At 56.1% G+C, this 230,686-nt stretch carries 203 protein-coding genes, 2 tRNA genes and 1 pseudogene (1 of these 206 only partly in view); 115 read left to right on the top strand and 91 right to left on the bottom strand.

All coding sequences use genetic code 11. The annotated features are described in order from the left end of the window. Nucleotides 1–936 carry the 3' portion of an alkaline phosphatase family protein gene (locus GSQ86_RS16620; protein ID WP_158751048.1) on the top strand. The gene continues 471 nt to the left of window position 1, outside the view, so the window shows 936 of its 1,407 coding nt (coding positions 472–1,407); the start codon falls outside the window, past its left edge; its stop codon occupies nt 934–936. A gap of 37 nt (nt 937–973) precedes the next feature. On the opposite strand, the gene GSQ86_RS16615 is transcribed toward GSQ86_RS16620, so the two are convergent. From GSQ86_RS16615 to GSQ86_RS16590, 6 genes are all read right to left on the bottom strand, one after another. Then, nucleotides 974–1,291, bottom strand: coding sequence for a hypothetical protein (locus tag GSQ86_RS16615; RefSeq protein WP_158751047.1), 318 nt, complete (start codon nt 1,289–1,291; stop codon nt 974–976). Nucleotides 1,292–1,405: 114 nt separating this feature from the next. Beyond that, on the bottom strand, nt 1,406–1,822 hold the full coding sequence (locus GSQ86_RS16610; RefSeq protein WP_158751046.1) for a thioesterase family protein: 417 nt from the start codon (nt 1,820–1,822) through the stop codon (nt 1,406–1,408). Between the two features lie 144 nt (nt 1,823–1,966). Then, entirely contained in the window at nt 1,967–3,340 is a 1,374-nt protein-coding gene (rseP, locus tag GSQ86_RS16605; protein ID WP_158751045.1) for an RIP metalloprotease RseP, read from the bottom strand. Nucleotides 3,341–3,370: 30 nt separating this feature from the next. Then, a complete protein-coding gene (locus tag GSQ86_RS16600; protein ID WP_158751044.1) occupies nt 3,371–4,558 on the bottom strand; it encodes a 1-deoxy-D-xylulose-5-phosphate reductoisomerase in 1,188 nt (395 codons plus the stop codon). A gap of 19 nt (nt 4,559–4,577) precedes the next feature. Continuing rightward, nucleotides 4,578–5,105, bottom strand: coding sequence for a DinB family protein (locus GSQ86_RS16595; protein WP_158751043.1), 528 nt, complete (start codon nt 5,103–5,105; stop codon nt 4,578–4,580). Between the two features lie 25 nt (nt 5,106–5,130). Next, the gene (locus GSQ86_RS16590) at nt 5,131–5,955 is read right to left on the bottom strand and encodes a CDP-archaeol synthase (protein ID WP_158751042.1); all 825 of its coding nucleotides are present in this window, start codon (nt 5,953–5,955) and stop codon (nt 5,131–5,133) included. Nucleotides 5,956–6,050: 95 nt separating this feature from the next. Between GSQ86_RS16590 and GSQ86_RS16585 the strand changes: the two genes are divergently transcribed. Continuing rightward, the gene (locus tag GSQ86_RS16585; protein WP_158751041.1) at nt 6,051–6,983 is read left to right on the top strand and encodes a hypothetical protein; all 933 of its coding nucleotides are present in this window, start codon (nt 6,051–6,053) and stop codon (nt 6,981–6,983) included. A 112-nt stretch (nt 6,984–7,095) separates the two neighbouring features. On the opposite strand, the gene GSQ86_RS16580 is transcribed toward GSQ86_RS16585, so the two are convergent. The 3 genes from GSQ86_RS16580 to GSQ86_RS16570 all read right to left on the bottom strand — a co-directional run bounded on the left by GSQ86_RS16580 (nt 7,096) and on the right by GSQ86_RS16570 (nt 10,151). Then, on the bottom strand, nt 7,096–7,917 hold the full coding sequence (locus tag GSQ86_RS16580; protein ID WP_254062447.1) for an isoprenyl transferase: 822 nt from the start codon (nt 7,915–7,917) through the stop codon (nt 7,096–7,098). A gap of 104 nt (nt 7,918–8,021) precedes the next feature. Continuing rightward, nucleotides 8,022–9,425, bottom strand: coding sequence for a DUF3300 domain-containing protein (locus GSQ86_RS16575; protein ID WP_158751040.1), 1,404 nt, complete (start codon nt 9,423–9,425; stop codon nt 8,022–8,024). Between the two features lie 189 nt (nt 9,426–9,614). Next, nucleotides 9,615–10,151 (bottom strand): helix-turn-helix domain-containing protein, encoded by a 537-nt coding sequence (locus GSQ86_RS16570; RefSeq protein ID WP_158751554.1) that lies wholly within the window; start codon nt 10,149–10,151, stop codon nt 9,615–9,617. Nucleotides 10,152–10,330: 179 nt separating this feature from the next. Here GSQ86_RS16570 and GSQ86_RS16565 point away from each other — a divergent pair, with 179 nt between their 5' ends. The 7 genes from GSQ86_RS16565 (at nt 10,331) to dapB (ending at nt 17,017) form a co-directional block, all read left to right on the top strand. Continuing rightward, nucleotides 10,331–10,960, top strand: coding sequence for an HAD family hydrolase (locus GSQ86_RS16565; protein WP_158751039.1), 630 nt, complete (start codon nt 10,331–10,333; stop codon nt 10,958–10,960). Nucleotides 10,961–11,090: 130 nt separating this feature from the next. Then, complete coding sequence (nrdR, locus tag GSQ86_RS16560; protein WP_158751038.1) at nt 11,091–11,576, top strand: transcriptional regulator NrdR; 486 nt, start codon at nt 11,091–11,093, stop codon at nt 11,574–11,576. 135 nt (nt 11,577–11,711) lie between these two features. Beyond that, the gene (locus tag GSQ86_RS16555; RefSeq protein ID WP_158751037.1) at nt 11,712–12,734 is read left to right on the top strand and encodes an isocitrate dehydrogenase (NAD(+)); all 1,023 of its coding nucleotides are present in this window, start codon (nt 11,712–11,714) and stop codon (nt 12,732–12,734) included. A gap of 76 nt (nt 12,735–12,810) precedes the next feature. After that, nucleotides 12,811–13,569, top strand: a complete 759-nt coding sequence (locus tag GSQ86_RS16550) for a carboxypeptidase regulatory-like domain-containing protein (protein WP_158751036.1) — start codon at nt 12,811–12,813, stop codon at nt 13,567–13,569. A gap of 231 nt (nt 13,570–13,800) precedes the next feature. After that, nucleotides 13,801–14,865: an aspartate-semialdehyde dehydrogenase gene (asd, locus tag GSQ86_RS16545; RefSeq protein WP_158751035.1), complete on the top strand. Its 1,065-nt coding sequence runs from the start codon at nt 13,801–13,803 to the stop codon at nt 14,863–14,865. Continuing rightward, nucleotides 14,862–16,334: a lysine-sensitive aspartokinase 3 gene (lysC, locus tag GSQ86_RS16540; protein ID WP_158751034.1), complete on the top strand. Its 1,473-nt coding sequence runs from the start codon at nt 14,862–14,864 to the stop codon at nt 16,332–16,334. The genes asd and lysC overlap by 4 nt, the downstream gene beginning before the upstream one ends. Nucleotides 16,335–16,336: 2 nt before the next feature. Beyond that, the gene (gene dapB, locus GSQ86_RS16535; RefSeq protein WP_158751033.1) at nt 16,337–17,017 is read left to right on the top strand and encodes a 4-hydroxy-tetrahydrodipicolinate reductase; all 681 of its coding nucleotides are present in this window, start codon (nt 16,337–16,339) and stop codon (nt 17,015–17,017) included. On the opposite strand, the gene GSQ86_RS16530 is transcribed toward dapB, so the two are convergent. After that, the gene (locus GSQ86_RS16530) at nt 16,992–17,576 is read right to left on the bottom strand and encodes a putative colanic acid biosynthesis acetyltransferase (RefSeq protein ID WP_158751032.1); all 585 of its coding nucleotides are present in this window, start codon (nt 17,574–17,576) and stop codon (nt 16,992–16,994) included. The genes dapB and GSQ86_RS16530 overlap by 26 nt on opposite strands. 36 nt (nt 17,577–17,612) lie before the next feature. Between GSQ86_RS16530 and GSQ86_RS16525 the strand changes: the two genes are divergently transcribed. Genes GSQ86_RS16525 through GSQ86_RS16515 form a run of 3 tightly spaced genes read left to right on the top strand, consistent with a single transcriptional unit; the run spans nt 17,613 to nt 19,717 of the window. Further along, nucleotides 17,613–18,530, top strand: coding sequence for a glycosyltransferase family 2 protein (locus GSQ86_RS16525; protein WP_254062446.1), 918 nt, complete (start codon nt 17,613–17,615; stop codon nt 18,528–18,530). Nucleotides 18,531–18,572: 42 nt separating this feature from the next. Beyond that, nucleotides 18,573–19,496 (top strand): 4-hydroxy-tetrahydrodipicolinate synthase, encoded by a 924-nt coding sequence (dapA, locus tag GSQ86_RS16520; RefSeq protein WP_158751031.1) that lies wholly within the window; start codon nt 18,573–18,575, stop codon nt 19,494–19,496. A gap of 50 nt (nt 19,497–19,546) precedes the next feature. After that, nucleotides 19,547–19,717: a hypothetical protein gene (locus tag GSQ86_RS16515; RefSeq protein ID WP_158751030.1), complete on the top strand. Its 171-nt coding sequence runs from the start codon at nt 19,547–19,549 to the stop codon at nt 19,715–19,717. Here GSQ86_RS16515 and GSQ86_RS16510 read toward each other — a convergent pair. The 3 genes from GSQ86_RS16510 to GSQ86_RS16500 all read right to left on the bottom strand — a co-directional run bounded on the left by GSQ86_RS16510 (nt 19,706) and on the right by GSQ86_RS16500 (nt 22,197). Continuing rightward, nucleotides 19,706–20,038, bottom strand: a complete 333-nt coding sequence (locus tag GSQ86_RS16510) for an antibiotic biosynthesis monooxygenase (protein WP_158751029.1) — start codon at nt 20,036–20,038, stop codon at nt 19,706–19,708. The genes GSQ86_RS16515 and GSQ86_RS16510 overlap by 12 nt on opposite strands. 84 nt (nt 20,039–20,122) lie before the next feature. Further along, entirely contained in the window at nt 20,123–21,517 is a 1,395-nt protein-coding gene (locus tag GSQ86_RS16505; RefSeq protein ID WP_158751028.1) for an acetyl ornithine aminotransferase family protein, read from the bottom strand. A gap of 410 nt (nt 21,518–21,927) precedes the next feature. Then, nucleotides 21,928–22,197 carry a hypothetical protein gene (locus GSQ86_RS16500; protein ID WP_158751027.1) on the bottom strand — a complete coding sequence of 90 codons (270 nt, stop codon included), beginning with the start codon at nt 22,195–22,197 and terminating at the stop codon, nt 21,928–21,930. Nucleotides 22,198–22,355: 158 nt separating this feature from the next. On the opposite strand from GSQ86_RS16500, the gene GSQ86_RS16495 reads away from it, so the two are divergent. The 7 genes from GSQ86_RS16495 (at nt 22,356) to rfbD (ending at nt 28,319) form a co-directional block, all read left to right on the top strand. Next, on the top strand, nt 22,356–23,312 hold the full coding sequence (locus GSQ86_RS16495; RefSeq protein ID WP_158751026.1) for an EamA family transporter: 957 nt from the start codon (nt 22,356–22,358) through the stop codon (nt 23,310–23,312). Nucleotides 23,313–23,366: 54 nt separating this feature from the next. Continuing rightward, entirely contained in the window at nt 23,367–23,501 is a 135-nt protein-coding gene (locus GSQ86_RS23690; RefSeq protein ID WP_256366845.1) for a hypothetical protein, read from the top strand. 133 nt (nt 23,502–23,634) lie between these two features. After that, nucleotides 23,635–24,894: a Wzz/FepE/Etk N-terminal domain-containing protein gene (locus GSQ86_RS16490; RefSeq protein ID WP_158751025.1), complete on the top strand. Its 1,260-nt coding sequence runs from the start codon at nt 23,635–23,637 to the stop codon at nt 24,892–24,894. Nucleotides 24,895–24,918: 24 nt separating this feature from the next. Beyond that, complete coding sequence (gene rfbB, locus GSQ86_RS16485) at nt 24,919–26,004, top strand: dTDP-glucose 4,6-dehydratase (RefSeq protein WP_158751552.1); 1,086 nt, start codon at nt 24,919–24,921, stop codon at nt 26,002–26,004. Beyond that, nucleotides 26,001–26,891, top strand: a complete 891-nt coding sequence (gene rfbA / locus GSQ86_RS16480; protein WP_158751024.1) for a glucose-1-phosphate thymidylyltransferase RfbA — start codon at nt 26,001–26,003, stop codon at nt 26,889–26,891. The genes rfbB and rfbA overlap by 4 nt, the downstream gene beginning before the upstream one ends. Nucleotides 26,892–26,895: 4 nt before the next feature. Beyond that, entirely contained in the window at nt 26,896–27,441 is a 546-nt protein-coding gene (gene rfbC, locus GSQ86_RS16475; RefSeq protein ID WP_158751023.1) for a dTDP-4-dehydrorhamnose 3,5-epimerase, read from the top strand. Beyond that, a complete protein-coding gene (gene rfbD, locus GSQ86_RS16470; protein ID WP_158751022.1) occupies nt 27,438–28,319 on the top strand; it encodes a dTDP-4-dehydrorhamnose reductase in 882 nt (293 codons plus the stop codon). The genes rfbC and rfbD overlap by 4 nt, the downstream gene beginning before the upstream one ends. Nucleotides 28,320–28,347: 28 nt before the next feature. On the opposite strand, the gene GSQ86_RS16465 is transcribed toward rfbD, so the two are convergent. Further along, on the bottom strand, nt 28,348–30,084 hold the full coding sequence (locus GSQ86_RS16465; protein ID WP_158751021.1) for a B12-binding domain-containing radical SAM protein: 1,737 nt from the start codon (nt 30,082–30,084) through the stop codon (nt 28,348–28,350). A gap of 741 nt (nt 30,085–30,825) precedes the next feature. Here GSQ86_RS16465 and GSQ86_RS16460 point away from each other — a divergent pair. Together GSQ86_RS16460 and otsB are read left to right on the top strand one after the other, a co-directional pair. Beyond that, nucleotides 30,826–33,105, top strand: a complete 2,280-nt coding sequence (locus GSQ86_RS16460) for a trehalose-6-phosphate synthase (protein WP_254062444.1) — start codon at nt 30,826–30,828, stop codon at nt 33,103–33,105. 1 nt (nt 33,106) lies between these two features. Next, the gene (otsB, locus tag GSQ86_RS16455; protein ID WP_158751020.1) at nt 33,107–33,889 is read left to right on the top strand and encodes a trehalose-phosphatase; all 783 of its coding nucleotides are present in this window, start codon (nt 33,107–33,109) and stop codon (nt 33,887–33,889) included. A gap of 110 nt (nt 33,890–33,999) precedes the next feature. Here otsB and GSQ86_RS16450 read toward each other — a convergent pair whose 3' ends face one another. Genes GSQ86_RS16450 through GSQ86_RS16440 form a run of 3 tightly spaced genes read right to left on the bottom strand, consistent with a single transcriptional unit; the run spans nt 34,000 to nt 38,527 of the window. After that, complete coding sequence (locus GSQ86_RS16450) at nt 34,000–36,219, bottom strand: alpha-amylase family protein (protein ID WP_254062443.1); 2,220 nt, start codon at nt 36,217–36,219, stop codon at nt 34,000–34,002. A 28-nt stretch (nt 36,220–36,247) separates the two neighbouring features. Then, entirely contained in the window at nt 36,248–36,820 is a 573-nt protein-coding gene (locus tag GSQ86_RS16445; RefSeq protein ID WP_254062442.1) for a PPC domain-containing DNA-binding protein, read from the bottom strand. A 51-nt stretch (nt 36,821–36,871) separates the two neighbouring features. Beyond that, entirely contained in the window at nt 36,872–38,527 is a 1,656-nt protein-coding gene (locus GSQ86_RS16440) for an alpha-L-fucosidase (RefSeq protein WP_158751019.1), read from the bottom strand. A 230-nt stretch (nt 38,528–38,757) separates the two neighbouring features. On the opposite strand from GSQ86_RS16440, the gene GSQ86_RS16435 reads away from it, so the two are divergent. Beyond that, nucleotides 38,758–40,947, top strand: coding sequence for a phosphocholine-specific phospholipase C (locus tag GSQ86_RS16435; protein ID WP_158751018.1), 2,190 nt, complete (start codon nt 38,758–38,760; stop codon nt 40,945–40,947). A 3-nt stretch (nt 40,948–40,950) separates the two neighbouring features. Here the strand turns inward: GSQ86_RS16435 and GSQ86_RS16430 are convergent, their stop codons facing one another. After that, nucleotides 40,951–42,231 (bottom strand): amino acid deaminase, encoded by a 1,281-nt coding sequence (locus GSQ86_RS16430; RefSeq protein ID WP_158751017.1) that lies wholly within the window; start codon nt 42,229–42,231, stop codon nt 40,951–40,953. An 81-nt stretch (nt 42,232–42,312) separates the two neighbouring features. Between GSQ86_RS16430 and GSQ86_RS16425 the strand changes: the two genes are divergently transcribed. The 3 genes from GSQ86_RS16425 to GSQ86_RS16415 are packed head-to-tail and all read left to right on the top strand — an operon-like array spanning nt 42,313 to nt 45,592. Next, nucleotides 42,313–43,767 carry an amidohydrolase family protein gene (locus tag GSQ86_RS16425; protein WP_158751016.1) on the top strand — a complete coding sequence of 485 codons (1,455 nt, stop codon included), beginning with the start codon at nt 42,313–42,315 and terminating at the stop codon, nt 43,765–43,767. Between the two features lie 28 nt (nt 43,768–43,795). Next, nucleotides 43,796–44,188, top strand: a complete 393-nt coding sequence (locus GSQ86_RS16420; RefSeq protein ID WP_158751015.1) for a RidA family protein — start codon at nt 43,796–43,798, stop codon at nt 44,186–44,188. Nucleotides 44,189–44,242: 54 nt separating this feature from the next. Beyond that, the gene (locus GSQ86_RS16415) at nt 44,243–45,592 is read left to right on the top strand and encodes a gluconate:H+ symporter (RefSeq protein WP_158751014.1); all 1,350 of its coding nucleotides are present in this window, start codon (nt 44,243–44,245) and stop codon (nt 45,590–45,592) included. Between the two features lie 15 nt (nt 45,593–45,607). Here the strand turns inward: GSQ86_RS16415 and GSQ86_RS16410 are convergent, their stop codons facing one another. Beyond that, complete coding sequence (locus GSQ86_RS16410; RefSeq protein WP_158751013.1) at nt 45,608–47,149, bottom strand: acido-empty-quinoprotein group A; 1,542 nt, start codon at nt 47,147–47,149, stop codon at nt 45,608–45,610. A 562-nt stretch (nt 47,150–47,711) separates the two neighbouring features. Between GSQ86_RS16410 and GSQ86_RS16405 the strand changes: the two genes are divergently transcribed. Continuing rightward, on the top strand, nt 47,712–48,659 hold the full coding sequence (locus GSQ86_RS16405) for an amidohydrolase (protein WP_158751012.1): 948 nt from the start codon (nt 47,712–47,714) through the stop codon (nt 48,657–48,659). Nucleotides 48,660–48,710: 51 nt separating this feature from the next. On the opposite strand, the gene GSQ86_RS16400 is transcribed toward GSQ86_RS16405, so the two are convergent. Next, the gene (locus GSQ86_RS16400; protein ID WP_158751011.1) at nt 48,711–52,163 is read right to left on the bottom strand and encodes a TonB-dependent receptor; all 3,453 of its coding nucleotides are present in this window, start codon (nt 52,161–52,163) and stop codon (nt 48,711–48,713) included. Between the two features lie 125 nt (nt 52,164–52,288). Further along, nucleotides 52,289–54,292, bottom strand: a complete 2,004-nt coding sequence (locus tag GSQ86_RS16395) for a hypothetical protein (RefSeq protein ID WP_158751010.1) — start codon at nt 54,290–54,292, stop codon at nt 52,289–52,291. A 508-nt stretch (nt 54,293–54,800) separates the two neighbouring features. Here GSQ86_RS16395 and poxB point away from each other — a divergent pair. The 5 genes from poxB to GSQ86_RS16370 all read left to right on the top strand — a co-directional run bounded on the left by poxB (nt 54,801) and on the right by GSQ86_RS16370 (nt 63,245). Beyond that, nucleotides 54,801–56,525 carry a ubiquinone-dependent pyruvate dehydrogenase gene (gene poxB / locus GSQ86_RS16390; protein ID WP_158751009.1) on the top strand — a complete coding sequence of 575 codons (1,725 nt, stop codon included), beginning with the start codon at nt 54,801–54,803 and terminating at the stop codon, nt 56,523–56,525. A 29-nt stretch (nt 56,526–56,554) separates the two neighbouring features. Then, nucleotides 56,555–58,261, top strand: coding sequence for an NAD-dependent malic enzyme (locus GSQ86_RS16385; RefSeq protein ID WP_158751008.1), 1,707 nt, complete (start codon nt 56,555–56,557; stop codon nt 58,259–58,261). A gap of 21 nt (nt 58,262–58,282) precedes the next feature. Continuing rightward, nucleotides 58,283–59,704, top strand: a complete 1,422-nt coding sequence (fumC, locus tag GSQ86_RS16380; protein WP_158751007.1) for a class II fumarate hydratase — start codon at nt 58,283–58,285, stop codon at nt 59,702–59,704. Between the two features lie 24 nt (nt 59,705–59,728). After that, the gene (locus GSQ86_RS16375; RefSeq protein WP_158751006.1) at nt 59,729–60,643 is read left to right on the top strand and encodes an EamA family transporter; all 915 of its coding nucleotides are present in this window, start codon (nt 59,729–59,731) and stop codon (nt 60,641–60,643) included. A gap of 124 nt (nt 60,644–60,767) precedes the next feature. Next, nucleotides 60,768–63,245: an ABC transporter permease gene (locus tag GSQ86_RS16370; protein WP_158751005.1), complete on the top strand. Its 2,478-nt coding sequence runs from the start codon at nt 60,768–60,770 to the stop codon at nt 63,243–63,245. A gap of 171 nt (nt 63,246–63,416) precedes the next feature. On the opposite strand, the gene GSQ86_RS16365 is transcribed toward GSQ86_RS16370, so the two are convergent. Continuing rightward, nucleotides 63,417–64,283, bottom strand: coding sequence for a LysR family transcriptional regulator (locus GSQ86_RS16365; protein WP_158751004.1), 867 nt, complete (start codon nt 64,281–64,283; stop codon nt 63,417–63,419). A gap of 142 nt (nt 64,284–64,425) precedes the next feature. Between GSQ86_RS16365 and katG the strand changes: the two genes are divergently transcribed. The 6 genes from katG (at nt 64,426) to GSQ86_RS16335 (ending at nt 73,951) form a co-directional block, all read left to right on the top strand. After that, nucleotides 64,426–66,687, top strand: coding sequence for a catalase/peroxidase HPI (katG, locus tag GSQ86_RS16360; protein WP_158751003.1), 2,262 nt, complete (start codon nt 64,426–64,428; stop codon nt 66,685–66,687). A 361-nt stretch (nt 66,688–67,048) separates the two neighbouring features. Continuing rightward, entirely contained in the window at nt 67,049–67,912 is an 864-nt protein-coding gene (locus GSQ86_RS16355; protein WP_158751002.1) for a ComF family protein, read from the top strand. A gap of 46 nt (nt 67,913–67,958) precedes the next feature. Beyond that, nucleotides 67,959–68,561 (top strand): HNH endonuclease, encoded by a 603-nt coding sequence (locus tag GSQ86_RS16350; RefSeq protein WP_216841189.1) that lies wholly within the window; start codon nt 67,959–67,961, stop codon nt 68,559–68,561. A gap of 208 nt (nt 68,562–68,769) precedes the next feature. Continuing rightward, the gene (gene gyrB / locus GSQ86_RS16345) at nt 68,770–71,403 is read left to right on the top strand and encodes a DNA topoisomerase (ATP-hydrolyzing) subunit B (protein WP_158751001.1); all 2,634 of its coding nucleotides are present in this window, start codon (nt 68,770–68,772) and stop codon (nt 71,401–71,403) included. A gap of 113 nt (nt 71,404–71,516) precedes the next feature. After that, entirely contained in the window at nt 71,517–72,245 is a 729-nt protein-coding gene (nth, locus tag GSQ86_RS16340; RefSeq protein ID WP_254062441.1) for an endonuclease III, read from the top strand. Nucleotides 72,246–72,394: 149 nt separating this feature from the next. Continuing rightward, a complete protein-coding gene (locus tag GSQ86_RS16335; RefSeq protein WP_158751000.1) occupies nt 72,395–73,951 on the top strand; it encodes an ankyrin repeat domain-containing protein in 1,557 nt (518 codons plus the stop codon). A gap of 7 nt (nt 73,952–73,958) precedes the next feature. Here the strand turns inward: GSQ86_RS16335 and GSQ86_RS16330 are convergent, their stop codons facing one another. Next, entirely contained in the window at nt 73,959–74,405 is a 447-nt protein-coding gene (locus GSQ86_RS16330; protein ID WP_158750999.1) for a GNAT family N-acetyltransferase, read from the bottom strand. Nucleotides 74,406–74,422: 17 nt separating this feature from the next. On the opposite strand from GSQ86_RS16330, the gene GSQ86_RS16325 reads away from it, so the two are divergent. The 5 genes from GSQ86_RS16325 (at nt 74,423) to GSQ86_RS16305 (ending at nt 79,949) form a co-directional block, all read left to right on the top strand. Beyond that, the gene (locus GSQ86_RS16325; protein ID WP_158750998.1) at nt 74,423–75,949 is read left to right on the top strand and encodes a glycoside hydrolase family 32 protein; all 1,527 of its coding nucleotides are present in this window, start codon (nt 74,423–74,425) and stop codon (nt 75,947–75,949) included. A 68-nt stretch (nt 75,950–76,017) separates the two neighbouring features. Then, entirely contained in the window at nt 76,018–77,877 is a 1,860-nt protein-coding gene (locus tag GSQ86_RS16320) for an amidase (RefSeq protein WP_158750997.1), read from the top strand. A 15-nt stretch (nt 77,878–77,892) separates the two neighbouring features. Beyond that, nucleotides 77,893–78,675, top strand: a complete 783-nt coding sequence (locus tag GSQ86_RS16315; protein ID WP_158750996.1) for an ATP-binding cassette domain-containing protein — start codon at nt 77,893–77,895, stop codon at nt 78,673–78,675. A gap of 29 nt (nt 78,676–78,704) precedes the next feature. Beyond that, complete coding sequence (locus tag GSQ86_RS16310; RefSeq protein ID WP_254062440.1) at nt 78,705–79,493, top strand: sulfite exporter TauE/SafE family protein; 789 nt, start codon at nt 78,705–78,707, stop codon at nt 79,491–79,493. Between the two features lie 30 nt (nt 79,494–79,523). Next, entirely contained in the window at nt 79,524–79,949 is a 426-nt protein-coding gene (locus GSQ86_RS16305) for a gamma-butyrobetaine hydroxylase-like domain-containing protein (protein ID WP_158750994.1), read from the top strand. A gap of 151 nt (nt 79,950–80,100) precedes the next feature. Here the strand turns inward: GSQ86_RS16305 and GSQ86_RS16300 are convergent, their stop codons facing one another. From GSQ86_RS16300 to GSQ86_RS16285, 4 genes are all read right to left on the bottom strand, one after another. Further along, entirely contained in the window at nt 80,101–81,024 is a 924-nt protein-coding gene (locus GSQ86_RS16300; protein ID WP_158750993.1) for a ferritin-like domain-containing protein, read from the bottom strand. Nucleotides 81,025–81,250: 226 nt separating this feature from the next. Next, the gene (locus GSQ86_RS16295) at nt 81,251–81,862 is read right to left on the bottom strand and encodes a TIGR00730 family Rossman fold protein (RefSeq protein ID WP_158750992.1); all 612 of its coding nucleotides are present in this window, start codon (nt 81,860–81,862) and stop codon (nt 81,251–81,253) included. A gap of 10 nt (nt 81,863–81,872) precedes the next feature. Next, on the bottom strand, nt 81,873–82,268 hold the full coding sequence (locus GSQ86_RS16290; RefSeq protein ID WP_158750991.1) for a PIN domain-containing protein: 396 nt from the start codon (nt 82,266–82,268) through the stop codon (nt 81,873–81,875). Next, complete coding sequence (locus GSQ86_RS16285) at nt 82,265–82,510, bottom strand: AbrB/MazE/SpoVT family DNA-binding domain-containing protein (RefSeq protein ID WP_158750990.1); 246 nt, start codon at nt 82,508–82,510, stop codon at nt 82,265–82,267. Before GSQ86_RS16285 ends, GSQ86_RS16290 begins: the two co-directional genes overlap by 4 nt. A gap of 122 nt (nt 82,511–82,632) precedes the next feature. Between GSQ86_RS16285 and GSQ86_RS16280 the strand changes: the two genes are divergently transcribed. The 3 genes from GSQ86_RS16280 to GSQ86_RS16275 all read left to right on the top strand — a co-directional run bounded on the left by GSQ86_RS16280 (nt 82,633) and on the right by GSQ86_RS16275 (nt 87,227). After that, complete coding sequence (locus GSQ86_RS16280) at nt 82,633–85,305, top strand: ATP-dependent helicase (RefSeq protein WP_158750989.1); 2,673 nt, start codon at nt 82,633–82,635, stop codon at nt 85,303–85,305. Nucleotides 85,306–85,418: 113 nt separating this feature from the next. Then, the gene (locus GSQ86_RS22865; RefSeq protein WP_174239986.1) at nt 85,419–85,574 is read left to right on the top strand and encodes a hypothetical protein; all 156 of its coding nucleotides are present in this window, start codon (nt 85,419–85,421) and stop codon (nt 85,572–85,574) included. A 135-nt stretch (nt 85,575–85,709) separates the two neighbouring features. Then, nucleotides 85,710–87,227: an amino acid permease gene (locus GSQ86_RS16275; protein ID WP_305782167.1), complete on the top strand. Its 1,518-nt coding sequence runs from the start codon at nt 85,710–85,712 to the stop codon at nt 87,225–87,227. Nucleotides 87,228–87,233: 6 nt separating this feature from the next. On the opposite strand, the gene GSQ86_RS16270 is transcribed toward GSQ86_RS16275, so the two are convergent. Beyond that, on the bottom strand, nt 87,234–87,575 hold the full coding sequence (locus GSQ86_RS16270; RefSeq protein ID WP_158750988.1) for a cupin domain-containing protein: 342 nt from the start codon (nt 87,573–87,575) through the stop codon (nt 87,234–87,236). Continuing rightward, nucleotides 87,572–89,191 carry an acyl-CoA carboxylase subunit beta gene (locus GSQ86_RS16265; RefSeq protein ID WP_158750987.1) on the bottom strand — a complete coding sequence of 540 codons (1,620 nt, stop codon included), beginning with the start codon at nt 89,189–89,191 and terminating at the stop codon, nt 87,572–87,574. Before GSQ86_RS16265 ends, GSQ86_RS16270 begins: the two co-directional genes overlap by 4 nt. Nucleotides 89,192–89,682: 491 nt before the next feature. Here GSQ86_RS16265 and GSQ86_RS16260 point away from each other — a divergent pair, with 491 nt between their 5' ends. After that, complete coding sequence (locus GSQ86_RS16260) at nt 89,683–90,987, top strand: DNA polymerase (RefSeq protein ID WP_254062439.1); 1,305 nt, start codon at nt 89,683–89,685, stop codon at nt 90,985–90,987. A gap of 43 nt (nt 90,988–91,030) precedes the next feature. Next, nucleotides 91,031–91,831, top strand: a complete 801-nt coding sequence (locus GSQ86_RS16255) for a hypothetical protein (RefSeq protein ID WP_158750986.1) — start codon at nt 91,031–91,033, stop codon at nt 91,829–91,831. 20 nt (nt 91,832–91,851) lie between these two features. On the opposite strand, the gene GSQ86_RS16250 is transcribed toward GSQ86_RS16255, so the two are convergent. Beyond that, nucleotides 91,852–92,196, bottom strand: a complete 345-nt coding sequence (locus GSQ86_RS16250) for a helix-turn-helix domain-containing protein (RefSeq protein WP_158750985.1) — start codon at nt 92,194–92,196, stop codon at nt 91,852–91,854. 101 nt (nt 92,197–92,297) lie between these two features. Here GSQ86_RS16250 and GSQ86_RS16245 point away from each other — a divergent pair, with 101 nt between their 5' ends. The 5 genes from GSQ86_RS16245 (at nt 92,298) to GSQ86_RS16225 (ending at nt 97,563) form a co-directional block, all read left to right on the top strand. Continuing rightward, nucleotides 92,298–92,744: a DUF1772 domain-containing protein gene (locus GSQ86_RS16245; protein ID WP_158750984.1), complete on the top strand. Its 447-nt coding sequence runs from the start codon at nt 92,298–92,300 to the stop codon at nt 92,742–92,744. A gap of 267 nt (nt 92,745–93,011) precedes the next feature. After that, nucleotides 93,012–93,854: a tRNA glutamyl-Q(34) synthetase GluQRS gene (gluQRS, locus tag GSQ86_RS16240; RefSeq protein WP_371720668.1), complete on the top strand. Its 843-nt coding sequence runs from the start codon at nt 93,012–93,014 to the stop codon at nt 93,852–93,854. A 395-nt stretch (nt 93,855–94,249) separates the two neighbouring features. Next, nucleotides 94,250–96,007 carry a DNA primase gene (dnaG, locus tag GSQ86_RS16235; RefSeq protein WP_158750983.1) on the top strand — a complete coding sequence of 586 codons (1,758 nt, stop codon included), beginning with the start codon at nt 94,250–94,252 and terminating at the stop codon, nt 96,005–96,007. A gap of 35 nt (nt 96,008–96,042) precedes the next feature. Further along, the gene (locus tag GSQ86_RS16230) at nt 96,043–96,975 is read left to right on the top strand and encodes a hypothetical protein (protein ID WP_158750982.1); all 933 of its coding nucleotides are present in this window, start codon (nt 96,043–96,045) and stop codon (nt 96,973–96,975) included. Between the two features lie 24 nt (nt 96,976–96,999). Further along, the gene (locus tag GSQ86_RS16225; RefSeq protein ID WP_158750981.1) at nt 97,000–97,563 is read left to right on the top strand and encodes an AAA family ATPase; all 564 of its coding nucleotides are present in this window, start codon (nt 97,000–97,002) and stop codon (nt 97,561–97,563) included. 4 nt (nt 97,564–97,567) lie between these two features. On the opposite strand, the gene GSQ86_RS16220 is transcribed toward GSQ86_RS16225, so the two are convergent. Further along, nucleotides 97,568–97,996: an NINE protein gene (locus GSQ86_RS16220; protein ID WP_216841199.1), complete on the bottom strand. Its 429-nt coding sequence runs from the start codon at nt 97,994–97,996 to the stop codon at nt 97,568–97,570. 189 nt (nt 97,997–98,185) lie between these two features. Between GSQ86_RS16220 and GSQ86_RS16215 the strand changes: the two genes are divergently transcribed. From GSQ86_RS16215 to GSQ86_RS16205, 3 genes are all read left to right on the top strand, one after another. Continuing rightward, on the top strand, nt 98,186–99,358 hold the full coding sequence (locus GSQ86_RS16215; protein ID WP_158750980.1) for a pyridoxal phosphate-dependent aminotransferase: 1,173 nt from the start codon (nt 98,186–98,188) through the stop codon (nt 99,356–99,358). A gap of 123 nt (nt 99,359–99,481) precedes the next feature. Continuing rightward, on the top strand, nt 99,482–100,198 hold the full coding sequence (locus GSQ86_RS16210; RefSeq protein WP_158750979.1) for a hypothetical protein: 717 nt from the start codon (nt 99,482–99,484) through the stop codon (nt 100,196–100,198). Between the two features lie 160 nt (nt 100,199–100,358). Beyond that, on the top strand, nt 100,359–101,324 hold the full coding sequence (locus tag GSQ86_RS16205) for a 2-hydroxyacid dehydrogenase (RefSeq protein WP_158750978.1): 966 nt from the start codon (nt 100,359–100,361) through the stop codon (nt 101,322–101,324). On the opposite strand, the gene GSQ86_RS16200 is transcribed toward GSQ86_RS16205, so the two are convergent. Then, nucleotides 101,296–104,229 carry an FAD-binding and (Fe-S)-binding domain-containing protein gene (locus GSQ86_RS16200; RefSeq protein WP_158750977.1) on the bottom strand — a complete coding sequence of 978 codons (2,934 nt, stop codon included), beginning with the start codon at nt 104,227–104,229 and terminating at the stop codon, nt 101,296–101,298. The two genes, GSQ86_RS16205 and GSQ86_RS16200, sit on opposite strands and share 29 nt — an antisense overlap. Before the next feature lie 24 nt (nt 104,230–104,253). After that, nucleotides 104,254–105,774, bottom strand: coding sequence for a monocarboxylate uptake permease MctP (gene mctP, locus GSQ86_RS16195; protein WP_158750976.1), 1,521 nt, complete (start codon nt 105,772–105,774; stop codon nt 104,254–104,256). A gap of 90 nt (nt 105,775–105,864) precedes the next feature. On the opposite strand from mctP, the gene GSQ86_RS16190 reads away from it, so the two are divergent. Continuing rightward, the gene (locus tag GSQ86_RS16190; RefSeq protein ID WP_158750975.1) at nt 105,865–107,022 is read left to right on the top strand and encodes an acyl-CoA dehydrogenase; all 1,158 of its coding nucleotides are present in this window, start codon (nt 105,865–105,867) and stop codon (nt 107,020–107,022) included. Between the two features lie 13 nt (nt 107,023–107,035). Here the strand turns inward: GSQ86_RS16190 and GSQ86_RS16185 are convergent, their stop codons facing one another. Together GSQ86_RS16185 and GSQ86_RS16180 are read right to left on the bottom strand one after the other, a co-directional pair. Then, complete coding sequence (locus tag GSQ86_RS16185) at nt 107,036–107,494, bottom strand: hypothetical protein (protein WP_158750974.1); 459 nt, start codon at nt 107,492–107,494, stop codon at nt 107,036–107,038. A 102-nt stretch (nt 107,495–107,596) separates the two neighbouring features. Then, nucleotides 107,597–107,866: a hypothetical protein gene (locus GSQ86_RS16180; RefSeq protein WP_158750973.1), complete on the bottom strand. Its 270-nt coding sequence runs from the start codon at nt 107,864–107,866 to the stop codon at nt 107,597–107,599. A gap of 273 nt (nt 107,867–108,139) precedes the next feature. On the opposite strand from GSQ86_RS16180, the gene GSQ86_RS16175 reads away from it, so the two are divergent. Together GSQ86_RS16175 and GSQ86_RS16170 are read left to right on the top strand one after the other, a co-directional pair. Then, complete coding sequence (locus GSQ86_RS16175) at nt 108,140–109,198, top strand: glycoside hydrolase family 76 protein (protein ID WP_158750972.1); 1,059 nt, start codon at nt 108,140–108,142, stop codon at nt 109,196–109,198. Between the two features lie 165 nt (nt 109,199–109,363). Then, a complete protein-coding gene (locus GSQ86_RS16170; RefSeq protein ID WP_254062438.1) occupies nt 109,364–110,578 on the top strand; it encodes an MFS transporter in 1,215 nt (404 codons plus the stop codon). Here GSQ86_RS16170 and GSQ86_RS16165 read toward each other — a convergent pair. Further along, complete coding sequence (locus tag GSQ86_RS16165; RefSeq protein WP_158750971.1) at nt 110,575–111,198, bottom strand: outer membrane beta-barrel protein; 624 nt, start codon at nt 111,196–111,198, stop codon at nt 110,575–110,577. The genes GSQ86_RS16170 and GSQ86_RS16165 overlap by 4 nt on opposite strands. 100 nt (nt 111,199–111,298) lie before the next feature. On the opposite strand from GSQ86_RS16165, the gene ribH reads away from it, so the two are divergent. The 5 genes from ribH (at nt 111,299) to GSQ86_RS16140 (ending at nt 116,078) form a co-directional block, all read left to right on the top strand. After that, nucleotides 111,299–112,153: a 6,7-dimethyl-8-ribityllumazine synthase gene (ribH, locus tag GSQ86_RS23725; RefSeq protein WP_158750970.1), complete on the top strand. Its 855-nt coding sequence runs from the start codon at nt 111,299–111,301 to the stop codon at nt 112,151–112,153. Beyond that, entirely contained in the window at nt 112,150–112,587 is a 438-nt protein-coding gene (gene nusB / locus GSQ86_RS16155; RefSeq protein WP_158750969.1) for a transcription antitermination factor NusB, read from the top strand. Before ribH ends, nusB begins: the two co-directional genes overlap by 4 nt. A 142-nt stretch (nt 112,588–112,729) precedes the next feature. Beyond that, complete coding sequence (locus GSQ86_RS16150) at nt 112,730–113,050, top strand: STAS domain-containing protein (RefSeq protein ID WP_254062437.1); 321 nt, start codon at nt 112,730–112,732, stop codon at nt 113,048–113,050. A gap of 602 nt (nt 113,051–113,652) precedes the next feature. Next, nucleotides 113,653–115,530, top strand: coding sequence for an FG-GAP-like repeat-containing protein (locus tag GSQ86_RS16145; protein ID WP_216841188.1), 1,878 nt, complete (start codon nt 113,653–113,655; stop codon nt 115,528–115,530). 326 nt (nt 115,531–115,856) lie between these two features. Then, a complete protein-coding gene (locus tag GSQ86_RS16140) occupies nt 115,857–116,078 on the top strand; it encodes a hypothetical protein (RefSeq protein WP_216841187.1) in 222 nt (73 codons plus the stop codon). A gap of 99 nt (nt 116,079–116,177) precedes the next feature. Here GSQ86_RS16140 and GSQ86_RS16135 read toward each other — a convergent pair whose 3' ends face one another. Next, nucleotides 116,178–116,786 (bottom strand): class I SAM-dependent methyltransferase, encoded by a 609-nt coding sequence (locus tag GSQ86_RS16135; protein WP_158750965.1) that lies wholly within the window; start codon nt 116,784–116,786, stop codon nt 116,178–116,180. Between the two features lie 205 nt (nt 116,787–116,991). Here GSQ86_RS16135 and GSQ86_RS16130 point away from each other — a divergent pair, with 205 nt between their 5' ends. After that, nucleotides 116,992–117,945, top strand: coding sequence for a tetratricopeptide repeat protein (locus tag GSQ86_RS16130; protein ID WP_158750964.1), 954 nt, complete (start codon nt 116,992–116,994; stop codon nt 117,943–117,945). On the opposite strand, the gene GSQ86_RS16125 is transcribed toward GSQ86_RS16130, so the two are convergent. Next, the gene (locus GSQ86_RS16125; protein WP_158750963.1) at nt 117,937–118,509 is read right to left on the bottom strand and encodes a hypothetical protein; all 573 of its coding nucleotides are present in this window, start codon (nt 118,507–118,509) and stop codon (nt 117,937–117,939) included. The two genes, GSQ86_RS16130 and GSQ86_RS16125, sit on opposite strands and share 9 nt — an antisense overlap. 495 nt (nt 118,510–119,004) lie before the next feature. Here GSQ86_RS16125 and GSQ86_RS16120 point away from each other — a divergent pair, with 495 nt between their 5' ends. Beyond that, a complete protein-coding gene (locus GSQ86_RS16120; protein WP_158750962.1) occupies nt 119,005–122,490 on the top strand; it encodes a carboxypeptidase-like regulatory domain-containing protein in 3,486 nt (1,161 codons plus the stop codon). Nucleotides 122,491–122,560: 70 nt separating this feature from the next. Beyond that, nucleotides 122,561–123,685 (top strand): tetratricopeptide repeat protein, encoded by a 1,125-nt coding sequence (locus GSQ86_RS16115; RefSeq protein ID WP_158750961.1) that lies wholly within the window; start codon nt 122,561–122,563, stop codon nt 123,683–123,685. A 139-nt stretch (nt 123,686–123,824) separates the two neighbouring features. Here GSQ86_RS16115 and GSQ86_RS16110 read toward each other — a convergent pair whose 3' ends face one another. Next, nucleotides 123,825–124,607, bottom strand: coding sequence for an enoyl-CoA hydratase-related protein (locus GSQ86_RS16110; protein WP_158750960.1), 783 nt, complete (start codon nt 124,605–124,607; stop codon nt 123,825–123,827). Between the two features lie 142 nt (nt 124,608–124,749). Further along, on the bottom strand, nt 124,750–125,379 hold the full coding sequence (locus GSQ86_RS16105; RefSeq protein ID WP_158750959.1) for an FMN-binding negative transcriptional regulator: 630 nt from the start codon (nt 125,377–125,379) through the stop codon (nt 124,750–124,752). Nucleotides 125,380–125,693: 314 nt separating this feature from the next. Here GSQ86_RS16105 and GSQ86_RS16100 point away from each other — a divergent pair, with 314 nt between their 5' ends. The 3 genes from GSQ86_RS16100 to GSQ86_RS24005 all read left to right on the top strand — a co-directional run bounded on the left by GSQ86_RS16100 (nt 125,694) and on the right by GSQ86_RS24005 (nt 128,403). After that, nucleotides 125,694–126,518 (top strand): hypothetical protein, encoded by an 825-nt coding sequence (locus GSQ86_RS16100; RefSeq protein ID WP_158750958.1) that lies wholly within the window; start codon nt 125,694–125,696, stop codon nt 126,516–126,518. Between the two features lie 416 nt (nt 126,519–126,934). Next, nucleotides 126,935–127,828, top strand: coding sequence for a DGQHR domain-containing protein (locus GSQ86_RS16095; RefSeq protein ID WP_158750957.1), 894 nt, complete (start codon nt 126,935–126,937; stop codon nt 127,826–127,828). Between the two features lie 233 nt (nt 127,829–128,061). After that, nucleotides 128,062–128,403, top strand: coding sequence for a GIY-YIG nuclease family protein (locus tag GSQ86_RS24005; protein WP_158750956.1), 342 nt, complete (start codon nt 128,062–128,064; stop codon nt 128,401–128,403). Between the two features lie 41 nt (nt 128,404–128,444). On the opposite strand, the gene GSQ86_RS16085 is transcribed toward GSQ86_RS24005, so the two are convergent. From GSQ86_RS16085 to GSQ86_RS16075, 3 genes are all read right to left on the bottom strand, one after another. Continuing rightward, nucleotides 128,445–129,305, bottom strand: a complete 861-nt coding sequence (locus GSQ86_RS16085) for a sugar phosphate isomerase/epimerase (RefSeq protein ID WP_158750955.1) — start codon at nt 129,303–129,305, stop codon at nt 128,445–128,447. A gap of 411 nt (nt 129,306–129,716) precedes the next feature. Then, nucleotides 129,717–129,792: transfer RNA gene (locus GSQ86_RS16080), tRNA-Thr, on the bottom strand. 545 nt (nt 129,793–130,337) lie between these two features. Further along, entirely contained in the window at nt 130,338–131,456 is a 1,119-nt protein-coding gene (locus GSQ86_RS16075) for a DUF6599 family protein (protein ID WP_158750954.1), read from the bottom strand. A gap of 162 nt (nt 131,457–131,618) precedes the next feature. Here GSQ86_RS16075 and GSQ86_RS16070 point away from each other — a divergent pair, with 162 nt between their 5' ends. Continuing rightward, nucleotides 131,619–132,035: a hypothetical protein gene (locus tag GSQ86_RS16070; RefSeq protein WP_158750953.1), complete on the top strand. Its 417-nt coding sequence runs from the start codon at nt 131,619–131,621 to the stop codon at nt 132,033–132,035. A 73-nt stretch (nt 132,036–132,108) separates the two neighbouring features. Here the strand turns inward: GSQ86_RS16070 and gyrA are convergent, their stop codons facing one another. Then, nucleotides 132,109–134,766, bottom strand: a complete 2,658-nt coding sequence (gene gyrA, locus GSQ86_RS16065; RefSeq protein WP_158750952.1) for a DNA gyrase subunit A — start codon at nt 134,764–134,766, stop codon at nt 132,109–132,111. A 207-nt stretch (nt 134,767–134,973) separates the two neighbouring features. Here gyrA and GSQ86_RS16060 point away from each other — a divergent pair, with 207 nt between their 5' ends. After that, nucleotides 134,974–136,146 (top strand): glycosyltransferase family 39 protein, encoded by a 1,173-nt coding sequence (locus GSQ86_RS16060; RefSeq protein ID WP_158750951.1) that lies wholly within the window; start codon nt 134,974–134,976, stop codon nt 136,144–136,146. On the opposite strand, the gene GSQ86_RS16055 is transcribed toward GSQ86_RS16060, so the two are convergent. Both GSQ86_RS16055 and GSQ86_RS23155 read right to left on the bottom strand, forming a co-directional pair. Then, nucleotides 136,147–137,298, bottom strand: a complete 1,152-nt coding sequence (locus GSQ86_RS16055) for a glycoside hydrolase family 47 protein (RefSeq protein ID WP_216841186.1) — start codon at nt 137,296–137,298, stop codon at nt 136,147–136,149. Further along, entirely contained in the window at nt 137,298–137,528 is a 231-nt protein-coding gene (locus tag GSQ86_RS23155; RefSeq protein ID WP_216841185.1) for a glycoside hydrolase family 47 protein, read from the bottom strand. The genes GSQ86_RS16055 and GSQ86_RS23155 overlap by 1 nt, the downstream gene beginning before the upstream one ends. Nucleotides 137,529–137,619: 91 nt before the next feature. Here GSQ86_RS23155 and ruvB point away from each other — a divergent pair, with 91 nt between their 5' ends. Both ruvB and GSQ86_RS16045 read left to right on the top strand, forming a co-directional pair. After that, entirely contained in the window at nt 137,620–138,651 is a 1,032-nt protein-coding gene (gene ruvB, locus GSQ86_RS16050; RefSeq protein WP_158750950.1) for a Holliday junction branch migration DNA helicase RuvB, read from the top strand. A 15-nt stretch (nt 138,652–138,666) separates the two neighbouring features. Further along, nucleotides 138,667–139,221, top strand: a complete 555-nt coding sequence (locus GSQ86_RS16045) for a thioredoxin family protein (protein WP_158750949.1) — start codon at nt 138,667–138,669, stop codon at nt 139,219–139,221. 44 nt (nt 139,222–139,265) lie between these two features. Here GSQ86_RS16045 and galU read toward each other — a convergent pair whose 3' ends face one another. From galU to mfd, 3 genes are all read right to left on the bottom strand, one after another. Continuing rightward, nucleotides 139,266–140,141, bottom strand: coding sequence for a UTP--glucose-1-phosphate uridylyltransferase GalU (galU, locus tag GSQ86_RS16040; protein WP_158750948.1), 876 nt, complete (start codon nt 140,139–140,141; stop codon nt 139,266–139,268). An 85-nt stretch (nt 140,142–140,226) separates the two neighbouring features. Then, a complete protein-coding gene (locus GSQ86_RS16035; RefSeq protein ID WP_158750947.1) occupies nt 140,227–141,933 on the bottom strand; it encodes a DUF885 domain-containing protein in 1,707 nt (568 codons plus the stop codon). Nucleotides 141,934–142,013: 80 nt separating this feature from the next. Further along, a complete protein-coding gene (mfd, locus tag GSQ86_RS16030; protein WP_158750946.1) occupies nt 142,014–145,571 on the bottom strand; it encodes a transcription-repair coupling factor in 3,558 nt (1,185 codons plus the stop codon). A 193-nt stretch (nt 145,572–145,764) separates the two neighbouring features. Here mfd and gatB point away from each other — a divergent pair, with 193 nt between their 5' ends. Next, nucleotides 145,765–147,240, top strand: coding sequence for an Asp-tRNA(Asn)/Glu-tRNA(Gln) amidotransferase subunit GatB (gene gatB / locus GSQ86_RS16025; RefSeq protein WP_158750945.1), 1,476 nt, complete (start codon nt 145,765–145,767; stop codon nt 147,238–147,240). Nucleotides 147,241–147,285: 45 nt separating this feature from the next. Here the strand turns inward: gatB and GSQ86_RS16020 are convergent, their stop codons facing one another. The 5 genes from GSQ86_RS16020 to GSQ86_RS16000 form a co-directional block, all read right to left on the bottom strand. Beyond that, nucleotides 147,286–147,717 carry a hypothetical protein gene (locus tag GSQ86_RS16020; protein ID WP_158750944.1) on the bottom strand — a complete coding sequence of 144 codons (432 nt, stop codon included), beginning with the start codon at nt 147,715–147,717 and terminating at the stop codon, nt 147,286–147,288. A gap of 509 nt (nt 147,718–148,226) precedes the next feature. Continuing rightward, nucleotides 148,227–150,803, bottom strand: coding sequence for a 2-oxoglutarate dehydrogenase E1 component (locus GSQ86_RS16015; RefSeq protein ID WP_371720667.1), 2,577 nt, complete (start codon nt 150,801–150,803; stop codon nt 148,227–148,229). Nucleotides 150,804–150,967: 164 nt separating this feature from the next. Next, the gene (locus GSQ86_RS16010; protein WP_158750942.1) at nt 150,968–154,465 is read right to left on the bottom strand and encodes a polysaccharide lyase family protein; all 3,498 of its coding nucleotides are present in this window, start codon (nt 154,463–154,465) and stop codon (nt 150,968–150,970) included. A gap of 33 nt (nt 154,466–154,498) precedes the next feature. Beyond that, complete coding sequence (locus GSQ86_RS16005) at nt 154,499–155,770, bottom strand: MFS transporter (RefSeq protein ID WP_158750941.1); 1,272 nt, start codon at nt 155,768–155,770, stop codon at nt 154,499–154,501. Between the two features lie 3 nt (nt 155,771–155,773). Next, on the bottom strand, nt 155,774–156,964 hold the full coding sequence (locus GSQ86_RS16000; protein WP_158750940.1) for a glycoside hydrolase family 27 protein: 1,191 nt from the start codon (nt 156,962–156,964) through the stop codon (nt 155,774–155,776). Between the two features lie 632 nt (nt 156,965–157,596). Between GSQ86_RS16000 and rbfA the strand changes: the two genes are divergently transcribed. The 4 genes from rbfA (at nt 157,597) to GSQ86_RS15980 (ending at nt 161,823) form a co-directional block, all read left to right on the top strand. Then, complete coding sequence (gene rbfA / locus GSQ86_RS15995) at nt 157,597–157,974, top strand: 30S ribosome-binding factor RbfA (protein WP_158750939.1); 378 nt, start codon at nt 157,597–157,599, stop codon at nt 157,972–157,974. Between the two features lie 41 nt (nt 157,975–158,015). Further along, on the top strand, nt 158,016–158,993 hold the full coding sequence (locus tag GSQ86_RS15990; protein WP_158750938.1) for a bifunctional oligoribonuclease/PAP phosphatase NrnA: 978 nt from the start codon (nt 158,016–158,018) through the stop codon (nt 158,991–158,993). Between the two features lie 40 nt (nt 158,994–159,033). Then, nucleotides 159,034–160,779 carry an ArnT family glycosyltransferase gene (locus GSQ86_RS15985; RefSeq protein ID WP_371720666.1) on the top strand — a complete coding sequence of 582 codons (1,746 nt, stop codon included), beginning with the start codon at nt 159,034–159,036 and terminating at the stop codon, nt 160,777–160,779. A gap of 75 nt (nt 160,780–160,854) precedes the next feature. After that, entirely contained in the window at nt 160,855–161,823 is a 969-nt protein-coding gene (locus GSQ86_RS15980; RefSeq protein ID WP_254062436.1) for an N-acetyltransferase, read from the top strand. A 2-nt stretch (nt 161,824–161,825) separates the two neighbouring features. On the opposite strand, the gene GSQ86_RS15975 is transcribed toward GSQ86_RS15980, so the two are convergent. The 5 genes and pseudogenes from GSQ86_RS15975 to GSQ86_RS15960 all read right to left on the bottom strand — a co-directional run bounded on the left by GSQ86_RS15975 (nt 161,826) and on the right by GSQ86_RS15960 (nt 164,524). Beyond that, nucleotides 161,826–162,005 (bottom strand): hypothetical protein, encoded by a 180-nt coding sequence (locus tag GSQ86_RS15975; protein WP_158750937.1) that lies wholly within the window; start codon nt 162,003–162,005, stop codon nt 161,826–161,828. Next, nucleotides 161,999–162,415, bottom strand: coding sequence for a DUF6677 family protein (locus GSQ86_RS15970; RefSeq protein ID WP_158750936.1), 417 nt, complete (start codon nt 162,413–162,415; stop codon nt 161,999–162,001). Before GSQ86_RS15970 ends, GSQ86_RS15975 begins: the two co-directional genes overlap by 7 nt. A gap of 94 nt (nt 162,416–162,509) precedes the next feature. Beyond that, the gene (locus tag GSQ86_RS15965) at nt 162,510–163,364 is read right to left on the bottom strand and encodes a DNA topoisomerase IB (RefSeq protein ID WP_254062435.1); all 855 of its coding nucleotides are present in this window, start codon (nt 163,362–163,364) and stop codon (nt 162,510–162,512) included. Between the two features lie 9 nt (nt 163,365–163,373). Next, nucleotides 163,374–163,567 (bottom strand): annotated as a pseudogene (locus GSQ86_RS24000) (hypothetical protein); the annotation flags it as partial. Nucleotides 163,568–163,705: 138 nt separating this feature from the next. Beyond that, nucleotides 163,706–164,524 (bottom strand): hypothetical protein, encoded by an 819-nt coding sequence (locus GSQ86_RS15960; protein ID WP_158750935.1) that lies wholly within the window; start codon nt 164,522–164,524, stop codon nt 163,706–163,708. 165 nt (nt 164,525–164,689) lie between these two features. Here GSQ86_RS15960 and GSQ86_RS15955 point away from each other — a divergent pair. Next, nucleotides 164,690–164,765: transfer RNA gene (locus GSQ86_RS15955), tRNA-Lys, on the top strand. Nucleotides 164,766–164,832: 67 nt separating this feature from the next. Here the strand turns inward: GSQ86_RS15955 and GSQ86_RS15950 are convergent. The 5 genes from GSQ86_RS15950 to GSQ86_RS15930 form a co-directional block, all read right to left on the bottom strand. Then, the gene (locus GSQ86_RS15950) at nt 164,833–165,879 is read right to left on the bottom strand and encodes a UDP-glucose--hexose-1-phosphate uridylyltransferase (RefSeq protein ID WP_254062433.1); all 1,047 of its coding nucleotides are present in this window, start codon (nt 165,877–165,879) and stop codon (nt 164,833–164,835) included. A gap of 69 nt (nt 165,880–165,948) precedes the next feature. Beyond that, nucleotides 165,949–166,260 carry a cytochrome c gene (locus tag GSQ86_RS23995; protein WP_371720677.1) on the bottom strand — a complete coding sequence of 104 codons (312 nt, stop codon included), beginning with the start codon at nt 166,258–166,260 and terminating at the stop codon, nt 165,949–165,951. Next, nucleotides 166,260–167,765, bottom strand: coding sequence for a pyrrolo-quinoline quinone (locus GSQ86_RS15940; protein ID WP_158750932.1), 1,506 nt, complete (start codon nt 167,763–167,765; stop codon nt 166,260–166,262). Before GSQ86_RS15940 ends, GSQ86_RS23995 begins: the two co-directional genes overlap by 1 nt. A 189-nt stretch (nt 167,766–167,954) precedes the next feature. Further along, complete coding sequence (locus GSQ86_RS15935) at nt 167,955–169,148, bottom strand: acetyl-CoA carboxylase biotin carboxylase subunit family protein (RefSeq protein WP_158750931.1); 1,194 nt, start codon at nt 169,146–169,148, stop codon at nt 167,955–167,957. A 22-nt stretch (nt 169,149–169,170) separates the two neighbouring features. After that, nucleotides 169,171–169,551 (bottom strand): hypothetical protein, encoded by a 381-nt coding sequence (locus GSQ86_RS15930; RefSeq protein WP_158750930.1) that lies wholly within the window; start codon nt 169,549–169,551, stop codon nt 169,171–169,173. A 104-nt stretch (nt 169,552–169,655) separates the two neighbouring features. Between GSQ86_RS15930 and GSQ86_RS15925 the strand changes: the two genes are divergently transcribed. Next, entirely contained in the window at nt 169,656–170,258 is a 603-nt protein-coding gene (locus GSQ86_RS15925; protein WP_158751530.1) for a DUF4254 domain-containing protein, read from the top strand. On the opposite strand, the gene trxB is transcribed toward GSQ86_RS15925, so the two are convergent. After that, on the bottom strand, nt 170,255–171,190 hold the full coding sequence (gene trxB, locus GSQ86_RS15920; protein ID WP_158750929.1) for a thioredoxin-disulfide reductase: 936 nt from the start codon (nt 171,188–171,190) through the stop codon (nt 170,255–170,257). The genes GSQ86_RS15925 and trxB overlap by 4 nt on opposite strands. A gap of 88 nt (nt 171,191–171,278) precedes the next feature. On the opposite strand from trxB, the gene GSQ86_RS15915 reads away from it, so the two are divergent. Both GSQ86_RS15915 and GSQ86_RS15910 read left to right on the top strand, forming a co-directional pair. Further along, nucleotides 171,279–171,479 carry an allantoinase gene (locus tag GSQ86_RS15915; RefSeq protein ID WP_158750928.1) on the top strand — a complete coding sequence of 67 codons (201 nt, stop codon included), beginning with the start codon at nt 171,279–171,281 and terminating at the stop codon, nt 171,477–171,479. 144 nt (nt 171,480–171,623) lie between these two features. Continuing rightward, nucleotides 171,624–174,521, top strand: a complete 2,898-nt coding sequence (locus GSQ86_RS15910; RefSeq protein ID WP_158750927.1) for an IPT/TIG domain-containing protein — start codon at nt 171,624–171,626, stop codon at nt 174,519–174,521. Between the two features lie 29 nt (nt 174,522–174,550). On the opposite strand, the gene GSQ86_RS15905 is transcribed toward GSQ86_RS15910, so the two are convergent. After that, the gene (locus tag GSQ86_RS15905; RefSeq protein WP_158750926.1) at nt 174,551–174,727 is read right to left on the bottom strand and encodes a hypothetical protein; all 177 of its coding nucleotides are present in this window, start codon (nt 174,725–174,727) and stop codon (nt 174,551–174,553) included. Between the two features lie 153 nt (nt 174,728–174,880). On the opposite strand from GSQ86_RS15905, the gene GSQ86_RS15900 reads away from it, so the two are divergent. The 4 genes from GSQ86_RS15900 (at nt 174,881) to yvcK (ending at nt 179,608) form a co-directional block, all read left to right on the top strand. Further along, nucleotides 174,881–176,305 carry an NAD(P)/FAD-dependent oxidoreductase gene (locus GSQ86_RS15900; RefSeq protein ID WP_158750925.1) on the top strand — a complete coding sequence of 475 codons (1,425 nt, stop codon included), beginning with the start codon at nt 174,881–174,883 and terminating at the stop codon, nt 176,303–176,305. Between the two features lie 93 nt (nt 176,306–176,398). Next, entirely contained in the window at nt 176,399–176,932 is a 534-nt protein-coding gene (locus tag GSQ86_RS15895) for a dihydrofolate reductase family protein (protein ID WP_158750924.1), read from the top strand. Nucleotides 176,933–177,213: 281 nt separating this feature from the next. Next, nucleotides 177,214–177,786 carry a tetratricopeptide repeat protein gene (locus GSQ86_RS15890; RefSeq protein ID WP_158750923.1) on the top strand — a complete coding sequence of 191 codons (573 nt, stop codon included), beginning with the start codon at nt 177,214–177,216 and terminating at the stop codon, nt 177,784–177,786. A 19-nt stretch (nt 177,787–177,805) separates the two neighbouring features. Then, the gene (gene yvcK, locus GSQ86_RS23990) at nt 177,806–179,608 is read left to right on the top strand and encodes a uridine diphosphate-N-acetylglucosamine-binding protein YvcK (protein WP_371720665.1); all 1,803 of its coding nucleotides are present in this window, start codon (nt 177,806–177,808) and stop codon (nt 179,606–179,608) included. Nucleotides 179,609–179,682: 74 nt separating this feature from the next. Here yvcK and rlmN read toward each other — a convergent pair whose 3' ends face one another. Then, on the bottom strand, nt 179,683–180,834 hold the full coding sequence (rlmN, locus tag GSQ86_RS15880; protein ID WP_158751527.1) for a 23S rRNA (adenine(2503)-C(2))-methyltransferase RlmN: 1,152 nt from the start codon (nt 180,832–180,834) through the stop codon (nt 179,683–179,685). A 98-nt stretch (nt 180,835–180,932) separates the two neighbouring features. Here rlmN and GSQ86_RS15875 point away from each other — a divergent pair, with 98 nt between their 5' ends. From GSQ86_RS15875 to GSQ86_RS15865, 3 genes are all read left to right on the top strand, one after another. Next, on the top strand, nt 180,933–182,207 hold the full coding sequence (locus GSQ86_RS15875) for a pitrilysin family protein (RefSeq protein ID WP_158750922.1): 1,275 nt from the start codon (nt 180,933–180,935) through the stop codon (nt 182,205–182,207). 244 nt (nt 182,208–182,451) lie between these two features. Beyond that, nucleotides 182,452–182,976 carry a type IV pilin protein gene (locus GSQ86_RS15870; RefSeq protein WP_254062432.1) on the top strand — a complete coding sequence of 175 codons (525 nt, stop codon included), beginning with the start codon at nt 182,452–182,454 and terminating at the stop codon, nt 182,974–182,976. Between the two features lie 151 nt (nt 182,977–183,127). Further along, nucleotides 183,128–183,805, top strand: a complete 678-nt coding sequence (locus GSQ86_RS15865; RefSeq protein ID WP_158750921.1) for an outer membrane lipoprotein carrier protein LolA — start codon at nt 183,128–183,130, stop codon at nt 183,803–183,805. Between the two features lie 209 nt (nt 183,806–184,014). Here the strand turns inward: GSQ86_RS15865 and GSQ86_RS15860 are convergent, their stop codons facing one another. After that, a complete protein-coding gene (locus GSQ86_RS15860) occupies nt 184,015–184,359 on the bottom strand; it encodes a hypothetical protein (protein WP_158750920.1) in 345 nt (114 codons plus the stop codon). Between the two features lie 191 nt (nt 184,360–184,550). Continuing rightward, complete coding sequence (locus tag GSQ86_RS15855) at nt 184,551–186,974, bottom strand: ABC transporter permease (RefSeq protein ID WP_158750919.1); 2,424 nt, start codon at nt 186,972–186,974, stop codon at nt 184,551–184,553. A 242-nt stretch (nt 186,975–187,216) separates the two neighbouring features. Between GSQ86_RS15855 and GSQ86_RS15850 the strand changes: the two genes are divergently transcribed. The 9 genes from GSQ86_RS15850 to GSQ86_RS15810 all read left to right on the top strand — a co-directional run bounded on the left by GSQ86_RS15850 (nt 187,217) and on the right by GSQ86_RS15810 (nt 197,943). After that, nucleotides 187,217–189,466, top strand: coding sequence for a glycoside hydrolase family 3 protein (locus tag GSQ86_RS15850; RefSeq protein ID WP_254062431.1), 2,250 nt, complete (start codon nt 187,217–187,219; stop codon nt 189,464–189,466). A 413-nt stretch (nt 189,467–189,879) separates the two neighbouring features. Continuing rightward, on the top strand, nt 189,880–190,992 hold the full coding sequence (locus tag GSQ86_RS15845) for a hypothetical protein (RefSeq protein ID WP_254062430.1): 1,113 nt from the start codon (nt 189,880–189,882) through the stop codon (nt 190,990–190,992). Between the two features lie 432 nt (nt 190,993–191,424). Further along, nucleotides 191,425–192,624 (top strand): type II secretion system F family protein, encoded by a 1,200-nt coding sequence (locus tag GSQ86_RS15840; protein ID WP_158750918.1) that lies wholly within the window; start codon nt 191,425–191,427, stop codon nt 192,622–192,624. Between the two features lie 9 nt (nt 192,625–192,633). Next, on the top strand, nt 192,634–194,259 hold the full coding sequence (locus GSQ86_RS15835; protein WP_158750917.1) for a GspE/PulE family protein: 1,626 nt from the start codon (nt 192,634–192,636) through the stop codon (nt 194,257–194,259). Then, complete coding sequence (locus GSQ86_RS15830) at nt 194,259–195,152, top strand: hypothetical protein (RefSeq protein WP_254062429.1); 894 nt, start codon at nt 194,259–194,261, stop codon at nt 195,150–195,152. The genes GSQ86_RS15835 and GSQ86_RS15830 overlap by 1 nt, the downstream gene beginning before the upstream one ends. Beyond that, complete coding sequence (locus GSQ86_RS15825) at nt 195,152–195,844, top strand: fimbrial assembly protein (RefSeq protein ID WP_158750916.1); 693 nt, start codon at nt 195,152–195,154, stop codon at nt 195,842–195,844. The genes GSQ86_RS15830 and GSQ86_RS15825 overlap by 1 nt, the downstream gene beginning before the upstream one ends. Next, complete coding sequence (locus GSQ86_RS15820; RefSeq protein ID WP_158750915.1) at nt 195,841–196,467, top strand: hypothetical protein; 627 nt, start codon at nt 195,841–195,843, stop codon at nt 196,465–196,467. Before GSQ86_RS15825 ends, GSQ86_RS15820 begins: the two co-directional genes overlap by 4 nt. After that, the gene (locus tag GSQ86_RS15815; RefSeq protein WP_158750914.1) at nt 196,467–197,081 is read left to right on the top strand and encodes a hypothetical protein; all 615 of its coding nucleotides are present in this window, start codon (nt 196,467–196,469) and stop codon (nt 197,079–197,081) included. The genes GSQ86_RS15820 and GSQ86_RS15815 overlap by 1 nt, the downstream gene beginning before the upstream one ends. Before the next feature lie 4 nt (nt 197,082–197,085). Next, the gene (locus GSQ86_RS15810; RefSeq protein WP_158750913.1) at nt 197,086–197,943 is read left to right on the top strand and encodes a type II secretion system protein; all 858 of its coding nucleotides are present in this window, start codon (nt 197,086–197,088) and stop codon (nt 197,941–197,943) included. Between the two features lie 52 nt (nt 197,944–197,995). Here GSQ86_RS15810 and GSQ86_RS15805 read toward each other — a convergent pair whose 3' ends face one another. Both GSQ86_RS15805 and GSQ86_RS15800 read right to left on the bottom strand, forming a co-directional pair. After that, nucleotides 197,996–198,370, bottom strand: a complete 375-nt coding sequence (locus GSQ86_RS15805; protein ID WP_158750912.1) for an iron-sulfur cluster assembly accessory protein — start codon at nt 198,368–198,370, stop codon at nt 197,996–197,998. 101 nt (nt 198,371–198,471) lie between these two features. Further along, the gene (locus tag GSQ86_RS15800) at nt 198,472–198,912 is read right to left on the bottom strand and encodes a helix-hairpin-helix domain-containing protein (protein ID WP_158750911.1); all 441 of its coding nucleotides are present in this window, start codon (nt 198,910–198,912) and stop codon (nt 198,472–198,474) included. A gap of 216 nt (nt 198,913–199,128) precedes the next feature. Between GSQ86_RS15800 and GSQ86_RS15795 the strand changes: the two genes are divergently transcribed. Beyond that, nucleotides 199,129–199,401 carry a hypothetical protein gene (locus GSQ86_RS15795; protein ID WP_158750910.1) on the top strand — a complete coding sequence of 91 codons (273 nt, stop codon included), beginning with the start codon at nt 199,129–199,131 and terminating at the stop codon, nt 199,399–199,401. Between the two features lie 138 nt (nt 199,402–199,539). Here the strand turns inward: GSQ86_RS15795 and phoU are convergent, their stop codons facing one another. The 5 genes from phoU to pncA all read right to left on the bottom strand — a co-directional run bounded on the left by phoU (nt 199,540) and on the right by pncA (nt 204,514). Continuing rightward, a complete protein-coding gene (gene phoU, locus GSQ86_RS15790) occupies nt 199,540–200,211 on the bottom strand; it encodes a phosphate signaling complex protein PhoU (protein WP_158750909.1) in 672 nt (223 codons plus the stop codon). Between the two features lie 185 nt (nt 200,212–200,396). Continuing rightward, nucleotides 200,397–202,658 (bottom strand): Tex family protein, encoded by a 2,262-nt coding sequence (locus GSQ86_RS15785; protein ID WP_158750908.1) that lies wholly within the window; start codon nt 202,656–202,658, stop codon nt 200,397–200,399. Between the two features lie 61 nt (nt 202,659–202,719). After that, on the bottom strand, nt 202,720–202,962 hold the full coding sequence (locus tag GSQ86_RS15780) for a hypothetical protein (protein ID WP_158750907.1): 243 nt from the start codon (nt 202,960–202,962) through the stop codon (nt 202,720–202,722). A gap of 71 nt (nt 202,963–203,033) precedes the next feature. Continuing rightward, a complete protein-coding gene (locus GSQ86_RS15775; protein ID WP_158750906.1) occupies nt 203,034–203,795 on the bottom strand; it encodes a phenylalanine 4-monooxygenase in 762 nt (253 codons plus the stop codon). A gap of 86 nt (nt 203,796–203,881) precedes the next feature. Beyond that, complete coding sequence (gene pncA / locus GSQ86_RS15770) at nt 203,882–204,514, bottom strand: bifunctional nicotinamidase/pyrazinamidase (RefSeq protein WP_158751520.1); 633 nt, start codon at nt 204,512–204,514, stop codon at nt 203,882–203,884. 127 nt (nt 204,515–204,641) lie between these two features. Between pncA and hppD the strand changes: the two genes are divergently transcribed. Both hppD and GSQ86_RS15760 read left to right on the top strand, forming a co-directional pair. Then, the gene (hppD, locus tag GSQ86_RS15765) at nt 204,642–205,766 is read left to right on the top strand and encodes a 4-hydroxyphenylpyruvate dioxygenase (protein ID WP_158750905.1); all 1,125 of its coding nucleotides are present in this window, start codon (nt 204,642–204,644) and stop codon (nt 205,764–205,766) included. Nucleotides 205,767–205,885: 119 nt separating this feature from the next. Then, nucleotides 205,886–206,344, top strand: coding sequence for a GNAT family N-acetyltransferase (locus tag GSQ86_RS15760; protein WP_158750904.1), 459 nt, complete (start codon nt 205,886–205,888; stop codon nt 206,342–206,344). Between the two features lie 272 nt (nt 206,345–206,616). On the opposite strand, the gene GSQ86_RS15755 is transcribed toward GSQ86_RS15760, so the two are convergent. Continuing rightward, nucleotides 206,617–207,873, bottom strand: coding sequence for an MFS transporter (locus GSQ86_RS15755; RefSeq protein WP_158750903.1), 1,257 nt, complete (start codon nt 207,871–207,873; stop codon nt 206,617–206,619). Between the two features lie 163 nt (nt 207,874–208,036). Between GSQ86_RS15755 and GSQ86_RS15750 the strand changes: the two genes are divergently transcribed. Beyond that, complete coding sequence (locus GSQ86_RS15750; protein ID WP_174239985.1) at nt 208,037–208,633, top strand: YceI family protein; 597 nt, start codon at nt 208,037–208,039, stop codon at nt 208,631–208,633. 11 nt (nt 208,634–208,644) lie between these two features. Next, nucleotides 208,645–209,178 carry a MarR family winged helix-turn-helix transcriptional regulator gene (locus GSQ86_RS15745; RefSeq protein ID WP_158750902.1) on the top strand — a complete coding sequence of 178 codons (534 nt, stop codon included), beginning with the start codon at nt 208,645–208,647 and terminating at the stop codon, nt 209,176–209,178. A gap of 3 nt (nt 209,179–209,181) precedes the next feature. Here the strand turns inward: GSQ86_RS15745 and GSQ86_RS15740 are convergent, their stop codons facing one another. The 3 genes from GSQ86_RS15740 to GSQ86_RS15730 form a co-directional block, all read right to left on the bottom strand. Further along, nucleotides 209,182–209,970: a LuxR C-terminal-related transcriptional regulator gene (locus tag GSQ86_RS15740; protein WP_371720664.1), complete on the bottom strand. Its 789-nt coding sequence runs from the start codon at nt 209,968–209,970 to the stop codon at nt 209,182–209,184. A 22-nt stretch (nt 209,971–209,992) separates the two neighbouring features. Beyond that, a complete protein-coding gene (locus tag GSQ86_RS15735) occupies nt 209,993–210,268 on the bottom strand; it encodes a PilZ domain-containing protein (protein ID WP_158750901.1) in 276 nt (91 codons plus the stop codon). 236 nt (nt 210,269–210,504) lie between these two features. After that, nucleotides 210,505–211,734, bottom strand: coding sequence for a hypothetical protein (locus GSQ86_RS15730; protein WP_158750900.1), 1,230 nt, complete (start codon nt 211,732–211,734; stop codon nt 210,505–210,507). Nucleotides 211,735–211,945: 211 nt separating this feature from the next. On the opposite strand from GSQ86_RS15730, the gene GSQ86_RS15725 reads away from it, so the two are divergent. Continuing rightward, nucleotides 211,946–212,863, top strand: coding sequence for a hypothetical protein (locus GSQ86_RS15725; protein WP_158750899.1), 918 nt, complete (start codon nt 211,946–211,948; stop codon nt 212,861–212,863). 128 nt (nt 212,864–212,991) lie between these two features. On the opposite strand, the gene rpmA is transcribed toward GSQ86_RS15725, so the two are convergent. Next, on the bottom strand, nt 212,992–213,255 hold the full coding sequence (rpmA, locus tag GSQ86_RS15720; protein ID WP_158750898.1) for a 50S ribosomal protein L27: 264 nt from the start codon (nt 213,253–213,255) through the stop codon (nt 212,992–212,994). A 49-nt stretch (nt 213,256–213,304) separates the two neighbouring features. Next, nucleotides 213,305–213,634 carry a 50S ribosomal protein L21 gene (gene rplU / locus GSQ86_RS15715; protein ID WP_158751514.1) on the bottom strand — a complete coding sequence of 110 codons (330 nt, stop codon included), beginning with the start codon at nt 213,632–213,634 and terminating at the stop codon, nt 213,305–213,307. Between the two features lie 414 nt (nt 213,635–214,048). On the opposite strand from rplU, the gene GSQ86_RS15710 reads away from it, so the two are divergent. From GSQ86_RS15710 to GSQ86_RS15700, 3 genes are all read left to right on the top strand, one after another. Next, nucleotides 214,049–214,318: a DUF2277 domain-containing protein gene (locus GSQ86_RS15710; protein ID WP_158750897.1), complete on the top strand. Its 270-nt coding sequence runs from the start codon at nt 214,049–214,051 to the stop codon at nt 214,316–214,318. A gap of 99 nt (nt 214,319–214,417) precedes the next feature. After that, a complete protein-coding gene (locus GSQ86_RS15705) occupies nt 214,418–215,122 on the top strand; it encodes a hypothetical protein (protein WP_158750896.1) in 705 nt (234 codons plus the stop codon). Further along, on the top strand, nt 215,094–215,915 hold the full coding sequence (locus tag GSQ86_RS15700) for a hypothetical protein (RefSeq protein ID WP_158750895.1): 822 nt from the start codon (nt 215,094–215,096) through the stop codon (nt 215,913–215,915). The genes GSQ86_RS15705 and GSQ86_RS15700 overlap by 29 nt, the downstream gene beginning before the upstream one ends. A gap of 69 nt (nt 215,916–215,984) precedes the next feature. On the opposite strand, the gene GSQ86_RS15695 is transcribed toward GSQ86_RS15700, so the two are convergent. Next, entirely contained in the window at nt 215,985–216,785 is an 801-nt protein-coding gene (locus GSQ86_RS15695) for a metalloregulator ArsR/SmtB family transcription factor (RefSeq protein ID WP_216841184.1), read from the bottom strand. A 133-nt stretch (nt 216,786–216,918) separates the two neighbouring features. Between GSQ86_RS15695 and GSQ86_RS15690 the strand changes: the two genes are divergently transcribed. Beyond that, nucleotides 216,919–219,426, top strand: a complete 2,508-nt coding sequence (locus GSQ86_RS15690; protein ID WP_254062428.1) for an ABC transporter permease — start codon at nt 216,919–216,921, stop codon at nt 219,424–219,426. A gap of 46 nt (nt 219,427–219,472) precedes the next feature. On the opposite strand, the gene rpmB is transcribed toward GSQ86_RS15690, so the two are convergent. After that, nucleotides 219,473–219,661, bottom strand: coding sequence for a 50S ribosomal protein L28 (rpmB, locus tag GSQ86_RS15685; protein WP_158750894.1), 189 nt, complete (start codon nt 219,659–219,661; stop codon nt 219,473–219,475). Nucleotides 219,662–219,842: 181 nt separating this feature from the next. After that, nucleotides 219,843–220,637, bottom strand: coding sequence for a DUF1080 domain-containing protein (locus GSQ86_RS15680; protein ID WP_254062427.1), 795 nt, complete (start codon nt 220,635–220,637; stop codon nt 219,843–219,845). A 192-nt stretch (nt 220,638–220,829) separates the two neighbouring features. Here GSQ86_RS15680 and GSQ86_RS15675 point away from each other — a divergent pair, with 192 nt between their 5' ends. From GSQ86_RS15675 to GSQ86_RS15665, 3 genes are all read left to right on the top strand, one after another. Beyond that, nucleotides 220,830–221,867, top strand: coding sequence for an NAD(P)-dependent oxidoreductase (locus GSQ86_RS15675; RefSeq protein WP_158750893.1), 1,038 nt, complete (start codon nt 220,830–220,832; stop codon nt 221,865–221,867). Further along, complete coding sequence (locus GSQ86_RS15670) at nt 221,855–223,171, top strand: glycosyltransferase family 39 protein (protein ID WP_254062426.1); 1,317 nt, start codon at nt 221,855–221,857, stop codon at nt 223,169–223,171. Before GSQ86_RS15675 ends, GSQ86_RS15670 begins: the two co-directional genes overlap by 13 nt. A gap of 75 nt (nt 223,172–223,246) precedes the next feature. After that, nucleotides 223,247–223,789 (top strand): DinB family protein, encoded by a 543-nt coding sequence (locus GSQ86_RS15665; protein ID WP_158750892.1) that lies wholly within the window; start codon nt 223,247–223,249, stop codon nt 223,787–223,789. Here GSQ86_RS15665 and rpiA read toward each other — a convergent pair. Both rpiA and GSQ86_RS15655 read right to left on the bottom strand, forming a co-directional pair. Then, entirely contained in the window at nt 223,786–224,511 is a 726-nt protein-coding gene (rpiA, locus tag GSQ86_RS15660) for a ribose 5-phosphate isomerase A (protein ID WP_158750891.1), read from the bottom strand. The two genes, GSQ86_RS15665 and rpiA, sit on opposite strands and share 4 nt — an antisense overlap. Continuing rightward, nucleotides 224,508–225,476, bottom strand: a complete 969-nt coding sequence (locus GSQ86_RS15655; protein ID WP_158750890.1) for a hypothetical protein — start codon at nt 225,474–225,476, stop codon at nt 224,508–224,510. Before GSQ86_RS15655 ends, rpiA begins: the two co-directional genes overlap by 4 nt. A gap of 86 nt (nt 225,477–225,562) precedes the next feature. On the opposite strand from GSQ86_RS15655, the gene GSQ86_RS15650 reads away from it, so the two are divergent. Together GSQ86_RS15650 and GSQ86_RS15645 are read left to right on the top strand one after the other, a co-directional pair. Continuing rightward, on the top strand, nt 225,563–226,165 hold the full coding sequence (locus tag GSQ86_RS15650) for a hypothetical protein (RefSeq protein WP_158750889.1): 603 nt from the start codon (nt 225,563–225,565) through the stop codon (nt 226,163–226,165). Nucleotides 226,166–226,312: 147 nt separating this feature from the next. Next, nucleotides 226,313–226,756, top strand: coding sequence for a hypothetical protein (locus tag GSQ86_RS15645; protein WP_158750888.1), 444 nt, complete (start codon nt 226,313–226,315; stop codon nt 226,754–226,756). Between the two features lie 104 nt (nt 226,757–226,860). Here GSQ86_RS15645 and GSQ86_RS15640 read toward each other — a convergent pair whose 3' ends face one another. Further along, entirely contained in the window at nt 226,861–227,712 is an 852-nt protein-coding gene (locus GSQ86_RS15640; RefSeq protein WP_158750887.1) for a hypothetical protein, read from the bottom strand. A 57-nt stretch (nt 227,713–227,769) separates the two neighbouring features. Between GSQ86_RS15640 and GSQ86_RS15635 the strand changes: the two genes are divergently transcribed. Then, nucleotides 227,770–228,108 (top strand): phage holin family protein, encoded by a 339-nt coding sequence (locus GSQ86_RS15635; protein WP_158750886.1) that lies wholly within the window; start codon nt 227,770–227,772, stop codon nt 228,106–228,108. Nucleotides 228,109–228,163: 55 nt separating this feature from the next. Here GSQ86_RS15635 and GSQ86_RS15630 read toward each other — a convergent pair whose 3' ends face one another. The 3 genes from GSQ86_RS15630 to GSQ86_RS15620 form a co-directional block, all read right to left on the bottom strand. Continuing rightward, complete coding sequence (locus GSQ86_RS15630; protein ID WP_158750885.1) at nt 228,164–228,628, bottom strand: hypothetical protein; 465 nt, start codon at nt 228,626–228,628, stop codon at nt 228,164–228,166. Next, the gene (locus tag GSQ86_RS15625) at nt 228,625–229,206 is read right to left on the bottom strand and encodes an RNA polymerase sigma factor (protein WP_158750884.1); all 582 of its coding nucleotides are present in this window, start codon (nt 229,204–229,206) and stop codon (nt 228,625–228,627) included. Before GSQ86_RS15625 ends, GSQ86_RS15630 begins: the two co-directional genes overlap by 4 nt. A 90-nt stretch (nt 229,207–229,296) precedes the next feature. After that, nucleotides 229,297–230,037, bottom strand: a complete 741-nt coding sequence (locus GSQ86_RS15620; protein WP_158750883.1) for a coatomer subunit epsilon — start codon at nt 230,035–230,037, stop codon at nt 229,297–229,299. A gap of 171 nt (nt 230,038–230,208) precedes the next feature. On the opposite strand from GSQ86_RS15620, the gene GSQ86_RS15615 reads away from it, so the two are divergent. Beyond that, on the top strand, nt 230,209–230,676 hold the full coding sequence (locus GSQ86_RS15615; RefSeq protein ID WP_254062425.1) for a GNAT family N-acetyltransferase: 468 nt from the start codon (nt 230,209–230,211) through the stop codon (nt 230,674–230,676). The last annotated feature ends 10 nt before the right edge of the window (nt 230,677–230,686 follow it).

The raw sequence follows: 230,686 nt of genomic DNA, 5'->3' as shown, positions 1-230,686 counted from the left end.
CCTTCGATCATGTCGTCTACTTTTCCGAATCGCGTCTTTCAACATGCCGCGCAGACCGACCGGCTGGATAATTCGCTGAGTCTTTCGACGCTGCCGACGATCTGGGATTCGCTGCTAAGCGCGGGCGTCAGCTGCAAATATTACTACTCAAATGTGCCGTTTTTGGCGCTCTGGGGGCTCAAATATGCCGAAATATCCGCGCTTTATGCTGATTTTCTGCTCGATGCCGCGATTGGCAATTTGCCCCCTGTCTCGTTTGTAGACCCCTGGTTCACGATTCTGGACGACGGCTCGGGAAATGACGATCATCCACATGCCGACCTGCGCAAGGGCGAGATATTTCTGCGGCAGGTGGTAGAAGCGCTGGCGAAGAGTCCGGAGTGGTCGAAGACGGTGCTGGTGATCAATCGCGATGAATGGGGCGGCTTCTTCGACCATGTAGTTCCACCACGCGCGGCAGCTGCGAATGCGGTGGATACGGATATTGTCGATGGAAAAACGCTGTTGGGGTGCCGCGTGCCGACAGTGGTGGTGTCTCCGTTCAGCAAAGGGAATCCGGACAAGCCACGGATCAATTCGCTGACCTTCGATCACACGTCGATATTGAAGCTGATTGAATGGCGGTGGCAGCTGGCGCCGTTGACGCCGCGCGATGCCTCAAACGATATTGCGAACCTGGCATTGGCATTGGATCTCAGCAGCTCGGACACTTCCCTGCCAACGCTGCCGGTGATTAAGAATCCACCGTGGGAACCCTGCTTCAATGACTTCTCGCTGGCTGTGGGGCAGCAGGGTGTACCGGCAAGCACCACCCAGGCGACGGCACTGGCCATGAAGGAGCACGCCAAGGGGGTCGATAATGAAACTTACGACTTCTACCTGCTATTGAAATCGGAGCACACAAATGGGTGGCGTATTCCTGCCGGGCTGAAGTAACAAACAAGGGCTGCCCGTTTATACGGGCAGCCCTGTTTCATTGCCGCTCGAAGGGATCTTTCTTCTGGCGGTCGAAGGCCATGGGCTTTCCTTCTTCGGATCCCACGCCGTTGCGTGCCTCTGAATCATTCAGCGGCTGCAGACCATCCTTGCCTGCGGCTGTCGGCGAGCCCGGCACCGGAGGCTGACCGGTTGCGGGCGCGGCCTTCGCCATGTCGGGCTTGCCGGTCGTGGTCTCATCGGAAAGGTGCTGCCATACGGCGTGATTTTTATTGGTGCGCCCGGTTTCGCAGCCTGCGGTCAACAACAGTCCAGCGGCAGCGGCGATGAGCACGGCGCGGGAAAGAATCTGCATGTGGAATTCGTCCTCCGGTTGTTTGAGGACGAATTATTTGTCCTCAACAGTTCGGAACCAGTGTAATGGCTGGACGGTTGTCTGCGGAATGTCCGGGAAGCTCTCCGAGAATTTTTATTTGAGCTGTGCGCGGATAGCTGTCGCGTACTTTTCCGGCAGGGTGCGCTTCTGCATCTTGCCATCGACGACGACGTGCGTCGTCTGCGCCTCGGCGAGGAGCCGGATGACGTCAGATTGCACATGAAACAGGTTGTAGGCGAAGCGGATCACGCTGGAGCGTAAGGCGATGATGCGCGTCTCGACTGTTAGTACCTCGTCATAATGCGCCGGGGCTCTGTAGCGGCAGGTCGCTTCGACGACGGGCAGGTGGCAGTCGTCGGCGATTTCCATCTGCTTGTAATCGAATCCGAGCTGGCGCAGGCATTCGACGCGGCCCATTTCAAACCAGACAAAGTAATTGGCGTGGTAGACGACGCCCATCTGATCGGTTTCAGCGTAGCGGACACGTACGGTGATGGAGGAAGACTGCATGCAGCTTGAGTGTAATTGAGGAAAAAGCCTGCGCGAGGCAGGCTTTACAACCCGGGGCTAAAGCCCCTTTGTCTAAATTGATATTCACCGGGCTGAAGCCCGGTGCTTCTACCAAATCTAAGACTCAGATTCATCCAACCGTCGTTACGGCTTGAGCTTCGAGAAGATGGCGAACTTCGAGACGTCGTTAAACATCACGAAGACGGCGAAGAGCACGAGCACCACGAATGCAACCTGATACACGCGCTCCTTGAACTGCTGGTTCAGATCGCGGCGGATCGTTCCCTCGATCATCAGCAGCAGGATCATGCCGCCGTCGAGTATGGGAATGGGCAGCAGGTTGAAGATGCCGAGGTTGATGCTGATGAGCGCCATCAGGGTGATGATGGGCTGCCAGCCGGGCATGGTGACGGCTTCGCCGGTATAACGAGCCATGCCGACGGGTCCCATCAATTGCTGGACCTGCGAGCGGCGGGTAAAGAGGCGATGCAGCACGTCGACGATGTAGCCGGCGTTGTGAAGATTGAAGACGACGGAGCGGCGAATGGCCTGCGGGAGCGGAAGCTGTTCGACCCGGAAAGGCGGCAGCTCAGCCTTGAAGCCGAGGCGATAGCCCATTTGCCCCTCACCGTTGTCGGCCCAGGTGGGCTGAATGCGCAGCGTCTCCGGCTGGCCGTTGCGGTCCACATTCAACGTGACGGGCTGGCCGTTCTGCTGCTGCAGGAAAGCCATGACCGCTGCCACGGAGTGGAGAGCCTGTCCGTTGATGGAGTTGATAAGATCGCCGGACTTCAGGCCTGCTTTGTCTGCTGGGAAGCCGGGCTCGATGCCCTGTACCTTGAGCGGGCCGCTCTGATAACGCGGGATGAGGCCGATGTTCTCGATCTCGAAGTCCTGTCCCTTGCTGCTATCGACTAAAAAGAGAGAGCCGGAAACCTGTGTTGTCTGGCTATTTGTGTTGCGCTCAACGGTAAATGGAACGCTCGAATTGGCATCGAGGGCGGCGCGGATGCGGACCTTTTCCCAGGTGGGATTTACGTCCTTATCGAATTTGATGATGCGGTCACCGGACTGCAAGCCGGCGTGGGCGGCGGCGGAGTTCACCGGCACCAGATCGACGACGGCGGGCCCGTAGAGGTACTGCTCGACCTCGTTGTGCATCATGTAGTAGCCGGTCATGAGCGCGAAGGCGAGGATGAAATTGGCCACCGGACCAGCGAGTCCGATGAGCACGCGCTGCCAGCGCGGATGCGAGGCAAATTCACCGGGATCGCCAGTGCGCTCCTCGGTGGGATTTTCGCCAGCCATCTTCACGTAGCCGCCCAGGGGCAGCAGGCTCAGGCGGTAGTCGGTATCACCGCGGCGGAAGCCGAAGAGGCGGGTCCCGAAGCCGATGGAAAAGACTTCGACGCGCACACGGAAAAACTTAGCCACAGCAAAGTGGCCGAACTCATGCACCAGCACCATGATGCCGAGCACAACGAGCATGGAGAATATCGCGGTAAGAGCAAAAGGCATGTGTGTTTTAGAAAAACCTATCAGCGGGCATCAGGTTCGGGGGACGACAGCTTCATGTCCAGCCCGTGCCAGGACTTCCCTTGCCATTTCGCGCGCCTGATGATCGAGCGCGAGCACTTCACGAATGGTCCGGGGATGAGTCTCGGGGGTAGCCTGCAATACTCCTTCTATTGTACGCGCTATGCCTGTAAAGCAGATTTTTCTTTCCAGAAACGCCTCGACGGCAACCTCGTCGGCGGCGTTAAGTGCAATGCAATGAGCGCCTCCCTTCTCCGCGGCCTCGTAGGCGAGGCGCAGGCAGGGGAAACGGGCGAAGTCGGGTGGCTCGAAATTGAGCTGTCCGAGAGAAGCCATGTCGAAGGTGAGATCGGACTGAACACGTTCCGGATAGCTCATCGCGTAAAGAATCGGCAGGCGCATGTCGGTGACGGAAATCTGCGCAAGGATGCTGCCGTCGATGTATTCCACCAACGAATGCACAGTGGATTGCGGGTGCACACTGACTTTGACGTCTGATGGCGGCAGATTGAAGAGGCGGCAGGCCTCAATAATTTCGAGGCCCTTGTTGAGCATGGTTGCCGAGTCGATGGTGATGCGGCGCCCCATAACCCATGTCGGGTGCTTGAGCGCCTGCTCTACGGTGATGCCTTCGAATTCACTGAGAGGCAGCTGGCGGAATGGGCCACCGGAAGCGGTCAGCCAGATGCGGCGGATTTCTTCTTTCGTTCCGGCACGCATGCACTGATGCACGGCGTTGTGTTCGGAATCGATGGGGAGGAGCGGAACATTCTTTGCGCGCGCGGCTGCGGTGAGGATTTCACCCGCGGCCACCATCGCTTCCTTGTTGGCCAAGCCGATGGCTTTGCCAGCCTCGACAGCGGCGTAGGTCGCTTCAAGTCCGGCGACACCAACGATGGCGGAGACTACAAAATCTACTTCGGGCAGCGTGGCTACGCGGACTGTGCCTTCGGTTCCGTAGAGGACTTCGATGTCGCTTATGCCTGCGGTCTTGAGACGCTGTGCCAGCGTTGCGGCTGATTCTTCGGTGGCGACGGAAACAACACGGGGATGCCAGCGGACAGACTGCTCAAATGCCGCGTCGAGGTTTTGTCCGGCAGCCAGCGACGACACGGCGAAACGGTCCGGAAAGCTTTCGATGATGCTGAGGGTGCTCTGCCCAATGGAGCCGGTTGAGCCGAGAATGGCGATCTGTTTCAAGGTGTGAATCTCACTCCTATTATTTTTTAGCAGGCTGCGACCACGGCGGCACGATGCCATTCATGCGAGCGTAAGCCACAAGCTGCCCCATATGTTCATTATCGTGGACGATGATGCGGAGGTACATTCCGTCGACCGTCACGTGCTTGCCCTCGATTTCGACCTTGCGCTGAAGGTCGCCGGGTTTCAGCTGTGCGCGTGCGGTTTTCACTGCGTCTAACGAGCGCTTCAGCCAATGGATGACATCGGCCTTTGCAGTTACTGTCTTTTCCAAGTCGTCAGAGGTGAGATCGGGCGGCATCCTGGGGCCAGTCACGCTCAGCAGATAAAAATTCGCAATCGCGATGTGCATATAGACTTCGCTTACGGAGCGAACGCCCGGTGCAGGCCGCCAGGTATACTTGTCGGAGGGAATGGCCTCGGCCAGCGAGATCAGTTGATTGGAGACATGGGTCCACTCACCGTCATAGCCTTCCCACAGGCCGTCGTCCTGGGCATGCGCGGTGGTGGTGCCGATCAGGACGAGAAGCAATAGAAGCTTTTTCATGCGCTCTCCCGGCTACGCTTCGATTCTAAAACCACTGCTGCGCCAGTTGCGCCCACCACAATACTGGAGCAGCCAGCAGCAATGCGTCGATCCGGTCGAGCACGCCGCCGTGTCCGGGCAGCAGGGTGCCGGAATCTTTTACGCCTGCGCCGCGTTTGATGGCTGATTCAATGAGGTCGCCTACCTGCGCGGCGATGTTTAACAGTACTGCCAAGCCGAGCCACCGGAAGATCGAGCCGGGATAAGCGATCCAGTCGAAGCCATGTTTCGCGAGTATCTGTCCGAGGAAGATCAGCACAAGGGTGATCAGCAGACTGCCCAATACGGAGCCTGCGCTGCCTTCCCACGTTTTGTTCGGGCTGATCGATGGGGCGAGTTTACGTTTCCCAAAGGCTCGGCCCACGTAAAGCGCGACTACATCGCCTGTCCACACCGTGAAAAAGAGAAAGACGAGCAACGATGATCCGTTTTCCTGCGCGCTGAGAAGCGGAATCGACGTCAGCGACAGGCCAATGTACAGCAGCCCGAAGACGGAATAGGCTGTGTCGGGCAACACGCGGGGCAGCGGAGATCGAAATGCGCAAAGAATGAAGAGCACGAAGCTCAGGCATCCGAGCAATGGAGCGGTGTATTCCGGACGAAAGAAGACGCAGGCGAAGAGCGCAGCGATGCCAACGATGACGGCAATGCGCGGCGTCTTTGCCCCGGTTGCATCGGCGATCACCAGATATTCCCACGCAGCGAGGCCTGCGACGGCAGCTGCGGCCAGCGTAATCAGCCAGAATGGCCCTTTGAAGACCAGCAACAAAACAAGGGGAACAAGCACAACTGCAGTCAATACACGTTTCATCGTTCGTACGGAGACCCTGTTGGGCAGGATACACGGTCATGCCGGAATATGCGGCAATTCATGCTGCCTTAGCGTCTAAAGATCAGGAGCTATGAATGACAAATATCAGAATTGCGGTAGCAATATTTGCCTTGGGTTCGCTCGCCTGTGCACTGCCAGCCACGGCTCAACAGGGCGATACCGGCACCGCGCAGGCCACGGTCACAGTCCTTCCCAAGGGGGGAGAAGCACCGGCCTTGCAGCAGCAGAATCTGAAGGTGAAAGCCAATGGAAAAGACAGCACGGTGACACATTGGGAATCGCTGAGCGGGGATAAGGCGGGCCTGGAATTTGTCGTTCTTATCGATGATTCAGCACGCTCAAGCCTCGGGCTGCAAATGAACGACCTGGGGAAATTCATTCAGGCCCTGCCGCCTACGACGCAGGTTGGCATCGCCTACATGCAGAATGGCCGCGCGGCTTTTGAGCAAAATTTGACGGCTGATCATGCGCTGGCAGCGAAAGCGATCCGGCTCACGAATGGCGTGCCCGGCGGGAATGCCAGTCCCTATTTCTGCCTCTCTGATCTGGCGAAAAACTGGCCCTCCCGAGACAGGAACAACCGCCGCGAAGTGCTGATGATCACTGACGGCGTGGATCGCTACAACCTTCGTTATGACCCGGACAATCCGTATCTGCAAGCCGCAATCACCGACGCGCAGAGGGCAGGCATCATTGTCTATTCGATTTATTACCGCGATACGGGCCGGCTTGATCGCAGCGAATACGAGACGAACGCGGGACAAAACCTGCTGATGCAGCTTTCGCAGGCCACGGGCGGCAAACTTTACTACCAGGGAATGAGTAATCCGGTTTCGATACAGCCGTATCTTGAGGATTTGCACAAACGGTTCGAGAACCAGTACGAGCTGGGCTTTACGGTTCCTGTGAAGGCGAAGCCGGAGCTGGTGGAGTTAAAGGTGAAGTCGGATCAGTCAAAGGTGTCGATTGATGCGCCGGAGCGAGTGCCGGTAGGGGCGGCACAGTAACGACTAGAGTCCTGGTTATCTCACCCTTTCGCAAAAAGCGAGAAAGGATGGGGCACCCGGCGCGAAGGATGGGTATCCGTTCATCACGGATGAAGGCGTTTTGTCTGAATTTTTAGCTGTTCACCAGCTGATTGGCGGGCAGTGAGGACACGTCGTCGGATTCGGTGCCGTCGTTCAGGCCGCCGTAGCGGCGTTCCCGGCGCTGAAAGTCTTCGATGGCATCAAGCATGTGAATGCCGCGGAAGTCTGGCCAGAGCCGATTCGTAACGAAGATTTCCGTGTAGGCGATCTGCCAGAGCAGATAGTTTGAGACCCGCATCTCGCCTGAGGTGCGGATGAGCAGGTCTGGATCGGGCATATGCGCGGTGTACAGGTGCCGCTGAATGTCCTGCTCGGTCAGGTCTTCAAGACAAATGTGCTTCTGCTGGATCTCCGTGTGCAGGCGCTTGAAAGAGTCCACCAGCTCGGAGCGTGCTCCATAGTTTAGAGCCAGCGTGAGTGTCGTGCCGGTGTTCTGCTGGGTCGCTTCGGATGCCCACTGCATGCGCTCCTGCACTTCTTTGGGCAGTTCATGCGTGCGGCCGATGTATTGGATGCGCACGTTGTTGTCGTTCATGCGCTTCACATTGTTCGTGAGGTATGTGCTCAAAAGCCGCATGAGGAAGCTGACTTCGGTCTTGGGCCGGCGGAGATTGTTTTCCAGCGAAAACGCGTAGAGAGTGAGCCATGGCAGATCGATGCGCGAAGCCGTCTCGACAACATATTGCACCGATTCGGCGCCTTGCTGGTGGCCCAGAAACCGCTTGAGGCTGCGCTTGCCAGCCCAGCGGCCATTGCCATCCATGATGATGGCAACGTGCTTGGGAAGGCGCGCAGGATCGAGACGGCGGTAAATCGCCAGCTCTTCCGCCGGTAGCTCGTGAATACGGCTCAAAACAATCCTCTCGTCCGACCGTAGCACATGGCCGTGCCCATCGCAATCAAGCGATAACCACGGCCAATTGTAGTGCCACTATCTTAATTTCGCCTGAATACAGATCAGTGGTGATGCTCGCCTCTGCCACCGCCTTCACCACCGTGTGGCGCGGGTGCAGCGTGGGGTGCTGATGCGGGAGCTGCGCGGGGCGCAGGCGCAGCAGGACGGCTGTAATTCTGCTGAGGTGCCGGCCTGCTGTAGTGCTGGGGCGCAGCGGGACGACTATAGTTCTGGGGCTGCGATGGACGATACGGCGGTGCCTGGTTCGGGTGGTTGTAATTCTGCCCCGGAGCAGGCGAATATGTCGAGCGCGGAGCGGTGTTGCCTGGCGCGCGATATCCATTCGAACCGTTGGCAGGAGCCGCGGGGCGGTTGTAGCCCGCTTGTCCCGTCGGCCGGCTGCTGAAGCTGCCGGGACGTGTGGCAGGCGCATTCGGCATAGGCCTCGCCCCCGACGCTACGTTATGGGCATAACTCGCGTACGCCGGGCGATTCATGAACGATCCACGCTGCCCGGCAAGCTGCACCGGTGGCGCACCGGGGCGATTGTAGCCGCGGTTGATGACGGTTGTGCTGCGGGTGATGTAAGTGCTCCGGTTGTAGACGACTGCGCCGTTATGCCATCCGCAGCCCCATGTATGCCATCCCCAGCCCCAAGGCCCCCAGGGGCGGATCGGAATGCCCCAACCGAAACCGATTCCATAGCCGAAGCCGACACCAACGAATAACCCCGGAGGCGCCGCATAGTAGTAGCCGGGGAAAGCCACGAGCGGCGATCCGTACACGATCCAGGGGTTGTAAACCGGCACGTAGACTACATCCGGATTGGCGGGAGCGATGGCTATGTCTCCGCCATCATTGCTGACTTCCTGCTGCTGGTTGCTCTGCAGGTTGCCGGACTGCTGCGCCTCCTGGCGCATACGCTGCACGGCATCCATGACATCCTGCGGCTGGTTGTAGTAAGCGTTGCCGAGATCGGTCGTCCATTGCAGGTTTTTATCGAGCTGCGACAGGACGGATGGGAATGCGGTCAGCGCTTTGACGCTGGGATCCCACTGCTGCTCGTTTGCACCGGCAGCGATCTGTTCGGCGGGAGCGTTGCCTTGCGACTCGCGCCAGCGATCGGCTTCGACCACCTGTGTAGGGTAGGTGGCGGCAGCCAGAATCTGGGCGATCAGCGAATCAGGATAGAGCGCGATGGGTGCTACGAGCTGGCCGAGCTGATCGGCGCCTAACGGCTGTCCCTGCGGTGCGGGAGCTTGCTGACCATTCTCGGGCGGTGCCCCCTGCTGCGCACCGTTATCCTGCGGAACCTGCGCTCCATATTGCGGGGCCTGCTGCTGATCCTGCTGCGACGCGTCCGGTGGAGGAGGCGGCACATCCTGAGCCTGCAGCTTGCTGACACCAAGAAATACACATGCCGAAAAAACCGCGGCAATCGCGGAGCCTGACACAACATGGGCCAAGCGCCGCTCAAAGAAATGACCGGGCCTTTGTAGCTTTACCCGGGTTTTAAATAACGCCGATCTGGGAATCATCTGTTCTCACCTTACGGCATCCGCCAGAGCAGCTGCCGCCTTACAAACAGTAAGAACACAATTTAACGCAGAGAGTTTCCCTGCAGGCGAAAGAGCGGTATGAAGCAACAAAAAGACTTACGCCAGCCGCCGCCTGCCCATTGCCATATCGCGCACCTGATTCAGGAAAATGGAGCGCTGATAAGCGTCCAATTGGCCAATATAGGGCGCAATTTCCTTCAGGAAGGGGTCGGCGAGAAGCGTCGCTGTCTCCTCATGGTGCCGGCTGCGGGCGTCGCGAAGTAGATTACGAATATCCACTTCGAGCGCATTCGCCAGGCGTTCCAGCGAAGAAAGCGTCGGCATCGCCTTGCCATTCTCGATTTTGGAGATGTAGGTGCGGGGCACCTGCATCCGTCCGGCGAGCTGGCGCTGGCTGAGTTTGCGAGAGTGGCGAATATCGCGCACCGCGCAGGCAACATCAAGGCTCGATCCGCCATCGGCGGTCGGAGTCGCTTCTGTCACCAATTGCGGGAGCAGTGGTTCGGGCTCTTCGATTTCGAGGGGCTTGTGGCAGCGTCTGCAGAGGGAATTCGACGTGCGGAATTGCACCAGACTGCAGTGATCGCAACGAAGTACCTCGCGTGCCTCGACGGTTGCTAAGGTAGTTGCCATATGTTGTTTAACGGAGGCCAGAGCAAGGCGTCCGGGCTGAGAAGGTTGAGGCATTGTAGCCGGAATCTTCTCAACTCTCGTTTACCATGCAGGCAAGGTATCTTTGTTGTCAAGTGAAAACTGTGAGTCGGGCCTAAAAAACCCGGAAATAATGGGAAGAAACCCGAAGAGGAGATGCTATGTCGAACCAGAACGGTTACTCGCGCGAACGCGCATGGTCTCTGCTGAATGAGTACACGCAATCGGGCAGCCTGTTAAAACACGCGCTTGCGGTTGAGACGTGTGTGCGCGCCTATGGTGAGCGTGAAGCCGATGCACAGGGTCTTGCGGGCGAAGAGCGCGAGGCATTTGTCGAGAGCTATTCTGTAACCGGCGTACTACACGATTTTGACTACGAGAAATATCCAACGCCGGAAGAGCATCCGTTTATCGGCAACAAAATTCTCACTGAGCAGGGCTGGCCCGAGGAGATTCGCACGGCGATTCTTGGTCACGCGGAATACTCCGGCGTGCCGCGTGAGACGCACCTGGCGAAGACGCTCTTTGCCTGCGATGAGCTTGCCGGATTCCTGACGGCCTGTTCGCTGGTGAAGCCGACGAAATCCATTCACGATGTCGAAGTGGCCGGCGTGCGGAAAAAGATGAAGGACAAGGCGTTCGCCAAGGGCGTAAATCGCGACGACATTGTGAAAGGGGCGGATGAGTTGGGCGTTTCGCTCGACGATCACATCGCCTTTTGCATTGCGGCCATGTGGAAAAATGCAGAAGCTCTCGGGCTGAGCGGCACTTCGGTTTCTGCTCCGGCATAGCAAATATCAAATGCGCGAATATGCGGAAGAATGCAATACCGTAGGCTTTGCTTCTCCCTCACAATGAAGTCTGGGCAAGCCCATTGCTGCGGTGCTCTGCACTCGGGCTGTTAAAATCAAAAACAGACAGATGAAGTGTCCTTACTGCGGGTTTGCGCAAGACCGTGTGGTGGACTCGCGCGAGAGCAAAGAGGCCGATTCGATTCGGCGGCGGCGCGAGTGTGAGCGCTGCAACAAGCGCTTTACCACCTATGAACGCATCGACGAAATTCCTTACATGGTGGTGAAGAAGGACGGCCGCCGGGAAAAGTTTGAGCGACAGAAGGTGTTGAGCGGCCTGCTGCATGCCTGCGAAAAGCGGCCAATTTCGGCGAGCAAGCTGGAATCGCTGGTGGATGAAGCCGAAGCCTACCTGATGGATTCGCCGGAACGCGAGCGCTCGACGACAGAGATGGGCGAGTTGTTAATGAGCAAGCTGAAGGCCCTCGATACGGTTGCTTACATCCGGTTTGCTAGCGTGTACCGGGATTTCAAGGACGTTCGCGAGTTTAAGGAAGAGCTGGAGCAGTTGCTGGGCGGGAAAGAACACGGAAAGAAAGGGAAAAACGCGGGGTAATACTCCCCACCCTTCGCCTGCGGCTCAGAATGGGACACCCGGACTGCTTCACGACGTTCAGGACAAGATGACGTCCGTTGGCGCTTTGCTTGCACCCACACGGTTGATCTTCTGACTTGCTGCTTTTAAGAGATTATGACTGAGAAAAAAACGCATAAAGTAACGTTGATTCCGGGCGACGGAATTGGACCGGAAGTCACCGATGCGGTTGTCCGCATCCTGGAAGCTACGGGAGTGAAGTTCGACTGGGAGCGCTTTGCTGCCGGGGCAGAAGCTTTTGAGAAATACCAGGAATACATTCCAAGAGAATTGTACGAATCGATCGAGCGCAACAAGCTCGCGTTAAAGGGTCCAGTAACGACTCCGGTGGGGGGCGGCTTCCCTTCCATCAACGTGACGCTGCGTAAGAAGTTTGAGCTGTATGCGAATTTTCGGCCGATCAAGAACCTGCCCGGACTTGAGACTCGCTACCCTAATGTCGATCTGGTGATCGTGCGCGAGAACACGGAAGGGCTTTACGTCGGGCTGGAGCACGAAGTAGTTCCGGGCGTAGTGGAATCGCTCAAAATCATTACCGCCAAAGCCTCGACCCGCATCGCGCAGTTCGCCTTCGACTTTGCGAGAAAAGCCAAGCGGAAGAAAATCCACGCCATTCACAAGGCCAATATCATGAAGCTCTCGGATGGCCTGTTCCTGAAGTGCGCGCGCGAGGTAGCGAAGGGTTTTCCTGAAATCACTTACGGCGAGCACATTATCGACAACACCTGTATGCAGCTAGTGATGAATCCCTACCAATACGACACGCTGCTGCTCGAGAATCTCTACGGCGATATCGTCAGCGATCTTTGCGCGGCGTTTGTTGGCGGCCTGGGATTGGTTCCGGGCGCGAACCTGGGCACAGACGCGGCGATCTTCGAGGCAGTGCATGGTTCAGCTCCGGACATTGCGGGCAAAGATATTGCCAACCCGACGGCGCTGCTGCAATCGGCTGTGCTGATGCTGCGGCATATCGATGAAGATGCTGCCGCTGATAAAGTGCAGGCGGCGATCGAAAAGGTTTACGGCGAGAAGAAGACGCTCACCCGCGATGTGGGCGGGACAAGCGGCACTCGGGCCTTTGCCGATGCTGTGATCACGGCGTTGGAAGAAGTAGCATAACTGATTTTTTGAACATCCCCAGGTTAGCTTCGCGAACCTGGGGCACCCTTGTTTGATGAAACTCGGAGTGAACGGAATGCGATATCTGATTACGGTTGTGGCCGCCGCGAGCCTCTTGCTGCCGGTAGCAGGATGCAAGAAGGCTGCTCCGAGTGGCGCGAGTGAATCGGCGGGACAATATACGCAGATCGACTGGAATACGGCGGGGACAATCAGCGGGACGATTCATTTCTCGGGAAAGATGCCGGCTCCGGTCCTGATCGACATGGCGCAGGACCCCGCGTGCAGCCTGGGGCCAGCAAATTACAGCGAGCAGTATGTGGGCAAAAACGGCCTGCAGAACGTTTTCGTTTCTATAAAGGACGGGCTTGGAAACAAGCTTTATCCGGCGCCATCGACGCCGGTTGTGATCGACCAGAAGGGCTGCCGCTATGCGCCGCATGTTGTGGGCGCGATGGTGGGCCAGCAGATCCGCTTCACCAACAGCGATCCGACGATGCACAACATTCATATGATCCCGACTGTTGGCGGCAACCACGAAGCTGACATTTCGCAAGGGCCGAATGGCCAGCCTGAGTCGCGCGTCTTCAGCCAGCCAGAGCTGATGATTCCCGTGCGCTGCAATAACCACCCGTGGATGCAGGCCTTTATCAATGTGTCCGCGAATCCGTTTTTTGCAGTCAGCGATGCGGATGGGCATTTTGTGATCAAGGGTCTGCCGCCGGGGACGTATACGGTGATTGCCGATCATGAAGTGTTGGGGCAGCAGACGGCGACCGTGACCGTGAGCGCAAAGCAGACGGCTGCGCAGGATTTCACGTTCGCGGCGAAGTAGGGTAAACGGAAAAGCAATCCCAGGTTAGCTTCGCGAACCTGGGGCACCCAGCTATTTCGTAATGGGAATGAGAGCCTTTGCGGGAACGCAAAGGCTTTTCTCTTGGCTGCGATGATTCCCTGACGTGCATCTGCGTGCGACAAGCAGTTACACTATTCAGTACAGCGAACAGTCCATCGCATATGCATGGATATTGGTGTACACACCCCCTCGCTGATGGGAAAGAGGCACATGCAGCGACAGAAGATCGGCATTCTCGGTGCGACCGGCATGGTCGGCCAGCGTTTCATCCAGCTCCTTGAGCGCCACCCGTGGTTTGAAGTGGCATGGCTTGCGGCCAGCGACAAGTCAAGTGGCAAGCTTTACGGCGACGCGGTGAAATGGAAACTGGATACGGCACTCCCTGCACACATTGCCGAGATGCAGGTTTCTCCTGCAACGCCCGAAGGCGCTCCCAGGATTATTTTCGCCGCCCTCGATTCCGATATTGCGCGCGAGATGGAGCCGAAGTTCGCTGCTGCAGGCTGCGCAGTGATCTCGAATTCCAGTGCCTTCCGCATGCAGGAAGATGTGCCGCTGGTGATTCCGGAAGTGAATGCGAACCATTTGCCGCTGCTCGAAAACCAGAGCTGGCGGAAGCAGTCCGGCGGCTACATCGTCACGAATCCCAACTGCTCGGCAATCGGATTAGTGCTCGCGCTCAAGCCTCTTGAAGAGCGCTTCGGTATCGAGTCGATTTTTGTCAGCACCATGCAGGCTGTGAGCGGCGCGGGCTATCCGGGCGTGGCCTCGCTCGATATCATGGGCAACGTCGTTCCTTACATCAAGAGCGAAGAAGAAAAGATGCAGGAAGAGACGCTGAAGTTGCTGGGCTCGCTCAGGGGCTCGCAGGTAGTCTCTCTCGATGCGAAAATCTCAGCGCACTGCAATCGCGTTCCCGTCGAAGACGGACATACGGAAAGCGTGAGCATCAAGCTGCGCAAGCCTGCCACGCGTGAGCAAATTCTGGCGGCATGGAGCGAGTTTAAGCCGCTTGCCGGTCAGGATCTACCGACAGCTCCGGCACAGCCGGTGGAGTTTGTTGCTGCCGATGATCGTCCGCAACCGCGGCTCGATCGCATGCGCGGCAACGGTATGGCGGCGACGGTTGGACGCTTGCGGCCCTGCACGCTGCTCGACTGGAAGTTTACGGTTCTTTCGCATAACACGATTCGCGGAGCGGCCGGCGCTGCACTGCTGAATGCAGAGCTGCTGGTATCGCTGGGTAAGCTCGATCCTGTGGCGGTCCTGGCATGAAGAAGCTTGTCGTGATGAAGTTCGGCGGGACCTCCGTCGAAGATGCAGTGGCGATCCACCGTACGGCTGGCATTGTTGCCGGACGTCGTGAAAAAGGGCTGCAGCCGATTGTCGTTGTCAGCGCGATGGCGAAAGTGACAGACCAGCTGATTGCTGCGGCAAATGCTGCAGCACGCGCCGATCGCAATGGCGCGCTGGCGATTACGGCCCGCTTGCGCAGCCGTCACAAGGAAGTTGCTTGCCGCCTGACGGCGCAGGCTCGCGGCGAAGAGATGTCGCAGTGCAACGATGTGACGGGTCCGGCGTATGCGCATTCGCAAACATGGATCGATGCGGAATTCGATGCGCTCGATGAAATTCTGCGCGGGTTGGCCGCGGTTGGCGAACTGACGCCGCGCATCAGTGACATGATCGTCTCTTACGGAGAGCGGCTTTCGAGCCGCATGATCGCAGAGGCTTTCGCTGTGCGCGGCCTCGATGGCGTGCATGTGGATTCGCGCGCCTGCATCATTACGGATGCGCAGCATGCCAAGGCGGTTCCGCAGGACGTATTGATTGAGGAGAAATTGAAGGAGCAGGTACTGCCGCTGGCCAGCGAAGGCAAGACGGTAGTCATGGGCGGCTTTATCGGGTCGACCGAAAAAGGCGTGACTACGACGCTCGGACGCGGCGGCTCGGACTTTACCGCTGCTCTCATCGGTGGCGGCGTGCATGCCGAGGCCATTGAAATCTGGACCGACGTGAACGGCATCATGACTGCTGATCCTCGCGTCTGCCCGGATGCATTGCGGGTGAAGACGATTAGCTTTGAAGAGGCCGCAGAGCTGGCTTACTTCGGCGCGAAGGTGCTACATCCGGCGACGATTCTGCCCGCTGTGCAGAAAAATATTCCCGTGCTGGTGCTGAACTCGCGCAATCCGGAGAACGAAGGCACGCGCATTATTTCGCTTGCTCCGCATTGTGACAGCCCCTTCAAGTCGATCGCAGTGAAGAAGCGGCTTACGATCATTGACGTCGTAGCCAGCCGCATGCTGATGTCGCACGGTTATCTCAAGGCTATCTTCGAGGTCTTCGACAAGCACAAGTGTCCGGTGGATATGGTTTCGACTTCTGAGGTCAGCATTTCGCTCACCGTTGACTCAAACGACAGGATTCCCGAAATCGCCGCCGACCTGAGCAGGCTGGCCGATGTAAAGTATGAAGGCCGCAAGGCGCTGGTGTGCATGGTGGGCGAGAATATCCGTGGACAGAACGGCATTGCGGCGCAGGTCTTCAATGCGATTCGCCATGTGAATGTGCGCATGATCTCGCAGGGAGCGTCAGAGATTAACATGAGTTTCATGATCGAGGAGGACGATGCGGATGAGGCAGTGCGTTCACTCCATGCCGCCTTCTTCGAAAAGCCCGACCCGGAAATTTTTGAGGTGGAAGCGCGTAAGAGCGCCACAGCCGAAGCAAGCGTGAGGTAGCGATGCTCTTCCTGGTGCTGGGACGAGGGAAAACCGGGCGCGTGATTGCCGATGTCGCACATGAGCATGGACATGGCGTGCGCGTTGTAGGCGAAGAGGAAAACCGCAACACGATGGCGCTCACCGCTCCGTTTCTTGCCGGTTTCGATGCCGTAATCGATTTCACTACACCAGAAGCGGCTGTCGCCAACATGCGCGCCTGCCTGGCGACTGGCGCGCGCATGGTTGTAGGCACGACCGGCTGGTATCAGCATCTGAATGACATGCGCACACTGGCGGCACGCAAGGGCGCGGGCTTTCTTTACGGCACGAATTTTTCCATTGGCGTGCAGGCCGTCTATCGGCTCGCGCGCGAGTTGGCCATCGCTGTTCCCAGCTACCAATTCAAGATCACTGAAACACACCACGCTTCCAAGAAAGATGCACCATCCGGTACGGCACTTTCCATCCGACAGGCGGTGCAGGCCGCGAATCCTGCCCTCAACGTAGAGATTGAATCGAAGCGCGAAGGCGATGTTGCCGGCGTGCATGTGCTGGAAGCGCGCTCCGGAGATGAACTGATTGAGATTCGCCATGAGGCTTTTTCGCGCCGTGCCTTTGCTGAAGGCGCAGTACGCGCAGCGGAATGGATCGCCGGCAAGACCGGGGTGTGGGACTTCAGCGAGATTGCTGATCAACTTTAGCTGAAAATTCTTCGGGCACTGCGTTTCTCGATCTCTCTTTTATCTTGCGCGCGGGAATTCCTGCATAGATGCCGAATGGATCGAGATCTCGCGTAGCAATGGCTCCCAGCGCCAGAATGGCGCCATCGCCAACATTGACTCCGGGATTGACTGCCGCGCGAGCACAGATCCAGGAATAAGCACCGAGTCTCATGGGAAAATGCACGAGACGGAAAGACGGATCATCGTATTCGTGCGTGGCACCGCAAAGGTAAGCTCCCTGCGAGACGATGCAATGCGAGCCCATGTAAAGAGGCGACGGATTATAAAGCTCGGCATCGTCTGCCACGCTCACGCGGTCTTCGCAAATCAGGTTCCAGGGCGCCCATATTCTGGCTTTGGGATAAATATGGCACGTCGGACCCAGTCTTGCTCCGAAAAGCCGCAGCAAGCTGGCACGCCACGCATGGAACGGTCGCGGCGACAGGCGGAAAAGCAGGATGTAAACCAGTTGCCAAGCCACACGAGTAAGGCGGTTGCGCAGCGAAAATGACGGTAGAAGAGTAGGGTCCTGCTCCATATCAGTCCTGGTTCCGGCACTTTATCTTAATCGTACATGGCTGATGCGATACTGAAGTCGGCTCCGCTTCCTCTGGTGCAGAGCGGAGCAGATATTGGCTTGGTCGATCTTACTTCATGCAATGAGGTACCCTTGAGGCCATCGGTCATCATTCTTACTTTTAACTCTGAGCTGTCGATTGCGGAAACTCTTCAGTCGGTCGCCGGGCTTACCGACGATATTCACATTGTCGATTCCTATAGCAAAGATCGCACGGTAGAGATTGCACAGACTTTCGGTGCGCAGGTAACCGAGCACGCCTTTGAAAACTATGGCGCGCAGCGAAACTGGGCCATCGATTCCGTGCCGGTGAAGTATGGATGGCAGCTTCACCTGGATGCCGATGAACGGCTGTCGCCGGAGTTGCTGCAGGAGATTGCGGCACTCGGCGAAGAGACTGAGCACACGGGGTTCTATCTTCCGCGGCTGATGCTGTTTATGGGCAGGCCCATCCGTCACGGCGCCATGTACCCTACCTGGCACATGCGGCTCTTCAGGACCGGCGCAGGAAGATGCGAAGCGCGGAAATACGATCAGCACTTCTATCTGAAATCGGGCACATCCGCGCAGTTGAAGGGGCAAATGACAGACGACATCCGGATGTCATTGAGCGAGTGGACGTTCCGCCACAACCGCTGGTCTGACGCCGAAGTTGAAGAGCAGAGCGAAAAGGCTGACACCGGCAGGATTGAAGGCAAGATTTCCGGAAATCCGGTGCAGAGGAAGCGCTATTTACGTGGGCTTTATAACGATTCGCCGCTTTTTGTGCGGCCTTTCGTGCTTTTTTTCTATCGTTATTTTCTGCGGCTGGGATTTCTCGATGGCACAACGGGTTTCATCTTCTTCGTGCTGCAGACGTTCTGGTTCCGTTTCCTGGTGGACGCCAAATTGTATGAAAAACGGCACTCTTTGTAGCCCTTCTTTGCACCCTGCGCCTTCCTGTAGACTCGATCAGTGATGGATCTGATAGGCTGTGGCACGGCGCTGGTAACTCCGTTTCATGCGGACGGCGCAATCAATGAACAGGCGCTCTATGCGCTGACGCAATGGCAGATTGAAAGCGGCATCGACTGGCTGGTGGCCTGCGGCACGACGGCGGAGACGCCTTCCCTCAACGAGGAAGAATGGCTGCGCGTCATCCGCATTGTGACCGAGGCCACTGCCGGGCGAGTGCCGGTCTGGGCGGGGTGCACTCATAATGCGACACGCGAAGCGGTACAGCGGGCGCGGATTGCGGCACAGGTGCCGGGGGTGACCGCGATTCTGACGGCGAACCCCTATTACAACAAGCCAGGACAGGAAGGCCAATACCAGCACTTCAAGGCAATTGCCCAGGCAGTGAAGCTGTCGGTCGTGCTCTACAACATTCCCGGTCGCACGGGGACGAATCTTGAATCGGCTACAGTGATGCGGCTGATTGAAGACGCTCCAAATATTGCGGCGATTAAAGAATCGAGCGGCAGCCTGCCGCAAATCACAGAGCTGGTGACACAGGCTCCGCGCAGCTTCAGCATCTATGCCGGCGATGACAACATGGCACTCGGTGCGATTGGAGCCGGCGCGCGAGGGCTGGTTTCTGTCGCCTCGAACGAAATTCCCGCCGAGATGGCGCGTATGGTGCAGGAGGCGCTTACTGGTGACTGGCCGATGGCGCGGCAGATCAACCGCAAGTTCTACCGGCTGATCCAGGCAAATTTCTGGGAGACGAGTCCCGGGCCCGTAAAGGCCGTAATGGCCATGATGGGCCGGATCGAAGAGCATTACAGGCTGCCGATGGTGCCTGTTGCTCAGGCGACCCGTGCAAGACTGGAGCGATTGTGCGGCGAGCTTGGACTGCTTGTGCATGCTCCGCGAGAAGAAGGCGATTACCGGATGTTCTGATCCACAATCGCGACCAGAACATCTGTGAGTAGGTGCATCCAAGAAAAAAGGTGCGGTCAAATTCCTACATCATCTGGTTTGTAGGCGCGGTGGTATGGCTGGTAGATGCGGCATTGCAACTGAATGCTGGCTCGCGTCCGCATACGCTGCTCGCAGCTGCGGTTTCTCTCTTATTTTTGATTGCCGGCGTGGTGTTCCGCAGGCAAGCGCTACGAAAATGAACTGGGCTCAGTTCGCCCTTCATCGACCACCATTTCATAAATGGCCACGCGCTGGTCGAAGCGGGAGAGCAATTTACGTCCGACTTCCGGAATGATAATGTAGCCGAATTCTTCACCGGCGGCGGCACGTACGGATTCCAGCGAATCAAAGTGCGTCAGAGCTACGAATTCGACTTCCTGGAAGAGATTGCGGCGCAGGAGGTTGCCGCCTAAAAATCCACGGACGGAACGAAGTTGAGGAAAGATTTCAAGCCGAACATACTTTTCATATGCGTCAGCATTTTCCGGAGTCGTATAACCCCGCCAAAGACGTGTGATCATACCTGCCCCTAGGAGAGATGGTTAATACGAATGGCCTGATCCTGAGGAGCGCCAGAGATCACGAAGGATCTCTGGCCTCACATCTTATACTGCGGAACCGGCAAGCGCGCCCGATTCGGCGTACTCACTTTCAACTGATGAAATACACTCCTCGAGAATATCGAGTGCGATGGCAGCCTCATGCTCGTTGACAACGAGTGCCGGCGCCAGTCGAATCGAAGTCTCGCCACAGCCGAGGATCAGGAGACCGCGCTCGAAGGCCACTTCGACGATACGATCGCGCCATTCTCCTGCAGGTTCACGGCTGGCCTGGTTTTTAACAATTTCAATACCGATCATCAGACCGCGTCCGCGGACATCTCCGACGATCGAATGCTTAGACGGCCACTCGCGCAGCCGTTTCAACATCTGCCCGCCAATTTTTCCGGCATTGGCAATGCCCTCGCGCTCGAGAATGTCCATAGTGGCAAGCGCCGCCGCGATAGAAACGGGGTTGCCGCCGAAGGTGGAGGCATGCGAACCGGGCTTCCAGTCCATGATGTCTGCGCGCGTCATGCAGATACCGAGAGGCATTCCGGAAGCGATGCCCTTTGCCATACAGACGATGTCCGGCTCGACGCCAGTGTGCTCAATGGCCCACCACTTACCGGTGCGCCCAGCGCCGGACTGCACTTCGTCCGCGACGAGCAGGATGCCGTATTTGTCGCAGATGCGGCGCAATTCCTGCATAAAGACGGTGGGCGCGACCACATAGCCGCCTTCCCCTTGAATAGGCTCGACAAAAATGGCAGCCACTTCTTCCGGCGCGAGTGTGGTCTTGAAAAGCTTCTCTTCGATATAGCGGGCGCAGCCGAGAGCGAAGGCTTCTTCTTCCTGTGGGCCGCCGCTACAGCCGCGATAGGCGTATGGATAGCGCACATGCGTCACACCAGGCACGAGCGGCGCAAAACGGCGGCGTTGCTGCGGCTTGGAAGCGGTCAACGAAAGCGCGCCCATGGTGCGTCCATGAAAGGCTCCGAAGAAGGCGATGACGTGCTGGCGCTGCGTGTGGTAGCGGGCAATCTTGAGGGCGCACTCCACGGCTTCCGCGCCGGAGTTCCCATAGTAAAAGCGGTGCGGTCCGGGCATGGGTGCGATAGCGGACAGGCGCTCTGCGAAGGTAACCAGAGACTCATAGTAGAAGTCGGTGCCCGAGATGTGGATGAGTTCCGCCGCCTGCTTCTGGATGGCGGCTACAACTTCAGGATGGCAGTGGCCGGTCGAAGTGACGGCGATGCCGGCGGCAAAGTCGAGGAACTCGTTGCCATCTACGTCTTCGATGCGAACTCCACGCCCAGTTTTCGCTACCAGCGGGTAGGAACGCGTGTAGCTGGGCGAGATGAGGCGATCATCGTCCTCAACGATTCGCTTCGCCTTCGGACCGGGCAGTTGGCCTTTCAGTTTCGGTCCAAATTTGCTCAGAATTTCAGTCGACTGCATAATTTGTTCTCCTTGTAGGGCCTTGGTTTAGGCTTCAGCCTGATCTTGGTTTCCGGAATCGCCTGAATTTGGCGGCGATAGGGCTGTCGGGAGGAGTCTTTCTTCCCGCGATGACGCGAATGCAGATGGAGGACGGGTAACGATCCTTGCCAAGGAGCACGCAGTTGCGCGTCACGGGCAGCGGCGACTAATCGCTGCCGAAGAGACTAGGTCGCGTGCGGGTGGGGAGCACACAGAGATGCTTGCGGGGAGCGATAGCGCGCGCAAAGGCCAGGCTCCAGCGTCTATTGCTGGAAGTAGAGCCAAAAACGGCAATGTGCCTGTCGCTGCGCATGTTGTTCCGGTGTGAGGTGAGCATAGCACGCGCGTGAGGGAGGCGTGAAGTGAAAAGCATGCGGAATAGACTGCTGTCAGACAGTCTGTATTGGGTCATGCCGGGAAGGCCAGAGCGCCAACAAATAAAATGCAATCGCAAAAATAAAAACCCCCGGTACCATCACCCAGCGCCCTTCGATAGCATCGAGCACCGCATCCAGAACCTGAATGAGAGCGGTCAGAATCACGAATGCGCGCAGCGATGCTTGCCTCCGGAGGCTCACCGCGATCATGAGCATGATGGCCAGAGCCAGGTTTCGCGAGATGAGATAGCCAGCGTAGACACGCACAGCAGGGCTGATCATTTCTTGGGGAGGAACCAGCATTTGTGGACGGAACCGCGTACCCGCGAATCTCTAAAAAAGATGATCCACATCTTTTCAATCCATAATCGAAATAACATACGACGACATCTTCTTGTCAGGTCGCGCCGCATAAGGCACGACTTAGAGGAGCGCCGCTCATGAACCGTACCCGCGCAGCATCGCTGGCCGTTCCATTCGCGTTTGGATGCGTTTATATCTTCTGGGGATCGACTTACACAGCGATCAAGATTGGAGTGCAGTATCTGAATCCCCTGGTACTCGGGAGTACGCGATTCCTGGTCGCAGGCATATTGTTGCTGGCTTTCTGCCGGCTCAGGGGCGTACGGATTCTGCCTGCACCGCGCGAGCTGGCATGGCTAGCCGTCGTCGGCCTGCTACTGCTGGGCGGAGGAAATATTTCGCTCGTCGCCGGTGAACGATACATCGACAGCGGCCTTGCAGCCCTGCTGGTTGCGGTCATGCCTTTGTACGTCGCAATCATCGGCATGCTTCTCCCTCGGGGAGAGAAGCTCACGGTCCGGGGATGGATAGGCCTGGGCCTAGGATTTGCGGGTCTAACTGCGTTGGTGTGGCCGAGTCTGCGGCATCAGACCGGGGGATGGCAATTCCAGTTAGAGGGATGCTTGATCGTATTGGGTGGCACGTTTTCGTGGGCCGTCGGTTCTGTTTTGTCGCGGGAGTTGAAGCTGCCGGTTAACCCGATTGTCGCTGCCGGATGGGAGATGCTGGCTGCCGGCCTCGCCAGTGGAAGTCTCGGACTGGCTACCGGAGCCTGGAAGGCATCCACCTGGACACGCCCGGCGATCGAAGCGGTCGCGTATCTCGTGGTTTTTGGATCATTGGTTGGATATACCGCATTTGTCTGGCTTCTGGATCATGTACCTGTCTCCAAAGTGTCCACCTATGCGTATGTCAATCCCGTCGTCGCGGTCATTCTAGGAGCGATTTTCCTCGGCGAGCGGCTGGCGGATACGGGGTATATCGGCATGGCTGCGATCGTAGTTGCGGTCGCGCTTGTCACCTCGTCCCGCGTTAGGGTGGAAAAAGCTCGGCCATCGGCAAAAAAGATACAGCCCGTTCCGGTAAAGGTTTGAAGGGCGACGCAACCCTGCCAGGCATTCCGATTTCCAATTGAACAGGAGGCAAGCATGCCAACGACAGTCGGAGCAATCCTCTTCTTTGCAGTGGTATTTGTCAGTGCTCTGTTATGGGCGACCGGAGGCCATGATGCTGATGCTGATGGGATGGGAGATGTGACCGGCCACCCCGGAAAAACGTCTTAGGGCTGGAGAGCTCGCTTGCGTTAAACTTCTGGAAGGGGCCCCCATCCGCTTTACTATGCAAAAGATCGCGCAGTAAAGTACAAGCTTTTCTGATAGTTGCATTTTTGGGGTGCCGGTTCCAAAGCCGCAGCGAATGAACACCACAACGACCGAGATTCGACATCTGGAAACCGAGACTTCCCCGGCGAGCCATAGCCCTGAGGAGTCTTACGACGAAATATCGCTCCTTGATCTGCTGATCATTCTGGCCCGCAGGAAATGGCTGATCGTGAAGTTTGCTCTCGGCTTCGCGCTGGTCGCGCTTCTGGTGTCTCTACTCCTGCCGAAGAAGTACACCGCCATGACGACGGTGCTGCCACCGCAGCAAGGCTCTTCGTTGAGTTCTGCGATCATGTCCCAAATCGGTAACCTCGGCTCGCTGGGTGCGCTGGCCGGCTCTTCGATGGGATTGAAGAATCCCAACGACATGTTTGTGGCCATGTTTAAGAGCCGCACAGTAGAAGACGCTATGATTGAGCGCTTTGGGTTGATGGCCGAATACAAAGAGAAGTACATGTCTACAGCGCGAAAGGCTTTCGAAAGTCATACGACAGTTGAGGCGGGGACAAAAGACAACCTGATTCACATCTCTGTAGAAGATAAAGACCCAAAACGGGCAGCAGAGATGGCGAATGCATACGTAGATGCATATCGCGGCCTTTCGCAGCATCTCGCTATTGGCGAAGCGGCGCAACGTCGTCTTTTTTTTGAACAGCAGCTGCTGCAGGCTAAGGACAACCTGGCCAATGCGGAAGAAGCGCTGAAAGAGACAGAACAGAAAACAGGCATGATCCAGCTCGACAGTCAGGCTCGCGCGTTGATCGAATCGGCAGCCGCCCTGCGGGCGCAGATTACGGCAAAAGAAGTGCAGCTACAAGGGATGCGCACTTACGCGACCAGCGAAAATGCGAACGTCGTGCAGACACAGCAGGAACTGGACAGCATGCGGGCGCAACTGACAAAACTCGGCGGTAGTGCCGATGACAGCAGCGGTGGATTGATCGTGCCGAAGGGCCTTGTGCCGCAGGCGGGGATTGAGTATGTTCGCAAACTGCGTGATGTAAAGTATTATGAAACCATCTTTGAGATTCTGGCGCGGCAGTTTGAACTGGCAAAGCTCGACGAGGCGAAAGAAGGAGCGTTGATCCAGGTCGTTGATCCGGCTATCGTTCCCGATTACAAATCATTCCCGAAACGCGGTTTGATTACCCTGATTGCTGGCGTGGCTGGATTATTTATCGGCATCTTCGCTGCATTATGGCATGAGGGCATGGAGAGATTACGCCAGAACCCTGAACAGAGCCAACGTCTCGACATTCTACGCAAAGCACTCTGGACTAGGAAAACAACCTAAATTAGGAAGACACCCTAAATAATGATGAGCAGAGAAGATTCGATCCTGGTAACAGGCGGAGCTGGCTTTATCGGCTCTAACTTCGTTCTCACGTGGATAAGAGAAGTCGGCTCCACTGTGATCAACCTCGACAGCCTGACCTACGCCGGCAATCTAAATAACCTGCAATCTCTCAGCGAGAATTCGAAACATATCTTTGTCCATGGAGATATCGCGGATGAAGAATTAGTCGGACGTCTTCTGCGCGAGCATAAGCCCAGAGCTATTGTTCATTTTGCCGCGGAAAGCCATGTGGACCGCTCCATTGTTGGACCGGGCGCGTTTGTACAAACCAACGTCATTGGCACATTCGCATTGCTTCAGGCGGCGAAGGCATATTACTTAGAGTTGAGCGCGGAGGAACAGCAGCAGTTCCGTTTCCTGCATGTTTCGACGGATGAAGTGTATGGGACGCTTGAGCCGAACGATCCTGCCTTCTCCGAGACAACGCCTTACGCGCCAAACAGCCCTTACGCTGCGTCCAAAGCGGCTTCCGACCATCTGGTGAGGGCCTACTTCCACACCTATAAACTGCCGGTGCTCACGACGAACTGCTCGAACAACTACGGCCCATATCAGTTTCCCGAAAAGTTGATCCCTCTGATGATCCTGAATGGGCTTGAGGGCAAACCGCTGCCGGTCTATGGCGATGGAAAAAATGTCCGCGACTGGCTCTTCGTCGAAGACCACTGCTCTGCCATCCGTGCCGTTCTCGAACACGGCAGGCTGGGTGAAACCTATAACATCGGCGGATCCAGCGAAAAAGCAAATATTGATGTAGTGACGACGATTTGCGATCTGCTGGACGAGCTTGCGCCCAGCACCGAGATCGGCTCGCGGCAAAAATTGATTGCTTATGTCAACGATCGCCCAGGTCACGACCGGCGCTACGCGATTGACGCCCGCAAGATCAAGCAGGAGCTGGGTTGGGAACCGGCGGAACGCTTTGAATCGGGAATCCGCAAGACGGTGGCGTGGTTCCTGGCAAACCAGGAATGGGTAGAGAATGTGCGCTCCGGCGCATACCAGCAATGGATTGAAACAAACTATGCGGAGCGTGTCGCACGATGAAAGGAATAGTGCTGGCCGGCGGGTCTGGAACCCGCCTCTATCCTGTGACGCACGTTGTTTCGAAGCAGCTTCTTCCGGTCTACGACAAGCCAATGATCTATTACCCGCTGACCACGCTCATGCTGGCGGGTATCCGGGAGATCCTGATTATCTCAACGCCGCAGGATACCTCCCGCTTTGCCGAGCTGCTCGGTGATGGATCGCAATGGGGAATGAAGCTTTCCTATGCCGTGCAGCCAAGCCCGGATGGCCTTGCCCAGGCATTCATTATCGGCAAGGACTTTATCGGTTCTGATCCGTGCGCGCTGGTGCTGGGAGACAATATCTTTTATGGCGAGTCTCTGTCGGCCCAATTAGTAAAAGCGGCAGCCAAAACAAAGGGCGCCACAGTTTTTGCCTATCCGGTACACGATCCGGAACGCTACGGCGTAGTGGAATTCGACAAGAATGGTCGCGCTATCAGCCTTGAAGAAAAGCCACAAGTGCCCAAGTCGCGCTATGCGGTGACAGGATTATATTTCTACGACAACGACGTGGTGGAAATTGCATCATCACTCAAGCCTTCTCCACGTGGCGAGCTCGAAATCACCGATCTGAATCGAATCTACCTGGAACGCGGCTCGCTCGATGTTGCATTGATGAGTCGGGGCATGGCATGGCTTGATACGGGAACCCACGACTCGCTCTTCGAGGCGGGACTGTTCATCCAGACAATCGAGCGACGGCAGGGCCTCAAGATCGCATGCCCGGAAGAGATTGCCTTCCGGCATGGATATATCACGACAGCGCAGCTTGAAACACTTGCACAACCCGTGCGCAAGAGTGGATACGGGCAATATCTATTAACGCTGCTTAACGAACCCAACTTTCCTTCCGAAGACGTATAAGAGAATGAACATTATTGAGACTGCACTGCCCGGAGTTCTGATACTTGAGCCGCGCCTTTTCAAGGACGATCGCGGCGTTTTCTGTGAAACCTACAACGAGCGTGCGCTGCAGCAGGCAGGTTTGCCGACACACTGGGTGCAGGACAACTTTTCTGTATCAAAAAAGAATGTCGTGCGCGGTATTCACTATCAGATTCAAAATACTCAGGGCAAGCTGGTACGCGTTACGCATGGCGCCGTATGGGATGTCGCTGTAGACTTGCGTCGCAGCTCGCCCACCTTCGGCAAGCATGTAGGCGTCGAGCTCTCCGGCGAAAATGGCCGTCTTTTCTGGGTTCCTGAAGGTTTTGGCCATGGCTTCGTCGCCTTGTCCGAAGTTGCAGGGTTTGCCTATAAGGTCACCGAATACTACTCTCCGGCAGATGAAAGAACACTGCTGTGGAATGATCCTGCTGTTGCGATTCCCTGGCCTGTTTCGCCACAAGAGGCGATCGTATCGGCAAAAGATCAGCAAGGGCCAACGCTGGATAAGGCTGAGATGTTCGCATGAGCCAGCCAATCATCTTGATCCTCGGCGCGAACGGGCAGGTCGGTACTGAACTGCAGCGCAGCTTCGGGAATGTAGGCAAGGTCACAGCATGCGACCGGCAAAGAGCCGACCTTTCTAAACCGGAAGAGCTGCGTGCGCTCATCCGCCAGCTTCGGCCGAATGTCATCCTGAACGCCGCTGCATATACCGCAGTCGACCGCGCTGAGTCCGAGCCCGAGCTGGCGATGACGATCAATGGCGATGCCCCTCGGGTACTTGCCGAAGAGGCTGCGGAGCTCGATGCGGTACTCATGCATTACTCCACCGATTATGTCTTTGACGGATCCAAGGCATCCCCCTGGGTTGAGACGGATGCAACGAATCCGCTGAATATCTATGGAAAGACCAAATTGGCGGGAGAGAAGTTCATCGAAGCAGTCGGTGGAAAATACTTTATTTTCCGCACGAGCTGGGTTTATGGCCCGCATGGACATAACTTCCTTCGTACTATGCTGCGGCTTGGCCGTGAACGCGATCAATTGAAAATTGTCGATGATCAGTTTGGAGCACCGACATCGTCAATCGCCATTGCCGACGCGACGCGCGCAGCTGTAACTGCGGCGATGGATGGACAACCGGAGTATGGCATCTATCATTTAACCTGCGGCGGAGAAACAACGTGGTGCCGGTTTGCGCGAGAAATCTTCGCGCAGCATCAGAAGAGATCCGGGGCGAAAGCACCTGAAGTCTCAGGCATTCCGTCAAGCGATTATCCGACTCCGGCAACACGTCCGGCAAATTCGGTTCTGTCGAATAAGAAGCTGCAATCTGAGCTGAAGATTACTCTGCCAGAGTGGCAGGGTGCGTTAGTGGAAACACTGGAAAAGCTTCAGGATTAAGGCTCGAAGAAGCTGCTTTGACCCGATATCATCCGACAGCGTTTTTCTTCTGAAGCAATTCTGATACTGGCACGTGCTGGACATTTGCGACGGACGAGCCACTTGAAGGAAACGCAAATTTTCGCGATTCGCGAATTCCCTCCTTCTCCAGTGCGCGGCAGTGCTCTTCAAGCTCTTCGGCGGCAACCAGGGCATAGTTAAGAAAGTGGTGCGCAGAGAGCAGCACCATGTATCCGAGCCACAGCTTCGCCGGCTGGCTCGCCCATTTGCGAATGATCAGCCACAGAAAGCGCCAAAACGCAGACCGATAGTGGGAGCGGACCCCCTGCCGCCACATCGACGCGAATAAAACTCTCAAGTTGTAAGTGAGAGGCAGCTTTGGAGGCTGCTGCGTCGCGCGAGGATGCCACGATTCGATCGAGCGGAAAGCTCGCCCGAAATACGCCTCCGGTGTATATAGTGCCGTCAGCAAACCAGCCAATCCGCGCAGCAATACCAGCAACGGCAGCACAGTGTGGAAGTTGGGAGGGCTGAAGTTTGTAGTCGCCTGGCTGTCTTCGATGAGGCGTCCCTCGCGCTTCATCCGATCGAACAAAGCGGTCGTAGGGGGAGCCTGCAAAACGCCTGCCATCGCCCAGGCGATCCCGGTTTGATTGATAAATTCAAGCTGCCTTTCGAATATGCTTTCGTCATCCGAATCGAAGCCAACGATAAATCCGGCCAGCACCCATAACCCGCTTTCACGAATCACACGGACCTGGTCGGCAATATTGCCGCGGAGATTTTGAAATTTTCGCGATCCTTTCAGTGCCTCCGCAGATGGCGTCTCGATACCGATGAAGACATACATGAAGTTGGCTGCGACCATGGCTGCAAGCAGCTCGGGCCGATCCGCAAGGTCGATAGAGGCTTCCGTGTAGAACGAGACAGGATGCCCATTGCGTTCCTGCCATGCGCTGAGTTCGTGTGTCAGAAGCAGCGCCTGCTTCTGATTTCCGATGAAATTGTCATCCACGATGAACACTTCGTTGCGCCAATTCAGCCGCCGAAGCTCATCCAGCTCTGCAATCACCTGCGATGGGGTCTTGGCTCGCGGACGCCTCCCATAGATCGTGATGATGTCGCAAAATTCACATTGGAAGGGACAGCCGCGCGAGAACTGCACGGGCATCGATGTGTATTTATCTAATTGAAGCAGGTCGAAGCGCGGCACAGGACTGTGGGACATGTCCGGTTTGTCAGCGACATGGTAGATCCGGCGCGCCTCACCCTTTTCCAACGCACTGGCGATGTCCGCGAAGACCTCTTCCGCCTCACCGACCAGAACATGGTCTGCGTGCCCGAGCAGAAAATCTGGTTCGCTGCTGGCCCACGGGCCCCCGATAAAAGTACGGCGCTCCAAAGTACGAGCGCGGGCGAGGATGTCTAGAGCATCGGCACGTTGTGCGAGCATCGCGCTCACCATCACCAGGTCGGCCCAGAGCAGGTCCTCGTCGCGCAACTCTTGAAACGCCCTATCGAGAAGACGGATCTGCCAACTGGATGGGCACAGCGCCGCTACAGTGATCAGGCCTAACGGCGGCATCACGGATCTCTCCGGGATCATCTCGAGAACACCTTCAAAGCCCCAGAACGAAGGCGGAAAGCGTGGCCAGACCATCAGTATTTTCAGCCCGGCTCCCAAAGGCGGAAGCGACTCCGAAACATCTTTATTGGACGTCACTTGGAATTGCTGAAATGGATCGGCGGTCGGAGGCGCGTGCATGATAACTCTCCTCCCGAACACAATTGCACCAAGCCAATTTCCGCATGGTTGCGAATTCGCACGGGCATTTCATGTGCCAATTTGAATCTGAAGTACGGAGGACTCGACTCTATTCCGAGCGGCTGCGCACGTCAATCACTGTTCTGCTCTTTCTCCCTCGTGCAGCGCCCTCGAAAGCGGCAATACCGATAGCTCACTTGATGCAAAATCGCCGATGCCCTCATCGACAGCCCCTTGCATTCAAATCGGAGACTGGCCTCCCGCCGCACTTCCTGCGGGGCTATTTCGATGCATCGCCCTGCCCGAAGAACTTGATAGTTGAGTACTTTTTTTGGCTCCGGTCTCCCTGGTTGTTAAACTTACTTTATGAGCGATCTACGTACATTGGCACCGTTTGATGCGTGTGTGCATTTTCCTTCGTGGTGCAGGTGGATGAAGGGAGACAATGCCATGTATTTCTCAGGCTTCGCTCAGGCTTCGGGCGGCTCTTTACTGTGGGCCGGCTTCTAACCGCTACCGATTGGAACCATGACTTCGAGCTTGCTTGGCCGTAGGTCATGGAAATGCGGATAGTGATTTCTGAACCGATTCTGCTCTATGGAGGCAAATCCTATCCTCCCCTGCAAAGTATGAAGCGGCTACTCCTGAATAGTGTGAGCGAATAATGCAGCGTCTCCGCCCAATGGCTAATGAATCGTTCCCTACATTCAGCTGCATGAGATGTGAATCAGACGAGGGTGAATGCGAATTCTGAGTTTACGTTTGATTATTGCGATGATCATCGGGGTCACTACGGTTTCCCTGGTGTCATCCTGGTATCAGGTGCGAACCGAGAAGGATGCACTCCGCCTCGACCTCGAGCGGAAATCAGAGACATTTGGCGAGAGTCTGGCTGCCAATGCAGAATCCTATTTGCAAAATGGAGATACGGCCGGGCTCAAAGCCATGGTCGAGCGTTTCAACAATCGAGATCATCTGCTTGGTATCGGAATCTACGACAGCGAATTCTTTCCTCTCGCCGCCACTCGCGATCTCAGTACGTTCACCCCCGCGATACCGCAGGTACTGAAAGATGCAGTCTCGAACAATCGCCCCGCGACGACGTATATGCGGTCGCGTTTTAGGCGTTTATATGTGCTCGCCGCGCCGCTGCATGCCATAAACAACCACGTCGCCGGTGGGATGATCGTTGTCTATGACACTGGCTATATTCGTTCCCAGATATTCCATGTCTGGAGCCAGGCGTTTGTGCACATAGCCGGTCAAGTGCTGGTTATTGTCGCCATCACATTGTTGATCGTGCGCTGGAGCCTGGTGGGACCAATTGCACGCGCAGCACAGTGGATGAAAACGCTTCACACAGACCGGAACGTTGCTCCGCCGCCCGCAAAGGATCTGGACTTCCTCCAACCGCTGGCGCGAGAGGTGGCCCCTCTCGCAGAAAGCATGCGCCAGGCACGGGCCGCGGCAGAGATTGAAGCTCGACTCCGGAATACAAACGAGTCGCTCTGGACAGCACAACGACTGGCCGATCACGTCCGCACCAAGCTTCGTGGCAGCAATCTTTTCGTAGTCTCAAATCGTGAACCATATATTCACAATCGACAGGGTAACGAAATCACTGTGACCGTTCCTGCCAGTGGGCTGGTTACGGCGATAGAGCCGATTCTCTGCGCTTGCAATGGAACCTGGGTCGCACAAGGAAGCGGGAATGCAGACAGGGAGATGGTCGACAGCAAAGACTGCCTCCAGGTTCCTCCGGACAATCCGAAATACACGTTGCGTCGCGTCTGGCTCAGTGAAGAAGAAGAGGAAGGCTATTATTACGGCTTTGCAAACGAAGGTCTATGGCCGCTCTGCCATATGGCGCATACGCGCCCTGCGTTTCGTGCATCCGATTGGAAATACTACAACGAAGTCAATGCGCGATTTGCTGACGCGCTTGCGGAAGAAATAGCAGATGAAAAAGATCCTGTTGTTCTGATCCAGGATTATCACTTTGCCTTGCTACCGCGGATGATCAAGGAGCGCCTTCCTCATGTCCGCGTTGCAATCTTCTGGCATATTCCGTGGCCGAATCCGGAGGCGTTCAGTATCTGCCCATGGCAACAGGAATTATTGGACGGATTGCTGGGAGCAGACCTGATCGGCTTTCACGTACAAGCGCATTGCAACAATTTTCTTAGCACCGTAGATCGGGTACTCGAAGCCCGGGTAGATTGGGAGCATTTTTCCGTCAGACGCAAGAACCATTGGTCTTCCGTCCTCCCATTTCCAATCAGCGTGGATTTTTTGGAAGCCGAGAACATTGCTCCCGAAAAAGATACGGCGGCTGAGGAGCGGAGCGCCCTCATCGCGGAGCTCGGAATTGAAACGACCTTTTTGGGCGTTGGCGTCGATCGCATGGACTATACCAAGGGCATTCTCGAACGCTTTCTGGCGGTGGAGTCTTTTCTGGAAAGGCATCCCCGTTATCAGGGGAAATTTACCTTTATCCAAATCGGCGCACCAACCCGCAGCCGTATTCCGAGGTATGCCGATTTCCATAGGGAAGTGGAAAGTGAGGCGAATCGCATCAATGAACGGTTCAGACGGGGCAAGTGGAGACCCATCGTTCTTCTCAGCCGCCAGCACAGCCACGAAGAGGTGGAACGCTATTATCGCGTAGCGCATCTATGCATGGTCACTTCTCTGCACGATGGGATGAACCTGGTAGCAAAAGAATATGTTGCTGCGCGCCAGGACGAACGTGGAGTATTGATACTTAGCCTGTTCACTGGGGCGGCGCGTGACCTGCGCGACGCCCTCATCGTGAATCCATACGATACGGAGGCAACAGGCGAGGCGATCTCTCAGGCGCTGGAGATGGATGTGAACGAGGTGGCCGATCGCATGGAGCGAATGCGGAAATCCGTGAAGGAACACAACATTTACTGGTGGGCGGCTAGCTTAATCGGAGATTTGTGCGACCTGCGACTCAGCAGGGATGCAGTACCGAAGACAACCGCAAGCGAGACCTAGTGTGGACAATATTGATCGAAAGGCGGCAGTTGCCGATTTCTTTCAGCGGTTCGACCGCTCGATGACCGCGCGGCTATTGTTGGATTACGATGGCACCCTGGCGCCATTTCAGGCGGACCGCCATAAGGCTTATCCCTATCCGGGCATCATGCCGATCCTGGATCGGATAATTCGATCAGGTAGAACGAAGATCACTGTCGTATCCGGACGGCCGGTGAGTGAGATACAGAATTTACTCCGCGAGTTAACTGATTTTGAAATATGGGGTGCGCACGGCTTGGAGCATCTCTCAGCGGATGGAGTATATCGATGCACAGATATCGATCCAAATATTCTTGCAATCCTTCGAGAGGCAGAAGATTGGTTGTCCCAGAAAGAGTTGTTACCCATCACTGAAATCAAACCAGGGGGCATCGCCGTTCACTGGCGCGGATTATCCGCGTCAGAGGTTGAGGACGTTCAGAGTCGCATTCAAGGCGGATGGGATAAATTCAATGGAATACAAGGGGTCAAGCTTCTTGCGTTCGACGGTGGTATTGAGCTTCGGACTGCCTGTCCCGACAAAGGCGACGTGATCCGGGCAGTTCTAAAAACGACAGATGCAGCGACACCAATTGCTTTTTTGGGAGACGATTTCACTGACGAAGATGCGTTCCATGTCTTGAACGGACGCGGTCTTTCGGTGCTCGTGCGGCCTGAGTACCGCCCAACGAATGCCGAAGCGTGGCTCCAATCTCCGCAAGAGTTGATTAGTTTTTTGGAATCATGGGCAGATATTGCTTGAAAAGCAACGATGATTCGAACAGATTTCATGCCATTTGTAGAGGCTTGGGTTCTTCCAGCCATTTAAACAAAATCATTTGTCCGATCAGTCACAAGCGACTGGGCAATCGGTTAGATGGCGAAGTCTAAGGCAATCACTTCGTGTACACCAATTGAGGAAATATCGAGAAGGATAAGTCCTTGCTCCCGTCGATAAGAGATGTCTTTTCCGGACACCAACAGCTTTGCTCGTGTTACGTGTCGCTCTTCAGGGATTTGTATTCGCACGCGCTGGTTTGCAATTGGAATTACCTCACGAACTGGCCCCTTCATCATCATGGGATTTGTAAGGTTCACAATGTGGACCGTCATAGAATTTTTCTGTCCCCACACAGAGATGTCGACGATTCCTTGTCCTTCCACACTTATGGGCGCAGTCTCGTTCGTTGCCCAAAGTACAGCATTGCGCAGGAGTTTCGCATGGTCGACGTCGAGCACCTCCCAGAAAGTGCGATCGATATCTCCCGGAAAGTAGACTACGCGGCTTCGTTCGGATTCTCTGAGAAATACTCCGGGACTGCGCTCCTTCATCGGTCGTGGAAAGACGTCTTCCATAGGAAGATCAGGATAGGTCGGCACAATTTGTAGTGGAGAGAAAAAGCTATGGCCTATGGGCTTTACATTTACCTGATTGGTGGCGTTGATGAGCCTCGTCGCATCCTCGAAACCTGACAGTAGAGGATGAAACGTTTCTGACATTGGATCCTTTTCCAGAGCGAGATACGAGTTGAGCATGGGTCCTTGCGCGTCGCCGGCAAAGGAAGCTCCAAATATTGACGACAACCCAAAGTCCCGACGACGAACACCCCATTCGTCATAAAGAGACGTTTCATACGTGGCGATCACGCTTCCGCCGCGTTCTACGAATTCACGAATCTGCTGACATTGCGCAGTTGAGAGCGCCGCGATATTAGGGAAGATCAAGGTGCAGAACTGGTTTATGTGCTCAGGGTCAAGTAGTCGATCATGCACCATTTCGAAGGGTATACGCGCCTCAATCAGCGCTTGATAGAAGCCGAGAGCAGGATCTTCCACTAAAGCTTGCGCCCTTTTGCCACCGTAAAAAGTCGCTGTTTGCTGAGAGTAGACGAGCCCGACTCGCGCAAAAGATCTCTCGTTCCGAAGGTATGATTCGTTCGCGTAGTGCCACTTGTAGATTTCCTCTACTACGGGCAACCACCTGCGATCGATTGGCTTGGCATTGAATTTAGTAAACCAGGGACGAAGGCCCTGTGCGATTCCGTCCGCCACCCAGAGGCGGATCTCATCGCTTGACTGAACGGAATCTTTCCAGCGGTATTTATCCTCGATACCAACACTAAAAATTCCTCCTATGGCCTTTTGCCCCATCGTTGCGCGGTATTCTTTGCCATTTTTTCCGTTGGCCCATGGCGCCATCAGGCCGCTTCTTCCCTGGCGATCGGCGAAGAGGGTGGGGGCCAGTTCTCCAATTGTTTTCATATCGAGTGGACTAAGTGCGCCACCGCCGGCATTTGCGATGTAGCTGGCATGTGGATTGATTTCTTTGAGCTTCTGGTTCCATAGCCTCCATAGCTCAAATAGTCTCGCCTGATTCCACAGAATGTATTGGCGCCGCGCTGGATTTTGGGGATCGTCGGTGCGGGGAAGATCAAGCCCGGAAAACTCACGAAAGGATTTCACGCAATGCTCGCAATAGCACATGCCGGATCCCGACCAACGGTTCGTGAAAATGCCATCGACCATGTACTTCCGCATGATTTCCTGGTGCACCGACGTCATGAAGTCGAAGTTGTAGGGGCCTAAAGCGCATGTGATCCAGTACTGCGGATCAGATGGGTGCCGCCGCTTGTGGCCCTCTTCATCGACGGCAATCCAATCGGGATGCGCATCATAGACATCCTGATGACAAGCATGCGCGTCCGTTCTTGCGATCACGTTCATTCCGAGCTTGCGGCATCCGGCAACAATGTCGCCAAAGGTGTCCATCGTGCCTAGCCATTTACTTCGATAGTGAAGGGGAATTTCCGTCGGATAGAAAGCGACAACGCCTCCGGCACTTAGACAGGCTGCATCCACGTGAATTTTTTGGAAATAATCGAGCCAGAACGAAAGATCGTAGTTCCCCGGATCGTCTTCTACGAACGCTAGCTGGGCCCATCGCAGGGGACGCTGATACCACTCGGCTTTATCATCGCCAACAACTCCGTTTGATGTGCTTGCATAAGCCGGATCTTCCGAATCGAACCTTGCAGCACAAACAACGGAAAGACCGACTGCCTGCTTGATAAATGCTCTTCTGCTGTCGTCCACTCGTAGCTCCTTCAAAGGTCTCGAACGACTATTGCGTTGGATCGATCACCTTCATTCCCGAGGCATCATCCGGCTTCTTCTTCAGGATGGACGTGTTCGCGGTGATAAAGACTTCTAACGTTGGATTGACATTCAATTCAAAGACATGCCCGCCAACCGTTGTGCCATTCGGCTTACCAAGTACTGCATGCATATGGACGACAGGCTTCTCATTAAAGGTGGCAACGTCTCCGACCAGCGACAGCACTTCTACTTGCTCTGCAACCGGAATACGATGGTAGATTTTCTTCGACGGATCCAGCCACGCTAGCGTCGCGCCGTTTACAGCTCCGATCGCAGTAAAGTGTGCGTCCTCAATTTTGTGCTGGATTACAAAGTCTGTAAGTCCGCTCAGCACTTCATCGCCCTTGTAAAAAATCACAGCGTAGACTTTCTCTTCCGGCGTGTCTTTTATCTGCTTCACCCGCATACCTGGTGCCTTACCCGTTGGAACGGGCCGGGAAGGCGAGATGTAAAGATCATTCTGGGATTGGCCATAGGCGGGACCGATCGTTGCTACTATCGCGTATACAAGCATGCACAACGCGCGCTGGTATCTCATATAAAACATCTCCTGCTGAAATTTCTAAAAGAAATTACATGTGCAACCAGGCTAGTGTTTCATCGTGATCTCTGAACCATAGAGCGGCAACAACGGATGGCGGATTACGGCGCGAAACTCGTAAGCACCTTTTGGATCGAGGCCATCCACATTCGCTTTGAAATTGCCCGGCTTGGAGATAGTTTGTGTTGGCGTCGCCATCCATGCGGATGAGCGCGAATTGACATCTTCACCGAGAATTGGTCGATATTCGAAGCCGACTTCGAGCGAAGAGCGATCGCCCATATCGAGGACTGTGCCCTCAAGTATCTCCTGACCGGATGACTCCAGCGCCGATCCGATGGTTTGCACATGCGGGGGATTCAGCGCCGGTTCGACATTAGTAATCTTCAATACCGCAGGATTCGGCCAGCGAAAGTTGTCCTGCAGGCGTTGCGTCTGCATCACTCGCACGTGCAGACCATCTTCTCCTTGATGCCAGGTAGATTTAGGTTTGATTTCAGGATGATATTCGACCACCTCGTCGTTTTGCCCCAGGACACTTACCTGCGTCTTGTCTGTCGCGCGAACCGAATGGAGTGTAAATTCCTTCCAGGTTGCACGCGGCCACGGCGTATCGGATTCAACGATTGCGTACAGAGTGTTGGTGTCCTTCTTTTTCGTGAACCATATGTCACCTTCGTTTGTAATGACCCAGGGACGTACCGCATAGATTGCGTCCGAGTTCACAAACATCCAGAGCGCGATCTCACGCAAGCGCTCTTCCTCTTCGATGGGCAGTTCACCGTTAGGCTTCGGCCCTACGTTCAGCAGAAAATTGCCGCCCTTTGCGCGTGTCTGAATCAGCAGGCGGATTAACTCGCCTCCCGACTTGTAGTGCTCGTTTTGAGGCTGATATTGCCACGCTGTTCCCATGGTCATGCAAGTTTCCCAAGCACCCGGAAGAGGCATGCCCGGAACAGTTAGCTCGGGAGTCTTGATCGCCCCGCGAGTAACGACGATGTCTGGATTCAGTTTCCACGCGAGATCGCGCAGTCCAACCGCTTCACCATCCAAAAAGAGTGCGTCGATCTTGCCATAATGCGTCAGCAACTCTTGAAGTTGAGTCTGATCGTATTGCATGAGTCCGGGATTGTTGCGCGGCTGAACTTCTGGAACCGAACGCTCGATTGTCTTCCCGTGCGTATGCAGCCACCAGAAATCGTCCGATGAATAGTAAACGCCCGTCGCGATACCTTCCGAACGAAAGGCGTCAAAAACCTCCTTTGTAATATCACGATGAAACGGCGTATTCATGATGCCGAATGGGGTCGTCTTCGTATCGAACATGGCGAAACCGGAATGATGCTTGGTCGTAAACATCACATACCGGACACCAGCAAGGTGCGCGAGACGCGCCCAATCCAATGGTTTAAATCGGTCCGGGTCGAAAGATTTCGGAAGGTCGCTAAAGAAGCGCTCAGTATATTCAGGAGATGCGCCCACCAGGGAGTGACTGATGACTACACCAAGCTGGCTGTCAACGCTCCAATGTATGAAAAGCCCAAAGCCCTGATCCTGAAACCACTCCAATCGCTCCGGCTTGTTCAACGAATCCTGTTCTGGATCATCTACGGCAGCAAACGATGTTGAAATCAACAAACCGGAGATCAGAAACACGACTGGCAGAAACCCAACGCTGTAAAAGAACAACCGGATCTTGGACATAGAAAGTCGCTCCATAACTTTTCCGCTGTCGATAACCATAAATGAAACTATCGATTTACGAATAAAATCTACAATGATTTCTGTGCACTTTATCTTCTTGGTGCTCAGGCGATTCGACGCTGACCCGTTGAGTCACAAATCATCGCACGTGAGATTCAAATTTACGTAATTCAGGTTCGGTATACTCCAACCAGTCAAAATTAGATTCGTAGGCAAGGAGACTTACCGACATGCCCACAAGGCGTGACTTTTTACGTTTAGCGGCAACTGCCGCCAGTGCAGCCATCTTTCCCGCAAGCATCCGGAAAGCGCTGGCTATTCCGGCACATCGCGCGACGGGGACTATCCAGGACGTTGAGCATGTCGTGATCCTCATGCAGGAGAATCGCTCCTTCGATCACTACTTCGGAAGTCTTCGCGGCGTGCGCGGATTTAACGATCCGCGTCCGGCGATGTTGCCGAGCGGTAAGCCAGTCTGGCACCAGCCCACCGCTAAAGTTAAGACCAAGCATTATCAAAACCGGGGTCTTGCCGAGGACGCGACCCATGTCCTTCCGTTCTATCTCAATCCCAAGCGCACGACAGAATTTCAGGCCGGAACCGATCATGGATGGAGCAGCGGTCATCAGGCCTGGAATAACGGCCATCACGATCAATGGGTAACTCAGAAGCAGGACGTGCTCACCATGGGATATCTGAAGCGCGAAGATGTCTCCTTTCATTACGCGCTGGCTGATGCTTTCACCATCTGCGACGCATACCATTGCTCGGTCCACTCGAACACTGCGCCAAACCGCATTTACCTGTGGTCAGGCACAATGGATGCGTCCAACAGGCTCGGCAAAAAAGGCAATGGGCCTGGATTTAACGAACGCCATCACACAAACGGATACACATGGATGACCTACCCGGAACGCCTGGAAGCGAGCGGGGTGAGCTGGAAGCTTTATCAGGGTGGTACGGGTGAACCGGGTACTCCAACGGATAACTACACGGACAATTCACTCGAGTTCTTTGCCCAGTATCACGTCAAAGAAGGCGCGCCGGCGCATAGTTCTCTGGTTATCAAGGGCGTCACCGATCACACGCTTGCTGAATTTCACAATGATGTCGTCACCGGGCAGTTACCGCAGGTCTCGTGGATAGTTGCCCCTTACAAATATTGCGAACATCCTGACGCTTCGCCTCGTGACGGCGCGTACTACATCAACCTTATTCTTGAAGCTCTTACGGCCAATCCTGACGTATGGAGCAAAACAGTTTTCATTATCAACTATGACGAGAACGATGGACTGTTCGATCATGTGATTCCTCCCATGCCGGCATACAGACAGCAGCAGAATGCACAGGGACTGGTTTCACCGGATCTGGTGGACGCATTGCGAGACGAGTTCATTAATATGGATAAATATCCGCATGAGCGCCGCCCTCTTGTGCCCGGTTCTGATCCGGGCGGCATGCAACCTGTCGGTCTGGGGCCGCGCGTGCCGCTGCTCATCGTTTCTCCGTGGACGACCGGGGGCTGGGTTTGTTCACAGACCTTCGATCACACTTCTGTTTTGCAGTTCCTTGAGGCGCGCTTCAAAATCCCGGAGCCGAACGTGAATGCGTGGCGGCGTGCGATCTGCGGCGATCTTACCTCCGCCTTCGATTTCACCGGTGCGGCGACCTCCATGTCCACTCAAGTTTCATCGAAGTTCTCCGTTCCCGATGTTCTTGCGTCGCTGCATGAGCCTTACAGTGTTCCAGCGGTTCAATCCATGCCTCAACAGGAGCCGGGAACGCGTCCCGCGCGAGCGCTGCCCTATGCTTTCTACACCCATTGCCGTGTTGATTCCGAACAGAGCAAATTCTGGATCGACTTCCGTAACGACGGCAAGGCTGGGGCGGCATTTTATGCCCGCAATAATCTCATTCCCCACCAGCCTCCTCGCCGCTATTCGGTTTCCGCAGGGAGCGCTGTTTCAGATTATTGGTTGCTATCGGATACAGGTTCTGACCGTAAAGCCGACAAAGAGCCGCGTACAGATCCTGATTACGATGTTGTCATTTATGGACCTAATGGTTTCTACGGTCATCTTCGAGGATTGATCGCGTTGCCGGGATTGCCTGATCCTGAAGTCTCGACTCGTTATGATCATTCGAGCGGTGACATCTATCTGACATGCTCGAATCACGGCGATGTCGCGTGCACGCTTCGAGTAGTCAATCCGTATGCGGCAAGCGAAGCCCCGCACTTGATTTCGCTCGCGGCACACGCGACGGCTGAAGATCACTGGTCTCTGGGGTCTAGTTCTAATTGGTTCGATTTGATAATCACCACTTCAGAGTCGCCGATCTTTCGCCGCCAGTTTGCCGGACATGTCGAAACAGGAAGGCCCAGCATGAGTGATCCCGCAACTTTCACGGAAGAGGCTTGAGCTTCAGAAAAATGTCTGAACGAGGTCAACTACCTGATAACCCGCGTCGAGTATCGGCAGCACTCGCCATTTGTCGAAGGTCAGGCAGGGATGCGAGATGTCGAGACCGATCATGTCGCCGACGCGAAGATCGTCATTGGCGGCAATCTTCAGGTAGGCATGCTGGTCCATCATCCTGGTAAGTGCCCAGTGGGCAGGAGCATCCTTCGGAGCTGTCCCCCCCGGTCTGAAATGGAGCGCGGGAGCAGGAAGACCGGCGTCGAAGGCAGCATCGCGTTTGCCCATACCGATGATCGCCTTTTCCTCTTCAGGAATGGATTGCACATAGGCCCATACTTGAAGTGCGGGTAATAAACCGGAGCGCATACGGTGTGCGATGGGATTGCGATCGAGTATCTTTGTCTGCGCCTCGCGATAGGCCCCGATATCGTGCGTAAGATAACAACCTGGCCGAAGGACGATCTCAATATTGTCGCCGACTCTGGCAGCCGAAAAAACCTCGGCTACCACGTCGTACCATGCAGAGCCAGCGCCCGAAAGCAGAATAGGCGCACGCCGGAAGTATTGCTTGTCAGCAAGCTCCTGGGTTACGGCAACAGCGCGCTCGAGAAACGCGCGTATGGAGGCCTCATCATCGAGAACACCTTCATACATTTCGATGCCACTCAGAGCGAGAGAATGTTTCCAGCCGGACAGCGCCTCTAAAACAGAGTCCAGCTGCTTCTGGTCGCGAATACCGGTGCGCCCGCCGTTGACTCCCAGCTCGATCAATACATTCAGCTGTTGATTGCGCTGCGCATAAAAAGCGCCGAGCTGTTCCACCTGCGCCGCCGAATCGACGAGGCAATAATATTCAAATTCCGAATCCTGCAGCAGACGAGAGATGATCGCCATGTTCTCTTTGCCGACCAGTTGGTTGGCCATCAGAATACGGCGGACACCATGCTGATAGGCGATGAGTGTCTGATGCGCCGTCGCCAGCGTAATTCCCCACGCACCCTGCTCTAGCTGCATCTGGAAAAGCTTCGGAGCCATCGTGGTTTTGCCATGTGGCGCGAGCCTGACTCCGTATGCAGTGATGAACTGCTGCATCCAATCGAGATTGTGCAGCAACCGCTCCTGATAAAGAACAGCTGTCGGCAGACTGAGATCTTCGCGCAGCAGGTTCCAGTTCAGCGAGGTTACATTTTTGGGTTCGAGCGCATTTTCAAAAGAGCCGAGACCCTTATTCCATGGAGTGATTGTGTCGAGGCCAATGATTTGCTTGAGTCGATTGTCTTTCAATGGATGAGTCTCCGGGAGCAAGCACAAGAATTGAAATGCGAGACGCGCGATGGATACAGCTTATATTCTAAAAGAGCCAACATGTTGAGTTGCGACACGCTTATCCGAAACGCCACTGTTCTGGACGGCAGCGGTGCTGATGGCCAACGCATGGACGTTGCACTTCGCGGCGGCCGTATCTGCGAAATTGGACCACACCTTGCGTATGATGCGTCGGAATCGATGGACGCAGACGGACTGATACTGGCGCCCGGATTCGTCGACGTCCACACGCACGACGACACAAGCGTGATTCGCACTCCAGCTATGCTGCCGAAGCTTTCGCAGGGCGTGACGACGGTGATTGTCGGCAACTGCGGCATCAGCGCCGCGCCAGTGCAGTTGCGCGGAGAGCCGCCGGATCCGATGAATCTGCTCGGCAACGCGGATGTCTTTTGCTATCCCACTTTTGCCGCATATGTCGCGGCCATTCAAGCCGCCAGTCCAGCAGTAAATGTAGGTGCGCTTGTCGGGCATACGGCTTTGCGCAATAACCACATGGATCGGCTCGACCGCTTCGCTACAGAAGTGGAAATCGATGCGATGCGCGAGCAACTGAAGGAAGCGCTGGACAACGGAGCGTTAGGTCTTAGCTCCGGACTCGCTTACCTCTCGGCCTACTCCGCCTCTACTGAAGAAGTGTTGAGCCTGGCAACGCCACTTGCAGCCGCAGGCGCTGTATATACAACGCACATGCGCTCTGAAACCGAAACAATTCTCGATGCGATGCAGGAAGCATTCGAGATTGGGCGATTAAGCCATGTGCCTGTCATCATTTCTCACTTGAAGTGCGCCGGAATAAACAACTGGGGACGAAGTGAGGAAGTTCTGCGCACCCTGGAAACGGCGCGAACCGAACAATATGCAGGCTGCGATTGCTATCCCTACGCGGCTGGTTCGAGCACGCTTGATCTGCGGCAGGTAGACGAGCGCGTCAAGATCACCATCACCTGGAGCATGCCACATCCTGAGATTGCCGGGCACACACTTGCCCAAATTGCGGCGCTTTGGGGCGTTAAGCAACTGGAGGCGGCGCGGCAATTGCAACCTGCTGGCGCTATCTATCACAGCATCTCTGAAGAAGATATGCGCAGGATTCTGCGACATCCAGCGACCATGATTGGCTCAGATGGCCTACCCAACGATCCTCTTCCGCATCCACGCCTATGGGGCACCTTTCCGCGTGTGCTGGGCCGCTACAGCCGGGACGAGAAATTGTTTTCGCTGCCGGAGGCAGTTCATAAGATGACAGGCATGCCGGCTCAACGCTTCGGGCTCGCTGAGCGAGGAATGATACGTAAAGGTTATTTTGCTGACCTCGCGCTCTTCGATGCGGAGAGAATCATCGACACAGCTACATTTTCTGATCCCATGCAACCCGCCGAAGGCATTGCAGGCGTGTGGGTCAATGGCATTCTTTCTTATACCGCTCACGGAGCGACAGAAAAACGTGGCGGACGGTTTCTCTCTCGAGGGAAAACAAAGTGGATTCAGTAACCCCAAAAAGTAAGGTGAGGAGCAGCGGATGAGCATTAAGCGGTATGGCGTAGAAGGCGGCAAAGGTACAGGCGGGCAGCATCTTCCATTTGCGCGAGCAGTAGAAGCCAATGGCTGGCTCTATGTTTCGGGTCAGATTCCCATGATCAACGGCGAAGTAGTCGCAGGCAACATCGTCGCTCAATCTCATCAGGCAATTCGCAATCTTCTGGCGATTCTTAAAGAGGCCGGATATGGGCCGGAGCATGTAGTGCGTTGCGGTGTGTGGCTTGATGATCCGCGTGACTTCTCCTCATTCAACACTGTTTTCAAAGAATATTTCGGTGAACATCCGCCTGCCCGCGCCTGCGTAGTATCAAGCATGGTTGTAGATTGCAAAGTTGAGATTGACTGCGTCGCCTACAAGTCTGCGAATGAGTAATTTTTAATCTGAGCACAACGAAGAAGTGACTGGAGCAGCGCTACTAGTGCGTCTATGATCGATCATCACAACATTTTTCTGCTTGTCGCGGCTTCAGTTTCCGTTGTCGGACTGATTTTGCTGATCACCATCTTCAAGCTGAATCCTTTCATCAGCCTGTTTCTTGCTGCGCTGTCGCTCGCTGTTGTTACCGGAATGCCCTTCAGCACCATCGTGCACTCGTTTGAAACCGGAGTCGGTGGAACGCTGGGACATATAGCGATCGTGGTGGCGCTGGGAACCATGCTCGGCAAAATGATGGCCGAATCAGGCGGTGCAGATCAAATTGCGTATACTCTCATCCGGATTTTCGGAGAGAAGAACATTCATTGGGCCATGGTTGTGATCGGGCTGTTAGTTGGCCTGCCCGCTTTCTTTGAAGTTGGCTTCGTACTGCTGATTCCAATCGCGTTTACGGTAGCCCGGCGAACCAGGACTTCGTTGATCCTGGTGGGACTGCCCATGGTAGCCGGGCTTTCCGTTGTTCATGGATTGGTGCCTCCGCATCCAGCGGCCCTGATGGCAGCAACGATCTATAAAGCAGATGTGGGTCGCACCATCTTTTACGCGTTGCTGATCGGCCTTCCTACGGCGATCATCGCTGGTCCCTTTTATGCGAAGCTCATCGCTCCGCATGTCACCCTGGCTGCAGATAACCCGATGGCCGCGGAATTCGCAGACCCGGATCCGAACCGCAAGCTGCCGACCTTCTCGCTTACGCTGCTTACGATCCTCTTGCCGGTTCTCCTGATGCTTATCGGAAGCTGGGCAGACGCGATATCTAGGCCGGGCAACATGATGAATGAGAGCCTGCACTTTATAGGCAACGACGATATGGCATTGCTGATCGGCGTACTCTTCAGCTTCTTCACACTTGGCAAATTAAGCGGCTTTACCCGTGACACAATTCTGCGGTTCAGCAATGAATGCCTGGCTCCCACGGCAAGCATCACGCTTCTGGTGGGCGCGGGCGGAGGGTTTGGACGCATTCTGCAGGATAGCGGCGTCTCCAAGGCGATTATCGTCGTCGCGCTGCACAGCCACATCCCGCTGCTCCTGCTGGCGTGGCTGCTTGCTGCACTAATGCGACTGGCAACAGGATCTGCGACGGTGGCCATGACGACCGCCGCTGGCATCATCGCTCCTATCGCGCTGCACAGCACCGGAGTTCATCCTGAGCTGCTGGCAATTGCAACTGGCGCTGGCTCTTTAATTTTTTCGCACGTCAACGATGGCGGCTTCTGGCTCGTCAAAGAATACTTCAACATGAGCGTCGCTCAAACCATCAAAACATGGTCCGTTTGCGAGACGATTATCTCGGTTGTCGCTCTGCTTCTTACAGTCGCTTTGTCTCTGGTAATTTGAGCGCTGGAGACTGTCCTAAGGCAGTCTCCAGGCGAACAAGACGCCGCCTCCGCTGGTCAGGACATACTGTTTTCCGTCGAGTTCATAAGAGATCGGAGAACTGGCTATATTGCCTCCCGATCCCGCATGCCATAGCGTTTTGCCGTTATTTGTATCCAGCGCCAGAAAGTTTCCATGAGCGTCACCTGTAAAGGTCAGTCCGGAATCCGTCGTTAAAACTCCCGAACCTGCTCCTCCCGGACCTACCTCATGGCTCCAACGAATTTTTCCGGTTTGATAGTCAATAGCTTCGATGACTCCCTTACCCCACACGCCGTAATCGGCACCTGCCCATCCATAAGTGCCATCAGCCGGTTTGGCGAAATAGATACTCCAGCTCGGATGAGCATCGACAATAAACAGGCCAGTATTCGGATCAAAACTGGGCGATCGAAAATTCGTAAGGCCACCCTCGTCAGGCGCGATAAGTCGGCCATCAGGCGCTGGTTCTTTTGCGGGATCGGGAATGGGGCGGCCTTCCTTATCCACACTCGATGCCCAGTTCACCGGCCCGAAGGGCGCAGTTAACAAGCTCTTCCCATTGGTGCGATCGAGCACAAAGAAATACCCGTTCCGAGAGGCCTGCATCAGCATCTTTCGGTGCTGGCCGTGAAAAACTCCATCCACAAGCACTGGAATTTCGACTGCATCCCAATCGTGGGTATCGTGCGGCGATGGCTGAAAAGCCCATACGAGCTTTCCAGTATCAGGATCGAGAGCAACGATGCTGCAGGTGTAGAGATTGTCTCCTGGACGCACGGTTCCATTAAGGACAGGCGTTGGATTCCCTGTTCCCCAGTAAATGAGGTGAAGATCAGGATCGTAGGTCCCGGCCATCCACGTGGTGCCGCCGGTCGCAGTATGCGGAGTGCCGGCAGGAGGAGTGACATCCCATTGCCATTGCGTTTTACCTGTCTCCGGATCAACCGATCGGATAAAGGTTTGCAGGTTATCGAGGTCGCCGCCCACCCCAATAATCACGTGATTGCCGACAACGAGGGGGGCCATGGTCGCCCAGTATCCCTTCTCTACGTCAGCGATCTCCACGATCCAACGCACGCTTCCATCTTTCGCATTCAGCGAAATCAGGTGCGCATCCGGCGACGTAAAGAACACCCAGTCCTTGTATATGGCAACGCCGCGCTGTCCGATGTGGTCACCGTTGTTCGGCGGATAGGTATAGTGCCATAGCATATGGCCAGAACGGGCATCGACTGCCCAGACGTTATCCGGCACGGTAAAATACAACACCCCATCGACCAATATGGGCGAAGACTTGATCGTCGCTGTCTGATTCGTCTGGAATGCCCATCCAAGTGTCAGTCCATCTACGTTTTGCGGAGTGATCTGTGCCAACTTGCTATGGCGACGACCAGAATAGTCACCATGATAGCTTGGCCAGCTATCAGCAGGCGGCTTGAGCAGCATCGTTGCATCGACATTCTGTGCAACCAGAGAAGAACCGCCGCAAACGAACACGCCCGTCAGAACAGCAAACGCTACTTTTAAAAACTTCATATGGACTCGTGAACCCTGTGATTGAAGTATTGAGATATGCACCCTTTATGACCACATCCCCAAAATTCTGTGGCGCAGAAAAGCTGGATTTCTAGTCTCGCCCATTTTCCCACAATGAGCGCGTATCATGAATCCGGGACGTAGCTTTTCACCCGAAAAGCGGTTGATCGAAGGTGATCTGGAAGCCGCAGACCTATAGCCGGCGTGGCTTTCAGCGCTCTCCGGCTAGATAATCGTCACCTCATACAGGCGGTCAGAAATGAAACGGATGGCTGCTGCTTCGGGAAAAGCCGGCACAAAGAAATACATCATTGAAATGACCTGAAGCCGAGCCGGCATCATCGATTACGATCGCGGCGATGGCCCGATATTTCCTGGCCAACGGCAAAGCTACGGATGGGAGAATCTTTTCGGAGCCTCAGCCAAAAAAGCCATCTCTACCGCAATAACCATAATGGCACATTCGCCAATGTGACCCGCAGGGTCGGCTTGAATATTATTGGCTGGTGCCTATTTTCAAAACCATATATCGGCAGGTGATCGATTGAAGCGAAGAGATGTCTTGAAATCAGCCGCAGCTACTCTGCTGACGGCCCTTACAAAACAAGTGCAGGCGGACACAACGAAGAACATCCCGATCCTCGACGCACATATACATCTTTTCGATCCGACACGGCCGCAGGGAGTGCCCTGGCCGCCAGCGACAGATACGGTTCTGTATAAACCATCGCTGCCCGGTCGCTACAAAAATGTCACTCGAGGTCTAGGCATCTGCGGAGCCATTGCCATCGAATGTAGTCCATGGGAAAGTGATAACGATTGGCTTCTTCAAATCGCTGAGAGCGACCCGATCATCGTCGGTATCATCGGTGATCTGGTTCCGGGCAGCGTGTCGTTTGGAAAGAATATCGATCGCCTCAGCGCAAATCCGCTCTTTAAAGGAATTCGCTATGGCAATCTTTGGAATCGGAATTTGTCGGAGGACATGAACAAGCCGGGATTTCTCGAAGATCTGAAGCTGTTGAGCGAAACTCATCTTGTCTTTGAAAGTGCGAATCCAGACATGGAACTGATTTCCGCTCTCTTCCGAATTAAAGACAAAATTCCGGCAGCTAAGATCGTTATCGATCATCTGCCCAATGCGCAAATACCCGCCGATGCCTCATCTCAAAAGACGTTCGCGGCTCATCTTGAAACCCTCCGAAGTGCGCCGAATGTCTTCGCTAAGCTCTCGGAAATTCCGAAGCAGTTAAATGGGCAGACCTCGCTCAATCTGGCTCTCTACAAAGAGAAGCTGGATATGCTGTGGGATACATTCGGCGAGGATCGCCTGCTATTCGGCAGCGATTGGCCTAACGGCGACCATTTAGCGACTTATGCAGACACGCTGGGCCTCGTTCAGAAGTTTATGAACACAAAAACCATGACTGCTCAGGAGAAATTCTTTTGGCGTAATTCAATTGCCGCATACGGATGGCAGCCACGACTCAGTAGCCAGCCACACGCCTGATCGCAACACTTCCCGCACTACGACAAAAACTGATTTCTGCTCGCTGCTTGCTTAGAAAGTAATTCGCGCTGTCAGCTCAATGTTGCGGGGGCCGGCTCCCTCCGCAGATTGAAGCGCGGTGATTACTCCAAATGCCCCGGGACCGTCGTCCACGTTCATATCGGGAATATCGTAGTTCCGATGGTTGAGGAGGTTCGATGCCTCCGCGCCAAAATATAAAGCCGTTCCTTCGCGAATCGTGGTCTTCTTGATCAGCGAAAGCGAAACCGCTTCAGTTCCAGGGCCGGCGAAGTTGCCGACGCCAGCATTGCCGAATCCGCCGCTATTATTAGGCGGATCTGTGAAAGCATCCGAATTCAGATAGACCGGATCGCCTCCGCCTGTCGACATATGGCGCACATAAGCAGCAGTGTTCGGTACAACGTCGGCTCGAGTGGCGCCCACGTTCGAAAGCATGTTCGTGCCTGCCGGATCGGTCGATGTTTGATAAGGAGTCAGGAAGGCTCCACTCTGTAGAACGACTACGCCTCCAAGCTGGCACCCGCCGGCCAACTCGTTCAACAATCCACTGTTATAGAAAAACTGCTTGCCTTTACCGAAAGGCAGCTCATAGAGAAACGTTGTAAGAAAGCGATGGCGTCGATCGAAAGACGCATTGCCATAGTCGCGTCCGATATGAAAACGATCAGAAGAAATGCTGCCGCCTTCGGTGGTAACTCCGGAGGGCGCGTATCCACCTGCATCCGACAAATCACGCGTCCAAACGTAACTCGCCTGAAATTGCAGTCCATTCACGAAGCGTTTGGTTGCAGCCACACTCATGCTGTTGTAATTGCTCTCGGCGCCATTCACAACGCTCTGGATATAGCCCCAGCTTTGAAAGGGGGCGTACTGCGGAAACGCTGAGTTCCAGCCGATCGTGTTGGCAGGCACCTGATTCACATCGACGAAGGTTTCGAGATTTCCACCGTGGCTTCCGATATAGGAGAGGCGCATGCCGATGCCGGCACCGAGGTCCTGCTCCAGAGTGAGATTCCACTGCTGCACGGAGGGATCGATATAGTGAACTGGAAAAGCATATTGAAACGATGCCCCTCCGGACGTAATTGTGGAAGAAAAAGGGGCCGGGAACGAAATCGTTGGATTCCCATTCGCATCAACGCTTTGATAGGAGTAGTTGACGAAGCTCGAATGCACGGCCCATCCGGAGACTAGCGAGAAGCCGAGCGGCTGTTCGATAAAGCGTCCCCAACCACCGCGCAGCACCATCTTGTCATCGCCATGTGGCCGCCAGGCAAAACCGATGCGTGGTCCAAAATCTTTTTTGTAGGTGTAGCGAAGCGTCTCGGGAATGCCTGCCTGCTTGGCAGTGAGGATGGGAGAGGGCGAAATCGATTCAGCAAAATACGAAGAGGTATAACCTAAGGCCTGCTCATTGGGTACGGCCACGGCTCCCGCTACTCCGTCCTGGTTGTAGTCGGGCAGGAAAGCAGCGGTGTTGTATTTCGTGTCCTTGAGGGGCGGATGCAGTTCGTAGCGCAGACCAATGTTCAATGTCAGCCGCGGCGTGATCTTCCAATCATCCTGGGCAAAAAATCCGTAGCCGTAGCCGAGACCATTCATGGCAGGGTGATTCACCTGCTCCGCAAGAACTGTGTAGTCAGGATAGCCGAGCAAAAATCCGGTGAATGGGTCGCCGATGCTTACGGGATTTCCGCCTGCATCCGTAAAGGCGGTTTGTGAGTTGTCGAACACGTACCAGCCCGACTGAAGATTGCCGAAGACGTTGTCATCGTGATCGGTCATCCGGCGGATATCGGCCCCGAATTTGAATGTGTGCCCTCCCTTGTTCCAGGTCACGTTGTCAATAAGCTGCACGATATTACTGTGCTGTACCGAGGGATTGCCACCCCCGGTCCACATAAAACCGGTGATGATTGCGTTGGGAACCTGCGGTACGGGATCGGGCTGTTGAATCCCCTCAATGCCAGATTGGTCGAGGTACCCGGCGGACGTGCCCTGCTGCATCACGGTAGCAAAGTGCGTTCCATTAAAACCTGCGCGCAATTCGTTTACGAGCGAAGAAGTGATGGCGTAGTTGTACGAGAAGGTCACGCCTTGATCGGTTTCCGGCTGCGCAAATGCGCCGGTAATTGGCGATCCTGCGTTGACACAAAAACCCGTGCAGTTAGGATCTGGCGGTGTCACCACATACCGCGTCTTGTAGGTTCCTCGCGCAAACATGGATTGCTTGGGAGTCAGCACATAGTCCAACCGAAGATCGGCCTGATCGCTGGAGATAGGCGCTGGATAATTCACGCGATAGTTTTTCTGGTAAGACGACGGATCGCCGATATTCTCATGCGGAATAAAGTACTTCATCATATTCGCGGAAACCTGCGAGATAGGAACATTTGCCGGGTCGATGGGACTGCCATCGGGATAATAGATAGGTGTTCCACTTAGATAATCCACAAGGTTGCCGTTGCGCATGTCCTCTGATGGAACGCTGGTGATAAGCGGTACTTCGCGGGGCAGACGAAGCCCCTCATAACTCATGAAGAAAAAGAACTTATTCTGCCCGCTATACAACTTTGGAATGCTGACCGGACCACCAAGAAATCCTCCAAAGTCATTCATGATGAGCTTAGGTGTCGAGTGCGTGAAGGGATCGCCAGCCGTGAGAACGGTATTCTCAAAGTTTTCGAAAACCCCGCCGTGAAATTCATTCGTCCCGCTTTTCGACGTCGTAGTCACATCAGCAACGCCGCTGAACTCGGCGCTATTGTTGCTTCCGCTGATACGAATTTCAGAAATGGAGTTGAATGAAGGAAAAAGCTCGTTGATGGGACCGCTGTTTTCAACTGATACGCTGCTGATTCCATCGATGGTGTAAGACATGAGGGCCGGCGTTGTCCCATCCACCATTATGTTGGAGTTGTCATCGATCTGAACGCCCGGCTCGGTTGTCAGCGTGGTAATCGGGCTCGTAGAGCCGGTCGATCTTGAATAGACAGCCACGGGCAACTCCGTCAGCTCCCGCCCCGTCTTCGTTTCAGAAAGATTCGATACCTCGGTTGTAATTACGCCTGCCGACGCGCCCTGCACGGTGATGGTGTCGGAAGCTTTTCCAATTTTTAATGCAGCATCGACGCGCTTGGTCTCTCGCGATTGCAGATCGAGATTAAAGAATTCAACCTTTTCAAATCCCGAAGCGACAATGTGAACCTCATATTTGCCCGGATTTAGATTTGTGAAACTGTAATCTCCGCTTTGGTTCGTCGTGGTATCGCGTGAGATTGCAGTTTCGGTGTTGGTTAGATTGACCGAGGCTCCGCTTACCACCGCGTTTGATGAATCTCTTATGGTGCCGACAATCGAGCCAAAAGTAGATTGTGAATGTATCGGCAGTGATCCCATGCTGGCTGCAAGCGTTAAATAAAGAATCGGGCGATAATCCCGGGCCACAACATTACGCGTAAACGATAGAAGGAGCTTCACCATGATGCACCTCAAGAGACACGTAGAGTACTGGCCCCAAGCTGCTCAGCTGGACCGCCGTTTCGTAAAAATATGACGAGCGAGGCCGCGAACCTCTGCGGCTTTACTTCACTTCAAACGCCGTATTGTTACGGCGTCATAGGTAAATCCATTCCCGGATTCTTTGGGAAGAAATGGAATGGACGAATATCGAAGTCATGCCACATCACAGGCATCTGTGGCCAGTCTTCTGGACGCGGGACATGGTGGAAACCAACCGTATACCAGGCAACGATATCGGTATTTTCGATGCTGCGATTCTGCTTCACCCACGCGGGGAGCCCATCCTTATCTTTACTGTTCGCAACGTAGGTGCCGGCAGCATAGAACTCCGACGGATCGTATGGTGTGACCCAGAGCTGATGCGATGAGAAACCGGCGCGACGTTGCGGCCACTCACTATCAGGCAATAGAGAAGCTGCTGTTTCTCCCGGCATGATCTCGAAGCTTGTTGGATAGCCGTATGGATCGTGCATATCCTGGCTTACAAAACGCCACATCGTAGGATGATGCAGGTCGAGATCCTGCATGGCATCGCCTTCTGTTTTCACCATCGTCGGCTGCATCGCCCATATCACGCGGCGTGGGCTCGGATTGTCCTTTGGCAGCTGGTATTGCACCAGCTTGTCAGCCATGAACGAGTTCTTGGGCCCATCCACGTCGAGATCAAGTCGGAAGCTGAAGAAATGATCGTGATCGACACCATCCACTCCCGGCGCAACCAGTTGGCCGAATTCAACCGGATTGCCCTTTTCATCCTTTGCCATCAGGTCATCGGACATGGGACCATCGACAGTCTTTTCTTTCACGGGCTTTACTTCAAGAACTCCCGTGGCGCCCACGGCCACGCGAATGGTACCCGTCTGCTCGAACCGCCAGTCAAGCAGGTAGTCATAATTCCCCACCACTGCTACCGTGCGCAGCACAAGTTCGCGCGACGGTCTGCCGGAGACTCCGGCCTCGTCGCCATGACGCCACGCCGGATCGCCAATCGTGCGCTCGAACATGCATGCCATCTGCGGTCGAAGAACCGGATGGCCGCTCGTGTTATAAAACACGCCGCTGAAGAAGCTCGCATACGACGGGCAGTCAACGCCTGCAAGTAGCGGCTTGATGGTACCGATGCCGTCGTAAGTAAAATATTCGCCCGCATCGATGAAAACATGCGAGTTCCACGTCTCTTCCGGGTCCTGGTACGGAACGTATAGCTCCGAGAGCGAGCCCTCATACATCACCGAACGCAGCTTGCCGCCATCATTGATAGACGCGAGATTGATCACCGTTCCGATACGCGGATCGAGACGGAAGCGGAAGCGCCAGTTTTGCCAGCTCACTTCTCCATCCTTGATGGTGAAGCTTGGCCCGCCGGGCTGCGAGACGATGATGGGCTGTGTACCTGGCAGCGCAGGGCCGCCGTCTGCGTCATAATTATTGGAAGGCGGCGGCATAGGCACTGCGCCATAATCGTTGAAGCGGATAATTTTCTTCGCGTTCATGTCTACGGTAAAAAAGATTCCGCCTATTTCACGGTCCCACATACCGGTGGCGCCTTCCGCGTCCATACAACCGCCCCATCCCAGGCGCTTGCCGTCCTTCTGCTCAGGTAAATCTACAAAGCCCGCAGGAACGGCATAACAGGTCACCACTTTCAGGTCAGTAATGCCGCGCTTCTTCAGCGCTTCTACAACACGCGGATCGTGCTTGATCGCATCTTCCACCCCATGTCGCTCATCATCCGTAAAAGGCGCCTGCACACCTTTTAACTCGGTGAAGCTTTCAAGCTTCTCGCCGCTGATATCGACGAGCGCAGCATAAGAGTGGCCCTTGTCGAAAAGAACAACATCGGCTTTACGTGAAATCGGATCTCCCGTCTTCCATGCCAGGACCTGGTCCTTGGGCGGCTCATGAAAAAGTACGCTGGCAAACGCTGTCGATTCCTCAACATGGCCGGCGGCACGGAGCACTCTGTAAGCCGTCCAGTATTCATCGGGAGTAAGTGCGTCCAAAGGATGATGAACGCTCGGCGGCAGTGCAAAACTGCTGACCAGACTGCAAAAAAAGAATGACAAAACGACAGAGAGACGATGGCCCACTTGAAATGCCTCCAAAAAAGCGGAACGGTATATAGGGCTGCGAGGTACTAAAATACTACGCACGATGACTGTAGAAGGGCGCCTTCTGCCTGAGGCTGGGAACTACCTCGGCAGGCCTAAAAGGCGAAGTGCAAAATTGAGTTGGTTCAGTTATCGAGCAGCCGGACGACCGCGTCAAGACGTTTGTTGCTGGATACGTCGAAATTTCTGTGCGCCATTAAACTCTCTTATATCCGCGCAAAACAAATATGAATGGGACTATGAACAAGTCCGATTCATACATTTGCCAATATGAACGGCCGGCATTCGTTCGTGAGAAATTCGCGGCTTACCTTAAAACATCTGCAAGCGCTTGGACCAAAGCCCAGGCATTAAGATCACGAGGCCTGCTTCAGTCCGCTGATCATTGCTCCCAATAATGCGGGATAATTATAGCCACTGGGAATATCCACTCGTCAGCCACTCAGTTGTTTGTCCCGTGTTTCAAAGACAAAAGGAGCAGAACGGCATGGCAAAGAAAGTAGCCGAGATATTCATTGAGACCCTCGTCAACGCGGGCGTGAAACGAGTCTATGGAGTGGCGGGCGATTCGCTGAATGGTCTGACCGACACCATCCGCAAAAGTAAGGAAATTGACTGGCTGCACACCAGGCATGAAGAAGTAGCCGCCTTCGCTGCCGGCGCAGAAGCCCATCTCACTGGAAAGATCGCAGTCTGTGCCGGCAGCTGTGGCCCTGGCAATCTTCACCTCATCAATGGTCTTTTCGACTGTCACCGCAGCCGCGTGCCAGTGCTCGCCATCGCCGCGCAGATTCCCAGCCACGAACTCGGAAGCGGCTATTTTCAGGAAACGCATCCTGAATCTCTCTTCAAAGACTGCAGCCATTATTGCGAGCTCGTTTCGCAGCCCGATCAGATGCCGCGCGTGCTCGGCATCGCCATGCGTACAGCCATCCTGAAGCGTGGCGTTGCCGTCGTTGTTCTTCCTGGAGACGTTGCTCTGCGCGAATGTCCATCGCCTGCACTATCACTCGGTATCGAAGACTCCGCACCCGTCATTCGCCCGTCAGACAATGAGATCCAGCGCGCCGCGGCGATTCTTAACGATGCGCGCAAAGTGACCATCCTTGGCGGCGCTGGCTGTGAAGGCGCTCACACAGAACTCGTCGCAATGGCCGAACGATTGAAAGCGCCGATTGTCCATGCGCTGCGCGGCAAGGAATTCATCGAATATGGCAATCCTTATGACGTGGGAATGACCGGCCTGCTGGGCTTCTCTTCCGGCTATCACGCCATGATGAACTGCGATGTGCTGCTGATGCTGGGGACGGACTTCCCCTATCAGCAGTTCTATCCGAGGAACGCAAAGATTATTCAGGTTGACCGGCTCGGCGAGCAGATAGGACGGCGCACCACCGTCGATCTTGGCCTTATCGGAAACGTGAAGGATACTCTGGACGCTCTAACTCCATACATCGATCCCAAAGCCGATCGTTCGTATCTCGATACATGCCTCAATCACTATAAGAATGCTCGTCAGGGACTTGATGATCTTGCCGTAGGCGAGCCCGGTCGCACGCCCATTCATCCGCAATATGTCGCAAAAATTCTCGACGAGGTTGCATCCGAAGACGCCGTCTTCACCTGCGACGTGGGCACGCCTACGGTGTGGTCTGCACGCTATCTTCACATGAATGGCAGGCGCAGGCTGCTTGGTTCCTTCACTCACGGCTCCATGGCAAACGCACTGCCACAGGCCATCGGAATACAAGCGAGCCATCCAGGTCGGCAGGTCATCACACTCTCCGGAGACGGGGGCCTTGCCATGCTGCTCGGAGATCTGTTGACGCTCAAACAACTCAATCTGCCGGTTAAGGTCGTGGTCTTCAACAACAGCTCGCTCGGCTTCGTGGAACTGGAAATGAAGGCAGCCGGACTTGTCGATTACGGCACAGACCTCGTCAATCCCGATTTCTCCAAGCTCGCCGAATCAGCCGGCATCCTCGGAATTCGCGTCGAGAAGCCGGAAGAACTGCGCCCGGCTTTCGCCCGCGCGCTCGCTCACAATGGGCCTGCCCTGGTCGATGTCCTGGTCAATCGACAGGAACTTTCGATGCCGCCGACCATCAATCTCGAACAGGCTTGGGGCTTCAGCCTCTACATGATTCGCGCTGTGCTCAGCGGACGCGGTGACGAAGTCATCGACCTGGCCAAAACCAACCTTCTGCGCTGAGGATGTAATCCACCAGAACAGGAGGAGCAATGATGAGCGCATACGATCAGGAAGAATCAGCCGAAAAGACCTGCTTTATATCTCTTGCCGGCTTCAACCTGATCAATTCTCCTCGCCTGAACAAGGGAACAGCGTTTACCGATCAGGAGCGCGATGAGTTTTCCCTCCACGGCCTGTTGCCGCCCCATGTCGGAAATCTCGAGCAACAGATCGAGCGCAGAATGCAGGCCTTCGATCAGCAGCCGACTCCGTTCAGTAAATACGCTTTTCTCCGCGACCTGCAGGATACGAACGAGACGCTCTTCTACGCAATGCTCGTGCGCAACATCGACAAGATGCTACCCCTCGTCTACACGCCAACCGTAGGCGAAGGCTGTCAGCGCTTCAGCGAAATATGGAGAAAGCCGCGTGGATTATTTCTCAGTTACCCCAATAGAGACCGCATCGCGAAAATACTCAGCCACCGGCGCTACGACGACATAAAGTGCATCGTCGTCAGCGATGGCGAACGCATCCTTGGCCTTGGCGATCAAGGCGCCGGAGGGATGGGGATTCCCATCGGCAAGATGGCTCTCTACACCGCGCTTGGAGGCATTCATCCGGAACATTGCCTGCCGATTCTGCTCGATGTAGGAACAGACAACGATGAAAGATTGAAGAATCCAATCTACATCGGATGGAGACACCATCGCATCCGCGGACAGGAATACGACGACTTCGTTGAAATGTTCGTCTCCGCTGTGAAAGCGCGTTGGCCGCATGTGCTTCTGCAATGGGAAGACTTCGCAGGTTCCAATGCAGCCCGCCTCCTCGCTCGCTATAGAAATCAGCTCTGCACCTTCAACGACGATATTCAGGGCACCGCTGCGATCGCGACAGCAACATTAGTCTCCGCCGTCAACGTAACCGGCAACCCACTGGAGCAGCAGAAGATTGTCGTCTTCGGCTTCGGAAGCGCAGGCCTGGGCATCGCCGACCTGCTGTCAAAGTTCATGCAGGACAATGGTCTCTCGGAAGAAGAGGCGCGTTCCCATTTCTATGCAGTCGATCTCTACGGCCTGATCACTGAAAATCGTAAGGATGTGGGAGCCGACCAGCGGCCTTATGCGCGCAAAGAACAGGAAGTACGAAACTGGCGGCAATCGGATGGAGAGATTACGCTCCTCGACGTAATCCGCAATGTGAAACCCACGGTCCTCATCGGTGTCTCCGGTCAGGGTGGCGCATTTACTGAGCAGGTCGTGCGCGAGATGGCGAAGCATAGCGCTCGCCCCGTGATATTCCCTCTCTCGAATCCAACCTCTCGCAGCGAAGCTACTCCGCAGGATCTGATCAACTGGACGGAAGGCCGTGCACTCGTCGGTACTGGGAGCCCCTTCGATCCAGTCGAAGTCGGCGGAAAGAAAATCCACATCGCGCAGACCAACAACTCTTACATCTTCCCCGGGCTGGCTCTCGGGATCATCGCCTCCAGATCGAAGCATGTAACTGACACCATGGTGAAAGCGGCGGCAACAGAGCTGATTCGCCACCTCCCCACGCAGACCAATAAAGAAGACAGCCTGCTTCCGCCACTCTCTGAAGCCCGCAATCTCGGGCGTTTGATCGCACACGCCGTGGGCCAACGGGCGATTCAAGACGGACAGGCGCAGATCAATGGCGAAGACGCATTGAACCGCGAGATCGAAGCCAATATTTGGGAACCAAAATATCAGCTATATAAACGCAAGGAATAGCACGCAGCGGAGAAAACGATCATGCCAGCCAGCGAAACAAATCATTCCTTTCGGATCGAAGAAGACGCTCTTGGAGATGTGGAGGTGCCGTCCGAACATCTTTGGGGGGCGCAGACGCAGCGATCCCACATCAATTTCCTCATCGGCGTAGAGCGCTTCCGCTGGGGCCGTTCTGTCATACGCGCGCTTGGTATTCTGAAAAAATCTGCTGCGCTGGCAAATGGCGATCTAGGCCAGCTTTCGAAAGAAAAAGTCGATCTGATCGCGCGCGCCTCTCAGGAAGTCATCGACGGTCGCTGGGATAACGAATTCCCCTTGGTCGTCTTTCAGACCGGCTCCGGCACGCAGACCAATATGAATGCCAACGAGGTAATCGCCAATCGCGCAATCCAACTCGCTGGCGGCGTTCTCGGATCGAAGAAGCCGGTTCATCCCAACGACGATGTCAACCGCAGCCAGTCGTCGAATGATACCTTTCCAACCGTGATGCACATCGCCGCCGTCGAGACGATCGAAAACATACTCATTCCTGCGGTCGACGAACTCCGCAGTGTGCTCGATGAAAAAGCGTGGGTCTACACGGACATCGTAATGATTGGGCGAACCCATCTTCAGGACGCAACTCCGCTCACCGTCGGACAGATGATCTCTGGCTGGGTGGCACAGCTTGAACAGTCTCTCGAAGGCATTCGCAAGTCGCTCCCGCTGATCTATGAATTAGCCATCGGCGGCACAGCCGTCGGTACAGGACTCAACGCCGATGCACGCTTTGGCGAAGTGGCATCGCACCACATTGCCGAAGAAACCGGTAAGCCATTCATCTCTGCTCCCAATAAATTCGCTGCACTCGCCGCCCATGACGGCATAGTTACAGTAAGCGGAACGCTGCGTACGCTCGCAGGCGCGCTGATGAAGATCGCTAACGACGTCCGCTGGTATGCTAGCGGCCCGCGAGCAGGTTTAGGCGAGCTCAAAATCCCCGAGAACGAACCCGGTTCTTCCATCATGCCCGGCAAGGTTAATCCCACGCAGTGCGAAGCGCTCACCATGGTCGCGGTGCAGGTCTTTGGCAACGATCATGCTGTCGCCTTCGCCGGCTCCCAGGGAAACTTTCAGCTCAATGTCTACAAGCCCGTGATCCTGCATAACGTTCTTACATCCGCCGAACTCCTTGCCGATGCCTGCCGGTCCTTCACCGAGCACTGCGCCAGAGGAATTGAACCAGACGAAAGACGGATCAAGGACAATCTAGACAATTCGCTCATGCTCGTCACGGCCCTCAATCCGCATATCGGATACGAGAAGGCGGCGAAAATCTCCCTCACCGCTTACCGCGAAGACATCAGCCTTCGCGAAGCAGCTCTTAAGCTGGGCTTCCTTACTGGAGAACAGTTCGATCAATGGGTGCGACCGCAAGACATGACGCACCCGCTCAAAAAGTGAGATACACGCGCGTTATGCTATACCATGTCCATCCGCAAGCTGCTGGCCTACGCTGCAATTTACATTCTGTGGGGCGGCTCCTTCCTCGCAATCCGTGAAATCGTTGCCGCAGTGCCACCGTTCTTTGCTGCTGGTTTCCGTTTCGCTCTCGCTGGATTATTACTGGTCCTCTACAGCTATCTGCGAGGTGAATGCATCTGCTCGTGGCGGCAATGGCTCGGCGCGGGTGCGCTCGGCTTCATCATGTTCACCTGCATGTATGCGGGACTCTTCTGGGCTGAGATTCAAGTGCCATCAGGGATTGCCGCTGTCATCTCCGCCATGATTCCAGTCTGGATATTCGTCGGCGAGCTCACGATCCTGCGATCGCAGAAAGCCTCGGTGCTCTCCATCATTGGAGTCTTTCTGGGCTTCGTCGGAGTCGCCATGCTCGCTCTGCCGTCGTCTCATTCGTCAACTCATATCTCAACCTTGGCATTGCTCATTCTCATCGCTGCCACGCTCTGCTGGGCTGGTGGAACACTCTGGTCGCGCAGTCTCTCTTTGCCGAAGCCCCAGACACTCAATGCCGGATGGCAGATGGCCGTTGGCGGCGGCCTGATCTTCGTGCTCTCCGCATTGACGGGAGAACTAAGCCGCATGCCGCCAACAAACGTGCTCCTTCGGCCGCTCATTCTCGGCAGCATGGCTTATCTTGTGGTGGCGGCCTCGATCATAGCCTTCACCGCTTATGTGTGGCTTATTGCCAATGAACCTACAACCCGCGTCGCCAGCTATGCGTATGTAAATCCAGTCATAGCCCTCTTTGCCGGAGCTGTGCTCGCAGGCGAGCGGCTGGCTCCATTTCAACTCGTAGGCGTCTTTCTAGTCGTTGCCGGGGTCTTTTCGACGCTGATGGGAAAGCAGGCGGCTCCTGCGACGAAGAAGATCACCGTTTAACTGCCTAAGACAACTACTCTGGAACTTCCGGAGATTTCCTGACGTACGACGTATCACTAGACCTGGCGTGGGAGAGCTGCGCCTTATCCGGGCAAAATTTGCATGATCGAGCGAGGCGTGTCGCATGGCAATGTTCAACGATCAACTGAAGCAGGTCCTGCGCAGGCTAAGCCGCGCGCCACTCTTTACCACCATCACGCTGCTCACGCTCGCCATTGGTGTAGGCGCGAATACCGTAATCTTCAGCGTCGTCGATGGTGTTCTTCTCAAGGCGCTGCCCTATACCCATCCTGAACAGTTGATCGGCGTCTGGCACACCGCGCCCGGAATCAACATCAAGGAACTGAATATGTCGCCGTCGATCTACTTTATCGACCGCGAACAAAACACCACGCTCCAGGACATCGGCGTTTACGACAGCGATTCGTTGGATGTGACCGGAGCTGGAGAACCGGAACATCTGCGAGGGCTTGATGTCACCGATGGTACGCTGCCGATTCTCGGCGTCGCTCCCACGCTGGGACGCTTATTTACCCGCAAGGACGACTCTCCCGGCGCGCCACAGACCGTTCTGCTCTCCTATGGATACTGGCAGAAGAAGTTTGGCGGCGAATCATCCGTCATCGGACGCTCGATCACAGTGGACGGCAAGCCGCGGGAGATCATCGGCGTTCTGCCCAGAGATTTTCATTTTCTCGACTATGAAGATGCAGCGCTGGTGCTGCCTTTCCAATGGGACCGCAGCAAGACAAAGCTCGGCAACTTCAGCCAGAGCGCTCTTGCCCGCTTAAAGCCCGGAGTGACTATGGCGCAAGCCAGCGCCGACATGGCGCGACTGCTTCCGGTAGTTCTGCGCAGCTTTCCTGCTCCCGAAGGGTTTAGCCCCACCATCTTTGAAAAAGCTCGCATCATGCCCAATCTTCGGCCGCTGAAGCAGGACGTTGTCGGCGACATTGGCAATGTGTTGTGGGTGCTCATGGGTTCAATCGCTCTGGTTCTCATGGTCGCCTGCGCAAATGTCGCCAACCTGCTGCTGGTACGTGTCGAAGGACGCCGTCAGGAGCTGGCAGTTCGCTCCGCCCTCGGTGCCGACTGGAAGCGCATTGCGGGAGATCTACTTTTTGAAAGTGTCGTTCTTGGCATTGCAGGCAGCCTGCTTGGTCTAACACTCGCTTACGGCGCACTGCGGCTTCTCGTGGCGATTGCGCCCACTGGCCTGCCGCGTATCCATGAAATCGGCATCAATATTCCCGTTCTGCTCTTCACGCTCGGTCTCGCTCTTTTCACCAGCCTCCTGATTGGAGCCATTCCTGTCCTCAAATATGCCGGCGCAAGCGTAAACAGCAGCCTCCGCGAAGGCGGCCGCGCGTTGAGCCAGAGCCGCGAGCGGCATCGCGCGCGCAAGGCCCTCGTCGTCGTGCAGGTAGCGCTCGCGCTGGTCCTGCTGATCTGCTCCGGACTGATGATCCGCACATTCCGCGCCTTGATCCACGTCTCTCCAGGCTTCGTTCAGCCGGAAGCCATACAGTCTTTCCGTTTCTACATTCCGGAAACGCAAATCCCGGACTCTCAGCCTGAGCGCGTGATCCGGATGCAGCAGGATATTCTCGACAAGCTCGCAGCAATTCCCGGCGTCTCTGCCGTCAGCTTCTCAAGCGCGGTCCCCATGGATGGGCGCGATTCAAACGACGTATTGTTTGCCCAGGACCATGTGTATGGCGAAGGTGAGCTGCCTCCAATTCGCCGCTTCAAATTCATCTCGCCCGGCTTCTTCGCAACCCTGGGAACACATCTTGTGGCCGGTCGCGATCTCACCTGGGAAGACACTTATCAGAAGAGACCGGTCGCCATCATCTCCGAAAATTTCGCGCGCGAGTACTGGCACGATGCAAACGGTGCGCTGGGCAAAAGAATTCGCGTGGCAACCACCGACGACTGGCGTGAGATCGTCGGAGTTGCCCAGGACATGCACGATGACGGCGTCGATAAGCCCGCGCCTTCGACCGTCTACTGGCCCATCTTTCCAATCAACTTCGAAGGCCAGAAACAGGACCTGCGGCGCGGTGTTGCTTTCGTCATCCGCAGCCCCCGCGCGGGCTCGCAGACCTTCATGAAAGAGATTCAGCAGCAGGTCTGGTCTATCGATCCGGATGTGCCTCTCGCGAATCCCGCGACTCTTGGCGAGCTTTATACGAAATCCATGGCGCGGACTTCTTTCACGCTGGTCATGCTCTGCGTCGCCGGAGGCATGGCTCTGCTGCTCGGAATCATAGGAATTTATGGCGTCATCTCATATTCCGTCTCACAGCGTACGCGTGAAATCGGCATCCGCATGGCCCTCGGCGCGCAGCGCAGCGCGTTGACCGCCTTGTTCGTCCGCCAGGGATTGTTGCTCACAGCCATAGGAGTAGCCTGCGGCCTCGTCGTCGCCTTCATCACCATGCGCCTGATGTCGTCGCTGCTGTTCAACGTAAGCCCGGTCGATCCGATCACCTACATCGCAATCACAGTCGGCGTGATCGCCACTTCGTACCTGGCTTGCTATCTGCCCTCCCGCCGAGCCTCGACGGTCGACCCCGTAGACGCATTGCGGGCTGAATAGAGTATTGTTGCCGCGAAACGGGCCACGAACCAGTTTGCCTCCAGAGTTTCCGAATAGACCTGATTCCGGAGTGAACTGGGGCTTGGCCATTTCTCGACGTTCAATGCGCGCATTGGCGAGTTGGAGTTATTTGAGACGTAACCTTTCACCGCCGCGCGAATCGATGCTCTCCTAGTTTTTGATCCCTGACAAAAAGGCCTGCTGGACGCGGTTGAAGCTGCGTCCACGTAGAACAGCGGCGACGATGGTGCGCGTTGCTCGCGCATCGCTGAGACGTACATAGCGGCAGCCAGCGTTCCGGTCTATGGCCATCTCAGGAACGAGCGAGATGCCGACGCCGGCGGCAACCATTCCAAAGAGGCTGCTGAACTGGCCGCTTTCAAACGCGATGCGCGGCGTCACGCGGGCATGCGTGCAGGCGGCGAGGCTGAGGTCACGGAAACAGTGGCCGTCGCGCAGCATGACGAAGGACTCTCCGCGGAGATCTTTGAGGGCAAGTGATTCGGCTGCGGCAAGGGGATGATTTCTGGGTAGCACGGCGAATAGCGGTTCGGTGCGAAGAGGAAATAGCTCCAGGTCTTTGTGACGCAGAGGGAGGGCAAGAATCGCCAGATCGATCGACAGGTCCCGCAGGCTTTCGACCAGGACCGGCGTTGTATCTTCAACGATGCGCAGTTTCGCCTCCGCATATTTCTTCGCAAAGGCCGTCGTATAGCGCGGCATAAGGTAGGGCGCAATGGTCGGGATAATACCTACGGCTACGCTGCCGCGAACGTCCGCGCATTTATCGGCTACGTTTGATCGTGCCATCTCCATCTGACTCAGAATGGAGCGAGCGTGGGGCAGAAAGGCGTGACCGGCCTCAGTGAGGCGCACGCTGCGGCCCAGGCGGTCAAAGAGCTTAGTTCCTAAATCTTCCTCGAGCTTGAGGACCTGTTGCGAGAGCGAGGGCTGGGCAACCTGGCAGCGTTCTGCGGCGCGGCTGAAACTGCCTGTATCGGCGATTGCACAGACGTAACGAAGTTGGTGAAACTCCATAGGTGATACCTATACTCAGGATGCGATCTATGTATTGGAACTATCTGACTTCATAATGCTACATTCATCTGGTTGAGACAAACTATATGCGGGCCGCAGCAGACCCAGGAGTTTGACTCAAGCAGCCAAAAGGAGAGAAAGCATGGCAACCGAAGCAAAGTGCCCATTCCATCACGCCGCAGGTGAAGGCACGTCGAACCGTGACTGGTGGCCGAACCAGTTGAAGCTGAAGATACTGCACCAGCACTCATACCTGTCCGATCCGATGGACAAGGACTTCAACTATGCCGAAGCGTTCAAGAGCCTCGACCTGGCAGCCGTGAAGAAAGATATTTTGGCGGTGATGACTACCTCGCAGGACTGGTGGCCAGCAGACTTCGGCCACTACGGACCTTTATTCATTCGCATGGCGTGGCACAGCGCCGGAACATATCGCACGGGCGATGGTCGCGGGGGTGCCGGATCCGGCCAACAGCGCTTCGCGCCTCTCAACAGCTGGCCCGACAACGTGAGCCTCGATAAGGCGCGCCGGCTGATCTGGCCAGTGAAGCAGAAGTACGGCAACAAAATTTCATGGGCCGACCTGATCATCCTCACTGGCAATGTTGCCCTGGAATCGATGGGATTCAAGACCTTTGGTTTCGGCGGCGGGCGCGAAGATGTGTGGGAGCCCGACGAGGACGTTTACTGGGGCACCGAGACCACGTGGCTGGGCGGCGATCTTCGCTATGGCAAGGGCCAGTCCGGTGACGGCGTGCTCGTGGCAGACCCCGAGATGCATGGCACCGAACATGATCGCACCGCCGGCGGCTCCAACGAGCGCAATCTGGAGAATCCGCTCGCAGCGGTGCAGATGGGCCTGATCTATGTGAATCCGGAAGGCCCGGATGGCAACCCGGACCCTGTTGCCGCAGCCCACGACATCCGCGAAACCTTCGCCCGCATGGCCATGAACGACGAGGAAACAGTAGCGTTGATCGCCGGCGGTCACACCTTCGGCAAGACTCACGGCGCCGGCCCGTCGTCCAATGTGGGGCCTGAACCTGAAGCCGCCGGCATTGAGGAGCAAGGCCTCGGCTGGAAGAACAGCTTTGGCACTGGCAAGGGTGGCGACACGATCACAAGCGGCCTCGAAGTCGTCTGGACGACCAAGCCGACACAATGGAGCAACGAGTTCTTTGACCACCTGTTTCGCTATGAGTGGGAGCTGACCAAAAGCCCTGCCGGAGCGAACCAGTGGAAGCCGAAAGATGAAGCAGGCAACGGCACCGTGCCGGATCCGCACGATCCGTCAAAGCGTCGCGGGCCGTCGATGCTGACCACGGATCTCGCCCTGCGCCTCAATCCTGACTATGAAAAAATTTCGAGGCGCTTCTACGAGAATCCGGATGCGTTCGCCGATGCCTTCGCCCGTGCGTGGTTCAAGCTGACGCATCGCGACATGGGTCCGCGCGCACGCTATCTCGGCCCGGAAGTCCCTGCCGAAGTGCTCATCTGGCAGGATCCCATTCCCGCCGTCGATCATGAGCTGATCAATGAAGAGGATATTGCCACGCTCAAGGGTAAGATTCTGGCTTCGGGCTTGTCTGTCTCTGAGCTGGTTTCGACCGCCTGGGCATCGGCGTCCACTTTCCGTGGCTCCGACAAGCGTGGCGGCGCCAACGGCGCCCGTATTCGCCTGACGCCGCAGAAAGACTGGGAGGCCAACCAGCCTGAGCGACTCGCGAAGGTGTTGAAGACGCTCGAAGGTATCCAGAGCGAATTCAACGGAACGCAGGGCGGCAAGAAGGTCTCGCTCGCTGACCTGATTGTTCTGGCGGGTTGCGCCGGTGTTGAGCAGGCGGCGAAGAATGCCGGCCACGATGTGACGGTTCCGTTTACACCGGGGCGCACGGATGCTTCTCAGGAGCAGACCGATGTGGAGTCTTTCGGTGTGCTCGAGCCGGTCGCGGATGGCTTCCGCAACTACCTCAAAAAGAAATACAGCGTATCGTCGGAGACGTTACTGATCGATAAGGCCCAACTGCTGACGCTGACCGCGCCTGAGCTGGCGGTACTCGTTGGCGGCCTGCGTGTCCTCGGTGCCAACGTCGGACAGGCAAAGCATGGCGTCTTCACCAAACGGCCGGAAGCACTGACCAATGACTTCTTCCTCAACCTGCTCGATATGGGCACGGAGTGGAAGCCGGTCTCAGACGCCCAGGACGCATTTGACGGGTATGATCGCAAAACAGGTGAACTCAAGTGGACCGGCACACGTGTCGATCTCATCTTCGGTTCAAATTCCCAACTCAGGGCCCTGGCTGAAGTCTACGGAAGTTCGGACGCGGAAGAGAAGTTTGTTCATGACTTCGTAGCGGCCTGGAACAAGGTGATGAACCTTGATCGTTTCGATCTTGCGTAATCTCGGAAGGTAGGCCTGAGAGTCTTACGCCGTTCAACCTCGACCTAACGCCGGATTATCCGAATCGGGTCGAGGTTCGGGTGGTGCCTGCTTTGGGAATGGCGATAACGGACCAAATCGCTGATTGATTTCCCTGCAGCTTCCGCTGAGTGCCGGTATGTTGTCTGCCGCTCAGAAATATGAATTCAAACTGACACGCTCCCGAAACCGAAGCACCTGGATTTGTGCAACGTTTCGCTGTATACTCCTGTGCAACGGTGGTTCAGACCACCGTGAGAGGTGCGTCTTCCCTAGTCAGCGTGATGCAAACGCGCTCGACGTTCGACAGACCGGTACCTCAGCATGGAGAGCGGTCGCTCGCGTGCTGCGAAGTCCGGTAGACAGTCTCGGCTGCGCCCTCTTTCCTGCTCCATGCCGCCTCTGTGGCGAATCTCTCCTGCATCTCTCTCGCGTCCCTGTCTGCAATTCCTGCTGGCAACAGCTCCCCGAACAAAATGAAATTCTCTGCGCGATTTGCGGCGAAGCCCTCGGAATTCAGGACTTTGGCGAAGCCGACCGCTTGCTCTGCCGGTTCTGCCGCACCACTGCGCCGCCCTTTGAGCGGGCCGTTGCTCACGGACTTTACCAAGACAAGCTCCGGGAACTGCTGCACCTGCTGAAATACGACGGAATGGAACCTGTGTCTGCGCCGCTGGGTCAACTGCTCGCCCGGCAGATCGCCGCAGTCGAAGGAATACCGAAGAAGCTGGTCGTGGTTCCCGTTCCGCTCTTCAGAAGCAAGCACCGCCAGCGGAGCTTCAATCAAGCCGAATTGCTGGCCAGGGCCGCGATCAAAGCGCTCAGGCAGGCGCGCCCCGAGTGGAAATTGAGCGTGGCTGCGGGCGTCCTCGAACGCCGTCGAGCCACGGAAAGTCAGGCGGGTCTAACCCCGCACCAGCGCCGCGCCAACGTGCGCGGCGCTTTTTTTGTTTCTGCGCCGGAAAAGATAAAGGGCGCAGACCTTCTTCTGATTGACGATATTTACACCACAGGAGCGACGGCTCGAGCATGCGCGCAGGCGCTGCGCAGGGCGGGTGCAGCGAGCGTGTATGTGGCCACGGTAGCGCGGGCGCAGCGGCAGGAACGAATCCAGCCGCCAGTCTTGCCCGCCACTTTGGCGCCGATGCACGAAGATGTGGCGTTTTGGGATGCGGAGTTGGTTCCTGCGGTTCGCGGCGGCAGCTAGCCGGGGGCTGTGCTCATCAGGTCTTTGATCGAGATTTGGGGGAGAGATGTCATTGGGAAGAGCCATGATTCACGCACGCAAACAGAAGCACACCGCCGTCCCGCGCGAAAATGTGCGGCCGCAGATCGCGACAACCCTGCAGGCGCCAGTGCTGGTCCTGAACGCCTCCTATGAACCCATTAACATCTGTGGAGCACGCCGCGCTCTGGTGCTGGTCCTCAAAGGCGTCGCCAAGACCGAGGAAGAGCAGGGAGCCACGCTGCACGCCGCCCGTGTCCGCATGCCCATGCCATCGGTGATCCGTCTGCTCGAATACCGCCGAATTCCCCATCAGACGCGGGCCTTGTCGCGAAAAAATATCCTGCTGCGTGACCGCAACAGCTGCCAATATTGCGGCGTTGTGCTCCCGGCGGGTGAACTGACGCTCGACCACGTCATCCCACGCTCCCGCGGCGGCCTCTCCACCTGGGAAAACCTCGTCGCCTGCTGCCACAGCTGTAACCGGCGTAAAGGAAACCAGTTATTGCACGAGTTACAGGACATGAAACTGCTCAGGGAACCCCGTCCATTTACCCTCCACACCAGCCGTCACATCATGCGGATGATCGGCCACAGCGACCAGAAGTGGCGGAAGTATCTTTACTACTGAAAAAGGGCGTATTTGGTGCGTTTTTTGCATCGAAATGCGCCCAAAATGCGGCCTTTTTCGCCCCTGGAAGATACTCAAAAATACCCCTCCGGCATGCTATAATTGACAAGAGAATCAGGGCAAAAACCTCTTCGCTATCAATCTGTTAGTCCAATTTCCAGCCGGTCCGGCTGAGCGGCGATTGAAGGCTTTGCCTTGCCGGAGTTTCATGTCCACTAAAGAGCTTGCCGTTTCAACAACTTCCCTCGCAGAGCTGGATTCCTCCCCTGAACCAAATGGCCAGAAAAACGGATACACCGGCGACAACATCAAAATTTTGGAAGGTCTGGAGGCCGTTCGGCTGCGCCCCGCCATGTACATCGGCTCGACCGGCGAGATGGGGCTGCACCACCTGGTCTATGAAGTAGTCGACAATTCGGTCGATGAAGCGCTGGCAGGGCACGCGAAAAGGATTGAAGTCGTCATCCATGTTGATAACTCGATTACCGTGGTCGACGATGGCCGTGGCATCCCTGTCGATGACATGACGCTGCCTACGGGCGAGAAAATGGCTGCAGTGCAGGTGGTCCTGACCAAGCTGCATGCCGGCGGTAAATTCGATTCGTCCAACTACAAGGTTTCCGGTGGTCTGCACGGCGTCGGTGTCTCCTGCGTCAACGCGTTGAGCGAAGAGTTCGATGTCGAAATCTGGCGCGACAACCACACCTACGAGCAGGATTACGAGCGCGGTATCCCGGTATCGAAGCTGCGGCAGACAGGCACCTCGAAGAAGCGCGGCACCAAGGTCCACTTCCTGCCGGACAAGAGCATCTTTACCGTTCTCGAATACAACTACGACACGCTGGCGCAGCGGCTGCGTGAACTAGCCTTCCTGAACAAGGGCCTTGAGATCTCGCTTACCGACGAGCGCACTACCGACGCAAAGACGGGTGAAGCGAAGCGCGCCGACTTCAAATATGCAGGCGGTATCGCCGAGTTCATCAAGCACATCAACAAGGGCAAGCAGATTCTCCACGACAAGCCGATTGTGATGGAAGCAATGCGCGACGGCGTCGATATGGAAATCGCCATCCAGTACAACGATGCTTACTCGGAGACGGTTTTCACCTTCGCCAACAACATCAACACCGTCGATGGTGGCACGCACCTCTCCGGCTTCAAGACGGCGCTGACGCGCACCATCAACGCCGCAGGCCAGCAGATGGGCCTCTTCAAGGACGTGAAGGAAAACCTCTCCGGAGACGATGTCCGCGAAGGGCTGGTTGCCGTCATCAGCGTAAAGCTGTCGCAGCCGCAGTTTGAAGGCCAGACCAAGGGCAAGCTGAACTCCGATATCGCGGGAACCGTACAGGCGCTCGTAAACGAGAAGCTGGGCATGTTCCTCGAGCAGAACCCTCAGGTCGCCCGCAAGATCATCAATAAGGCGATTGACGCGGCTCGCGCACGCGAGGCAGCGCGCAAGGCGCGTGATCTCACTCGCCGCAAGGGCGCGCTCGACGGCGGCGGACTGCCGGGCAAGCTGGCCGATTGCAGCGAACGCCGGCCAGAACGCTGCGAGCTCTATCTGGTCGAGGGTGAATCCGCAGGCGGAACTGCCAAGCAGGGACGTGACCGCCGCTTCCAGGCGATCCTTCCCCTCAAAGGTAAAATTCTCAATGTCGAGAAGGCCCGCTACGACAAGATGCTGGGCCACGAAGAAATCCGCGCCATGATTACGGCGCTCGGCACCGGCATTGGCAAGGAAGATTTCGATCCGGCCAAGCTGCGCTACGGCAAGATCATCCTGATGACCGACGCCGACGTCGACGGTTCGCACATTCGTACCCTGCTGCTGACCTTCTTCTTCCGCCACATGCAGGAGCTGATCAAGCGCGGGCATGTCTACATTGCGCAGCCGCCGCTTTATCGCATCAAGAAGGGCAAGTTCGAGCAGTACATCAAGGACGACCGCGAGTTCGTGAAGGTTATGGTCAAGCGTGCCTCGGATGGCATGATTGTCCGCCACGGTGAGAACGCCACCAAGCTCGAAGGCGCGGCTTTGACCAAGTTCATGGGTCATCTGAACGACTACATCGGTTTCTTCGATAAGGTGAACAAGCGGATGCGCAACGACGAGGTGACCGGCCTCTTTGCGAAACTCTTCGCGCACGAAGGCAAAGAGCCTGCGAAACGCTCCGACTTTGAAGGCGACGGCGCAAGCGTTCCGGCGAAGCTCACCGAGTTGCACGGCGAACTCAAGAAGATCGAGAAGAAATATCAGTTCAAGGGCGTCGATCAGCCAGTCCACGACGAAGAGCATCAGACCTGGTCGCTGATTTTCCACGATGCGCAGGGCGCAGAGCGCAAAATCGACTGGACCTACGCCTCAGCTCCGGAGACACGGCAGATGCTGGCCAAGTACTCGCAGATTAAAGACGCGCTGGAACCGCCGTTCCTGATCGAATATGCGAGCAAGACGGCAGCGACTACCGAGCCCGATCCGGAAGAGACGGAAGGCGAGACCACGGGCGAGATCGAAGCGGGCAAGCCTGCTCCCAAGCGCGTAGGCCGCGCTTCTCATGAACCGGTTGAAAAACACACCCCGCAGGAGCTGTTCGAGTACGTCATCGAGCAGGGCCGGCGCGAATACCAGGTACAGCGCTATAAGGGTCTGGGCGAGATGACTGCGACCCAACTCTGGGAGACGACGATGGACCCCGAGCACCGCACGCTGCTCACCGTGAAACTTGAAGACATCGCCGAAACCGAGACGATCTTCACCACACTGATGGGCGAAGATGTCGAAGCACGGCGCAAGTTCATCGAAGACAACGCGCTCGATGTAAAGAACCTGGATATCTAAGCGCAGCTTTGTGTTTGAATCAGAAAAGAGCGGCCATGGCCGCTCTTTTCTTTTTATGACAACACTAATGACCCCATCTTGTTCCAGATTGAAAAGGTCATAACATAGATATTGTGAGTCCTTTTCTTTTTCAGGACACGCGGCTTGAAGAGCTGCATCAGGCATTGCTGGCCGCCTACGGACCTCCGCCACAGCGTGAATGCTGGCCCCCTTTGCGTCAGCTTGTGTATTCCATGCTTTCATCACGTACCAAAACAGAGGTTTCCCATGAAGCGTTGTACGCACTTGAAAAACGTTTTGCTACCTGGAAACAGGTGCGCGATGCGCCCGAACAAGATGTGTTGGAGACAATCGCTGTTGTTAAGTTTCCGGAAAAGAAAGCTCCCGCCCTGCAAAAGGCATTGCGGCGCATTACCCGCCAGAACGGCGGTAAGCTGAATCTTGATTTTCTGCATGGCCATAGCGAAGAGCGCATTCGCCGCTGGCTGGAATCCTTCGAAGGCGTAGGCGCAAAGACCAGCGCTTCGGTCGTAAACTTCAGCACGATTCGCGGTCGCGCCATTGCTGTAGATTCACATCATGATCGCATTGCGAAACGCCTGCACCTCGTGCCGCAAAGCGTGACTGCAGACGAGACCGAGCGACGGCTTCTGCAGATGGCGCCTGTTTCCTGGACTCCGGCGATGCTGGACGAGCATCACAGCCTTGTGAAGCGGCACGGCCAAGTGCGGTGTACCAAAATTGATTTTGAAAAGCACTGCGCTGCCTGCCCTCTACTGGCGATGTGTCCAACGGGCGCGGAAATCGTCGACGGTAATAAATCAAGCCGGAAATTCGATTGATCCACTCATTTTCGCTACAATTCTTTTGGCGTTGCAGGACGCCTCCGGGCCCGCGGGAAGGGTTGAACCCACTTGCCAATTCACCAAAGGTTAAAAGCCTTTATGCAGCCGGATTGCGGGCCATCGGCATGACCACGCATGGAGGCAACATGAAACAACTTCCCGAAGTTCCTGACCTTTCTCACCTTAAAAAACAAGCCAAGCAGCTGCTGCGCGCCTGCAAAGAAAACGATCTCACCGCAGTACATCGAATTCGTGAATCTCTCCCATCCGCTTTGTCCATTGAGCAGCCTCGGTTGCATGACGCTCAATCCTGTATTGCACGCAAATACGGGTTCGCATCGTGGACCGCGCTAAAAGCTCATGTCGAACAGAAGACCCTTGCACGATTAAGCCAGGAAGAAGCCGTGCTGCGATGGCTCAAACTCGTTTATGGCGCAGGCTACGATGCGCCGAGGCCACAGTTGGCGATCCGCATGCTTCACGACCGTCCCGATCTGCTTGGCGACGATCCTAACCTTGCATGCGCAACAGGAAATGAAGATCTGCTGCGCCGCAAGCTCGCCATCGATCCTGCATGGGTGCATGCAGCGGGTGGTCCTCTGCAGAGGCCTCCTCTGGTAGCGGTTACGCATTCAAGCCTGGTTAGAGATGACGCATTCGCAGACGCCTTGCTGCGTTGCGCCAAATTGTTGCTCGATCATGGCGCGAATCCCAATCAGTCATGGACCAACCCGGACTACCCTGACTGGCCGTTGAGTGCTCTGTTCGGCGCGGCGGGACAGAATCACCACGCCGGTATGACGCGCCTTCTGTTGGAGCGTGGGGCGAATCCGAATGACAACGAATCGCTCTATCACTCGATGGAGAGCAGCGATCTAACCTGCACGCGGCTGCTGTTGGAAGCCGGAGCGAAAGTCGATGGCACAAACGCTGTCGGTCATGCGCTGGATTACGACAGACCGGAAGGCCTGAGGCTGCTGCTTGCCCACGGAGGCAATGCCGGACACCCCGGCGCTTCGGACTTCCCCATCTTCCATGCCATCAAGCGAGGCCGCTCGATCGAGCATATTCAAATGCTGCTCGATGCCGGAGCAGATAAAAACGCAGTGAACGCAGATGGCCAGACACCGTATCGATTTGCTCTTTCGTATGGACTACCTGAAGTGGCCCAGATGCTCCGTACCTCTGAAACCGACGCCACGCTTTCACGAGAAGATGCATTTGTTGCGGCGTGCGCGCGTGGCGACAGCAACGAAGCGAAACGGCTGCTAGCTGAAATGCCGGATATAGTACAAAAGCTCTCGGAAAAGCAGCTGAAACAGCTACCGAATCTGGCCGCACAAGGAAACTTTGCAGCCGTGAAAACGATGGTGGAGGCAGGGTGGCCGATCCAGGCACGCGGTGGCGACTGGAATGCCTCAGCGCTCAATCTCGCTGTCTTTCGCGGGGATGCCGATATGACGGAATTCCTGCTCAGCCATGGCGCGGACTGGCAGCAGAAACATGGCTTTGGTGGCAATGCCAGGGGCACCCTCGGCTACGCATCGAACAACAACGCAGAAGAGTTCGCAACGGGCAACTGGCTCGCCTGCGCGAAATCTCTGGTCGCGCATGGCATGCCTCTTCCGCCGGAAGAAGACGACTATTCAGAGGAGATAGAAGAATATTTTGACGGCCTGCGTGCCGCAGCGGAACCGACATGATGCGGCCTCATAGCTTCGTAAGAAAGCTGTAGCCGTGGCGCTCGAATCCCAGCGCATCGTAAAAGCGGTGCGCTGCTTCGCGTTTGAGATTACTCGAGAGAGTGAATTTATAGCATCCGGCTTTGCGGCATTCGTCGCGCGCGTGCTCCATCATGGCGCGACCGATGCCGCGGCCCTGATACGCGGGATCGACTGCTACGTCTTCAACAACTCCCGATTTTTTGCCGCGCTTGGCGAGGTTGTCCATAATCAGCAATTCATAGGTGCCGACGATGACGTCGTCAATCAGCGCGACGAAGATGCGGAAGGATGGATAGCTTTTGAAGAGCTGAAAATGCTGGCGCGCTTCATCCAGAGTGAAGGACTCGTCATCTGTGATGCCGCCACCGGCATACAGCCTCAGAATTGCCGGAAGGTCGCCTTCATTCGCTTTGCGGAAAAGAATCTCGCTCATGAGTTGAGGATAGCGCCGTGCGCGGGCATATACTTCTGCCGATGACCAAAGAAGTTTCACGCAGAGAGTTTATGCAGGGATGCGCCGATGTGGCGGCTGCATCGATGTTGCGGCGCAGCGCGTTTGCCGCTGGTGCGGATCTGGCGATGGATACCAACCGGCCCCAGTTTCATTTATTGCCTGCACGCAACTGGATGAATGATCCGAATGGGCCAATTTACTGGAAGGGTAAATATCACATGTTCTGCCAGTACAATCCGCACGCGGCGGTGTGGGGCGATATGCACTGGGCGCATGCGGTGAGTCCGGACATGGTGCACTGGCAGCATCTGCCGATAGCGCTGTCGCCGACGAAGGGCGGGCCGGACGAGGAAGGCTGCTTCAGCGGCAGCGCTATTGTTTACAAAGGCGCGCCTACATTTATCTACACGGGTGTGAAGCGCGCGCCGCTGGCAGAGGCGACGATCAAGGATGAGCGAAATCCTTTGCGCGAATCGCAGTGCCTGGCTGTGTCGCATGATCCCGAACTGAAAACGTGGAAGAAGCTGGCGAAGCCGGTAATTCCTGCGCCTCCACCGGGGATGGATATTACCGGCTTTCGCGATCCATGTCCGTGGCGTGAGGGAGACACATGGTATGTGGGTGTAGGCTCAGGAATACGTAACAAAGGCGGTTGCGTATTGCTGTATCGCTCACATAACTTGCGACGCTGGGAATATCTGCATCCGCTGGCCGAGGGCAAATGGAACGGTAAGCACACCGATCCGGTGGGCAGCGGAGAGATGTGGGAGTGTCCGGACTTTTTTGCGCTCGATGGAAAGCATGTGCTGCTTTATTCGACTGAGGGCACGGTCTTCTGGGAGGTTGGCACCTACGACGCGGAAGCGAAGAGATTTACGGGCGAGCAAAAGGGCGAACTGGATTACGGGCCGCAGGTATATTACGCACCAAAGTCGATGGTGGATAAGGACGGCAACCGGATTCTATGGGGATGGCTGCGGGAGACAAGGCCGGAAGCTGAATATGCGAGCGCGGGATGGGCGGGGATGATGTCTTTGCCGCGCGTGCTGCGAGTGAATGCGAGCGGGCAACTGGAGATGCGGGTGCTCCCAAAAGTTGAAGACCTGCGAGCGGGCGAACCCGTACGATGGCAGGCGAGGAAGAATCGGATAGCGTGGCCGGTAAAGGGCTTGAGCGCTTCGCTGAATATGCAGGTTCAGCCGTTGCACGGACCGGTGCACATTGTTCTCGGGACGGAAGCGAAACCCGCAGCTCATTTTCAGCTTGATGCGACAAGCGGCGCCTTAACATTCAACGCCAAGGAGGTTGGCGTCTCCGTATCCCAAGGGGAGATGAAGCTCTCTCTCTATCTCGATGGCTCGGTTGTCGAGGTGATGGTGAACGACAGAATCGCGCACACCAGCCGGGTATACGATCTGGAGCCGGATCGGACGTTGTTGACGATCCTCGATCCGGGACGGGCCGTGAGCGATGCGACGCTCTGGCAGATGCGCCCAATCTCATCGAATCGTCTTACCTCCTGAAGGCCGTTTTCGGTCCGTGGTCGGTATACTGCCATTTCAACCCAGATTTCGGAGGCAACTGTCCCACTATGCCATTAGACCGCCGAGCATTTCTGTTTACCTGCAGCCGTTTTGGCCTGGCATCCACGCTTTTCCCTGGTGCGCTGTATACGCTGGCCGCGCAGGAAAAGACTGCTGATGGAGCAAGAGCAAAAATCACACCCGCGATGATAGACGCGGCTGCAGAACTGGCCGGAGTGACGATTGCTCCGGACCAGAAGCAGATGATGATCGATGGCTTAAACGACCAGCGTGCATCTTATGCGGCGATTCGCAAACTAAACATACCGAACAACGTGCCACCGGCCTATATCTTCAATCCCCTGCCGCCGGGCGCAAAGATCAACACCGAAAAACACGAGCCACGTTATAGCAAAGCCCCCGCAATCGCGACCGCGCCTTCGAATCTTGAAGAACTGGCCTTTGCTTCTGTGGTGGAACTGGGCGACCTGGTACGGAGAAAGAAAGTCTCTTCGGTGGATTTCACCGAGATGTACATTGCGCGCCTCAAGCGCTACGATCCACTGCTGCATTTCGTCGTTACCATTACTGAAGAGCGCGCACTGGCACACGCAAAGGAAGCCGACGCTGACATTGCCGCAGGAAAATATCGCGGACCCCTGCATGGGCTGCCCTGGGGAGCGAAAGACCTGTTATCGGTGAAGGGCTATCCGACAACGTGGGGCGCCGGCGGATTCGAGAAGCAGAGCTTTAACGAAGACGCGACTGTGGTCAAGCGACTCGATGCCGCGGGCGCAGTGCTGGTGGCTAAGACAACGCTCGGCGCATTGGCAATGGGGGACAAATGGTTCGGTGGTCGTACGCGCAATCCGTGGAACCTGAAGCAGGGCTCCAGCGGTTCGTCAGCCGGCTCGGCATCGACAACGGCTTCCGGCTGCGTAGCCTTTGCCATCGGCTCAGAGACTTTGGGCTCCATCTCTTCGCCTTCCACACGATGCGGCACCACTGGACTGCGTCCCACCTTCGGCTTCGTTCCCCGCACCGGGGCAATGGCACTCAGCTGGACGATGGACAAACTCGGGCCTATCTGTCGCGCAGTAGAAGACTGCGCCATCGTACTCGAAGCGATCTACGGTCCCGACGATGAGGATCAATCCGTACGCAATGCCGCCTTCAATTGGGACGCGGAATTTGATTGGAAGTCGCTGCGCGTGGGCTACATCGCTAAAGAGTTCGAAGCCGAGAAAGAAGAGCCTAAGCACGAAGAAAAGCAATCCGCTCCTCTGACCGATGAGGAAAAGAAGAAGCGCGAGAAACAGGAGCGAGAGCGGATGGCTGCACGCGCGCGTCGCGAGTACGACCGCCGTTATGATCTGGCCGCTCTCGATAAGCTGCGCGGCATGGGCGTGAATCTAGTTCCGGTGACATTGCCCGATCTTCCGTATGGTGCAATGACTCCCCTGCTGACCGCTGAGGCGGCGGCAGCTTTCGATGAGCTCACCATGACCGGACGCGACAAGTTGCTGACCGAGCAGAGCCCGGAAGACTGGCCAAATGATTTTCGCATCGCGCGTTTCTATCCCGCCGTGGAATACATTCAGGCGAACCGCGCCCGCACGCTGGCGATTCGCGAAGTGTCGAAGCTCTTCGATCAGGTGGATGTCATCGTGGCCTCCACCAATAGCGAACAGCTGGTAGTCACGAATCTTACCGGACACCCAGCTGTGATTGTGCCGAATGGAATTCGCGGAGACGATGCGCCAACGCCCCCGAAGATTGATACAGGCGATGACGACTCCATCGGCGGACCGGGAACTCCTGTGAGCCTTACCTTTCTCGGCGGCCATTATCAGGACGCGAAGCTGTGCGCATTTGCCAGGGCATATCAGGATGCGACAGGATTTCAAAAGCTGCATCCGAAGCTTTAGTGCAAGAATCGACCTATGCCGCTTGTTCAAGTAAGTCACCTCTCGAAGAGCTATCCGCGGCGCGACGGGCTGCGCAGTTCGCATGCGCTTGTCGTCGACGACGTCTCGTTTGTCATCGAACGGGGTGAAACGCTTGGACTCGTTGGCGAATCGGGCTCCGGCAAGAGCACAATTTCGCGCATGGTACTTGGGCTGATCGAACCCACTTCCGGCAACGTGACCTTCGACGGACGGCCCGTGAACAATGTGCCCCAGCGTCAGCTGCGTGGAATGCGCCGCCGTATGCAGCCCGTCTTCCAGGACCCTTTTGCAGCCCTGAATCCGCGCATGCGTGTGGGCGAGATCGTAGCGGAGCCGCTGGTGATCCACCGTGCCGCGGTCCGGAAAGAATTGAAGACGAAGTGCTCCGAGTTACTACGCGCTGTGGGGCTCGACGAGTCTGCACTCGATCGATATCCGCATGAATTTTCCGGCGGCCAGCGACAGCGCATCAACATCGCGCGTGCTCTGGCTCTGCGGCCGGAGTTACTAGTTCTGGACGAGCCGGTTTCGGCGCTCGACGTGAGCGTGGGCGCACAGATTGTGAACCTGCTGCGTGATCTCCAGCGTGAGTTTCAGCTGACATATCTCTTCATCTCGCACTCGATGCCGCTGGTCCGGTATCTCTCGACAAATATTGCGGTGCTGCGCCGTGGAAGACTGGTGGAATTCGGCACCAGCAGTGAAGTATGCAACACGGCCCGCAATGAATATACGCAGACTCTGATCGCAGCCACACCTGAACTGCATCTTGCGTGAGAGAATCTTGGCTTGCGCAATAGAATCGAATGAACATGCACTTTCATTGGGACGGACGCGGTGCGTGGCTTCTGACCGCATCACTGATTGCAGGAGCACTGAACGCAATGGCCGGCGGAGGATCGTTTCTGTCCTTTCCCGCTCTGCTGAACATAGGCGTTTTGCCGATTCAGGCAAACGCAACCAATACAGTAGCCCTTTGGCCTGGGCAATTCACTTCGATTGCTGCCTATTTTGAAGACCTGAAACATAACCTGGGCCTGTTGCTGCCGCTCTGCATTGCGGCGGCCATCGGCGGCGTTGCCGGCGGCCTGGTGCTGCTGCGGACCGAGCAAAATACGTTCCTGCGTCTTGTTCCCTGGCTGTTGCTGATGGCTGCTTTACTCTTCGCCTTGAGTACGCCGATTTCCCGCTGGTTGCAGGCACGCAGTCGTGGCAAGACTGCGGAGCAAAGCCCTCCGTCACATCTTCCGTTGTTTCTCGGCATGATCGTGGTTTGTTTTTACATTGGCTACTTCGGTGCAGGTGCCGGCTTCCTGATCATTTCGCTTTTGGCGATTTTCGGAATCGAGAATATCAACCAGATCAATGCGCTCAAGGTGGTTACGACCACGCTGGCAAACGGCGTCGCCGTGATCGTCTTCATCGTGGAGAAGCAGGTGCTATGGCAGCATTGTCTCCTGATGATGGTGACGGCTGCGATCGGCGGATATTTTGGCGCACGTTTCTCGCGCCGTCTCGATGCTCGTCTAATGCGGTGGGTAGTAGTCTGCCTGGGGCTGGGCATGGCTGCTTACTTCTTTTGGAGACAAGGCTAGAAGAGCTGCTCAGGCGATACACTGGAAGAGATGAGCCACGAAGGGATTCGCTTCGTTACCGAGGAAGAAGCGCGGCAGGCGAAGGCCGCAGAGCGCGAGCTTTCTGCGGATGCGAAGACTCCGTCCAAAGTCCGGGTAGACAAAACGGGTGGCTCCGGCATGGAGATCGACTGGAAGGACGGTCACCGCAGCCAGTGGAGTTTTGCCTGGCTGCGGCTTGCGTGTCCCTGCGCAACGTGCCATGAGGAACGACAGAAGTCGGGACGCAAACCGGGCGAGGCAAAAGCAAAACCTGAAACTTTGCTGCCAATGTATCAGGCTCCGGCGCGGCCTGATTCAGTGACGCCAGTAGGTCGGTACGCCATCAGCTTCCACTGGAACGATGGGCACCAGAGCGGGATCTACTCATGGGACTATCTGCGACGGCATTGCGTTTGTGCGGAGTGCCGACAATAATTCGGCAACGATCATCCTCTTCACTCGCCGCCAAGCCGGAGCAAATTCCGACGACCTGCCGTGAATGAACTTATATGCTGGCCGGGCGCCATCCCTCGCTGTGCGAAGGATGGGCCACCCAGCATACTCAGGTATACGTGGAACCGTCCGGCTACACGGTGTTGATGTTGCCATTGACTCCATTGGGAAAGAAGCCGCCCTTGGAGGTTCCCGGTGCGCTGCTTGCATAGGCAATTGCCAGCACCTGGCTGGTCGTGCGGACGACCGCCAATGCCTGCTTGTCTACTTCAAAATACTGTTTGCCCGAGGGCGGTGGAAGAATGTCGAGACTATCGAGCGGTGAAGTCTTGACGTGATTTTCGGCGATAAGGAGACGCAGGTTTGCAGAGTGCAAAGCCTCGGTTAAGGCGATGCGCGCTGCGGTTGCCAGATAAGCCTTGCTGGTGATGAGCGGAGCTGCCCCACCGTAGGCAGAAACACCCGTGTCCTCAAATGCGCGGGCAAGGACAAGGAACTGCTGGAAGGTATCGAAGCCAATCCCCAAGGCGTCGAGATTGATGGCAGGCTTGGCAATCGCCGCAGATCCGAGTGCTGAGCGCAAAAGGATAACGTGCTGCTGTTCATCGTATGCAATTTCCTCCGCGATGGCATGCAGCCGGCCAGACACTTCATCACCAGACCAGTGCCAGTCACCTCTGTCCCGTTCAAAATGAACACGTTTGCCGCCGCTCGTAGGCCCAGGTTCTCCCACGCCGCCAGTTCCGATACCGATTTGTTCAATCGTCTTGCCGGTAGTTGCGACGGTATAGAACTCGGCTTCAAGATATTCCAGATTGAGCGCGAAGTTGAGGATGTCAGCATCGGTGATCGACGCCGCCTCGACCGAAGTTGAATGGAGACCGACCGCGTGAGCCCCGGGTATTTTATCCAGCATGCCTGTTTTGGCGCCGAGAAAAGTGGCGCCAATCAGACCAGCTCCTGTAACTCCGGCACCTTTGACAAACGAACGGCGGTTGAGAACTCTTTCAACGATCTCAACAATGTCGTCAGTTTTTTGCGATTCTTCCTGTTTCATGATTCCTCCTTGAAAGGGTGGAACAACAGTCAGCCCAATGCCGGCGATCGCCGGACAAGTGGGCGGAGAAGTACGGCGACTTTATGAGTGGAGTCTTGAGCGTACTGCTCGAACAGGGGCTCCCGTGACGGAGCGCGGTCCAGAACGGACCTACTTCATCTGTAGTTTGTACGGCAGCTCTGAAGTTTTGGATTTATAGATAAAGAAGATTTTGAACAGCGTGCAGCTATCGGATGAGATTGTCGAATGACTCGTCATGAGACGGCTCGATCCGCTGCGTCTCCCAATAGCTTCGAGCGATAGCCAGAGCTGTTTCTGCATCTGCCGCTACCCGAACCAGCTTGCGGTTCTCCGGTTTGAGGAAGCCTTGCGTTACCGCGTGATCCAGGAAGGCGAGAAAGCTATCGTAGTAGCCGCTGGTGTTGATGAGGATGCAGGGCTTCTGATGGATCTTAAGCTGGGCCCATGTGACGATCTCCATGAATTCGTCGAGCGTACCGTAGCCGCCGGGAAGCGCGACAAAGGCATCAGCGTGATCGTACATGAGGGCTTTGCGCTCATGCATGGTCGTAACTACGTGGAAATGCGTGATGCGGCGATGTGCGATCTCTCGATCCATCAACACTTCGGGCATCACGCCGATCACCTCCGCTCCGCCACCAATAGAGGCTTCGGCAACAATTCCCATGAGACCGACTGTGGCTCCGCCGTAAACGAGTCCCATGCCTGCCGCGGCTATACGCTCGCCTAGTTCTCTTGCGGTCTGGGCGTAGGCTGGGTCGGCTCCGTCGGCTGAGCCGCAAAAAACGCAGATACTTGGCTGGATGGGTTTGGGCATCAATGAAAGTTTACTTAATCAGCCGCATGCCCGCAGTTTTTGCCGCAATAGCGTCGAAGGTTACCGTGTAGTGACAGCCTGCAATCTGGCAGGAGCGCTCGATTAAACAATCGGCGAAATCTGCTTTCGAAACTTTGTACAAGTGCAGAGCTTGCCACATTAAGGGCGATTGCTCAACGATGATTTCCTTCGCCCGCAGTAGTTCCTCCAGAATATGGATGATAAAGATACGGTCGGACTGATAGGCGCGCGCGAGTACCCACACCAATTCGACTACCGAGGGGATAGCGACAAAGCCGGGATCCTCGGGCGTAAGCGATCCTATCAGGGTAGTAGCCTTGGACGACTGGACCGGATCATCTTGAGCAAAATAGCGCACAAGCACGTTCGTATCGAGACCTATCACCGAGCGGACGCTCCCCGCTCCGCAATTGCTTCATTCATCTCGCTGATCGTAACGGGCTTCTTCCGTTTTGGAAGAATGCCTTTGAGCGACTGTATGGAAACGGTGGCCGGGATCATTTCATAGTGCCCGGTTGCTTTATTAAAGACAAACTCAATGCGATCCCCGACGCCTACGCCCAGATTGGTCCTTACTTCGATAGGAATTGTGATCTGTCCTTTAGATGTAATGGTGGATGATGCCATAGCTTCTTCTTCTATCCTTAATCATAACCATATTCCTTACTTTTTAGTAAGGAATATGAACTTTATAGATTACCAAATAGCGATACACTAGAGCTAGAACGCCTACCGAGAGAATTTCTGTTTTGCAGCATTTACTGGACAAATTAAACCCACCGCAGCGGGCTGGGGTCGAATCCGTTGATGGCCCCGTGCTGATTCTGGCTGGCGCCGGATCGGGGAAGACGCGCGTCATTACGCATCGCATCGCGTATCTCATTCAGGAGCGGGGAGTTGCGCCGGATTCGATCCTCGCCGTGACGTTTACCAATAAAGCTTCTGCCGAGATGGCCGAGCGTGTCGACAAATTAATCGGGCACTCGACGCTGGCAAAGCCATTGATTGCGACTTTTCACTCGTTCTGCGTGCGCATGCTGCGGCGCGATATCGAGGCGCTACGCATCGGCAATGAAGGGCTGACCAAAACCTTCGCCATCTATGACGAGAGCGACCAGCAGTCGCTGGTCAAGCAGATCATGCGGCGCATGGGCCTCGACGACAAGCAGCTGACGCCGCGCGTGGTGCTGTCGAAAATTTCATGGGCCAAGAACCACATGATCGACCCGCAGGAGTATTACCTGCAGTCCTCGGATCCGATGAGCGAGAAGGTCGCCCACATCTTCGAGGCCTATCGTAAAGAGCTGCGGAAAAACAACGCGCTCGATTTCGATGATCTTCTTCTCGAGGCAGTCCGGTTACTCAAGTCTTCCGCCGAAGTACGCGAGCGCTATTACCGCCGCTACCGTTACCTGCTGATCGACGAATATCAGGATACAAACCGGCCGCAGTACGAGCTGATGAAACTTCTGGCAGGCGAAAACAAGAATGTCTGCGTCGTCGGCGATGAGGATCAGAGCATCTATTCGTGGCGCGGCGCGGATATCCGCAACATTCTCGAGTTCGAGAAGGATTTCCCGAACGCACAAGTGATTCGCCTCGAACAGAACTATCGTTCGACGCAGGTGATTCTCGAGGCGGCGGGCGCTGTCGTCGCGCGCAATTCGCAGCGCAAGGGCAAGCACCTCTGGACGGAGCGCGAAGGCGGCTCGCTGATTGGATATTATGAAGCTCCGGATGGCGAGAACGAGGCGCTCTTCGTCGCCGATTACATCCAGAAATATCTGCGCAAGGCTGGCTCAGAGCACGAAGATGTGCGCGTGGCGGTGCTCTACCGAACGAACTCGCAGTCGCGCTTGATTGAAGAAGCGCTGCGCCGATACGGAATCAGCTACACCATGGTCGGCGGGTTTTCCTTCTACGACCGGTCTGAAATCAAAGACCTGCTCAGCTATCTGAAACTGGTGCAGAATCCCAATGACTCGATTGCATTGCAGCGGGTCATCAATGTTCCAGCGCGTGGCATCGGCAAAACCACACTTGAAACTCTCGAACGCATCGCCCTCGAAACCGGATCGAGCACCTGGAATGCAATCGGAAAGGTCCTGAGCGAGAGACTGCTGCCCACGCGGGCCTGTATCGCGCTCGATTCATTTCGCAAGCTGATCGAAGATGCGCGTGCGATGTTGGCTCCGGGCTTTGCGGAGAAGTTGGCCGCGGATGTAGCACCAGTCGAAGATACATCGTTTGAGATAGAGGCCGCTGCTTCTGAAGACGACGACACCAGCTTCGATTTCGGCAACGACGAGCAGCATGGATTCGCCTTCTCAGACGAGGATGTAGCCTTCGACGCTTCGGATTTCAATCCGTTTGCGGACGAGCCTGCAAAGAAAACACCGCCTGTAACTCCTGAGGTGAAGAAAGAGGAGCCGGAAGCCGTGCCCGGTTTCCGTGCACCGGGCGATGCTGCGACCTTGCCGGAGCTGATTCGCTTCATCAATGACCGCAGCGGATACATTCGCGCCCTCGAAGAAGAAGGAACACCGGAAGCTTTCTCCCGCATCGAAAACCTCAAGGAACTGGCAAACGCAGCGCAGGATGCGCAGGAGCGCGGCGAGACACTGGATGAGTTTCTCGACCATGCTGCACTCGTCAGCGATACGGACAAGTACGACGCCAATTCGCGCGTCACGCTGATGACACTGCACGCGGCAAAGGGGCTGGAATTCCCACTCGTGCTGCTGGCCGGGCTTGAAGAGGGATTGTTTCCGCATTCGCGGACGCTCAACGATCCGGAGCAGATGGAAGAAGAGCGGCGGCTGGCCTACGTCGGCATGACGCGCGCCATGGATATCCTGGTGCTGACGCGGGCGCGGTATCGCAGGCGCTATGGAAACGATATGCCGGAGGCTTCCCTGCCTTCGCGGTTTCTCGAAGAGGTACCTTCGGCGCTGCTTGAAGACTTGAGCGGCGGGACGCGAACTTCTTCGAGTTGGGGCGGCTATGCGGCGGCTTACACACAGCAGCCATCGCGCTTTCAGCGGCGCGAGTATGACGATGGCTTTGAGACGGGCCATCACTACAGCTATGAAGATGAAGATCAGCGGCCTGCCCGCGCGCAACGGAACGGGAATTTACCAGCCCGAAGCTCGATAAAAAAGGGCGGCGGCGAATCGCTCGATAACATCGCGCAGTTTTTTAGCGGGCGCGGCGCAGGTTCGTCGCGACCTAAGATTGACGTACCGGAACCGAAGGGCGCGGTTGGATTCAAAAGCGGTCAGAGAGTTCGACATCCAAAATATGGCGAGGGCGTGGTCTTTCGGCGCGAGGGAGACGGTGAAGATGCCAAGATCACGGTACAATTTACAAGGTTCGGTGTGAAAAAGCTGGTGGAGAAGTTTGCCCAGCTGGAGCGGCTGTAAACGCCTGCCGATCAAAAAGAAAAAAGTAGGTCCTTCGACTTCGCATTGCTCCGCTCAGGATGACAAGTCGCGATGCGAATGGTTCGAGGACGACAAGGGATTGAAGGAGAACAATGGCAAACACAAAGAAGATTGAAAGCACCGAAGAACGCAAGAAGGTAAAGCGTACAGCCCGCAAGAAGGCGGCACCGAAGGCAAAGCGGACCACTCCGCGTGGCTCGAACAAACAGAAGATCAAGAAACTGGTACGCGGCGCGAGCAAGCGCTAAAGGCGATTTGAAGGGCCTCTTCGGCGATTTTGCTTCGCCGAAGAGGCCCTGAGCGGCTACACTCCCCTCATCAAGTCTGCAGGAGCCAGGAACCTGTCGTACCAAGTCTTCGCCAGAAAATCGATCGACAAACTTATCAGCGATTCGGAAGCGCCTGAGCACAGCCTCAAAAAGACGCTTGGTCCGTGGTCGCTGACAGCGCTGGGCATTGGCGCTGTGATCGGCTCAGGTATTTTTACTGTAATCGGCACTGCCATTGCGGGCGAAAAGTTCGATACCTCGTCGATCCTGAACACGCCTGTGCTGGATTATTTGATCCATCACACGGCTTTAGTCGGTCGTCCAGGAGCTGGACCGGCGCTGGCGTTATCGCTCGTGCTGGTGGCTATCGTCTGCGCGTTTACCGGGCTCTGCTATGCCGAGCTGGCTTCGATGATTCCCATTGCCGGATCGGCATACACCTATACCTATGCAACCCTGGGCGAGCTGATTGCCTGGATCATCGGTTGGGATTTAATCCTGGAATACGCCTTCTCGAATATGGCGGTGTCCGTCGGCTTCGCGGCACACGTCGTAGATCTGCTGGACTGGCTGGGCATTCATCCCGCCCTGCAATGGATCTCTCCGGCGTATCTGCCGTCAGGTTTGCAGGACCTGCAGGGCAACATGTTGTACGCATCCGGCTGGCACTTCGGCTTCAACTTCCCGGCATTCCTGATCGTCATGCTGCTGACGGTAGTGCTGGTGCGCGGTATCCGGGAATCGGCGGAAACCAACAACATTATGGTGCTGCTGAAGATCGCAGCCATTTTGATCTTTGTCGCCTTCGGGACCCACTTTATCCATTCATCGAACTGGCATCCGTTCTACCCGCACGGATGGTCGGGCGTGCTCACCGGCGGCTCGATTATTTTCTTTACCTACATTGGCTTCGACTCGGTTTCGACGGCTGCCGAGGAATGTAAAAATCCTCAGCGTGACGTCCCGATCGGCATTATTGCGACATTGATTGTCTGCACCATTCTTTACATCGGCGTAGCCGTGGTGCTGACGGGACTCATCAAGTGGGATCAGTTGGTGGGCGATGCCGCGCCGGTGGTCAATACTCTTAAAAAACTCTCTCTCTCTCATGGCGGAGAGACGCTGCACTGGGTGCGGCTCGCTGTACTCATCGGCGCACTTCTGGGAATGATCTCTTCGATCCTCGTCTTCCAGATCGGACAGGCGCGCGTCTGGTTTGCCATGTCGCGCGACCGGCTTCTGCCGTCAGTATTTTCAAAGGTGCACCCTAAGTATCGGACGCCCGCGATCTCGACCTGGGTAGCGGGATTTGTTGTAGGACTTCCAGCAGGCCTGCTCGATATCGGAACCTTCTCCGATCTCTCGAACATCGGAACACTTTTCGCATTCGTGCTCGTATCAACCGGCGTGCTGATTCTGCGCTACAAAGACCCGCACCGGCACCGCAGCTTCCGCTGCCCCGGCGGCCCGGTCCTTCCGGTACTGAGCATCTTCTTCTGCATCCTGCTCATGGCCGGTCTCCCGATCATGACCTGGCTGCGCTTTTTCGTTTGGCTGGCGATCGGGCTTTGCATCTACTACTTTTACAGCCGCAGGCGCAGCGAGTTCTGCCCGGCGCACCGCGCACGCTAAAACCTCTTAAACCAACCGGTCACCGTGGCTGCGTGGCTGCGAAACAACCAGAAAACGCACGTCCGCGCCCGATGCATTCTTCGCCTGATGCGGCGTGCCGGGAGCAATCTCAATTCCCTGCCCTGACTTCAGCACAGTCGCATGCTCGTCGAACTGCATGGTGAACTCACCCTCCAGAACGTAAAAGAACTGGCGCGAGCGTTGATGCCAGTGCCGCTGTTCTTCCGTTCCCGGCGGCATACGTTCTTCGATCACGCTTAAATCTTCAGAGCGCACAAAATGCCAGCCGTCGCAGACCGTGCCCCACGTGTAGTGCTCTGCCGTTTCTGTACTGATGGCGTCGTTCATAGCGGAATATTCCCATGCTTCTTCGGTGGATTTTTATCTCGCTTGCCGTCCAGCATTTCAAGCGCGGTAATCAGCCTCCGGCGCGTCTCACGCGGCGGGATCACGGCATCGACGTACCCGCGCTCGGCAGCAATGTAGGGATTGGCAAACTGCTCGCGGAATTCGTGAACCTTTTCCGCCCGCGCAGCTGCCAGCAATGCCTGCTTACGTTCTTCGCTCAGCGGCCCGTCATTGCGTTCCGCCTCTGCAACCACCTGCGACAGCTCCCGCCCATAGACGATATTCACCGCGCCTTCCGGCCCCATCACCGCAATCTCTGCCGTAGGCCATGCAAGATTCAGATCCGTGCGAATATGCTTCGAGCTCATCACGCAATAAGCGCCGCCATAAGCCTTGCGCGTAATCACCGTGAGCTTCGGCACCGTTGCTTCGGCAAAGGCATAGAGCAGCTTCGCTCCATGGCGAATAATGCCGCCATACTCCTGCTGCGTTCCCGGCAGAAAGCCCGGCACATCTTCGAGAGTAATCAGCGGAATATTGAACGCATCGCAAAAGCGAACAAAGCGCGCAGCCTTCACGCTCGCGTCAATGTCGAGCACCCCGGCAAGAAACGCCGGTTGGTTGGCAACAATGCCCACCGGACGCCCATTCATGCGCGCAAACCCAATCACAATATTCCGAGCAAAGTGCTCGTGGACTTCAAAAAAATACCCGTCATCCACCAGCCGCTCGATCACCAGCTTGATGTCGTACGGCTGATTCGATTCCGCAGGCACCAGCGTGTCCAGCTCCGCATCCGCTCGATCCACAGGATCGGAGCATGCCCGCCTCGGCGGATCATCGACATTGTTCGATGGCAGAAAGCTGAACAGCTCGCGAATCATCGCCAGGCATTCCGCATCATCATGCGCCATAAAGTGCGCCACACCTGAGATTTCATTGTGAGTGGCAGCGCCGCCCAGCTGCTCCTTCGTCACTTCCTCGTGCGTCACCGTCTTGATCACGTCAGGCCCGGTCACGAACATGTACGAAGTCTTATCCACCATCAGCGTGAAATCGGTAATAGCCGGCGAATACACCGCGCCACCCGCGCACGGTCCAAGCACCGCCGATATCTGCGGAACAACGCCGCTCGCAAGAGTATTCCGCAGGAAGATATCCGCGTACCCTGCTAGAGACACCACGCCCTCCTGAATGCGCGCGCCACCCGAATCATTCAGCCCAATGATCGGCGAGCCGACCCGCACCGCCATATCCATCAGCTTGACGATCTTCGCAGCATTCGACTCGGAGAGCGAGCCGCCGAAGACAGTGAAATCCTGCGCGAAAACAAAAACAGTGCGGCCGTCAATGCGCCCATATCCGGTCACAAAGCCGTCGCCGGGAATGCGCTTCTGCTCCATCCCGAAATCGGTGCAGCGATGCGTAACCAGTTTGTCGGTTTCTTCGAAGCTGCCTTCATCCAGCAGCAGAGAGATGCGTTCGCGCGCTGACAGCTTGCCTTCGCGATGCTGGCGTTCGCGACGCTCCAGTCCGCCGCCCTCTTCTGCCAGGCGGTTGCGGCGTTCTAATTCGTCCAGAGATTCAGCGCGTATCGCGGACTTCGATGTCTCCATGAAGTCGGATTATAGAAGAGACAGACGATGGCAGTAGATGAGTACGTAACAGGGCAAGAGTCGCCGATCTTTCAGCCGTGCGACTGCGAGAGCTCAATAGACTTCTTTGTGAAAAAGATCGTCCTTCTCTTCGCAGGGAGTGCACACACATCCCACCGCGCACCCAATTAACATCCCAGCGCCGATCGTCACCAGGATCGCAGGCAAAAAATCGCTCATATGCGACAAATGGCTCAACAGATCGCTCATTTTCAGGAACCACATATTCAGCTCCACTTCTTCTTCTGCGCCATGTCGGGGTGGATGGCTGTACCAGGCACCTTCATCATCTCACCGTATTTCAAGGCTAGAAAGCAAAATCGTGTGAAATTGGCTGCATGATGCCCTTATCGGCTCAGCAGCCAACAGCGCGAAACAAAATCTAAGATGTCATTTCTTCTTTTTTCGTTTACCGGAACCTCTCGAAGGCGAATAAAATACGAATAATCGCCGTGACTTCCGTCACCCAACCCCGTTTCGCCTCCGAACCTCGCCTTCGCTGGCTCTTCCTGGACCTGAACTCCTACTTCGCCTCCGTCGAACAGGAGCTTCACCCCGAGCTGCGCAACCGGCCCGTCGCCGTCGTTCCCGTTATGGCCGATACCACCTGCTGCATCGCCGCCAGCTATGAAGCCAAGGCTTTCGGCGTAAAAACCGGCACCCAGGTGGGCGAGGCCAAGCGCCTTTGCCCCGGTATCGAACTGGTGGAAGCCGACCACAAGATGTACGTCGAATACCACAATAAGATTGTCGAAGCCGTCGAAAGCTGCGTGCCCGTCTCGACCGTCATGTCCATCGATGAAATGGCCTGTAGCCTCATGGGTCGCGAACAGCCCTTAGTAGCCGCTCTCGACCTGGCACGCCGCGTCAAAGAGACAATCAGGCAGAAGGTGGGCAGCACCCTCCACTGCTCCGTTGGGCTCGCCACAAACCGCTATCTCGCGAAGATCGCCTCGGATATGGACAAGCCCGATGGCCTCGTCGCTCTCACCCCGGACATCCTGAAACCGGCACTCGAAAGCCTCGATCTGCGCGCACTTCCCGGCATCGGCGCGCGGATGGAAAAGCACCTCCATCTCCGCGGCATTCGAACCATGACGCAACTGCTCGCTCTCGACCGCGAAGAGCTCAACGACGTCTGGGGAGGCATCGGCGGAGAAAAACTCTGGCACTGGCTCCGCGGTGACGACTTCAACGATCCCACGCTTGAGCATCAGAAATCGATCAGTCAGAGCCACATGCTGCCACCGGAGTTCCGCTCCCGGGACGGCTCCTATGCCATCGCCCACAAGCTGCTGCACAAGGCAGCCATGCGTTTGCGCGCGGCCAACCTGTGGGCAAGCAATGTAACGCTGTCAGTAAAATTTGTTGTGCCCAAAGACACTGCAAAAAAACGCCACTACTCGGGCATTCCCCAAAGCGGCTGGTCGCGCAGCATGACCGTCGTCGAGTGCCAGGATAATCAGACTCTCGTGGAAACCCTCTCCAAGCTTTGGGCACATCTGCCCACGGGCGAGCTGTATGCCAAGCCCTTTTTTGTGGGCGTATGGCTGGGAAATCTGGTGCCCGATCAACTGCACACCCTCAATCTGTTTTCCAGCCTTGAAACGGAATCCCGCCGCTCCCGCCTCTCCGCCACCATGGATGAGCTCAACCTCAAATACGGCACCGATACTCTCTTCCCCGCAAGCATGCTCTTGGCCAGGGCCGCCGCGCCCACCCGCATTGCCTTCACCAGCATTCCCGACCTGTTCTGACGCGAGGCGCCTGCGTTAGCATGATGCCGTGGAACGACTGGCGATGAAATTCGGCTGGAGCCTCATGATTTGTGTGACTGTCCTGGGCTATGGGCAAAGCAGCACTCCCGTCATAACGAAGATCGCTCCGCCCCCATCGGCACGTTTTCCCGCAAGCTGGTATCCGCCGGACAACGATGTGACCTCAACCATGTCTCCCGAAACAGACGCTCCGTATACAGCCACACTCGTCACCACCATGCACTATCTCAATCCGGCAACGGGAGCGGTGAAAGACATGAGCAAGAGCAATTCCCAGGCTCGCGACGGGGCTGGCAGAACAAGAACGGAAGAGGCGATGCCACGACCGGACGGCCATGGAGGCATGATCCAGGCTCGCGAAGTTTCTGTCAACGATTCGGTCTCACACTGCAGCTTCCGATGGATGGAGCCGTGGGTGGCGCCCGACAAGCCGACAGCGATTGTGACTTGCATGCCCCGCACGCTGCATTACACGCAGCACATGTGGGCCGACACCGTGATTACGAAACCGGAAGAAGAGCACTTCGTAAATACTGTCACTCATTCAGAGCCACTGGGGAAGAGAACATTCGGTAATCTCGAAGCAGTCGGAGTGCGGCGAACGAGGATCACAACGGACGCCAAGACTGGCGCGCAACAAACCCTGGTGATGGAGATCTGGTACTCGCCAGAGCTAAAAGAGCTGATCGAGATGAAACAGCTTCCAGATGAGAAAGGTTCGACTGGGCTACCCGACTTTGAACTGACCAGCATTCACCGCGGAGAGCCCGATGCGGCATTATTCTATCCGCCGCCAGGCTACGACATCCAGCCCGGACATTAAGCTGAACTCAAACCATCCCATCATCGGTGCGCATCCTTTTCCATCCGCCCCAGATGCTTACGTCCCCAGCCGCAAATCGTCTCCAGCACCGGCGCCAGCGTCCATCCATATTTTGTAATCGAATAGCGGACACAGGGCGGCACTCGCTTTTCTTCATGCCTGGCAATGATGCCGTCGCGCACCAGCTCCTGCAGGTGCCGAATCAGCATCCGCTCCGTAATTCCGGGAATGCTGCGCCGCAGCTCGCTGGTTCGCATCGGCCCATCGCACAAGCGCCATAGAATCGTCCCCTTCCATCGTCCGTCAATCACAGACAGCATGGCGTCGATGGGACATTGCGAAATTTCTTTTTTGGAAACTGGCATGTCGATGAACCCTCGCATACTGACAAATTAGTCAGTACATCCATTTGAGTCATCATATAAGCGAGATGGATCAGAAGATATGTAGTTCCCGGAGTTTTCACATGCAAATTCTCGACATACTTACGATCCTTTGCGTCGGTTTCATGATCGGCAATGAGCTGACCGTCTCACTCTTTATCAATCCGGTGGTCCGGCAACTCGACGAAGGCACACAGGCAAAAATACTGCGGCTCTTCGCCGCCTTGCTCGGTAAGGCCATGCCCGTCTGGTATGGAATATCGCTCCTTCTTATGCTGATCGAGGCCTACGCGCGGAGACATGAGCCGGCACTGTCGTCTCTTCTCATCGCGTCCGCTGTCTGGATAGCGGTCATCGTCTTCAGCATCGCTGCGCTGGTGCCGATCAACGATCGCATCGCCACATTGAAAGACGGCTCTTTGCCGGAGGGCTGGCAACAGCAACCCAAAAAGTGGGAGACGCTGCATCGCTGGCGCATTCTGTCTATCACTGCAGCCATGATCTTTCTGCTTCATGGCATCCTGCGATAGAGCGGTCCGGCTCGCTCAGATAGACCGCCTCCGCCTTGGCAAACGTACTCGAATAAGATCGATCATTGAGAGCAGTCTCGATCATTGAGGATGATGAAACCAATGACAGAAAATCCCACTTTCGGTCATTGGTGCTTTTCGGTAGAAGCACCGGGCTTTAGCCCGGTGAATAACATCAGGGAAAAATGGGCTTTAGCTCCGGGGTCTCTCGAACCTGGGTGCCCCACATCTCGAAGAGATGTGGGTTCAAACCACTAAACTAAATTCGTGATCTCCTCTTATCGCGGCCGTCTCGCGCCGTCACCCACCGGATTCCTGCACCTGGGTCATGCGCGAACTTTTTGGACGGCCTATCAGCGCGCACTGCACGCCAATGGCACGTTAATCCTGCGCGACGAAGATCTCGACCCGCAGCGATCCAGGCCCGAATATGCAAGGGCCATGCTCGAAGACCTCCGCTGGCTGGGAATCTACTGGCAGGAAGGCCTGGACGTGGGCGGCCCTTACGCCCCTTATGTGCAGAGCCAGCGGCGAGAGCTGTACCTGGCCGCATGGCGCAGGCTGGTCCAGGATGGCTTCGTCTATCCTTGCCGCTGCTCACGTAAAGATCTCGTACGCAGCGCGCAGGCTCCGCACGATGAGGACGATGAGCCGTTGTATCCCGGAACCTGCCGACCTGTTTCCGCAGTCGAGCTGCCAGCTTCGCCTGCGGGGATGAATTGGCGCTTTCGCGTTCCCGATAGCGAAATCGTCGCTTTCGAGGATGGCCATTTCGACCGGCAGCGATTCACCGCCGGGCGCGACTTCGGCGATTTCCTCATTTGGCGGCGCGACGATATCCCCGCTTACCAGCTTGCCGTTGTCGTCGACGATGCCGACATGTGCATTTCAGAAGTGGTGCGCGGCGCAGACTTGTTGCGCTCGACGGCGCGGCAGATTCTTCTCTATCGCGCGCTCGGATATGAGCCGCCCCGCTGGTACCATTGCCCGCTCCTGCTCGACGAGCACGGACAACGATTGGCGAAGCGCCACGATGCCTTATCGCTGCGATCGTTACGCGAAGACGGCAAATCCCCCGAGACACTGATTTCTGCCTTCGCAGCAAAATAAATTTAATTGTTCCAACAAGTGTTGGCAGAGAATTATGGGCAGATTCGATATCCTGAATATAGGGGGTTTTATATCGAGAATTCCGAATGCAGCTTGTAAAGTATTTTTTCTGTAGTTATAGACCGCCGTCACTTGAATCAGGAGGAAGTCGTCAGATCCGATTCTCAAAGTAGAGAACGTTACCGTAGTTTCAGTAAGTCCTTATTTTTCAATAATTTGATGTGGAAAAATTCGTAAATAATTGAAAACAAGTAATTTACCACACCATCGAATTTGTAAGCCCTTAAAAATAAGGAATTTACAGAATTGATGGGGCCACCCGATGACCATAATTTGGCTATCTTAGGTTTTCTGCCACGTAATGAGCGACTCGATACACTCTATTTGCAGCATCCATGGCTTCGGATTTCGCACAACTCGTCAAGCAGCAGGCCGATATCGTCAAAATCATCGGCGATTATGTACGTCTGAAGAAGGCTGGAGCGCAAAACTTCAGCGGATTATGCCCTTTTCATAAGGAAAAATCGCCCTCTTTTTCCGTGCATGCCACTAGGCAGTTCTTCCACTGTTTCGGCTGCGGCGTTTCCGGCGACGTCTTCACCTTTATTCAAAAAGTCGAGAACGTCAGCTTCCCCGAATCGGTCCGTTTTGTCGCTCAAAAGTGCGGTATTCAGCTGCCAAAACGCGAATATTCTTCTGAAGAAGAGGCACAGGAAAGCCGCCAGCGCGGGAAATTGATCGAGCTTCACGAGCTGGCGACGGCATGGTTTGAGGAGCAGCTTCGCTCGCCGGAAGGCTCTCTGGCGCGCGAATATCTCACCGGACGCGGTCTCAAGCCGGAAGATATTCAAAAATTCCGCATCGGCTACGCGCCGGATTCTTTTCACGCTTTGCGCGAAAAACTGCAGTCGGTCGCCGATCAAGAGACGCTGCGCCTCTCCGGATTGTTCTCTTTCAAGGCGCAGGAAGACGGCACGCCGGGACCACTCTACTCGCGCTTTCGCAAGCGGGTCACTTTCCCCATCGCGAACGAGGCGGGCCGCGCCATCGCTTTCACCGCACGGGCGCTTGAAACTGGCGAAAAAGCAGGTCCGAAGTACCTGAATTCGCCCGAAACGCCCCTGTATTCCAAGGGAAACGTGCTCTTTAATCTCGATAAGGCACGTCAGCCGATCCGCGAAACCGGCTTCGCCCTGCTCGTCGAAGGCCAGATGGACTGCATCTCTGTCTATCTCGCCGGGGTAAAAAATGTTCTCGCCACCAGCGGCACGGCCTTTACCGAAGCGCAATCGCGCCTGCTGGCGCGCTACGCAACTCGCATCATCGTCAATTTTGACCCCGATACCGCAGGCGCAAACGCGGCAGAAAAATCCATCGCATTACTGACCGAAGAGGGCTTTGAGGTGCGCGTCGTCACCCTCGAAGGCGGCCTCGATCCCGACCGGTATATTCGCGAGCATGGGGCACCGGCGTATCTGGCAGCCCTGCGCGGTGCAAAACGCCACTCCGATTACCTGATCGAGCGGGCGCGCCAGCTTTTTCCGCCGACAACAGCGGACGCCAAGGTGAAGGCGCTGAATTATCTGCTGCCGCATATCCGCCGCATGCCCAGTCGCATCACCCGCGACGAATTTGCCGCCGATGCCGCCCAGAAAATCGGCATTGATTCGGCCCTTGTGCGTGAAGAGCTGAAAGAGGCCGCCGCAAAGCGTCGCGATTCATTAGCGCACGCCTTCCCCGCGCTCAGCGAAGCGGAAAAAATTCTTCTGCGCGCCCTCGCCGGTGCGCTCTCAGAAGCCGCCTGCCAGGTTGCATCCACGGGCTTCGACGCAAACGAAGCGCACTTCGACGGCCTGACTGTCGCGCCTATTCTGAAGCAGCTTCGCCATCGTGGTTCCGCCGATCCCATGCACGCCATCGAAGACCCGATGGGCCGCAGCCTGCTGGCGCAGGCGCTAAACGGCGAGATCGAGCCGGTCAGCGCCGAGCATGTGACCGCAGCGCTCGATACCCTGCGTCACCGCCACCTCGAATGGCGACAGCGGGAGCTGCGCGCTGCGATCTCCGAAGCGGAACGCAAAGGCGACAGCGCCACCGTTATCCATCTCACTACGGAAAAGCTCTCGGTCGACCGGGCCCTCCGCGAGTTCTAGGCGCTTTTTCCCGTGAACCAGTAAGATAAAGAGTGATGAGTACGAATTTAGAAACAGCACTGACGGCCACTCTGGGCAACGCTGCTCAGGCAGCCGGATTAACCGTTCTTTCCGCCGAAGCAGGCACCGGCTTCAACAACCGTCCTACCGCGATCTTCAAGCTCGCACTTTCGCCGGATGCACCACCCGCAAAGACTCTGCAGCTTGAGCTGAGCGACGCTTTTGACTTTCAGAGTGCCGAACTGATTGGCGAGATGACTACTCACCTGCAGGAAGCCGCGAAGCGGCTGCGCAATCCGCGACCGGATGCTTACGTGACGATCGCGGGATTACCCATCAGCTTCGACCAGTTTGCATGGCCGTTTCATCGCTCGACCTCCGGTGCCGACACCTATATCGTGCACGGCCTCGCGCACCTCGAAGACGGCACAAAATCCCCTCTGCACGCAAAGATCGCCTCCAGCATGACCCTGACCTTCGCCGAGATCGTTCCTGCGCCTGAGCAGCCCTATGCCGAGACGTTTATCTACAACGCCATCCGCAAGACCTTCGATCAGGGCCAGCTTGAATTGCTCAAGAGCGGCAACCGCCAGCCTGTTCCGGTCACAACGCGCTATTACAGCCGCTGGCAGAAGAAATTCTTCTTTACCGATACGGATGATGCCAGCCGCATGGACTTCCTTAAGCTGAAGATCTACTGGCTTTCGCACGTCCTCGGAAACGATCAGCCCGTCTGGACCGCCGATCCACGCGATGCACAGTACCTGAACACGACGGCCGAAGAGTTGCAGCGGATCGCTGCCGATCTGGCAAAACAAGGTCAGTTCGCTCTTACCGACGATTACGCGGTAGCGACACCGGGTCTCATTGCTCACGCCGAAGAATACAACGACCGTCTGCACGCTGCCCTCGACATCACCAAGCCTACCTTCAACGAAGAGATGCGCGCCGGCCACACCAATATGTAAGACCACGCTCTCCGCTCGAGAGAAATGCCGACCCAAATCAAAGAACAATCCAATGACCGCCTGTATGTCATCACAGGCGGTCCCGGCACTGGAAAAACCAAGTTGCTGGATGAGTTGATCAGCCGCGGCAGCGCATGTGTTCCCGAAGCGGCACGTGACATCATCCAGCAGGAAATGCGCAACGGCGGCGATGCTGTTCCTTGGAAGAACATGCAGCGTTATTCAGAGTTAATGTTGAAAAAATCCATCGAAGATTATCTGGCATACGCGAATGCACAGCAGGTAACGATTTTCGATCGCGGCATCCTGGATACTTTTGCCCATTATCGCCTCGCGCAACTCACATTGCCGGAAGACTCTTACGCGCATGCGCAGCTTCTCCGCTACAACCGCAACGTTTTTCTCACTCCGCCCTGGGAGGAGATTTACGAAACCGATTCCGAGCGCAAGCAGACCTATGCTGAATCCGTCGCCGTGTATCAGACGATCAAAGATGTTTACGTCGAGTATGGCTACAATTTAATCGAGATCCCGAGGACTTCTATCTCGGAGCGCGCCGACTTCGTGATGCAGGCATTACGTTCCTGAACGTCTATTCCACTGGAGCGCCGCAACGGCTGCAGAATTTCACACCCGCCGGCAGCGGAGTTCCACACGAAAAGCATCTTGATCCACCTGCGGGCAGTAAAGCCGTCGTTACCATGCCTGCTGTTGCCGGGATGGCATAACGCAGGCTGGAGGCCAGGATAGCTGCCTGTTCGGCGTTGTATTGTCGCACCCGGGCAGGCATAAAGAAGCATTCGATCAGGCTGGCAATGGTGGGAATGCCGGACCAGCAGAACAATACATATATGACGCCCATGCCGTTGCGACGCAGATAAAAGTGGTGCGCCCCGAAGGTCCCCAGAAACAGCGCCAGCAGCACGCCCACCACTTCGTCTTTCTGTACTGCCGACATCTGCGCATAAAAGACCGCGCGCTGTTCATCCGTAAGGTCTCCAGTTATCCAGGGCGTGGTCATAAGCTGCACTCCTCTATCGCTGCTGACAAATCATACGCGTCCACAGTTGAGATGGTTCCTGAGAGTCTTCCGGGTGTCCCACGGGTCCGGGACGACACTGCAAAAGCCCAGGATCGGATAAGCTTATTAGTTTGGCGCTCCCCGGTTCGCACTTCGCCAACCGATTTCCTGATCTGGAGAAAGTTCGCAATGGCTACGAAAAAGAGCGCATTCCGCCTGGCAAAACGTCTGGATGAGGTCGGATTTTCCGACATCGTCCAGGTCCGCAACAAAGTCATTGAGCTTCGCACGGCGGGGGAAATCGTACACGCTTTTCACGGTGGCGAGCCCTTTTTTGAGACGCCGGAACCGGTAAAGTACGCCATGATCCGGGCCCTCGTTGAGAACAAGACAAAATACGCGCCCTCGTCCGGAATTGTCCCACTGAGGGAGGCTCTCGTCGAAAAGCTGCGGAACCGCAACCATCTCGACGTGAAATTCGACGACGTGCTCGTCACTGCCGGTGGCGCACACGCACTCTATGCAGCCTTTCAGGCTGTCCTCGATCCCGGCGATGATCTGCTGCTCTTTTCCCCTTACTGGACTCCCATCCGCGACATGGTCACTGGCGCTCAAGCGCGTCCGCTGCTGGTGCCCACGGCAAGCGCGCGACGCCACGGGATCACGCAGACGCTCGAGCAATTCTCCACGCCGCACACGAAGGCGATCTACTACAACACACCCCAGAATCCGTCAGGAACAGTATTTTCGCGAAAGGAAGCAGAAGAGGTCGCAGCCTTTGCAAAGAAACACAACCTTATCGTCATCGCCGACGAGGCCTATGAAGATCTCGTCTATGATGGCGACCACGTCTCCATCGGCTCATTGCCGGGCATGGCTGAACACACTATCTCGACCTACACTTTTTCCAAGAGCTACGGAATGACAGGGTGGCGCGTAGGTTACGTTGTCGCCAAAGAACCGTTCATGAGCGGGCTGCGCAAGCTGGTGCTCTATTCCGTCAACGGCGTATCGACACCCTCGCAATGGGCTGCTCTGGAAGCGCTGGCAACTCCTCAGAGCTTTCTCGATGGGCGGCGCGAAGAATACCGGCGTAAGCGTGATTCGCTCGTAAAGGCCCTGAATGAACTTGGCCTGACCTGCGAAATGCCGGAAGGAGCCTTTTACGCTCTGCCGAATGTCAGCAGAATCAACAAGGACAGCCGTAAAGCTGCCGGGATATTACTGGAAAAGGCGCATGTTGCCACGATCCCCGGCGTAGTATTCGGCGCGCAGGGCGAAGGCCATGTACGCTTCGGCTATTCAGTGCCTGATTCGGCGATTGAAGCAGGTATTGAAGCCCTGGCTAAGTTTCTAAAATGACCGCACGAATGCGATTTCGCGTTTAATTGCACCTTGTCTGCAATATATTTCGTCTAAACCTGCATGCGCCGAAGCTTTTTTTTTCTTTCTTGTATGTGTCTTCTCTCTTTTGCCGCATTTTCCATGGCCAATGCGCAATCCCACACTATTGCGTCTACAGACAATCTTCCCGACGCACCTGATATCACATTCGCGGAACAGGACCAGACCGGCACGGCTCAGAGCCAGCAGCCGCCGGCGAGCACAGAGGGAAAGCAGACGAAACGCATTCTCGGCATAATACCCAATTTTCGCTCGGTTTCCGCGAATGAAAAGCTCCCGCCTCAGTCCATGAAAGATAAATTCATCACCTCCACGCAGGACAGCTTCGATTATTCAGCTTTCATCTTTGCCGGAATTTTGGCAGGCATCAGTCAGGCAGAGGACTCATACCCTGAATTTGACCAGGGTGCAGCAGGCTACGGCCGCTATTACTGGCATACGTTCGCTGACCAGGCAGTCGAGAACTATAACGTCGAATTCATCTTCCCCACAGTGCTCAAGCAGGATTCGCGCTACTACACATTAGGGCACGGTGGCCTCATAAAGCGAAGTGCCTATTCCTTCTCCCGCGTCCTCATTACGCGCACCGACGCGGGCAATGAAACCTTTAATGCCTCAGAGATAGTCGGGGCAGGCGCTGCATCAGGTATCTCCAGCCTTTACTATCCGGCCCAGGAGCGCACCTGGACAAAAGTTGGCCAGCACTGGCTCACAAACGTAGGTCTCGATGGATTGACATTCATCTTTAAAGAATTCTGGCCCGATATTAACGACGCCGTCTTCCATCAGAAGCAGTGACATCGAACTCGTGCCTTCTGCACTCAGATAGAAGGCACGATCTTGAGTCTGCGAACTTTCGAATAGGTAACACAGATTTCCATCCGGATCGACTCAATATCGTCTGCTCACTGAGATAATCTGTCAGTGCAATCCTTCCATTCCGCAGGAGCCTGGACACGTGATAAGAGTTGGAGTTCCCTACTGGGCGGACGCGCCTTTAATTGCAAAGCTGCCCAAAGAAGCCGACGTCATCGTCCTGCCTAAAGCGCCCGCGGTCCCCATCGAAATCGATTTCTGGGTTACGCCTATCTTCGCTAAAGATGCGCAGCCGGTCGCGCCGTTTCTTCGCGGCGTAAAAGTTGTGCAATCCTTACAAGCCGGCGTCGATTGGCAACGAAACTTCGTGCCTCCGGGCGCAATTCTGTGCGATGCACAGGGCGTTCACAACGTCGCTACGTCTGAATGGACAGTGAGTGCAATTCTCGCGATGACCAAATTCCTGCCCTTTTATTTCGATCTTCAACGGGCGGGCAAGTGGGTTTCGCGCGATGTTGCCGACGAAAACTACCGCTCCATCTATAAGACGCAGACTCACAATTATCCGCCTGTCTTGATCGAAGAGCTGGAAGGCAAGACGGTGATGATCGTCGGCTATGGCTCGATCGGCAAATCGATCGAAGAGCGTCTGGTTCCATTCGGAGTGAACATTGTGCGCGTGGCTCGCTCGGCAAAGCCCGGCGTAGAACCAGTCAGCAGGCTACGCGAACTGTTGTATACAGCCGATATTATCGTTCTCATCGTTCCGCTCACACCGGAAACACACCATCTTATCGACGCCGACGCCATCGCATGCATGAAGCAGGGTGCATTGCTCGTTAACGCCGCCCGCGGACCTGTCGTTGATACCGACGCACTGGTCGAGGCGCTTACAGACAAGCGAATTCGCGCAGCGCTTGATGTTACTGATCCTGAACCGCTGCCTGAAGGACACCCGCTGTGGACCGCGCCAAACCTGCTGCTCACGCCGCATGTCGGTGGCTCAAGCCCGCTGTTCATGCCCCGCGCATTTGATCTCGTCGCGCAACAAATCAGGCGATTCATGCATGGCGAGTCGCTTAAGAATGTCGTCCACGGCGACTACTGATCACCTCAGCGAAGTGCAGCGCACGGCGGTTTGTATTCTGAGCGATCTGCTCCCGGCAGCTGAAACCATCTGACACCAGCAGCGTCTTATCCGAGGCGCTCCGCGCTGCAGGCAACAGGACACGCTCTCCAAGCGCCTGTGATACTTCGTATTTCTCTTTCTCAAAACCAAATGGTCCGGCCATGCCACAGCAGCCGGAATCGAGCGTCTGGACGTCTGCCCCTGTGGCTTTCAAAATTGCAATCTCGTCCTTCATCTTGAAAAGCGATTTGTGGTGGCAGTGTCCATGCAACACGATGCGTTGTCCGGTGAGACTTGGCGGCCGATACTGAGGTGCTTGGCGGACAAGGAATTCGCTCAGCAGATAAGTCTGGCTACTTAGCCTCTTCGCGCCGTCATTTGATGGAAAGAAATTTAATAGCTCATCACGAAAGACGCTGGCGCAACTGGGTTCAAGGAAAATGAAGGCCGTTCCTGCTTCAATCTGCGGAGCAAAGTCCCGCAGAATTTTTTCGAGATACGAGCGCGCTTCCGTGAGAAATCCGAAATCATAAAGCGGCCGCCCGCAGCAGACGTGCTGCTTTGGCGTGTATGGCGCGAAACCCGCATCCGTAAGCACCTGCCGCGCCGACTCAAGAACATGCGGATGGTAATAGTTGTTCCATGTGTCCGGCCACAGCAGAACCTGCTCTGTGCGTGAATTCCGATCACTCACGCCGCTCTGGTAGCTGCGAGCGGCAAAGCGCGGAAGGCTACGCTGCGGTGCGACTCCCAATACCTGCTTCACAATCTCGCGCAGACCCGGAACCTGCAGGGGCAAATTAGCCGCGCGCGTTGTTATGCCTGGAATCGCAGACGCAAGATGCGCCCAGCGATCCATGAAGGCGAATGCGTAATCGCGGAGCGCGTGCCGATGCTTCTCATGGTAATGCGCAAGGAACTCTGCCTTATAAGTCGCTACGTCTACATTGACCGGGCATTCGGTTTTACACGCCTTGCAGGAGAGGCACAGATCGAGCGCCTCATGCACAGCCTCGCTATTCCAGTTGCGATCCAGCACGTTGCCTTCCAGCATCTCCCACAGCAGATGCGCTCGCCCGCGCGTCGAATGTTTTTCTTCCTTCGTGGCCATGTAGCTGGGGCACATCGTACCTACGCCCTGCTTACGGCATGCGCCCACACCCACACAGCGCAACGTAGCTTCCGCCAGCGATCCCTTATCTTCAGGAAATTGGAAATAGGTCGCGGTCTTTTCCGAGACATAGTTCGCGCCTAATCGCAGGTTTTCATGCGGTTCATAAACGTTCACCGGATCCACCAGCTTGCCCGGATTCATCCTGTTCAGCGGGTCCCACAGTGCCTTAAATTCGCGGAAGGCCTGCATCAGTTCCGGCCCGAACATCTTCGGCAGCAACGCAGCCCGCGCCTGTCCATCCCCGTGCTCGCCTGAAAGGGATCCACCGTGCTCAATGACCACATCCGTCGCGCGATCCAGAAACACGCGGAATTTGCGAATACCCGGCTCGCTCTCGAGGTCGAAGTTGATGCGCATGTGCACGCATCCCTGCCCAAAGTGACCATACATGGGGCTACGGTAGCCAAACTCGTCCATGAGGTGGAAAAGAGCGCGGAGGTATGAGCCAAGTTTCGCCGGCGGAACCGCGGCGTCTTCCCAACCTTCCCATCCATGCGGCTCGCCCGGAACAAACACGGTTGAGCCAAGCGCCGACTCGCGTACATGCCACACCCGCGGCGCCTCTTCACTGCTGTATCTGCGAACCGAAGCAGGCGTCTGCGATATTCCCTGCACAAAACGCTCGACTTGGGAATCAGCATCTTCCGGCGACCAGCCACCAAATTCCACCAGCAGATGTCCACGCCCCTCCGGCAGCAACGCCACATCATCCACCGCCAGCTTTTTGCGCTGCATAAAATCCACCAGCATGCCATCGAAGCCTTCGAGCCCAATTGGCCTATACTCCAGCACCTCGGGCACATGATCCGCAGCAATAAATGGATCAGCAAAGCCCAGCCCTACCAGCCGGCGATGCGGAGGACTGTCCGTCAGATGCAGCGTCGCGCCGAGTACCGTCATGCAGCTGCCTTCACTTCCCACCAGCGCACGCGCTACATGAAAGCCATTCTCCGGCAGCAGCTCATCGAGGTTATATCCGGAAACCCGCCGCGGAATGCGCGGAAAGCGCTGCCGAACAAGATCGGAGTATCGGTCGCGCAAACTCCGCAATCCGGCATAAATTTCTCCGCGACGCCCGCCTGCCGCGATGATCGTCTGCAACTCATCCTCGGTAGTCGCACCGACCGTCAGCCGCGTGCCGTCATATAAAACGATATCAAGCGAATGAATGTTATCGACCGTCTTGCCGCCCATCAGCGCATGCACGCCGCAGGAGTTGTTGCCGATCATGCCGCCCAGCGTGCAGCGGCTATGCGTTGCCGGATCAGGCGCAAAGGTCAGATGATGCTCCTCGGCAGCTTCACGCACGCGATCGAGAACGATCCCCGGCTCTACATACGCCAGCTTCTTTTCAGCATCGAGCCACTTGATCGACCGCATGTACTTCGAAAAATCGAGCACCACCGCGACGTTGCAGCACTGTCCGGCCAGGCTCGTGCCGCCGCCGCGCGCCAGCACCGGCGCACCCATTTCACGGCATGCAGCGACTGCTGCAATCACGTCCTCTTCATCAAGAGGAACGACGAGTCCAATCGGCACCTGCCGGTAGTTCGAGGCATCGGTCGCATATAGGGCACGTGCGCCCGCATCGAAGCGCACTTCGCCGCGAACTACCGAGCGCAGCCTCTGCTCCAGCTCATGCGAAGCGGAAAATTTCTCATGCGGATGCTGCGTATTGTTCAGGACTGGAAAGTCGAATGTCGAAGCCACGGCAGTATCCTAGCAGCTAACGAATCACGCCTGCTCCGCCACATAGTCGGCCTCGATTGTCACATCCTGTCCGCGCTCGCGCTTCATCGCGTCCAGCGCCAAAGTGACTAAAACAGAGACCAGCAGATTCGCCAGTAATGCCGGGATCGCCGCATATACCGTCCACACATGACTACCGAAATGAATCGGATAGATGGAGCTTTTCAGGTCGCGAGCAAAGGCCATGCCCGTTCCCGTTGCCATGCCCGCAGCCCATCCCCAAAAGAGAGCGCGTCCATGCAGCCATCGCGTAAACAATCCGCAGACCACCGACGGAAAGAGCTGCGCGATCCAGATGCCTCCCAGCAGTTGAAGCTCGATAGCATACTGCGCCTTCACGAACAGCACGAAGACTAGCGCGCCTAATTTGATAAAGAGCGAAACCAGCTTGGCCTGTGTCGCCTCCTGCTTGGGGGTCATCGAGCGATGCCACAGCTCGCCATACAGATTGCGCGTAAATAAATTCGCTGAAGCAATCGACATGATCGCAGCGGGCACCAGCGCGCCAATGCCGATCGCTGCCAGGCAGAATCCCGAGAACCATTCCGGAAATTCCTGCATGAAGAGCAGCGGCACCGCGCTCGACGAATTCGCTGTATGAATTCCCGCCGCAATCGCAACAAAACCGAGCAAGGCGATGAGCGCCAGCAGCAGGTTATAGGCAGGCAGCAGCGCAGCGTTGCGCTTGATAACCTTTCCACTCGAAGAACTCAATACCCCCGTAGCTGTATGCGGGTAGAGCACAATCGCAATCGCCGACCCAAATGCCAGCGTCGTATAACTCAAATATTGTGAGGGATGCAGAATGATCGAAGCCGCAGGCTTCTTCTGCGCCAGCACCGTGCCCGCAGCGGCAAAAATATGCGCATATCCACCTAGCTTGATGGGGATAATGATGATCGCTGCCAGCACCATGATGTACAGCATGATGTCCTTCACAATCGCAATCACCGCCGGCGCCCTCAACCCGCTTGAATACGTGTAAGCAGCCAGAATGATAAACGCCGCCACCAGTGGCCATTCGCCATGTATGCCCAGCGCGGCAATCACCTCGCGCATACCCACCAGCTGCAGTGCGATATACGGCATCGTCGCCAGAATCCCCGTGAGCGCAATGGCAATCGAAAGCGGTCGGCTGCCGAAGCGACCGCGCACAAAATCGGCCAGCGTTATGTAACCGTGACGGTTGCAAACCTGCCACAGTCTCGGCAGCACCAGCATCATATACGGATACAGCAGGATGCAGTAAGGAATGGCGAAGAATCCCGGAGCCCCTGTGCCATAAAGCGCCGCCGGAACAGCAATGACCGTGTAAGCGGTATAGAAGTCGCCGCCGATCAGGAACCACGTGATCAGCGTTCCGAAACGGCGCCCGGCCAGCCCCCATTCTTCCAGGCTGTCGAGGTCGCCGCGCTTCCATCGCGCAGCCCAGAAGCCCGCCAGCGTAACCAGCAGAAAGCAGGCACAGAAAATCCCAGTGGCAACTATATGCAGTGAGGATGTCATCTCGCGTTCCATTGATCTTATTCGATTTCCGCCGATCGATATAGTTGCGCTCTGCTACACTCAAATGTTTTCCACGCCCTCGAGGTTTCCATGTCTGACGCAGTACCCCTTACCCAATTGAACGAAGACGAGCTGCTCTTCCGCTCCACCGTGCGCGAATTTTCACAGCAAAGCATCGGTCCGCTTGTCCGCCAGATGGATGAAGAGCAACACTTCGCCGCCGAACTGCTGCCGCAGCTCTTCAATCTCGGCCTTATGGGCATTGAAATTCCCGTCGAATATGGCGGCAGTGGCGGCACGTTCTTCGAGGCTATTCTCGCCGTCGAAGAAATCTCCGCCATCGATGCCTCCGTCGGTGTGCTCGTCGACGTGCAGAACACGCTCTGCGTGAACGCATTCCTGCGCTGGGGATCCCCTGAACAGAAGCAGCACTACCTCTCGCGTCTTGCAACTGGAACGGTAGGCGCCTACGCCTTGTCTGAGGCTGCTTCCGGGTCTGACGCTTTTGCCCTGCAGACACGCGCTGAGTTGCGCGGCGACCACTACCTGCTCAACGGCCAGAAGCTCTGGATCACGAACGCAAAGGAAGCCGGGATCTTCATCGTCTTCGCCACACTCGATCCTGCAGCGAGTTACAAAGGCATCACCGCCTTCGTTGTCGAGAAAGACTCAACGGGCTTTACTGTGGGCAAGAAGGAAGACAAGCTCGGCATTCGTGCCTCCTCCACCTGCGAGTTGATTCTCGAAGACTGCCGCGTGCCCATCGCCAGTGTCCTCGGCGAGCCTGGCAAGGGCTACAAAATCGCTATCGAAACGCTTAACGAAGGCCGTATCGGCATCGGTGCCCAGATGCTGGGCCTCGCACAGGGCGCGTGGAATTGTGCCGCGAAATACGCTAAAGAACGCAGGCAATTCGGCAAAGCTATCGCGGAATTTCAAGCCGTGCAGTTCTCGCTGGCGGAGATGGCAACAGAAATCGAAGCCACTCGCCTGCTCGTCTACAACGCCGCCCGCCTGAAAGACGCTAAATTGAGCTATATCCGGGAAGCCGCCATGGCAAAATATTTTGCTTCACAGGTCGCAGAAAGAGTCGCGAGCCACGCGGTTGAAATCTACGGCGGGTACGGTTTCGTCAAAGACTACCCTGTCGAAAAGTTCTACCGCGATGCCAAGATCGGCAAAATCTACGAAGGCACTTCAAACATGCAGCTGGCTACTATCGGCAAGCTGGTGTTGGGTGAAAGATAAAAACGCTGAAGAATTATGGCCCCACTTCGGCTGTCTTTTTCAGGTAGCCATCAATCAACGCCGCCCACTCCGGCCCCATCTTGCCGTCCGCGTCCCCGCGGTGCGCCACAACAGCATCCCCGTCGACGCTCAAAGCCGTTCGCTCATAAACAACTTCCGCCCACGTACGATCCTGACCGAGTGGAGTTAATTGAATATCGATCAGCGTCACCATCACATCCGGAAGCAGATACACATACTGAATGTGTCCGCGCTCCTCGTCAAATGCCGTGTTGATCCAGGTGGCATCGTGATGGCCATGCTTCACCCGGAAGACCGCTCCCGCAATATCCTCTGCAGGCGAGGGATGCATAAACACCGGATTCCAGCTCGAGTCCCACATTCTTTCCCGATCCGCTCCAAATAATGGAAAGACAGTCGCGACCGGAGCATCCATCACGAACTCAAAGCTATTTCGAACGTGCAGTGACATTCCCGATCCTTTCTGACGATGCCAAATCAAGTGCCCCCAAATACCCGCAATGCAGATGCCGATTATGCATGCAGTTATGATCCATCGCCTTTTCATGACTCCTCACTTTCGATCCCGCATCCTGTGGCTCGCTGACGCATCCAGATTCAGCCCAAAAATGCGCTTCAAATCCGTAATGCGCTGCAGGCTCTCCTTGCCGAAGGCGCATTTGCCGTCGAATGCATGCAGCACAATGCCTTCCAGCAAGTCACCGAGCGACATATCGTGATATTCCGCGAGCGCCTTTAAAACTTTCAACAACCGCTTCTCCATGCGCACGCCCGTCTGCACTCGCTCTACAACCAGATCGGGCTCATCGCTTTTCGTTATCATGGTACAAATGTACCATGATAACAATGATAATACGGCCTTTCGATTGGAGGAAAACATGGGAAGATAGCAGCACCGGACTTGGATAGAAGTATTCGACTTAGGTAGAAGCACTGGGCTTGGGTAGAAGCACCGGGCTTCAGCCCGGTGAATGAGCCGGAAACAGAAAAGGGGCTTTAGCCCCGGAATTTGAACTCCATACCGCTACGAGAGAGGCATGGAGAAGCGCCTTGTACGCCTGCCGGTGGAAACGATACCATCGTCTTCGAGGCACAGATGCTCCCAAAATTCTTCGTCGCTCTATTCCTGCTCTCGTTCTTCAGCTTCTCCGCCGATGGCCAGCAACAGAAGGACAACTATCTCCAGCAAGCGACTAACGGCATCCATACATTGCAAACCTGGTATTCACACGACACCGGTCTCTACCAAACCACCGGGTGGTGGAATGCGGCCAATTCCATCACCGTTCTCGCCAATTACGCGCGACTCAGCGGCAGCAAGGAATATCAACCTGTCTTCGCCAATACCTTCCAGCAGGCGCAGGAAACGTCGGCGGGCTTCCTGAATGACTATTGCGACGACGAGGGCTGGTGGGCGCTTGCTTGGATCGACGTCTACGACCTCACGCACGAGCGGCAGTACCTCACCATGGCCCGGGCTATCTTCACCGATATGTCTCACAGTTGGGACGGGACGTGCGGGGGCGGCATCTGGTGGAGTAAGGATCGCAAGTACAAAAATGCCATCGCCAATGAGCTATTTCTCTCCGTAGCCGCGCATCTCGCGGCACGCTTCAGCGACCCCAAGCAACGAGCAGAATATCTTGATTGGGCACACAAGGAATGGGCGTGGTTCTCAAACTCCGGCATGATCAATGCGCAGCACCTGATCAATGACGGTCTCGACGACTCTTGCAAAAACAACCAGAGAACCACCTGGACCTACAATCAGGGCGTCATCCTCGGCGGCCTCTCTGAGTTAAACAAGGTCGCGCCCGATCCGGCGCTTCCCGCAGCGGCGCAGTCCATCGCCACAGCCGCAATCGAACACCTTGCCGATGCGAACGGCGTTCTGCACGATACCTGCGAGCCGAATTGCGGAGCCGATGGCGAACAATTTAAGGGCATCTTCATGCGCAATCTCATGGATCTGGAAGCAATCTCCCCTGACCCGCGCTACCGCAAATTTTTTACCGTGAACGCCGCCAGCATTCTCAAAAACGCTCAAGGACCCAATCATCAATTCGGCGAAGTGTGGTCCGGCCCTTTCAAATCGAGCAACGCTGCCATCCAAACCTCCGCGCTCGAGGCAATTCTTGCCGCAGCGGCAAAATGATATCGAGGCGAAAAAGCTGTCAAGCCCTATGGCGTTTTTCGATAAACTGAACATATAGGAAGTAAAGAGGAGCCCCTTACCGCGTGAAACAGGCTAACTCATTGATTTTAAAGGATCTCCGTACAAAATCGGGGGTACCCCCAATGTGGTCATCTAAAATGAAATTTGGCACAGACCGAGACCATTCCGCCCGAAGTTCCGGTTGACCTTCATCCCCGTCACCATAGCCTGCTGCCATTCCTGGGTCTGGCGTGCGGTGTAGGCGTCTCAAATATCTACTACAATCAGCCGCTTTTGCTGGATATGGCGCGCAGTTTGCATGCCGATCACAGCCAGATGGGAGCCGTTGCGGTGGCGACCCAGGTCGGCTACTCCATCGGGATTCTCACTTTCGTGCCGCTGGGCGATGTGGTCGAGCGCCGGGGTCTCATGGTGCGGCTCTTTGCCGGAGTCGCTCTCTTTGCCGTGCTCAATGCTTTGGCGCCCAATCTGTGGACGTTGCTCGTATCCAGCGTCGCGCTTGGCCTGACTGCAGCAGTGACACACGTTGTGGTACCTATCGCGCCGGAATTGGCGGACGATGAGGAGCGTGGTCGCGCCGTAGGCACTGTCATGACTGGCTTGCTGCTTGGGGTGCTGCTGGCGCGGTCGGTTTCCGGCTGGATCGCCACACTTTTCGGCTGGCGTGCAGTTTTCATCTTCGCTGCCGTCAGCAACGCAGCATTTGTGCCGTTATTGTTGCGCAAGCTGCCGAAACTGCCCCCGCACAAGCCACTGCCTTACGTGCAGGCGTTGCGTTCGCTGTGGACACTGATCCGTACGCACCCTGTGTTGCGCGAATCGGCAGTCATCGGAGGGCTGGTCTTTGGCGCCTTCAGCGCATTCTGGACGACGCTGGTCTTCCTGCTTGGCTCCAAACACTATCATCTCGGGGCTGGCACCGCTGGCAGCTTCGGCATTCTCGGTGCCACCGGCGCGCTGATCGCGCCAGTTGCCGGAAGAGTCGCCGACAAGCGCGGCTCGCGCGCTGTGGTAACGCTGGGTCTGACGCTGCTCTCGCTGGGCTTCTGCATTCTGTGGCTGCTGGGCTATCACCTGTTAGGACTGGTTTTCGGCGTCATCATTCTCGATCTGGGCGCACAGGCGAATCAGATCGCCAATCAGACACGCATCTTCGGCCTTGAGCCTGGGGCACGCGGCCGCATCAATACCGTCTACATGACCGCCTATTTTCTCGGTGGGTCACTCGGATCGCTGTTTTCGACGATGGCATGGGCGCGCTGGGGATGGGGCGGCGTGTGCGCGCTGGGATTGGGACTACTGGGACTCGCAGCGTTGCGGCACGCGACAGGCGTGCGTGCCGCAGCTCTAACAGCCTAGAAGTGCAGGTAAAGCCCGACGGCAGGCTCGCTCGAAATACGCCAGGTATCCGTCTTGAAGATCGTATCGCCGTAATCCGGCGTCGGATGGTAGAGCGCGCGATACTGCACGCGCAGGCCGAAGTGAGAAGTCAGCAGCGGAAAATCGGCTCCCGCACCAAATGTAATGGCCAGCCGTGCCTGAGCGCTGGCATTCTGGCCTCCATTGAGCGAAGGCGAGTAGAGCAAGGCGCTTGCGCCGACCATGCCAAAGGGCCGCACGCCGAGAACGACACCGGGCAGGGTTGCCAGATACGATCCTTCAAACTCGTGGGTATTGTGCTGCACACCGAACGGATAGCTCGAGTACCTGTCAGTGAAACGGGTATAGCCGTAGCCCACTTCATAGCCCAGCCACGGGTGGTACACATGACGAAATGTCCCCTGCCCACCCACCGAGTCGCCGGGTTTCACGTCGATGCCATTCCCGCTCGATGAGTTGGTGAACTGTCCAAAGACATTTGCCCCTATCTCGCTGTTCTTGAGATACGTCTGCGCATTTACTGGCTGAGCAAAGGACGCTACAAGGAGCGCCGCAACAAACAAACAAGACTTCAGGAAATTCCGGTAGATTGCCAACATCAGTTCTCCATCTGCCATACTAACGAAAGTTGCGGCCTTACGGCAGTCTCTGTGCCGGTGCTGATTTCCGCGCAACCCTCCACGCTGATAAAGTCAAACTATGATCAAAGGCATCACAGCAGTCCGCCAGACCGGCGCGGCAGCCGCTTTCGACAAGTTGGCGAGCTTCTTTTCGGTGCTCGGTTTTGAGCAAGGTAAGGACTGGAACGAAGAACAGAGCCGCGGCCGCGCCTTTCTCGCGCCGCTTGGCAATCTTGAGTTTATTGACGGAGTACCACCCTCGAACGCTGACGTCTTTATCGAGGTCACCAGCCTCGATTCGGTACGCGAAGTCGCCGACCGGTGGATAGCTCAGAACGCGGCGGAAGGGCGAATCACCGATACCGCCAATACGGATTGGAAGTCGCGGATGTTTACGGTTGAGCCCGTTCCCGGTGTTGCGTTCTCTTTCTGGGAGTGGATCGACCCGCTCAAGGGCAAGCCTGTGGCGATCGAAGGTGACCTCGTCGCCACCGGGATGCGCTTCGCCATCGTGGTGGCGCGATGGAATGCCGTGATCACGGATCGGCTGCTGCAGGGCTCGCTCGATGCTTTTTACCGCAGCGGCGCGAAGAAAGAAGACGTAGAGATTATTCGGGTCCCCGGGGCGTGGGAGATTCCTTCGGCGGCGCGGAAGCTGGCGGAGTCCGGAAAATTCGACGCAATTGTCACGCTTGGAGTGCTTTTACGCGGCGAAACGGCGCATTATGAGGCCATTTATAACGAGGTTTCGCGCGGTATCGGGCAGTCGCAGCAGGAGACCGGAGTTCCGCATGCTTTTGGCGTGCTGACCTGCGAGACGCTGGAGCAGGCTCTTGATCGAGCCGGATTGAAGGCCGGAAACAAGGGATTTGAAGCGGCATCGGCTGCCATAGAGATGGTTTCGCTGCATCGCAAGATTGGAGCTAAGGCATGACGACTCCCCGTTCCGCTGCTTCAGGCAAGCGGCGCAAGTCGCGCGAACTCGCGATGCAGATGCTTTTTCAGCTCGACATGGGCAAAAATACGCCCGACCAGGTGCGGGCCACCTTCTGGAAGGCGCGCGACGAAGACGATACGGATGTGCGCGGCTTCGCCGAAGATCTTTTTCGTGTCGCCGTCACGCGAGAAGACGAAATTACCACCCTGATCGAAAAACACTCCAAGCACTGGCGGCTGGATCGCATGGCGAGCGTCGATCGCAATGTGCTGCGGATGGCGATTGCGGAGATGCTGGGCTTCTCCGGTACACCCGCGCCCATCGTCATCAACGAAGCGCTGGAGATTGCGCGTCGCTATTCGGCTCCGGAATCGATCAATTTTCTCAATGGGGTGCTGGATGCGATTGCCAAGGCGCGGCTGAACGGGTGACCTTCACTCCTTTTATATCGTCAAGCCTTTAGAGTCGTTATGGCACTTAGCCGTAACTCGGTTCCTGCGCGTGGGATTTACACGGCTGTAATCAAGGCCCGTCTTCTGTTCTTTACACTTACCCGATATGCAGCAGGATTCGATGAAGCTCACCACCGTCCCGGGACAGGCCGCCGACAGCCGCATCCTGAAGCTGGAAGGCCCTCTTACGCTTAGCAATCTGTTTGATTTTCAGGCTGAACTCCGTAAAGATGCGGCGACCACCATCCTCGATCTTTCGGACGTGCCCTATATGGACTCAGCCGGGATGGGCGCCATCATCAATTACTATGTGGCGTGTCAGAAAGGCGGACGAAAGCTTCTGGTGGCGGGCACGAATTATCGGGTAATGGAACTCTTCAAACTTACCAAGGTAGACCAGTTGATAACGCTGATCGAGAGCGTGGAAGCAGCGGGGGAGTAGTCAAACTCGCTACAGGCAGTCATTTAGCCAACGTGGCTACAAGATTAGATTATGAATGGATCAGGCAGCGGAGCGCTCCACTGCCTCGTTCATCGTTTTCGATTTTCGAACATCCAGCGTTTTTGAATCAGAGTAGCCCATAGCGTCCGAATCGGCGGCGCGATCGATCACAAACGCTGCAGCGCCATGGAAAGACGCCGAATAGCCACAAGACGTGCTTCTCAAGAAAGCTCTGCATGGGGGAGCGAACTAATTCACCACTGCAAAACGAGCAGCTTTTTGAGATGATCAACAGCATGCACTCAATAGTCGCACCGTTTTGCAACAGCAATATTAAAAGTAGATGACTGGCCTGACTTACCTGAAGGCACAAAGTCGAAAAGCCACATAGCCCACGCTCGCGGCGAGTTGGAGCCCCTTCCACAAGCAATTCGTCTTATTGCAACCTTCCCCGATATCCTCGCCTCAAATCCCGTGCTCTGCACGGAAGCGCGCAGCACATTCCATGAACCCTGGCCTCTCGGAACTTTGCATCTCACTCACCGTGGTTCTTTTAACCTAATCCTCTGACCTGAGAATTCCGTGACAACTCGAAAAGGGGGATGGACCTTCCAATCGTTTGCATCGTTCCCCCCGGCGTGCGTTTTCTGATTGCGATACTTCAGGAGTTTCCAGTGTCACTTCCTCGCATGATACTTACAGCCGTCCTATTTGCAACGGCTGGAGCGGCCACCTGCGTGGCCCAGGTTCCCGTCAGCTTTTCCAACAACACATCTCCCACCGCAACGACGGGTCACAATGTGTACGCGGTCGATGTTAACAATGACGGTATTCCCGATATGATTCAGGACCGTTCCCAGGCGCCCAATGGATTCACGATCAGCATTGCGAATGGCGATGGAACTTTTCGCTCCCCTGTCACTTATACTGTCCTCGGCGGCGGCTCTCTTTCTCCGATTGCTTATGGAGATTTCAATGGTGACGGCAAAGTCGACTTGATCCTGGCTCTCACTGGAACCAACCAGCTCGCTGTATTTTTGGGCAAAGGCGATGGCACATTCCAGGCTCCGAAGTATTCCACCATCAACTTTCCCTCTGCAGAGATGCTGGATGCCGTACCGATTGCGGCAGCCGACTTCAATCAGGACGGCAAGCTCGATCTCGTCGCAGCAGCCAGCAATGCGACAACGCAGACTCTCTTCGTCATCACGGGTGACGGAGCGGGTGGCTTTGTTGCGTCGGAGAGCCCGATTCCTATCTACAATCCTTTTGCTGGCACCACTGTTGACAACATTGCGCTTGGAGACTTTGACTCGAACGATAAAACCGATGTAGCGTTCACAGTCGCCACCCTATGCAGTAACGGCGGCAACTGCGGAACCGCCCTGCATGTTCTCTATAACAATGGCGGCATCGCTGACTTCGAAGATACAACTCCCTATACGAGTACCGGGCTGTTTACGTTGAGCTCCGGAGATCTGAACAGCGACGGGCTCACGGATCTCTTTGGAATCGATCATGCCACGAATCAGCTGGCTCTCTTCTATGGACAGGGTTCCAGAACTTTCACATCCTATTTTTCCGGTCTTCCCAACAACGGCGTGGGTAACTCACCCCATTCACTGACCGGGGAACTGGCGATGGCCGATTTCAATGACGATGGGCTCATGGACCTTGTCGCCATGAACGCTTCCGGTCAGGCAAGAAGTTTGCTGTTCTTCCTTGCCGGAGCTGACCCCGGGCAATTCACGCAGCAACTCGTCTCAATCGGTTCCGCAAGCTCTGCCACCAATCTCATAGCGGGCAATTTCAATGAAGACACCAAGCCGGACATCGGCTTCGTGCAAAACTCCGTCGCAGCCCCCTCAATCAACGCCTTCATCAACTCCACGTCGCATGGCGTATGGAGTGACTGCGACTATCCCAAACAAGGTCGAGGCATCAGTCTATGTGCTCCTACGGGTTCTACTACATCGCAGCTCAGCTTTAACGCTGCCGCCAATTCATTCGGCCAGATTCGCAAGATGGAACTGTGGGTCGATGGCGTCAAGGTCCAGGAGCAGCACAACACCTGGGGCAACAATGCATGGTTCAACTTCATCACCGACTACAACCCCGGAACGCACAACGCAACCCTGTTTGCTGCGGATATCGACAACACCCTGCAGAAGCTTGATTTCAACTTCACCGTTGGCCCCGCTCCCTGCGCCGCGCCGTCGTCTCTGGGGGTGAATATCTGTACTCCGGCATCCGGAACCTCGGTGGGCTCACCGGTGCTGGTGGAGGCATCCGCCAATATTGATGGCGGGCTGCAACGCATGGAGGTGTGGGTGGATGGCGTGAAAAAGTTTACCGAGTTCAGTGGACCGTTCCTTGGAGCTTCCATCGTCTTGCCTGCAGGCACGCATCAATTTGTCGTCTATGCCGTGAACTTTGAGGGAGTTTTATGGGAAGGGAGCGTCACGGCGACAGTGAAGTAGCCTAAGAATCTCGTTGATCTGAGAAAGCGGAGCCATCGGATAGGTCTTCCGCTGCGCCAGCGGTCACGCCACAACCCGCTGGCGTCGCGTTTTGGGCGGCAGACTCTCCCCGCGGATCGCCGCTCAAAGCGGATGGCGTAATGTCTGCATAAGATGCGAAACGTTTAACCTCAGGTTTTGCGATTTTTGCGCCTGCACATTACCGGGGTAACTTGTTGGGTTGATCCGTCCGGTCTACATTGCCCCTTAGGACAACCATCTTGGGCAAGGTAATCAATATCGAGATAAGAAAAAGCGAGCCACCTACTGGCATCGGAAATTCCGACTTGACGCCGGAACAGGCATTCAACTTGCTCATTCAGGGCATCGAGAAGCGTAAACGGGTTCTGAAGCGCCTCGGTAAGGAGATGGCCTACAAAATCGCGTGTTCGGAATTAGAAGTCGTCCATTACCAGCTGAATAAAGTGCGTACTCACTTCATTCAGCAACGGAATCGCGAAACGAACCAGCGGCGACGTCCAGGTCCAGTGACGATTCCGCTCTCCTGATTTCCAAAAGTATTCCCTATAAAAGTGGAAATCAGTATCTCTCGGTGCCGGCATAAGAAGATGTGTCCTGCCAGCGTGTAATGACCAGACGAAGGCCGATTAGCGCCGTTTCCTCAGAACCCAGGTCGTCATGCAACGGTAATCTTGCACAATAGTTGTCTTCAATGGATCCACAAGGATGCCGTTCATCTTATCCGTGTATTCCATAAGCATCTCCTCATCTGCCAGGAACCACTCTGAGCCATCGCCCACGATAAACCTTCCGCCTGGTACTCGTTCGAACTCCATGCCGATCCTCGATCCCAGGCGGCAGAAAAGCATACCTCCCGGCCTTAAAACCCGCCATAACTCTGCCAGCATCGAGCTGAAGTGCTCTTCATCCCGGGCGAAATGAAGCACCGAATTACAGATCACAACATCGGCAAAGGCATCAGGGAAGGGCATCCGCTCAATGGATCCGACCTGAAAGTTGTCTGCCGGAAGTCCAGTCTCGAAGGAAGCGGAGAGTTGTCGCACATGCTTTATTCCCTCTTGATCGAGATCGAGAGCAAACACTTCGCAGCCTTCGCGTAGTAAATGTACAAGGTTGCGTCCATACCCACATCCGGCATCAAGGACTCGCATTCCGGGCGCGATATTGCCTCGTAGGATCTGATCGAAAACATAGATATCAATCTGGCCGAACTGCTCTTGAATGTTGAACGCCATGCTTTCATCATCTCAGTTGCGGACTGTCTGTCTTGTTCCGGTGCGATTTTAGCCGGAACAACCTGCACAAATTCGTTCCCGGAATCGAATTAAGTACGGTTTATCCACGGATTTTCATACACAACCCCTTGTGCCTTTGCAACTCTATGCGCATAATCGCCTCAAGAGGCAGCGGTAGAGACCGCAAGGAGCAACGGTTCGCCCTGTGAATCCATATAACCGTCAGGACGTTCTGCGTATCCTGCGCATTCATCCGAAGCAGTTGCGCGGATGGGAGCGCGGTGGCCTGATCGCCCCCTCTGACTCCTACTCATTTCAGGATTTGGTACAGTTGCGCAAATTGCGCGACCTCCGCGCCACGCGCCTTTCTGTGGCCAGCATTCGTGCCTCCGTAACGGCCATGCGATCTGCATCCGGTATGGCGAATCCGCTACTCGAAGCCGGAACGGCACGGCGTGGTTCGCGGCTGATCTTCCGCCACTCCGGCGCTTCTATGGAGCCGATCACCCGCCAGCTGGTCTTCGACTTTGATGCCAGCGGTAATCGCACCCCGGCGGCGCTCGGGCACGCGGTTCTTAGCCCGTTCCAGTGCGAAGCCAGGGCTAACAACCTCTTTCTCGAAGCGGTTCGTTGCGAAGAAAGCGGAAAAATCGCAGAAGCCAGCGAGCTTTATCAGGAGATTCTCGACCTGGACCCCGCGCACGCTCCTGCGTGCATCAATCTGGGTACGATTCACTACAACCAGAAAAAATTTCTCGAGGCCGAACACCATTACCGGCAGGCCACCCTGGCTGATCCGGAATATGCGCTTGCCTTTTTCGACCTCGGCAATGTACTGGACGAGCTGCAGCTCCTGCCTGCATCCATCGAGGCCTATCGCTCGGCCATCCGGCTGGTGCCGTCGTACGCCGACGCCCATTACAATCTGGCTCTCGCCTATGAGCGCACCGGCCAGCGCAGGAAAGCGGTGCGGCACTGGACCGCATATCTTCGGCTTGATCCTATAGGCCCCTGGGCCAACCATGCTCGCGGGCAGCAGCGGAAAATCCTCGATCGCGAAAAGCTCGCCATCGTGCACCGCTCCTCCAAGGCGTCGGTGCGGGGTCTCCGCTCCAGTGCGCCTTCGCTCAAGCTGATTCCTCTCTCTCGTCTATCGTGACAGGCCGGTCACCGGCCATTCGTAGATCACGATTCCGAGATTATTCAGCGTCTGCATCGTCGATTCCACATTCCGGCGAACCTGCAGCCGGTTAGCTCGCGTCTCGGCCGGATCTTCTTCTACCGCGATCACGCGGCCATACGGCCAGTCTTCCCGCGGCAACGCGCTCAGGGCATCAGGCAGATCGGCCAGCCGAATTTCCAGCTCCTGGCGGCGAGCCTTCGCCGGTTTCAACATCGTGCTCGGCAGCGCCGCGCTGTGCGTCTGGTCAGGCGAAATCACGCGCAAAGTCACATCTGTATTGCCAACCGTAAGAAATGGGTTATTCCAGCTTTCCCGGGTATGAATGGCCATATAGTGGCTCTTTGCCGGCGGCGGAATCTCCTCCAGCTCTTGCCGGGCAGTATCAGTTTTTTTTGCCGCCGCCAATGCCTGCTCCCGCGCCTGCGCTGCGGCGTCAGGAGTGGCAGATGGTGACGACGTTGAAGAATGGCAACCGGTAACGACCACGGCGATCAGAACCGGGCCAAACAGGAAGGTGGAGAGGGCTTGTTTAAGCTTCATTTCTATTCGGAACTCTATATGGCAGCATATCAAGTCGATTGCGGCATGTAACTGCCTCTCTTTACTGCAGTAGAAAACGCTTACGCTCCGAATCCTGATTCGGCATTGTAGAACCCTGGCCGAGGGAATGGAATTTGATCTTCCCTCGTATCGACCTCACCGCGTGCACGGCTCAACGAAATTTTGTGCACAAATGTATTCGTTTCCAGACTGTTCTATGTACGCGCTTTCAATCGATATGTGTTGGAGTTACCCATCCGGTAAAGCGTTTTTCACATAGTGCCTATCTATACCCACCCTTTATTCCTCTCTTGACAATCGATTTGTCTTGGGAGCTAAATGTCAGGCGGAATTCAGTAAAACTGTTTACTGCGCTATTTCCATGACTCATAAGTGTCGTTCCGTTGCCTGAAGAAGCGCAGATGAAACAGTGGCTTTTATTTAAAAAGTACGAATTCAACGTGTTTCACTAGCGGTTCTTAAGGGGGCAACCTGATGACGTATCTAAGAAGGCTTCTAGCCGTCTTCGCGTTCGTTTTGTGTGCTGTATCCATCGCTGGGGCACAAGAGAATGCGGAAATCACCGGCAGCGTAACCGATTCATCCGGCGCAGCCGTGCCGAATGCAACCATCACCGTCACTCATCTCTCTACCGGCACCACTCGTAGTACGCAAACGAACGGAGCCGGCCTTTACGATATTCCGGGATTGCAGATCGGCACCTACAACCTGCAGGCAACAGCCACCGGCTTTAAAAACTATGCGAAATCCGGACTGATTCTGAACGTAGCGCAGACTCTGCGTTCCGATGTTCCGCTTGAAGTAGGCGCGGCGAGCCAGACCATCACCGTACAGGCCAATGCGCTCCAGGTCCAATCGGAAACAAATGAGGTCAGCACGCTCATCAGCGGCAAGCAGATTTTGCAGTTGGCGACGAATGGACGCAACGTCATCGCGCTGACCACGCTGGGAACTGGCGTATCCAACATGATGCCTTCATTCAATGGCGTCACAGCACAGGGCAGCAACTTCAGCCTGAGCTTCAACGGTATGCGTCCCGACCATAACAACTGGCTGATCGATGGCGGCGAAGTCTATGACCGCGGCAGCGGCGGCAAACTCGGCATCCTGCCTTCGCCCGATGTCCTGGCTGAGTTCCAGACTCTGAGCAGCAACTACAGCCCCGATTACGGTATTGCTTCCGGCGGAACTGTAACCATGGTTCTCAAGTCAGGAACCCACAACTTCCACGGTGGCCTGTGGGAGTTCAATCGTAACGACATTTTTGACGCGAACAACTACTTCTCCAAGCAGGCGAATCAGCCGATCCCCGAACTTCGTTTGAATATTTTCGGCGGAGAGATCGGAGGTCCGCTCTTTATCCCCCATGTTTATAACAGCGAGCGCAAGAAAACTTACTTCTTCTGGAGTGAAGAGTGGCGCAAGTTTATTTCCGGGGCGAATCCGAACGCCACGAACACGATTCCCGTCTCGAACTTCCCCGTGAGCGGGCAGAACCTGCAGTACACCGACTATGTAAATAATGGCGCTGCGGTATTGCCGGTCGTACCGAACACTACCGATCCAGCAAAGCTCACGCAGTACAGCACAGCTGGACTTGTAGCGGGACAGCCGTTCCCCTACACCTGCAGCTCCTCGACAACCTGCGTTTCCACCATTCCTTATCAGGTTTTTGATCCGAATTCCGTACTGTTCATGGGCACGGGTGCTATTCCTCAAGCGAACTTCAATGGCGATCAATACATCGCTTCACCGAAGCAGCCGACGGATGTTCGCGAGGATGTAGTTCGCATCGACCACGATCTCACCGACAGAATGCACTTGATGGGTCACTGGATTCACGATCAGATGTCGCAGACCATCTTCCCGGTCATGTGGAGCGGCGACAGTTACCCAACAGTCGGCAATGTATTCCAAAATCCGTCATGGGGCGCGGTTGTAAAACTAAGCCAGGTAATCTCTCCCACGCTGCTGAATGAAACAGCTTTTAACGTGAACGGAAACACCATCGACATCACCCCGGCTGGAATTTATCAACAACCTTCCGGGTGGAGTGCCGTGGGAATTTTTAGTGGTAACAACGCAATGAACCGGCTGCCGCAAGTGCAGTTCTCCGGCGTTGGTCCTGGCACAACCTACACAACGAACTACTGGCCCTGGCACAATTCATTCCTCGACTATCAGGTCCGAGATGATCTGTCGTGGACCAGGGGCGCACACTCTCTCAAGTTCGGCGCTGGGTATATGCGCATGGACAAGAACCAGCAGGTGCAGGCCGATACGCAGGGCGACTATACTTTCAACTCCTCATCCTACTCGGGCGATTCCTATGTGAATTTCCTGCTGGGATTTGCCAACAGCTATCAGCAGCTCCAGCAGCAGTTGATAGCTCACTGGGTCAACAACACGTATTCGTTCTACGCGATGGACAACTGGCATGTGATGCCGCAGCTCACGCTGAACCTGGGCATTCGCTATGACGGTCTGCCCCATGTCTATGAAAAAAACAATCGCACCTCCAACTTCGTTCAGGCGGATTTCAATCCTGCCGACGCGCAGATCCCCGCATCCGACGGAACTCTCGATCCGAACGGCCCGGGCTTCAGCCAGCCAGCAGGCGCCGCACAAGCCTACTATTTGAATGGCGTTCAACTGGCGGGCGTGAACGGATTTCCACGTGGTCTGGTCCACAACTCGTACGGAACAGTTCAGCCTCGTGTCGGTTTTGCCTATGACGTTCTCGGGAACGGCAAGACCGTGATTCGCGGCGGCTATGGATTATTCTTCGAGCGCGTCCAGGGCAACGACATCTATGGCACCGATATCAACGCGCCATGGTCTGCTCAGCCTTCCGTGAATGGCATCTACTTCTCAAACCCAAACACCAATAACCAGACCGGAGCGACCGCTGCCGTCCCGGTCACGCCGCTCAACTTCAGCGCGCTCGATCTGAATTATCGCAATCCTGCCACACAACAATTCAGTCTCGGCGTTCAAGATGAACTGGCTCCATCGATTGTCATGGCGGTGCAATATGTCGGCATGACAGGATGGAACCAGAACGATATCCGGGCAATCAATACGTTGCCTTTAACCGATACCAACAATCTGGCCAATCCTTACGATCAGCGTGAGGCTGTTGCTAACGGGGCGAATGCCAACCTCTATCGGCAATATCCTGGCTGGGCTAATATCGGCAAGACTGAGAATGCGACCAATAGTAATTACCACTCGCTGCAGGCAGCGCTGCGCATGGAGAACAAGCACGGCTTGTCCCTCCAGCTTGCTTACACCTGGTCGCATGAGATCGACATCCAGAGCGGCGATCTCACCTCGTTCCCTCTTGCCGGTTCAAGCGGCCAGCTTTCGAATCCCTTCAACCAGGACTATGACCGCGGTTCGGGCCTCATCGACCGCCGCCACATCTTCAACGCCAACTATATCTATGACCTCCCCTTCTTCCTGCACTCGAGCAACGGCCTGGCACGGTCACTGCTGGGAGGCTGGCAGATATCCGGCATCACCACAGCGCAAAGTGGCACGCCAACTAATGTCAACTATGGAACTGATGTCCTGGGATTGGGAGGTAATGCCGCCAACCGTCCGAATCTGGTTGGCAATGTAAGCTACCCCAAAAAGCAGCTTGCCTGGTTCAACCCGGCATCCTTCGCAGCGCCGACCGCTCCCTGGGCAGGCGGCGTCAATTCAGGCTTCGGCAACGCCGGCAAGGATACGATCGTATCCCCCGGGCTCTTTAACTGGAACCTTAGCCTCTTCAAGGAATTCCGCATCACCTCGGCGGAAGGTCCGCGATTCCAGCTACGTGCCGAATCCTACAACACCTTCAACCACACTGAATTCCAGAACGTGAGCCAGGGCTTCACCAGCTCGAACTTTGGACAGCTAACCTCAACCTACGATCCTCGCGTTCTGCAGTTCGGCGCGAAGTTCCTCTTCTAATCGTTTCGCTGGCAAACCGGGCGCAGTGGTTATATCCACTGCGCTCTTTCTTTACCCCGCGTGCGATACCATGCTTCCAGTTAACTTTTTCGGGTGCAGCGTGCGGCGTCTCTCATTCCTTCTTACCTGTTTTTTGATTCCCGCATTTCTCCTCGCGCAGGACACACCAAATAACTACGCGGCAGCCGAAGAAAAATGGGAAGCCGCAACCGCAGCCAATCCTAAGGACGCAGCCGCATGGGCGCAGCTCGGCCTCACCCTCGCGCTCGAAGGCAATTATGCCGAGGCCGTCCCCGCCTATCGCAGAGCGCTCGAACTTGGCATCAAGGCTCCCGGCCTGCAACTCGATCTCGGCCTCGCTCTCTTCAAGCAGGAAAAATTTAAAGACGCCATCTCGCCGTTAAAAGCCGCCGCCGCCGAAGCGCCAGAAGACACGCGGCCAAAGCTTCTTCTCGCCATGAGCTATTACGGGGCAGGGCAATACGGTGAAGCGATCCCTTATCTTGAAACGGCAGTAGCAGCGGCGCCCGAAAATCTTCAGCTGCGCACCACGCTCGCGCAAAGCTGCCTGTGGGCCGCGCGATATCAGTGCACGCTCGAGCAATACCAACTCATCCTCCAGCAAGCGCCCGATTCCGCCCAGGCCGACATCCTCGCCGGCGAAGCCTTCGACGGCCTCGGCCAGACCGACAACGCCATCGCTCAATTCCGCGCCGCGGCCAAAGCTGATCCGCACACACCTGAAGTTCACTTCGGCCTGGGATACATGCTCTGGAAGCAGCACAAGTATGACGAAGCCGAGGCTGAATTCAAACTCGAACTCGAAGAGAACCCCAATCACCCGCAAGCGCTTACTTATTTAGGCGACATCGCGCTCAAACGCAATGACGAAGCTACCGCCGCGAACTACCTCAAGCAGGCCGTCGCGCAGCAGGGCGCAACCCGCCTCGCCTTCCTCGATATGGGTATCGTCGATGCCGCGCAGAATCAGAACGAAGCAGCCGCAGCCAATCTGAAACGCGCCATTGAGATGGATCCCTCGCAACCCGACGCGCACTGGCGCCTCGCGCGTCTCTACTCCGCCATGGGCAAGAAGCAGCAGGCACAAGCCGAGTTCGCCAGGACAAACGAACTCCACCAGAAGACAGATGAAGCAGTGGTGAGAAAGATGTCCGGGCCACCGAAATCCGAATAGACACAAGTGCGAAGCACATGGGCGGGATACTGATAAGGCGGATTCCGCGATTTGAGAATCTCCGACATCGGGTGCCCCATCCTTTCGCGCTTTTTGCGAAAGGGTGGGATTGGGACAGCGCACCGACTACAAACCAGTCCTACTTCCCAGTCCAAACCGCTGTGCGCTTTTCCAGAAAAGCCTTCGTGCCCTCCGTCTTGTCTTCGGTCGCACAGCAAATCCCAAAGAGCGCAGCCTCGAGATCCAGCGCCTGCCGCAGCGGCAAGTCGTACCCCGCATGTACCGCTTCCAGGCATTTTTCAATCGCCAGCGAAGCCTGCGCGGCAATCGCTTTCGCAATCTGCTCCGCGCGCGCCAACAGCTCACCCGGCGAAACTACTTCCTCTACCAGCCCGATGCGCAAAGCCTCCGCAGCCGAAATCATCTCGCCCGTAAGCAGCAGCTTGAGCGCCGCGCCCTTGCCCACCAGCCGCGGCAGCCGCTGTGATCCCCCATATCCCGGAATGATCCCCAGCTTCACCTCCGGCTGGCCAAACCTCGCTGTCTCGCTGGCAATGCGCAAAGTGCACGCCAGCGCCAGCTCGCATCCGCCGCCCAGCGCAAAGCCGTTCACGCACGCAATCACCGGCTTGCCGCAATTCTCAATTCGATCGAAGACTTGCTGTCCGCGCATCGCCAGCGCATGTCCATCTACCGCCGATACAGCGGCGAGCTCCTGAATATCGGCCCCCGCAGCAAAGGCCTTCTCGCCAGCTCCCGTCAGCAGAATCGCCCGGACGCCCGCATGCGCAGCCAGCTCTATGATCGCCGCATCCAGCTCGCGCAGCGTAGCCCCGTTTAACGCATTCAACACCTTGGGCCGATTAAAAGTCACAACAGCAATCGGCTCACGCACTTCCACAAGAATATTTTCGTAACTCATAAGGTGAACCGCTGAGTCTAGCATGACGAGAACCCGATACGCGAAGCAGGCAGCAGTTGAATCAGTGGACCCAATCTGCAAATCTACAAAACGAAAAAAGCGGGTGCCCCAGGTTCGCGAAGCTAACCTGGGTCTTTAGCAATCAGCCTCGGTCCTCCAGAGCATCCAGCATCAACCGCTTCATCTCGCCGCCATCCTCCAGCCCTTCCACCACTCCGCGGCGATCCTCTTCCGAGCGATTCTGGCTCAACTTCCATTTACCCTCCAGCCGCTCAATCTTCATCTCCAATCCGACAATCCCTTTAAGCATCGGCGCCACATACTCCTCTGGAGCATCGCTCACCGCCCATGGATTCTGCATGCCCGCCTCATGAATCTTCGTCAGGCTCTCCACATGCGCCCGCAGCCACACAACATCGTCCATCACTTTTAGATAGCCATAGGCATGCACCACCACATAGTTCCATGTCGGAACCACCTTGCCCGTCGCCTGCTTTTCCGCATACCACGCCGGAGAAATGTAATGCTCCGCGCCGGAAAAGATAGCCAGCGCCTGCACGTCTGGATCGAAATCCTTCCACTGCGCGTTTGCCCGCGATACATGACACCGCAGCATCCCAAAGGGCGCAGCTCGCTCATCAAGGACCATTGGCAGATGCGAAGCAAACAACCCCGACGCGCCAAACGTCACCAGCGAAGCCAGCGGATGCGACCGCATCAGCTGATGGATAACGGGAACTCGCGTCTCCTCGTTGAACTTCGGAATATACATGCCGATTCCTTTCCGGATGCATCCCCATTATGCACGGAAGGCGCCTTCATCATTCTCGTAGCGCGTCGCTGAAAGCAGTCTTATAATGCCCTTTATTCGCGACACCGCGATGTCACGGCCCTGTATTCTTCTCCCCTAATGGTCATCCAGCACGCAACCGAAGCAGCTAAAGCACTGGCATCAGGAGTTGAGAAATGGACAAACGGATACGCCGGAATGAATTCTGCGTCATAGGCCTTCCACGCTGCGATTTTGTTTTTTCCTCTTCGCGCACCTGTTTCATCGGCTATGGATTCAGCGAGAGCGCTCTCGAGATGACCATCCTGCGAACGCTTTTGGAAAAGCGTGGCATTGAAGGCATCGAGGCCGCCGGTGAAATCGCGCCCGGCCAGAGCGCCTTCTGCGCCAAGATCTGTTCCAAGATCATCCAGTCGCAGTTCTGCATCATCCTCGCCAACAATCGCGTCAAAGACGGCGTCGAGAGCCCCAGCGCCAACGTCAACATGGAATACGGCCTCGTCCTCGGCTTCAACAAATACGTCATCCCCTTTCAGCGGGACTCGCAGCGTCTGCCCTTCAACGTGGCCGGACTCGACACCATCAAGTACTCCAATGAAACCTTCGCCCGTCAGGCTGCCGAAGCTATCGATGTCGCCATCGCCGCCACCGGTCAGGAAGTCGCGCCCGTCCTCACCCCCGATCAGATCGTCGAATCCTTCCTGCTCTCGCAGCGCCTGCTCGTCGTGCCCATCACCAGCGAAGGCGATCGCAGCCTCTTTCAGATGGGCCAGCCCCTCGGCTTCACCATGCTCATGACCTTCGACGGCATGCGTTATCTCTACTTCGGCAACTTCACCGCCCTCCGTACCGAAACCATTCTCTGGCGTATCCGCACGCTCGAAGACATTGTCAAGGAGCGCGTCGCCTCGCTGCCCCAGCGCGTCAAAATGGGAATCATCCAGCCTGAAGCCGTCGCCCTCTTCGAAGGATTTTTCAACGAGATGCAGATCCTGCTGCTGGTCACAAGCGACGACGAGCGCGAAAAGATCAAGGCCACCCTCGCGGACAAAGGCACCCGCTGGCCCGTGCAGGTCTTTTCATTGAACGACATCAACGCCACGCTGCAAAACATGGCGTAAGGCGAGCACTCAAGGCTTCGATATTTCCCGCGTAAGCGGCCGTGATTCTGAGGAATAAAGTGACGAAGAATCGGAGATGCAGCATCCGCTGCCTTGGCGGATCACGCTTTGATCCGGACCATGCCAAGTCCGCAGAATGTTCAAGCCTTTCGGCAGAAGCACCGGTCTTTCAGGCTGGTGAAAGCTCCAACAGCCATCTTCCGACAATAAATCCTTCCATGCACGTTTGCGGAAGTCTGTCATCAAGAACCATTGACGATTGCAAGCAACCAACCCCATGTCACCAGCAAAGCCGGGTGGGAGCGCATCGACCGATGAATGACAGAAATGTGTGTCTCTTGATTGCAACTTTATCCGAAAGTTTGGCAAAAGTGATGATAGGTTAAGATGGACATATTTTAGGGAGAAACTAGTCAATGCTTATTAAGCGCCCAGCAAGCAAGATACTGCAGGGAAATCTTTGCTTATTCGCTTCTAGCTTGCGGATAAAAGACTTGAAGATACCTAATTTCTTCAAAATCGAAACGCCTGATTCAGGCTTAGGCGTTGGTTACCAGCGCGTACTCAACGAAGCACGGGCGAAACGATTGTCAGAATATCTCCTTGAGGGACATCGAGAGAAAGAAGCCTTCCTGCCCACATCGATCTTTCTCGCCACGGACAAACTACTTCCTTTCGACGAAGAAACTAACACGATTACCATTGACACGGAAAGAGTAGGTGCCTTCAATGTGGTTGACGGCCAGCATCGTATTCGGGGACTTATCCTTGCCTCGGAAAAGGATGCGTCGATAGATTCGTTCGAGGTTCCAGTCAATATTGCTGTCGATCTCGATGAAATCAGCCAGATGTGTCATTTTCTTATTGTGAATACGACCCAGAAAGTTGATGTTGCAATCGAGCAGCAAATCGTTGCTCGTCTCACGGACTTGATTAACTTCAAGAAAATGCCGGTGCTTCCACGTTGGATTCAGCGTCAAGTCGACCGCGGCGAGGATCAACGTGCTCTAGCTATTGTGAATTTCTTAAATATATCTCCGGATTCACCTTGGAAGGGGCGGGTGCTTATGGCCAATAGTGAGGATGAGTCTGGTTCTTCATCTATGAACCAGAAAAGCTTTGTAACATCGATCAAGAAACATGTACTTGTTCCCTCTAATCCGGTAGGAGGCCCCGCCTGGACAGTAGAAAAGCAGCAAAAGGTACTCCTCAATTATTGGCGAGCTATTAAAAGATTACTAGTCGATAAGGACAATGAGATTTCCGTTGTGTTTCGAACGAATGGATTGGAACTCTTTCACGGAGCATGACCCGCTGTATTTCTGCATCTCACGAATCGGCAGGATTTCAAGGAAGAAACTATAGTCAATCTTCTCGCCCATGGTTTCGAAAACCTCCCGACTGAATTTCTCGGCATGGCCCAGCCTCAGTTTTGGTACCGCGGCAATACGGCCTCCGGCATAAATAGAGCGTCTATACGCAAATATGCCAATGCATTGTCTGCAGCTATTAACGTTCCCCAAGTTTCGGGAGACCCCGTATTTTGAAAGTCACTTCCTTGATTCCGTCTCCTGGACCTCTGACACCCTTCGAGTATTTGCCGGTCCGATCTGTCGGAAACGGTCCTGGGTGCTATGTTCTTACTAATGCGGGAGGAGATATCCTCTATATCGGTCAAGCCACATGCATCAGTAGCCGTCTGCTGCAACACCTAGATGCAGGTCGCAATCGAGAAATGACTTCTTTGGGCAAAGCTTCTTTAGTTTCGATTTTGACTTTGAAGGAGGTCATTCAACTGAATGCATATGAGAGAGGATGGATCAATCAGTACGAGTTGACTGACGGCTGTCTGCCGCCACTCAACAAAGTCCATGACCACCTATAGCGATATATCTCGCGCATATCCAGATTAATAGCCAAAAAACGTCACCCCTGATATCCCATCTCCCCCAGCACCTTGCGTATATAGTCAATGCTCTTAGTAGCCCCGGGCATAGGATCATCCCCATGTACCTCGTACTCTAAGTCAACGTCGCCCTTGTAATTGATCGCAACCAGCGCTTCGAAGATTTCACGCACAGGCATCTTGCCATCGCCCACCGCCACCTGGCTTTCTTTCGCCTTGAAATCGGTCAAATCCTTCATATGCACATCGAAGAGGCGCGGTCCCACTTCCTTGATCGCCGCTACCACATCCGTCCCCGTTCGTACCGTGTGGCCCACATCGATACAGCAGCCCATGCGCGGGTCCATGCCCTTGACCGCATTGAGCACATCCAGCGGCGAGTGCCAGATCTTGTCCTCCGGCCCATGGTTATGGATGGCGATCCGGATGTCATACTCCTTCACAAACTTCTCGATGCGTGGCAGCGCTTCCGGCGTCGGATCACCCGCAACGATGACCTTCACTCCCGCACGCTTCGCATATTCAAAGCGGGTGCGCACATCGTCGTCATCATCTTTGGGAAAATAGACAGCCCCGACGGCGGTCAGCTTGATGCCGGCCGCCTTGTAATCTGCAACAGCCTGATCCTCGGCTTCGGCCGAAGACATCGGCAGATGGTCCTTCGCGTCCTTGGCATTCAGATTGGTGAGCTTCAGCTCTTTCATGAACTGGATGACATGCGCCCGGTCAAACTCGCGAAAGGTATAGCTGCACATGCCCAGTTGAAACGGCGCGGTCTTTTTGCCTTTGGCAAACAGAGAAGGAACAGCAACGGTGGAGGCGGCAGCAAAAGCGCTATAACGCAGAAAATCCCGGCGGCTGGCAGACATGGCAGCCATCATAATTTTCCGGACTACTGTATGTCGAACCAACCAGACAAGATCGCCCCAAAACAGCCCAAAAAGAACCGCTCAGCGAGACAACTTCCCCGGCTTAAATGCCGTGGTCATGAGCGCAGTCAAAGGGCCTGCCCTGAGCCTGCCAAGGGGGACCGCGCGAACAGCTTGTGCTAAGCCTTGCGCAAGCCCAGCCCTTTGCCGACGGCCAAATACTTCTCAAGCCCATGATGTCTAAAGCTTCATAAGTATTTGATTACAAGATTTTTAATGATGAATAAAAGCGCAGGAAAGCATGCTGCTTTTCGCCAAACGGATGACGTATGCCAAAAAAACATTCGCCCAGCCTAAGTGTCAGAACCACATGTTGAGGCTTGCCTCGTGGCCTGCTGCCTCGGTTATGTTTCGGAGTGACACTGGAGCCGACGACCGGACTTGAACCGGTGACCTGCCGATTACGAATCGGCTGCTCTACCAACTGAGCTACGTCGGCCTGCTCTTTGGATTTTATCGCAAAGCGGCTACGTCGTACACTGTGGTGCGGTTATAGCGCCACCCCTTTCACTACGGCATCAACTGATAAGAACGAGATGATCTTAGCTGTATTTTTCCTACTGATATTGTGCATGACCGCCGGGCAATCCGTATTTGGGCATAGGGTTCGGATGACCACCACACCCATCTCGTTTGCTTTTTTTTGCGGAACAGATCAGCAATTTCTGGTTGACAACAAGGGAAATTAGACGAGAGAAGCCGCCCGGCAACAGGGCGGCTTCTCTCTTTAGGGAGAATAGTTCCAACGGAGGCAAAACCATCAGAACTTTCTGGCGAAATACTATGGGCACTCCGTAGGGGTGTCAAGGCAAAATCCGGAGCAATATAAATCTTCGAGAATCAACCTATTACGGACATTGACTTTCCTAATATCAAGCCGGTTTATCTTTGCCTAATTTTCGCCTATGGTCGGTTTGCCCGTTGCAAGGGCGTTTATTTTCTTCGATTTAATTCATATTGCACATGAATCGGTGCAATCAACGGTCACCGCAACTTCAGGCTGATGAAGTCTTCCTCGTTCAGAGTTGACGCGGGTTTGCCGCGAAGTCTGCGAAACATTGCGCGTCCTCCACCAAAAAACAGCCCAAGGATAATGGCTGCGCCGCCAAGAATTCCAGTGAGGTAGGCAATGCCGAGAAGCAGCCGCGCGGTCTTCGAGGCTTCGCTCACGTAACCTTCGGGATGGTTCCAGGTGATGTCGGCGTTGTAGTTAATCGCATTCAGAAGCTTATGCGCTTCATTTACAGAGAAGCTACCGCTGGTGATCGCGACGATGGGGCCGCTGCGGCGCACCAGCAGGCTCACAGGGCTGCTCTCGGCTAACGGCTGAGGCCATGCTGCCTGCGGCGAATTGCCGGCCTTTAGCAGCGCCTGAATCGCCTGCTCCTGATGGATGGCCATCTGCGGTGTCGGATACATGAGCAATGTCAGCGTTCCGTCGCCGTCCTGGGTGGAATAGTTTGCCGTCACCACTTCCGCATCACGGTCAAAGCCAATCACCGTCGCGGGAAGCACGCCGCCACTTCGTGCATAAGCAACCGGACCGACGCTGTAACGCAGGGTTCCCTGGTCGAGAGAGGCCGGAGGGAAATATTTCGGAAGCGGAGGCGCTACCGAGCTGGGACCGCTGATCTTTGGCAGATCGGCGGCGAGCTCGCGCAGCTGTGCCGCAGACATCGCCGTCAGATGGTCGAAGGTGGCGTCGATCAGCGTTGCGCCTGTCCAGAAGAGGACGCGCACGCCATCGAAAGCTCCGTTGCTGCCGATGTCCTCCTTCAGCATGCCGGGCCGTCGGTAGAAAGTAAACGCGCCGTACGCGCCGGTGGCATCGGCGAAGCGGATCGCCCGTATGTTCAGCTTGTTGTCAGCCTGGGTGTAGTTGGCGGAATCAAATTCGGTGAAGCCATATTCGCGTAAGGCTGGTGCGTCGGTCTGATCGGCCGCTTCCGGCGCAGTGCTGCTCTTTGGAGCTGCTGCCTGATGCCAACCGGCGAAATCAGAAGGAAGCAGCGGTGGTTGCGCTGGCGCAGCAGACGTCTTCGAAGCGTGGAGACAGGTGGAAGCGATAGCGAGAACAGCGATGGAAAGCAGGCGGCGCAACATAACGGCTTGTTGTTGAGACTACCACCGCCGGAGTTTCGCTGCAGGAAATCTCCCGTCCATTCACGCCGCTGGCCAGTAGAAGAGAACAGTTCGCCCAATCCAGATCGCGCAACGAGCGTAACAGCTTCACGATGCTTTCAAGGCAAGCCAAGGAGGGATCCCATGAAAGCACTTTTCCTATTTGTTGTTTGCATTCTGTTATCGCCGGCCTGCTTTCTGCATGCGCAGATAGACGACAGGCCATTGATGAAGGTCGATATACCGTTCGCCTTCACCGTCGAGAACGCCCGATTGCCGGCAGGCAGCTACCTGATTTATGAGGTGCAACTCAACCGGATATGGAGGGTGAGCTCAGCCGATCGCAAGAGAAGCGTCCTTTTTCATATTTCTGCGGGCGAAGCGCGCCCAAGTCAGGCGAAATTAACCTTTCTTCATTATCCGACCGACTACGTATTGCGTCGGATTGAAGGTGGAAACGATGGCATGGTGGCTTCGCTCTCCACCGGCAAACGAGAGAGGCAACTGGCAAGCAATCATCTCCCGATCGAAGAAGCGACGATCAACGCTCAATCCGAATAAGTTGCTCCCTGATGCGAAGAGGGCATCGAAATTTCTTTCGATGCCCTCTTCGCTCTTTTTATTTTTCAGGATGCTATTGGAGTAACGTCCCATTCTCCGCTTCCTGCTTGGCTTCTTCAGGTGGAATGACGACGGCGGCCGCTACCTTGTCCTCGTCTTCGAGGTTGAGCAGCTTCACGCCCTGCGTTGAACGTCCGGCCGCGCGGATCGTCTTGGTGTCGATGCGGATGATCTTGCCGTACTGGCTGATCACCATCAGTTCCGATGTTTCATCCACCAACTGGATCGACGAGACTTTGCCGTTGCGAACCGTCGTCTTTACATTAATGACTCCCTTGCCGCCGCGCGTTTGGAGCCGATACTCGTCCACATCAGTGCGCTTGCCAAAGCCGTTCTCCGTGATGCTGAGAATGAGGCAGTCGCAGTTGACGCCGCCTTCGTCTTTCCTGCGCTCATGCGGAGTGACCGCAAGTCCGACGAGATAATCCTTCTTGCCGAGGTCGATGCCGCGCACGCCGCGGGCCGGACGGCCCATCGAGCGCACATCGTTCTCATCGAAGCGGATCGCCATGCCCTCGTGTGTGGCGAGAAAGACAATCTGGTGGCCGTCGGTAAGACGAACGCCAATCAGCTCGTCATCCTCATCGACGCCGATAGCGATGATGCCGCGTGCCATGACATTCGAGAAGTCTTTGAGCGGCGTCTTCTTGACCGTTCCGTTACGCGTCGCGAAGAAGATGAATTTGCCGTCTTCTTCAAGGTTGCGTACCGGCAGAATATTACGAACCGTCTCACCTGGCTGCAGGTTCAGCAAGCTCTGCATCGACTTTCCCTTGCCTGCTGCGCCGACGTCGGGAATCTCGTACACCTTGAGCCAGTACACCCGTCCCGTGTTGGTGAAGCAGAGGAGGAAGGCGTGCGTTGAATCGACAATCAGCTGCGAAACAAAATCCTCTTCGCGCGTCTTCATGCCGGTGCGTCCCTGCCCGCCGCGCCGCTGCTGGCGATAGGTCGAAATCGGTGTCCGCTTCAGGTAGCCTTGATGCGAAACAGTTACCGCAACCTGCTCGTCTGCGATCAGGTCTTCGAGCTGCAGCTCGGCAGTCTCGTCGATGATCTGCGTGCGGCGCTCGTCGCCGTAGTCCTTACGGACGGCCTCGAGTTCCTTGACGATGACGGCACGCAGCTTCTTTTCTGAACCTAGAATCGATTCGTATTCATCGATGCGGCCACGTACATCAGCCAGTTCCTTGAGCAGCTCGTCGATCGAGAGCTGAGTGAGGCGATAGAGCTGCAATTCGAGGATGGCGTCGATCTGGCGGTAGCTGAGAGTCAGCGTCGGCGAGATGAGCGTTGCCGGATCGATAGCGTATCGCGCTGGATCAAGCTTGACGCCTACAAGCGCCTGGTCACGCACAGTGATGGTTTTGCCGGAGAAGAACTGGAACAGGTTCTCACGTGCATCGCCACGCGAAGAGGATCCGCGAATGATCTTGATGACATTGTCGAGGTGATCGAGTGCGATCTGGTAGCCGAGCAGAATGTGCTCGCGTTCACGCGCCTTGCGCAGCAGGAAGGCCGTGCGGCGCCGGACCACATCGACGCGGTGGTCGAGAAAGTGGCGGATCGCCTCATGCAGCGGAAGCTCGCGTGGCTGGTTGTTGACCACGGCAAGGAAGATCATCGAGAAACTCTCTTGCATCTGCGAGTGCTTGTACAGCTGGTTGAGAATGATCTGCGGCTCGGCTCCACGCTTAAGCTCGATGACGATGCGCATGCCGTCGCGGTCGCTCTCGTCGCGTACGTCGGAGATCTCGTCAATGATTTTCTCGTTAACCAGTTCAGCGATGCGCTTGATGAGCGTGTTCTTGTTGACCTGGTAAGGAATCTCGCTGACGATGATCGCCTGGCGCCCCTGGTTCAGATTCTCGATGGCGCACTTGGCGCGCATAAGGAAGCGACCGCGACCCGTTTTGTAGGCGTTGGCAATGCCGCTGCGACCATAGATGAAGCCGCCCGTCGGAAAGTCCGGCCCCTGCACATGCTTGAGCACTTCTTCGAGACCGGCGTGCGGGTTGTTCACCATTTCAATAGCGGCGTTCACCACTTCCGTCAAATTATGCGGTGGGATATTTGTCGCCATGCCGACGGCGATGCCGTTCGCGCCATTAATGATGAGATTCGGAGCGCGTGCAGGAAGCACCGACGGCTCGAAGGTCGATTCGTCATAATTCGGAACGAAGTCCACCGTCTCCTGATCAATGTCGGCGAGCATCTCACCTGCGAGCTTCGTCATGCGGGATTCGGTGTAACGCATGGCCGCGGGCATATCGCCGTCGACAGAGCCGAAGTTGCCCTGACCATCGACCAGCACGTAGCGCATGCTGAAGGGCTGCGCGAGACGCACCATGGTGTCGTAAATGGCCGAGTCACCGTGCGGATGGTAGTTGCCCATCACATGACCGACAACCTTGGCGCACTTGGTGTACTTTTTATTGTGCTGCAGGCCCATGTCGTGCATGCCATAGAGAATGCGGCGATGCACCGGCTTCAGTCCGTCGCGAACGTCGGGCAAAGCGCGACCGATAATGACCGACATGGAATACGCGAGATACGAATTCCGCATCTCGTCTTCAATGTTGATCGGAACGAGGTTGGCTGCGCCAGGTCCTGTGGGACCGTCATTGCCGCCATTGCCGAGGGGAAGTAGTGGGTTCTGATCGTCTGCCATAGATTCGTTTCGAGGTTTCACACCGACCACACGATGCGGCAGTTGGGCCACAGCCAAAGAAGTGGGTGATATGAACCTATCTTTATGATACTAAAATAGTTAGCCCTCAGCAACGCTGCTTAGTCTATTGCTTTCATGGGTTTGCAGACGTCGAAATTCTGTCTCTTGAGAATGTCCGGTACACTGGGTTCAGAATCCCACGAAACGATGCCGCCTTCGACAGCCCACAGCATCCGCAAATTCCGCTTTAACCGTCCACAACAGATCGCCGCAGCCATGCTCTTTCTGCTGCTGGCGCAGTGCCTGTGGGTTACAAAACACCAGACGCTCAGCGAAACGGACTACCAATTTGCACGCTGCGGACGCGAGATGTGGGAGAAGCCATCGCCGCTTGCCGGGTACTTCACCAGCTGCGGAAATATCCACGACGGCACACTGGCGTATCGCGCTGCCGGCCTGCCGCTGACGATTCAGCGCATCTTCGCAGGCCAGGAATCGTCCACTTCTACCTGGGAGATGCGTCACGAAGTCGGCAACGTCAAGCTTTTTATCCGGCTACCATTTATTCTGGCCGGCCTCGCTCTCGGAGCCTGTCTCTGGTGGGTTACGCGGCGCCTCTACGGAAATACCGGCGGTTACATTGCGCTGGCGCTTTACTGCTTCGCGCCTCCCATCGTGCATGCCTGCACTTATCCGAATAACGAGATTCTTGTGGCCTTCGGTTTATTCGCGACTGTCTATACGGCCATCGGAGTCGCACATGCGATGCAAGGACCGCAAAGCAAGTGGCGGCCACGCATTATCCTGCTGACGCTCGCGTTTGGATTCACGGCAGCTGCACATATTTCGGCATTCATCCTCGGCCTAGTGCTGGCTATTGCATTCATGGCTTATGTTGCGGAAGGCAGACGCTCCTACCTGCCTACGCTGCTCATCCTATGGATTCTGGGTGGATTATTCCTGCTCTTTGCGTCATACGCTTTTCGTCCGGACGCCTTCAGCTATGTCTTCCGCAGCGAAGCCGGTAAGCTGTGGTTCTCGCTGAGTCAGGCAGGCGCATTCTTTTCGTCACTGACAAACGCAGGCATCACCATTGCCGCTGTCGGAGCGCTCGGGTTCTATCTCGTCTTCCGGCGGTCCCGTTACTTCGGGAACACTACACCACTGCTGGTGACTTCCCTGCTGCTTATCCTTGTTACTCCGGGCGTGCAGAGCGAGCCCTGGCTATGGGCACTCCCGTTTCTGCTCGCTTTCATCGGCGGAGTCTTTGCAGATGTGCTCGAAACCCGCTATCGCAAGCCCTTTCTCTGGATCACGAGTGCAGTTGTCGTCGCTGAGGCCGCCTTGTGCATTGTAGGATTACCCCTGCTGGCGCAATAGCTATTTGGAGGCAGTAATGAAATTCCGCTTCAGCGGATGCGCCTCGGTATTAAAGACAATCGAATCGAAATTGAGCGTCGATGGTGGCGCAAAGATCAGATAGAGATACTTCATCGTCTCGGCAAAGAAGAAGCTCTCCATACTGTCGGTTTTCTGCTTCGTGCGAACGTCGCTGAGCGCGGCAAACCCTACATCAGTGCGGCAGTACTTCACCAGCGAATCGAAAAAGGTCTGTCCCATGGTGAGATATTTCGGATCGTGTGTGTAGTGGTAGAGGTAGTAGGCAGATTCGATGATCTCCGGGCGCAGGGGATACGCTGCACTGGCAATCTGCATCTTCGCGTAGTCGAAGCTATCGGGCTCGACGCCGGCGAAATTCCACATCAGGTAGCTTGAATCCTCAAGCTGCGCTGCGCGCTTGCGATCGCCGGAGAGAGCCAGCACTGCGGGATAAAAAGCATCGAGAGCACCGTAATAAGTAGAGACGCGCTTGCCAGTCTCCATGTTGGCCTGCCCATACCAGAGGCCGTTCGGACGTTGATCGGCGAGATATTTATTGATTGCGCGTGCACTTTGCGTCCACATGTGCTCGCAATCTTTGTCGTGAAAGAGGATGGCGCACTTCAACAGATACTCATAATAGGAGTCGATGCCACCCATGATGCCCGCTGTCTGGTCGGTCCACTTCCCGGTCTCCACGTTAATGCCAATGCCAACCAGACCGATCTTCGACTGGCGCTTATACATCTCAACCAACGCGCGCTTGGCCTTGTCGTAGTACATTTGCTTGCCGGTCAGTTTTGCCAGCGTTCCATACTCCAGCAGCAGACTGCCCACCTCCGCGGGATTGCTCTCTGCTCCGCGTACTGCGCCGGTATGCAAGTTCACATATTCATAAGGCATGCCCGTCGGGGAATTGAACATGGGGAGCATGCGGCGGCCCAGATCATCGGCCAGTTCGAGCAGACGCTTGTCTCCGGTCAGCTCATAACTCGACATCAGGCCACCCATCATGCGGATGGTGATCTCGAAGTCCTTCACATACATGTCCTGATCGAAGTCGAGCTTCTCGTCGATCAGCTTGCGCGCTTCGTCGGCTTGTGGCTGCAGGCCCATCAGGATCATCGTGTCCAGGCCATCGACCGGAGTCATCAGCAGCGAATGTGCAACCAGTCGTGCGGCTTCTTGCTCAAGGGCATCAAGTCGTCATGGCCCCACGCATACTGGCGATAGCCATCCCATGCATGGAGAAACTCCTGGCGCACACGATGAGTCATCTCTGTCTTCTGATCATCGGACATCGGTGATGGGGCTGGCTGTGCGAATGCAACGGAAGAGAGGGCGAGAACGCCAATCGAAAGCAGGACAGACTTGAAACGCATACCTACCAATCTAATGCAAAACGACAGTGATGGAAACGATTCCAAATGCATATCTGACATCCACTTTTCTAAACTGCTACACTCCGAGTGAATGACAGCGAAAGACGATCCCGAACGCCTGGTAAGCGCCGCGCGCGCCGAAGATGAAAACAGTTTCGAGCTGAAGCTGCGTCCGCGCCGATTGCAGGAGTTCGTTGGCCAACACAAAGCCAAGGAGCAGCTGGCGATTGCGCTTGAGGCTGCCAGGAACCGCGGCGAAGCGCTCGATCATGTATTGCTCTTCGGCCCTCCCGGACTTGGAAAAACGACGCTGGCGTCCATCATCGCGAATGAATTAGATGTTGGCTTCCAGCAGACTTCCGGCCCTGCGCTGCAAATTCAAGGAGACCTGACAGCGATCCTCACCAACCTGCGTGAGCGGCAGGTGCTGTTTCTTGACGAGATCCATCGCCTGCAGCCGGTGCTTGAAGAAAAGCTCTACACTGCGCTCGAAGATTACAAGCTTGACATCATTATTGGGCAGGGCCCCGCGGCGCGTACGCACGTCATGGACATCAAGCCATTCACCTTCGTCGCTGCTACCACTCGGCCAGGGTTACTCTCGTCGCCCCTGCGTTCGCGCTTCGGCATCCTGCTGCGACTAGAGTTTTACACCGACGACGATCTGCGATTCATTGTCGAGCGGTCTGCTGAGGTGATGAATGTTCCCATCGATGAAGATGGCGCAGCCGAGATCGCCATGCGCTCGCGCGGAACTCCGCGCATCGCGAATCGCCTGCTGCGTCGGGTACGCGATTTCGCACAGGTGCGCGGCTCGGGAAAAATCGACCGCGCTACGGCAGAACAGGCGCTAAAGCTGCTTGAAGTCGACGCGCATGGCTTCGATGAACTTGATCGTCGCCTGCTGATGACGATTATCGAAAAGTACGACGGCGGGCCGGTTGGGCTAAACACCTTGGCCGCGACGCTGGCTGAAGAAGAAGATGCCCTCGAAGAAGTCTATGAGCCATTCCTGATTCAGATCGGCTTCCTCGATCGCACTCCCCGCGGGCGTGTAGCCACGCGTCTGGCTTACGAGCACTTCGGACTCCCGCAGCCGCGCAAACAGAATTCCCTCTTTTAAGAAAAGGAGAACGTAATGGCTAGAACTGAATCTGCCATGCTTCCGCTCGGCACTGCAGCGCCGGAGTTTTCACTACAAGAGGTCGTCACCGGAAAGACATTGGATCTGCAGTCGGTGCGCGGTCCCAAAGGCTTGCTCGTCATGTTCATCTGCCGTCACTGCCCCTTCGTCAAGCACCTGGAAAAAGAGTTGGCAAAACTAGGCCGCGACTACGTAGGAAAAGGCCTCGGAGTCATCGCCATCAGCAGCAATGACGCCGCAAATTATCCAGACGATGCGCCCGAAAGTCTAGCCGAGCAGGCGCGTCAGGAGGCCTTCACATTTCCCTATCTATATGACGAATCTCAGGGCGTAGCTCGCGCCTATGATGCTACCTGCACACCCGACTTTTTTCTGTTCGACAAAGATTTGAAGTTGACATACCGCGGCCAGTTTGATGACAGCCGTCCCGGTAACGGCATTCCAGTCACGGGCAGCGATTTAAGAAGCGCTGTGGATGCGCAACTGGTCGGAGAGCCAGTGGATCTGACACAAAAGCCAAGCCTCGGCTGCAATGTCAAGTGGAAATAAAAAGCCCGGCTCATAAGCCGGGCTTTCATTGCTTAATAGTAAGACTACAGGCTCAAAGACTTCAGATATTCTCTGAATTGCGGACCCAGATCATCCCGCTTTAGCGCGAAATCGACAGTAGCCTTCAGCATGCCCAATTTGTCACCGGCATCGTGACGAATTCCTTCAAAGGTATAGCCGTATACTTTTTCGCTTTCAAGCAGCATCTTGATGCCATCGGTAAGCTGCAATTCTCCGCCAGCGCCGAGCGGTGTCTTTTCCAGCAGCTCGAAAATCTTCGGTGTAAGGATATAGCGGCCAATGATGGCACTTTTCGACGGGGCGTCGGCTGGCTTGGGCTTTTCCACCATACCCTTCACGTTCATCAGACGTGGATTCTTATCAACTGCAGTTCCGTCGAGCACTCCATAGGCTGAGATAGCGGGGCCTTCCACGATCTGCGTCGCAAGAACCGAACCCTGCATCTGATCGAAGACATCCATCATCTGCTTGAGGCATGGCACGGGGGCGTCGATGACATCATCCGGCAAAATGACAGCGAATGGCTCATCGCCAACGAGATGGCGCGCCATCAGCACGGCGTGTCCCAGGCCACGTGCTTCCTTCTGACGCACGTAGGAAAGTTCGACCATGTTTGATACATTACGTGCGACAGCAAGCAAATCTTTTTTGCCGCGTCGCTCAAGATTCGCTTCCAGCTCGAAGCTCACGTCGAAGTGATCTTCGATCGCCGTCTTGCCGCGACCGGTGACAATAATAATCTGCTCGATGCCGGCGGCAAGCGCCTCTTCCACGCCATATTGAATGATGGGCTTATCGACCAGCGCCAGCATTTCCTTGGGAATGGACTTTGTGGCTGGCAGGAAGCGGGTACCAAGACCTGCTGCGGGAAAAACTGCTTTACGCACTTTCTTGTTCATGCGTGTCCTATTCTCTTTCTATTCGAGTTATCGACTACAGGTTTGGTGTGGCAGAGAGCCACCGATATATGATGCGGTTTTTTGCCTAGAGCGTTGGAGAATTATCTCCCAGCATAGCCTGTCGCACAATCTTTATTGGCGCTCCACCCTGACGCATAAATTCATCGTGAAATCTTTGCAGCGAAAAGCTGGAGCCTTCTTTCTTTTCCATATCTGCACGCAGCTTCATGATCTGGAGTTTACCCAGCGTGTAATAAAGATATGTTGGATCGGAGGTGCCGCGTTTTGTCTCGACCGTGCCAACCGAACGTGATTGGTAGCCTTCCTTCACGAAGAAACCCACAGCCTGATCGAAGGTCATCTCTCCAGTGTGCATTTTGATGCCGACAATGAAGCGTGCATCGCGCAGCAACGCGTCCTGTAGCTGTCCCAGCCTGATGAGATGGGCCTCGCGTTCGTCTTTCGCTCCCGTTCCCGGCTGACCAAAGCCTTCATCGAGCATCATCTGCTCGCAGTAATGTGCCCAGCCTTCGACATTCGTATTGGTATAGATCATCTTGCGGACTTTGCTCAACGGCGTGTTATTCGCCCACAAAAACTGCACATAGTGTCCTGGATATGCTTCGTGAACCGAGGTGCTGATGACCGTACCGACGTTGAATGCCGCCATGTGTTCGGCAATGTGCTCAGGCGTCCAGTCTTTCTCTGGCAGCGTGACATTGAAGTATGCCGTCTTCGAGTGCGTCTCAAATGGTCCGGGCGAATCCATCGAAGCCTGCGTCGTCGCACGCATAAATGGCGGCGTCTCTTCGAGCACCGGACGTACATCGGAAGGAATGGTGATGATGTGCTTTGTATTGATGAACGAAATCAGCTCATCGAAGGTATTGCGGAAACTCTGCAGCAGTTGGTCGGGAGCAGGATGGATGGTTGCCAGCTCGGCCAGGACTTCCTGAGGCGTCTTTGAAGCATCCACCTCTTTGGCAACGCGAGCGAATTCCGCCTGGTTCTTATGCATGTCTGCATAAGCGGTCTCCAGCAGTTTTGGCAGCGGCGTATCTACCATCTCGTCGTATTCCAGCTTTTTTGAGAAGGTCTCAGCACCAAGGCGAAAATCGCCATTCGAGCGTGCCAGCAGATCCTGTTTCAGCCACGACTCATAACTCTGAAGCGCCGCGATCACCGCGGCGTTTGTCTTCTTGAACTCTGCCTTAGTTGCTGGGTCTTTGGCGTCCTTGAATGCCTCGGGCACATCGTTCTCAAAGAAACTGATAATGCCGGGCAATTGCTCCAGTGCAATCTCGGTATAGATGTGGGGAGGATTCTTGAGATTTTGCTGCGCCGCCGTAAAGACTGCCGGCATCTGTTTCTCGCGGGCAATCAGCGAGCGCAGCCGGTCGTCAGCGGGAGCGAACTTGCGCTCCATCAGCACAAAGGCACTGTTGGTAATTCCGCTTGAATAGTTATCCGGATTCTTTTCCCACGGCTTAATGACCTGAAGCGTTAGCAGCTTGCTGCGAATATCGTCGAGCAACATCTGGCGGTCAGCCTGTGTCGATTGGTCCATCTGGAATGCAGGCAGGTTCTCGAACTTCTGCTCGAAATCATGCAGTGTCATGATCTGTGCATCGACGGTGGCGTGGCTGTAGTCTTCCAGTTTCGAATCGTACTGGTGGAGCCCCGCGCTGGTGCCGAATGTAGGATTGTAGGCGAAGGTCGCCTTCTCGAAATACTGGTCGGCCAAGGCGCGAAATTGGGCGTTCGCGTTCAGCCCCTGCGCAGTTGCTATCATCACGCCTCCAAATGCAAGCAAGAGAGGAATCCATTTCGTTCTCAAAACATCCTCGTTTCTATTTGTAACTATCTTTGATCTTATTTTGCTGCTGCCTGCTCCACCATCAGCTCATCGAGCAACAGGCGAATCTCCATCAACACTTCATCCGGCTTAGTCTGCGAGAGCGGGTAACGCAATACGCCCTGAGGAGTAAACTGCGCCCCGCGCTTGGCGTTTTTGGCGACAAGCTTCATCAAGCGTCCCGGATCAACGCTTGCCTGCTCAGTAAAACGAATGTGCAGCTGGTCGCGCTTTCGGTCCACTTGCGCCACGCCTACGCGCTCACATTCAGCGCGCAGTAATGCAGCTTCAAGCAGCAACTTTACGCCGTCCGGCACAGGGCCGTAGCGGTCTTCGAGCTCCGTCTGCACATCGGCGACTGCGCCTTCGGTCTGCGCTCCGGCGATCCGCTTGTAGATACGCAGGCGCTGATTTTCTTCTGTGATGTAACTCTCGTCAATGCGCAGGCTGATGCCAAGATTCAGCTGCGTTACCGGCACCTCGACACGTTCTTCGCCCTTCAACTTGGCGACTGCTTCTTCAAGCATTCCGGTATACATCTCAAAACCTACGGCTTCGATGTGGCCGCTCTGTTCGCCGCCCAGCATGTTGCCCGCACCGCGCAGCTCAAGATCGAGCGCCGCAATTTTAAAGCCCGCGCCGAGGTCGGAGAATTCTTTCAAAGCTGCCAGCCTTCGCCGCGCTATCTCTGTCAGTTCCTGCTCAGGCGGAATCAACAGATAGGAATAAGCTCGACGATTCGAGCGTCCTACACGCCCTCGCAGCTGGTACAACTCCGAAAGCCCATGCCTGTCAGAGCGATTGATAATGATGGTATTTGCCAGCGGAATATCGAGGCCGTTCTCGATGATCGTCGTCGCTACTAAGACGTCGTATTCATGGTGCATGAAAGCCAGCATGACTCTCTCAAGCTCGCTCTCGCCCATTTGTCCGTGGCCAACGGTGATGCGCGCCGCGGGCACCAGTTCCTGAATCTTGGCGGCGATTTCGTAGATGGTCTCTACGCGGTTGTGGACAAAATAAACCTGGCCGCCGCGTTCCAGCTCCACTTCGACCGCAGACCGGATCAACTTCTCGTCAAATTTCGCGACGACTGTCTGAATCGCCATGCGATCTTTAGGCGGCGTCTCGATCACGCTCATATCGCGCAGGCCAACGAGCGACATATGCAGCGTGCGCGGAATCGGCGTTGCCGACATGGCCAGCACATCGATCGATTGCCGCATCTGCTTCAATCGCTCTTTGTGGCGAACGCCGAAACGTTGCTCTTCATCCACAACCAGCAAACCGAGATCGTGAAACTTGATGTCCTTCGAAAGCAGCCGATGTGTGCCGATGAGAATATCGACCTTGCCCAGTTCCACCTGTTCGAGAATGAGCTTCTGCTCTTTCGGAGTGCGGAAGCGCGAGATCATCTCGACCGCAATGGGAAAGAGTTTGAAGCGTCTTTTGAATGTTTCGAGGTGTTGAAAACTGAGTACTGTGGTCGGCGTAAGAACGGCTACCTGCTTGCCATCCTGCACCGCTTTAAAAGCGGCGCGCATGGCAACTTCTGTTTTGCCGTAGCCCACATCGCCGCACAGAAGGCGATCCATCGGCATGTGCGATTCCATGTCGCGTTTGATGTCGTTGATCGCGTTCAGCTGGTCGTCAGTTTCGTTGTAATCGAAGGCGTCTTCGAACTCGCGCTGAAATTCGTTGTCCGGCGAAAAAGCATTTCCCTGGGCGGCCTTGCGCTGCGCGTAAAGTTTGAGCAGTTCGTCGGCCATATCCTGCATGGCCTTCTTCACGCGCGCCTTAGTCTTTGCCCATTGCTGCGAGCCGAGTCTGTTCAGAATCGGTGCAATTCCGGTTTCGCTCGAACGATATTTCTGGATCAGATCGAGCCGCGTGAGCGGCACATACAAGCGCGCCTGCTCCGCAAACTCGAGAATCATGAATTCGATATTGACGCCATCCTGGGTAATCTCTTTGAGGCCCATGTAGCGTGCAATTCCGTGCTCTACGTGAACGACGTAGTCGCCAACCGCCAGATCGCGGAAGTCGGAAACGAACGCAGCAGTTTTCGACTTTTTCGGAGCAGGCCGTGCCGTAATATCCGCTTCGTCAGAGAAATCGTTCGCGCCAAAAAGAACGAGGTTCGCCTCCGGCAGACTTACGCCATTTGCGAGTTGCGTACGAACCAGAATCGGCGTGCGCAAATCACCAGCCAGATAGCTCGACTCGTCGTAGATAGTCTCGCTGCCGGCATGCTGAATGCGGCTGCCGAGACGGTAAGGAATTTCATATTCGCGCAGCAGGTTCGCCAGCCGCTCTACCTCGCCCTGATTGGGAACGGCGAGCAGCATGCGCGTCTCCTGCTGCATCAACGTACGCACCTGCTCAATGAATGCAGGAATCGAGCCGTGAAAACGGAGCGTGGGCCGAGATGAGATCTCAATTTCGCCGAGCGTTTCGTCCTCGTCGAGCACATCCACCGCGCCGAGCTGATCGATATCGAGACCGGCGTGGGAAGCCATCTGCGCCAGCAGCAGCTCTGGTCGCATATAAATGTCCTGCGGTTCAATCAATGAGCCAATGCCGCTGCGGTCATGCCGCTGTTCGACCTTATTCCACCATCGATCGAGCTGATTTTTGATCATCGCCGGCTCTTCTACAAAGAGCGCGCATCGCGAAAAAAGATCGAGAAGCGTTTTGTCGGCTCCGGCAACGGTGGAGAAGAATTCCCACCCGGGAAAGACGCTCACGCCGCCGGCAGTGATCGACTCGGCCAGCATCTCCGGGTCATCCGCCGCATCCAACCGTGCGCCGCTTAGTCGCGCATGTACCGCAGCCAAAAGGCGCTCGGTAATCGGCGTTTCGGTCAGTGGCAGCAGCACCGCTTCATCCAATGGAGTGGAAGACCGCTGCGATTCCGGATCGAACTTGCGGATGGAGTCGATCTCATCGCCGAAGAACTCAACACGCACCGGGCGGTCGGCCTCCGGCGAATAGACATCGAGAATGCCGCCACGCCGGGTGAATTGGCCGGGCATCTCGACAATATCCAGCGCTGTATAACCCGCGCTGGCCAGATGCGTCGTCAGTTCGTCAATGTCAATCTCTTCCCCGCGCCGTAAGGTGCGCGCCAGGTCGGCGTAATATTCCGCGCCAAAGAACTTCATCGCCGCGGCTTCCACCGGGGCAATCACGATCGAAGCCGTACCAGTCGCCATCTTCCACAGGGTCGCCGCGCGCTGTTCCTGAATTTCCGGATGGGGAGAAAGATTTTCAAAAGGAAGTACGTCGTGAGCTGGTAACTTCAACACGCGTTCAGGGGCGATCGCACCCGTCAGCTCGCAGGCTGCGCGCAACGAAATCTGCAGCGTATCCGCGGCTTTGTTGTCCGCAACCACAATGACGACTGGAACATTCGCAGCTCGGGCAAAGAGCGGAAGATAAAGAGCGCGAGCCGTCGAGGTGAGGCCGGAGACACGACGACGCCCACGGGCAAGGGCGAGATGCCTTCGTGCCTGTTCAAAAGATGAGGAGTGCTCCAAGTCCGCTAAAAGTTCGCGGACGAATGGGAGGATCATGCTGTTTCAGTTTAGCGCAATCTATCTCCCGCTACGCTCTCAGGGCGGCTATTCGCATGGAATGCCCATTCACGGGAGATGCGATCAACTCCGTCCATTGAAAGAGAGCTCATTCCTCATCTGAATTCCAAAGAACTAAAAGCCAATATGCAAAGGCATCCTGAATAAGTCCGCTGCTAAAATTAAGCTATCTATGGCTACTACCGCGAGCTTGTCGCCAGAGGTTCTGGCGAAGTACGAACCGGTCATCGGACTTGAAGTCCATGTGCAGTTGCTGACCAACACCAAGGCCTTTTGCGGCTGCTCGAATCAGTTCGGCGCGCCTCCCAATACGCATGTCTGCCCGGTGTGCCTGGGTCTTCCAGGGGCTTTGCCCGTTCTCAACGAGCGAGCCGTTGAGTTTGCCACACTCGCGGCGCTGGCGATTAACTGCGAGGTCCGCGAGCGCTCCATCTTCGCCCGCAAAAACTATTTCTATCCCGATCTGCCCAAGGGCTACCAGATTTCGCAGTTCGATAAGCCTCTAGCCAAGAATGGCTGGATTGAAGTGCCTACGCCCGAGGGCACCAAACGCATCGGGATCACCCGTCTGCACATGGAAGAGGATGCAGGCAAGAGCATCCACGATGGGTTCGCCGACTCGGCGACGCGCACTTACGTCGATCTGAACCGCTGCGGCACACCTCTGATCGAGATTGTCAGCGAGCCCGATATCCGCACGCCGGAGGAAGCTTACGAATATCTCACGCGTCTCAAAGAAATCCTGCTTTACACCGCTGTCAGCGATTGCAACATGGAAGAAGGCTCGCTGCGCTGCGACGCGAACGTGAGCGTGCGTCCGCGTGGACAGGAAAAGTTCGGCACCAAGGCCGAAGTCAAGAACGTCAACAGCTTCCGCTTTATCCGTTCTGCGCTCGAATATGAAATCGAACGCCAGATCGAAGTGATTGAGAGCGGCGGTCGCGTTATACAGGAAACGCGCCTGTGGAACGCGCATGAAGGCCGCACGTATTCCATGCGCTCGAAGGAGCAGGCGCACGATTACCGCTACTTCCCCGAGCCGGATCTTCCACCGCTCATCGTCACTGCTGAGCGCAGAGCGGAGATCGCAAAGCAGATGCCGGAGCTGCCGGAGGCGCGCCGCGCCCGCATGGTCGCCGAGTACGAAATCTCCGAGCAGGACGCACAGACGCTCACCGCGACACAGGCTTTCGCTGACCAGTTTGAAGCTGCGGCCAAGGCGGCGAAGAGCCCGAAGCGCGTGGCCAATCTTGTGCAGAGCGAGCTCACCAGCCGGCTCAAGCTAAAAGGCCTGGAACTCGAAGAGTCGCCGATCACGATGAAAGGTATTGCATTCGCCGCCGATCTCGCCGAAGAAGGCAAGCTTTCGAGCAAGCAGCTCAAGCAGCTCTTCGACGCGGCATTTGAGAACGGCGAGGATTTCGCCATTGTTTACGAGCGCGAAAAGCCGCAGCAGATCACCGATCCGGCCGCGATCGAGAAGATGATCGACGAGATCATCGCCGCCAATCCAAAGCAGGTCGAGCAATATCGCGGCGGCAAGAAGACGGTCGCGGCCTTCTTCGTTGGCCAGGTGATGAAGCTGTCAAAGGGACAGGCAAATCCGGCGCTTCTGAACGAGCTGGTGACAAAGAAGCTGGACAGCTAGTTCCTCTGCGACTTTCTCACGGTTTACAGGAAGGCTTTCCTTTGATCAGGCTTCGACGAGGGGTCCGACTTCTTCGCCTTCGGGAGTGAGTTCGAGGGTGCGGACGGGATGCAGATTGCCGATGTCGTCGTATTTGCTGCAGTTGGCGGAGGCGATCTGGAGGCCGTAGAGGAGAAGACTGGCGCGCTTGGTGTCGATCTGGTTAGCTGCGAGGGCGCGGAGAATGTCGGTAATCACAAGCTGGATGGCGCTGCGGTCTTCGAGCATCGGCAAGGTGAGGGTCGCGGCGGATGGAGCGGGTGCGGTGGCCCCGTTGGCGACGGCTTCGGCCGGCGTGATGGTGGATTGGCTGCTGCGTCGAGTCTGAAGGTGGAAGTAGCAGAAGCGGTGTCCGCGGATGGCAATGGCTTCGCATTTTCTTCCGCTGGGACGAACGTGCTGGCATTCGTAGTCGCTGACGCTCTGTCTGGCAGGCATGGGTATCCTCCCCCTCCCCCCCGGGTGGGTGGGCTGGTTGTGTTTGTTTTCAATAGTTTACGGGGGATGATCCCCCGCTATGCTGCTGATTCTGCTCGGGTTAGGTAGGTTCTAGTTTTCAATGACTTACGGGAGGGTCCCCGTTTTCTCCTGAAAATGAAAAACGCCCGCGCTAGCGGCGTTTGTTTTCTCTCTACTTCTATTTTAGCAGTTTGAGGGGAAATAGACTGCCAAATTTGTTTGGTGTGTAAGCGTTTTAGATTGTCTGGATTAGATCGGCAGAAACGGCCAAGGGGGCTTGACAAGTTAAAGCCCGGGCCTAAAGGCCCACACCTTGCGAGATGCTTATGCTGCGACTCTCGCTTGGATGACGGCATCTATAAACATCGGCCGCGGTCCAGAAGTGAGCGCCCATTGAAAATGAAAAAGCCCCAGTTTTTACTGGGGCTTTTTCGTTTGCCCCGGACGGCCAGTCCGCCGCCGGAGGCATTGTTGTTTCTGGGCCAGCCTTACTTGCTGGCTTTCTCCTGTAGCCCGGAGCTGAGTGCCAGCTCGATGAGCGTCTTTTGCTCCATTTCATGCGCTTTGGCTGAACCGGTGGCCGGGCTTGCTGCTGCTGACCGCTTGATGCTCAGCACCTGGCGGTCGCGGGCGAGCCGCTTGAGCCGCGGCATGACAAAAGAGAGAGCGCCCATGTTCTCCGGTTCTTCCTGCACCCAGATCACTTCGTGCGCCTCGGGGTGCGCCTGGATGGCGGCTTCGAGCTCGGCCTCGGGCCACGGATAGAGCTGCTCGAGGAAGATGATGCCCGTCGACGTGTCCTTGCGCTTTTCGCGCTCGACACGCAGCTCGTGGCCGATCTTTCCGGTGCAGACGAGCAGGCGCTTTGCGCTTGGGATTTCCGTCTCCGGCAGCACGTTGAGGAAGTGAGGCTGCGCGAAATCTTCGATGGACGAGACCGCATCGGGATGGCGCAGCATGCTCTTGGGTGTGAAGACGATGAGCGGCTTGCGCCACTTGCGCATGGCCTGACGCCGCAGCAGATGGAAGTACTGCGCGGCCGTGGAAGGCTGGCAGATCTGCATATTGTCGTGCGCTGCGAGCTGCAGATAGCGCTCGACGCGGGCGCTTGAATGCTCGGGGCCCTGGCCTTCATAGCCGTGCGGCAGGAGGACGACGACGCCGCCGAGCAATCCCCACTTGTCTTCGCCGGAAGAGATGAACTGATCGATGATGATCTGCGCGCCGTTGGCGAAGTCGCCGAACTGCGCTTCCCACATGATCAGCTTTTCCGGGTAGTCGCGGCTGTAGCCGTACTCGTAGCCAAGCACTCCGGCCTCGGAAAGGATGGAGTTGTAGACTTCGAACTCGGCCCGTCCATCGGCGAGATGGTTGAGCGGAATGTGCGTCTCTTCGTTCTCGATATCGATGAGAACGCTGTGGCGATGGTTGAAGGTTCCGCGCTGGCTGTCCTGTCCGGTGAGGCGCACCGGCGTGCCCTGCGTGAGCAGTGAGCCGATAGCGACCGCTTCGGCCATGCCGTAGTCGAAGGGCTTTTTGCCTTCGCCCATTTCGGCGCGCTGTTCGAGCAGCTTCTTGATCTTGGGATGGACATGGAAGTTTGCCGGATATTTCGTGAGACCGAGAGCAATCTTGCCGACTTCCTCAGGGGTGAGGCCGGTTTCGACTTCATATTCCGGCTTGTATTTGCCGCCTGCATAGGCCGACCAGTAATCGGGCAGCTGTGCGAGCGTCGGCATCTTCTTCATTGACTTAGCGGCACGCTGCGCCTCGGCGAAGCCGGTCTGCAGTTCCTTGACGCGTCCGGCGATGTCGGCGCCCAGCTTCTTCGCGTAAATCTCGTAGAGCGGAGGATGATCCTTGATCCTAGCGTAACGCAAGGGCTGCGTAATCGTCGGATCGTCGACTTCGCTGTGTCCGTGACGGCGATAGCCGATGAGGTCGATGACAACATCGCTCTTGAAGGTGTAGCGGTATTCGATGGCCAACGCTGCGATGCGTACGACTGCGTCAGGGTCTTCCGCGTTGACGTGGAAGATGGGAATGGGCATGCGCTTCGCCAAATCGGAGGCAAAGCGCGACGAGTTCGATTCGTCTGGCTCGGCGGTGAAGCCGATGAGGTTGTTGGCGATGATGTGAATGCCGCCGCCGACGGTGAAGCCATCAATCGAGCCGAGGTTCAGTGTTTCGGCCCAGATGCCCTGTCCGGCAAAGGCTGCGTCGCCGTGAATGACGATCGGGAGCACGCGGTCCTGGCCATCTTTGCCATAGCGTGCCTGCTTGGCGCGGGTGCGACCCATGGCTACGGGATCGACGGCTTCGAGATGGCTGGGGTTCGAGACCAGATGCAGGGCGACAGATTTGTTGTTGCGGGTGGCGTAATCGCCGGTGGCGCCTACGTGGTACTTCACGTCGCCGCCGCCGAGGATGCTGCGCGGGTCCACATCTTCAAACTTGGAAAAAATATCGGCAGGCGATTTGCCGAAGGTGTTCACCATGACGCTGAGGCGTCCGCGATGGCTCATACCGATGACGGCTTTTTCTGCGCCCAGCTCGCTTGAGCGATTCAACAGCTCGTCAAGAAAGGGGATGAGCGCGGTGACGCCTTCGAGCGAGAATCGCTTGGTGCCGAGATAGCGCGACTGGATGACCTGCTCGAAGACGTCGGCTTTGATGAGCAGGTCGAGAATTCTTGTTTGATCGACGTCTTGAGCCGGCGTCTCCAGCCGATCGGCGATCCATTGGCGGCGCTCGCGGCTGGCAATGTGCATGAACTCCGCCGCAATGGTGCCGCAATAATAGCTGCGGGCTTCGTCGGCGTCGTCGCCTTCAAGATCAAGTTCGGGGATTGGCTCGGCGGGGAGGTATTGGCCTAAGGGATCAAGCTGCGCCTGAAGGTAGCCCCAGCGGCGAAAGGCGTCGAAAACTTGTTCCCTGCTCTGCAGTTGCTCCTGCAGATCACTATGTGTCGGTTCCAGCTTGGTAGCACTCATAAATAATTGATTCCGGTGGATGCTGCCGGTCGAGGTCCGCGCTTTCGCGTAATGCGAGGCAGGCAGCGCCACTCAGGCCTCACAGGGCCTTCAGCGGAGACAGCTTGTCGTGGTGTAAATACGCGAGAGATGACCAGACATTTCATCGTCACTCTTATTTTACTGTTTCTCGGCAATACAAGTCGAAAGGCGCGCCGATTGGGAACGAAATCAGCGCGCCAAACCCGCATTGGGAATTATTCGGTCGGCGCCCGGAGCAGAGGATCGCCGCTAAGCCGAATGGTGACAATCTCATGCGGATGCACCTCGACTTTGAATCCATTTTGATCCCGCGCGGTCAGTTCTTTCTGGTTGCGCTCGACCGCGTCCGTTTCCCAGACTTTATGGATGGCGAGCAGCGGCGTTTTGACGGAGACCGTGCGCGTTGCCCCGCCCAGGTCGATCAGGCGCAGGATGGTGCCGTCGCCATCCTCGGCAGGCTTCCAGGTATCGAGCACCAGGTTGGGATCGTCGATGGTGAGGAAGCCCGCCTGCTTGCCGTCAAGCGGGCGGGGCAGGTCGAGTGCTTTATCCTGCGAGCGGATTTCGTCCACTTCGAGCGGCGTCATCTCCTGCCATCCCACACGGCTCAGCGCGGTCGCATCGGTCGATGGGGCGCTGGTGATCACGAAGCGGAAGCGGAAGTCTCCGCCCTGCGCGGCGCGATAATTCGTGTGCCAGTAATTGTTCATGGCATAGGCGAAGATGCTGCCGGGGCGCGAGCCGAACTCGGTTGGCCATGCTCCGCGGTTGATGTCGCCCAGCGTGATCAGCGGCGTATCGAGCGGCATCACGGTTCCGGATGCGCCGTCTTGTTGTACCGAGACCCAATGCTGGATCGAGAACCACTCGTGTCCGGCGCCGGGATACATGTCCTTTGACGGATCGACGACGCCGTTTTGAATTTCGTACTGAAATTGCGGATGGCTCATGGCGAAGGGGAAAGCGAAGTAGACCGCTTCTTTTGTCAGCGCTTCTTTCTTGTTTACGTCTTCGAGGAACTCAATTTTCTTTTCGTTCTCGAAGAGGCGGATTTCGCTGATGATTTTTGGGGTGTTTTCAGCGGAGCTTTCGATGTGCGCGCTCCATCCGTAAGCTGTATGTTCTACCGATACGAGATGGCCTTGCCCGGCGGTGTGAACCTGCAGCTCGGGTTTTGGCGAGACCACGCGGTATTGGAGGACGCTGTTCGGCTCCTTATCGCCGCCGCTCACGTAGAGATATTGCCCGAAGCGGTATGGACTGCTCTGATCTACTAATTCTTTTTGCAGCTGCTTGTCGTAGACGCTTCGCAGGGCGCCGGTAGAGGGATCGAGTTCTATGCGATAGTACGGGCTTTCGAGAGTTGTATTGCTGCCCGATTTTGCTTCGGTCGCGGGAGCAGAAGATTGACGAAGCGAATAGACCTTGTATCCGACGGCTGGCACGTCTTTGGCGACAAATTCGACGCGGCGGAAGTTCGGGCCTTCATGCACCACTGTGCTGGATACTGGTTGGTCTGTCGTGCGATCGACAATCTCATAACCTTTGTCAAGATCGAAGCCGACAACGTCATCCCGCTTCCAGTTAAGCGGATTGAAGACAATGACACTGCCAACGCCTGCAGCGATGGAGTCGGCGATGCTGGCCATGCTGCCGCGCAACAGATGATCGCGCAATTCGGCAGCGGTGGTGGCGCGTGAGTCTTTTACGCGTAGCTGTTCGGTAGCTTCGCGACTATCCGGATCGGAGACGCTGTTCCATGAGAGCCAGGTGTGCTCATCCATGAGCACCATGTTGTTCCACATCTTGCCGAGAGCATCGTGATCGACGGCGATGCGCGGATTCACGAGCGAGCTGATGGTGGCCAGCTTCTCTGCCGATGGACCACGGCTTTCGTTCTCGCGCTCGATTGCGGCGTAGAAGGCATCGGAGCCGATTCCATCTTCCCAGTAGGGTCCGCCATCTCCGCGAACGGTTGGAATCTGATCGCCGAACTGCTTTGCGATTTCAGCGAGAGCATCATGGAAGCCGGAGTATTGAATGCGCGGATAGGCATAGAGCGCATTCCATTGATCGGCCAGTTCTGCCTGTTGCGGAAAGAGGTCGGTGTTCTCGACCTGCGTGCCAAAGAGAATCGCAGCGTGCGCCTGATAATTCGGACGCCGATACATCTGCAGAAACAGCGGCACAACTTCTTCGCCAGTCTGCGGCAGCGGTGGCAGGCCAAACATGAACTGCATCTGCATGTAATGCCGCGAATACCAGAAGAGCACTTTCTTTCCGTCAGGGCCTTCCCAGTACATGGGCGAATTCTCATTCAAGTGCCCTTGCAGCAGCACCGGCGCGCGATCGTTGTTGCTTCCAGCAAGAAAATATTGAATGCCTGCCGCAGCCAGCACTGACGCATAGGACCACGAATAAGAAGGCACGTCAGTGATGTTGGCGTAGTTGAGCGGCGTGCCGTGCTCGCGGCTGAAATTCGCGCTGGGATAGAGCGAGCGGATGAGCGTCTCCGCCGTGGGAAAGCCGGTGAGCACGTTGGCATATTGCGCCGGGATATAGAGTTGCTCGTGCTGGATCGCTTGAATGACTCGTTGCTGTTCCTGCGGCGTGCGCGTTTTGAGATATTGTTCCAGGTTCCATGAGCCGTCGGTGCTAAAGCGGAAGGCAGGATGCTTCGCGGTCAGATCCATGGCCTCATCGAGAATGCGGCTTTGGATGGTAGCGACCTTTGCCTGGTAATCGGTATAGCCCACATCAAGATGAACGTGTGGGACCAGAAAGAGCGTCCACTTCTTTTGCGGATTGAGAGTTTCCTGGAAGTGCGCGGTGCGTCCGCTCAGGTTTACTGTGAGGCTGGCTCGGGTGTTCGCAGGAAACTCGGGCACTGGCAACTGAATGCGCTCCTCGCCAAAATCCTGATCGGCGCGCAAAGGCGCCTGGAAGTGCCGTCCTGCGATTTCCAGATCAACTTTTCCCGACTGCGGGCGCTGGCCGTAGCGGACAAAGACATCTACCTGCTCAGTCAGTGAGTTCTCGTGTTGTCGGTAGAAGATCGTCGGTTCTATATGCGCGCTTGGCGCAGACGATGCTGCTGTCGATGGGTCGAGCTCAATCGCGTCATAATTGAATCCCGCGTCGGGAACTCCTTTCTCGGCGGTGGCTACAGCCTGCAGGGAGATGGAATTTGTGCCCGAATGAAGATAATTTCCGGGAAAATCAAATTCGACGGTCGCGTGGCCGTACGCGGAGAAGAATGCGGCCATCGTGTCGCCCATGCTGTAGTCCAGCTCAGGGTGCAGATAGAAGGTGCCGGTTCGGCCATTAATCGCCACGCGCAAGGCGGGCACGCTGGAGTGTTCGATAAGAAGCGAGACACGCAGACGATATCCGGACGCTGGCTTTTCCGGCATGGAAAACTGGATGGTACGTGGCGCCGAAGAGGGCTCCACATGGCCGGCAGGAAAGGCTGACGGAGCAAAGCCGTACCAGCTTTTTTCCGTCTGGTCGCGGCCGATAACGAATGTGGACGGCTGGCTGGGTGCGCCGTCAGCAAATTCAGCGGAGGAGCGATCGAATATTCCAATGCGCCATACCGGTTTTTGAGTTTGCGCGGTGCCTGGCGGGGCTGAGAGAACGGACAGAATAAGGATGAGGGTAAAAGATCCGGCTGATAGCCTTGCCTTTTGGTATCGATTCCATTGCAGCATCATCGTGATTCGTGCCTCTTATCGTTACAAATTGATTCAGATTGCGCGCAGCCGGGCTGCGACGAGAGCCGCCAGCAAGAGCAATCCTGCGGCCGTCAGCAAAGCGGCGTGAAAGTTGTGAGTGGCATCGCTGACCGCGCCCATCAAGTACGGGCCACAGAAGCCGCCCAGACCTCCGACGGAATTAATGATAGCGATGCCGCCCGCGGCTGCCGTTCCCCGCAGCATGCTCGTGGGCATGGACCAGAACGGCCCGAAGCCGCCCCAGATTCCAGCTGTGGCAAGAGATAACGATGCCATCGCCAGCCAGGGATTGGCAAGCCATGCGCTCAAGATAAAGCCCAGCATTGCGGCGATCAGACTCGCAACCAGATACCAGCGCCGCTTCTGCCGCTTGTCCGAACTATGCGCGATCCAGAGCATTGCGATTGTAGCTGCAAGATAAGGAACGGCCGTGAGCAGAATGACGCGGGCATCGGAAGCATGCGATATCTGCTTGAGCACCACCGGCAGCCATAAGCTGAGGCTGTAAAGCCCCACAGAGATGGCGAAATAGATAAACGCCAGCCGCCAGAGCATCGAGTTCCGCCATACGTCACGCAAGTGCATGGAGTGCTTGTCAGGAATGTTCGCCTGCTCGGATGTCAGCGTTTCGATGAGCCAATTGCGCTCGTCTGCACTGAGCCAGCTTGCCTCATGCGGTGTATCGGTCAATACCCAGAAGACCAGCGTGCCAAGCAGAATGGAAGGCACACCTTCGCCAACGAAGAGCCACTTCCATCCGGCGATGCCGGCCACTCCATCGAGCCGAAACAGTAGATTCGAAAGCGGCGCACCAATCACGCCTGCGATCGCTGTCGCCGCCATAAAACGCGCAACAGCCCGCGCCCGTTGCTGCTTTGGAAACCAGTATGTGAGATAGAGAACAATGCCCGGGAAGAAACCGGCCTCGGCGGCGCCAAGAAGAAATCTCAGCAGATAAAACTGAAAAGGCGTATGCACGAGCGGCATGCTGGCTGAAATCACGCCCCAAATTGCCATCAGCAGGCCAATCCAACGGCGTGGTCCGACGCGCAGCAGAATCAGGTTGCTTGGTACCTCAAACAGCGCATAGCTCAAAAAAAACAGTCCCGCGCCGGTGCCGTAGACCGTATCGCTGAAGCTGAGTTCGCGCCGGATAAAGAGTGCCGCGTATCCGACGTTGACACGATCGAGATACGCGAACACATAAAGCGCAAAGAGAAAAGGCATCAATCGGCGAGAGACGCGGGAAAGCGTCCTCGCCGAAAGTTCTTCTGTTGTTTCCATTTGCTACTGGCTGACTTTGAGCAGCACCGTTCCGTGTTTCGGAATCAGCACCGTGTAGCTGCCATTCGTGGCCGTGACTTCCTTGCCCGCCCACAGATCGCGCAGCTTCGCATTGTTGCCGAAGCCCACGTCTTTGAGCTTGAGCGTGATAGGCCGTGCTGATTCCGCCCGATTGAAGAGCGCAACAGCCTTAGCTCCGCCGGAGAGCGGCTTTGCCCATACTTCACTCGGACCTTCTGCCCAGACGCGATCGCCCTGCTTGCCGAGTGCGTCCTGGTCGACGGCAATGACTTCTTTATTGGTGAGAATCGCCAGCGTCTCGGGGCTCATCTTGCTCAGGTCGTTTCCGGCGAGGAGCGGCGAAGCCAGAATCGCCCACAGCGTCATGTGCAGATGGTATTCGTCGTCGGTCATGCCGCCGTTGCCGACTTCGAGCATGTCAGGATCGTTCCAGTGTCCCGGCCCAGCGTACTTTGAGAGCCCGGCCTGCGAGAAGCCGATCTGTTCCATGCGCGTGTAGTGATCGTTGATGTCGCCGGTGGTACGCCACAGGTTGCCGCCCACCTCGGTTCCCCACTCCCACACATTGTTCAAACCGTATTGGCACATGCTGAAAACAATCGGGCGACCGGTGGCTTTAAGAGCCTTGTACATCTTGTCGTAAGAGTCCTTCTGCATGGCAAAAGCTTTTTCGTGATCGTTGCCCGCTTCCTGTTGAATGATTTTGCCGTAGCTGCACTGGTCGTACTTCAGGTAATCGATGCCCCATGCTGCATAGGTTTTGGCATCCTGCTCTTCATGCTGATAGCTACCTTCGTATTTGCCGCAGGTCTGCGGTCCAGGCGAAGAGTAGATGCCCAGTTTCAGGCCCTTCGAGTGCACATAATCAGACAGGGCCTTCATGTCGGGAAATTTTTTGTTCGTCTGGATGTTGCCCTGGGCGTCGCGCCCAGCTTCCCAAGAGTCATCGATATTCACGTAAATATAGCCTGCATCTCGCATGCCGCTGGAGACCAGGGCATCCGCTGCGCCGCGAACATCGGCATCCGTCACCCTCGTGGCGAAATGGTTCCAGCTATTCCAGCCCATTGGCGGGGTCGCGGCAAGTTGTGAGGATTGCGCGATGGCGGCGGCCGGAGCGGCCAGCATGCACAGCGAGAGAACCCAGGATGCAGATATATTCCTACGAGACATTTCTTTTGACTTCTCCTTCAGAGAACAGATTAAGGTGCGGAATGTAAACGCGAACATTCTAATCATCTAAAGTTGCCTTTGTCATGGAAAAGACGAATCCTGCGACGAAAGCCCATCAAAGCGGCGTCGTGTGTTTGCTGCGATTGTCCTAGCTATGCCTATGCTTCACTTTGCCGCCGGCGCTCATCCTTCTAACTGCTAGCTGTGAACCTCGTCGAAAAACATCCTGAAGTCTCGCAATATTGCGCGCATTTAGCCCAATGAACGGTCGGTAATTCCCGCTATTCCCGTGAAAAAGGAGCACTTCGGCTGACAACGGTAACTTGTTATTGGTTACGACAATTCCATTTTTGGAAACTAAATTGGTATATGCAACCGCTCTCACCCAAGGTAAAGTTCAGACATTGAGTAGCACTTGGGGGAGGGCTACTGAATTGTTAGCGCCTGTGGATCAATATCCACAGGCGTTTTACATTTTGGCCTCGATCCTTCGGGAGTCAGACTCATAACACTTCTTGTTTCAGCATGCCGGACCTTCGTTCCGGCTCCATTTCCAACCTTTTTGCTCACTTTTACGCGACCAGGGCCGTCTCGTCTGATATTCTCAATCGTTTAACCAAAGGAAGTAGAGAATGCCAGAACAACGGGCGCGTAAATATCATCAGGATCGCGTGGCGGAGACGCTGCGCGAGGAGATTGGAGCCATGATCGAGGGTGAGTTATCAGATCCTCGTATCAGTTTTGCCCATATCAGCCAAGTGGTGCTGAACCCGGGGGGAAAGTCGGCGTTGATTTATGTAGCCGTCGATGGCGGCCCGGAAGAAGAGGCAAAGACAGTAGAAGGATTGATGGCGGCACGGGGTTATATCCGGCGTGAATTGCTGGAACGGATGGGCGTGCGGCATGTGCCGGAGCTTACGTTTCACATAGACCGCTCAGAAAAAATGAAGACCCGAATCGATGAACTGCTGGGGCGCACGAAGAAGCGGCAGAAGAATGCCGTGGAGTAGTCATACGGGGGAGAAATTCCGATAGCAGCAAACTGAGAACCATGGGCGAGCGGCACAACATTCACGCAGTCTTACAAGCCATCGAAGCCGGTCAGCGTTTTCTGGTCAGCGCACATGCGCGCCCGGATGGCGACGCGGTGGGTTCGATGCTGGCCTGCTCGATGATTCTTGAACAGCTCGGCAAGCATGTGGAGATGGTTTCGTGCGATCGAGTGCCGCTGATCTACCGCTCACTTCCGTGTGCGTCTGCCATTCGCCAGGTCTCTCGCGTGGATGGCAACTACGATGCTGTCATTCTGCTCGAATGCGATGGCATCGAGAGGTCGCGGCTTCGCGGTCTGGAGGGACGCAAACTCATCAATATCGATCACCACGCCAGCGGCCGCACCTTCGGACAGGTGAATTGGATCGACACGGAAGCCTGCGCCGTCGCAGAGATGATTTATGAACTGGCCATGCTCGCAGGGGTTCATGTCACTCCGGAGATGGCTAACTGTCTTTATGCCGCTGTTCTGACAGATACGGGATCCTTCTGCTACGAGGGTATTGGCGCGCACACCTTTGACCTGGCGGCAGAGTTGGTGCGGCACGGAGCGCGATCGGCGGTCATCGCCAAAGACGTTTACTTTTCGCACCCGATGTCGAAGATGCTCCTGTTAGGTGCAGCGCTTTCCACCCTGCGGCGCGATGGACGTATTGCCTGGATGTGGGTCACGCATGAGGACATGCTTCGCACACATGCGGCAGAGGAAGACTGCGAGGGGCTGGCAAACTACGGCATTGGTATAGCTGGTGTGGACGTTGCCATCTTTCTGCGGGAGTTGAGTAACCATCGCGTCCGGCTCTCCATGCGAAGCAAAGGTGACGTGAATGTAGCGCGCATTGCCGAGCGATTTGGAGGCGGCGGACACCAGCACGCCAGCGGGTGCACGCTCGACGGTCCGCTTCCGGAAGCGGCGGAGATGATCGTGAATGTCGCGCGAAATACCCTGAGCGCCGCGGTTCATGAAGTCGCCTGACCGAATCTGATAGCCTTACTGCGGGAACCTTACGAAGAACGTGGCTATCTCCAAGAGCATCAAGGCGCTGCGCATCCATCCCACGACTGCTATGACGCGTTTCCCGTTCCTGGGAACGACGCTGGAAGCACTGACTCTTTTTCTCTTTACCGCTTTTTTTCTCTTTTATGGTCTCGTCCCCATCTTCGGCGGAGCGGGCATTGGCCTTGTAGGCGCTGACGAGCCGCGCTATGCCCAGATCGCTCGTGAGATGCTCAACCGGCACGACTATGTCACGCCAATTCTGTATGGCAAGCCGTGGCTGGAAAAGCCTGCTCTTTACTATTGGCGGGCCATGTTTGCCTTCCGGGAATTCGGTGTGCACGACTGGACGGCGCGCATCCCTTCGGCCAGTTTTGCCTTCGTTCTGGTCACGCTCATTTTCCTGCATATGCGGCGATTTCGCCCCGGGGGGCAGCTGGATGCGGCACTCCTGACTGCCTCTTGTGTCGGGATCCTGAGCTTTGCACGTGGCGCCTCTACCGACATGCAGCTGGCTGCTCCGTTCTGCATTGGCATGCTGGGCTGGTATGCCTGGTATGAGACGGACAGTAAATTCTGGCTCTTCGACCTGTACTTTTTTGTGGGTGCGGCGACGCTGGCCAAAGGGCCGGTTGCTCCGTTTCTTGCCATCGTAATCATTACTGTCTTTGCAGCGCTGCGTAAGGAGTGGTCGATCTTGCGGCGAAGCGTCTGGTGGCCGGGAATCATCCTGTATCTGGCGATGGTTCTGCCCTGGTTTATTGCGGTACAAAAGCGAAATCCGAACTTCTTACGCGTGTTTTTCCTCGAACATAACCTGGAGCGCTTTGCTACGAACCGGTTCGAGCATGATCAGCATTTCTGGTATTACATACCCGTCCTGCTGCTGAGTCTCATGCCGTGGGCGGTGATCGCTGTAGCTGCTCTGAACGACGCCATTCAGGGCTCCATCGCGGAATGGCGGGCCAGGCGAGCGAAGTTCCACTACATGGGCCATCAACGGACAGGCGACGCCTTTCCTGAATTTCTAGTGCTCTGGGCGTTGATTCCTGTTGTGTTCTTTTCGTTTTCGGAATCCAAGCTGCCGGGCTATATTCTGCCTTCGATTCCGCCGATTACCATTCTGACTGGCGACTACCTGAACCGCATGCGCGAGCGCGGCCTCAAACCATGGCTGCTGATTCTGCATGGGGTGCTGGCGGGCGGCCTTACCACTCTGGTCCTGTTACTGCCGCGGCTTATTCAACATTCGGATTCATGGCCGCCCACGAATGCGCTGGTTGCGGCCGGTACAACCGGATTTGCGGCTGCCATCTTCATCCTGATCACGGTAGGCCGCTTCGGCATTCAAAGGTTGCGGATCGCCACCATGATTCCGATCGTGATCCTGCTCCTCTTTCTCTACGGGATCGGGCCATTCTTCGGCTTCGGACAGATTGCCTCGACCAAAGGCACCGTCCAGCTGATTGATCTCACCTATTCGGCGAGGCCGCTTTATCGCATACTAAAGCAGATCGCTCCGCCCGATGACACGGTAGCTGTTTACAAGGTCCGTCGCGACATGGAATATGGACTTTCGTTTTACCGTGACCGGAAAGTGGTGAATTATGAAGAGGACGGCATTCCCCCGGAGCAGCACATTCTGGTAGCGCGTGAGTCTTATGTGGGTGAGTTGCGTCAAAAACTTACCGGAAGGCGATACGAGCCACTCTTCGTGTATCCTGCTCAGAACCTGGTCGTCTATGCAGTGACTGCTCGCGAGTAGTCAAAGTAAGTCTGGATTTTGGGTCCGGAAAGAGGCGAAATCTGATGTTCGCCCAGGGACACGTGTAAGCGGTGAATGATGAGTTCTGCATTGCAACTCGAGATCCTCGACCTTCGACACTTTTCTGCCAGCAGCCTGCGCCATGTGCTGGAAGAAGAGAGCCGCATGTGGAGCGAGCGTCTGCAATGGGATTACCGTTCCTCAGCTGACCTGCTGCTGCAATATCTCGACTCCCGCGTACTGCCCGGCTACGTTGCCGTCGAAAATGGCCGCATCTGCGGATATATTTTTTGCGTTTACGAAGACCATAAGGCCATTATTGGCGATGTCTTTTCGCTCTCCGGCGCGGCGGCCGACGTGGAAAGCCAATTGCTGGATCATCTGATCGAGCTGTTGCAGCATTCGCCCGGCATCAACCGCGTAGAATGCCAGCTCCTGCTCCATCCACATGGAGTACACGCAGAAATCTTTCGCCAGACCGGTTTCAAGCTGTTCCGCAGGCTCTTTATGGAGCTTGATCTGACGCAGTTTAAGCCCTCGGTCCAAGCCCGGGAGACTCCTCAGGGCTTCACCATTTATCCCTGGCGCGAATGCGACTTTCAGCCAGCAAGCTATTTGATAGCGGATGCCTACAACGGCCACCTGGACAGCTACATCAACGATCAATATCGCTCGGTCGCCGGCTCGCTGCGTTTTCTGCACAACATTGTCCGCTTTCCCGGCTGCGGCATTTTCGATCCCGCCGCATCACGTTCGGTCGTTCGCAGCGCGGATGCTTCTCTCGTCGGTGTTCTATTGTGCTCACGAGTGCGCGAAGAAGTGGGTCACGTTACGCAGGTTTGCGTTGCGCATGATCAGCGAGGAGCTGGTCTGGGACTTCGTTTAATCGAAGAATGTGCGGAGAATCTAAGTCGTCGCGGTTTTCGCGGACTCACGCTGACTGTCACCGAAGAAAACGCCAACGCGGTCGAGCTTTACCGGCGCATAGGCTTTGTCGAGAAGCACTCTTTCGATGCGATGGTGTGGGACCGTTCCTGGCACTGAGCTTATCGGCGAATAAGCCACATCACCCAGCTGGCCGCAATCACAATTCCCACGAACATGCTCCAGCAGTAAAGACCGTACCGGACCATGGCTTTGGGAGTGGTGCGCTGGGTGATGCCAAAGACAATCGAGGCAAATGTGGCGAAGACCAGGACCGAAGAAAAATGCGAGAGGGCTAGCATGCCGGCTTCCTGCCTATGCGAAGGTTATGCGCGTCGACCGCCGCGATAATATTCAGCAGCCCGGCGACAACAATGAACTTGGTCCCGTAGTCAGCGGTAGCGATCTGGACGGCGCCGTGGCCGAGACCGAGGAGGTGTCCAATCACATACAGCAGACCGCAGCCAAGATCGCCGGCGAAGCCGAGCATTTCCAGCATGTCCCCGGTATTGGCGGCGTAGAGTTTGCCCTGCATCATAATGCCGAGCACGAACAGAGATGTAATCGAGACAAAGAGTAAAGCGGCCCGTATCCAGTGCTTCGTAAGCACATGTCCTAGTCCCGGAACCAGCCAGCCAAGAACGAAGGCGACATATGGAATTCCCGGAGATTTTTCCTGTGGTTTCGCGCTTACCTGAACCTTCGACGCCATCTTATTGACTATAACAAACGACAGGCATTGAGATCTCAACCCGTCGACTGGCGCCACGTCACCCTACAATTTTCTCGGTTGCCGGACCGAAGTCTCAAGATGAGCCATTTCGCAGCAGGCGCATCAATGCAGCCTCTTCCTGGCGCAGCGCATGCGATCCATCTTCAGACTTACTGTGGCTTCGCTTTGCGCTGCGGCGCAAAACTCCCTTGAGATAGCTTTCCAGAATCGCAGGGTGAACATAGCACTTCCGACAGACGGAAGGCGTATTACCGAGTTGGCGGGCGACCTGCTTAATGGCCTGCACAATATTCTTTTTCGCTTCTGTATCTGAGGCAAATGCTTCGAACTCGCAAAGGGCCATACTGGCGAGCACGGTCCCAGCCCAGGTGCGAAAGTCCTTCGCCGTAAAATCCTGATTCGTAATCTCGCGCAGGTAATCATTTACGTCGGCCGAGTCTATCGTGTGGTTTTCTCCTTCTCGATCGACAAACTGAAAGAGCTCATAGCCGGGGAGATCCTGGCAGCGCTGAATAATTTTTGCCAGCCTGCGGTCATTGATATCGATGCTGTGGCGAATGCCACTCTTGCCCTCGAATTTGAAGGTGATGTTCGCGCCCTCTATTTCGACATGACGGTTTCGCATGGTGGTTAGCCCGTAGGAATGATTGGTACGCGCGTATTCCTCGTTGCCAACGCGAATGTATGTGGTCTCCATCAGCCGGACGATGGCGGCCAGCACCTTCTTTCGCGGTATTCCAGCGAGGCTAAGGTCTTGCTCTACCTGTTGACGAACGGTAGGCAGAACCGTGCCGAAAAGTATCATGCGCTCGTATTTGGTTTCATCGCGTATCGCACGCCAGCGAGGATGATATCTGCTCTGCTTCCTGCCCTTGGCATCACGTCCGGTTACCTGAAGATGTCCCTTGGGATTGGCGCAGATCCACACATCGGTCCATGCGGGGGAATCACGAGGGACTCGATACGGGCAAGCGTCTCGGCATCGCGCACTGGCTTGCCGTCTGGCCCGATGTAGCGGAACCCTTTGCCACGCCGCTTTCGCAGGATACCGGGTTGCGCATCCGTTACGTAACGAAGTCCGGCGTCTTTTGCTGATTGAACTGGATCGAAGGCTGTTGTCTGTAAATCCATCGCGGCGCCGATGATATTGGATGCAATCTCCCGATCATGCAGCCTGACCCGATGTCGCATTTTTGCGCGCCAGCAAGCCCAGCTCAGAATTATCCAAGCAATCAAATCATCCCGGCGGAGCGGGCTCGAAGAGTTCGTCTAGTGGCAGCGCTGCTGTTTTTCGTTTCGATAGAGACTGTTCTGCGGGTAGCGCGCTGACAATCCGCTGAGAAGATTGCACGCTTTTGCTGTGTCTTTGTCGCGTAATGCCGCCACCGCCAGCAGAAGCCGTGCAAAGGGCGCAAGCAGGTCGCCGTGTGCCGCAGTCAGCTCCAGGTCGCGCAGGCCAGCTTCCTTATCGGTCTGCACTCCGCCCAGCTGCAGCATCCAACGGACCGGCGCAGGCTTGATTCCGCTTAGATAATTTTCGATTCCGACGGCGAGGTAAGCGTCGTAAGCATCAGGTTTCTCCTTCAGCAGCTGTTCAGCAATTGCCCGGCTCTGCTTGGTATAGCTGATGGCGGCCAGATCGCGGCGTTCGATCAGCGCGGCGTAGTCAGACCGGAGCCCCAGCGCGAAGACCTTGGCAAATTGCGCATTGGAATCGTCAGGGTTGGCAGCCAAGGCCTTACTTGAGAGGTCATCTGTCGCGTTCAGCGCCTGATCGAACTTTGTTTTCATATTGGGATCAGGGGCTTCCTTCTTACGTGACTCATACCGGTTATCGTCGATAAAGAATTGCGACTGAAGCACGCCGAGCCGGTCGAATTCGGCAAAGAGGAAATCCGCCGCATGAGAAACCGGACCCATCGGGTCAGTGGGATGCGTTTTCTCCCAGGTATCAAAGCTTTGATGAGCTCCTGAGAAATCCAGATTGTATAAACGGTTGAACCCCTGCTGAATCGCCGTCTGCGCATGTGCAGGAACAACAGGCAGCAGCAAAAGCAGAATTCCGGGCAGGAAATGACGATTCCTCATTCTGAAGCGTAGGTTGTCTTCCTTCATCAAGGTTTCAGGTGCCCCTTCATGGTGAGATGCCGCGCCTGAAGCAACTCGCAACACAATCACCCTCGATAAGAATGACTGGTCTCATGCAAGGTGTTGTCACTTCTATGTTATTTTTGAAGTAGCGGAATTTTCCGTGAGCTCGTAGCTCAGTTGGTAGAGCAACGCCCTTTTAAGGCGTGGGTCCTGGGTTCGAATCCCAGCGAGCTCACCATGAAATCAATAAGATCAATGGTTTGCGGCTTGAATCATGACAATCTGACTTTGGTCGATCCGCTTTTTTATTTCTTTGTAAAATGAACCGCTGCAACAGAGCGCAGCCTATCAGCCGCGCTTTCCGGCGTGATATCCCGCTGCGGCATTCCCAACATTTCGAAACCCACCATGAATTTGCGCACCGTAGCCGAACGCAGCAACGGCGGATAATAATGCGCGTGGAAATGCCATTCACCATGCTCTTCGCCATCGCACGGCGTCTGGTGAAATCCCATTGTGTAAGGGAAGCTCGTCTCGAAAAGGTTGTCGTAGCGCGTCGTCGTCTGCTTGAGAATATTGGCCAGAGCGGCGCGCTGAGCATCCGAGAACTCGGCCATTGATCCAACGTGCTTTTTCGCCAGCACCAGCGTCTCAAACGGCCACACTGCCCACCACGGTACCACCGCCAGAAATTCGTCGTTCTCGCAAACGATACGTGTCTTCGCGTCCGTTTCCGTCTTGAGGTAATCGCAAAGCAGGCACGAGCCATGCTCGGCCTTATATGCTTTCTGTGACTCGGTTTCGAGGGCGGGCTCATCGGGAACATGCTCGGTCGCCCATATCTGGCAATGAGGATGCGGATTGCTCGCCCCCATCATGGCGCCGCGATTCTCGAAAATCTGCACATGACGGATCTCAGGATTTGCCGAGAGTTCCTTGTACTGTTCCACCCATGCGTTTACCACGCCGAGAATATCCTGCTCCTCCATGAGAGCGACGGTCAGGCTGTGGTCGGGATGAAAGCAGAGCACCCGGCAACGTCCACGTTCCTGCTCAGCGCGCAGCAGCTCCGGCATGCCAGATGTTTGAGGCGCGGGTGAGTCCGGCAGCAGCGCAGCGTAGTCATTATCGAAAATGAATACGTTTTCATAGTTGGGATTAAGATGTCCCCCTGCGCGCTCATTGCACGGGCACAGGTAACAGGTGGGATCGTAATGCACATCCGAAAATCCGGAAGACGGATTGACTTCTCCCTGCCACGGGCGCTGCGTGCGGTGCGGAGAAATCAGCACCCATTGCTGGCGCAACGGATTATAGCGGCGATGGGGAAACTGGTAAGCAGTATCGCTCACAGATACTTTCCTTTCGATGCGAAGTTCCTGCTCGTCCATTTTAGCTGTCCTGCTCCTTTGCTCTCTGGTTTATGGACAGCTCTTCAAATAAGCGATCAGATCGTCTACCTGGTCCGATGACAACCGGTTGCGAAACGGAGGCATAAAACGTCCTCCGTCTCGGATCGTCCGTTTTGTCTGACGGAGACTGGGCCGCGGACTTCTCTTGAAATATCCGTCGAGCACAGGAGCAGCTTTTACCTGGCCAGGTTGCGACGTGCGGCACCCGCCGCAATTCTTTCTGAAGAGCACAGCCCCGTTTTCCGCTGAAGGCTTGCGACACCCGGCGCACAATGCGATAACGGCAAGCGCGCAAATCGTTCGGTATTGTGACGAACGCATCATCGGTTTTTTACCGGAAGCAAACCATAGACATCGACTTCGCCTTTGGCGCCCACATAGACGTGCCCATTCACGATCGTCGGCATGTTAAATCGAAGCGCGCTGCCTGCCCGATCGCGAGCGGAATTTTGGTCAGTGTTGTAAAGTTCATGTCCGATGTTTGCCGCATCGCACGCGTGCAGAACCGCCGTTCTGCTCGGAGAATTCCAACCCTTTGAACTCACTACCCAGACAATTCCATTCCTGTCGCCATTCGCGGAAACCACAGGGGTGGCTGCATGGTCTGCGAATTTGAAACTGCTGGCTGCTTTCGGCATCAGCTTTCCATCCACTACCGCATAGTCGCGCAGCGCATCGCCGCTGCTCAGCACATAGACATGATGGTTCCAGTAAGCCATCGATCCATAAATTCCACCGACCGTTGGAATCGTCTGCACTGCCTGGGTATTGCCTGCCGCGCGATAGTGGCCGAGATGATCGCGGTCGAGCACGTAAATGAGCGGATCTTTGCCGCCAACAACGGCGAGGTGCGGATGCGGTCCGGGCTGGTCCGGCAGGAGCATCGGCCCGCCAGAGCCGAGATCACCATCATTCGCATCGAGTTCTTTCACGTTATAAGGAGCAAAGTAATCCACGGGCTTCAGAGTCTGCCCACTCAGTTTTAAGAATGTATCTCCATAATCGTAGGCCCCTCCGGCTGCGTCGAAAAGTCCGTTGCCGGTGGCGACATAAACATTGCCATCTTTATCTGCCGCAGGTCCTGTATCGCTCGCCCATATGCCGCTGTCATCCGCATCCGGTGAGGCATTCCATACGGCCTTCTGTTGCAGGGTATGGGCATCGTATGCCATGAGCCAGCCGTGATAAGGGCCGACATCACAGGAAGACGCCCAGGAGAGATAAACCGTGCCATTTGCAAGCAATAAGGCCGCCCGAGGATTCTCTCGCAATGGCTCGAAAGCCACATTGCCGCCCGAACTGCCGTTTCCCTGGCCATGCACCGTAGCGTGTATTTCCGTTGGGCCTCCAAATTTTTCTACTCCGGTTGTTACTGCCAGAGCGTGAAGTTTCTGGTGAAAATCGCGGGTAAGATAATGTGTCTGCTCGGTGCGGGCAAGCACATAGAGCGTGCCTGATTTCGCATCCATGACAGGAGTGGGTGTGATCCCCACTTCCGGCACAATAAATGGGCATTCCACTTCGCGTGCCGAAATCGTAGAGGCGCCGTCTTTGAGGAAGCTGACCTGCCACAGCGGCGTGGAGGGATTTCCGTAGGCATCGAATGCGTAGACACTGTCATGCTCCGTCGCAATGAATACGACATCATGCCGCCCTTTGCCCGGGATCTGCACGCCGGCCAGGAAGAGCGGCTGCGCGTATACGTCCCCGTCTACTTTCAGAGTAAAAAGCCTTCCAAACTGCTTTGGATTGACGTTTTGCGGCGTTAACCGGGTTTCATTGAGATAAGCCCCGGTCCGCGCATTGTCATATTGCGAAGTAGCCATCTGTGCTCGCCCAGCAGATGCGAGAACACAAACAACAATCCAAAAGCGATTGGACACTTTGCTTCCGATAAGCCTCATGTTCACCTCACGCAGAAAACTATCCGCCCGGCGATCTCTGAACACGAGCGAGAGCGGCATTATATAGTTTTCTACATAGGGGAGGAAACTTGCGTTGTTCCGGATCCGAGGTCAGGCGGTCGGCTTGTCGGGAACAGGCTGCACCGCGAGGTACATCTCGGCGAAGCGCATTCCATAGTCGTCCAGCAGCGTCTTCACGCGCTCGGGGTCTTCTGACCTCACAATGAGGCCTGCGTGGTGATGTTTCTTCATGCGGTAGACAATCTCCGGCGCATCGAAGGCGGAGACATCCGGATCGGCGGAACGGGCCAGGCACAGCACGCTCCCCGCATAATCCCGCAACTGGACCGGCGGCTTATACGCCTCTCCACGCACTGAGCACACTTCAATGCGCGCCCACTCCTCCCAGAGGTTCACGCCGGTAGCGAATTCCACCACGTCGGCGATAAAGGCCCCGCCGACACGCGCTGCCACCTCGAGAAAATAATATCTGCCGTCTCTCCCGCGAATGTACTCGGCATGCGTCACTCCCCGTACCATACCCAGTGCGGGAATCAGCCGCGCGTTCAGGGCAATAAGTTGCCGCGCGTCGTCGCCTGCGCGGTCCACGACCCGTGTCGTAAATACCCCACCCTCGTGCATTACCTGCATCGGAGGCTTGCCGTAGCGGCTGACCTCGGCGAACATCACTCGCCGCTCACTGGTAATCGCGTCGACATGATAAATATCGCCGGGGACAAACCGTTCCAGAAGATAGTAACTTTGCCGGTCGCCCAGTTCATCGAGCGTGCGCCACAGTTGTTCCGGTTCGTGAATTTTCCTGATGCCGATTGCTGACGCTTCGGCGCGTGGCTTCAAAACCCATGGCCCGGGCACGTTGTCCATGTAGACACGCAAATCGTCGTAGTTGAGCACCGGGGAAAACTCCGGCACCAGCACCCCGGCCCTTTGCGCCTCAAACCGCATGGCCAGTTTGTCTCGAAAATATGCCGTGGTCGTGCGGCCCATGCCGGGGATGCGCATATGCTCGCGCAGAGCGGCCACCGTTTCCATGTCAAACTCATCCAGCGCCACAAGGCGGTCGATCTTCCAGCCGCGAGCGACGTAGGTCACAGTGTGGATGATCTGTTCTAAGGAAAGATTGGCCGGCATGGTCACGAGCTCTTCCAAGATGTCACGCGGCCAATCGGCGTCTTTCAGCTTTTCGACTGTTAACAGCGCCACGCGGCAACCCATTGCCGCACACCGGCGCATAAACGCCTGCCCTTTTTCGTATGTCGAAATACAGAGAATTCGCTCGTTCATCGTCGAAATTCCATCTCGCCTGTCAGGCGGAATTTCGCGGTAGCGCGCGTGTCCGCCAGAATGCCATCACAAAGAAGAGACCCAGGATAATATCTGCCATTCCGAACATTTCCTTCGGTCCGATGCGTCCCTGCAAGTAAAGCACGACCAGCGTTGCGCCATAAAGAAACTTTTCCGCCATTGCCGGAATCATCATCGGGCAATACCGAACCGGATCCGAACCGATAAAGAAAAAGGCTAGCTGCCAAGCCAGTCCCACCCCAACGAACCCGTAATAGAAGCCGGGATGGGTCAAGGGTGGAGGCGTCTGCCTGCCCACTGTGTCATAGAGAAAATACATTGGCGTGAGAACCAGAAAGCCCCACGCGCCAGCAAGCCAGAATACGATTCGAGCAAATTTCATCAGTAGCCTCGCATCTGTTATGGACTGGCTCTACCATAAGGGCTGGCGCACCTCTGCGACAACAGCGAGGCCGCCTCGTTGCAACTATGCCTCAACCTGACTCCATGATCTTTTCAGCCGAAGAAATTGCCCGGCAGCATGACACTCTTACCGCACTGTGGCACGCGGAAGCGCCCGACGTCCCACTCTCGCCCTCAAGCGACTTCCTAGCAACCGTCTTCGCCCAGCATCTTGCGAATTTCGAGCTCTGGCACACCGAAGACAGGGCTCGCGCACCGCAGGCCACCGATCACGAATTGGCTGAAGTGAAGCGCGCCATCGATCGCATCAATCAGCGCCGCAATGATCTTGCCGAGCGCTGCGACATTTTATTGTTGGAGAATCTGCGGACCGCGAACCTGCCGAATCCGGAAGCCGAGCTGCACTCGGAAAGCCCTGGTCTTATAATCGACCGGCTCTCGATCCTCGCGCTGAAGCTTTTTCACACGGCAGAAGAAATCGAACGGCCCGGTGCTCCGGCGGGTCATGCCGAACGCAATCGTGAGCGCCTGGAAATCCTCACCATGCAGCGCAGCGATCTTGTTGGTTGTCTGGATCGCCTCTGGCAGCAGGTACTCGCTGGAGAACGCCGGTTCAAGCTCTACCGCCAGCTCAAAATGTACAACGATCCGGCGCTCAATCCAGTGGTATACAAATCCCGCACTTAACGGCCGTGCTCTTCGAGATACTTCTCAACTTCCAGCGCAGCCATGCAGCCTGAGCCGGCAGCGGTAATCGCCTGGCGATAACGGCGATCCTGCACATCGCCACAGGCATAGACGCCGGCGACCCTGGTGAAGACCGAATCATGCGTCTTGATATAGCCGTCCTCGTCGAGATCGATCTGGCCTTCGAACATCTTCGCGTTGGGAATATGGCCGATACCGAGAAAGAGTCCGCTGATAGGAAGGGTCGACTCTTCATTGGTCACAATATCGCGGATGCGAAGGCCGGATACTTCCTTCTGCTCGACGCCCAGTACTTCTTCGATAATGGTGTTTGCACGGAACTGGATCTTCGGGTGGGCAATCGCGCGGTCGAGCATGATGCGCGAAGCGCGGAACTGCTCACGACGGTGCAGCAGCGTCACCTTCTCTGCGAATCGCGTCAGGAAGAGAGCTTCTTCCATCGCCGAGTCGCCGCCGCCAACTACGGCAATCTCCCTGCCGGAAAAGAAAAATCCATCGCAGGTTGCGCAGGAGCTGACCCCGTGCCCAATCAACGCCTGTTCCGACGGCAGGCCCAGCCAACGCGCCGATGCACCGCTGGCAATGATCAGTGTTCGGGTATGGATCGTCTCGCTGCCGATCTTCAGCGCAAACGGGCGCTTCGACAGATCAGCCGAGGCCAGGTGCCCCATGCGGAACTCTGCGCCGAAGCGCGTCGCCTGCAGCTTCATGTTCTCAATGAGCTGCGGCCCTTGGATGCCCTCTGGCCAGCCGGGGAAATTCTCCACCAGAGTCGTAATCGAAAGCTGTCCTCCCGGCTCGTGGCCCTCAAGCACAAGCGGCTTCAGGTTGGCGCGGGCGGTATAAATGGCGGCGGTGAGTCCGGCGCAGCCGGAGCCAATAATAACGGTGTCGCGTATCGTGTCTGACATATGAACGGTCGAATTTGATTGTACCGTTTGACCGGTAGATGGTAGATGCCCGGTGCCCGGAAAAGATGCGCGGCGCTAATATACCCCTATGGCAAACCTGACTTTAGTCTATGGATTACGGCTCCTGCCCGCGGATGAAATCGAGCAGGTGAGCGACGCTCCCATTCAACTGAAAAACGGCAACTCAGCACGAGTGACGATGCACATCCTTGAGGGATCGCGGGAACAGATCGAGGCGCAGCTGCGCCAGAGTATCGACGCTTTCTTTGATTTCTTCCCCGAAATCTGACCGCGGAAAGCCTGTCAATCCAATTTTTTCGGGGCAATTCCCGTCTTGAAACCGCCTTATACGAGCCGTTCCAGACTGAAACCACCGTGCCGGTGACACCTCTTTTACGGCTAAAGTTTTCCTGCTTCATGGCCGAATAGAGCCATGCTTCGCAGCGGTTACAGGTTCTCGATCTGGCTTCTGGTTTTCTCTCTCGCACATCTCGCCTTTGCAGGCGGACCGCGGTGGGTTGCCGGCTCCAGTTACTTCAATTCTTCGGCGAAAGGCCAGCCGGTTCACTGGAAGAACGGAGCCATCTCGTATTACCTCGACCAGAACGCCCTTTCCTCTCTCGGGTATCACACCTACATGACCAGCTTCATCGCGCAATCAGCTGCCGTCTGGAACAGCGTGCCAACAGCAGGCGTCTCGATCACCAACGGCGGCAATCTCAACGAAGACGTGACCGGTTCCAACGTCATTGCGACTGCAAGCGGCATCACCATGCCCACCGATATTCAATCGACGGCTACCTCCAAACCGGTGGCAATCGTCTACGATGCCGACGGATCGGTGATCAATGCATTCTTTGGACAGGGCGCCAGCGATCCCGGCGACTGCCGCGACAACGGTGTCATGACGATCGTCGACAATGTTGGAACCGACGGCACCATCGCCCACGCCCTCATGCTGCTCAATGGCCTCTGCGCGCAGAACAACGGCCAGCTCGACATCATGCAGTATCAAATTGTGCGTGGTTTCGGCAGAATTCTCGGGCTCGACTGGTCGCAGGCGAACGAATCGATGTTCGCGGGCGATCAGATCACCGCAGATGGTATCGCAGGATGGCCCCTTATGCATCCGGTCGAATACGTCTGCAGCATCACCGGAATTCCCTGCACCACCAGCGGCCTGACTCTGCGCTATGACGATATCGCTTCGATCAGCCGGCTCTATACCGTCACCGCAGCCAACCAGAGCAGCTTTCCCGGCAAGAAGGTCACGGCAGCCGCCACCATCTCAGTGAAGGGAACAATCCACTTCAGCACCGGTCAAGGCATGCAGGGTGTCAATGTCGTGCTTAGTCCGCTCAAACCCGGAACCAGCACGCCCGATATCCGCTACACCGTCACTGCTGTGAGCGGCGCATTCTTTCAGGGCGCGGCTCCTGACCCGGTAAACGGAGCGAATGACAGTCAGGGAAATCCCTTCAACAAATACGGTAGCGATGATCAGACTCTCGAAGGCCAGTTCGATTTGAGCGGAGTTCCATTGCCGGTCGGCATGACCATCTCGGACTACCAGCTCAGTTTTGAAGCGATCAATCCGCTCTACTCCGCCGGGTATTCGGTAGGCCCCTACACACAGGGGCAGGTCAGCCCCTCAGGCACGATGCCGACGATCACACTGCACGGCCTGACTGCGGGAACTACCACCACTGAGGACGTGGTGATTCAGGATTCCGCCGACGAATCGTTCACCGGCAACGACGGCACGGAAACCGCCCCGGCGCGCATTCCGGCAGCGGGCGAGTGGACCGGCAGAATCACCAGCTACGGACACACAGGCTGGTTCGATTGGCCAGTGCGCCCGAATCGCGAGCTCACCGTTGAGGTGCAGGCTCTCGATCCCAATGGCCAGCCTGCACAGGACAAGGCGCGGCTCGTCCTCGGCGCCTGGAATGGAAGCGACGCAGCAGGCACATCGCCGGTGAGCGCCACGGTGCAGCCCTTCAACGGCGACCAGACCGGCCTGACGACTCTCTCCATTGCGACAGTGGCCCAGGGATCGCTGCGCCTTGGGGTCGCTGACAGCCGGGGTGATGGACGCCCCGACTATCTCTACCGCGGCCGCCTGCTGTACGCTGACAGCGTCACGCCGACGCGCCTTGCACTCAGCGGCGGCCCTATTACCATCCGCGGCGTAGGTTTTCGCGCAAATTCCATAGTCACCGTTCACGGAGTTGCCGCGGCCGTCACCAGCGTCACGCCCACTGAAATTACGGCGATTGCGCCTCCCGCAAATGGGGCCAATGGAGTAGTCCTGTTGACAGTCAGCGATCCCGCCACGCTCGCCGTCACCGCAATTCAGGACGGTCTCAGCTATGACGCGATGGGCGGCGATGCGCTCAGTATCGTCACGGCACCCTTCGGAACGATTCCAAGCGGCGTTCCCACCCCGTTCACAGTCAAAGCGCTCGCTCCGGATGTTCAGACCCCAGCCGCAGGCGTGAGCGTGACCTTCACCGTAAGCGAAGGAACCGCCGTTCTCGGCTGCGGCCAGCCAACCTGCAGTGTGATGTCGGGCGGTGACGGCATCGCGACCATGAATATCTCCGCGACTTCAACCGCTCTTGCCCAGGTCACGGCGTCATTGAGTGACGGCGCCAGTGTCATCACCGAATTCAGCGGCAGTGCGCCGCCTTCCATCGCGCCCCTTACGCCGGCACTCTATATTGCCATTGGAGCCACCGCATCCTGGTCCCCCCAGGTCGAGGTATTAAGCAACGGCGTTCCAGTTCCCGGCCAAAGCGTCGTCTGGACCGCTCCCAGCGCAGCCGCGCCGGCGTCAGCAACGAGTCTCACAGATCAGAACGGAATCGCAACAACGAGCCTGAACATCGGGCCGTTGGCAGAGGGCGCGGATACACCTCTGTATGCGTGTCTACCCGGCAACACTGTGTGCGCCACGTATCAGGTCTACAGCGTCCATGCGGAGGTGGCGGCACTCGTCGCTGTCAGCGGCGCAGGGCAGACCCTGGCTGCGAGCGCGACTCCAGCCCCGGTGGTTTTACGGGTCACGGATGCGGTCGGCCATCCCATGGCGGGAGGCGTTGTGACCTTCTATGAAACTCTGTGGCAATGGACTTCAGACTGTCCCCCACAGGGAAGATGCCCGGCGGCCCCACAGCTTGCTTCGCAGTCGGTCCAGGCAACATCCGGCTCAGACGGCCTGGTGACCTTGTTTCCGCTCAGCGGCAACGGTCAGCCCACGCGATTGGGCGTCACCGCTGTAACCGGAAATGTGGCAGTTCTGAACTTTGAAATTGATCAACATCCCTGAACCCTGACCGGCGATGTGTATGATTCCGTTCACGGCTCCTGAGCCCTGAAGTCGACCAGTGCTTTTTCGGCCTGGGCACGGCGTTCCTTGGCCTCATTCACTTCGGAGCTTTCAGGATCGTGCGTTGAGGAAACTTGCGTCAGTTCCTCGAGCGCCTTTTCAACGTTGGCTTTTAGCTGCTTGAATTGCTCTTCCCGATCGCTCATGTTTTCATCTCCCTCGAATCAAGTAGGGAGATGCGGCATGGTCTCGGGCGGTTATCCCGGTGTTCACCACATGCATCAGTCCAATTCGCTGGCGTCGATTAGCCTGTGTGCGGCATCTCTACTTTTAGGCTTAACTTTTTTGAGGAGGGTGAGATGGGTACGACTGCGAGCGCAGCCTTGGTGCGAATTCCCGCGGTGGAGGAGGGGCGCAGGCCGCGAGTGCTGATCGTCGGCGGAGGATTCGCCGGGCTTCATGCGTCACTGGCCCTGGCGAAACTGCCTGTCGACATCACGGTCATCGACCGCCGCAACCACCATACTTTCCAGCCGCTGCTCTATCAGGTGGCCCTGGCCGTACTTTCTCCCGCGGATATCGCCACGCCCATCCGTAGCATCCTGCGCGGGTACAAGAACGCGGAAGTGCTGATGGACGAGGTAATAAGCTTCGATAGAGATCAGCGCCGTGTGACTATGAAGAGCGGCGTCGAAATGGAATACGACTATCTGGTCCTGGCTACAGGTTCGACGCACTCCTATTTCGGCAACGATGCCTGGGCAGAGTCCGCTCCAGGGCTCAAAACGATCGAAGACGCCACAGAGATTCGCCGCCGCGTCCTGCTGGCCTTCGAGCTGGCTGAGCGTCAGATGCTGGAAACAGGCTCGCACCCCCCGCTGAACTTCGTCATTATCGGCGGCGGCCCCACAGGCGTAGAGCTCGCCGGAGCCATTTCCGACATCGCTAAGCTATACATGCGCCACGACTTCCGCCATATCGATCCCGCCAAAGCGCGGGTTCTCATCCTCGAAGGCGGGCCGCGAATCCTTGCGGCCTATCCTGAGGACCTCTCGCAGAAAGCGGTGCAACAACTGGCCGATCTCGGCGTTGAGGTACACACCGGCGCAAAAGTTACCGATGTGAAGCCCGGGTATGTCACCGTGAGCGGCAACCGACTCGATGCGGTCGTCACGATCTGGGCGGCCGGCGTTCAGGCATCGCCCCTGGGCGCGCTTCTCGGCGTAGAAACCGACCGCCGCGGCTGCGTCATGGTCAACGACACACTCAATCCCGCCGGATATCCGGAAATCTTTATCTGCGGCGACCTCGCGCACTTCGAGCAGGACGGCAAGCAGGTGCCGGGCGTCGCCCAACCCGCGATGCAGATGGGCGATCACGTGGCGGTCATGGTTAACCAGGACTTGAAACACCATCCACGCAAGCCCTTCCGCTACTTCGACAAGGGCGATATGGCTACCATTGGCCGTCTCGCCGCTGTAGCCAACATCAAATGGCCGTTCAAGGCTCATTGGAGCGGCTTCCCCGCCTGGATGACATGGCTCACCATCCACATCTATTTCCTTATCGGCTTCCGAAACCGCATTACCGTTTTCTTTGATTGGGCATGGACTTACTTCACCTTCACCCATGGCGCCCGCCTCATCACCGGAAGCCAGGTGCTCCCGGGCTGGGCCGAACAGCAGGGTGTTCTGGTCGCTCCCGATGAAACTCCACTCGATACAGCTTCGCCCGGATTCCGCGACCACTATCGCGAGACTGCGTCTTCGCTGGAGAAGTCGTAACTTCGCCTGTTTCGCAGCAGATCGTATCCGACCTCAATTCTGCGGAACGTCGGCTCAAGCTATTCTCAAGAACCTGGGGTAAGATTTTGTACCATGGCAAAGCTCGTGTATGGATTGAGCCAATCCCTGGACGGCTACGTCGACCACCTGGAAATAGGACCGCCGGACCCTGCGCTCTCCCGTCACTTCATAGAGCAGGCGCGCGGCTTGACGGGCGTTGTGTACGGTCGCCGCATGTACGAGATCATGCGGTATTGGGACGATGACCTTCCGGACTGGGACGCGGAGGACCGCGACTTCGCGGCGGTGTGGCGGGGCCAGCGGAAGTGGGTTGTGTCGCGCTCGTTGAAATCGGTCGGCCCCGACGCCACACTTGTCGGCAATGACTTCGAGGCGGTGATACGTGAGCTGAAGGCTCAGCTGGATGGGGAGATTGACGTTGCCGGACCGGACCTGGCCGGAAGCCTAACCAACCTTGGTCTTATCGATGAGTATCGACTTTACCTCCACCCCGTCGTGCTTGGTCGCGGCACGCCATTCTTCTCCGGCCCCCGACCGCCGCTCCGCCTTGTTGCCAGCGATCGAATTGGCGAGGACGTGATTCGGTTGACGTACGTTCCCGCTTGATCGCGCCGACCCGGCGGGGACTGAACTTGCTGTATGGTCTGATATGTACGAAGTGGATATTAAGTCATTGCGCGACAAGCTGGAAAGAGTGCGATCGAAGCCGTTCCATCTGGGGAATCGGCATCAGTATGGCAGACAATGGAGTTCCTGCACTCCCGACTGGCGGGGCGTGCGGTTGACTCGAAGCACGGTTCTGCGTATAAAAACGAATTCAGCGGGAAATTTCTAAATGCTCGCTTGAGAGCGCGCATATGCCAGGGAAACCAAGGGAAATCATTCATATGCAAGATACACGTCACGGTGCTGGAGCCCGCCGCACCATTCGCGCAACTTCTGAAAAAGTAAAGCACGAACCCGATAAAGCAGCAGATAAGGCGCAGCTTCAGGCGGTGGAACATTTCCAGGGTGCCGTACAGCTCATGCAAGAGGGCAAATACGAGAAGGCCCGCGTCGCATTCGAAAAGCTCAGCGCGAGCGCACCTCTTGCGCTGGCTGACCGCTCCCGCGTTTATCTGGCAGCCTGTCAGCGCCACGCCAGCCATGCTGCACTCGCATTCGCCACACCCGGCGAGCAGTATGACTACGCTATCTCGCTGCTCAATACTGGAGATTACGAAGATGCCCGCGACCAGCTCGAAGGCATTCTCAAAAAGAACCCCTCGGCCGACTACGCACACTACGGGCTGGCTATCCTCGACAGCATGACCGGACAGGCTGAGGAGTGCCTCGAGCATCTGACGACAGCCATTCAGCTCAATCCGAAGAACCGCATCCAGGCGCGCACCGACTCCGATTTTCAGGACATGGCAGACGATCCGCGCTTCACCGAGTTGCTGTATCCGGAGACGCCCTAGCTGCCCGTGGAAAGAGAATTTGAGAGCTCCAGATCGTCAGACAATTCATCTGCTGATTTTTCTGGGAATCCTATGCCTTGGTGCCACCGCAGCGTCATTCGCGCAGAATATCCAGCAGCCAGCTTCCGGCTATCTTGAAGCCAAACTGGTCACTGGCATCGATGCCGGACACACCAGGGTCGGTGAAGCCTTCCAGGCCAGAGTGCTTTCATGGTGGAGCGTCCCGGCTTGCACTCTGTTTCCTTGGAGCAACCATTACGGCAACGTTGTCTCGGCAGTGCGGCACACGAAATCTTCTCCGGAATCGTCCTTAGGGCTTCTCATAGAGAGTGCCGATTGCGAAGATCATTCACGCACCGCGCTCGCCCTTCACATCCTCGAAATCACGGCGCCGGACTCCTTACGCGTGCCCCTTCATTCGGTTCTCCCAGCCGGCAGCGGAGGCATGTCCACTGCATCGGGAGTGATCGCGCATGATGACAATACGGCGCCGGAAGAAGCAACTTCCGCCATCCGCATCGGTGCAGTGGTGGGAGCCATACCCATGCGCCTTGGAATCGCTGAAGGACCGCATTTTGCCGAATTACTCCACTGTGACAAGCGAAATGTCAGCCTGCTTTCCGGCACACGTCTGGTTCTGGGTACGGCCGATATGATTCCTCAGATCCGCAACTTCACCTGCAACCTGCTGAGAAGGAGCCCTGACCATTCCTCTTCCGATACACTCTTTTTTGAGCCGCTCATGAAGCAAGCGACCGCTGCACCCTCGCCCGCCTCGTTCTCCGCCGCAGAAAGAGTGAGTCTGCGCGTGGTTGCCATGGGCGGTGGAACCGGCCTTTCCACCCTGCTGCGAGGATTCAAGCGTTTCGTTCCCTCGCCGGGGGCCACCCAGCCCGAATGCGATGATTACCCCTGCCTCATCAGCCATCTCTCCGCCATCGTCACCGTTACCGACGACGGAGGATCGAGCGGCCGCCTGCGCAAAGACTTCAACATGCTGCCACCCGGCGATCTGCGCAACTGCATGGTGGCCCTCTCGGAAGATGAGCACCTCATCGCCCGCCTCTTCAATCACCGCTTTCGTTCCGGAGCCGGCCTCGAAGGCCACAGCTTCGGCAATCTCTTCGTGGCGGCGCTCTCCGAGATGACCGGCGACTTCGCACAGGCCATCCGTCTCGCCGCCGAGATTCTGGCTACCCGCGGCCACATTTACCCGGCGACCACCGCCAACGTAACCCTCGCAGCACAGATGGACGACGGTGAAATCGTCGAGGGCGAAACCAACATTACCGCCAGTAAAAAACACATCACCGAGCTGAGCATGGACCCGCCCGATGCCGCGCCCATGCCCGAAACCCTCGAAGCCATTGAGCAGGCCGACATCATCACCATCGGGCCCGGTTCGCTCTTCACCAGCATCATCACCAATCTGCTGGTCAAAGGAATCCCAGAAGCACTGACCAACGCCCACGGCCTGCGGGTTTATGTCTGCAATTTGATGACGCAGGCTAACGAAAGCCTGCACCTCACCGCTTCCGAGCACATCAAGCGCATTTACGAACACGCTCGCGGCCCGATCTTCGACTACGCCCTGGTGAATACCGCGCCCATCTCAGCAGAAACACGGGACCGCTACGCCGCCGAAGGCGCGGAGCCGATCGATCCTGATATCGAACGCATCGAAGCCATGGGCATCCACTGCATCCAGGGCAACTTCGCCGAGGAAGGCAATGTCCTCCGCCACGCCGCCGATCGCGTCGCCGTCCAGGTGTTGCAACTGGCTCTCAACCAACAAAACGAGAACGACAAAATGCGCGGATAAAAGCACGAGAGTAACTACCGTGGGTACCCATCCTGAGCGAAGGGTGGGGTCAGTTTCCAGAGAGCCGACAATTTCTATTCAACCTGAACCAGCTCCGTAGTCCGCTTCAACTGACCGCAAGCCGCATAGATATCCCGTCCGCGCGGCCTGCGCACGAACGCTGGAATACCACTCAACCGCAGCCGCTCCTGAAACTGAGCCACCGTATCCGGATCTGACATGCGATACGGCATCCCCGGCCCCGGATTCCAGACAATCAGATTCACCTTCAGCGGCAGATTCGCGCGCCTGAGCAGCCGTCCGACCTCGTCCGCGTCATCGAGGCGGTCATTCAAGCCGCCTAGCAGCACATACTCAAACGTGATCTTCTCTTTCGCGCGCAGCGAAACCCGCTTCACCGCCGTCATCACATCCGAGATATCCCACTTGCGCGTAATCGGCATAATCCCAGCGCGAATCGCATCATTCGGAGCGTTCAGTGAAATCGCCAGCTTCGGTCGCAGCGTCTCTTCGGCGAACCGCAAAATCCCCGGCACAATTCCCGAAGTCGAAACCGTCATCCGCGACTCGGGAATCCCAACTTCTTCTACCAGCAGCCGCACCGCCGCCATGAACTCGTCGTAGTTGAGAAACGGCTCGCCCATCCCCATAAAGACGAGGTTGATGCGATCCCTTCCGATCCGAACCTTCTGCCGCTTCAGCACCGTGACCACCTGCCCGGCAATCTCGCCGGCGGTCAGGTTGCGAATGATTCCCAGCTTCGCCGTCAGGCAAAACTGGCAATTCACCGCGCAGCCAATCTGGCTCGAAACGCAGATCGTTGCCCGTCGCAAATCCGTTCCGGCTTCCGAACCATCGTCCGCCTCGCCGCCATCGCCATCCGGCATCCAGACTGTCTCGACCGTCTGCCCATCGTTCCCGGAAATCAGATAGCGCTCGGTGCCATCGACCGAGGTAAATGCTTCGACAATTTTCGGCAATCCAACCTGATATCCGCGCTCTGAAATGGCATCCCGGAGAGTCTTCGGCAGCGTGGAAACCTCTGCCAGATCGTCGACCCATTCCCGGTAAAGTGCCCCGGAAAGCTGCTTTACGCGGTAGGCCGGCTCGGCAAATTCTCTGAGCAAATCTTTAAGTTGTTGATTTTTAAGGCCAAAAAGAGGTTGAGTCGCGGCAGCCCCAAGAGAGTCTAAAATGGAGATAGGTTTTTTCCTGCCCGGCGGCATCATAGCAACAGCTCCGTTGAGACAGCATAGCGCATTCTCCCTGCCACAGAGAGCAGTCCCATAGTCCGCACGGGCAGCAACCAACCAGGAATTATCAAATGGATAACGAACGCAATATACGCCGCACCGTCCTGCCTAACGGGCTTACGATTCTGACCGAAAAAATGGATTACGTCCGCTCCGTCGCCATGGGCGTCTGGATTCGCGCGGGCTCGCGCCACGAAATGCCTGAGGTCAACGGCATCTCGCACTTTGTCGAGCACATGGTCTTCAAGGGCACCAAGTCGCGGTCCGCGCAACACATCGCCCGCGAAGTCGACGCCATCGGCGGCAATCTCGACGCCTTCACCGGCAAAGAAACGGTCTGCTTCAACATGAAGGTGCTCGACGAGCACGTCCCGGTAGCCCTCGACGTCCTCTCCGACCTCGTCCTCAATCCCGTCTTCGCCAGTGATGAGATCACGCGCGAACGCGGCGTCATCCTTGAAGAGATCAAGATGGACGAAGACAACCCTGATTATCTGGTCCACGAAATCTTCACTCAGGCGTTCTGGAAGGACCACCCGCTGGGCAGGCCGATCCTCGGAACGAAAGAGACTGTGCGACGCTTCGAGCGCGATACGCTTTGTAGCTACTACGGCCAGAAGTTCCACGGCGGCAATATGATCTTTTCCGCTGCCGGAAATCTCGACCACGATGCCTTCGTCGAGCAGGTCACGCGTCGCTTCGAATCGCTGCCGGCAGGCGAATCTGTGAGCTTTGCCGTCTCTCCAAAGACCGCGGCTCGCATCATTCTCAAGAATAAGAAGTCGCTCGAACAGGTCCAGCTCTGCCTCGGCGTCCCTGCTCCGGCCATTGCCGACGAGTCGCGCTACGTCACGCTTGTCTTGAATACGATTCTCGGCGGTGGCATGTCCTCGCGCCTCTTCCAGACTGTCCGTGAAGAGCGCGGCCTCGCCTACTCGATCTACAGCGACCTGAATCCTTACAGCGATACCGGATCGCTCTGCGTCTACGCCGGAACCTCCGCCGACCGCGCAGTGCAGGTCGTCCAGTTAGTCATGGAGCAGTTCCGCCGTTTGAAGAATGAGCCCCTGCCAGCCGATGAGCTGCGCCGCGCCAAAGACCAGCTCAAGGGCAACCTGCTGCTCTCTCTTGAAAGCTCCATGTCGCGCATGTCGAACCTCGCGCGCCAGCAGATGCACTTCAACTACTTCTTCGGCATGCAGGAGATCCTCGACAAGGTCGAAGCCATCAGCGAGGATCAGGTGCTGGCCATGGCCAACCATCTCTTCCAGCCGGGATTGGTCGCGGTGACGCTGCTGGGCCGCCTCGACGGCGTAAAGCTCAATCGCAGCCAGCTTGATTGCTAGGGTCAGGTCACAAGGGCTATCCCACCCTTTCGCAAAGTGCGCGAAAGGATGGGGTACCCGGCATCGCCTCATTTTTGAAAGTCAGGTACATCGGGTGCCCCATCCTGAGCCACAGGCGAAGGGTGGGATAGTAAACCCCTGTGCCCAGTAAATGAGCGCTTCGCTGGCATCCTGCGTCCTACTAATTTAGGATTTCTCTCGGCGGCTGTCTTTTTGGCAGCCTACGGGGAGAAGCACACGACCCATGATTGATCTTCAAATGCAAAGACCTTCGGACCGCCGCAGGCGGCAAGCTGGATTTACCCTGATGGAACTGCTGATCGTTATCTCGATCATGCTGATCCTCATGCTCATTGCCATCCCCAACATGCTCAATCTGCGCAGCCAGGCGAATGAGACTTCGGCCATTCAGTCTCTGCGTGCCATCTACCAGTCGGAAATTCAATTCCAGACGAACTACCCCGCCAACGGGTTTGCCTGCTCGCTGCAGGCGCTGGGCGGCGATTCGAACTCAGGGCCGCCGAGCGCAACGAACTCCCAGTTGCTGCAGCGCGACCTCGCGACCGGGGTAAAGGCTGGATACGCCTTCAACATCGTCAACTGCACCAAGACGACGGTGAATAACCAGGACATGTACACCGGCTATGAAGCGACCGCCGTGCCCCAGGCCGTAGGCAAAACCGGCCACCGCGGCTTCTGCATCGACATCACCGGCGAAATCAAGGCCGATCCAGCAGGCGGAACCAATTGCACGGTGCCACTGCAGTAGCATTCGAGCCCTTCGTCCAGGGCGCCGAGTCGAAGGACCTGCTTTTTTTCTACAGCCACAAAACCTAGGTGTCCCATCCTTTCGCGCATTTTGCGAAAGGGTGGGATATCGTCCATCCCAACACCTGTCATTCTGAACGGAGCAAAGCGGAGTGAAGAATCCATATAGACTCAACTCCCCGCAATTCTTCTCCGGGTTTCTCGCGCTCCTCCTGGCATTCACATCCATCCAGCTCCACGCCCAGACTCCCACTGCCGAGTCTCAGGCCGCCCGCATCGACAAGCACTACAACGCGCTTCATTCTCTGTCAGTAAAATTCACTCAGAAATACGACGGCATGGGCATGCACCGCGTAGAGAGCGGCATCCTGCTCCTGAAAAAGCCGGGCAAGATGCGCTGGACATACTCACTGCCACAAGGAAAGCTCTTCGTCCTCGATGGACAGAACGCGTACTTCTACGCCCCCGGTGACATGGAAATTCCGCGCGTCCCGGCCAGGAAACTCGATGACCTTCGCTCGCCGCTGCGCTTCCTTCTCGGCCACACGCAACTTTCCAAAGAATTAACTAATCTTCAGATCGCTCCGGCCGACAATGGTGCTTACACCCTCTCCGGCATCCCCAAAAACATGGAGCAGCGCATCGCTTCCTTCAGCATCACGGCAAACACTGAAGGCGTTATCCAGTCCATGCGCATCGAAGAGACCGACGGCGCCATCAACACATTCGCGTTCGCAGACGAGCAGCCGAACGCCCCGGCCACCGACGCCGACTTCGTCTTTCACACCCCCACCGGAGCGCACATCATCGAAGGTATGCCGCCGATTTAGAACAGATGAGCCGTCATTTAGCCTGGTGAGTATTTTCGTCTCCCACCCTTTCACAAAATGCGCGAAAGGATGGGGCACCCGGCCGCCGATTTAGAAAGGCGTATCACTCAAGAGCCGTCATTCTGAACGCAGCGAAGCGGAGTGAAGAATCCAGAGAATGCAGATAGTCGAAATACCTTCCTGGGTTTTCCCGCTCCTCGATCCAGCTATTACCTGTCGATCTTGTCCGTATCCTCAAAAGCAAATTTACCCAGATAAAACGGATGTGAGATCTGTGGCTTGGCATCCACCGGATTCCACGGATAGGTGTCCGGCGTATTCGTTGGAAAACCCCATATCTTCCCATTCCGCATATCGACCACCACGCGACCATAAAGCTGCTTGCTTCCATCAGAAGCCTTCAGCATCTGCGTCCCCGGCTCGAAATAAAACGGATAGGGAGCCGTTGCCTGTGCCTGCGCTGTCTGCGGCGCAACGTATGGCCGAATCGCAATCGACACCAACGCAATCGCAATCACCGTCAACAGCGCGTTTGTGACTGTAAAGTTCTTCAAAAAAATGCCTCCGAAAGAAAAGATTCTGATGCAGTCCGAAAGACGCTTGCTCTGGTGAACCTCATCGGATTCCCCTCAGCGTGCCCTCCGATAACCGACATCTTGAAGAGATGTGGGCTTAAGCAAGATCGAGGCAATCGGCAGCCGTCCTGTTCAAAATGACAGACGCACGAATTCCCAAAAGATAACGCTCACTCCGCTCGCAGCGCCTTGACCGGATCGATTCCCGCAGCCCGCCGCGCAGGCAGCCATGTTCCCGCCACAGCCAGCAGCGGCAGAATGCACACCGCCACCAAAATCGCGACCGGATCATGCTGCGAAGTGTTGATCAGCTCGTCCTTGGCAAAGCGTCCGGCAAAAAATGCCAACGGCAAGCCTGCAGCGACTCCGAGCAGCGCCAGCACACACGCATGGCGCAGCACCATCCACATCACTTTGCCTCGATCGGCGCCCAATGCCATGCGAATCCCGATCTCCTGCGTACGCTGCGAAGTCACAAACGACAGCACCCCATAAATCCCAACCAGTGAGAGCACCAGCGCCGCTGCCGCAAAGGTCCCAAACAACGCCAGCGCAAACCGTGGCCCCGCATATCCATACATATCCAGCATCTGCCGCAGACTCATGGCAGCAACAATCGGCTGGTCCTTGTCGATCGAATAGACCGCCTGCCGCACAGCATTCATCAGGTCATCCGCAGGCACTGCCGTCTCCACAATCAGCGCGCTGTCCGCCTCCGGCGCAATCGTGTACGGCATAAAGATATGCGGATAATCCTCGCGGAACCCGGCAAAGAGCGGCAGGTCATCCATCACGCCCACAACCGTAAAGGCATCGTCCTGCAATTTGTTCTTCCCGTCTGGCTGAAACTCCGGCAGATGCACCGTCCGCCCCAGCACATTCTGACCGCTGAAATAGCGCTTGGCGAAATTCTCCGTTACCACGATCTCATGCGCTTTTTCCTCAATCTCCCGCTCATCCAGAGCATGCCCCTGCAGAATCCTGCGGCCCGCCATCTGCGTATACACCGCGTCGGTCAGATGAATATTCGTAAAGCGCTTATCCACTGGCTGTCCCGCTATCTGCACATGGTCTCCATACATGTCCATAAGAGGAAACGCATCATCTATCGTTGCATTCTTCACGCCCGGCAGCGAGCGCACCTTCTCCGTCAATTCGCGGAAGAACTGCGCTCGACGCTCCGCGGTTGGATACCGCTCATCCGTCAGCGGAATCCGCATCATCAGCGTGTGATCCGGAGAAAATGGCACCGGAGCATTTTCAACCGCCATCAGCGAGCGCACCATCAGCCCCGCCAGGATGAGCAACACCAGCGACAACGCAACCTCTGTCACCACAAAGCCGCTCAACAGTCGCCGCTGCGCCCTGCTCCCCGAAGAGCGTACGCTGTTCAACACCGCCGCCAATCTCGGATTCGCGCTGTGCCATGCCGGAGCCAGCCCGAAGATCAGCACCGTCGCCAGCGCTATGCCAATCGACACCAGCAGCACCGGCACATTCATCGTCACTACCGCTTCATCCGGAATCGTTTCCGCCGGCACAATCCTCAGCGTGGCCTGCAGCCCGGCATAGGCGAATCCCAGAGCCACCGGCATCGCGACCGCAGCCAGCAGCAGCGACTCGGTAAGCGCATACCGCACCAGCCGCATTCGCGAAGCCCCAATCGCAGCCCGTACTACAAATTCATGCTCACGATATACCGCCCTTGCCAGCAGCAGGCTCGACACATTCACGCATGCAATCAGCAGCAGCACACCCACCGCGCCCAACAGCAGATAAAGCGTGCTCGCCAGTCCTGACTGAAACATCTGGTCGAACGGCATAATCCCCAGGCGGAGATCCTTCGGATATCCATGCGGATCGGTCTTCGCAAAATCAGCAAAGATCGGCGCCAGCTCAGCCGTTGCCTGCGCATCCGTTACACCCGGCTTCAGCCGTCCTACCAGCGCGAAAAAGTGCTGCCCATGTACCTCACGCTCATTCGTAATTTGAATGGGCAGATACACGTCCCCGCCGCGCCACAGAAACCGCGGTGGCATGACTCCAATCACCGTGCATGGATGCCCATCCAGCGTCAGCACCTTACCCAGCACCGAGCGATTCCCGCCGTAGTGTGCCTGCCAATACCGATAGCTCAGCAGAGCCACCTCTCCATGACCCGGCAGCACGTCGTTCTCCGTCGACGCCCGTCCGAGAATCGGCTGCACACCCAGCACGTCAAACGTATTCGCCGTAACGTAATTGCCCCGAATCCGCTGCGGCTCCGCGCCTCCCGTCAGCACCACATTGCTGATCGTCGAAGCCGTTACGCCGCTGAAGATATCGGTCTTCTGCGCAATCTCGTTGAACTGCGCGCCCGTATACACATTCCACCCGCAGCCCCACGGCCACTCCGAAGAGCAGAGCTTCGGCGTAGCCAGCGTATGCACGTCCTTATACGGAAACGGATCGATCAGCACGCCATAAGCCACGCTGAAAACAGCTGTCGTCGCGCCAATTCCGAGAGCCAGCGTCAATATCGCCGTCAGAGCAAAGCCAGGATTCTTGCGTAGCTGGCGAAAGGCATAGCGCAGGTCTTGCAGGAGTATCTGCATCGGTCTTCCCCCACGGAAACAAGCTTATCTTGGGCAAGATGATGCTATCCCAAATTCACCGCCGTATGACAGTGAAGACATCTCCGCCGTGCTAACCTGAACTGTCTTCCAAGACAAACGATTGACTCCAATTAGCCTTCGACGCAAATCAATTTTCCGGTTTTACTAAATCGTTTGAGCTTGACGATCGTATTTCCATGCTTTTAGCATGGCCACGCAATCGAAAACCCTGAGGGAACAACATGCGGATTCGTACGTTCATAAAATGCCTGCCCCTGGCCGCCGGCATTTTCACCATGCTCACGCCAGCCGCGCCAATGCAGGCGCAGAAGCACCATCAAAAAGCCCCCGACGTCCAGAACCAGCCGTGGATGAACAAAAGCCTCTCGCCAGACGAGCGTGCCGAGCTCGTCCTCAAGCAGATGACGCTCGATGAAAAGATCGATCTGCTGCACGGCAATGGCATGCCCCACACGCCTAACTGGCAGATGCCTCTCACCTCGCAGGCCAATGGCGGAGCGGGCATGACTGTCGGACCGGAGCGCCTCGGCATCCCCAACATCTATATGTCCGACGCCGCCTATGGCGTCCGCAGCAGCGGCGAGAATGGCCGCTACTCCACCGCGCTTCCCTCCAACCTCGGCGCAGCCTCCAGCTGGAACCCGCAGGCAGCTTGCAGCTTCGGTCAGGTCATCGGCAGCGAACTGCGCGCCCAGGGCTACAACATGACCCTCGGCGGCGGCGTCAACCTCACCCGCGAGCCCCGCAACGGACGCAGCTTTGAGTACATGGGCGAAGATCCGCTCCTGGCCGGAACGCTCGTTGGCAACCTCATGAAGTGCGAACAGGCCGAGCACGTCATCGGCGACATCAAGCACTACGCCATCAACGATCAGGAAACCGGCCGCAACATCGTCAACGCCACCATCTCGCATCGCGCCATGCAGGAAAGCGACCTTCTCGCCTTCCACATTGGCATCCAGATCGCTGACCCCGGCGCCGTCATGTGCTCCTACAACCGCATCAATGGCGACTACGCCTGCGAAAATAAATACACCCTCACCACCGTCCTCAAAGATCAGTGGAAGTTTCCAGGCTTCGTCGTCTCCGACTGGGGTGGCACGCACAGCACCGAGAAGGCATCCGCTGCAGGTCTCGACAACGAGGAGCCCATGGGCGACTTCTTCGGCCCCAAGCTCAAGGAAGCCGTCGAAGCAGGCCGCGTGCCGCAGTCTGAAATTGACGACCATGCACGCCGCGTTCTCCGCTCCATATTTGCCGATGGTCTTGTTGATAACCCCGGCGAGAAGGGCGTAGTCGACGTGCGCCACGGCTTTGAAGTCGCGCAGCACATCGAAGAGCAGAGCATCGTCCTGCTCAAGAATGACAAGAGCATCCTGCCCCTCAACTCCGGTAAGATTCACAGCATCGCCCTCATCGGCGGCCATGCCGACGTTGGCATGATCTCCGGTGGCGGCTCCGCGCAGGTCGATCCTCCAGGCGGCAACGCCATCATGCCTCCAGGACAGGGCTCAACCCACTGGCAGGAACACATCTGGTTCCCCACCTCACCACTCAAGGCGCTGCGCGAAAAGCTGCCCAGCACCAAGATCGAGTACAACGATGGTCAGGACCTCGACTCCGCTGCATCGCTGGCCAAGAGCTCTGACGTAGCTATCGTCTTCGCCTACCAGTGGATCTCTGAAGGCATGGACCTACCCTCGCTCTCACTGCCCGACAATCAGGATGCGCTGATCGAAAAGATCGCCGCCGCCAATCCGCACACCATCGTCGTCCTTGAATCCGGCACAGCCGTCACCATGCCGTGGCTCGACAATGTCAGTGGCGTAGTCGAAGCCTGGTACGCAGGCACCAGCGGTCACATCGCACTCGCCAACGTTCTCACCGGAGAGGTCAACCCTTCAGGCAAGCTCGCCATGACCTTCCCGAAGAGTGAAGCCGATCTGCCGCGTCCCACCATCGCGCCTTTGACCAAAGAGGACGAAGGCCAGGGCACAGGCGCTGTCAATGGCCGCACCCATGCCGAATCGAAGTACAGCGTCAGCTATGACGAAGGTGTGAAGGTGGGATACAAGTGGTACGAAGCCGAGCACAAGCAGCCGCTCTTCCCCTTCGGCTATGGGCTCTCCTACACCAGCTTCTCTTATTCTGATCTGAAGACAGACAGCGATCAGAAGACCGTGTCCTTCAAGGTAAAGAACACTGGCAAGCGCTCCGGAACCGAAATTGCCGAAGTCTACGCCACACTTCCCGATAAATCTGACGAGTCCTTCAAGCACCTCGTCGGCTTTGAGCGCGTCGATCTATCTCCCGGCGAATCGAAGACCGTCACCATCACCGTCGATCCGCAGGTGATCTCGATCTTCGACGAGCAGAAAGAAAGCTGGCAGCTGCTCTCCGGCAAGTACAAGATCGTCGCCGGCCCGTCCTCAGCGGAAACCCCGCTGAAGGGTAGCCTCGACATCCACTAAGTAAACTTTCAAGGAGTCTCCGACACTTCTCCCGCCCGTCAGCCATGTGCAGTTCGCACTCCGGCTGGCGGGCCTTTCTTTTTCCTAACCAAACCAAATTCATAATCAAACCTCAGGCCGTCATTCTGAGGAGCGCAGCGACGAAGAATCCATGAAATACCCCGGCAGGCATGATCGCCCAAACCTTCAACCAGAAAAGCAAAGCCGGGTGCCCCATTCTGAGCCGAAGGCGAAAGGGTGGGATCGCAGTCACTTCCAAAGCGACAAAACACCCATCGCCTTCTCAGACATCGGATTGGCCCAGAAAGACGAGAGGGTAGAAGCACCGGGCTTTTGCCCGGTGAATCCCGCCACGCAAAAAGAGGGGCTTCAGCCCCGGTCCACCTTCCAAAATCAAATATCCTTGAACCACGATGAAAGCCGCCGCCATGCTCCTCGCCATCACCCTCACCGCCAGCGCGCAAACCGAGAAATCCGGCCCATGGGAGATGCAGAACAGCGGCACCACGGCCAGTCTGCGCGGCATCCATGCCGTCGGCGGCGGAGTAGCCTGGGCCAGCGGAACCGACGGCATTGTCCTGCGCACCGAGGACAGCGGCTACATGTGGCAAAGCTGCGCCATGCCGCCGGGAGCGGAAAAGCTCGACTTCCGCGGCATCTGGGCCTGGGACGCCAACACCGCCATCGTCATGTCCAGCGGCCCCGGCGACCAGTCCCGCCTCTACAAGACAACGGACGGCTGCTCCCACTGGACACTGCTCTACACCAACCCAGACAAGGGCGGCTTCTGGGACGCGTTGGCGTTTGAGGATCAAGACCACGGATTTGCTCTGGGTGACCCGGTAAAAGACAGACTCGTACTGCTTTTTACCCTGGACGCTGGGAAAACATGGGATCGCGTCAACACAGCGAACCTTGATATCGGCAAGGTTAGGATCGGAGCTTTTGCAGCCAGTAATTCGGCGCTTCTGTATGGCCCCTCCCATGTGCCATGGTTTGGGACAAGCGGACCAGACGGTCCCTATCTCTATACTGGGGACAGTGTCTGTACATCAATTACGGCACAAATGAGCCCAGCAACCTGCTTTGAAAAATCCTTGCTCTTTGAAAAGAAGAAGCTGCCCATGGCTGGAACCACGGCTTCGGCGGGAATTTTCTCGATTGCAATGAATGCAGACAAGACTATCGCTGTAGCCGTAGGAGGCGACTACACCAAGCCGGACGAATCCAACGGAACCGCCGCTTGGACCACCGACGGGGGCCAACATTGGACTGCCGCCACGAAACCGCCGCACGGCTACCGTTCTACCGTCGCCTGGGACGCAGACGCTCAAGCATGGATCGCCGCAGGAACCAGCGGCTCCGATATCAGCTACGACGACGGCAAAACCTGGAAGCCACTCGACAACGACAACTGGAACGCCCTCAGCCTTCCATGGATTGTCGGCCCGAAAGGGCGAATCGCAAAATTAGGCGCCCTGCCATCCGCAGGCAATGGAGTGGTGTCAACCCCTTCAGTCCGCTAAATCGAGCATCAACAACGACATAGCATTGCCGATAATTACTGCCCAAATTGGTAAATAGTAGTAAGGAGCGGACAAAATCGTCGGAGCAGCTTCTCTATCCTTCGCAACTCATAGAAAACAAAAGATCTCCGTAGATGCTATGCCTTGTAAACCACTGAAAATAAAAAATCTCCGTACAAAACGGGGAGGGGTACCCCTGGCAGCACGCCGTCATTCTGAATGAAGCGAAGCGGAATGAAGAATCTCCAGTCAGGCGCAGGACCCAAGAACCGGGCGCCCTATTCTTTCGCGCTTATGCGAAAGAGTGGGCGAAGCAGAATTTGAGCGAACCACACGCCGGTTGCGTCTGATTAGCAGCACCTAAGAATGGAAACACGGCAGGCCGGGTTTTCGGGGGATTTCCCGGCCTGCAAACTGGTATCGTGGAAAAGAATGGCAGAATTCGTCATCAAGCTGGCCGATGAGCGCGGGCGCGTACAGGAACAGATCCAGTCCGCTGCCTCAGCCGAAGAATTGCGCCAGCGATTTTCGCAAGCCGGATATTATGTTTATTCGGTCAAGCCCCGCGGCCTCGCCGGCGGCGGCCGAAAACGGGCGAAACTCGAAACATTTCTTATATTTAACCAGCAATTTCTAACCCTGATCCGGGCTGGTCTCCCGATCCTCAGCTCGCTCGAAATGCTGGCAAAAAACCAGAAAAATCCGACGTTTTCTGCGCAATTACAGAACGTTTCGGCGCGTGTACGCACTGGCGAATCCATCTCCTCGGCTTTCGAGGCGCAGGGCGGCTTCCCGCTCATCTACACCACGACGCTTCTGGCAGGTGAACGCAGCGGCAACCTGGAAGAGGTGCTTGGCCGCTATCTGTCGTTCCAGCGCGTATCCCTCACATTCCGCAAGAAGTTACAGGCCTCGCTCGTCTATCCGGCACTGCTCATCACACTAGTCTTCGGACTCTTCATCTTCCTGATCACCTTCGTCGTCCCGCGTTTTGCCCTGCTCTACGACCAGATCGGCACCAAACTGCCGGCAATCACGCTCTTTCTGCTCGCTTTAGGCAACGGAGCGCAACACTATATCCTCTATATCCTGCCTTGTGCAGCGATCATCGGCTATCTGCTTTACCGTTGGAGCAAGACCGAAACCGGCGCCGACCGCATTGATGGCATCCGCATCAAGCTTCCCATCTTCGGCAACATCTGGCTCAAGTATCAGGTCGCCCTCTTCTCCCGGACGCTCTCGACTCTGCTCTCCGGCGGCTTACCCCTGGTACCGTCGCTCGAAACTGCCGCGAGATCGATCGCCAGCAAACGCATCGCGAAAGCAGTATTCTCGTCTGTAGGCAGCGTGCGCGAAGGCAAGAGCCTCGCGAAAAGCCTCATTAGCACCAAAGTCTTTCCCGAGCTTTCGACGGAGATGATCGAGGTAGGCGAATCGACCGGCGCATTACCGCAGATGCTGAATTCGGTCGCGGAATTTTTTGAAGAAGACGTGCAGACTGCTCTGACGGCATCGCTCGCGCTGATCGAGCCTGCCATTCTTATCGTGATGGGTGTTGTAGTGGTTATTATTCTCATCGCGCTTTATCTCCCCATCTTCTCGCTCAGCCAGGCAGGCACGTTCCAGCGGTAAAGGATTTTTATGGCACAGGCACCAGCATTCATTCCCATCGAGCAGGACGAGACAGCGCGCGCACAGGCGCTCGCCATCCGCTATCGTTGTGAGTTCGTCGATCTCAAGAACTTCCGCATTCAGCACGATCTCTTCCGCACCGTGCCCGTGGACATGATGTTCCGCTACAACTTCGTGCCGCTCGAACAGCACGAGGACCGGCTCGTCATCGCCGTGAGCGACCCCAGCCGCCTGATGGTGCTGGATGAAATCGCAAGCCTTCTCGGCCAGCGCATTTCCACCCGCGTGGCTACCCTTTCGCAGATCACCGATCTGCTCAAAAAAACCGAGCAGTCGCAGCGCGTCCTCGACGAGGCTTCTGAAGGTTTGACCTTCGATGTTCTTTCCGGGGATGACAATCCCGACGAAAACATCTCGATCGAAAAGCTGACCTCAGAAGAAGACATCAGCCCGATCATCCGCCTCGTCGACACTACGATCTTCACAGCCCTCGAACGTCGCGCTTCCGATATCCACATAGAGACCTACGACGACTCCGTTATCGTCAAGTACCGCATTGACGGCGTGCTGCAGCAGGCGATGGCCCCCATCGCACGCGAGCACCACTCGACGATTCTTTCGCGTATCAAGGTCATGAGCGAGCTCGATATCGCCGAGCGCCGCGTGCCACAGGACGGCCGCTTCCGGGTGCGGTACAAGACGCGTCTCATCGACTTCCGCGTCTCCGTCATGCCTACGGTACATGGCGAAAACGCTGTGCTTCGCGTGCTCGATAAAGAGTCCATGAGCGAGAAATTCACCAAGCTCTCGCTTGATGTTGTTGGCTTCGCCGATGAAGATCTGCGCCGCTTCCGCCGCTACATCAAAGAGCCCTACGGCATGGTGCTCGTTACCGGTCCGACCGGCTCCGGCAAAACCACCACACTTTACGCTGCGCTCAACGAGATCAAGAGCGAAGAAGACAAGATCATCACCATCGAAGACCCGGTCGAATACCAGATTCGCGGCGTTACGCAGATTCCCGTCAACGAGAAAAAAGGTCTTACTTTCGCGCGCGGACTGCGCTCTATCCTGCGCCACGACCCGGACAAGATTCTCGTCGGCGAAATCCGCGACCAGGAAACGGCGCAGATCGCTATCAACTCTGCGCTGACCGGACACCTTGTCTTCACTACCGTCCACGCAAACAACGTCTTTGACGTGCTCGGCCGCTTTTTGAATATGGGCGTCGAGCCGTACAACTTCATCTCGGCGCTCAACTGCATCCTCGCGCAACGTCTCGTGCGTACCATATGTGAATACTGTGTCCGCTCGGTGAAGCACGATGAAGAGACGCTGATCGCCAGCGGCCTCAATCTCGACGAGTGGCGCAACTTCGATTTCCGCGAAGGTGCGGGCTGCATTGAATGCGGGGGCACCGGTTATCGCGGACGAACGGCGATCCACGAGCTGCTCGATCTCACTGATCCGATCCGCGAAATCATTCTGGAGAAGAAGCCCAGCTCCGAAGTCCGCAAGCTCGCACAGCAGGAAGGTATGCAGTTTCTGCGCGAATCTGCGCTGGATCGCGTGCGGAATGGATTTACGACGCTCAAGGAAATCAACAAGGTTACGTTCATCGAGGCGACCCGCTAGTGGCATTCGAATTTCTTTTGCCGAATACGCATTTACGTCCCCGGCTGGCATGCGAGCTTGCGCCCGCCGGCGTTGTCGCCGCACGTCTGAACGATACGCCGCAGACGGCAACCTCTTTCGCTGCGCTTTTTGCCGGCGCTTTGATACCCGGCCTGAAGACGCCGAACATCCTCGACAAGGCTGCGGTCGTCGCTGCTCTGAAGCGCGCTCTTGATGCGGTCGATGCGCGGGACAAGCGTCTCACGCTGGTAGTTCCCGATGCGGCCGCCCGAGTGTTGCTGCTCGATTTCGACACGCTGCCCTCAAAGCTTGCCGAAGCCCTGCCGGTCGTACGTTTCCGTTTGCGTAAGCTGGTTCCTTTTGAAGTCGATGACGCGGCCATCAGCTACCAGATCATGACGCAGAACGCGGATGAAGCGCGCGTTTTAGTCACTGCGATGCCGCGTGCTGTGATCAGCGAGTACGAAGAGGCTGTGCGACTCGCGGGATACGAACCTGGTGTCGTAATACCCAGCACGCTGGCCGCGCTCGCGGCATTGTCGGAGGCTGAACCCGCACTCTTCGTTAATCTCAATGGAAGTTCGGTGACGACAGCGATCACGCGCGGCGATGAGCTGCTGCTGCATCGCAGCCTTGAGCTACCCGATGACGAAACACTTCATGATGAAGAGCTTCGCCATGCCGTTTCTGTATCGATTGCTTATTTTGAAGACACACTCTCATCCATCCCGAATGCGGTTTTTTATGCCGGGCCTGGCGGCGCGCCGGAGTTATCACGCGTTCTCGAGCTTGAACAGTTCCGCATCCGCGACCTGACTTCGGCAGCGGTAGCTGGAACGGGCAACGTGCCCAAGGGTTTGATGTCCGGAGTGTCAGGAGCGCTCGCAAGCTAATGCGCATTACCGTCAATCTTGCTACTAAACAATTTATCGAGCTGCGGCCCGTCTACAAGCGGCTTCGCCTCTGGATGGCGATTCTTTTCGTGCTGGCGATTCCGCTGTGGTTTCTCTCTCATGTCGAGCAGCAAAAAGCAGCGGCGGCTACGGCAAGGGTACATACCATGCAAGGCAGCGTGCAGCAGATGCAGCGCCAACAGCAGAGTTACCAGGCGCTGATGCGTCAGCCGCAAAATGCGGCTGTGCTGACGCAGTCTGACTTTCTAAACGATCTCTTCCGTCGCAAGGCATTCTCGTGGACCTCAACGATGACGGACCTTGAGACGGTTCTGCCCGGTGGCGTACAGGTCATGAGCATCGATCCTCAGGTTTCTTCTGATGGACACGTCACGATTCGCATGCGGGTAAGCGGCGCGCGTGACCGCGCGATTGAACTGGTGAAGAACCTGGAAAAATCAAAGCATTTCGCCTCGCCCCGCCTCTCGAACGAAGCTCTCGCCACTTCGAACAATGGCAACGGGCAGGCGATGCCCGTCAACGCATCAAGCGATGTAAACTTCGACATCCTTGCCGATTACAGGCCGCTGCCGCTCGCACCGGAAAACTCCGAAAGTAAGCAGGCAAAACAGCCGGAACAAAAGTCACAGCAACCGCAGCCTGTACAGAAAACGAAGCGAGGCGCGCGATGAACAACCTGCGCAAATTGCTTACAATGCTGAATCTGCATTTTGCCGGCGTGGTCATTTTGCTTGGATTGAACCTTTTCCTGCTGACGCGCCTGGTCCTCGCGTGGCATGCCGCAAGTTCCGATCAAACGGCGGACTACGAAGCGAGCCACGTGACTTATGAGCAGTTACAAGCGCAGATGTCACACCTGCAGGGCCTTCCCGAAAAAGTGGATCAGGCACGTACGGATGCCGACAAGTTTTATGGAAAGCGCATCGCCCCGAACTACTCGACGATGGCTGGCGAACTCGGCGCGTTAACCAGCAAGAACAATGTGCGCCTGACGCGCGCACAATATACACCTGTGCCGGCTATTCATGGACTGACAGAAGTGCGCATCGATGCCAGCCTGAGTGGCGAATACACTTCGCTGATGCATTTCATCAACGATATCGAGCGCGATAAGAATGACGTTTTCTTCACTATCAACACGCTGACTTTCAGCGGGCAGCAGGGTGGACTCGTCAATCTGCGCCTGCGCATGACCACCTATCTACAGTCGAGCGATGATCTTCCTGCGGCGACCGGTGATCAGAATGCAGTAGCAAATCAGCAGGCCTCCCTGCAGTCTCCGGAGGTTCGCTGATGGCTCTGAAACTGGGCGCGGAAGATAAGAAAAAAGTCATCATCGCCGGTTCGCTGGGCGTTGTCGTCATCGGTCTGCTCGTTAATGTGTTGATGAGTTACTTCGGCGGAGGATCGACGCCAGCACCTGCGCCACCGCCACAAACCACCACGACGCGGCCGGCGCGCACGACTTCAACCAGAACAGCGGGCGAGCACGCAGCGGTCCGCATCCCCGGCATTGGCGCAAGCCTCGATCCAACGCTGCATCCGGAATGGATGGCGCAGGCCGAATCGCTTGAATATTCAGGCAAAGGCCGCAACATCTTCTCGCAATCGTCGGCTCCGGTGGAGATTGAAAAAGTAAAGGCTCCGATTCGGCCTTCGGGTTCTGTCGCACAGGTTCCGCAGGGCCCCCCGCCACCACCAGCGATCGATCTAAAATTTTTCGGCTATGAGTCGCCCAAGGATGGCACCCGCAAAGCATTTCTTCTGCATGGCGATGATGTGTTCATTGCATCTGAGGGAGACGTGGTCGATCATCGGTACAAGGTCTTGAAGATTTCGCCATTCTCGATACAGATCGAGGATATTCCATACCGGAACGCGCAGCCGCTGCCACTGGTGCAGAACTGATTCCATGAAACGCCGCAGCCCATCTTCGCAGGCGGAAGCAGGTTACATCCTGATGGCAGTGATTTTTATGACGCTGCTGTTGCTGATCGCGCTGGCTGTGGCTGCCCCGCGCATCGCTGCCGATATTCAGCGTGATCGCGAAACGGAACTGGTGCGTCGCGGCGAGCAATACAAACGGGCCATTAAGCTCTATTACAAAAAGTTCGGCCGCTATCCCGGATCCATTGATCAGCTGGAAAACTCCAACAACATCCATTTCCTGCGCAAGCGCTACGCGGATCCGATGACAGGCAAAGACGACTGGAAGCTCATTCACCTGGGTGAAGCTCACGTGAAGCCCATGGGCCTCTTCAGTCAACCGATCCAAAATGGCGGAGCGACGACGACAGCAGGAAATAGCGGTATGGTTGGGACGACGCCAACCTTTGGCGGAAGCTCCAACGGCAGCACCTTCTCATCATCGAGTAGTTCGACGGACTCAAGCGGAACTTCAAGTACATTCGGTAACAGCACGACGCCGGGCGGCAGCACCACCAGTTCTTTCGGCGGAACGTCGCCCAGCTCACCCAGCAGCGGTCAGACGATGGGTGGCGCTCCCATAGTGGGAGTCGCAAGCAAGAACACCAAGACATCCATCAGGCAATACAAGCTGCAGAAGCATTACAACGAATGGGAATTTGTCTACGATCCCGTCGAAGACCTGATGAGCGCCGTAAGCCTTTTCGGCGGAGCCAGCACAAACGTCAACGGCACCAACGGAACCAATGGCGCCGGTAGTTCCAGCCCAACTTCGCCCGGCAGCAATCCAACCGCACCGTCGAGCGGCTTTCCCAGCAGCACACCGACTTCGCCGCAGCAATAGAAAAGGCCTCGCGCAGTGCGAGGCCTTTTCCTAATCTTCTAACAAAAAGTGATTACACGCTGAAGGAGGATCCGCAGCCACAGGTGCTCTTCGTGTTCGGATTCTCGAACTTGAAGCCAGCTGCTTCCAGCGTTTCGACGTAATCGACGACGCAACCGTTCAGGTACATCAACGATGTTGCATCGACAAAGACCTTGAGTCCGTCGAAGGTGAACACCTTATCCATCATGCCCGACTGATTCTCAAAGGACATGGAGTACTGGAAGCCTGAACAACCGCCGCCTACAACGCCAATGCGTAATCCGGCAGGAAGCGGATCCTGCGTCGCCATGATTTCGCGGACTTTACCGACCGCCGTATCGCTCAGAGACAAGGGTGTTTTCTTGACTTCAGGTGTTTCCGCGGGCGTAAGGGTTGCAGTTGCCATGTAAATCTCCCTGGTAAATAAGCTTCTATAAGTGTACAGCCGCTCACCCGGCCATACAACTCCTCATATTTGGATGACGGATGTACGCTTTGGATTCAGTCTTACTGGGCGATAACCTGGCCGGATATCCGGTCATATTGCGCCTGTGTGAGGATACCCTTGCTCACCAGATCACTCGCCGAACCATAAGGTCGACCCTGAACAATCAGCTGTGCCCTTTTTCCCGTAATTCCTGGTAATTCAACAAGTTGCTCTTCCGTAGCGGAGTTGATGTTCACTGTGCCAGCGCCGGGCTTTGCATTTGACTTCAACCCTTCTTTCACTCCAGCCGCTATGTCGTTTACTTTGCGCTCCGCGTTGGCGGCTGCAACCTTCGCGTCAGCTGCTGCCTGTTTCGCGCCTGCTTTCACGTCCTGGGTCGTCTTAGCGGCTTGATCCTGCACCTGTTGGTCCGACGCCGGCTGATTATTATTGCACGCAGTGAATCCCAGGGACGCCACACTGATGGTGAGTGCGGCAAAAGTATTCAAGGCAAAACGCATCTTTCTCCTCCAAACCCGTAAACAATCAAACGTATGGAGTCCTCAAAATATCAAGAGGTTGCCAAACTGGTTTCATTTCGCGAAAAAAGCCCCTGTTCAACCCAGTTGCGATAGGACTATGATCCAAATCGAAGCGGCCCCACCTACCCCCGAGCCCGGTAAATTTCGGACCCGCTTGTACCTGGGACAGCTCCAACTCGAATCCTGAGGTGCTCTATGAGCATCATGCTTATGCTGTGGATCGTTTGGGCCGTTGTCACAACCCTTCTTTTAGCGCTCCTTGCTTACCGTGGAACCCTGACCCGCTACGAGGAAGATCAGCTCTTCCTTGACCCGTCTTCCGGTCACCAGGAGCAGGAGCAAACCCTGATTGTACAGAAAGTGAATCGGGTTCAACCGCTCGTTCGCATTATGACGGGCGCTACGTGTGTTCTGTCCGCAACTATTATTGGCGTATACGTTTGGGACGCGATTAGCCAATTCAAGTAAGGAGCTCGTTCGTCCGGCCGGGATGCCCTGCATCCCGGCTCCTTACTCTGACTTCAAAAGAAAACGCCGGAGTAGCCATCCTGGGCTACCACACGGCGTTCTTTGTGATTACAGCTTCGTGGAAATAGCCGCTGTTTGCTAGTCGATGGCCGCGCTCAGCTGATGACGCACGTCTGCGCCGCGCACCCAGAAAATCACATCCATGGCAATGTTGGTCGCGTGATCCGCGATCCGCTCCAGATTGCGCGAAATGATGATTGCGTGCAGCGCCGGTTGGCTCAGCTCCGGACGAGCCTGAATAAATCTTGTCAAATCTTCGTGAGCAATGCGGTTCATACGATCGATCTCATCGTCCATCTCCAGCACTGACTCCGCGACGTGCGCATCCGCGTCAAGCAGCGACTGTAGGGCCGTGCGGATCATACGTGCGGCGCAGTTACGCATGCAGTCAATGTCGATGGGCAGATCGACCGGATCACCTCGAAGCATATCCAGCGTGCGAATGGCGATGCTCATGGACTGGTCCCCGATCCGCTCCAGATCGCTGTTGATCTTGATCACTGCGAGGATGAACCGCAGATCAATCGCCATGGGTTGTTCCTTGGCAAGCAGGTCGTAGGCCATCTCATCCAGTTCACGCTGCGAGGAATTAATAGCCTTTTCGTTCTCCCGCACAAACTGGCAGAGGCTCGCGTCGCGCTGTAAATATGCGTCGACGGAGGCATCCAGTGCCTGCTGAGAAAGCGCGGCCATCCCCAGAATTTTGTCTTTTAACTCGGCGAGCTGCTGCTGGAAATGAATGCGGGGCAAGGGAATCCCTCCAGCCTTCAGTATGCAACAAATATGTAAAAATTCCGCGAAAACATATGTGCGGAGACGCTTGAGACTGTTACCAAACTCTACGCACCCATTATGGATCTGGTCAGTAACTGGGAACTCACCACCATCGGCAGCGTGGCTGAGTTCCCTTTTACTTCTGAAAAGAACAGCAGGCTCTAGCGCACCTTCCACTTTGTGGAAAGTGTCGCCAGCTTTTCATTCAACGTAGCCTGTGGTTTCGGCGGCTGCTTCATCTTGACAGCCGGGCGTTCCGCGGGCTCCATCAACGCTTTCATTGAGAGCGAAATTCGCTTGGTCCTGGCATCGGCGCTCAACACTTTCACTTTTACGATCTGCCCGGCTTTCACCGCTTCTGAGGGTTCCTTGATGAAGCGGTTGGAGAGCTCGCTGATGTGAACAAGGCCGTCCTGATGCACGCCGATGTCGACGAAGGCTCCAAACTTTGTCACATTCGTCACCACGCCTTCGAGCACCATTCCCACCTGCACGTCAGAGATTTCCTTCACACCTTCATGGAAACTGGGCGCAACAAACTTGTCGCGGGGATCGCGGCCCGGCTTGCACAGTTCTTCCAGAATGTCGTTCAGCGTGAAAGTTCCTGCCGAGAGCTGGTTGCGGTCTATCTTTTCCAGCACCTGCGGATTGCGGATAACCTCATCAATTGGCGTCTGCAATGATTCGGCAATCTGCTCAACCACCGAATACGATTCAGGGTGTACTGCGGTCATGTCGAGGGGATTATCTCCATTGCGAATACGAAGGAATCCGGCAGCCTGCTCAAACGTCTTCGGTCCGATACCGGAAACTTCCATCAACTGTGTGCGCGAGCGGAAACGGCCATTCTGGTTGCGATGGTTGACGATGTTGATCGCCGTACGCTCGGTGACTCCGGCAACGTAACGCAGCAGCGTCCACGAGGATGTGTTCAGATCCACGCCCACTCGATTTACGCAGCTTTCAATGACATTTTCGAGCGACTCCTGAAGTTGCCGTTGATCGACGTCATGCTGATACTGGCCAACACCAATCGATTTCGGGTCGACCTTCACTAATTCCGATAGCGGGTCCTGTAACCGCCGCGCAATCGAGATGGCTCCGCGCACAGTCAGATCGAGGTCGGGAAACTCTTGCCGCGCAATATCTGACGCGGAGTAGACGCTCGCGCCTGATTCGCTGACGGTAACGGAGAAGATGTCCTGAATCTGCTTTTCCCGCAGGAACTCGCGCACAAAGGCATCCGTTTCGCGTGAGGCTGTGCCATTGCCTATCGCGATGGCGCGGACGTTGTGTTGCCGCAGAAGAGCTTCGATTTTATGGTTAGCTTCAACAACACCGTGCTTCGAGGTATGCGGATAAATAACATCGTGCGCCAGCATCTTGCCGGTTTCGTCGACGACAGCTATCTTGCAGCCGGTGCGTAGTCCAGGATCGATACCGAGCACTGAGATCGGTCCAGCCGGAGGCGCGAGCAGCAAGTGATAAAGATTGTCGCGGAAGACCTGAATCGCTTCCGTATCGGAACGCTGTTTCAACTCGAAGCGAATCTCTGCCTGAATGGAGGAGTTAAGCAGTCGCGTCCAGGCGTCTTCAATCGCGAGCTCCAGGTGACGCGTCCAGTCACCCCGCTGCCGCAACACATGCGACTGTATGACCCCGATGGACCGCTGCGCTTCGAGTTCAATCAGGAAATAAAGCACGTTTTCGCTTTCACCGCGGCGAATAGCCAGCATGCGGTGCGAAGGAATCGTCTTCACCGGCTCCTTGTACTCGTAATACATCTTGAACTTTTCCTGCTCGTCTTTGGCGTCGAGCGCCTTGCGGCTGATCACAATGCCCTCGTCAAACATGAGCTGGCGAAGAGCCTTGCGCAGATCGGCACTTTCGCTGATCCACTCAGCGACAATGTGGCGCGCACCTTCGAGCGCTTCGTCCGCTGTAGCGACTCCAAGCTCGACATTCACGAATGTCGGAGCGAGCGTCTCAAGCGTTTCTACGCCGGCCTGCTGCGCCCAGAGATATTGCGCCAGCGGCTCCAGCCCCTTTTCCCGAGCCATTGTCGCCTTGGTGCGGCGCTTGGGCTTGTAAGGAAGGTAGAGGTCTTCAAGCTCGCTCTTATCGAGGGTGCCTTCGATGCGCGCCTTCAATGCATCCGTCAGTTTTCCCTGCTCTGCAATGGAAGCCAAGATAGTGGCGCGGCGTTCTTCCAGTTCGCGGAAATAGGCCAGCTTCTCTTCGATGTCGCGGATCTGCACCTCATCGAGATTGCCGGTTGCCTCTTTGCGATAACGCGCGATGAACGGAACTGTCCCGCCTTCGTCCAGTAATCCGATTACGGCAACAAGACCGTGTAGAGGAAGGTTAAGAGATTGAGAGATGTGAAGAAGAATTTCAGGGGAAAGAGATTTTGCGTCGCTCATGAACTGTCTCTGTTCATGCTACATGCCACGGATGAGGAAATTTAGGTTTCGAATTCGGGGACTAGACTATCGAATCTCGCGACGTACTCTTGTCTGCGTCTTTTGCCGGATCTGCTTTCCCGCGCAGGCGGGCGATCTGCCGATTTGCATGTGCCTTCAGCCGATCCCGCAGCCGGGCGGCGCGAGGACTATCGACTGCGAGCAGGCCCAGACCGAGGAGCATCAAAGGAATACCGGGAAGAATCGGGAGTACGCATCCCGCCGCGCCAACTGCGACGCAGGCGTATCCACCCGTCTGGCGCATGATCTTCTTAACCCGACTGTTTTCCTGCGCCTGCATACGCATTTGATTCGATGAGCCGCGATTTGGATACTTTATGCCAATCGGTGCTCGGCTTCTCTGGCTGCTTCGTAAATCTGATCGAACGATTCGACGGCGTATAAAACCTTCTGCATCTCAGAAACCAGAAATTGCTGATTCAGGACGGCATCCAGATCGAAATCGCGAATTTCAGGACCGCCCTCGTCTGTTCTGTTGATTACATTCGTCGATTCGCCATGCGAGGAGATGAGCCCACTGCCATAAAGCTTGATCGTGCCCTTCTGCCGGATGACGCCGAATTCAACCGTAAACCAGAAGAGCCGCCCCATACGCTCCAGCTTGTCCTTGTCGTGCATCAGCCCGGCACAGACACGGCCGTACTGCTGCAGAAAATCGGCAAATACCGGGTGCGCGTGCATCGGCACATGACCGAAAACATCATGGAAGATATCCGGCTCCGGTGTGTATTCGAGCGATTCGCGTTTGCGCAGCCACGTCGTGGTGGGAAACTGGCGCGCTGCGAGCATTTCAAAAAAAGCATCCGGCGGCAGAAAACCGCTCACAGGCGTCGCGTTCCATCCAGTGCGCGGCCCAAGACGCTTATTCACTTCCGCGAGATCAGGAATCGAATCCTCACGCAGCCCAATCTGTTGAAAGCCCTGGAGATACTCCTCGCAGGCGTGCTCTTCAAGCTGTGGCATGCGTCGCCGCACCAGCTCAGCCCAGACGGAATGCTGGTCGGGCGTATAGGCAGCCCAGTCCTGCTGGATGAGAAACGATTCAGCAATTGGCAAATTCGCTGTGAGCGGGTTCATGACCGGACACCCCTTCGTACAAAACTCTTGAGCATCGCATTCCAGCGGGAGACGTGTCAATTTCCCACTGTAAATTCTCGTTGATCTCAGGAAAGCTCCCCCACCGCAATTTCCTCTACGCCGGCAGCCGCAAAGTCCCTTCGCGTAGCCTCAACCGAATCCTGCAAATCAATCGCCCGGCAAGCGTCTGCTATGACAAAAGCTGCAAATCCAGCCGCACGCGCATCCACCGCTGAGTAGCGCACGCAGAAATCATAAGCGAGTCCCGCAAGAAAGACGCGCTCAATCCCGCGTTCGCGCAAATGTCCATCCAGTCCCGTCTTCGTCGCGCGGTCATTTTCCTGAAACGCGGAATAAGAATCGATCTCGCGTCGAAATCCTTTACGCAGAATCAACTCTGCTCTTTGTGTGTCAAGACTGGAATGAAATTCGGCTCCGCGGCTTCCCTGCACGCAATGGTCGGGCCATAACGTCTGCTCTCCATATGTAACTTTGATTGGAACAAATTCTTCCGCTCCTGCATGGCTCGACGCAAACGAAAGATGGCCTTTCGGATGCCAGTCCTGCGTGAGGATCACATGCTGGAACAACGGCAAAACCTTGTGGATGACAGGAACCACTTCATCTCCATGAGGTACAGGAAGCGCGCCACCCGGGCAAAAATCGTTTTGCACGTCGATGACAAGCAGCAGGTCACGGTCCGTAATTTTTATCGGCATTTCATACTCTGCCATCTGGTCAAGCGTGTTTCCCTGGGTATATGGTATTGGGTCGCAGCCGCATATGTCAGGTAATCCGAAGATACAGACGGCGCGTCTAACTTAAGTGAAATGGGAGTACTCTTCGATGTCCACTCTTCTGCACCCTGAAGTACAAACTCAGAAAGACTTTCTTCCCCTCAATGGAACAGACTATGTTGAATTTTACGTGGGTAATGCGCGTCAGGCGGCTTATTACTACCGCGTAGCTTTCGGCATGAAACTTGTGGCATACGCCGGCCCTGAGACTGGCGTTCGCAGCCGCGCTTCCTATGTGTTGCAGCAGGGAAAAGTACGATTCGTACTTACAACACCACTGCGTCCAGATGGAGAAATCGCTGAGCATGTGCATCGCCACGGTGACGGAGTGCACGACGTCGCGCTCTGGGTAGATGATGCAAAACTGGCATGGAAAGAGACGACAAAGCGGGGCGCCCGTAGTGTTCGCGAGCCTTTTGAAGTCCGCGACGAGCACGGTGTCGTGAAGCTCTCCACGATCGCTACTTATGGCGATACGGTCCACACCTTTGTCGAACGCAGGGAATATGGCGGCCCGTTCATGCCGGGTTATCGAGTTGTCGAAAATGATCCCGTTGCCCGTCCCGTCGGACTGCTTTACATCGACCACATGGTGGGCAATGTGGGTTGGAACGAGATGAATCGTTGGGTTGATTTCTACTCGGACATCATGGGCTTCTCTCTCTACCAGCACTTCGACGATAAAGACATCTCCACGGAATACTCGGCTTTGATGTCGAAGGTCATGGCCAATGGGAACGGGCGCGTAAAGTTTCCTATTAACGAACCGGCGGAGGGCCGCAGAAAATCACAGATCGAAGAATACCTTGAGTACTATCACGGTTCCGGCGTACAGCATCTCGCGCTTGCAACTGACAATATTCTGCACACGGTTGATAGATTGCAACAACAAGGCGTCGAATTCCTGAAGGTTCCGCACAGTTACTACTCTGAACTGGAAGCGCGCGTCGGCAAGATTGACGAGCCCATTCAGGAACTCGAACAGCTCGGCATCCTCGTCGATCGCGACGACGAGGGCTACATGTTGCAGATCTTTACTCGTCCAGTAGAAGATCGGCCCACTTTGTTCTACGAGATCATTCAACGCAAAGGCAGTCGTAGCTTCGGTAAGGGGAATTTCAAGGCGCTGTTCGAAGCGATTGAACGCGAACAGGAAGCACGCGGAAATCTATAAAGAAAGCTGAATGAGCTGCCGCATCGGCGGCGCATCGTTGTCACTCTGAGCGAAGCGAGAAATCTGCTTCGATACTATAGAAAGAACAAGACCTCGCTTCGCTCAAACGATAACGTCTTATGATTACGACTCTCGATTCGCATATCGATCCAGGCTTGCTACACGACGAAGATCTAGTCCTGAAATTTTCCCGCTACGAGCCTCACAAATTTTTTCTAGTTCCCGCATATCACTTCCTGATGGTCCATGCGGATACCAGCGAAGAAATGGGCCGCATCAACCTGCGCGCTGAAACCAACTCCACCATCGAGCGTTTTTCCGGGCACATCGGATACGCCGTACACGAACCATATCGGGGTCGCCGGTACGCGGCGCGATCGGTTCGACTATTGCTGCCGCTGGCGCGTCAGCTCGACATCGCTCCTCTTTGGATCACCTGTGATCCGGATAATGCCGCTTCACGCCGCAGCTGCGAACTGGCGGGAGCCGAATTCGTGGACATCGTAAACCTGCCTCCAACCTACGGCGGCTATGCTCTCGGTCAACGTCAGAAATGCCGCTATCGTTTACTGGCATAAATAAAAGCGGCCCCGCGAAGGGGGCCGCTTTTTGCTCAATTTGGCAAGCACGACAGCTAGCGATTTGCCGAGATGCTCAGCGTCATCGTCCTCTGGATGTCACGTTTGCCAATTCGACCACACAACACTAACTACACACACTTTCCTCTGATGCAATTTTTGTTCCAGGAGTACATCCGCGCCGTACCCGCATTATTCAATCGTTTTATAGGCTGGCATTCCGCAGGTTCGACTCTCGCCTAGAAAAAATTTCGCACCTGCAGGCAAAACCTTCACTCGACCGTCATCGCAACTCCGCGCGCTTCGCGTCCGAACGTGGTAACGATTGCAAGAAAGATCGCCACAATGAAGACGGTCACCGCAAGCACCATCCCGTAGCTGCCGTAACGCTCCGCTGCCTTTGCCTGCAGCACGGCATTACGCGAGGTCAACAGGTTTCCAAGCTGGTAGGCAAGCCCGGGAAACGTAGCGCGCACAGGCCCCGGCGACAACTCCGTGAGATAAGCAGGAACCACTCCCCACGCTCCCTGCACCATGAATTGCATGAGGAAAGCTCCAGCCGCCAGAACGTAGAGAGAGTGACCAAAGGCGAATAACGGAATTACAGGCAGCGCTAATAACGCAGCAGCGATGATGGCGCGCTTGCGCCCAAAGCGTTCTGACAGGCTGCCGAAGAGAATGCCACCCAACAACGCTCCGATGTTGTACACGATGGCGACACCGCCCGTCAGCGCAGCCGAATAGCCATGATCTTTCTGCAGAAATGTCGGGTATAAATCCTGCGTGCCATGCGAAAAGGCATTGAATCCGGCCATGAGAATGATCAGGAAAAGAAACGTAGGCGCGTATTGCCGGATACCGCTCGCAACTGAGATCTTCGTCTTTTCACCCAGCCCGACGCGCCATACTGGTGACTCTTCAACCTTGAGCCCGATATACAGAACAAGAAGCGCGGGCGCAGCACCGACGATAAAAAGTCCACGCCAGCCTACGACGTGCCCGTGCCACATCAGATGTGAAAACGGTTTGAAGAGCACAGCATAGACCGCTGCCGCCACCAGGTATCCGACGGCGTAGCCCTCCTGAAGCAGTCCGGAAAAGAAACCGCGCCCTTCTTTCGGCAGCGTCTCAAATGCCAGTGCCGCGCCCACGCCCCATTCCCCGCCCATGGCGATTCCGAAAAGCGCACGGAGAATCAATAGACTATGCAGCGATGGAGAAAAAGCGCATGCCAGCTCAAAGATCGAATAGCAGGCAATATTCAACATCAGCGCCGGACGCCGGCCCCATTTATCTGCCAAGAACCCAAAGAGAAATGCGCCCACCGGGCGAAAAGCCAGCGTGAGAAAAAGCGCCTCAGCGACTGCCGAGGCACGCGCATGGAAGTCGGCCGCAATCGCTGAAACACAGAAAACAAGCAGGAAATAATCGAAGGCATCGAGCGACCAGCCCAAAAAGCAGGCGGCAAAGGCATGCCGTTGCGGCGATGTCAGCGACCGAAAATGGGAAAAGTAACGGGGTGGTGGCATCGTCAGGGCCCGAATCTAGGAGCTTACCAGAGTGTCCGGCCAATCCTATTTGATTTATTTCAGATAAATATTTGTTGCAACGATTATCGTTTCTGCGTATCTATATATTAACTTCGCCAGCGACTCTGGCGATCCGACAACGAAGTCCTGGAGAAAGATCACAATGCAAGCTCTGAAAAAGACATCCGCAGTTCTGGCCGCAATTTTGGCCATCGCGTCTGCCGCCTCGGCGCAGGTATCGAAATGGCAGATCGATCCGGCCCACAGCGAGGCCGACTTTTCCATCCGTCACATGGGCATCTCGAACGTGCACGGACGCTTCGGCAGCATCAACGGCACTCTCATTCTCGACGAGAAGGACCTCACGAAGTCCAGCACGAACGCGGCGATTGATATCACCACTATTGACACCGGCGTGGCGCAGCGCGATACGCATCTCAAGAGTCCCGACTTCTTCGATGCCGCGAAATACCCGCAGATGACCTTCGTCAGCAAGAGCCTGTCGAACAGTAACGGGCAGCTGCAACTCACCGGCGACCTCACGCTTCACGGTGTCACCAAATCTGTCACCCTGGCGCTCGACGGCCCCAGCAAGGAGCAGGCCGACCCCTATGGCAAAATCCGCCGCGCTTTTTCGGGAACGACAACCATTCACCGGCAGGATTTTGGACTTACATGGAATGGCAGCCTGAAGTCTGGCGACTCTGTTGTCGGAGACGATGTTAAGGTCGAATTGGATATCGAACTGATCAAGCTGTAAAAACTGTCATAATGTTAGTTCGGCGTGCTGCCCGGCACGGGAGAGCACGCCGTCTCCATGTAAAGGCGCTCATGGTCAGCAAATTACAGGAAGAAATCAAACAAACCCGCCCGTTCGTTACGCTGGAAGAAGAAGCTCTGCTGAACATACGGCGAACTTCGGATCGCTTGCAGCACTATTCGCAGCAGCTATTCAAGCCGCACGGAGTTACCCCGACTCAATACAACGTGTTACGCATTTTGCGTGGCGCCGGCGATGCCGGTATGCGATGCTCCGAGATAGGCGAACGGCTTGTCAGCAGCGATCCTGATATCACTCGCCTGCTCGACCGCCTGCAAAAGCAAAAGCTCATCAAGCGCAAACGCGATCCAAAAGATCGCCGGGTCATCTACGCTACCATCACGGCGGAAGGACTCCGGCTGCTCAAAGACATGGATCCTGTCGTGAATGATAGCGTGAAGGAAATTCTGGGCCACATGAGCCGTGAAAAGCTCACGACACTGATTGCCCTGCTCGAAGAGGCACGTGGCAGCGTAACTGATTAGAGGCTAGAGCTTAATCGGTTCCCCGAGCGCAGCTTCGATGCTGGCCCTGGCATCCGGTTCCATGCCCTTAGTGTGGATCTGGTGATGCAGGCAGTAAAGAGCCAGTTCCAGTCTGTCGGAAACGCCCAGCTTGTCATAGATCTTGCGCAGATAATTCTTTATGACCTGCTCGCTCGTTCCCAGCTGGTAAGCAATCTCTTTATTACGCTTGCCCTGCGTGATACAGCTGATGATCGCAAGCTCTTTTGGTGACAGGCGGGGCTGGTTTTTTGGGCTGGCCATCGCCGAAGCCTGTGTACGATACGCCTCGATGACCCACGTCACAGACTGATTGTCGATCCAGGTCTCACCCGCCGCAATTTTACGCACGCATTTCACCAGCAGATCGGGCGAAATCGACCGTGGAATGATTCCCCGAACGCCCCGGCGATAAAGCTCGACGGTGTGCGCCTCGTCGGCAGCCGTGGCCTGCACAATGATCTTCAGATCCGGCGAAAGTCGCAGGATATCGGCGATCGCCGCACCTTTTCCCGCGAGCAGATTGCCTTCCATTACCAGCACGTCGGCCGGATGATGAGGAAGCGATATCTGCAGATTGGCAATGCTATCGACCTGCACTACCACGTCGATATCTTCTTCTACGGCAAAGACCTTTCGCATACCAACGCGATAGATCGCCTGAGAATCCGCCATAATCAGGCGGATGGTCCGCTTCGGGGATGGTGATTCGTCTGGTCCACTCATAGATACTGCGGCATGATTCAGCGTGTTCTGCTTTGCTTCCGAGCTCATCGTTTGATCCGTATATCCATTTTTATTGGAAGCGATACTCATCAATCACCGCTGCCGCAAAACAATTTGATTGCTCTCGATAGGAACGGATGATCCGTCCAGAGCAGTGAACAGCGGCGGCATTCTGTCCTCCAAGCTCATCTGCGGAAATCTCGAGCAAAAATTCCACTGGCGCATCTACCGGGATCGAGGCAGTGAGACGGAAAAGAACTCCGTTCGCCGAGATATTCTCGGTCGTTCCTGAAAACTCACGATTTCCGGAAAGAATACGAACCGGTAAATGGAGAGGAAATCGCATGGAGAAACGGTTTCCTTCTGCATTAATCTCAAAAGGATAAGAATTCTCCGATACCATTCCGCTGCTCCCGAGCCTGACCGGTCAGGCGCTCTTTCAAAATACCTAAAATCAAGCCCTGTTCCGAATTACCAAAGTTTACACCGTTTATATAACCAAAGGACAACAACTTTTCATAGGTTTACTGGTCGAATCTGTTCGCAAGAGGTGTCTTCCTATGTTCCACGGAGTCGCAGAATTCACTCGTGCGGATAGAAGGCAGCGGAGCCGCCCACCCACTCCTTATTACGGTTATGGTCCACCCCCATCATCTTTCCCCTCCCCAGTCGAACCAGAGAAAGCACGGGTTCGAGATGCCCACCATCCGGCCACAGATAAAGAATGCGGATTTCTGGCTGTGTGGGACCTTCGGGAGTTTCGATGACAGATTCAAACTGTACCCGTTCCTGAAGAAGATATGCCCTGCGGTCCGCCTTGGGAATCGAAGCCAGCAACTCATCGGAAGGAGCAAACTCAATCCCTTTTCCCGCAAACGAGAATAGCGGCTTTAAAATCAATTTATTACGATCCTGCGGCAGGCGATCTTTATTCCTGCCTGCCATCCAATCATCAAGAAAGACTGCCGGTGGAACCGCAGGATGGTCGAGGTGCGGGATAGAGAACTTGCTGATATGGAAGTACCAGTTAGGATGCCCGGCCCATTCCACATCGAACGAATCATGGAAATCAAAAGGCAAACTAATTCCCTTAACGATCAGCTCATCCACAATGGCGCGGTTGTAGAGGCGGCGTATGGGAATTAATTTTTTCCCTTTGCGATAGCACAGACGCGTCTGTTTTCCGGGTTGAATGTCTGGCACCAGGTCACAGATGTCTACAATTTCGATTCCCAGGCGCTCAGTCGTCACCCTGAAATCAGGCAAGGTTTTCTGTTTCAGTGGCTCAATTTCCGTAAGCACCACATTTTCAGGATGATGGCCGCGCAGAATGACCCGCTCCATCAGCTTCCAAAAGCTCGCTTCCGTATGGCCTCCGAGCAGGTAACCAAGCGAACTATCCAGATCGAAAGCCGAGCGGTAGACCTCATTGAGCACGAATTGATAGGCAAAAACTGAGGGAAAAGCCTGCATTTCGACTAGTTTTGGCGACAGTTTGCCATCCTTTTCGCGCACCAATCCGAAATCGGCAGTCATGAAATGCGGATGGCCGGTCTCGTCCGCTGCGAGAAACTGCTCCGGAATCATGGCCCGCGAAGCCTTAAGATAGGGAGCGTTTTCGACGAGAAGATGTGTCAGTTCCGCTCCAATCTCAGCCATCTCGTCCATCAGGCTTTTTGGGAAAAAACAAGGCGTCTCTGCGACGCGGAAGCTGACATGAGTGCGGACGCAGGCGTCCAGACTATGCAGCATCCTGCGGTAGGTTTCTGGACGAAAGCGCTGGTTAAAGTCGCGGCGCAGGGATTCGATCACGGTATGCGGCCCCGGCCAACAGGTTACCGCAAATCAATGATGGCTGGCAGCGCGGAAATGGACATATTTTTCATCCCGGCAGGACAACAATGTATGACTAAAGGGCATCCTAGACCGCAACCAGCAACCAATAGATATGCGGCTCATCCGATTGATGATCCATGCTTTAGTAACAATTTGAGTGTTACTACTTTGTGGAAAGTCAGTCTTGTTGCCGGACGTATCTCGCATTATTGTCGAATACAGTGGCTTGGACCAGCGCATGAATTTTACCCCCATCACGGCGATGTCCTACCTTGAGCCCCTTCTTTGGGCGACGGCTCTCTGTTTTCCTCTTCGTTTCAAGAGCAGGGCTTCTTTCCCCGCCTTTCAGGTTTTTCTTGCGATTCGCACATTCGGCGCATTCCTTTTGTTAGGAATCAGCCATGCGCCGCAGATCATTCCGGGCGCGTTTCTAAAGACGAGCGCATTTTCCGCAGCTTATTGGGTTGTATATATTGCTGGCTGTGTCGCAATGTATTTTGCCCTGCGGGATATTTTCCTTTCCATCATGGCGCCATTGCCCGGCCTCAGCCGGGTGGGCTCGATTCTCTTCCGCTGGGCAGCCGTGGTTTCGCTCGGGATCTCCGTACTTTCGGTCAGCATCGATTTCGCGGCCCTGCCGGCCGGGGCACACCTGCCCGCTGTCGCCGCAAGCATCAGCAGCGGAATGAGCATCCTGGTGCTCTGCCTGTTGTCTCTGCTGGTGGTATGCGCCCATTCTCTCGGCCAGTCTTATCGCAGCTGGGGATTTGGTATCTGCCTGGGAAGCGGAGTTATGGCGGCCGCAGAATTGGTCGCTTCGGCCTTCAGCGTTGCCGGCCTGCGCGTGTGGACCTATAACGCAGGCGGAATCGCCACCCTTGTTGCTCTTGCGATCTGGATCGCCTACATGTTTATCCCTGAAGCGCGAAGAGAGCAGAAGGACGTAGCTGCCGTCTCGTCTACCCTGTCGCAGTGGAACGATTTGGCGCAGGAACTGGGTCCGAACACTCAGCCACAACCTGCCATGCAACAGAGCGGCTTCCTGCAGAATGTGGAAAGCGTAGTAGACAGGGTACTTGCTAAGAATTCAGTGGGCGGCGGCTAATCCACAAGTTTTGGAAACGACAAGCCCCGGAGTATTTTTCCGGGGCTCTTTTTGTTCCACAGGGAAATTTGTTACACCCAACGCAAAAGGCCGGAGCAATGTGCTCCGGCCTTTTATAGAAAGAAGGCTTACTCAGCCACGATTGGCTCGATGGCCACAAAACGACCCATGCGCCCACGGTCGACGAATTTCACCTTACCGTCAATCTTGGCAAAGAGCGTGTCATCGCTGCCACGACCCACGTTGAGGCCTGGCTTTAGCCGTGTGCCGCGCTGGCGCACGATAATCGACCCGCCAGTGACCAACTCGCCACCGAAGGCCTTGACGCCCAGTCGCTGCGCGTTAGAATCGCGCCCGTTATTAGAACTTCCGCCACCTTTTTTATGTGCCATTTCTTAATCCTCACGCCAGCTGCACTGGCCTTCAAAATTTTGCGCCAGCTTACTTCTGGGCGCTATAGGTCGTACCGTCGACCTGGATTTCGTTGATGCGAACCTGTGTGAACGCCTGACGGTGTCCCTGCAGCTTCTTGTACTGCTTCTTCCGCTTATAGTGGAAGACCAGGATCTTGTCGCCACGGCCATCGCCGAGTACAGTGGCAATTACCTTCGCCGATTCAGGCTTGGACACCGCACCCGCATCGCCGGAAAATGCCAGCACATCGCTAAACTCGACGGTGCCGTTCTCGTTCGCGGCCGCCTTCTCAATTTTCACCACGTCGCCCGGAGCGACACGATACTGTTTACCACCAGTGCGGATGACCGCGTACATAAATCCTCCAACGGCCCTCGTAAAAAGGCGCGTAAACTCATTGAAGCTGGGCAGATACATGCTTGCCTCGGGCACCGATGCTCTAACCGAAAAACGCGGTGAGCTGAAAGCGCCAGACGACTATGCGCACGGGGCAACAGGCAGGATCGCCAAACTTAATTAGTTTACTGGTTATCGGGGTTCGGGTCAATCACCGAAGGTCGCTTCCAGGCCTATTTTGCCTAGTGCCGGATGCTTAATTGGGGTCAGATAATCATTCAGACGCGCGTCTCGTGCCTTGGTGCAACGCCGTTCTGTGGAGTTGCTGCGATGTAATCTCAGGCCGCAGAAGTTCGTGCGGGCATTTTCATTCTACCGTCTTTAGGGAATTGACCGCTCACATGCCTTCAGTCAGACTCAGACAAGAGGCCAGCCATGTGTCGAAACGTCAAAAACCTCTTCAACTTCGATCCGCCTGTCACTGACGAGGAGATTCGAGCCGCTTCGCTGCAGTTCGTACGAAAGATCAGCGGATTCAACAAGCCCTCGAAGGTGAATGAAGATGCTTTCAACGATGCGATTGACCAAGTAGCTGCTGCTGCAACACGGTTGCTGCGCTCGCTTGAAACAACCGCACCGCCAAAGAACCGAGAAGAAGAAGCCGAAAAAGCCAAGGCCCGCACCGCAGAGAGATTCGCTCACTGAGGGTGGATTCGGCTTTCTCTCTCGGTATCAGGCATCAGCGCACGGCGACGCCCTGAAGGGCGCAGGATGGTGATCATGAAATCTACAGGAGACCGAATCGTGAAAAAGCTTCTATTTCAGCTATGCCTGATTTGCTCGATCCTTGTGCCTGTGTTCCTCTTTCCTGCCATGATTGCGGCGGCACACGCACAGTCCGGCGCCACAACAAGCCGTTCGATACATAGTTGGGTTCACTGCGACGGCAAGACAGATGATGATGCGGGCGTGATAGCGGCCTTCGCCGCGGCGAAGAATGGCGCGTTCACGCTGACAGTGGATTGCCCGGTATTTATCCACGTGGGATATGACATTGACCGCCCCATATACATCGATAACGGAACCACTGTACAGTTCACCCAAAATGGACTGTTCAAAGTGGACAATGTGCATATCCCCGCGTTCATCATCGCCAATAGTTCAAAGATTCGCCTGCTGAGCTGGAACGTGCAATATACGGGTCAATTGCCTGTCAATCAGAAGGTCGGAGGCTATTACGAGAAAGGGATTCTATCGCATAGCCAGAATTACGAACCGTCCCCTGCCTTCAGTGACCGCAGCCTGACCGCATGGCTGGCAGCGAATCGAGGAATCCATTTTGTCCAGGCAGCCGCACCGTGGGCCGGATACACGAATACTTCTGCGATCTTCTTTCTCGTTGGTGCGGTAAAGGATCTGGAGGTCCGGAATCTCAAAATGTTTTGTTGCGCCGCAGGCCAAAGGCAGCCAGTTTATTCCTATGATCTGCTCATCGATCGGGAGCTATAACGGCAATCAAACGGCTTCGCATCAGTTACCCATCACATCAGAGTTTTATTCAGTTCCCAGCAATGTCACATTTTCCAATATTGACCTGGACGGGTATTACATGGGATGGCAGGGATCATTCCAGAACACGGTCTTTGAGCATGTGCGAGCACACCGGTATGGCGACGTGCAGGATGACCAGGGTGGAAACGTAGGAGGCATCGGAAAATGGTTTGCTCCACCGCATCTCTTTTACCTGAACTACCTCCCGACGCAGGCCGGACTCGAAAATCGCAATATTCGCATCACCGATGTGATCGACTATGGCATTCGCGTTGGAACGGCCCGCGATAAGGGCGGCTCTGACCCGGGCAGCGGATATGCCAACTCGCTCAAAATCGGCGGAATCGACGTTGTAGTGGATGGATATAAGTCATACCGTCCCGACGGGTTTCTGGATTTGCTGACCAGCAAAAATCTAAAGATATCTAATGTCGACGCTACTTACGATTCGTCTTTTCTGCATGATGTATATCCCGCCATTCGATTTCCGCAGGCCCCTTATCAGCAAGTGACATTTGAAAATTTTCATATCGTCGATAAAGCAGCCGTTTCAAAACAGAGCCCAATCTGGGGCTCGTTTAGTGCACAAAACTCTCAGTTCACTATCACGAATGTCCATGTCATCCTCAACAGTTGGGCGCAAGCTTCCGGCCCAAAAGGTTTAGCGAGTGTGTGTCCTCCTTTCAAAGGAACCGGCAATCAGGTCGATATACAGTTTTCGATCGGCGGCCATATTCAGAAATGCAACTAGCTGAAGACCGATGATCAAACAGAGGCGGTGGGAAACCGTGCCATACGATTTCCCTGCCTCGGCAATTTGCTATCTTGTGCCGCATACCTGCGAAGGTTGCTGTGAGTTTTCTACCCACATCAGCGATCCTGGTGTGGTGAGCAGCTCTCCTGTTTCCAGCAGCGTTTTGATGCCGGAGAGAATCATCGGCCAGCCGCCATACAACTGATTGTTGGCACCCTCGTGAAGCTGATCGTGCGTCACTTTAAGCAGGCAGGAGTCAGCGACCGGCACAATCTCCCACGTTACGCGGGACGTACCCTCACTCTTCACGTCCTCACCCCAAAGTGCGCGGAAGGTTTGCACCAGCTTCCGTGGTGGATCAACCTCCAGGTTTTCCCCTTCGAGGATCGTCGTTTCTCCGCCGACGCCTTTGTAAGTCGATCCGACAGTCCAGTCGGATGTCACTGTTAGTCCGAAGTTATATTTTTTCCGCATTTCGGCATCCGTGATCGCCTTCCAGAGGCGTTCAGGCGTGGTCTTGATATAGATTTCGAATACTTTTTCCATGGTTTTGCTCTCCAATGTGTGTTTGAGGTTGGCGAGGGTTTCTACCCAGGGCTCGGTGTATTTGCTCACCCAGCGGTCATGAATGAGCCGGATAGGAATGGCATTGAGATAGTGCAGCTTTTCGCGTCCACGACGGCGCGTGGCGACGAGGCCTGCCTCTTCGAGGAGTTTGAGGTGCTTCATGACGCCGAAGCGGGTCATGGGCAGGCGCTCCTCCAACTCAGTCAACGTCTGTCCGTCTTTTTTGAAGAGCTCGTCGAGCAGGCTGCGTCGTGTCGGATCAGCCAGCGCTTTGAAGACGTCGTCCATGGTTAGAGACATTACGTGACCATTTAGTCACATGTCAATAGAAATGCTGAGGTTTTCGATGAATAGGGGTGTCCGCATGTGGACGCATGAATGCGGAATCGAACACCCTGCAAAGTGCGTATGCAGGAGGTGGGCGATAACCCGCATGGAATCAATCGTTCATCCCAACCTGGGTGTGGTGCTGTACGTGCCGTATCTGATAGGCGACAGTTTCTGCCGAGGGCTCTACATGCACGAGGTATTGCAGGATATCCGCTACACATTGCGGCAGCTTCGCCGCTCGCCCGGGTTTGCTCTGACCGCCATCCTTACGCTCACACTGGCTATCGGGGCGAATGTCGTCGTCTTCGGAGTGCTCAATGCGCTGGTGCTGCATTCGCTGCCGGTGCCGGAGGCGAGCCGCATCTTCCAGATTCAGCATCCCGGCGGCATCGCCATGTCGTATCCCAACTACCGCGATATCCGAGACCGCAACCGCACATTTTCCAATGTGGCAATGTACCGGCTGGCGCGTATCGGGTTCGATGCAAACGGAACCGCCCAGCCGGTCTGGGGATATGAGGTTAGCGGCAACTACTTCGACATGCTCGGTATAAAGCCTGTGCTGGGCCGCTTTCTGCATCCTGCCGATGACGCGAATAAGAACGGGAGCCCGAATGCCGTGCTTAGTTATGCCTGCTGGAAGGTGCGGTTTGGCGGCGATCCGAATGTTGTAGGCAAGACGGTGCGGTTGAACAAACAGCCCTATACGGTGATTGGAGTCGCGCCTCAAAGCTTCAACGGCACGGAGCGTTTTTTCTGGCCGGAGATATGGGTTCCGGTGCAGGACGAGGAACAGATCGAAGGCTACAGCTGGCTCGACAGCCGCGGAAACAGCAATTCGTGGGACATTGGACGGCTCAAACCCGGGATAACGCCTGCGCAGGCTACAGCCGATCTCGCCAATGTAGCCGCGCTGCTGGCACAGCAATATCCGGAGGATGACAGGAAGCTGCACCTGACGCTGACGCAGCCGGGCCTGCTGGGCAATGCGCTGAGCGGGCCGGTGCACGCCTTTCTGTATGGAGTGATGGGGCTGGCCCTGCTGGTGTTGCTGGCCGCCTGCGCCAATCTGGGTGGATTGTTCGCGGCACGCTCGGCGGATCGCGCCCGCGAGATGGGCATTCGCATCGCTGTCGGCTCCAGCCGCAGGAGGATATTGCGGCAGCTGCTGACCGAGTCTGTGCTGCTGGCAGTGGCTGGAGGCGCAGTCGCTGCCTTTGCCGCGGCGCAATTGCTGCACCTGCTCACGGTATGGCGTCCGCAGTCGGAGATTCCGGTGCAGTTTCTGGTCGAGCCGGGTGCAGGCATCTATATCTTTGCCGTATTGCTGGCCTTGTTTACCGGAGTGCTCTTTGGGGTGGTTCCGGCACGCCAGATATGGAAGACGGACCCGAACCAGGTGTTGAAAGCAGCCGGAGCTACAGACGCGGGCCAGCGCAGGTTTGCGCTGCGCGACATTCTGCTGGCGGTGCAGATTGCGCTCTGCTGCCTGCTGGTGACGGCGTCGTTTGTTTCGCTGCGCGGTTTGCTGCGCACTTTTACCATGCCGATCGGCATTCGTCCGGATGGCGTTACGCTGGCCAGCATGGACCTGCATCTTGCCGGATACGGCGATGCAGATATTCCCGCAGCACAGCAGCGTCTGCTCGATGCCGTCGCACATATTCCGGGAGTGACCGCAGCGGCGTTTTCGGATACGACGCCGCTGAGCCTGAATCAGAATGGGTCGGCGATCTATGCGCCGGGCACAACGGATTTCGGCGTCGCAGGGATGAAGTTCAACGCTAACGTCTACAAGGTTTCCCCGGACTATTTCTCCGTGGCTGGAACGAGGCTTCTGGCGGGCCGCGCCTTTACCGTGCATGACGACAAGCACGCGCCGCAGGTCGCCATCGTGAACCGGACATTTGCAAAACAGCTCTTCGGAACCGAGAACGTGGTGGGCAAGCTCTACATGGCGGGGATGGGTCAAAATACCGAGATCGTCGGCGTCGTCGAAGACGGCAAGTACGAGACCCTGGCGGAAGACCTGAAGCCTGTGGTCTATCGGCCGTTTGCGCAGAGCAGGGACAGCAGCCTGGTGCTGCTGGCGCGCTCTGACCGCAGCGGGGCAGAGATCATTCCAGCCATGCGGCAGGCGATTGCGGGCGTCGATCCGGCGCTGCCGGTGTTCAGCCTCAGCGCATGGCCTGACGCGTTGAGTTTTGTGATGCTGCCGGCGCGCGCGGCTACGGTTGCACTCGGCATTCTGGGAGCGCTGGGCATGATGCTGGCGATCACAGGCATCTTCGGAATGGCGAGCTATACCGTCTCGAAGCGTATGCGGGAGCTGGGTATTCGCGTAGCCCTGGGTGCGCAGAACCGGCATGTATTGCGTGCGGCTCTGGGACGAGCGACGCTGCTGCTGGGAGCGGGGTCGCTGGCCGGGCTAATACTGGGCCTGACCGCCAGCTGGGTACTGGCCAGCATTGTGTACCAAGCTTCGGCCTCGGACCCGCTGGTGATTCTGGCTGCGGTGCTGACGATGGCCCTGGTGGGGCTGCTTTCGGCGGCTATTCCGGCGCGGCGAGCGCTTTTAGCGGAGCCAGCGCAATTGCTGCGGGATGAATAGAAAAAGCCCCGTTTCCGGGGCTTTTTATTGCGGAATGATCCGCAGGTTAAGCTTTGACGACCTTGCCGCTCTTGATGCAGCTGGTGCAGACGCGCAACTTCTTCGCGCCACCTTCCACCTTGGCTTTGACTGGACGGAGGTTGACGTTCCAGCGCCGCTTGGTGATGTTGTGCGCGTGCGAGATGTTATTACCGAATTGCGGGCCTTTGCCGCAGATTTCGCAGACCTGAGCCATAACTCACTCCAAAAATCCTGAACTTTCGTGCATACCAGAGCCCGCTGAAACTGCGTTCTTCGCTTGTGCGAGGAGGGCGGGCAAGCAGACAGACCGATGCCCATACTGGTGCCGAATCTTTAGTCTACCCCAGACCCGGTTTTGTGGCAAGGCATGCACGTTCGCCGTCTCTGAAAAGCGCCTAGTTCAGCTCTCTCACCCAGATGTTCCGGAAGCTGAGGGGCTCGCTGTGGTCGCCGTGCGCCTGCAGCTTGATCGGGGCCGAATCGTATTTCTTATAGAAAGGCTTTCCGATATACAGGGTTTGGCCTTTCAACTCGAAATGGTTCTCTACCAATACGCCATTGAAGAAGACCGTGACATAGGAGGGTGTTTTCAAAGAACCATCTTCATTGAAGGTCGGCGCGGTCCACACCACGTCGTAGCTCTGCCATTCTCCGGGTTTACGGGCCGCATTCGCCAGAGGAATAGCCTGCTTGTAGATGCTTCCGACCATTCCATTGACGTAGGTTTTGTTGTTGTAGCAATCGAGAACCTGCAATTCATATCCATCGTCGCCGGGACCGGTAGAGGCAAGAAAAACACCGCTGTTGCCGCGCGCCTGGCCCGAGCCGGTGATATTTTCAGGGACCTTCCACTCGATGTGAAGTTGATAGTTCTTGAATGTTCGTTTGGTTTCGATGTTGCCCACACCGGGCGCTTTACTGACGGTCAGTACGCCATCGGAGACGATCCATTTGGCTGGAGATTTGTCCTGCGCGGATACCCATTCGTCCTCATTCTTACCGTCGAAGAGGATGATCGCGTCGGAGGGAGCCGCGGTGGGTGTCGCTCCCGGGGTCACCACTGCCGGTACCGGTTCCCAAACCTCTGTGTCTTCGGGCTTGGGCTTGTCTGCCTGCTGCGCGAAAAGCGGAAAGGCAATGAAGGCGAGGGAGGCGATCGGAAACACCAAGATAGGACGTATGCGCATCATGGTGTTGAGGATACACCGTCGCCCGCAGCGCATGCAGCTCCGACATTTGCGTCAGGAATTAAGCTTTCCTTTGATGTAGATCAAGTATGAAAGCCGTGATTCTGAGCCATGGGAGAAGAATCCCAAATCGGCCTGGCTTGAGATTCTTCCTTCCGTTGGTCGTCAGAATGACGGCAGAGTAGACTGGGAAAAATGCCCCATATTCTTGTCACTGGCGGGTCCGGCTTTTTCGGCGGCGTACTCAAACGCAGACTGCTGGCCGAAGGCTACACCTGCGTGAATTACGACCTGCTTCCTGACACGGACCGATTGCCCGGACTGCAGAGCGTGCAGGGTGATCTGAGGGACACGGCGCTGCTCGCAAAAGTCTTCTACGAAGAGCGCTTCGACGGCGTCATTCATTGTGCGGCGATGCTCGCGCACGGAAAGATCGACAGCGACCAGCTGTGGACCTCCAATATCGACGGTACGCTGAACCTTGCGAAAGCCTGTGTTACGGCCGGCGTAAAGAAGATGGTCTTCATCTCGACAAACTGTCTATGGGCCAGCAACCTGGGGCATCCGGTTGCCGAGACGGAGCCGCCGCAGCCGATCGAGATCTACGGCAAGTCAAAGCTGGCTGCAGAACAGGGCCTGACAAAATATACCGACAAGCTCGACATCGTAACACTGCGCTGTCCTACGATCATCGACAGCGGGCGGCTGGGATTGCTTGCCATCCTCTTCGAGTTCATGCACGACGGCAATACGATCTGGGTAGTCGGCAAGGGTGACAATCGCTACCAGTTCATCTATGCACAGGACCTGGCTTCGGCGTGCATCCGTGCGCTTGACTATCAGGGATCGGATACCTTTCACGTTGGCTCGGACAACGTGAAGACCCTTCGCGAGGTGTACGAGGCGGTGATTCGCAAGGCGGGAAGCAAATCGCGCGTACGTTCGCTGCCGAAGGGTCCGACGCTGGCGGCGATGAAGCTGGCGCACGTGCTGAAGGTATCGCCGCTGGGACCTTATCACTACCAGATGATTGCGGAAGACTTCCTCTTCGACACGACCAAGGCGAAAGCACAGCTGGGATGGCAGCCGACTGTGACCAATGAAGAGATGCTGACGCGCGCTTATGAATACTATGCGGAGAGGAAGGATGAGATCCATGCGCGCACCGATGCGTCGGCGCATTCGAAACCAGCGTCGATGGGAGCCATCCGGCTGCTGAAATGGCTGTCATAGAGTCCACAGAGACAAAGAAGCGGATCGATTGGAAGTCGCCCTGGACGATGTTCTGGGTGGCGCTTTTGGTACGCGTGCTCTACATTACGATCACCCGCAGCTATCGCTTTCACACCTTCAACGATCATTTCGAGTTCGGATGGGAGATGGGGCGCATTTCGCGCGCGCTGGCGATCGGTCGCGGGTATGCCGATCCGTTTGTGAGCAATACCGGGCCGACGGCCTGGAATCCACCGCTCTATCCGCTGATTCTCGCCGCGGTTTTCAAGATTTTCGGCGTGTATACGAAGCTCTCGGGATGGGCGATTCTGTGCGTGAACAGCGTCTTCTCGGCGGCTACGGTGCCTGCGGTTTACGAGATTGCGAAGCGCTGCTACGCGAAAGAACGCAACGGCGCGAGCATCGCACAGTGGTCGGGCTGGTTGTGGGCGTTGTATCCGGCGGCGATGCAGTATGCCGTTCGCTGGGTGTGGGAGATGACGCTGACCACAATGCTCTTCGCCTGGGTGCTGGTGATTGCATTGCGGATGCGCGGTGTTGGCGACGACCGCGAGCGAAACACGCTTCCGTACTGGCTTCTGTTCGGGCTGGTGTGGGCGGGCGTGGCGCTGTCGAATCCTTCGCCGCTGCTAATGCTTCCGATCTGCGGGCTTTGGATTGTTTTTGGCGCGAAGAACAAGGCTGCGGCCATTCGCGGAGCTGTACTGGGGTCGATTGTTTTCTGGGCCTGCCTGATGCCGTGGATTGTTCGCAACTGGCACGTCTTTCACACCTTCATTCCCATTCGAGGGAACCTTGGCGCGGAACTGTATGCGGGCAACGGGCCGGGCTCGGAGGGATTTCCGTGGGGCGGCACGCTGCCGATTATCGATGGCGCAAACCGGATCGCCGTCTATCGCGAGATGGGCGAGGTTCGATACGTGAAAATGCAGGGTGACAAAGCGAAGGCATACATTCGCGCGCATCGCGAACACTTCCTCAAAATCAGCCTGAAGCGGTTTTATTTTTACTGGGTCGGCGTGCCTCATTCGGATGAGCGGCAGGCCGCAGCTGAGTATCTGCGAGAGATCAATTACAGCTTGTTGAGTTTTGCCGCTCTTCTTGGGTTGTGGCTTTCATGGCGACGGCGCATTCCTGCATCAGGCCTGTTTGCATGGGCGTTTCTACTGCTGCCCATCAGCTATTATTTCGTCACGCCAGGTGCAAGATTCCGGCATCCGCTGGAACCTTTGATCACGGTCTTCTGCGTGTTTCTGTTTCAGGCTGCGGAGAAAAGCTGGCGTGTACGCTGGGTTTCGCGCTGAACTTAATGCGTGGTATCAACTGCTGTAAAAAAGCTCTCGCCATCCGTAATCACAAGCGAAACGGAGTGAAGTGCGATGGAACATAGTCTCGAAGAAACGATAGCGCTGCTTTCTCGCACACCTCGTGCTCTTAATGCCCTTCTGCGCGACCTGCCGGAAGTCTGGACGCTGAGAAATGAAGGCCATGGTACGTGGAGTGTGTTCGATGTCATTGGCCATCTGATTGACGGCGAACGCGTGAACTGGATGTTGCGGGCAAAGTGGATTTTGCAATTCTGTGAGAGCCGGGCATTCGAGCCGTTCGATCGCGAAGGGCACAAGCGGGAAGGCGCCGGGAAGTCTCTGGAAGAATTGCTGGATGAATTTGCACGGCTTCGAGCGGGGAACATCGAGGAGCTGTCCCGATGGGATTTATCGCCGGAAAGATTATCTGCGCGTGGACTCCACCCTGCGTTTGGAGCAGTAACGCTGTCGCAACTGCTGGCAACTTGGGCTACTCATGATTTGACGCATCTGCACCAGATCTCCCGGGTGATGGCCTATCAATACCGTGACGCTGTTGGTCCGTGGAAGCAATATCTCGGCGTATTGCGATGCACGGGGCACAGCGGGAACTAGCCGGGAAGCGTGGCCGACATGGGTTCCAAAATCTCAACGCCGTCAACGCGTCCGATGACGACCTTGTCCGCCATGCCGAGGAAGAGGCCGTGCTCAACGACGCCTACGGTCTGGTTGAATGCTTCGGCGGCCTGCTCTGGTGTAAGGCCGGACTTGGGCAGGCTGCAGTGCAGGATGTAGTGCTGACCGTCAGTGATGTAGGGTTGGCCATTGTCATTCACTCTTAGCTCGGGAGCGAAGCCGAGATCGCGCAGACGGGTGGCGGTGGTTTCCCATCCGAAAGGAACGGTTTCTACCGGCACGGTGAAGGTTGAGCCAAGAGCTATTACAAGCTTTCGCGGATCGACAGCGATGAGCAATTTGCTGCTGGCCATCGCAACAATTTTCTCGCGCAACAATGCGCCTCCATGGCCCTTGATGAGATGCAGTGTGCCCTGTTGGACTTCGTCGGCGCCGTCGATGGTGAGATCGAGGTGCGGCTGACGGGCGAAGTCTGTCATGGGGATGCCGAGTGAGATAGCCTGGCGATGTGACTGCTCGGAGGTAGCGATAGCGGTGATGCGCAGACCAGTAGCAACCCGGCGGCCTACTTCTTCAATGACCAGCGCCGAAGTTGTACCGGAACCGAGACCGACGGCCATGCCTTCTTCTACTTGTGATGCGGCCCACTCGGCCGCCCTGCGCTTGGCTGCTTCTGCCGGATCCTGTTGAAGAGTCGTCATGCTTTCGGTGATATCACGGTGCGAAGTGAAATGCCAATCTCTGTGTTTATTCTTATTGGGTTTCCGCTCTCAGAATCCAACCCACTCCAGAACTTTGCCCAGGCTATTTCCGCGCGGTAGATCCATGAGGGTGTGGGGATGGTTTTTACTTCAGAGACGCGAGCGTAATCTTTCGGCGCGTCGAAGAGCCCGGGGTCGAGTGGATCGGTGCTGAGCGTAGCGATTTTTTCTTTAGTGGTGCTGGTGTACTCGTTTACGCTGCCGTCGGGCTGCTTTAACCATTCGTGCGTGGTGGTAAAGGTGTCGGCGGGATACGTGGCTTGCATTTTTGCTCCGGTGATTTTCGGTACGATGCGATAGTTCATTGGACTGGAATCGGAATAGTTGATGAAGACGGCTGCGTGTCGTGTGCCCGATTCTGCAAATGGGTCGCAGCTACGCAGCTGCTGATATTCGGGGATATCGATGAACCAGCCGTCAGTGAATTCCTCGCGAGCTTCGGCATTGGCCCCGGAGCTTGGCTCGCGTTTGGTATGGATTTTGTAATGGTACGCGATGCGGCCAAAGAGGAGCTTTGTCTCGCCTGTATCTTCGACGTTGGTTATGATCGTGAGCGTTTCTGCGGGCTTTGGCTGCGACTGGGCTTTTACTTTCGCGGCTTCGTATTCTGCGTGGGTTAATCCTTTAGGGAGTGGGTGAACGGAGTAAATCTGGTTGTCGAGATCGATGGTGATGGACTGCTTGAGATCACATTGCCGGACGAATGCGATGCGCTGGCCGTTGGCTTTTCCTTCATCCGCTGCGGGTATGCGGCTGCGCTGGTTATGGATCATGATGGTGGAGTTGGTCCGCATGACGCGACCTGTTTGGCCAGCGAATTCAGAAGTATGCGTCAGCGTCAGATCAGACGCATACATGGACGCAGTAGCAAGGGCGACCAGCGCTAATGGAAGAGCACGCCGCATAGTATTTCGTTTGCGAGGATAGTAACATCGACGTCTGCCACTCGCAGCAAAAACGCGCTGAGCACGATAGTCTGGATCAGATGAATATGCGCAAGGGCTCTTTTTCAGCAGCTATCGCTGTACTTACCGCCGTCTCCGTTTCGACGGGAAGCGCGGTTACCCATCATCCCGGTCCTTACGTGCCTTTGTGCTCGCATATCAATTTGACGGCCAGTTATCTGGCGGAGGCTGAGCCGGGCAAAGGCCCCGGATTTATATTTGTAATCAAGAACGATACAAATAAGAACATTCGTCTGGCCAGGCCGGTGCCATCGAGCGCGCACTGGTATGCGCATGTAGGCAGCAAGTGGCTATGGAGGGCATCGAGCGGCTCAGGCGGCAGTTTTGTAGATGCCTACAACGAAAAGGGCGAGGTCTTTGCTTATCAGCCGAAGGAGTTGCCGCAGCATCCCGAATATATGACCGTAGCTGCGCATGCTTCGCAGGAGTGGACCGAGACGGTGCATGACCATCCCTCACTCACTTACCGGCCCAGTTGCGCCATCTGTAATAACCCCGGAGAACGTGAGTACAGGGCAATTTTCGCTTATGCGTATGTCCCGCATCCTCAAGAACATGCGGACGATTTGCTGCCTTGCGGACTGCGTTCGGAGCCGGTGGTGATGCCTCCACTTACGACTACGAAATAGAGTCAGCCAAAACGATTCACAGATAAAAATTATGTGCGAGGTGGTCTTCCGCAGGGATTCCATCGTCTATCTGCTTCGGAAGCGTTTGGTACGCAACCCGGCGTGCCGGATGGTGTTTAGAAGAAGTGTTGGAGGAAATAACACGATATGCGGAAATTGCTCTGTAGTATCGCACTCACTGGCTTGCTCGGACTTGGAATGACAGGCTTCGCGCAGGATCAATCTACGGCTCCCGCCCCACCTATGCACGGACCGAGGGGCCAGGGATTCAGCCCCGACAAACAACTTGAGCATTTGACGAAGACGCTCAATCTAACTTCGGATCAGCAAACGCAGATCAAGCCGATCCTCGAAAATCAGCAGCAGCAGATGATGCAGCTGCATCAGGACACATCGCTCTCGCGCGATGACAAGATGGCGAAGGCAAAGAGTCTGCACGAGGACACGACCGGCAAGATCGAAGCGGTGCTGAACGATCAGCAGAAACAGAAATACGAAGCCATGCAGCAGAAGATGCAGGAACGTATGCAGGAAAGGCACGGCGGAGCCTCTGGCGATGCTGCGGCACCTCCGGCACAGCCACAACAGTAATTTGTGCCTGCTATAGTTACAAAAAGAGCCGCCCTGCGAGGGCGGCTCTTTTTATGGGTAAGTGCTGATATCTTTCTTCGCCAGATGCTCAGCGTCGGCGCGCTCTAGTGCGTGGGTGGAGGCATGACAGCCGCTCCGGGCTGTTCTGCGGCATCGGCGTGGAATTTTTTGTAGTCGTTGTCGGTGACGGCAAGATCACCACGCCAGCCGATGACACCAATTGCATGCGCGATGACGTGAGCCTGCGCGTCCGTGGGAAGCCATAGCTCATTGTTAACGAGCTTTTGGTCGAAGACGAAAGTGCTTCCTTTTCCAACGGAAAACAGGCCAAAACCGATGTGAAAGTTGTCGTTAAAGTGAGCGATCATGCGGCGCACCTCGCGGTCGCTCTCATCGATCCAGATGGTGCCACCAAGTTTCTTCGATGCGTCTTCTGCCATGCCGTGTGTTTTTGCGTGCGGGTCACCGGTAAAGTCGAAGGCGATGACGCTGCGGTTGTCCATCTGCTCGCGGCGGGGGTTTGAAACTTTCAAGATCTGGAGGAGGCGGGTGACGGTGACGTCGTCCTTATCTGGCGATTGACCGGGCGGCGTCTTGGAAGCTTTCTCAACGTCTTTCTGAACCCGCTCCTGTTCCTTTTTCTGATCGCTGGCGCTCAGCTCTTTGCCATCTTTCTTCACCCTTGAGTGAATTTCATGGCTGTTCACGAAGAAGACATTGTCTTCCTCGCTCTCGATTTTCTTGACGTTGCCTTGTTTGTCCAGCTCGTGAGTGATGACGGTTTCGTGATAGGTATAGTTCTCGCGCACCTGGTCCATTTTGTGCTGGTGCTCTTCCACCTGCTTCATGAGGGTGGGCACGTCAGGCAGGGGCGCTTGCGCGGTCTGCGCACAGGCGCGCGCGACCGCGAGAACGATGATGCCGTTGGCGAAAAGGAGTCTGTGCTTCTTCAACATCTCAGGATACGCTGGTAGAGTCGAAATGGTTCCTCATACGAAAGGGAGAACGACGATATGCTGAGCCTGCTGGTGAGATGGATTTTGGATGCGATTGCATTGCTGATTGTGGCGTGGCTGGTGCCAGGCTTCAAGGTGGCCAACCTGCCGTCTGCGTTGATTGCCGTGGTCGTCATCGGGTTGCTGAATGTGACGCTGGGATTCCTGCTGAAGCTGATTACATTGCCGCTTGGGATCCTGACGCTGGGATTGTTCTTCCTAGTGATCAATGCGGTGATTCTGAAGCTGGCGAGCGGGATTGTGCCGGGGTTTTATGTGACGACTTTCGGCGCAGCGTTTATTGGTGCGGCTGTGCTGGCGGTTCTGCACATGCTGTTTGAAGGGTTTTCGAGCTAATTCGCCTTCCCACCTTTTGCCAAGAGCACAAAAGGATGGGCGCCCATGTTGTCACTTACGGTTTTTCCGGAGCTGTGGATTCGGGAACGGCGACACCTTTAGGTTTGCGCGCATCGCGAGAGACGGTGGCGCGTCCGTTTTCTACTTTATGTTCGGAGCGGGCGCGGGAATGTTCCGGGACGGCGATGGGCGCAGGCGCGATGTGGGTGCTGGATGCAGCTCCTAGTCCATTGCCAGAAGGCAGATGGATAGCGGGGGCGGAAAATGCGCGCTGATGTGAGTGCTGCACGCTGCCGACGACGATCATAAAGCCGACCAGTCCCGCTGCAGCGGAGGCGAAGACGATCCGCTGACCGAAGAAGAAATCCATGAGCTTGCCGCCGCTGGTCTTGCGCTCGGCGGATTTATGACGCAGGCGGGCGCGTACACGCTGTTCAAGATCGGGTGGAGGCGCCGCACTGGCGAGGCGCCGGAGCGCGGCATCGATCTGTTCGTCCGGATTGTTGTGATAAAGGGTCATCGGCTGCTTCCCTGTTTTTCCAGCATGGCGGCCAGATCGCGACGGGCGCGAAAGATACGCGAGCGGATCGATGATTCAGTCGTGGAGCAAATGCCGGCGATTTCTGCGGTTGAGAGCTCATCCATAGCAGAGAGCAGCAACGCCTGCCGCTCTTTTACGGGCAGATTGTCGATCAGCGCGAGCACGCGCGCCTGTTCCTGTGCGGAGATCACCTCGTCGTCGGCACGCCGCTCGGATGAGGGCAGAGTGCGGACGAGGTCGGCGATGTCTTCTGTTTCCGGGCGCGTCTTGCCTCGGCGCTTGCGGTCGAGCGCGAGGTTCCAGGCGATGCGCACAAGCCAGACGCGAGCATCACGGATTTCGCCCAGCTTGTTCTGATGTTTCAGCACGCGAAGAAATGTTTCCTGCACGATATCTTCGGCTTCGGCGGCGTTCCGCGTGACCGAATAAGCGACGCGGTAAAGCGTCGTCGAGTATTCAGCGACGAGCGCGGTGATGATTTCGCTCACATCTTCGCGGGATTTCAAGACAGGTTGAGTGTAAAACCACCCGGCGGCTTGTGTTTCAAAAGAACTCATCGCTTCTACCAAGGACTGACGGGCCGGGTGGCCATTTCGCTCATGAAAAAAGCCCGCGCGAGGCGGGCTTCTTTGGATTCAACGGATAGATTACGGTTGCAGCGGTTGCGGCTGCGGCTGAGCGGTTGCGCCCTGCAACTTCTGCGTGGCGATCTGGCCGGCTGCCGTGGTCTTGTCCTGGTCCTTGATTTCGGCGTAGAGCTTTTTCGCCTCGTCGGGACGGGTGTTTTCGTAAAGAGCGGCAAGCTGCAACTTCGCCATGCTGGCCGGGACGGTCAGAGTTGGCTTGGCGATGAGCTGCTTATAGAGATCGATGGCCTGCGAGTCGCGGTTCGTCTGGTGATAAAGACCCGCGAGAGCGAGCTTGGCGAGTGCGGCGACTCCGCTGTCGTGTCCGTCAGCTGCCTGCTTGAGATCGTTTTCGCCTGCGGAGCTCTGACCCATATCGAGCGCGGTCATGCCTGCGAGGTAACGCGCATTGGCACCGGCCTTGAACCAGCCATACTTCTCGGCTGCTTCCTCAAATAAGGGGTGCGCAGCTTTGGCGCGGTCGGCTGAGGAGGCATAGGTCTTGAGGCCCGGTTCGGCGGGCTGTCCCGCCTGGGCGAGCGGCGTGTTGTAAATGTCCATGGCCTGGCCAAAGAGGACTTCAGCGCGCTCGGAGCGATTGTTATAAAAGATGACGCCAGCGAGAACGACGGCGATGAGGGCAACGGCTACAACAGACACCTTGATGACGGTCGAGCGATGCGCCTCGACCCAGCCGATGCTGGAGGTGGTTGCCTGAATGAAGCTGTCCTGCTTTAGGGCGTGACGTGTTTGTGTATCCACGAGTTTCCTTCAAAATCCTTTTGCGGAAGGGGGAACTGGCAGGCAGGGAAAATGCTGTCTGCTGAGATACTTAAAGTCTAGCAGCGTGGTATGGACGGGTCAAACCGGCGATGGCTGCGATTTATCAAAAGGAATGGGCTTCGGCAAATGGAAGAGTTCCATATTGATGCAATGACGCCTGCAGATTGGCCTGCTGTACGCGCTATTTATCTGGAGGGGATTGCGACGGGCAATGCCACGTTTGAGAAGTCCGCTCCGGATTGGGCCGCATGGGATGCTGCGCATCTATCGCACAGCCGGCTTATAGGACGCGCAGGTGACGAGATTGCCGGCTGGGCAGCGCTGGCCCCGGTATCGGGGCGATGCGTCTATGGCGGCGTGGCCGAGGTAAGCCTATATGTAGCCGAGCGCATGCGCGGCCGGAAGATTGGGCGACAGTTGCTGGCGGCTCTTGTGGAGGAGTCGGAGAGGCAGGGACTATGGACGCTGCAGGCGGGAATTTTTCCTGAGAATATTGCCAGCGTCGAGGCGCATAAACGATGTGGGTTTCGCGTCGTTGGTGTGAGGGAAAAGCTGGGACGCATGGATGGCGTCTGGCGCGATGTGATGTTGATGGAGCGGCGAAACACGATGCTTTGATTATTTGGCT

The sequence above is a fragment of the Acidobacterium sp. S8 genome, assembly GCF_009765985.1.
Taxonomy (GTDB): domain Bacteria; phylum Acidobacteriota; class Terriglobia; order Terriglobales; family Acidobacteriaceae; genus Alloacidobacterium.
This window is presented reverse-complemented; position numbering and strand designations above follow the sequence as displayed.

Excerpts from the sequence above, each read along its gene's own strand:
- GSQ86_RS16190 (WP_158750975.1), top strand. The coding sequence starts at position 105,865 with ATGTCTGACGCAGTACCCCTTACCCAATTGAACGAAGACGAGCTGCTC.
- GSQ86_RS16075 (WP_158750954.1), bottom strand. The coding sequence starts at position 131,456 with ATGTTGCGCCGCCTGCTTTCCATCGCTGTTCTCGCTATCGCTTCCACC.
- GSQ86_RS16285 (WP_158750990.1), bottom strand. The coding sequence starts at position 82,510 with ATGGCATCATCCACCATTACATCTAAAGGACAGATCACAATTCCTATC.
- GSQ86_RS15820 (WP_158750915.1), top strand. The coding sequence starts at position 195,841 with ATGAACAACCTGCGCAAATTGCTTACAATGCTGAATCTGCATTTTGCC.
- GSQ86_RS16115 (WP_158750961.1), top strand. The coding sequence starts at position 122,561 with ATGCTTCCAGTTAACTTTTTCGGGTGCAGCGTGCGGCGTCTCTCATTC.
- GSQ86_RS15840 (WP_158750918.1), top strand. The coding sequence starts at position 191,425 with ATGGCAGAATTCGTCATCAAGCTGGCCGATGAGCGCGGGCGCGTACAG.
- GSQ86_RS16525 (WP_254062446.1), top strand. The coding sequence starts at position 17,613 with ATGGCTGATGCGATACTGAAGTCGGCTCCGCTTCCTCTGGTGCAGAGC.
- GSQ86_RS16460 (WP_254062444.1), top strand. The coding sequence starts at position 30,826 with ATGCGAATTCTGAGTTTACGTTTGATTATTGCGATGATCATCGGGGTC.
- GSQ86_RS16320 (WP_158750997.1), top strand. The coding sequence starts at position 76,018 with ATGCCATTAGACCGCCGAGCATTTCTGTTTACCTGCAGCCGTTTTGGC.
- GSQ86_RS16335 (WP_158751000.1), top strand. The coding sequence starts at position 72,395 with ATGAAACAACTTCCCGAAGTTCCTGACCTTTCTCACCTTAAAAAACAA.
- GSQ86_RS16570 (WP_158751554.1), bottom strand. The coding sequence starts at position 10,151 with ATGGCAACTACCTTAGCAACCGTCGAGGCACGCGAGGTACTTCGTTGC.
- GSQ86_RS15935 (WP_158750931.1), bottom strand. The coding sequence starts at position 169,148 with ATGAACGAGCGAATTCTCTGTATTTCGACATACGAAAAAGGGCAGGCG.
- rlmN (WP_158751527.1), bottom strand. The coding sequence starts at position 180,834 with ATGCCGCCGGGCAGGAAAAAACCTATCTCCATTTTAGACTCTCTTGGG.
- GSQ86_RS16465 (WP_158751021.1), bottom strand. The coding sequence starts at position 30,084 with ATGCACGCGCCTCCGACCGCCGATCCATTTCAGCAATTCCAAGTGACG.
- GSQ86_RS16410 (WP_158751013.1), bottom strand. The coding sequence starts at position 47,149 with ATGAAGTTTTTAAAAGTAGCGTTTGCTGTTCTGACGGGCGTGTTCGTT.
- GSQ86_RS16505 (WP_158751028.1), bottom strand. The coding sequence starts at position 21,517 with ATGCAGTCGACTGAAATTCTGAGCAAATTTGGACCGAAACTGAAAGGC.
- GSQ86_RS15735 (WP_158750901.1), bottom strand. The coding sequence starts at position 210,268 with ATGCGATTTCCTCTCCATTTACCGGTTCGTATTCTTTCCGGAAATCGT.
- GSQ86_RS16420 (WP_158751015.1), top strand. The coding sequence starts at position 43,796 with ATGAGCATTAAGCGGTATGGCGTAGAAGGCGGCAAAGGTACAGGCGGG.
- GSQ86_RS15670 (WP_254062426.1), top strand. The coding sequence starts at position 221,855 with ATGGCTGTCATAGAGTCCACAGAGACAAAGAAGCGGATCGATTGGAAG.
- GSQ86_RS15680 (WP_254062427.1), bottom strand. The coding sequence starts at position 220,637 with ATGATGCGCATACGTCCTATCTTGGTGTTTCCGATCGCCTCCCTCGCC.
- GSQ86_RS16270 (WP_158750988.1), bottom strand. The coding sequence starts at position 87,575 with ATGAACGACGCCATCAGTACAGAAACGGCAGAGCACTACACGTGGGGC.
- rbfA (WP_158750939.1), top strand. The coding sequence starts at position 157,597 with ATGCCAGAACAACGGGCGCGTAAATATCATCAGGATCGCGTGGCGGAG.
- GSQ86_RS16495 (WP_158751026.1), top strand. The coding sequence starts at position 22,356 with ATGAACCGTACCCGCGCAGCATCGCTGGCCGTTCCATTCGCGTTTGGA.
- GSQ86_RS15925 (WP_158751530.1), top strand. The coding sequence starts at position 169,656 with ATGATCTTTTCAGCCGAAGAAATTGCCCGGCAGCATGACACTCTTACC.
- GSQ86_RS15695 (WP_216841184.1), bottom strand. The coding sequence starts at position 216,785 with ATGTCTCTAACCATGGACGACGTCTTCAAAGCGCTGGCTGATCCGACA.
- rfbC (WP_158751023.1), top strand. The coding sequence starts at position 26,896 with ATGAACATTATTGAGACTGCACTGCCCGGAGTTCTGATACTTGAGCCG.
- GSQ86_RS15650 (WP_158750889.1), top strand. The coding sequence starts at position 225,563 with ATGCGCAAGGGCTCTTTTTCAGCAGCTATCGCTGTACTTACCGCCGTC.
- GSQ86_RS16150 (WP_254062437.1), top strand. The coding sequence starts at position 112,730 with ATGAAGCTCACCACCGTCCCGGGACAGGCCGCCGACAGCCGCATCCTG.
- GSQ86_RS15710 (WP_158750897.1), top strand. The coding sequence starts at position 214,049 with ATGTGTCGAAACGTCAAAAACCTCTTCAACTTCGATCCGCCTGTCACT.
- GSQ86_RS15890 (WP_158750923.1), top strand. The coding sequence starts at position 177,214 with ATGCAAGATACACGTCACGGTGCTGGAGCCCGCCGCACCATTCGCGCA.
- GSQ86_RS23995 (WP_371720677.1), bottom strand. The coding sequence starts at position 166,260 with ATGCGTTCGTCACAATACCGAACGATTTGCGCGCTTGCCGTTATCGCA.
- poxB (WP_158751009.1), top strand. The coding sequence starts at position 54,801 with ATGGCAAAGAAAGTAGCCGAGATATTCATTGAGACCCTCGTCAACGCG.
- GSQ86_RS16250 (WP_158750985.1), bottom strand. The coding sequence starts at position 92,196 with ATGCCAGTTTCCAAAAAAGAAATTTCGCAATGTCCCATCGACGCCATG.
- GSQ86_RS16590 (WP_158751042.1), bottom strand. The coding sequence starts at position 5,955 with ATGAAACGTGTATTGACTGCAGTTGTGCTTGTTCCCCTTGTTTTGTTG.
- GSQ86_RS16385 (WP_158751008.1), top strand. The coding sequence starts at position 56,555 with ATGATGAGCGCATACGATCAGGAAGAATCAGCCGAAAAGACCTGCTTT.
- GSQ86_RS15775 (WP_158750906.1), bottom strand. The coding sequence starts at position 203,795 with ATGAACCCGCTCACAGCGAATTTGCCAATTGCTGAATCGTTTCTCATC.
- rpmB (WP_158750894.1), bottom strand. The coding sequence starts at position 219,661 with ATGGCTCAGGTCTGCGAAATCTGCGGCAAAGGCCCGCAATTCGGTAAT.
- GSQ86_RS15630 (WP_158750885.1), bottom strand. The coding sequence starts at position 228,628 with ATGACCCTTTATCACAACAATCCGGACGAACAGATCGATGCCGCGCTC.
- GSQ86_RS16265 (WP_158750987.1), bottom strand. The coding sequence starts at position 89,191 with ATGGAGACATCGAAGTCCGCGATACGCGCTGAATCTCTGGACGAATTA.
- GSQ86_RS15835 (WP_158750917.1), top strand. The coding sequence starts at position 192,634 with ATGGCACAGGCACCAGCATTCATTCCCATCGAGCAGGACGAGACAGCG.
- GSQ86_RS16445 (WP_254062442.1), bottom strand. The coding sequence starts at position 36,820 with ATGAGATACCAGCGCGCGTTGTGCATGCTTGTATACGCGATAGTAGCA.
- rpmA (WP_158750898.1), bottom strand. The coding sequence starts at position 213,255 with ATGGCACATAAAAAAGGTGGCGGAAGTTCTAATAACGGGCGCGATTCT.
- GSQ86_RS15635 (WP_158750886.1), top strand. The coding sequence starts at position 227,770 with ATGCTGAGCCTGCTGGTGAGATGGATTTTGGATGCGATTGCATTGCTG.
- GSQ86_RS16220 (WP_216841199.1), bottom strand. The coding sequence starts at position 97,996 with ATGACCACGCCCTGGATAACTGGAGACCTTACGGATGAACAGCGCGCG.
- GSQ86_RS16415 (WP_158751014.1), top strand. The coding sequence starts at position 44,243 with ATGATCGATCATCACAACATTTTTCTGCTTGTCGCGGCTTCAGTTTCC.
- GSQ86_RS16105 (WP_158750959.1), bottom strand. The coding sequence starts at position 125,379 with ATGTATATTCCGAAGTTCAACGAGGAGACGCGAGTTCCCGTTATCCAT.
- GSQ86_RS15780 (WP_158750907.1), bottom strand. The coding sequence starts at position 202,962 with ATGCGCCAGACGGGTGGATACGCCTGCGTCGCAGTTGGCGCGGCGGGA.
- GSQ86_RS16005 (WP_158750941.1), bottom strand. The coding sequence starts at position 155,770 with ATGGAAACAACAGAAGAACTTTCGGCGAGGACGCTTTCCCGCGTCTCT.
- GSQ86_RS16330 (WP_158750999.1), bottom strand. The coding sequence starts at position 74,405 with ATGAGCGAGATTCTTTTCCGCAAAGCGAATGAAGGCGACCTTCCGGCA.
- GSQ86_RS16100 (WP_158750958.1), top strand. The coding sequence starts at position 125,694 with ATGACCATCCTGCGAACGCTTTTGGAAAAGCGTGGCATTGAAGGCATC.
- GSQ86_RS15655 (WP_158750890.1), bottom strand. The coding sequence starts at position 225,476 with ATGCGGCGTGCTCTTCCATTAGCGCTGGTCGCCCTTGCTACTGCGTCC.
- GSQ86_RS16440 (WP_158751019.1), bottom strand. The coding sequence starts at position 38,527 with ATGTCCAAGATCCGGTTGTTCTTTTACAGCGTTGGGTTTCTGCCAGTC.
- GSQ86_RS16000 (WP_158750940.1), bottom strand. The coding sequence starts at position 156,964 with ATGTCTCGTAGGAATATATCTGCATCCTGGGTTCTCTCGCTGTGCATG.
- GSQ86_RS16055 (WP_216841186.1), bottom strand. The coding sequence starts at position 137,298 with ATGACTCCGGTCGATGGCCTGGACACGATGATCCTGATGGGCCTGCAG.
- nrdR (WP_158751038.1), top strand. The coding sequence starts at position 11,091 with ATGAAGTGTCCTTACTGCGGGTTTGCGCAAGACCGTGTGGTGGACTCG.
- rseP (WP_158751045.1), bottom strand. The coding sequence starts at position 3,340 with ATGCCTTTTGCTCTTACCGCGATATTCTCCATGCTCGTTGTGCTCGGC.
- dapA (WP_158751031.1), top strand. The coding sequence starts at position 18,573 with ATGGATCTGATAGGCTGTGGCACGGCGCTGGTAACTCCGTTTCATGCG.
- GSQ86_RS16375 (WP_158751006.1), top strand. The coding sequence starts at position 59,729 with ATGTCCATCCGCAAGCTGCTGGCCTACGCTGCAATTTACATTCTGTGG.
- GSQ86_RS16060 (WP_158750951.1), top strand. The coding sequence starts at position 134,974 with ATGCCGCCTTCGACAGCCCACAGCATCCGCAAATTCCGCTTTAACCGT.
- GSQ86_RS15825 (WP_158750916.1), top strand. The coding sequence starts at position 195,152 with ATGCGCATTACCGTCAATCTTGCTACTAAACAATTTATCGAGCTGCGG.
- lysC (WP_158751034.1), top strand. The coding sequence starts at position 14,862 with ATGAAGAAGCTTGTCGTGATGAAGTTCGGCGGGACCTCCGTCGAAGAT.
- gatB (WP_158750945.1), top strand. The coding sequence starts at position 145,765 with ATGGCTACTACCGCGAGCTTGTCGCCAGAGGTTCTGGCGAAGTACGAA.
- GSQ86_RS16315 (WP_158750996.1), top strand. The coding sequence starts at position 77,893 with ATGCCGCTTGTTCAAGTAAGTCACCTCTCGAAGAGCTATCCGCGGCGC.
- mfd (WP_158750946.1), bottom strand. The coding sequence starts at position 145,571 with ATGATCCTCCCATTCGTCCGCGAACTTTTAGCGGACTTGGAGCACTCC.
- GSQ86_RS15645 (WP_158750888.1), top strand. The coding sequence starts at position 226,313 with ATGCGGAAATTGCTCTGTAGTATCGCACTCACTGGCTTGCTCGGACTT.
- GSQ86_RS15990 (WP_158750938.1), top strand. The coding sequence starts at position 158,016 with ATGGGCGAGCGGCACAACATTCACGCAGTCTTACAAGCCATCGAAGCC.
- GSQ86_RS16035 (WP_158750947.1), bottom strand. The coding sequence starts at position 141,933 with ATGATAGCAACTGCGCAGGGGCTGAACGCGAACGCCCAATTTCGCGCC.
- GSQ86_RS16550 (WP_158751036.1), top strand. The coding sequence starts at position 12,811 with ATGCGATATCTGATTACGGTTGTGGCCGCCGCGAGCCTCTTGCTGCCG.
- GSQ86_RS16210 (WP_158750979.1), top strand. The coding sequence starts at position 99,482 with ATGGCCAATGCGCAATCCCACACTATTGCGTCTACAGACAATCTTCCC.
- GSQ86_RS16070 (WP_158750953.1), top strand. The coding sequence starts at position 131,619 with ATGAAAGCACTTTTCCTATTTGTTGTTTGCATTCTGTTATCGCCGGCC.
- GSQ86_RS16615 (WP_158751047.1), bottom strand. The coding sequence starts at position 1,291 with ATGCAGATTCTTTCCCGCGCCGTGCTCATCGCCGCTGCCGCTGGACTG.
- GSQ86_RS16230 (WP_158750982.1), top strand. The coding sequence starts at position 96,043 with ATGAGTACGAATTTAGAAACAGCACTGACGGCCACTCTGGGCAACGCT.
- GSQ86_RS15940 (WP_158750932.1), bottom strand. The coding sequence starts at position 167,765 with ATGGCTACTTCGCAATATGACAATGCGCGGACCGGGGCTTATCTCAAT.
- rfbA (WP_158751024.1), top strand. The coding sequence starts at position 26,001 with ATGAAAGGAATAGTGCTGGCCGGCGGGTCTGGAACCCGCCTCTATCCT.
- GSQ86_RS22865 (WP_174239986.1), top strand. The coding sequence starts at position 85,419 with ATGGCAAACACAAAGAAGATTGAAAGCACCGAAGAACGCAAGAAGGTA.
- GSQ86_RS16305 (WP_158750994.1), top strand. The coding sequence starts at position 79,524 with ATGAGCCACGAAGGGATTCGCTTCGTTACCGAGGAAGAAGCGCGGCAG.
- GSQ86_RS15850 (WP_254062431.1), top strand. The coding sequence starts at position 187,217 with ATGCGGATTCGTACGTTCATAAAATGCCTGCCCCTGGCCGCCGGCATT.
- GSQ86_RS15800 (WP_158750911.1), bottom strand. The coding sequence starts at position 198,912 with ATGCGTTTTGCCTTGAATACTTTTGCCGCACTCACCATCAGTGTGGCG.
- GSQ86_RS16110 (WP_158750960.1), bottom strand. The coding sequence starts at position 124,607 with ATGAGTTACGAAAATATTCTTGTGGAAGTGCGTGAGCCGATTGCTGTT.
- fumC (WP_158751007.1), top strand. The coding sequence starts at position 58,283 with ATGCCAGCCAGCGAAACAAATCATTCCTTTCGGATCGAAGAAGACGCT.
- dapB (WP_158751033.1), top strand. The coding sequence starts at position 16,337 with ATGCTCTTCCTGGTGCTGGGACGAGGGAAAACCGGGCGCGTGATTGCC.
- GSQ86_RS16120 (WP_158750962.1), top strand. The coding sequence starts at position 119,005 with ATGACGTATCTAAGAAGGCTTCTAGCCGTCTTCGCGTTCGTTTTGTGT.
- GSQ86_RS16255 (WP_158750986.1), top strand. The coding sequence starts at position 91,031 with ATGAAATTCGGCTGGAGCCTCATGATTTGTGTGACTGTCCTGGGCTAT.
- GSQ86_RS15795 (WP_158750910.1), top strand. The coding sequence starts at position 199,129 with ATGAGCATCATGCTTATGCTGTGGATCGTTTGGGCCGTTGTCACAACC.
- GSQ86_RS15875 (WP_158750922.1), top strand. The coding sequence starts at position 180,933 with ATGGATAACGAACGCAATATACGCCGCACCGTCCTGCCTAACGGGCTT.
- ruvB (WP_158750950.1), top strand. The coding sequence starts at position 137,620 with ATGACAGCGAAAGACGATCCCGAACGCCTGGTAAGCGCCGCGCGCGCC.
- GSQ86_RS16245 (WP_158750984.1), top strand. The coding sequence starts at position 92,298 with ATGCAAATTCTCGACATACTTACGATCCTTTGCGTCGGTTTCATGATC.
- trxB (WP_158750929.1), bottom strand. The coding sequence starts at position 171,190 with ATGTCAGACACGATACGCGACACCGTTATTATTGGCTCCGGCTGCGCC.
- GSQ86_RS16010 (WP_158750942.1), bottom strand. The coding sequence starts at position 154,465 with ATGATGCTGCAATGGAATCGATACCAAAAGGCAAGGCTATCAGCCGGA.
- GSQ86_RS15930 (WP_158750930.1), bottom strand. The coding sequence starts at position 169,551 with ATGAAATTTGCTCGAATCGTATTCTGGCTTGCTGGCGCGTGGGGCTTT.
- GSQ86_RS15845 (WP_254062430.1), top strand. The coding sequence starts at position 189,880 with ATGAAAGCCGCCGCCATGCTCCTCGCCATCACCCTCACCGCCAGCGCG.
- GSQ86_RS15905 (WP_158750926.1), bottom strand. The coding sequence starts at position 174,727 with ATGAGCGATCGGGAAGAGCAATTCAAGCAGCTAAAAGCCAACGTTGAA.
- GSQ86_RS16295 (WP_158750992.1), bottom strand. The coding sequence starts at position 81,862 with ATGCCCAAACCCATCCAGCCAAGTATCTGCGTTTTTTGCGGCTCAGCC.
- GSQ86_RS15810 (WP_158750913.1), top strand. The coding sequence starts at position 197,086 with ATGAAACGCCGCAGCCCATCTTCGCAGGCGGAAGCAGGTTACATCCTG.
- GSQ86_RS16095 (WP_158750957.1), top strand. The coding sequence starts at position 126,935 with ATGCTTATTAAGCGCCCAGCAAGCAAGATACTGCAGGGAAATCTTTGC.
- GSQ86_RS15750 (WP_174239985.1), top strand. The coding sequence starts at position 208,037 with ATGCAAGCTCTGAAAAAGACATCCGCAGTTCTGGCCGCAATTTTGGCC.
- GSQ86_RS15910 (WP_158750927.1), top strand. The coding sequence starts at position 171,624 with ATGCTTCGCAGCGGTTACAGGTTCTCGATCTGGCTTCTGGTTTTCTCT.
- GSQ86_RS15900 (WP_158750925.1), top strand. The coding sequence starts at position 174,881 with ATGGGTACGACTGCGAGCGCAGCCTTGGTGCGAATTCCCGCGGTGGAG.
- rfbD (WP_158751022.1), top strand. The coding sequence starts at position 27,438 with ATGAGCCAGCCAATCATCTTGATCCTCGGCGCGAACGGGCAGGTCGGT.
- gyrB (WP_158751001.1), top strand. The coding sequence starts at position 68,770 with ATGTCCACTAAAGAGCTTGCCGTTTCAACAACTTCCCTCGCAGAGCTG.
- GSQ86_RS15740 (WP_371720664.1), bottom strand. The coding sequence starts at position 209,970 with ATGAGCTCGGAAGCAAAGCAGAACACGCTGAATCATGCCGCAGTATCT.
- GSQ86_RS16135 (WP_158750965.1), bottom strand. The coding sequence starts at position 116,786 with ATGGCGTTCAACATTCAAGAGCAGTTCGGCCAGATTGATATCTATGTT.
- GSQ86_RS16530 (WP_158751032.1), bottom strand. The coding sequence starts at position 17,576 with ATGGAGCAGGACCCTACTCTTCTACCGTCATTTTCGCTGCGCAACCGC.
- GSQ86_RS15755 (WP_158750903.1), bottom strand. The coding sequence starts at position 207,873 with ATGCCACCACCCCGTTACTTTTCCCATTTTCGGTCGCTGACATCGCCG.
- GSQ86_RS15970 (WP_158750936.1), bottom strand. The coding sequence starts at position 162,415 with ATGGCGTCGAAGGTTCAGGTAAGCGCGAAACCACAGGAAAAATCTCCG.
- rpiA (WP_158750891.1), bottom strand. The coding sequence starts at position 224,511 with ATGACGACTCTTCAACAGGATCCGGCAGAAGCAGCCAAGCGCAGGGCG.
- GSQ86_RS16045 (WP_158750949.1), top strand. The coding sequence starts at position 138,667 with ATGGCTAGAACTGAATCTGCCATGCTTCCGCTCGGCACTGCAGCGCCG.
- GSQ86_RS16085 (WP_158750955.1), bottom strand. The coding sequence starts at position 129,305 with ATGATGGCTGCCATGTCTGCCAGCCGCCGGGATTTTCTGCGTTATAGC.
- ribH (WP_158750970.1), top strand. The coding sequence starts at position 111,299 with ATGATCAAAGGCATCACAGCAGTCCGCCAGACCGGCGCGGCAGCCGCT.
- GSQ86_RS16300 (WP_158750993.1), bottom strand. The coding sequence starts at position 81,024 with ATGAAACAGGAAGAATCGCAAAAAACTGACGACATTGTTGAGATCGTT.
- GSQ86_RS16215 (WP_158750980.1), top strand. The coding sequence starts at position 98,186 with ATGGCTACGAAAAAGAGCGCATTCCGCCTGGCAAAACGTCTGGATGAG.
- GSQ86_RS16510 (WP_158751029.1), bottom strand. The coding sequence starts at position 20,038 with ATGATCACACGTCTTTGGCGGGGTTATACGACTCCGGAAAATGCTGAC.
- GSQ86_RS15975 (WP_158750937.1), bottom strand. The coding sequence starts at position 162,005 with ATGCTAGCCCTCTCGCATTTTTCTTCGGTCCTGGTCTTCGCCACATTT.
- GSQ86_RS15980 (WP_254062436.1), top strand. The coding sequence starts at position 160,855 with ATGATGAGTTCTGCATTGCAACTCGAGATCCTCGACCTTCGACACTTT.
- GSQ86_RS15665 (WP_158750892.1), top strand. The coding sequence starts at position 223,247 with ATGGAACATAGTCTCGAAGAAACGATAGCGCTGCTTTCTCGCACACCT.
- GSQ86_RS16310 (WP_254062440.1), top strand. The coding sequence starts at position 78,705 with ATGAACATGCACTTTCATTGGGACGGACGCGGTGCGTGGCTTCTGACC.
- GSQ86_RS15805 (WP_158750912.1), bottom strand. The coding sequence starts at position 198,370 with ATGGCAACTGCAACCCTTACGCCCGCGGAAACACCTGAAGTCAAGAAA.
- GSQ86_RS16145 (WP_216841188.1), top strand. The coding sequence starts at position 113,653 with ATGGACCTTCCAATCGTTTGCATCGTTCCCCCCGGCGTGCGTTTTCTG.
- galU (WP_158750948.1), bottom strand. The coding sequence starts at position 140,141 with ATGAACAAGAAAGTGCGTAAAGCAGTTTTTCCCGCAGCAGGTCTTGGT.
- rplU (WP_158751514.1), bottom strand. The coding sequence starts at position 213,634 with ATGTACGCGGTCATCCGCACTGGTGGTAAACAGTATCGTGTCGCTCCG.
- GSQ86_RS16175 (WP_158750972.1), top strand. The coding sequence starts at position 108,140 with ATGCTCCCAAAATTCTTCGTCGCTCTATTCCTGCTCTCGTTCTTCAGC.
- GSQ86_RS16350 (WP_216841189.1), top strand. The coding sequence starts at position 67,959 with ATGTCATTGGGAAGAGCCATGATTCACGCACGCAAACAGAAGCACACC.
- GSQ86_RS15700 (WP_158750895.1), top strand. The coding sequence starts at position 215,094 with ATGATCTGCTCATCGATCGGGAGCTATAACGGCAATCAAACGGCTTCG.
- GSQ86_RS15870 (WP_254062432.1), top strand. The coding sequence starts at position 182,452 with ATGATTGATCTTCAAATGCAAAGACCTTCGGACCGCCGCAGGCGGCAA.
- GSQ86_RS16400 (WP_158751011.1), bottom strand. The coding sequence starts at position 52,163 with ATGGTGAAGCTCCTTCTATCGTTTACGCGTAATGTTGTGGCCCGGGAT.
- dnaG (WP_158750983.1), top strand. The coding sequence starts at position 94,250 with ATGGCTTCGGATTTCGCACAACTCGTCAAGCAGCAGGCCGATATCGTC.
- katG (WP_158751003.1), top strand. The coding sequence starts at position 64,426 with ATGGCAACCGAAGCAAAGTGCCCATTCCATCACGCCGCAGGTGAAGGC.
- hppD (WP_158750905.1), top strand. The coding sequence starts at position 204,642 with ATGTCCACTCTTCTGCACCCTGAAGTACAAACTCAGAAAGACTTTCTT.
- GSQ86_RS15640 (WP_158750887.1), bottom strand. The coding sequence starts at position 227,712 with ATGTTGAAGAAGCACAGACTCCTTTTCGCCAACGGCATCATCGTTCTC.
- GSQ86_RS15615 (WP_254062425.1), top strand. The coding sequence starts at position 230,209 with ATGACGCCTGCAGATTGGCCTGCTGTACGCGCTATTTATCTGGAGGGG.
- GSQ86_RS15745 (WP_158750902.1), top strand. The coding sequence starts at position 208,645 with ATGTTAGTTCGGCGTGCTGCCCGGCACGGGAGAGCACGCCGTCTCCAT.
- pncA (WP_158751520.1), bottom strand. The coding sequence starts at position 204,514 with ATGCCGATAAAAATTACGGACCGTGACCTGCTGCTTGTCATCGACGTG.
- gyrA (WP_158750952.1), bottom strand. The coding sequence starts at position 134,766 with ATGGCAGACGATCAGAACCCACTACTTCCCCTCGGCAATGGCGGCAAT.
- GSQ86_RS15855 (WP_158750919.1), bottom strand. The coding sequence starts at position 186,974 with ATGCAGATACTCCTGCAAGACCTGCGCTATGCCTTTCGCCAGCTACGC.
- GSQ86_RS16370 (WP_158751005.1), top strand. The coding sequence starts at position 60,768 with ATGGCAATGTTCAACGATCAACTGAAGCAGGTCCTGCGCAGGCTAAGC.
- GSQ86_RS16500 (WP_158751027.1), bottom strand. The coding sequence starts at position 22,197 with ATGATCAGCCCTGCTGTGCGTGTCTACGCTGGCTATCTCATCTCGCGA.
- GSQ86_RS15625 (WP_158750884.1), bottom strand. The coding sequence starts at position 229,206 with ATGAGTTCTTTTGAAACACAAGCCGCCGGGTGGTTTTACACTCAACCT.
- GSQ86_RS16180 (WP_158750973.1), bottom strand. The coding sequence starts at position 107,866 with ATGATAACGAAAAGCGATGAGCCCGATCTGGTTGTAGAGCGAGTGCAG.
- GSQ86_RS16225 (WP_158750981.1), top strand. The coding sequence starts at position 97,000 with ATGCCGACCCAAATCAAAGAACAATCCAATGACCGCCTGTATGTCATC.
- GSQ86_RS16365 (WP_158751004.1), bottom strand. The coding sequence starts at position 64,283 with ATGGAGTTTCACCAACTTCGTTACGTCTGTGCAATCGCCGATACAGGC.
- asd (WP_158751035.1), top strand. The coding sequence starts at position 13,801 with ATGCAGCGACAGAAGATCGGCATTCTCGGTGCGACCGGCATGGTCGGC.
- GSQ86_RS15895 (WP_158750924.1), top strand. The coding sequence starts at position 176,399 with ATGGCAAAGCTCGTGTATGGATTGAGCCAATCCCTGGACGGCTACGTC.
- GSQ86_RS16595 (WP_158751043.1), bottom strand. The coding sequence starts at position 5,105 with ATGAAAAAGCTTCTATTGCTTCTCGTCCTGATCGGCACCACCACCGCG.
- GSQ86_RS23690 (WP_256366845.1), top strand. The coding sequence starts at position 23,367 with ATGCCAACGACAGTCGGAGCAATCCTCTTCTTTGCAGTGGTATTTGTC.
- GSQ86_RS15675 (WP_158750893.1), top strand. The coding sequence starts at position 220,830 with ATGCCCCATATTCTTGTCACTGGCGGGTCCGGCTTTTTCGGCGGCGTA.
- GSQ86_RS15915 (WP_158750928.1), top strand. The coding sequence starts at position 171,279 with ATGGCAAACCTGACTTTAGTCTATGGATTACGGCTCCTGCCCGCGGAT.
- GSQ86_RS16425 (WP_158751016.1), top strand. The coding sequence starts at position 42,313 with ATGTTGAGTTGCGACACGCTTATCCGAAACGCCACTGTTCTGGACGGC.
- GSQ86_RS15815 (WP_158750914.1), top strand. The coding sequence starts at position 196,467 with ATGGCTCTGAAACTGGGCGCGGAAGATAAGAAAAAAGTCATCATCGCC.
- GSQ86_RS16165 (WP_158750971.1), bottom strand. The coding sequence starts at position 111,198 with ATGTTGGCAATCTACCGGAATTTCCTGAAGTCTTGTTTGTTTGTTGCG.
- GSQ86_RS16185 (WP_158750974.1), bottom strand. The coding sequence starts at position 107,494 with ATGTCACTGCACGTTCGAAATAGCTTTGAGTTCGTGATGGATGCTCCG.
- GSQ86_RS15960 (WP_158750935.1), bottom strand. The coding sequence starts at position 164,524 with ATGAGGAATCGTCATTTCCTGCCCGGAATTCTGCTTTTGCTGCTGCCT.
- GSQ86_RS15760 (WP_158750904.1), top strand. The coding sequence starts at position 205,886 with ATGATTACGACTCTCGATTCGCATATCGATCCAGGCTTGCTACACGAC.
- GSQ86_RS15690 (WP_254062428.1), top strand. The coding sequence starts at position 216,919 with ATGGAATCAATCGTTCATCCCAACCTGGGTGTGGTGCTGTACGTGCCG.
- GSQ86_RS16020 (WP_158750944.1), bottom strand. The coding sequence starts at position 147,717 with ATGCCTGCCAGACAGAGCGTCAGCGACTACGAATGCCAGCACGTTCGT.
- GSQ86_RS16435 (WP_158751018.1), top strand. The coding sequence starts at position 38,758 with ATGCCCACAAGGCGTGACTTTTTACGTTTAGCGGCAACTGCCGCCAGT.
- GSQ86_RS16555 (WP_158751037.1), top strand. The coding sequence starts at position 11,712 with ATGACTGAGAAAAAAACGCATAAAGTAACGTTGATTCCGGGCGACGGA.
- GSQ86_RS16565 (WP_158751039.1), top strand. The coding sequence starts at position 10,331 with ATGTCGAACCAGAACGGTTACTCGCGCGAACGCGCATGGTCTCTGCTG.
- GSQ86_RS15785 (WP_158750908.1), bottom strand. The coding sequence starts at position 202,658 with ATGAGCGACGCAAAATCTCTTTCCCCTGAAATTCTTCTTCACATCTCT.
- GSQ86_RS23155 (WP_216841185.1), bottom strand. The coding sequence starts at position 137,528 with ATGCGTTTCAAGTCTGTCCTGCTTTCGATTGGCGTTCTCGCCCTCTCT.
- mctP (WP_158750976.1), bottom strand. The coding sequence starts at position 105,774 with ATGACATCCTCACTGCATATAGTTGCCACTGGGATTTTCTGTGCCTGC.
- GSQ86_RS16125 (WP_158750963.1), bottom strand. The coding sequence starts at position 118,509 with ATGAAGCTTAAACAAGCCCTCTCCACCTTCCTGTTTGGCCCGGTTCTG.
- GSQ86_RS16610 (WP_158751046.1), bottom strand. The coding sequence starts at position 1,822 with ATGCAGTCTTCCTCCATCACCGTACGTGTCCGCTACGCTGAAACCGAT.
- nusB (WP_158750969.1), top strand. The coding sequence starts at position 112,150 with ATGACGACTCCCCGTTCCGCTGCTTCAGGCAAGCGGCGCAAGTCGCGC.
- GSQ86_RS16585 (WP_158751041.1), top strand. The coding sequence starts at position 6,051 with ATGACAAATATCAGAATTGCGGTAGCAATATTTGCCTTGGGTTCGCTC.
- GSQ86_RS16490 (WP_158751025.1), top strand. The coding sequence starts at position 23,635 with ATGAACACCACAACGACCGAGATTCGACATCTGGAAACCGAGACTTCC.
- rfbB (WP_158751552.1), top strand. The coding sequence starts at position 24,919 with ATGAGCAGAGAAGATTCGATCCTGGTAACAGGCGGAGCTGGCTTTATC.